General features: G+C 53.1%; 200 protein-coding genes, 1 other RNA gene and 1 pseudogene (1 of these 202 cut by a window edge). 139 read left to right on the top strand and 63 right to left on the bottom strand.

From position 1 onward, the window contains the following. Positions 1-18: 18 nt before the first annotated feature. Complete coding sequence (locus SBL51_RS10750) at positions 19-1197, top strand: thiolase family protein (RefSeq protein ID WP_317930934.1); 1179 nt, start codon at positions 19-21, stop codon at positions 1195-1197. Between the two features lie 111 nt (positions 1198-1308). Here the strand turns inward: SBL51_RS10750 and SBL51_RS10745 are convergent, their stop codons facing one another. Genes SBL51_RS10745 through SBL51_RS10730 form a run of 4 tightly spaced genes read right to left on the bottom strand, consistent with a single transcriptional unit; the run spans position 1309 to position 4884 of the window. Beyond that, complete coding sequence (locus SBL51_RS10745; protein ID WP_317930933.1) at positions 1309-1902, bottom strand: BON domain-containing protein; 594 nt, start codon at positions 1900-1902, stop codon at positions 1309-1311. Positions 1903-1919: 17 nt separating this feature from the next. Further along, complete coding sequence (locus SBL51_RS10740; RefSeq protein WP_317930932.1) at positions 1920-2534, bottom strand: SIS domain-containing protein; 615 nt, start codon at positions 2532-2534, stop codon at positions 1920-1922. 30 nt (positions 2535-2564) lie between these two features. Beyond that, a complete protein-coding gene (locus tag SBL51_RS10735) occupies positions 2565-2927 on the bottom strand; it encodes a YraN family protein (RefSeq protein WP_317930931.1) in 363 nt (120 codons plus the stop codon). Between the two features lie 34 nt (positions 2928-2961). Continuing rightward, on the bottom strand, positions 2962-4884 hold the full coding sequence (locus tag SBL51_RS10730; protein ID WP_317930930.1) for a penicillin-binding protein activator: 1923 nt from the start codon (positions 4882-4884) through the stop codon (positions 2962-2964). Positions 4885-4908: 24 nt separating this feature from the next. On the opposite strand from SBL51_RS10730, the gene rsmI reads away from it, so the two are divergent. From rsmI to mutT, 22 genes are all read left to right on the top strand, one after another. Then, on the top strand, positions 4909-5763 hold the full coding sequence (rsmI, locus tag SBL51_RS10725; protein ID WP_317930929.1) for a 16S rRNA (cytidine(1402)-2'-O)-methyltransferase: 855 nt from the start codon (positions 4909-4911) through the stop codon (positions 5761-5763). A gap of 38 nt (positions 5764-5801) precedes the next feature. After that, an RNA gene (rnpB, locus tag SBL51_RS10720) (RNase P RNA component class A) lies at positions 5802-6152 on the top strand. A gap of 767 nt (positions 6153-6919) precedes the next feature. After that, positions 6920-7363, top strand: coding sequence for a division/cell wall cluster transcriptional repressor MraZ (gene mraZ, locus SBL51_RS10715; RefSeq protein ID WP_317930928.1), 444 nt, complete (start codon positions 6920-6922; stop codon positions 7361-7363). A gap of 11 nt (positions 7364-7374) precedes the next feature. After that, complete coding sequence (rsmH, locus tag SBL51_RS10710) at positions 7375-8307, top strand: 16S rRNA (cytosine(1402)-N(4))-methyltransferase RsmH (RefSeq protein ID WP_317930927.1); 933 nt, start codon at positions 7375-7377, stop codon at positions 8305-8307. Positions 8308-8383: 76 nt separating this feature from the next. After that, positions 8384-8701: a cell division protein FtsL gene (gene ftsL / locus SBL51_RS10705; RefSeq protein WP_317930926.1), complete on the top strand. Its 318-nt coding sequence runs from the start codon at positions 8384-8386 to the stop codon at positions 8699-8701. After that, complete coding sequence (locus tag SBL51_RS10700) at positions 8698-10467, top strand: penicillin-binding protein 2 (RefSeq protein WP_317930925.1); 1770 nt, start codon at positions 8698-8700, stop codon at positions 10465-10467. Before ftsL ends, SBL51_RS10700 begins: the two co-directional genes overlap by 4 nt. Then, complete coding sequence (locus SBL51_RS10695) at positions 10464-11957, top strand: UDP-N-acetylmuramoyl-L-alanyl-D-glutamate--2,6-diaminopimelate ligase (protein WP_317930924.1); 1494 nt, start codon at positions 10464-10466, stop codon at positions 11955-11957. The genes SBL51_RS10700 and SBL51_RS10695 overlap by 4 nt, the downstream gene beginning before the upstream one ends. Beyond that, entirely contained in the window at positions 11954-13312 is a 1359-nt protein-coding gene (locus SBL51_RS10690; protein ID WP_317930923.1) for a UDP-N-acetylmuramoyl-tripeptide--D-alanyl-D-alanine ligase, read from the top strand. The genes SBL51_RS10695 and SBL51_RS10690 overlap by 4 nt, the downstream gene beginning before the upstream one ends. A 5-nt stretch (positions 13313-13317) precedes the next feature. Continuing rightward, complete coding sequence (gene mraY, locus SBL51_RS10685) at positions 13318-14400, top strand: phospho-N-acetylmuramoyl-pentapeptide-transferase (RefSeq protein WP_317930922.1); 1083 nt, start codon at positions 13318-13320, stop codon at positions 14398-14400. Positions 14401-14403: 3 nt separating this feature from the next. Next, a complete protein-coding gene (gene murD, locus SBL51_RS10680) occupies positions 14404-15777 on the top strand; it encodes a UDP-N-acetylmuramoyl-L-alanine--D-glutamate ligase (RefSeq protein ID WP_317930921.1) in 1374 nt (457 codons plus the stop codon). Continuing rightward, the gene (gene ftsW, locus SBL51_RS10675) at positions 15774-16967 is read left to right on the top strand and encodes a putative lipid II flippase FtsW (RefSeq protein WP_317930920.1); all 1194 of its coding nucleotides are present in this window, start codon (positions 15774-15776) and stop codon (positions 16965-16967) included. The genes murD and ftsW overlap by 4 nt, the downstream gene beginning before the upstream one ends. Positions 16968-16987: 20 nt before the next feature. Next, complete coding sequence (gene murG / locus SBL51_RS10670; protein WP_317931150.1) at positions 16988-18070, top strand: undecaprenyldiphospho-muramoylpentapeptide beta-N-acetylglucosaminyltransferase; 1083 nt, start codon at positions 16988-16990, stop codon at positions 18068-18070. A 28-nt stretch (positions 18071-18098) separates the two neighbouring features. Continuing rightward, positions 18099-19487, top strand: a complete 1389-nt coding sequence (gene murC, locus SBL51_RS10665; RefSeq protein WP_317931149.1) for a UDP-N-acetylmuramate--L-alanine ligase — start codon at positions 18099-18101, stop codon at positions 19485-19487. Between the two features lie 16 nt (positions 19488-19503). After that, positions 19504-20424 carry a D-alanine--D-alanine ligase gene (locus SBL51_RS10660; protein ID WP_317930919.1) on the top strand — a complete coding sequence of 307 codons (921 nt, stop codon included), beginning with the start codon at positions 19504-19506 and terminating at the stop codon, positions 20422-20424. 169 nt (positions 20425-20593) lie between these two features. Then, positions 20594-21247: a cell division protein FtsQ/DivIB gene (locus SBL51_RS10655; protein ID WP_317930918.1), complete on the top strand. Its 654-nt coding sequence runs from the start codon at positions 20594-20596 to the stop codon at positions 21245-21247. A gap of 56 nt (positions 21248-21303) precedes the next feature. Continuing rightward, the gene (gene ftsA, locus SBL51_RS10650; protein ID WP_317930917.1) at positions 21304-22536 is read left to right on the top strand and encodes a cell division protein FtsA; all 1233 of its coding nucleotides are present in this window, start codon (positions 21304-21306) and stop codon (positions 22534-22536) included. A gap of 75 nt (positions 22537-22611) precedes the next feature. Further along, a complete protein-coding gene (gene ftsZ, locus SBL51_RS10645; protein ID WP_317930916.1) occupies positions 22612-23838 on the top strand; it encodes a cell division protein FtsZ in 1227 nt (408 codons plus the stop codon). A 218-nt stretch (positions 23839-24056) separates the two neighbouring features. After that, positions 24057-24974, top strand: coding sequence for a UDP-3-O-acyl-N-acetylglucosamine deacetylase (gene lpxC, locus SBL51_RS10640; RefSeq protein ID WP_317930915.1), 918 nt, complete (start codon positions 24057-24059; stop codon positions 24972-24974). Between the two features lie 407 nt (positions 24975-25381). Further along, entirely contained in the window at positions 25382-26317 is a 936-nt protein-coding gene (locus tag SBL51_RS10635) for a M23 family metallopeptidase (protein ID WP_317930914.1), read from the top strand. Positions 26318-26414: 97 nt separating this feature from the next. Beyond that, positions 26415-29141 (top strand): preprotein translocase subunit SecA, encoded by a 2727-nt coding sequence (gene secA / locus SBL51_RS10630; protein ID WP_317930913.1) that lies wholly within the window; start codon positions 26415-26417, stop codon positions 29139-29141. Positions 29142-29282: 141 nt separating this feature from the next. Beyond that, entirely contained in the window at positions 29283-30515 is a 1233-nt protein-coding gene (gene argJ / locus SBL51_RS10625; protein WP_317930912.1) for a bifunctional glutamate N-acetyltransferase/amino-acid acetyltransferase ArgJ, read from the top strand. Beyond that, entirely contained in the window at positions 30496-30909 is a 414-nt protein-coding gene (mutT, locus tag SBL51_RS10620; protein WP_317930911.1) for an 8-oxo-dGTP diphosphatase MutT, read from the top strand. Before argJ ends, mutT begins: the two co-directional genes overlap by 20 nt. Positions 30910-30945: 36 nt before the next feature. Here mutT and yacG read toward each other — a convergent pair whose 3' ends face one another. From yacG to pilB, 5 genes are all read right to left on the bottom strand, one after another. After that, entirely contained in the window at positions 30946-31164 is a 219-nt protein-coding gene (gene yacG, locus SBL51_RS10615) for a DNA gyrase inhibitor YacG (protein ID WP_317930910.1), read from the bottom strand. Next, a complete protein-coding gene (coaE, locus tag SBL51_RS10610; protein ID WP_317930909.1) occupies positions 31161-31787 on the bottom strand; it encodes a dephospho-CoA kinase in 627 nt (208 codons plus the stop codon). Before coaE ends, yacG begins: the two co-directional genes overlap by 4 nt. Positions 31788-31878: 91 nt before the next feature. Beyond that, the gene (locus SBL51_RS10605) at positions 31879-32745 is read right to left on the bottom strand and encodes an A24 family peptidase (protein WP_317930908.1); all 867 of its coding nucleotides are present in this window, start codon (positions 32743-32745) and stop codon (positions 31879-31881) included. 45 nt (positions 32746-32790) lie between these two features. Next, a complete protein-coding gene (locus tag SBL51_RS10600; protein ID WP_317930907.1) occupies positions 32791-34008 on the bottom strand; it encodes a type II secretion system F family protein in 1218 nt (405 codons plus the stop codon). Between the two features lie 4 nt (positions 34009-34012). Next, positions 34013-35740: a type IV-A pilus assembly ATPase PilB gene (gene pilB, locus SBL51_RS10595; protein WP_317930906.1), complete on the bottom strand. Its 1728-nt coding sequence runs from the start codon at positions 35738-35740 to the stop codon at positions 34013-34015. A gap of 411 nt (positions 35741-36151) precedes the next feature. On the opposite strand from pilB, the gene SBL51_RS10590 reads away from it, so the two are divergent. The 6 genes from SBL51_RS10590 to SBL51_RS10565 all read left to right on the top strand — a co-directional run bounded on the left by SBL51_RS10590 (position 36152) and on the right by SBL51_RS10565 (position 44072). Next, the gene (locus SBL51_RS10590) at positions 36152-36598 is read left to right on the top strand and encodes a pilin (RefSeq protein ID WP_317930905.1); all 447 of its coding nucleotides are present in this window, start codon (positions 36152-36154) and stop codon (positions 36596-36598) included. A 32-nt stretch (positions 36599-36630) separates the two neighbouring features. After that, positions 36631-38553 carry a hypothetical protein gene (locus SBL51_RS10585; RefSeq protein WP_317930904.1) on the top strand — a complete coding sequence of 641 codons (1923 nt, stop codon included), beginning with the start codon at positions 36631-36633 and terminating at the stop codon, positions 38551-38553. Further along, entirely contained in the window at positions 38543-39424 is an 882-nt protein-coding gene (locus SBL51_RS10580; RefSeq protein ID WP_317930903.1) for a glycosyltransferase family 2 protein, read from the top strand. The genes SBL51_RS10585 and SBL51_RS10580 overlap by 11 nt, the downstream gene beginning before the upstream one ends. A gap of 129 nt (positions 39425-39553) precedes the next feature. Then, positions 39554-41335: an ABC transporter ATP-binding protein gene (locus tag SBL51_RS10575; RefSeq protein ID WP_317930902.1), complete on the top strand. Its 1782-nt coding sequence runs from the start codon at positions 39554-39556 to the stop codon at positions 41333-41335. A gap of 657 nt (positions 41336-41992) precedes the next feature. Beyond that, positions 41993-43156, top strand: coding sequence for a glycosyltransferase (locus tag SBL51_RS10570; protein ID WP_317930901.1), 1164 nt, complete (start codon positions 41993-41995; stop codon positions 43154-43156). A 25-nt stretch (positions 43157-43181) separates the two neighbouring features. Next, positions 43182-44072 carry a glycosyltransferase family 2 protein gene (locus SBL51_RS10565; RefSeq protein WP_317930900.1) on the top strand — a complete coding sequence of 297 codons (891 nt, stop codon included), beginning with the start codon at positions 43182-43184 and terminating at the stop codon, positions 44070-44072. Between the two features lie 48 nt (positions 44073-44120). On the opposite strand, the gene SBL51_RS10560 is transcribed toward SBL51_RS10565, so the two are convergent. Further along, complete coding sequence (locus tag SBL51_RS10560) at positions 44121-44801, bottom strand: hypothetical protein (protein WP_317930899.1); 681 nt, start codon at positions 44799-44801, stop codon at positions 44121-44123. A 265-nt stretch (positions 44802-45066) separates the two neighbouring features. Between SBL51_RS10560 and SBL51_RS10555 the strand changes: the two genes are divergently transcribed. Beyond that, entirely contained in the window at positions 45067-46110 is a 1044-nt protein-coding gene (locus SBL51_RS10555) for a glycosyltransferase (protein WP_317930898.1), read from the top strand. Between the two features lie 10 nt (positions 46111-46120). On the opposite strand, the gene SBL51_RS10550 is transcribed toward SBL51_RS10555, so the two are convergent. The 5 genes from SBL51_RS10550 to metG form a co-directional block, all read right to left on the bottom strand. Beyond that, the gene (locus SBL51_RS10550) at positions 46121-46840 is read right to left on the bottom strand and encodes a class I SAM-dependent methyltransferase (RefSeq protein ID WP_317930897.1); all 720 of its coding nucleotides are present in this window, start codon (positions 46838-46840) and stop codon (positions 46121-46123) included. 6 nt (positions 46841-46846) lie between these two features. Then, positions 46847-47971 carry a glycosyltransferase family 4 protein gene (locus SBL51_RS10545; protein ID WP_317930896.1) on the bottom strand — a complete coding sequence of 375 codons (1125 nt, stop codon included), beginning with the start codon at positions 47969-47971 and terminating at the stop codon, positions 46847-46849. Between the two features lie 2 nt (positions 47972-47973). After that, entirely contained in the window at positions 47974-49281 is a 1308-nt protein-coding gene (locus SBL51_RS10540) for a nucleotide sugar dehydrogenase (protein WP_317930895.1), read from the bottom strand. Between the two features lie 167 nt (positions 49282-49448). Beyond that, on the bottom strand, positions 49449-50306 hold the full coding sequence (gene nadC / locus SBL51_RS10535) for a carboxylating nicotinate-nucleotide diphosphorylase (protein WP_317930894.1): 858 nt from the start codon (positions 50304-50306) through the stop codon (positions 49449-49451). A gap of 12 nt (positions 50307-50318) precedes the next feature. Next, a complete protein-coding gene (gene metG, locus SBL51_RS10530; RefSeq protein WP_317930893.1) occupies positions 50319-52349 on the bottom strand; it encodes a methionine--tRNA ligase in 2031 nt (676 codons plus the stop codon). Positions 52350-52464: 115 nt separating this feature from the next. On the opposite strand from metG, the gene apbC reads away from it, so the two are divergent. The 8 genes from apbC (at position 52465) to SBL51_RS10490 (ending at position 57740) form a co-directional block, all read left to right on the top strand. After that, a complete protein-coding gene (gene apbC / locus SBL51_RS10525) occupies positions 52465-53547 on the top strand; it encodes an iron-sulfur cluster carrier protein ApbC (RefSeq protein WP_317930892.1) in 1083 nt (360 codons plus the stop codon). An 86-nt stretch (positions 53548-53633) separates the two neighbouring features. Continuing rightward, positions 53634-54203, top strand: a complete 570-nt coding sequence (dcd, locus tag SBL51_RS10520; protein ID WP_317930891.1) for a dCTP deaminase — start codon at positions 53634-53636, stop codon at positions 54201-54203. Between the two features lie 18 nt (positions 54204-54221). Continuing rightward, positions 54222-54656 (top strand): hypothetical protein, encoded by a 435-nt coding sequence (locus SBL51_RS10515; RefSeq protein ID WP_317930890.1) that lies wholly within the window; start codon positions 54222-54224, stop codon positions 54654-54656. Between the two features lie 13 nt (positions 54657-54669). Then, positions 54670-55080, top strand: coding sequence for an alternative ribosome rescue aminoacyl-tRNA hydrolase ArfB (arfB, locus tag SBL51_RS10510; RefSeq protein WP_317931148.1), 411 nt, complete (start codon positions 54670-54672; stop codon positions 55078-55080). A 5-nt stretch (positions 55081-55085) separates the two neighbouring features. Beyond that, a complete protein-coding gene (locus SBL51_RS10505; RefSeq protein ID WP_317930889.1) occupies positions 55086-55700 on the top strand; it encodes a 2OG-Fe(II) oxygenase in 615 nt (204 codons plus the stop codon). A gap of 118 nt (positions 55701-55818) precedes the next feature. Continuing rightward, positions 55819-56394 carry a hypothetical protein gene (locus SBL51_RS10500; RefSeq protein ID WP_317930888.1) on the top strand — a complete coding sequence of 192 codons (576 nt, stop codon included), beginning with the start codon at positions 55819-55821 and terminating at the stop codon, positions 56392-56394. A 186-nt stretch (positions 56395-56580) separates the two neighbouring features. Then, a complete protein-coding gene (locus tag SBL51_RS10495; RefSeq protein WP_317930887.1) occupies positions 56581-57255 on the top strand; it encodes a hypothetical protein in 675 nt (224 codons plus the stop codon). Continuing rightward, positions 57249-57740, top strand: coding sequence for a DUF2269 family protein (locus SBL51_RS10490; protein ID WP_317930886.1), 492 nt, complete (start codon positions 57249-57251; stop codon positions 57738-57740). Before SBL51_RS10495 ends, SBL51_RS10490 begins: the two co-directional genes overlap by 7 nt. Positions 57741-57862: 122 nt before the next feature. Here SBL51_RS10490 and SBL51_RS10485 read toward each other — a convergent pair whose 3' ends face one another. Together SBL51_RS10485 and SBL51_RS10480 are read right to left on the bottom strand one after the other, a co-directional pair. Continuing rightward, positions 57863-58831 carry a diguanylate cyclase gene (locus tag SBL51_RS10485; RefSeq protein WP_317930885.1) on the bottom strand — a complete coding sequence of 323 codons (969 nt, stop codon included), beginning with the start codon at positions 58829-58831 and terminating at the stop codon, positions 57863-57865. Between the two features lie 253 nt (positions 58832-59084). After that, complete coding sequence (locus SBL51_RS10480; RefSeq protein ID WP_317930884.1) at positions 59085-59789, bottom strand: GGDEF domain-containing protein; 705 nt, start codon at positions 59787-59789, stop codon at positions 59085-59087. Between the two features lie 1111 nt (positions 59790-60900). Here SBL51_RS10480 and SBL51_RS10475 point away from each other — a divergent pair. Then, the gene (locus SBL51_RS10475; RefSeq protein ID WP_317930883.1) at positions 60901-61515 is read left to right on the top strand and encodes a hypothetical protein; all 615 of its coding nucleotides are present in this window, start codon (positions 60901-60903) and stop codon (positions 61513-61515) included. Between the two features lie 656 nt (positions 61516-62171). Here SBL51_RS10475 and SBL51_RS10470 read toward each other — a convergent pair. Beyond that, complete coding sequence (locus SBL51_RS10470) at positions 62172-63518, bottom strand: ribonucleotide-diphosphate reductase subunit beta (protein ID WP_317930882.1); 1347 nt, start codon at positions 63516-63518, stop codon at positions 62172-62174. Positions 63519-64018: 500 nt separating this feature from the next. Between SBL51_RS10470 and SBL51_RS10465 the strand changes: the two genes are divergently transcribed. Next, entirely contained in the window at positions 64019-64792 is a 774-nt protein-coding gene (locus tag SBL51_RS10465) for an enoyl-CoA hydratase/isomerase family protein (RefSeq protein ID WP_317930881.1), read from the top strand. 113 nt (positions 64793-64905) lie between these two features. Further along, positions 64906-65406, top strand: coding sequence for a 6-pyruvoyl trahydropterin synthase family protein (locus SBL51_RS10460; protein ID WP_317930880.1), 501 nt, complete (start codon positions 64906-64908; stop codon positions 65404-65406). Between the two features lie 85 nt (positions 65407-65491). Here SBL51_RS10460 and SBL51_RS10455 read toward each other — a convergent pair whose 3' ends face one another. The 6 genes from SBL51_RS10455 to SBL51_RS10430 form a co-directional block, all read right to left on the bottom strand. Beyond that, positions 65492-67891 carry a TonB-dependent receptor gene (locus SBL51_RS10455; RefSeq protein ID WP_317930879.1) on the bottom strand — a complete coding sequence of 800 codons (2400 nt, stop codon included), beginning with the start codon at positions 67889-67891 and terminating at the stop codon, positions 65492-65494. Positions 67892-68207: 316 nt separating this feature from the next. Beyond that, on the bottom strand, positions 68208-68633 hold the full coding sequence (locus tag SBL51_RS10450) for a nuclear transport factor 2 family protein (RefSeq protein WP_317930877.1): 426 nt from the start codon (positions 68631-68633) through the stop codon (positions 68208-68210). 102 nt (positions 68634-68735) lie between these two features. Then, the gene (locus tag SBL51_RS10445) at positions 68736-69479 is read right to left on the bottom strand and encodes an SDR family oxidoreductase (protein ID WP_317930876.1); all 744 of its coding nucleotides are present in this window, start codon (positions 69477-69479) and stop codon (positions 68736-68738) included. 65 nt (positions 69480-69544) lie between these two features. Further along, a complete protein-coding gene (locus tag SBL51_RS10440; protein ID WP_317930875.1) occupies positions 69545-70360 on the bottom strand; it encodes a TauD/TfdA family dioxygenase in 816 nt (271 codons plus the stop codon). Positions 70361-70416: 56 nt separating this feature from the next. After that, a complete protein-coding gene (locus SBL51_RS10435) occupies positions 70417-70740 on the bottom strand; it encodes a hypothetical protein (RefSeq protein ID WP_317930874.1) in 324 nt (107 codons plus the stop codon). Between the two features lie 2 nt (positions 70741-70742). Continuing rightward, positions 70743-72026 (bottom strand): aromatic ring-hydroxylating oxygenase subunit alpha, encoded by a 1284-nt coding sequence (locus SBL51_RS10430; protein ID WP_317930873.1) that lies wholly within the window; start codon positions 72024-72026, stop codon positions 70743-70745. A gap of 195 nt (positions 72027-72221) precedes the next feature. Here SBL51_RS10430 and SBL51_RS10425 point away from each other — a divergent pair, with 195 nt between their 5' ends. The 7 genes from SBL51_RS10425 (at position 72222) to SBL51_RS10395 (ending at position 78687) form a co-directional block, all read left to right on the top strand. Beyond that, positions 72222-73142 (top strand): LysR family transcriptional regulator, encoded by a 921-nt coding sequence (locus tag SBL51_RS10425; RefSeq protein ID WP_317930872.1) that lies wholly within the window; start codon positions 72222-72224, stop codon positions 73140-73142. A 136-nt stretch (positions 73143-73278) separates the two neighbouring features. Then, positions 73279-74151, top strand: a complete 873-nt coding sequence (locus tag SBL51_RS10420; protein ID WP_317930871.1) for a class I SAM-dependent methyltransferase — start codon at positions 73279-73281, stop codon at positions 74149-74151. Beyond that, entirely contained in the window at positions 74141-75100 is a 960-nt protein-coding gene (locus tag SBL51_RS10415) for an ABC transporter ATP-binding protein (RefSeq protein ID WP_317930870.1), read from the top strand. Before SBL51_RS10420 ends, SBL51_RS10415 begins: the two co-directional genes overlap by 11 nt. A gap of 2 nt (positions 75101-75102) precedes the next feature. Continuing rightward, the gene (locus SBL51_RS10410; RefSeq protein ID WP_317930869.1) at positions 75103-76287 is read left to right on the top strand and encodes an ABC transporter permease; all 1185 of its coding nucleotides are present in this window, start codon (positions 75103-75105) and stop codon (positions 76285-76287) included. A gap of 15 nt (positions 76288-76302) precedes the next feature. Further along, positions 76303-76575, top strand: coding sequence for a phosphopantetheine-binding protein (locus tag SBL51_RS10405; RefSeq protein ID WP_317930868.1), 273 nt, complete (start codon positions 76303-76305; stop codon positions 76573-76575). Between the two features lie 19 nt (positions 76576-76594). Further along, the gene (locus SBL51_RS10400; protein ID WP_317930867.1) at positions 76595-77815 is read left to right on the top strand and encodes a beta-ketoacyl synthase N-terminal-like domain-containing protein; all 1221 of its coding nucleotides are present in this window, start codon (positions 76595-76597) and stop codon (positions 77813-77815) included. Continuing rightward, the gene (locus SBL51_RS10395; protein WP_317930866.1) at positions 77812-78687 is read left to right on the top strand and encodes a beta-ketoacyl synthase N-terminal-like domain-containing protein; all 876 of its coding nucleotides are present in this window, start codon (positions 77812-77814) and stop codon (positions 78685-78687) included. The genes SBL51_RS10400 and SBL51_RS10395 overlap by 4 nt, the downstream gene beginning before the upstream one ends. 3 nt (positions 78688-78690) lie before the next feature. Here the strand turns inward: SBL51_RS10395 and SBL51_RS10390 are convergent, their stop codons facing one another. From SBL51_RS10390 to SBL51_RS10370, 5 genes are all read right to left on the bottom strand, one after another. Then, the gene (locus SBL51_RS10390; protein WP_317930865.1) at positions 78691-79701 is read right to left on the bottom strand and encodes a BtrH N-terminal domain-containing protein; all 1011 of its coding nucleotides are present in this window, start codon (positions 79699-79701) and stop codon (positions 78691-78693) included. After that, on the bottom strand, positions 79682-80110 hold the full coding sequence (locus tag SBL51_RS10385) for a hypothetical protein (protein WP_317930864.1): 429 nt from the start codon (positions 80108-80110) through the stop codon (positions 79682-79684). Before SBL51_RS10385 ends, SBL51_RS10390 begins: the two co-directional genes overlap by 20 nt. 9 nt (positions 80111-80119) lie before the next feature. Next, entirely contained in the window at positions 80120-81271 is a 1152-nt protein-coding gene (locus SBL51_RS10380; protein WP_317930863.1) for a beta-ketoacyl-ACP synthase III, read from the bottom strand. Between the two features lie 24 nt (positions 81272-81295). Then, positions 81296-82246, bottom strand: a complete 951-nt coding sequence (locus SBL51_RS10375; RefSeq protein ID WP_317930862.1) for a dialkylrecorsinol condensing enzyme — start codon at positions 82244-82246, stop codon at positions 81296-81298. Between the two features lie 93 nt (positions 82247-82339). Next, positions 82340-82636, bottom strand: a complete 297-nt coding sequence (locus SBL51_RS10370) for a hypothetical protein (RefSeq protein ID WP_317930861.1) — start codon at positions 82634-82636, stop codon at positions 82340-82342. A gap of 97 nt (positions 82637-82733) precedes the next feature. Here SBL51_RS10370 and SBL51_RS10365 point away from each other — a divergent pair, with 97 nt between their 5' ends. The 19 genes from SBL51_RS10365 (at position 82734) to SBL51_RS10275 (ending at position 100154) form a co-directional block, all read left to right on the top strand. Continuing rightward, the gene (locus tag SBL51_RS10365; RefSeq protein WP_317930860.1) at positions 82734-82928 is read left to right on the top strand and encodes a hypothetical protein; all 195 of its coding nucleotides are present in this window, start codon (positions 82734-82736) and stop codon (positions 82926-82928) included. Between the two features lie 12 nt (positions 82929-82940). Next, the gene (locus tag SBL51_RS10360) at positions 82941-83378 is read left to right on the top strand and encodes a hypothetical protein (protein WP_317930859.1); all 438 of its coding nucleotides are present in this window, start codon (positions 82941-82943) and stop codon (positions 83376-83378) included. 149 nt (positions 83379-83527) lie between these two features. Then, positions 83528-84271 (top strand): beta-ketoacyl synthase chain length factor, encoded by a 744-nt coding sequence (locus SBL51_RS10355; RefSeq protein WP_317930858.1) that lies wholly within the window; start codon positions 83528-83530, stop codon positions 84269-84271. Beyond that, on the top strand, positions 84264-85052 hold the full coding sequence (locus SBL51_RS10350) for a lysophospholipid acyltransferase family protein (RefSeq protein ID WP_317930857.1): 789 nt from the start codon (positions 84264-84266) through the stop codon (positions 85050-85052). Before SBL51_RS10355 ends, SBL51_RS10350 begins: the two co-directional genes overlap by 8 nt. After that, positions 85045-85302, top strand: a complete 258-nt coding sequence (locus SBL51_RS10345; protein ID WP_317930856.1) for a phosphopantetheine-binding protein — start codon at positions 85045-85047, stop codon at positions 85300-85302. The genes SBL51_RS10350 and SBL51_RS10345 overlap by 8 nt, the downstream gene beginning before the upstream one ends. A 41-nt stretch (positions 85303-85343) precedes the next feature. Next, positions 85344-85589 (top strand): acyl carrier protein, encoded by a 246-nt coding sequence (locus tag SBL51_RS10340; RefSeq protein WP_317930855.1) that lies wholly within the window; start codon positions 85344-85346, stop codon positions 85587-85589. Between the two features lie 7 nt (positions 85590-85596). Next, positions 85597-86160, top strand: a complete 564-nt coding sequence (locus SBL51_RS10335; RefSeq protein WP_317930854.1) for a hypothetical protein — start codon at positions 85597-85599, stop codon at positions 86158-86160. After that, complete coding sequence (locus SBL51_RS10330; RefSeq protein ID WP_317930853.1) at positions 86153-87853, top strand: AMP-binding protein; 1701 nt, start codon at positions 86153-86155, stop codon at positions 87851-87853. Before SBL51_RS10335 ends, SBL51_RS10330 begins: the two co-directional genes overlap by 8 nt. After that, positions 87850-89607, top strand: coding sequence for a glycosyltransferase family 2 protein (locus SBL51_RS10325; RefSeq protein ID WP_317930852.1), 1758 nt, complete (start codon positions 87850-87852; stop codon positions 89605-89607). Before SBL51_RS10330 ends, SBL51_RS10325 begins: the two co-directional genes overlap by 4 nt. Positions 89608-89623: 16 nt before the next feature. Then, the gene (locus tag SBL51_RS10320) at positions 89624-91171 is read left to right on the top strand and encodes an aromatic amino acid ammonia-lyase (RefSeq protein WP_317930851.1); all 1548 of its coding nucleotides are present in this window, start codon (positions 89624-89626) and stop codon (positions 91169-91171) included. A 5-nt stretch (positions 91172-91176) separates the two neighbouring features. Continuing rightward, positions 91177-91602, top strand: coding sequence for a thioesterase family protein (locus tag SBL51_RS10315; RefSeq protein ID WP_317930850.1), 426 nt, complete (start codon positions 91177-91179; stop codon positions 91600-91602). Further along, positions 91584-92222 carry an outer membrane lipoprotein carrier protein LolA gene (locus SBL51_RS10310; RefSeq protein WP_317930849.1) on the top strand — a complete coding sequence of 213 codons (639 nt, stop codon included), beginning with the start codon at positions 91584-91586 and terminating at the stop codon, positions 92220-92222. The genes SBL51_RS10315 and SBL51_RS10310 overlap by 19 nt, the downstream gene beginning before the upstream one ends. Further along, positions 92212-94617 carry a hypothetical protein gene (locus SBL51_RS10305; protein WP_317930848.1) on the top strand — a complete coding sequence of 802 codons (2406 nt, stop codon included), beginning with the start codon at positions 92212-92214 and terminating at the stop codon, positions 94615-94617. The genes SBL51_RS10310 and SBL51_RS10305 overlap by 11 nt, the downstream gene beginning before the upstream one ends. A 1-nt stretch (position 94618) precedes the next feature. Beyond that, entirely contained in the window at positions 94619-95866 is a 1248-nt protein-coding gene (locus SBL51_RS10300; protein ID WP_317930847.1) for an NAD(P)/FAD-dependent oxidoreductase, read from the top strand. Further along, positions 95851-96420, top strand: coding sequence for a DUF3261 domain-containing protein (locus SBL51_RS10295; RefSeq protein ID WP_317930846.1), 570 nt, complete (start codon positions 95851-95853; stop codon positions 96418-96420). The genes SBL51_RS10300 and SBL51_RS10295 overlap by 16 nt, the downstream gene beginning before the upstream one ends. Before the next feature lie 5 nt (positions 96421-96425). After that, positions 96426-97616, top strand: a complete 1191-nt coding sequence (locus tag SBL51_RS10290) for a beta-ketoacyl-[acyl-carrier-protein] synthase family protein (RefSeq protein WP_317930845.1) — start codon at positions 96426-96428, stop codon at positions 97614-97616. A 2-nt stretch (positions 97617-97618) separates the two neighbouring features. After that, positions 97619-98164 (top strand): hypothetical protein, encoded by a 546-nt coding sequence (locus SBL51_RS10285; protein ID WP_317930844.1) that lies wholly within the window; start codon positions 97619-97621, stop codon positions 98162-98164. 1 nt (position 98165) lies between these two features. Continuing rightward, positions 98166-98891, top strand: coding sequence for a 3-ketoacyl-ACP reductase FabG2 (locus SBL51_RS10280; RefSeq protein WP_317930843.1), 726 nt, complete (start codon positions 98166-98168; stop codon positions 98889-98891). Between the two features lie 36 nt (positions 98892-98927). Next, on the top strand, positions 98928-100154 hold the full coding sequence (locus tag SBL51_RS10275; protein ID WP_317930842.1) for a beta-ketoacyl-ACP synthase: 1227 nt from the start codon (positions 98928-98930) through the stop codon (positions 100152-100154). Between the two features lie 123 nt (positions 100155-100277). Here SBL51_RS10275 and SBL51_RS10270 read toward each other — a convergent pair whose 3' ends face one another. Together SBL51_RS10270 and SBL51_RS10265 are read right to left on the bottom strand one after the other, a co-directional pair. Continuing rightward, the gene (locus tag SBL51_RS10270) at positions 100278-100841 is read right to left on the bottom strand and encodes a hypothetical protein (protein WP_317930841.1); all 564 of its coding nucleotides are present in this window, start codon (positions 100839-100841) and stop codon (positions 100278-100280) included. Between the two features lie 110 nt (positions 100842-100951). Beyond that, complete coding sequence (locus SBL51_RS10265; RefSeq protein ID WP_317930840.1) at positions 100952-102448, bottom strand: B12-binding domain-containing radical SAM protein; 1497 nt, start codon at positions 102446-102448, stop codon at positions 100952-100954. A gap of 224 nt (positions 102449-102672) precedes the next feature. Between SBL51_RS10265 and SBL51_RS10260 the strand changes: the two genes are divergently transcribed. Next, on the top strand, positions 102673-102885 hold the full coding sequence (locus SBL51_RS10260; RefSeq protein WP_317930839.1) for a hypothetical protein: 213 nt from the start codon (positions 102673-102675) through the stop codon (positions 102883-102885). A 335-nt stretch (positions 102886-103220) separates the two neighbouring features. After that, on the top strand, positions 103221-103841 hold the full coding sequence (locus tag SBL51_RS10255) for a TetR/AcrR family transcriptional regulator (protein WP_317930838.1): 621 nt from the start codon (positions 103221-103223) through the stop codon (positions 103839-103841). Between the two features lie 207 nt (positions 103842-104048). Here SBL51_RS10255 and SBL51_RS10250 read toward each other — a convergent pair whose 3' ends face one another. Both SBL51_RS10250 and SBL51_RS10245 read right to left on the bottom strand, forming a co-directional pair. Further along, positions 104049-105395, bottom strand: coding sequence for an MFS transporter (locus SBL51_RS10250; protein ID WP_317930837.1), 1347 nt, complete (start codon positions 105393-105395; stop codon positions 104049-104051). A gap of 231 nt (positions 105396-105626) precedes the next feature. Next, the gene (locus tag SBL51_RS10245) at positions 105627-107153 is read right to left on the bottom strand and encodes an AMP-binding protein (protein WP_317930836.1); all 1527 of its coding nucleotides are present in this window, start codon (positions 107151-107153) and stop codon (positions 105627-105629) included. Between the two features lie 212 nt (positions 107154-107365). On the opposite strand from SBL51_RS10245, the gene SBL51_RS10240 reads away from it, so the two are divergent. The 13 genes from SBL51_RS10240 to SBL51_RS10180 all read left to right on the top strand — a co-directional run bounded on the left by SBL51_RS10240 (position 107366) and on the right by SBL51_RS10180 (position 121486). Beyond that, on the top strand, positions 107366-107800 hold the full coding sequence (locus SBL51_RS10240) for a Zn-ribbon domain-containing OB-fold protein (RefSeq protein WP_317930835.1): 435 nt from the start codon (positions 107366-107368) through the stop codon (positions 107798-107800). A 47-nt stretch (positions 107801-107847) separates the two neighbouring features. Continuing rightward, positions 107848-109035, top strand: coding sequence for a lipid-transfer protein (locus SBL51_RS10235; protein ID WP_317930834.1), 1188 nt, complete (start codon positions 107848-107850; stop codon positions 109033-109035). A 251-nt stretch (positions 109036-109286) separates the two neighbouring features. Then, positions 109287-110324 (top strand): cyclase family protein, encoded by a 1038-nt coding sequence (locus SBL51_RS10230; RefSeq protein ID WP_317930833.1) that lies wholly within the window; start codon positions 109287-109289, stop codon positions 110322-110324. 44 nt (positions 110325-110368) lie between these two features. Next, the gene (locus tag SBL51_RS10225) at positions 110369-112309 is read left to right on the top strand and encodes a flavin-containing monooxygenase (RefSeq protein ID WP_317930832.1); all 1941 of its coding nucleotides are present in this window, start codon (positions 110369-110371) and stop codon (positions 112307-112309) included. A gap of 33 nt (positions 112310-112342) precedes the next feature. After that, a complete protein-coding gene (locus SBL51_RS10220) occupies positions 112343-112723 on the top strand; it encodes a nuclear transport factor 2 family protein (RefSeq protein WP_317930831.1) in 381 nt (126 codons plus the stop codon). Between the two features lie 120 nt (positions 112724-112843). Then, positions 112844-113812, top strand: a complete 969-nt coding sequence (locus SBL51_RS10215) for an acyl-CoA dehydrogenase (RefSeq protein WP_317930830.1) — start codon at positions 112844-112846, stop codon at positions 113810-113812. 20 nt (positions 113813-113832) lie between these two features. Then, positions 113833-115011 (top strand): acyl-CoA dehydrogenase family protein, encoded by a 1179-nt coding sequence (locus SBL51_RS10210; RefSeq protein ID WP_317930829.1) that lies wholly within the window; start codon positions 113833-113835, stop codon positions 115009-115011. Positions 115012-115038: 27 nt separating this feature from the next. Further along, the gene (locus SBL51_RS10205; RefSeq protein WP_317930828.1) at positions 115039-116721 is read left to right on the top strand and encodes an AMP-binding protein; all 1683 of its coding nucleotides are present in this window, start codon (positions 115039-115041) and stop codon (positions 116719-116721) included. Further along, positions 116714-117115, top strand: a complete 402-nt coding sequence (locus SBL51_RS10200; protein ID WP_317930827.1) for a nuclear transport factor 2 family protein — start codon at positions 116714-116716, stop codon at positions 117113-117115. Before SBL51_RS10205 ends, SBL51_RS10200 begins: the two co-directional genes overlap by 8 nt. 60 nt (positions 117116-117175) lie before the next feature. Next, positions 117176-117913, top strand: a complete 738-nt coding sequence (locus tag SBL51_RS10195) for an SDR family NAD(P)-dependent oxidoreductase (RefSeq protein WP_317930826.1) — start codon at positions 117176-117178, stop codon at positions 117911-117913. Positions 117914-118035: 122 nt separating this feature from the next. After that, positions 118036-119232, top strand: a complete 1197-nt coding sequence (locus SBL51_RS10190; protein WP_317930825.1) for a cytochrome P450 — start codon at positions 118036-118038, stop codon at positions 119230-119232. Between the two features lie 63 nt (positions 119233-119295). After that, positions 119296-120594 carry an amidohydrolase family protein gene (locus tag SBL51_RS10185; protein WP_317930824.1) on the top strand — a complete coding sequence of 433 codons (1299 nt, stop codon included), beginning with the start codon at positions 119296-119298 and terminating at the stop codon, positions 120592-120594. Between the two features lie 70 nt (positions 120595-120664). After that, entirely contained in the window at positions 120665-121486 is an 822-nt protein-coding gene (locus tag SBL51_RS10180; protein ID WP_317930823.1) for an enoyl-CoA hydratase, read from the top strand. Positions 121487-121622: 136 nt separating this feature from the next. Here SBL51_RS10180 and SBL51_RS10175 read toward each other — a convergent pair whose 3' ends face one another. After that, positions 121623-121943: a 2Fe-2S iron-sulfur cluster-binding protein gene (locus tag SBL51_RS10175; RefSeq protein ID WP_317930822.1), complete on the bottom strand. Its 321-nt coding sequence runs from the start codon at positions 121941-121943 to the stop codon at positions 121623-121625. A gap of 346 nt (positions 121944-122289) precedes the next feature. On the opposite strand from SBL51_RS10175, the gene SBL51_RS10170 reads away from it, so the two are divergent. Next, positions 122290-123234 (top strand): alpha/beta hydrolase, encoded by a 945-nt coding sequence (locus SBL51_RS10170; RefSeq protein ID WP_317930821.1) that lies wholly within the window; start codon positions 122290-122292, stop codon positions 123232-123234. Between the two features lie 103 nt (positions 123235-123337). Here the strand turns inward: SBL51_RS10170 and SBL51_RS10165 are convergent, their stop codons facing one another. After that, the gene (locus tag SBL51_RS10165) at positions 123338-124825 is read right to left on the bottom strand and encodes an NAD(P)/FAD-dependent oxidoreductase (protein WP_317930820.1); all 1488 of its coding nucleotides are present in this window, start codon (positions 124823-124825) and stop codon (positions 123338-123340) included. Positions 124826-125462: 637 nt separating this feature from the next. On the opposite strand from SBL51_RS10165, the gene SBL51_RS10160 reads away from it, so the two are divergent. The 5 genes from SBL51_RS10160 (at position 125463) to SBL51_RS10140 (ending at position 134134) form a co-directional block, all read left to right on the top strand. Beyond that, positions 125463-126629, top strand: a complete 1167-nt coding sequence (locus tag SBL51_RS10160) for an acyl-CoA dehydrogenase family protein (protein ID WP_317930819.1) — start codon at positions 125463-125465, stop codon at positions 126627-126629. 12 nt (positions 126630-126641) lie between these two features. Then, on the top strand, positions 126642-127691 hold the full coding sequence (locus SBL51_RS10155) for an acyl-CoA dehydrogenase family protein (RefSeq protein WP_317930818.1): 1050 nt from the start codon (positions 126642-126644) through the stop codon (positions 127689-127691). 890 nt (positions 127692-128581) lie between these two features. Further along, positions 128582-130987 (top strand): TonB-dependent receptor, encoded by a 2406-nt coding sequence (locus tag SBL51_RS10150; protein WP_317930817.1) that lies wholly within the window; start codon positions 128582-128584, stop codon positions 130985-130987. A gap of 137 nt (positions 130988-131124) precedes the next feature. After that, positions 131125-132657, top strand: coding sequence for a class I adenylate-forming enzyme family protein (locus tag SBL51_RS10145; RefSeq protein WP_317930816.1), 1533 nt, complete (start codon positions 131125-131127; stop codon positions 132655-132657). A gap of 79 nt (positions 132658-132736) precedes the next feature. Beyond that, positions 132737-134134 carry an aromatic ring-hydroxylating dioxygenase subunit alpha gene (locus SBL51_RS10140; protein WP_317930814.1) on the top strand — a complete coding sequence of 466 codons (1398 nt, stop codon included), beginning with the start codon at positions 132737-132739 and terminating at the stop codon, positions 134132-134134. Between the two features lie 140 nt (positions 134135-134274). On the opposite strand, the gene SBL51_RS10135 is transcribed toward SBL51_RS10140, so the two are convergent. The 5 genes from SBL51_RS10135 to SBL51_RS10115 form a co-directional block, all read right to left on the bottom strand. After that, positions 134275-135633, bottom strand: coding sequence for an MFS transporter (locus SBL51_RS10135; RefSeq protein ID WP_317930813.1), 1359 nt, complete (start codon positions 135631-135633; stop codon positions 134275-134277). A 42-nt stretch (positions 135634-135675) separates the two neighbouring features. Then, on the bottom strand, positions 135676-136707 hold the full coding sequence (locus SBL51_RS10130; RefSeq protein WP_317930811.1) for a medium chain dehydrogenase/reductase family protein: 1032 nt from the start codon (positions 136705-136707) through the stop codon (positions 135676-135678). Between the two features lie 133 nt (positions 136708-136840). Further along, positions 136841-137455 carry a TetR/AcrR family transcriptional regulator gene (locus SBL51_RS10125; protein ID WP_317930810.1) on the bottom strand — a complete coding sequence of 205 codons (615 nt, stop codon included), beginning with the start codon at positions 137453-137455 and terminating at the stop codon, positions 136841-136843. 41 nt (positions 137456-137496) lie between these two features. Beyond that, the gene (locus tag SBL51_RS10120) at positions 137497-139233 is read right to left on the bottom strand and encodes an N-acyl-D-amino-acid deacylase family protein (protein WP_317930808.1); all 1737 of its coding nucleotides are present in this window, start codon (positions 139231-139233) and stop codon (positions 137497-137499) included. Positions 139234-139437: 204 nt separating this feature from the next. Beyond that, the gene (locus SBL51_RS10115; RefSeq protein WP_317930807.1) at positions 139438-140733 is read right to left on the bottom strand and encodes an MFS transporter; all 1296 of its coding nucleotides are present in this window, start codon (positions 140731-140733) and stop codon (positions 139438-139440) included. A gap of 506 nt (positions 140734-141239) precedes the next feature. On the opposite strand from SBL51_RS10115, the gene SBL51_RS10110 reads away from it, so the two are divergent. After that, on the top strand, positions 141240-141950 hold the full coding sequence (locus SBL51_RS10110; RefSeq protein ID WP_317930806.1) for a hypothetical protein: 711 nt from the start codon (positions 141240-141242) through the stop codon (positions 141948-141950). Positions 141951-142047: 97 nt separating this feature from the next. Here SBL51_RS10110 and SBL51_RS10105 read toward each other — a convergent pair whose 3' ends face one another. From SBL51_RS10105 to SBL51_RS10085, 5 genes are all read right to left on the bottom strand, one after another. Continuing rightward, positions 142048-142980 (bottom strand): SDR family NAD(P)-dependent oxidoreductase, encoded by a 933-nt coding sequence (locus SBL51_RS10105; protein WP_317930805.1) that lies wholly within the window; start codon positions 142978-142980, stop codon positions 142048-142050. 172 nt (positions 142981-143152) lie between these two features. Further along, positions 143153-143965, bottom strand: coding sequence for a MaoC family dehydratase (locus SBL51_RS10100; RefSeq protein ID WP_317930804.1), 813 nt, complete (start codon positions 143963-143965; stop codon positions 143153-143155). 73 nt (positions 143966-144038) lie between these two features. Beyond that, positions 144039-145580 carry an acyl-CoA synthetase gene (locus SBL51_RS10095; protein WP_317930803.1) on the bottom strand — a complete coding sequence of 514 codons (1542 nt, stop codon included), beginning with the start codon at positions 145578-145580 and terminating at the stop codon, positions 144039-144041. Positions 145581-145691: 111 nt separating this feature from the next. After that, the gene (locus SBL51_RS10090) at positions 145692-146837 is read right to left on the bottom strand and encodes a thiolase C-terminal domain-containing protein (protein WP_317930802.1); all 1146 of its coding nucleotides are present in this window, start codon (positions 146835-146837) and stop codon (positions 145692-145694) included. Between the two features lie 3 nt (positions 146838-146840). Further along, the gene (locus SBL51_RS10085) at positions 146841-147251 is read right to left on the bottom strand and encodes a Zn-ribbon domain-containing OB-fold protein (RefSeq protein ID WP_317930801.1); all 411 of its coding nucleotides are present in this window, start codon (positions 147249-147251) and stop codon (positions 146841-146843) included. Between the two features lie 386 nt (positions 147252-147637). On the opposite strand from SBL51_RS10085, the gene SBL51_RS10080 reads away from it, so the two are divergent. The 7 genes from SBL51_RS10080 to SBL51_RS10050 all read left to right on the top strand — a co-directional run bounded on the left by SBL51_RS10080 (position 147638) and on the right by SBL51_RS10050 (position 155799). Next, positions 147638-148741 (top strand): TIGR03857 family LLM class F420-dependent oxidoreductase, encoded by a 1104-nt coding sequence (locus tag SBL51_RS10080; RefSeq protein ID WP_317930800.1) that lies wholly within the window; start codon positions 147638-147640, stop codon positions 148739-148741. Continuing rightward, positions 148738-149778: a phosphotransferase gene (locus SBL51_RS10075; RefSeq protein ID WP_317930799.1), complete on the top strand. Its 1041-nt coding sequence runs from the start codon at positions 148738-148740 to the stop codon at positions 149776-149778. Before SBL51_RS10080 ends, SBL51_RS10075 begins: the two co-directional genes overlap by 4 nt. Before the next feature lie 80 nt (positions 149779-149858). Then, the gene (locus SBL51_RS10070; RefSeq protein WP_317930798.1) at positions 149859-151121 is read left to right on the top strand and encodes a sulfotransferase; all 1263 of its coding nucleotides are present in this window, start codon (positions 149859-149861) and stop codon (positions 151119-151121) included. Beyond that, positions 151118-151957 carry a hypothetical protein gene (locus SBL51_RS10065; protein WP_317930797.1) on the top strand — a complete coding sequence of 280 codons (840 nt, stop codon included), beginning with the start codon at positions 151118-151120 and terminating at the stop codon, positions 151955-151957. Before SBL51_RS10070 ends, SBL51_RS10065 begins: the two co-directional genes overlap by 4 nt. 9 nt (positions 151958-151966) lie before the next feature. Continuing rightward, entirely contained in the window at positions 151967-153091 is a 1125-nt protein-coding gene (locus tag SBL51_RS10060) for a hypothetical protein (protein ID WP_317930796.1), read from the top strand. 107 nt (positions 153092-153198) lie between these two features. After that, on the top strand, positions 153199-154305 hold the full coding sequence (locus tag SBL51_RS10055) for an NAD(P)-dependent alcohol dehydrogenase (RefSeq protein WP_317930795.1): 1107 nt from the start codon (positions 153199-153201) through the stop codon (positions 154303-154305). Between the two features lie 81 nt (positions 154306-154386). Next, positions 154387-155799 (top strand): aldehyde dehydrogenase family protein, encoded by a 1413-nt coding sequence (locus tag SBL51_RS10050; RefSeq protein ID WP_317930794.1) that lies wholly within the window; start codon positions 154387-154389, stop codon positions 155797-155799. Positions 155800-156212: 413 nt separating this feature from the next. Here the strand turns inward: SBL51_RS10050 and SBL51_RS10045 are convergent, their stop codons facing one another. Beyond that, positions 156213-157496 (bottom strand): cytochrome P450, encoded by a 1284-nt coding sequence (locus tag SBL51_RS10045; RefSeq protein WP_317930793.1) that lies wholly within the window; start codon positions 157494-157496, stop codon positions 156213-156215. A 192-nt stretch (positions 157497-157688) separates the two neighbouring features. On the opposite strand from SBL51_RS10045, the gene SBL51_RS10040 reads away from it, so the two are divergent. Then, a complete protein-coding gene (locus tag SBL51_RS10040) occupies positions 157689-158312 on the top strand; it encodes a TetR/AcrR family transcriptional regulator (RefSeq protein ID WP_317930792.1) in 624 nt (207 codons plus the stop codon). 853 nt (positions 158313-159165) lie between these two features. On the opposite strand, the gene SBL51_RS10035 is transcribed toward SBL51_RS10040, so the two are convergent. Beyond that, positions 159166-160416 (bottom strand): cytochrome P450, encoded by a 1251-nt coding sequence (locus SBL51_RS10035; protein WP_317930791.1) that lies wholly within the window; start codon positions 160414-160416, stop codon positions 159166-159168. 316 nt (positions 160417-160732) lie between these two features. Between SBL51_RS10035 and SBL51_RS10030 the strand changes: the two genes are divergently transcribed. Both SBL51_RS10030 and SBL51_RS10025 read left to right on the top strand, forming a co-directional pair. Further along, positions 160733-161470: an HpcH/HpaI aldolase family protein gene (locus tag SBL51_RS10030; RefSeq protein WP_317930790.1), complete on the top strand. Its 738-nt coding sequence runs from the start codon at positions 160733-160735 to the stop codon at positions 161468-161470. An 86-nt stretch (positions 161471-161556) separates the two neighbouring features. Then, positions 161557-162948: an FAD-binding oxidoreductase gene (locus SBL51_RS10025; protein ID WP_317930789.1), complete on the top strand. Its 1392-nt coding sequence runs from the start codon at positions 161557-161559 to the stop codon at positions 162946-162948. Here the strand turns inward: SBL51_RS10025 and SBL51_RS10020 are convergent. Next, the gene (locus tag SBL51_RS10020) at positions 162945-163826 is read right to left on the bottom strand and encodes an SMP-30/gluconolactonase/LRE family protein (RefSeq protein ID WP_317931147.1); all 882 of its coding nucleotides are present in this window, start codon (positions 163824-163826) and stop codon (positions 162945-162947) included. The two genes, SBL51_RS10025 and SBL51_RS10020, sit on opposite strands and share 4 nt — an antisense overlap. A 346-nt stretch (positions 163827-164172) precedes the next feature. Here SBL51_RS10020 and SBL51_RS10015 point away from each other — a divergent pair, with 346 nt between their 5' ends. After that, a complete protein-coding gene (locus tag SBL51_RS10015; RefSeq protein WP_317930788.1) occupies positions 164173-165849 on the top strand; it encodes an FAD-binding protein in 1677 nt (558 codons plus the stop codon). A gap of 85 nt (positions 165850-165934) precedes the next feature. On the opposite strand, the gene SBL51_RS10010 is transcribed toward SBL51_RS10015, so the two are convergent. After that, the gene (locus SBL51_RS10010) at positions 165935-167404 is read right to left on the bottom strand and encodes an aldehyde dehydrogenase family protein (protein ID WP_317930787.1); all 1470 of its coding nucleotides are present in this window, start codon (positions 167402-167404) and stop codon (positions 165935-165937) included. Positions 167405-167801: 397 nt separating this feature from the next. Here SBL51_RS10010 and SBL51_RS10005 point away from each other — a divergent pair, with 397 nt between their 5' ends. The 3 genes from SBL51_RS10005 to SBL51_RS09995 all read left to right on the top strand — a co-directional run bounded on the left by SBL51_RS10005 (position 167802) and on the right by SBL51_RS09995 (position 171183). Next, positions 167802-169028 carry a CoA transferase gene (locus SBL51_RS10005; protein WP_317930785.1) on the top strand — a complete coding sequence of 409 codons (1227 nt, stop codon included), beginning with the start codon at positions 167802-167804 and terminating at the stop codon, positions 169026-169028. Between the two features lie 99 nt (positions 169029-169127). Continuing rightward, complete coding sequence (locus SBL51_RS10000; RefSeq protein ID WP_317930784.1) at positions 169128-169523, top strand: nuclear transport factor 2 family protein; 396 nt, start codon at positions 169128-169130, stop codon at positions 169521-169523. Positions 169524-169581: 58 nt separating this feature from the next. After that, the gene (locus SBL51_RS09995) at positions 169582-171183 is read left to right on the top strand and encodes a GMC family oxidoreductase (protein WP_317930783.1); all 1602 of its coding nucleotides are present in this window, start codon (positions 169582-169584) and stop codon (positions 171181-171183) included. Between the two features lie 256 nt (positions 171184-171439). On the opposite strand, the gene SBL51_RS09990 is transcribed toward SBL51_RS09995, so the two are convergent. The 4 genes from SBL51_RS09990 to SBL51_RS09975 all read right to left on the bottom strand — a co-directional run bounded on the left by SBL51_RS09990 (position 171440) and on the right by SBL51_RS09975 (position 178072). Next, positions 171440-174343, bottom strand: coding sequence for a ribonucleoside-diphosphate reductase subunit alpha (locus SBL51_RS09990; RefSeq protein ID WP_317930782.1), 2904 nt, complete (start codon positions 174341-174343; stop codon positions 171440-171442). A 440-nt stretch (positions 174344-174783) separates the two neighbouring features. Next, positions 174784-175833 (bottom strand): ABC transporter ATP-binding protein, encoded by a 1050-nt coding sequence (locus tag SBL51_RS09985; protein WP_317930781.1) that lies wholly within the window; start codon positions 175831-175833, stop codon positions 174784-174786. A 10-nt stretch (positions 175834-175843) separates the two neighbouring features. Next, the gene (gene argF / locus SBL51_RS09980; RefSeq protein WP_317930780.1) at positions 175844-176743 is read right to left on the bottom strand and encodes an ornithine carbamoyltransferase; all 900 of its coding nucleotides are present in this window, start codon (positions 176741-176743) and stop codon (positions 175844-175846) included. A 159-nt stretch (positions 176744-176902) separates the two neighbouring features. Continuing rightward, positions 176903-178072, bottom strand: a complete 1170-nt coding sequence (locus tag SBL51_RS09975; protein ID WP_317930779.1) for an acetylornithine transaminase — start codon at positions 178070-178072, stop codon at positions 176903-176905. Positions 178073-178423: 351 nt separating this feature from the next. Here SBL51_RS09975 and SBL51_RS09970 point away from each other — a divergent pair, with 351 nt between their 5' ends. The 3 genes from SBL51_RS09970 to SBL51_RS09960 all read left to right on the top strand — a co-directional run bounded on the left by SBL51_RS09970 (position 178424) and on the right by SBL51_RS09960 (position 181596). Continuing rightward, complete coding sequence (locus SBL51_RS09970; protein ID WP_317930778.1) at positions 178424-180016, top strand: hydantoinase B/oxoprolinase family protein; 1593 nt, start codon at positions 178424-178426, stop codon at positions 180014-180016. A gap of 115 nt (positions 180017-180131) precedes the next feature. Continuing rightward, on the top strand, positions 180132-180461 hold the full coding sequence (grxD, locus tag SBL51_RS09965; protein ID WP_317930776.1) for a Grx4 family monothiol glutaredoxin: 330 nt from the start codon (positions 180132-180134) through the stop codon (positions 180459-180461). A gap of 208 nt (positions 180462-180669) precedes the next feature. Further along, positions 180670-181596 carry a sterol desaturase family protein gene (locus SBL51_RS09960; protein WP_317930775.1) on the top strand — a complete coding sequence of 309 codons (927 nt, stop codon included), beginning with the start codon at positions 180670-180672 and terminating at the stop codon, positions 181594-181596. 37 nt (positions 181597-181633) lie between these two features. Here the strand turns inward: SBL51_RS09960 and SBL51_RS09955 are convergent, their stop codons facing one another. The 6 genes from SBL51_RS09955 to SBL51_RS09930 all read right to left on the bottom strand — a co-directional run bounded on the left by SBL51_RS09955 (position 181634) and on the right by SBL51_RS09930 (position 188749). Beyond that, positions 181634-182974 (bottom strand): alginate export family protein, encoded by a 1341-nt coding sequence (locus SBL51_RS09955; RefSeq protein ID WP_317930774.1) that lies wholly within the window; start codon positions 182972-182974, stop codon positions 181634-181636. Between the two features lie 25 nt (positions 182975-182999). Beyond that, positions 183000-183788: a molybdate ABC transporter substrate-binding protein gene (gene modA / locus SBL51_RS09950; protein ID WP_317930773.1), complete on the bottom strand. Its 789-nt coding sequence runs from the start codon at positions 183786-183788 to the stop codon at positions 183000-183002. 26 nt (positions 183789-183814) lie between these two features. Then, positions 183815-184612 carry a TOBE domain-containing protein gene (locus SBL51_RS09945; protein WP_317930772.1) on the bottom strand — a complete coding sequence of 266 codons (798 nt, stop codon included), beginning with the start codon at positions 184610-184612 and terminating at the stop codon, positions 183815-183817. A gap of 242 nt (positions 184613-184854) precedes the next feature. Beyond that, the gene (locus SBL51_RS09940; protein WP_317930771.1) at positions 184855-185967 is read right to left on the bottom strand and encodes an imelysin family protein; all 1113 of its coding nucleotides are present in this window, start codon (positions 185965-185967) and stop codon (positions 184855-184857) included. 40 nt (positions 185968-186007) lie between these two features. After that, positions 186008-187423, bottom strand: coding sequence for a di-heme oxidoredictase family protein (locus SBL51_RS09935; protein ID WP_317930770.1), 1416 nt, complete (start codon positions 187421-187423; stop codon positions 186008-186010). Between the two features lie 78 nt (positions 187424-187501). Continuing rightward, positions 187502-188749: an imelysin family protein gene (locus SBL51_RS09930; RefSeq protein WP_317930769.1), complete on the bottom strand. Its 1248-nt coding sequence runs from the start codon at positions 188747-188749 to the stop codon at positions 187502-187504. A gap of 396 nt (positions 188750-189145) precedes the next feature. On the opposite strand from SBL51_RS09930, the gene SBL51_RS09925 reads away from it, so the two are divergent. From SBL51_RS09925 to SBL51_RS09905, 5 genes are all read left to right on the top strand, one after another. Beyond that, positions 189146-189835 (top strand): response regulator transcription factor, encoded by a 690-nt coding sequence (locus SBL51_RS09925; RefSeq protein ID WP_317930768.1) that lies wholly within the window; start codon positions 189146-189148, stop codon positions 189833-189835. 259 nt (positions 189836-190094) lie between these two features. Beyond that, positions 190095-191480: a FecR domain-containing protein gene (locus SBL51_RS09920; protein ID WP_317930767.1), complete on the top strand. Its 1386-nt coding sequence runs from the start codon at positions 190095-190097 to the stop codon at positions 191478-191480. Further along, entirely contained in the window at positions 191470-194082 is a 2613-nt protein-coding gene (locus SBL51_RS09915) for a CHASE2 domain-containing protein (protein WP_317930766.1), read from the top strand. The genes SBL51_RS09920 and SBL51_RS09915 overlap by 11 nt, the downstream gene beginning before the upstream one ends. A gap of 198 nt (positions 194083-194280) precedes the next feature. Continuing rightward, entirely contained in the window at positions 194281-195426 is a 1146-nt protein-coding gene (locus SBL51_RS09910; RefSeq protein WP_317930765.1) for an OmpA family protein, read from the top strand. 83 nt (positions 195427-195509) lie between these two features. Beyond that, on the top strand, positions 195510-196337 hold the full coding sequence (locus SBL51_RS09905) for a mechanosensitive ion channel family protein (protein ID WP_317930764.1): 828 nt from the start codon (positions 195510-195512) through the stop codon (positions 196335-196337). Between the two features lie 128 nt (positions 196338-196465). On the opposite strand, the gene bfr is transcribed toward SBL51_RS09905, so the two are convergent. Then, positions 196466-196945, bottom strand: a complete 480-nt coding sequence (gene bfr, locus SBL51_RS09900; RefSeq protein WP_317930763.1) for a bacterioferritin — start codon at positions 196943-196945, stop codon at positions 196466-196468. A 533-nt stretch (positions 196946-197478) separates the two neighbouring features. Further along, positions 197479-197688, bottom strand: a complete 210-nt coding sequence (locus tag SBL51_RS09895; protein WP_317930762.1) for a (2Fe-2S)-binding protein — start codon at positions 197686-197688, stop codon at positions 197479-197481. Between the two features lie 583 nt (positions 197689-198271). Between SBL51_RS09895 and SBL51_RS09890 the strand changes: the two genes are divergently transcribed. Further along, a complete protein-coding gene (locus tag SBL51_RS09890; RefSeq protein WP_317930761.1) occupies positions 198272-198874 on the top strand; it encodes a peroxiredoxin C in 603 nt (200 codons plus the stop codon). A gap of 43 nt (positions 198875-198917) precedes the next feature. Here the strand turns inward: SBL51_RS09890 and rnt are convergent, their stop codons facing one another. Together rnt and pyrC are read right to left on the bottom strand one after the other, a co-directional pair. Further along, positions 198918-199577 (bottom strand): ribonuclease T, encoded by a 660-nt coding sequence (gene rnt / locus SBL51_RS09885; protein ID WP_317930760.1) that lies wholly within the window; start codon positions 199575-199577, stop codon positions 198918-198920. 95 nt (positions 199578-199672) lie between these two features. Further along, positions 199673-200716 carry a dihydroorotase gene (gene pyrC / locus SBL51_RS09880; protein WP_317930759.1) on the bottom strand — a complete coding sequence of 348 codons (1044 nt, stop codon included), beginning with the start codon at positions 200714-200716 and terminating at the stop codon, positions 199673-199675. 216 nt (positions 200717-200932) lie between these two features. Between pyrC and SBL51_RS09875 the strand changes: the two genes are divergently transcribed. From SBL51_RS09875 to cas1c, 27 genes and pseudogenes are all read left to right on the top strand, one after another. After that, positions 200933-201919 carry a flagellar protein MotY gene (locus SBL51_RS09875; RefSeq protein WP_317930758.1) on the top strand — a complete coding sequence of 329 codons (987 nt, stop codon included), beginning with the start codon at positions 200933-200935 and terminating at the stop codon, positions 201917-201919. A 162-nt stretch (positions 201920-202081) separates the two neighbouring features. Continuing rightward, a complete protein-coding gene (locus SBL51_RS09870) occupies positions 202082-203302 on the top strand; it encodes an argininosuccinate synthase (RefSeq protein ID WP_317930757.1) in 1221 nt (406 codons plus the stop codon). Positions 203303-203727: 425 nt separating this feature from the next. Further along, a complete protein-coding gene (gene ccoN, locus SBL51_RS09865; RefSeq protein WP_317930756.1) occupies positions 203728-205176 on the top strand; it encodes a cytochrome-c oxidase, cbb3-type subunit I in 1449 nt (482 codons plus the stop codon). Positions 205177-205192: 16 nt separating this feature from the next. Further along, positions 205193-205804, top strand: a complete 612-nt coding sequence (gene ccoO, locus SBL51_RS09860; RefSeq protein ID WP_317930755.1) for a cytochrome-c oxidase, cbb3-type subunit II — start codon at positions 205193-205195, stop codon at positions 205802-205804. A gap of 26 nt (positions 205805-205830) precedes the next feature. Next, positions 205831-206067 (top strand): cbb3-type cytochrome c oxidase subunit 3, encoded by a 237-nt coding sequence (locus SBL51_RS09855; protein WP_317930754.1) that lies wholly within the window; start codon positions 205831-205833, stop codon positions 206065-206067. Further along, positions 206064-206963 carry a cytochrome-c oxidase, cbb3-type subunit III gene (gene ccoP, locus SBL51_RS09850; RefSeq protein WP_317930753.1) on the top strand — a complete coding sequence of 300 codons (900 nt, stop codon included), beginning with the start codon at positions 206064-206066 and terminating at the stop codon, positions 206961-206963. The genes SBL51_RS09855 and ccoP overlap by 4 nt, the downstream gene beginning before the upstream one ends. Before the next feature lie 172 nt (positions 206964-207135). Next, positions 207136-208710, top strand: a complete 1575-nt coding sequence (ccoG, locus tag SBL51_RS09845; protein WP_317930752.1) for a cytochrome c oxidase accessory protein CcoG — start codon at positions 207136-207138, stop codon at positions 208708-208710. Between the two features lie 176 nt (positions 208711-208886). Next, positions 208887-209429, top strand: a complete 543-nt coding sequence (locus SBL51_RS09840; RefSeq protein ID WP_317930751.1) for a FixH family protein — start codon at positions 208887-208889, stop codon at positions 209427-209429. Further along, positions 209426-211837: a heavy metal translocating P-type ATPase gene (locus SBL51_RS09835; RefSeq protein ID WP_317930750.1), complete on the top strand. Its 2412-nt coding sequence runs from the start codon at positions 209426-209428 to the stop codon at positions 211835-211837. The genes SBL51_RS09840 and SBL51_RS09835 overlap by 4 nt, the downstream gene beginning before the upstream one ends. Positions 211838-211895: 58 nt before the next feature. Next, positions 211896-212123, top strand: coding sequence for a cbb3-type cytochrome oxidase assembly protein CcoS (gene ccoS, locus SBL51_RS09830; RefSeq protein ID WP_317930749.1), 228 nt, complete (start codon positions 211896-211898; stop codon positions 212121-212123). Further along, positions 212116-212874, top strand: coding sequence for a sulfite exporter TauE/SafE family protein (locus SBL51_RS09825; protein WP_317930748.1), 759 nt, complete (start codon positions 212116-212118; stop codon positions 212872-212874). Before ccoS ends, SBL51_RS09825 begins: the two co-directional genes overlap by 8 nt. A gap of 103 nt (positions 212875-212977) precedes the next feature. Next, positions 212978-213355, top strand: a complete 378-nt coding sequence (locus SBL51_RS09820) for a hypothetical protein (protein ID WP_317930747.1) — start codon at positions 212978-212980, stop codon at positions 213353-213355. 611 nt (positions 213356-213966) lie between these two features. Beyond that, complete coding sequence (locus SBL51_RS09815; RefSeq protein WP_317930746.1) at positions 213967-215361, top strand: cytochrome-c peroxidase; 1395 nt, start codon at positions 213967-213969, stop codon at positions 215359-215361. 746 nt (positions 215362-216107) lie between these two features. After that, on the top strand, positions 216108-217439 hold the full coding sequence (locus SBL51_RS09810; RefSeq protein WP_317930745.1) for a DASS family sodium-coupled anion symporter: 1332 nt from the start codon (positions 216108-216110) through the stop codon (positions 217437-217439). A 69-nt stretch (positions 217440-217508) separates the two neighbouring features. Then, the gene (locus tag SBL51_RS09805) at positions 217509-218102 is read left to right on the top strand and encodes a DJ-1/PfpI family protein (RefSeq protein WP_317930744.1); all 594 of its coding nucleotides are present in this window, start codon (positions 217509-217511) and stop codon (positions 218100-218102) included. 60 nt (positions 218103-218162) lie between these two features. Next, positions 218163-219149: an ornithine cyclodeaminase family protein gene (locus SBL51_RS09800; RefSeq protein ID WP_317930743.1), complete on the top strand. Its 987-nt coding sequence runs from the start codon at positions 218163-218165 to the stop codon at positions 219147-219149. A 318-nt stretch (positions 219150-219467) separates the two neighbouring features. Next, positions 219468-219932, top strand: a complete 465-nt coding sequence (locus tag SBL51_RS09795) for a MerR family transcriptional regulator (RefSeq protein WP_317930742.1) — start codon at positions 219468-219470, stop codon at positions 219930-219932. Positions 219933-220011: 79 nt separating this feature from the next. Further along, positions 220012-222300, top strand: coding sequence for a heavy metal translocating P-type ATPase (locus SBL51_RS09790; protein WP_317931146.1), 2289 nt, complete (start codon positions 220012-220014; stop codon positions 222298-222300). Beyond that, positions 222297-222650 carry a cupredoxin domain-containing protein gene (locus SBL51_RS09785; protein WP_317930741.1) on the top strand — a complete coding sequence of 118 codons (354 nt, stop codon included), beginning with the start codon at positions 222297-222299 and terminating at the stop codon, positions 222648-222650. Before SBL51_RS09790 ends, SBL51_RS09785 begins: the two co-directional genes overlap by 4 nt. A 383-nt stretch (positions 222651-223033) precedes the next feature. Continuing rightward, complete coding sequence (gene cas3, locus SBL51_RS09780) at positions 223034-225307, top strand: CRISPR-associated helicase Cas3' (RefSeq protein ID WP_317930740.1); 2274 nt, start codon at positions 223034-223036, stop codon at positions 225305-225307. 10 nt (positions 225308-225317) lie between these two features. Further along, entirely contained in the window at positions 225318-225977 is a 660-nt protein-coding gene (gene cas5c / locus SBL51_RS09775; RefSeq protein WP_317930739.1) for a type I-C CRISPR-associated protein Cas5c, read from the top strand. After that, a complete protein-coding gene (gene cas8c, locus SBL51_RS09770; RefSeq protein WP_317930738.1) occupies positions 225974-227728 on the top strand; it encodes a type I-C CRISPR-associated protein Cas8c/Csd1 in 1755 nt (584 codons plus the stop codon). Before cas5c ends, cas8c begins: the two co-directional genes overlap by 4 nt. After that, positions 227725-228597, top strand: a complete 873-nt coding sequence (gene cas7c / locus SBL51_RS09765; protein ID WP_317930737.1) for a type I-C CRISPR-associated protein Cas7/Csd2 — start codon at positions 227725-227727, stop codon at positions 228595-228597. Before cas8c ends, cas7c begins: the two co-directional genes overlap by 4 nt. A 95-nt stretch (positions 228598-228692) precedes the next feature. Then, a complete protein-coding gene (locus tag SBL51_RS09760; RefSeq protein ID WP_317930736.1) occupies positions 228693-228983 on the top strand; it encodes a nucleotidyltransferase family protein in 291 nt (96 codons plus the stop codon). Next, positions 228980-229317, top strand: a pseudogene (locus SBL51_RS09755) (DUF86 domain-containing protein). The gene SBL51_RS09760 and the pseudogene SBL51_RS09755 overlap by 4 nt, the downstream one beginning before the upstream one ends. A 40-nt stretch (positions 229318-229357) precedes the next feature. Then, positions 229358-229981, top strand: coding sequence for a CRISPR-associated protein Cas4 (gene cas4, locus SBL51_RS09750; protein WP_317930734.1), 624 nt, complete (start codon positions 229358-229360; stop codon positions 229979-229981). 5 nt (positions 229982-229986) lie between these two features. Continuing rightward, a protein-coding gene (gene cas1c / locus SBL51_RS09745; protein WP_317931145.1) for a type I-C CRISPR-associated endonuclease Cas1c crosses the window boundary here: on the top strand, positions 229987-230686 show its 5' portion. It continues 308 nt past the right edge of the window; only the first 700 of its 1008 coding nucleotides appear in the window; its start codon is at positions 229987-229989; its stop codon lies off the right edge, out of view.

Raw genomic sequence — 230686 nt, 5'->3', positions numbered from 1 at the left:
AGACATTTGGAGGCAGACATGAGTGAAGCAGTAGTAATCGTAGGCATGGCCCGGACCCCTATGGGTGGCTTGTTAGGCGCACTCAGCGATGTCAAAGCGACTGAGTTGGGCAGTGTGGCCATTAAAGCGGCGTTGGCCGATGCCAAGGTTGAAGGTGCGGATGTCGATTACGTATTGATGGGCTGTGTGTTACCCGCCGGCCTAGGCCAGTCGCCAGCGCGCCAGGCCTCCCTGGGTGCTGGTCTTCCCCTTGGTGTACCTGTCAGTACCGTTAACAAAGTTTGTGGCTCAGGCATGAAAACGGTCTGTATGGCCGCCGATATGATTCAAGCCGGGCGTGCCTCGGTTGTGGTAGCCGGTGGTTTGGAGAGCATGTCCAATGCCCCGTACCTGCTCAAGCAGGGCCGAAAAGGTTTCCGTTTAGGCCATGGTGAAGTGCTTGATCACATGTTCTACGACGGCCTGCAAAATGCCTACGATGGCGCTTTGATGGGTACCTTCGCCGAGCTGTGTGCCGACAAATATGAATTTACCCGTGAGGACCAGGATGCCTTTGCCATCGAATCCCTGCGTCGTGCCAATGCGGCCATCGCCGAAGGCAAATTTAAGCGTGAGATGGCGCCGGTTACCATTAAAACCAAAAAGGGTGAAACCGTGGTGGATACCGATGAGCAGCCAGGCAATTCCCGTCCGGAAAAAATTCCTACTCTGAAACCCGCCTTTAAAGCCGATGGTACTGTAACTCCCGCCAATGCCAGCTCTATCTCCGATGGTGCTGCCGCGCTGGTGTTGATGAGTGAATCTGAAGCGGCCAAACGCGGTCTGAAACCCATTGCAAAATTGGTGGCTCGCGCTGAGTACTCCCAGGAGCCAGAGTGGTTCACTACCGCACCGGTTGGCGCCATTAAGAAAGTGGTGGAAGAGGCTAGCTGGTCAGTTGAAGACGTTGACCTGTTTGAAATTAACGAGGCTTTTGCCGTGGTAGCAATGGCGGCTATTCGCGATTTCAACATTCCGCACGAAAAGGTGAATGTGCATGGTGGTGCTTGTGCCCTGGGTCACCCCATCGGCGCATCTGGTGCCCGCATTCTGGTGACTCTGTTGGCGGCGATGCAAACCTACAACAAGAAAAAGGGTTTGGGCACTCTCTGTATCGGTGGTGGTGAAGCCATTGCTGTGGGTGTTGAGCTGGTATAAAGCTACGCCCTCAGTGGTAAAAAGGCAGTACATACAAAGCAATAAAGCAGTAAAAAAGGGCGCATCAAGCGCCCTTTTTTATGATCCGAAGTAGCCGGAGAGTAGTCGCTCTCAGTTAATGTACTCCACCACTCGAACCACCTTGGTCACACCGCCGACCGAGGCGGCAATTTCGCTGGCCTTCTCTGCCTGCACTCGGGTCATTAGCCCCATTAGGTAAACGGCCCCATTCTCCACCACCATTTTCACCCGGCTGCTTTTCACATCGCTGTTGGCCATTAGTTTGGTGCGCACCTTGGTGGCTATCCAAGAGTCGCTGCGATTCATCCAGAAGGTGGCGTTGCTGCGTACTTCCAGTTCATTGTGGACTTGGCGAACCCTATCCAGATCATTAACCACCCTGGCGGCCTGATCTCTCAACGCCTTGTTGGGTACCTGGCCGGTGATCAGTGCCACGCCATTAAAGACGGTGACTTCGACATTGGCGTTTTTAAAGGCATCGTTGGTTTTGTCTAAATTAACTTCGGCAAAGGTTTTCAGCTGTTTGTCATCAATGTAGGTGCCAAAGCTGCGTTTGGTGGGATCTGGGCTGATGGGTTCGTCGGTGGTGGCGCCGACCAAAGCGGTACAGCCAGAGAGGCTTATAAATAAAAGGCCAACAACAGCGGCTGCCGGCCACAGGAGTAAAGTTTTAAGTTTCTGCATGGTAAACAAACTGGTGACTAATCTTCCAAGGGGCCAAAAAGTTGGTGATCAACAAGATCACACAAGCAAAATATAGACAGTAGATGCACTTCATGTATCCGTGCGCGGGAATCGATGGGTGCGCGTAACTCAATGTCGTGGATGTCCAACAGAGCGGGAATATTCCCGCCATCGCGGCCGGTGAAGGCGATCACTGACATGCCGCGGTCATGGGCACTGGCAACCGCCTGTATCAGATTACTGGGGTTGCCGCTGGTGGTTAATAATACTAAGACATCACCGGCTTGGCCCAGGGCGGATATCTGTTTGGAGAAGATCTCATTAAAACTGTTATCGCTGGCAAAAGCGGTAATGGCTGTGGGGTTGGTGGCCAGGGCGTAGGCGGCAAAGCCGGGTCGCTCGCGCTCAAAACGGTTGCCCAAACAGTTAACTAGAATCTGTGAATTGGCTGCGGAGATGCCATTGCCGGCAACCAAAATTTTGTGCTCGTTTAACAGCGTGGTCACCAGTAACTGGCTGGCGGCTACCAGATTGGGGGCCAATAGTTCGCCGGAAGACATTTTTGCTTCCAGGCTTTTATGGAAAAGGCTGATCACCCTCTCTTCAAGTTCAAAATTGTTGTTGTCATTCATAGGTTGAAAAAGTCTGGTGTACTAAACGCATTAGTGTGCAGCGAAGGCATCTTGTATCCAATTTATGGAGAGTTGTTGTTGAGCATCGTAAGCCATGGCAACCACATCAAAGCGGCAGTCGAACTGTTGAAACTCACTGTGGCTGGCTAAAAAAAGCTGGGCTGTAGCGATAATTTTCTGTTGTTTGGATGTCGAGACCATCTCCTCGGCGTGGCCAAATGCGCTCTGTTTCCGGTATTTAACTTCAATAAATATCAGCCGCTGCTGTTGGCGCATAATAAGATCAATTTCACCCAGCCGGCAGCGGAAATTACGGGCAACTAACTGCAGTTTCTGCTTTTGCAGATAGCGGCAGGCTTCGGCTTCGGCATCGGCGCCAGTGGTAATGGTCATTGGCCGTTGTCGATGCACGAGCGCAAGCTGCTGTTTAATCCATGACCGCGCCATTCGCCACCGTGGGTAGCAGGGTTGCCTGACCGCCGGAGATAACGGCAATGCTCTCCTGGCGGGCTATGCGGCCGGCTGCGGTGAGGTAGAGCTCGCCGGTGGCACCATAGTAACGGGCTCGGCCTATTTGTTGAAGCTGCAGCAGTCGTGGGTAGAGGCGGTAAGCATCCACGCCCAAGGCGTGCAGGTTCTGCAGGTTTTTCTGGGCAGGGAGGTTAGCATCGAGTGCGTCGCGCTCGGTTGCGGAGAAGCCAAAAAACCAGGGCAGGGTGGTAAATCGAATACCGTTCAGGTCGTTATTGTTGGTGGTGGTGGCTGTAGGGTCAAACACCTGGCTGGTGGCGTAGACCGGTATGCTGCCAGCATAGTGGAAGGCCAGGGTCGGCTTTAACTGGCGGGCATCTTCCGGGTTGGCAACCATAAAAATCATGTCGATATCACTGCGACTGCGTGGTTCCGTTTCCATGTTGGTGCCGGTTAAGCGTTCAATGTCTCTCGCCCGCTGTTTGCTGCGGTCGACCAGGAGCGAGCGCTCGATGGCCTCGGAAAAGAGGCTCTGTTGGGCAAATTCCGTATTTACCGCCAGCTCTCCACCCAGTGCCTGCCAGGCATCGGTGAAGGCGCGGGCGGCACGCTGGCCCCAGTCCCGGTTGGAGGAGAGAATCATGGCCCGGCGGTGACCATCGCGCCAGGCGCGTTCCGCGATTTGGCGGGCCTCATCTTCGGTGGCCAGGCCAAACTGATAGAGGTTCTCGGTGTACAGCGACTCGCTCACCAAATAGTTCAGTGCCAGTGTCGGCACCGGCAGTGCGGGCCGTAAATTGAGCTCTTCCAGCGGCGCTTTTTGCAGAGGGCCAATGATGGTTTCGGCTCCCTCGGCAACGGCTTGGTCGTACAGGGCGTTGATGTCGGCCTGATCGGTGTTGTAAACCTGGATTTGGGGACTGGTGTGGCCCGCCTTCAACGCTGAGTAGTAGGCGGCCATAAAGGCGTCGCGCACCGCTTCCCCGGCAGTGGCGTACTTGCCGGTTAATGGCAGTAATAGGGCGACCTGTTTGGGTTGCTGTTTGACCAGCTGTTGCAGTAGCTGCAGGTCGTCGGGTAGCGTCAGGCTGGCGGGGTGATTGGGCCATTGCCGTTGCCAGCTCTCCACCTGCAAGTACTGTTGTTCGATATTGGTCTGGTTGTTCTTGCTAATTGCCGCCAGCGAGTACCAGCCCCGCAGCATTGGCAGCTTCTCTTTCAGACTGAGATCGTTGAGTGTGGTGGGCGGCTGGCTCATCAGCAGGCGCCATATGGTCTCGTTGTTGGTGTGCTCCGCCTCGGCATCCACCAGCAGGGGCATGATGGCCAGGTACTCTTTAATGGCGGTAACCGGTTCATCGACAATGGAGAAAACCGTTGCCCGGTTGTTACGCCAGTGGAGTTCCTGCTCAACGGTCATCTGTGGAATGCTTTCAGGCAGAAAATCACTGGCCAGCACCCGCTTCGCAGCAAAATATTCACCCATCAGCAGCGCCAGGTCACCGACGGCGAGTCGATATTGGTTTTGGTCAACCAATAGCAGGTAATTGGGGTCGATATCGTTAAAAACACGCCAGGCTGTGGTGTATTCATTCAGTGACAAGAGAATCTGGCCCGCTTGCATGCGGCCGGCTGCGGCCTTAGTGCGGTCGCCGCTGAGTTCCGCGAAACTGGCCGCGGTTAACAGGGCGTCGGCATCTTCATGGCTTTGGCTGGAAACGGCCAGGGGGCCGACCGGTTTGGTCTCTACCGAGCCACAGGCCACCAGAGAGATAGTTACACCGGCGATCAATCCGCGACAGCCAATATGGAGTAACTGTTTGGCTTGATCATGTGGGCCGGTGGTCAAACTCCGGACCATTTGTTTTAAACTTACCATTTACATTTTCCAGGTGAACAATACATGCCGAGCGAAACCGAGTTCGGGCAGCTTTTTGTGGTTGCAACGCCCATCGGCAATTTGGCCGATATGGTACCCCGCGCAGTGGAAACTCTCCAAACAGTGGATCTGATTGCAGCGGAGGATACCCGGCATAGTGCCAAGCTCCTGTCACACTTTAGTATCAGTACGCCGATGTTTGCCTACCATGATCACACAGATGAGCGGCGCACGGAGTTACTGATTGAAAAATTGAGAGCGGGTTCCAAAGTTGCGCTCATATCGGATGCCGGGACTCCGCTCATTTCAGACCCCGGTTATCGTCTGGTGGCCGAGGCGCGTCGCCAGGGAATCACGGTTACCCCCATCCCCGGAGCCTGTGCCCTGATCACCGCCCTGAGCGCCTCCGGGCTGGCGACAGACCGCTTCCGGTTTGAGGGTTTTCTGCCCAGCAAGCAGCAGGCTCGCCAACAACGATTGCAGTCGCTGGTGGAGGAGACGGCCACGCTGGTCTACTACGAAGCTCCCCATCGAATTTTAGACTGCCTACAGGATGTTGCCTCGGTGTTTGGTATGGAGCGTAGGGTGGTGTTAGCCCGGGAGTTGACCAAAACCTTTGAAACCTTTCTGGCGGGCAACGTGGCTCAGGTACTGGCTCGGGTAGCCGAAGATAGCAATCAGCAGCGGGGTGAAATCGTACTGATGATCGCTGGTGCTGCCGCCGTAACTGCTGAGATAGATGCGGAGAGCCGCCGCTTGTTAGCTCTGCTGTTACCTCATATGCCCCCCAAAAAGGCGGCGGGGGTGGTGGCGGAATACACCGGGTTGAAAAAGAACGCACTCTATCAGTGGTTGATGCAACAGAAAGCGGGCGAGTAATTGCACCGGTTGGGAAATGAGAGTAGTCTCCCGGCCTCGAAGTCGACTGGGCAATCGCTCTACCCGTATGGGTGGGGAGGAAAGTCCGGGCTCCACAGGGTAGAGCGCCAGATAACGTCTGGGGGGCGTGAGCCTACGGAAAGTGCAGCAGAGAGCAGACCGCCTAAGCTACCTCGGTAGCCGGTAAGGGTGAAAGGGTGCGGTAAGAGCGCACCGCGCGACTGGTAACAGTTCGTGGCACGGTAAACCCCGCTCGGAGCAAGACCAAATAGGCCTTCTATGGTGTGACCCGCACTGAAGGCGGGTAGGTCGCTAGAGGTGTTCGGTGACGAACGCCCAAGATGAATGATTGTCCTCGACAGAACCCGGCTTATAGGTCGACTTCGAATCTCTTCCTTATACCTACTAATGTCACGTTGGTACCCCTGCGTCTGATGGGTGCCCGCGCTCTATCGCTGTTTTCATCCCTCTATAGTTATTCTTCTTTATCTATCCGGCGCCAACGATATTTACTGCCTGGCAGGAGCGCTGTGGTCTGTCTGCCGTTCCTGCTGGTGTCGCAATGTGCTTAGGGCTCGCCTGTGGTGGGAAGTGGTTTTGGGTGGTTAAGCGGGCGGCAAGCCAGCGCTTTCGGCAGGTTGCGCGGTGTAGCCAGCGGCTGAAAACCACAGATTGCCACCAGACTGGCGAGCGTTTCCCACAAAATTCCACCGCTCCTCCCACTTTTTACCACTCAGCTGCCCCTTTTTGGCCAGATTTGGTCGCTAGCATCAAATCGGGTCCCTTTTTAAGGCTTAGCCCCATTGGCAGGTGCGCAGGCATAAGAAGCCCGAGAAATTTACATTTCGGTGTAAAGGCGCGAGGAAGTAATTGGAAATCAATCTAAAAGCTAAAGTGATTTCTCACAGTTTTAGCTAGGTCGCTGTTTTGTAAGAGATTTATGGATTTGTTGGATTTCTGATCAGTTTGTGAAAACAGCATGTTTTTGATTTTTCCCGCCAGAGAACAATTTTTTCCTTGTAGATCAACGCACTAAATGGATTGCTCCAGCTTGACTTTAGCCGGAGGCCACATATAGTGTGCCAGTGGGAATAAGTGGTAATTAGTAGAATTTTGTGATCTTTAGTGGGCCTTCAGTGTCCTCCGGTGGAAATAAATGTTTTACGGTAGTCATTCAGTCACGATGGATGCCAAGGGGCGCGTTGCCGTTCCAAAGGATCTCCGTGACCAATTGACGGCCTACTGTAACTGCGAGCTGGTGCTGACCGCCTCCACTCAAGATCGTTGCCTGGTGCTCTACCCAAAACCCTACTGGGATGAGATTGCCGTGCAACTGGAAGAGATAAAAAGCCGTAGCAGCAAGCAGGCGCGGCGCACCAAATTACTGATGTTGGGTTATTACCACGTTGCGGAGATGGATGGCAACAACCGCATGTTGATTCCCACCCAGCATCGCGACTACGCCGGGCTGGATCGCAAACTGCTGATTATTGGCCAGGGCAAAAGCTTTGAGGTTTGGGATGAAGACCGCTTCAAAGAGTGGGTCGATAGCGACATTGACGAGCCGGTTCCGGATGATCTTGCTGGTCTCGACTTTTAGAGGTAAGCAGCTTGGCTGAAACAAGCCACTACTCGGTGCTATTGCACGAGTCCGTTGATGCGCTAATTACTGATCCGGGTGGCTTCTACATTGATGGCACCTTTGGCCGTGGCGGGCACAGTCGGGCCATCCTTAAGCAGTTGAATGAATCTGGCCGGTTGCTGGCTATCGATAAGGATCCAGAGGCGATCGAGGTGGCCAATCGCTTGGCCGCGGAAGATCAACGTTTTCAGATAGAGCAGGGCTCCTTTGCCGAGATGCGGCGCATGCTAGAGGGGCTGGGGCGAACGGGTGAGGTTACCGGCATTCTGCTCGATCTGGGTGTCTCCTCGCCGCAGTTGGACCAGGCTGAGCGCGGTTTCAGTTTCCTGCAGGATGGGCCGCTGGATATGCGCATGGATACCACCGCTGGCGAAAGTGCCGCGGACTGGATCAACCGGGCCGCAGAAGAGGACATTGCCTGGGTGTTTAAAAACTATGGCGAAGAGCGGTTCGCCAAACGCATGGCCAGGGCGATTGTTAATCACCGTCAGCAACAGCCCTTTACCCGCACCGGCCAGTTGGCCAAGGTGATCGCCGAGGCCAATCCGGCTTGGGAGAAGGGCAAGCACCCAGCGACCAGAGCCTTTCAGGCAATCCGGATTCAGGTGAACCGGGAGTTGGATGATCTGCAGGAGGCTCTGGCTGTGGCCTTGGAGATGTTGGCGGTTGGTGGGCGGCTGGTGGTGATCAGCTTCCACTCACTGGAGGATCGTATCGTCAAACAGTTTTTCCGTCGTCAAGAGCGGGGCGATCAGTTGCCCAAGGGGCTGCCAGTGATGGAGAGCGCTCTGAACAAACGCATGAAGGTATTGGCGAAGGCGCAAAAAGCTGGAGAGAAAGAGTTGGCGGAAAACATTCGCTCGCGCAGCGCTGTTTTGCGAGTCGCAGAAAAAATTAAATAACAACGCCAACACGCACAGAACCCGACGTAAACGACAACCCAACTTAAACGCAAATGACAACCACGGTTGCAAAGTGATGGTAACGCGAACCGCATTAGATTATTCCGATTCAGCCCCAACCACCGGTTGGCCGAGCCGATTGTTGGTGGCCGTGCTGTGGGTATTGGTGTTGGCGTCGGCGGTAGCGGTGATTTACACCAGCCACCAATCCCGCCAATTGACGGCAGAGTTGGCTGTGGCGCAATCGGAATCGGCCGCACTGCAGGAGCAGTGGGGACAGTATTTGTTGGAGCGCAGTGCCTGGGGCGCCTACAGTCGGGTGGAAAACCTTGCCGTGGAGAAGTTGCAGATGGCTCCGCCACCGGCGGAGAGTATCGTAGTGGTTGAGCGATGACAGCGAAGCGCAAGCCGAAAAAAAACAACGTAAAGCTCGCGCCGCCGGTGTTGGTATCCCGGTGGCGCTTTTACTTTGTGTGCGGGGTAATGGCCTGTATGGGGCTGGCCCTGGTGGCTCAGCTCGCCTGGCTGCAAGTGCTGCCCAATACCGACCGCGGCGCCGATTTTTTGCGCAAGGCCGGTGAGGATCGCACGGTTCGCTCGGAGCTTATCCCTGGCTATCGCGGTGTGATCTCCGACCGTAATGGTGATCCGCTGGCGGTCAGTACGCCGTTGGTGACCATCTCCCTGGATCCACAACTGATTACTTCTGAACACAAGCAGTTGGCGGATCTGGCCCGTTTGGCGGATATGAACCTGGGCGAGTTGAAGGCCAAGCTGGATCGCTACCGCAACCACAGTTATATGTCGTTCGCCACGCGCATGCCTCCCGATCAGGCGGCGCGCATCAAGGCGTTGAAAATCGCTGGTCTCTACTACCAAACGGAGTATCGTCGCTTTTATCCCTCGGGCGAGGTTAGTGCCCAGCTACTGGGGGTGACCGATATTTACGACCAGGGCCAGGAGGCACTGGAGCTTGCCTACAACGAGTGGCTGACCGGCAGTTCAGGCAGAAAAACCGTAGTGAAGGATGAGAAGGGCAACGTGATTCGCGAGGTGGGCATCACCGAAGCGGCCAGCCCCGGTAAAAACCTCGCCTTGGCGATCGACCTGCGCCTGCAATACATGGCTTATCGTGAGCTGAAAACCGCCGTTACCCAACAACGAGCCGAATCTGGCTCGATTGTGGTGTTGGATGCCCACACCAATGAGGTTCTGGCGCTGGTCAATGCCCCCTCTTTCAACCCCAACGATCGCACCGGGTTAAAGCCGGAAGAGCTGAGCGAAGCGATGCGCAACCGCGCCATTGTTGACCAGATGGAGCCCGGCTCCACGATAAAGCCGTTCAGCATTATGGCGGCCTTGGAAAAGGGCATAGTTGGCAAAGACTCGATTGTCGACACCTCACCGGGTTCCCTCTATGTGGGTGGCAAAACCTTTGTTGACCCGGTCAACTACGGGCCAATCAGTGTTACCAAAATTATTACCAAGTCGAGCCAGGTGGGGACCACCAAACTGGCCCTGCGCACCGGGCCGACCTCTATTCGCGATATGTACTACCGGGTTGGTCTTGGGCAGGCGATGGGTACAGGTTTTCCCGGTGAGAGTGGCGGCTTGCTGCCGCAGTACCACCGCTGGCCCGATGTGACTACGGCCAACTACGCCTTCGGTTATGGCTTCACCACCAGCGTTTTGCAGCTGGCCCAGGCATACAGCGTGATCGCCAACGATGGCATCCGCAAACCGGTGTCACTGCTGCGTGTAGAGCACAATCCAGCCGGCGAGCGGGTGTTGTCTGCGGAGCTGGCGGAAGAGATGAAATCGATGTTGGCTACAGTGACCAACAAGGGCGGTACCGGCCACCGTGCGCACCTCGATCATTACTCCACGGCGGGCAAATCGGGAACGGCTCACCTGCCGCGCAAAGGTGGTGGCGGCTATGCCGACGATCGCTACCGCTCACTGTTTGCTGGCTTTGCCCCCTTAGATGACCCGCGCATTGTAGTGGTGGTGGTGATCTCCGAACCAAAAACCGGCAAGTATTACGGCGGCGAAGTGGCCGCGCCGGTGTTTGGCCGGGTTACCGACGCCGCACTACGGCTGTTGGAAGTGCCGCCGGAGATTGAACCGGTTGCCACGCAGGTGGCCGAGGTGAGGCGATGACAGTTTCGGCTGCCGCACTGCTGAATTCCTGGCCGGAGCTCACCAACGAGCCCCGGCTTAATGCTATTACGCCCAAGGGGTTGGTGCTCGATAGCCGCCAAGTGCGTTTAGGTGACGCCTTCTGTGCGGTGCCTGGAGCCCAGGTGGATGGCCGGCGCTTTATCGACAACGCCCTGGCGGCCGGCTGCAGCCTGGTTTTGGCGGAGGGCGAGCGGCCCTCGCTGGAATGGCACGGTGCTGTGCCGGTGGTGAGTGTGCCCAGCTTGAGCCGCTGTTTATCCGAGTTGGCGGCCAACTTCTACGGCCACCCGGCGCGCGCGTTATCGGTATTTGCAGTGACTGGCACCAACGGCAAAACCACCTGCAGCCACCTCTACGCCCAGTTGCGGCAGTTGGCGGGGGAGGCGTGTGGTGTCATTGGTACCTTGGGTTATGGTGTTATTGGCCAGCCACTTAAGCACACGGGCTTAACCACGCCAGATGCCGTTACCACCCAGGCGATCTTGGCAGAATTCAAAGCCGACGGCATTGACCGGGTGTCGATGGAGGCCTCCTCCCATAGCCTGGATCAGGGGCGTATGGCGGCGGTGCCGGTAGAGACGGCCCTATACACCAATTTAAGCCGTGACCATCTCGACTATCACGGCGATATGGCCAGCTACGGGCAGAGCAAGTGGCAGCTGTTTACCCGGCCCGAGTTAAAGCAGGCGGTGATCAACCTGGATGATGCCGTGGGTAAACAGTGGGCGGCTGACTATCGCGGTGCCGGTGAGCTGTTGACCTACTCAATCACCGAACTCAGTGCCGATGTCGCAGTGACCGACGTCGACTATTGGGCGGGCGGCGCCCGGGCGCAGTTGCGTACCCCTTGGGGGAGTGCACCGATCGAGAGCCCATTAATTGGCTCGTTCAACCTCAGTAATCTGGTGGGGGTGTTGGCGGCCGAGTTGGCCGAGACGCAATCTCTGTCCCAGGTGGCTGAGCGTGTTGCACAGCTACAGCCGGTGGCCGGCCGTATGCAAACGATTGCGGGCACTCCTGCGGTGGCGACAGTTGTGGTCGACTACGCCCACACGCCGGATGGCTTAGAGCAGGCCCTGTTAGCGCTGCGCCAACACTGTAACGGCCAGCTGTGGTGTCTGTTTGGCTGTGGTGGTGATCGCGACCCTGGAAAACGACCGGAGATGGCCGCTATCGCGGAGCGTCTGGCCGACCGGGTGGTGGTGACTAACGACAACCCGCGCACGGAATCGCCGGTGCAGATACTCAATCACATTCTGGAGGGCTTCCATGCGCCAGAAAATGTGCTGGTTGAACTTGATCGAGTGCGGGCTATTGCGCTCGCCATCCGCCAGGCGGCGCCTGAGGATCTGGTGTTAGTGGCTGGCAAAGGCCATGAGGATTATCAGCTGATTGGTGATCAGAGGCTCAACCATTCCGATTTGGAAGTGTGTACGCATACCGTTCAACAACTGGGGCAGAACCAATGATAACTACAAGCCTGAGTGAATTGGCCGCAGTCGCCGGTGGCGAGTTACTGGGCAGTGATGCCAGTGTCAGCAGTATCACTACCGACAGCCGCTCGGTACAGCCTGGCGACCTGTTTGTCGCCCTGAAAGGGGACTATTTCGACGGCAATGAATTTGCCGCAACGGCTGTGGAGCAGGGCGCGGTTGCGGTACTGGTCAGCCGGGAGCAGGCCGGTCTCGCCGCCAGCCAAATTCTGGTGGCGGATACCACCGATGCCTTGGGCGACATTGCCAGCTGGCACCGACAGCAGTGGCAGAAGCCGCTGGTGGCGATCACCGGCAGCTGCGGTAAGACCACGGTCAAGGGCATGGTGGCGGCCATTTTGTCGGAGATGGCCACCACACTGGCCACCGAGGGCAACCTCAACAACCATATTGGTGTGCCTAAAACCCTGTTACGGCTCGCGCCGGAACAGCAGTTCGCGGTGATCGAAATGGGTGCCAGTGCCATTGGCGAGATCGACTACCTGGTTAACCTGGCGAAACCGCAGGTGGCACTGGTCAATAACGTGGTGCCTGCCCACCTGGAGGGCTTTGGCTCGGTGGAGGCGATTGCCACCGCCAAAGGTGAAATTTACCAAGGGCTGGCTGACGACGGCGTCGCCATTATTAATCTCGATGATCACTTCGCAGGCCAGTGGTTGCAGGAAATTGGTGAGCGCAACTGGCTGGGCTTCAGCCTGGTGGACCACTCTGCCGATCTTTATGCCACTGATGTGCACATCGATAAAGGCGGCCGGGCCAGTTTTGAACTCTGCTCCAAAGTCGGCAAGGTCGCTATTGATTTGCAGATTCTCGGGCGCGCCAATGTGGCCAATGCTCTGGCCGCTGCCGCCTGTACCGTGCCTTTGGGAGCGACCCTGGCCACGATTAAATCGGGCCTGGAAAAATTTAGCGCTGTGCCCGGTCGCCTCTGTCTCTACGAGGGCGTCAACGGTTGCTGGGTAATCGACGACAGCTACAACGCCAACCCGGGCAGTGTGAAGGCGGCCATAGATGTGTTGGCTGAACTGCCGGGCAAGCGTCTTTTGGTGTTGGGCGATATGGGTGAGTTGGGCGCGGAGGCCAAGGCCGCCCACAAGGAGATTGGCCGCTATGCCAAAACGGCGGGGCTGGATGGACTGTTAACGGCGGGTCCGCTCAGCGAATTGGCCGCGCAAGAGTTTGGGGAGCAGGCCCAAAGCTTTATTAATAATGCGGCACTCAGTGAGTCGTTAATCAATGAACTCGATGCATCGGTGGTGGTGCTGATTAAAGGCTCGCGCAGCGCCGGTATGGAGTCCGTTGTGCAGGCCATCTTAAAAGAAGGGGTATAGGGGTAATGCTGGTTTGGTTGGCGCAGGCCATACAAGGTTATATCGGCGGGTTTGGTGTATTTCAGTACCTGACCTTGCGGGCCATTTTGGCGGTTTTGACCGCGCTAACCATCTCTATGACCTTGGGGCCCTGGATGATCCGCCGCTTGAATAAGTTACAAATTGGCCAGGCGGTGCGCGACGATGGCCCACAGAGCCATTTAAGTAAAAGCGGCACGCCCACTATGGGTGGAACCCTGATTCTGGCCGCCATTTTTGTCAGTGCTCTGCTCTGGTCTGATCTCAGTAATCGCTACGTGTGGGTGGTAATGATTGTTACGGCCATTTTTGCGGTGGTGGGCTGGGTGGATGACTACCGTAAGGTGGTACAGAAAAATTCGCGGGGTCTGCCCGCCAAGTGGAAATATTTTTGGCAATCCCTGGCGGGTTTGGGTGCGGCCATCTTTTTGTACTGCACCGCACAGGTACCGGCTGAAACCCAACTGTTTGTCCCCTTCTTTAAGAACGTGGCCATCGATCTCGGTGTGTTTTACATATTGCTGACCTATTTCGTCATTGTTGGCAGCAGTAACGCGGTAAACCTTACCGATGGTTTGGATGGTCTGGCCATTATGCCTTCGGTCATGGTGGGTTCGGCGCTCGGTATTTTTGCCTATCTGGTGGGCCACACTGAGTTTTCCAGTTACCTGCATATTCAAAATATTCCGGGTACTGGCGAGCTGGCGGTGTTTTGTGCAGCTCTGGCCGGCGCCGGGCTTGGCTTTCTATGGTTTAACACCTATCCCGCCATGGTGTTTATGGGGGATGTGGGTGCCCTGGCGCTGGGTGCAGCACTCGGCACGGTGGCCGTGATTGTGCGTCACGAAATTGTGTTTTTCATTATGAGTGGCGTGTTTGTGATGGAGACGGTTTCGGTGATTTTGCAGGTTGGCTCCTACAAATTAACCGGTCGACGCATTTTTCGGATGGCGCCCTTGCACCATCACTTTGAATTAAAAGGTTGGCCAGAACCACGGGTAATCGTCCGCTTTTGGATTATTACCGTGATGCTGGTTTTGTTTGGGTTGGCGACGTTGAAACTGCGGTAAGCCATGGCTGATTTAATCGCCTCAAGTAAATTAACGGCAGTGGTGGGGCTGGGTATCTCCGGCCTTGCCACGGCGCGTTTTTTGGCGCGTCAAGGGGAGCGTTTTATCCTCTTGGATACCCGTGCCGAGCCGCCGCTGTTGCCACAATTTCTGGCCGAGTTTCCCGAGCAGAAACCGGTCTGTGGCCCGTTAAATATTGAGACGTTAACCGCGGTCGACCAAATAATTTTATCGCCGGGAGTCGCCAAAACGGAGCCGGCTATTGCCGCCGCCGAGCAGGCCGGGGTCGCGGTGCTTGGCGATGTCGATCTGTTTGTGCGCCATGCCCAAGCGCCGATCATCGCCATTACCGGCTCCAACGGTAAAACCACAGTGACGACTCTGGTGGGTGGCATGGCTGCGGCGGCTGGGTTGAACATTGCCGTGGGCGGCAATATCGGTACACCGGTATTAGATCTGTTGGCAGAGCCAACGCCCGATTTTTACGTGCTAGAGCTCTCCAGTTTTCAGTTGGAAACAACCCATAATCTGGCTGCCTTGGCGGCGGTGGTACTTAACCTGAGTCGCGATCATATGGATCGCTACCCAAGTTACAGCGCTTACCACGCCGCCAAAATGCGCATCTTTTTCGGTGTGCAGACCATGTTGGTCAATCGTGATGATCCGCTCACCCGCGGCCCTCTGGCGGCCGGGGTTAAGCAGGTCAGTTTTGGTTTGAGTGCACCGGATTTAAAACAGTTTGGTATTTTGCAAGTCGGCCAGGAAGCCTATTTGGCGAAAGGAACAGAACCCTTGCTGGCCGTGAGCCGACTGCAACTGCGCGGATCACACAACCACAGCAACGCCTTGGCGGCCATGGCGCTGGTGGATGAGATGGGTGTACTGAATAGCGCCGCGCTGCAGTTTTTAGCGGCATTTCCCGGCGTGGCCCATCGCTGCCAGTGGGTGGCGGAGAAAAACGGCGTGGTGTTTATCAACGATTCCAAAGCGACCAATGTGGGTGCCACTCTGGCGGCCTTAAAAGGGCTGAGTAGTGACCTGCAAGGCACCGCCAATAGCCAAGGGCGTATACACGTTATTCTCGGTGGCCAGGGCAAGGGTGCCGATTTTACCGAGCTGCTGGGGGGACTTGGCGAACGCGTGGCCACGGCACTGGTGCTGGGCGAAGATGCTGAAAAAATTATTGCGGCCATCAAGCCGGCCGTGCCGGTAGTGGCGGTAGCCACTATGCAAGAGGCGGTTGAGCAAGCCTATGCGTTGGCGGCGGCGGGCGACTTGGTGTTGTTGTCACCGGCCTGTGCCAGCTTCGATATGTTTAATGGTTACGAGCATCGTGGCCAGGTGTTTGAGTCTGCGGTGGAGGCGCTGGCCGCATGAGACTGGCAATGGTAGACAACTATCCCTGGCGACAGCAGTTGTTTGATGGGCTCTTGGCCGATCGCTGGTTACTGTTGGTGGTGGCGGTTTTGTTGTCGTTTGGGGCGGTGATGGTTAGCTCCTCATCAATCAGTGTGGCGGCACTGTCGGGCAGTGAGGGTGGCTATGGCGACCCCTGGTATTTCGCTCGCCGGCACGGTGTCTTTTTGTTGATCAGCCTGGTTGCCTGTGCCTTTGTGGCCAGCGTGCCGTTGGCGTTGTGGCGTCGCTACGGCTGGATAATGCTGCTGGCGGCGATTGTCATTCTGATACTGGTGTTAATTCCGGGTATCGGCACCATGGCCAACTACAGCCGACGCTGGTTGCGCTTTGGTCCGATCAATTTGCAGGCTTCGGAGTTGGCAAAATTTTGCAGCATTATTTTCTTCGCCAGCTACTTGGCGAAGTGGCACAAACGGATTCAGGCTCACACCTGGGCAATTTTAAAACCGCTGGCGATTCTCTTTTTTATCGCCGTGCTGATTTTGATGGAGCCGGACCTGGGGACCACCGTGGTCTTGATGGCCTCGGTACTGGCCATGATGTTTATTGCCGGCATTAAAATTTGGCAGTGTTTCGGCATGGGAGCATTTGGCTATTTTGCGCTGCAACATCTGTTGTTCTCGAAAGAGTATCGCCGCAATCGCCTGGATGCCTTTTTGGACCCCTGGTCTCATCAGTTTGACTCCGGTTATCAGCTGGTGCAGTCGTTGATTGGTTTTGGTCGTGGCGAATGGTTGGGATTGGGCTTGGGGAACAGTATTCAGAAGCTCTTTTTTCTGCCGGAGTCGCATACCGATTTTATTTTTGCAGTGGTTGCCGAAGAGTTTGGTTTTATCGGTGCGTTGGTGGTGCTGAGCCTGTTTGTGGTGTTGATTGTGAAAGCGTTTTTGTTAACCCGCAAAGCAATTCAGCAAGACAACGATTTCGCCTGTTTTGCCTCGTTTGGTATCGGTGTGCTGTTTGCCTGCCAGGTATTTATCAATATTGGTGTGGCTTCTGGGTTACTACCTACTAAAGGTTTGACTCTGCCCTTTGTCAGCTACGGCGGCAGTAGTCTACTGGTGTGCATGATGTTGGTGGGTTTGCTGCTGCGGATTCAAAAAGAGTTGAATGATGCCCAGCTACCCAAAGCGGGGGGCAATCCGTGACTGGGCCCAACATTATCATTATGGCCGGTGGCACCGGTGGCCATATCTACCCGGCCTTGGCGGTGGCGCAGGTGCTGATAGCCAAGGGTGCTGCGGTCTCCTGGTTGGGTACGCGCCGAGGGTTGGAGGCCCAGCTGGTGCCTGCTGCCGGTATTGAGTTGGATTTTATCGATATTGAAGGTGTGCGCGGCAAGGGTGTGCTTTCCCTGGTAAAAGCGCCACTGCTGTTGATGCGTGCCATTACACAGGCGAAAAAAGTTTTTAAACAGCGCCGGGCAGAAGTGGTGGTCGGCTTTGGTGGTTTTGTCGCAGGCCCCGGTGGTGTGGCGGCCAAACTGTTGGGTTTGCCATTGCTGATACATGAGCAAAATGCTATCGCCGGCACTACCAATAAGTTGCTGGCCAAAATTGCCAACAGGGTGTTTACCGCTTTCCCCAATGTGTTTGCCAAAGCGGCCGTGGTGGGAAATCCGGTACGGGCAGATATTAGCAGGCTGCCCGCGCCCGATGAGCGTTGGCAGAGCACCGACAGCGACTCCTCCTTCCACCTATTGATTTTGGGCGGCAGTTTGGGAGCCACTGCGTTGAATGAGTTGGTGCCCCAGGCGCTGGTTCAGTTGAACCACCAGAGCAATGTGAAAATTGAAGTTTTACATCAGTGTGGTCAGAAAAATATCGAGCAGACCCAAGCCGCCTATAAGCAGGCGGGCGTTGTTTATAACGCCGAGGGCGTTGCGGTTCAGCCCTATGTTGAGGATATGGCGGCAGCCTACGGCTGGGCACACTTTATTGTGTGTCGGGCAGGGGCACTGACGATTGCGGAAATTGCCGCCGCAGGCTGTGCCTCACTGTTGGTGCCTTACCCGCACGCCATTGATGATCACCAAACTCACAATGCCTTGTGGTTGGTAGGGCAGGGAGCTGCGCATCTGTGCCAGCAGCGGGATTTAACCGTTACCAAATTGGTGGCGGAGCTGGAAACGGCAATCAATGATCGGGCGGCCATTCTGGCAATGGCCTGCAGTGCTCGCGCACTTGCAAAAATAGACGCAGCAGAAAGAGTTGCTTCTGAATGCTTCGAGGTTTTAAACAGTGGCCAATAGTCAAATTTCGATCAATCAAATTCCAGAGATGCGCCGCATTCGGCGGATACATTTTATTGGTATTGGCGGCGCGGGCATGTCGGGTATTGCCGAGGTGCTGCTCAACCAAGGTTATCAGATCTCCGGTTCTGATTTGCGCACCTCGGAAGTCACCGAGCGCCTGTCGGATCTAGGGGCAAAAATTTATATCGGCCACCACGGTGCCAATGTGGTGGGTGCGGATGTGGTGGTTAACTCTACGGCGATTTCTGCCAGCAACCCGGAGTTGATTGGTGCCCGTGAGTATCGGATTCCGGTGGTGCGCCGGGCGGAGATGCTGGGCGAGTTGATGCGTTATCGGCATGGGATCGCGGTGGCTGGTACCCATGGTAAAACCACCACCACCAGTTTGATCGCCTCTATTTTTGCCAGCGCCGAGCGCGACCCCACGTTTGTGATCGGTGGCTTGCTCAATAGCGCTGGCAGTAATGCCCAGCTGGGCAAGAGCCGCTATTTAATTGCCGAGGCGGACGAGAGCGATGCCTCCTTTTTGCATCTGCAACCGATGGTGGCGGTGGTGACTAATATCGACGCCGACCATATGGATACCTATGAAGGAGATTTCTCCCGATTAAAACGCACCTACGTCGAGTTTTTACACAACCTGCCTTTTTATGGTTTGGCTGTTGTCTGTGGTGATGACCCGGTGGTGCGCGAAGTGATACCCGATATCTCCCGGCCCATTCTCACCTACGGTTTGTCGGAGGAGTGTGATTTTCAGGCGATTGATGTTCGGCAGGAGGGGATGCACAGCCGCTTTAAGGTGAAAATTCCGGATCGCACCGAACCTTTGGAGATATTTTTAAATATGCCCGGTGTGCACAATGTGCTTAATGCTACAGCCGCTATTGCCGTAGCCATTGATGAGGGCATTGATGACCACTCGATTCAAACCGGGTTGGCGGGATTTTTAGGCGTTGGCCGCCGCTTTCAAGTGGTGGGTGAGTTGGCCCTGGGGGATGGCACCGTCATGTTGGTGGATGACTATGGACATCACCCGCGCGAGGTGGCCGCAACCATTAAAGCGGTACGCAATGGTTGGCCGGATCGACGCTTGGTCATGATTTATCAACCACACCGCTACACCCGGACGCGGGATCTGTTTGAAGATTTCGTCGAGGTGTTATCGACGGTGGATGTGTTGGTATTGCTTGAAGTTTACAGTGCTGGTGAAGAGCCGATTCAGGGTGCTGATGGTCGGCAACTGAGCCGCAGTATTCGTACCCGCGGCTTGGTGGATCCCATTTTTGTTGAGGGTATTGATGCTGTGCCAGAGGTGATTCGCGATATTGTCCAATCCGGCGATATCGTGATTACCCAGGGGGCGGGTAACGTTGGCAGTTTGGCCAAAGAGTTGGCCAAACGTAAATTGCGCTAGTGAGTGTGAACAGAGTATGACGGCAGCGTCGGTTGCAAAATTTGGTCGGGTCGGGGTGCTCTATGGCGGCACCTCTTCCGAGCGTGAGGTTTCGTTGCAAAGTGGTGAAGCAGTGTATCAGGCACTGTTAAACGCAGGCGTAGAGGTGGTTGCCTTGGATCTACAGCAGGATCCGATCTCTGCAATTCAGCAGGCTCAGATCGACCGGGCATTTATCGCTTTGCATGGCCCGGGTGGCGAGGACGGGGCTATCCAAGCACTGCTGACGATTATGGGTATTGGTTACACCGGCAGCGGGGTGCAGGCTTCGGCCCTGGCCATGGATAAACTGAAAACCAAATACGTGTTACAAGCCTTGGCTATCCCCACGCCCCCGTTCGCCGTTCTTTCGGCCGATAGCGATTGGGTTGCGGTTATGAACAAGTTGGGTGGTGCGGCCATGGTAAAGCCCGCTCATGAAGGCTCCAGTATTGGTATGAGCAAAGTTCACAGTGCGGCCGAACTGCAACAAGCGTATCAAATGGCGAGTCAGTACGACCGCGCGGTATTTGCCGAGGCACTGATCACTGGTGCGGAATATACGGTGGCTATTTTGGGCGGGCAGAGTCTGCCGGCCATTAAGTTGGAAACGGACAATGCATTCTACGATTACGATGCGAAGTATATCTCCAATGAAACCCGTTACCTCTGCCCCTGTGGTTTAAGCGGAGAGCCAGCCGAACGACTGCAGTCACTGGCGTTGGCAAGTTTCCAGGCTTTGGATTGTCGCGGTTGGGGACGGGTCGATTTCATGGCCGATAGCGATGGCAACTTTTTTGTGCTGGAGGTAAATACCGTACCGGGTATGACCAGCCATAGTTTGGTACCGATGGCCGCTAAAGCTGTGGGGCTAAGTTTTGATGAACTCTGTGTAAAAATTTTGGAGCTTATTGATTAGCATGCGCAACGTGGCGAAGCGAGAGCCTGTCAGCAAACGGAAACCGTCCGCCAACAGTCGCCGCCGCGATTTGGTGGCGCCCTCACGCGCGCGTGGCCGTCGAATTTCTGGGTGGTTTGTTGCTTGTTTTATTGCCGCAATATCCACCGTTGCGCTCGGTACGATTGCGGTGACGTTAAAAGATTCATTTGCGCGCGTGGTTGATCAGCCCATCGCCGCCGTGGATATAAAAGGTAATTTGAAACACGTTACCGAAGCAGACCTGCGCACACTGCTCGAGCCGGTGGTCAATCGTCGCTTTTTAAATGTCGATCTGTTGACCTTGAAAGAGCGTGTTGAGGCCGACCCGTGGATTGCCCAGGCAACATTAAGCCGGCGCTGGCCTGATCGTCTGCAGGTGAGTTTGGTGGAAGAGACAGCCATTGCCCGTTGGGGGGACAGCAGTTTTCTTAATCAGGCCGGTGAAGAGAAAAACGTGGGTGACAACTCCGTGTTACAGGATTTGCCGCTGCTGCGTGGCCCGGAACAGAGCCAACAGAAGGTGGCCAGAAAATACGTCGAGATTGCCAGCCTGTTGCTACCACTGGCATTGCAGGTGAATGAGCTGACGCTGGAAGATGATCTCTCCTGGCAGCTGGCCTTGGATAATGGCTTGGTTATCCGTTTGGGGCGAGATCAGCTGCTGGAAAAAATAAAGCGCTTCAGCACTGTTTACGAAACCGTGTTGAAGCCCAAGTTGGCCGATATCTATTCGGTAGACCTGCGTTACCACAATGGCCTGGCTGTCGAGTGGTCGCCGCAAGCGTTGAGCCTGGCGAATTAATTAAAACAGTCGTTAGCAATTAAGAATTATCAGCCAAATATTACAAGGAATTGGCAATGGCAAATGCGCACGATAACCGCATTATAGTAGGTTTGGATATTGGTACATCCAAGGTGGTGGCTATCGTTGGAGAACTCACCACTGAAGGTGAGATAGAAATTATTGGTATCGGCTCACACAAATCAACCGGCTTGAAAAAAGGGGTTGTGGTTAATATTGAATCCACCGTGCAATCGATTCAGCGAGCGGTGGAAGAGGCCGAATTAATGGCCGGTTGCCATATCGAGACGGTTTATGCCGGTATTGCCGGTAGCCATATCAGCAGTTTGAACTCCCACGGCATTGTGGCAATTAAAGATCGCGAAGTGATGGAACAGGATCTGGAGCGGGTTATCGACGCCGCTCAGGCGGTTGCCATTCCCGCAGACCAGAAAATTCTCCATATCTTGCCGCAGGAGTATCTAATTGACGATCAGGAAGGCGTGAAGGAGCCGATGGGGATGTCGGGTGTGCGCCTGGAGGCGAAAGTGCACCTGGTCACCTGTGCCGTAAACGCTGCACAAAATATTGAAAAATGTATCCGGCGCTGTGGTTTGGATGTTGAGGATGTGATTCTGGAACAGCTGGCCTCCAGCTACGCGGTTTTAACCGAAGACGAAAAAGAGCTTGGTGTCTGTTTGGTTGATATTGGCGGCGGTACTACCGATATCGCTATTTTCAGTGAGGGGGCTATACGGCATACCGGTGTTATCCCCATTGCTGGTGATCAGGTAACCAACGATATTGCCATGGCTCTGCGTACACCAACGCCGCACGCCGAAGAGATAAAAATTAAATATGCCTGTGCCTTGGCAAAATTAACGGGTGATGACGAGAGTATCAAAGTTCCCAGTGTCGGTGATCGCAAGCCTCGGGATCTCTCCCGGCAGGCATTGGCCGAGGTGGTCGAGCCGCGTTACGACGAACTCTTCACCTTGGTACAGGCCGAGTTGCGCCGCAGTGGTTATGAAGATCTTATTGCCGCCGGCATCGTGTTAACCGGCGGCACATCAAAAATGGAAGGTGTGGTTGAACTGGCGGAAGAGATTTTTCATATGCCGGTGCGCTTGGGTGTGCCACAGGGGATTCGTGGTCTCACCGATATTGTTAATAATCCGATCTACTCCACGGGTGTCGGTTTGCTGATGTACGGCATGCGTCAAAACCGGGACGGTAATCGCAAGCAGCCAGCCGTCAGTGGTGAAAATTTTTGGGGGCGGATCAAAAAGTGGTTCGAATCAAACATGTAAGAAACAAGCAGTTAATTGAGTAAGTAAACGATTTCATCAGGGTAAACAACGTAATATCAAATTGGAGAGGGCATTATGTTTGAGCTGGTAGACAGCATTCCTCAAAATGCAGTGATTAAAGTAATTGGTGTTGGTGGCGGTGGCGGCAACGCCGTTAAGCATATGATTGAAAGCAACGTTGAGGGCGTTGAATTCATCTGTGCTAATACAGACGCGCAGGCACTGAAAAATGTCGATACGCGCACTGTGTTACAGCTGGGACAAGGCATGACCAAAGGGCTGGGGGCTGGTGCCAACCCGGATGTCGGTCGTCAGGCCGCGATGGAAGATCGTGAGCGTATTGCCGAAGTGCTGACCGGTGCGGATATGGTATTCATCACCGCCGGTATGGGTGGTGGTACCGGTACCGGTGGTGCGCCCGTGGTTGCGGAAATTGCACGGGACTTGGGAATCCTTACTGTGGCTGTGGTTACCAAGCCTTTCCCCTTCGAAGGCAAAAAGCGTATGAAGATCGCTGATCTGGGTATCGCCGAGCTGGAGGAGCGGGTCGACTCCTTGATTACCATCCCCAACGAAAAACTGCTCTCGGTATTGGGCAGCACCACCTCACTGTTGGATGCCTTCAAGGAAGCCAACAATGTTCTGTTGGGTGCTGTACAGGGGATTGCCGATCTGATTATCCGCCCTGGAATGATCAACGTCGACTTCGCTGACGTGCGCACGGTGATGTCTGAAATGGGCATGGCGATGATGGGTACCGGTTCCGCCAAGGGTGACGGCCGCGCCCGCGAAGCGGCAGAGGCTGCCATCAAAAGCCCGCTGTTGGATGACATCAACCTGCAAGGTGCGCGTGGCATTCTGGTTAATATCACCGCTGGTCTGGATCTTTCGTTGGGCGAATTCAGTGAAGTAGGTGACACCATCGAAGAGTTTGCTTCCAATGACGCGACGGTAGTAGTGGGTACGGTTATTGATCCGGAGATGGCTGGTGAACTGCGTGTTACTGTGGTGGCTACTGGCCTTGGCAGTCCTGCGGAAGGGGTGCTGGATAAACCGGTTAATGCAGAAAAAACTGTGGAAAGAGCGGCTGTTTCAGCTGCCGTTCAGCCAGATTATGCGAGTCTGGACCGGCCTACTGTTTTGCGCAAGCCACAGTCAATGCGTTCAGTCGCTAATCCGGCTCACGCGGGTCAAACCGCGGTGTCGTCCAAGTCTGGCGCTATGCGTGAGCTGAAGCCGATGGATGATAAAGATCTGGATTATCTGGATATTCCAGCATTTTTGCGTCGGCAGGCAGATTAAGAGGCAAGCTGATTGGGCATCGATAGCGCAAGGTGAACATTGGCGGTGGTTATCTCGGTAGTGGGAGAGCCACTTGTCCCGGAGTTTTTAGGCGATCCTGTCAGTTTGTCGGGTAGTGTGGTTTCGCTGTCACAACTTTGTGGTAGTATTGCCGCCAATTTTTTCCTTTTACTGAGTTGGACCAGGGACTGTCCCACGATTGGAGTAACACCTCTTCGATGATCAAGCAGCGTACGCTTAAAAACGCTATTCGTGCGACCGGCGTTGGATTACACACAGGTGAGAAGATTTTTCTCACATTGAAACCAGCACCGGTGGATACCGGCATTATCTTTCGCCGCACCGATATAGAACCACTGGTTGACCTTGTCGCCAAGGCTCAAAACGTAGGGGACACAACCCTCTCCACTACCCTGATGAAAGGAGATGTACGTGTTTCCACGGTTGAGCACCTGCTCTCTGCCATGGCGGGTTTAGGAATTGACAATGCCGTGGTGGAGGTCAGTGCGGCGGAAGTGCCTATCATGGACGGTAGTGCCGGTCCGTTTGTTTTTCTGATTCAGTCTGCTGGTATCGAAGAGCAAAACGCCCCCAAGAAGTTCATCCGCATCAAACGCAAAGTGGTGGTAAGCGAAGGTGACAAAGTTGCCGAGTTTTACCCCTTTGATGGCTTTAAAGTGTCGTTCAGTATCGATTTTGATCACCCAGTGTTTCGTGATCGCATCGCCCGCGCTGAAGTCGATTTTTCCAGTACCTCCTTTGTTAAAGAGGTGAGTCGGGCGCGTACTTTTGGCTTTATGAGCGATTTTGAATATTTGCGCTCAAAAGGTCTGGCCAAGGGTGGCAGTGTGGATAACGCTATTGTGGTCGATCAATATCGCATACTTAATGAAGATGGTCTTCGCTACGAAGATGAGTTTGTAAAACACAAAATCCTCGATGCCATTGGCGACCTCTACCTGCTCGGCAATAGCCTGATTGGCGAGTTTCGAGCCCATAAATCGGGCCACGCACTCAACAACCGGCTGCTGAGAGAACTGATTAAACAGGAAGATGCCTGGGAAGTGGTCACCTTTGAAGATAATCAAGTGGCGCCCATTTCTTATATCAAACCGGTTGCTGCGGCAGCTTATTGATGCAGGCGTGGCGCCAGGCTCAATAAAGCTTGGCGCCATTCTCCTTGTGGCGGTGAGGGATTGATAGCCAAACCTCCGTTCATCTGCCCGAAATACCGCCCTGTCCCCCCGATACCACGCAAAACCAACAGTCACTGACTACACTGTCAGAAGGTTTACTGGTCGGCATGATCCTATCAAAACCTAAGGCTTTGGTTGAATAATATGCGGTTTTTCACAAACGAAGAGTTGTGTCACCTAAAAGTCTTTGGCATTATCGGCGGGTATAACTGGCCGTAACCAATCAGTATTTTGGTAATATGCCAAAATTCTACACCCAAGTGTGAGCTTTCCAGCGGATCTACTAGGCCGTTGGTAGCGATCTGGTAAAGAATCGAAACGCACTTTTCGGTGTGTTTGTGAGCACTATGAAGATAATTGTTATTGGTAAAGGCCATTCCGGTACCAAAACCTATACCCTAAGCGGCTGGACAAAGGCCGTGCTTTCGCTATGCCTATTGGGTTTACCTTTGGGCGTGGGTACCAGTGTGGGCGCGCTATTTGCCTCCCAGCACAATTCCGATTTCGTCGATTCCGACACCGCTCAGGCTTGGCAGGCTTCCTTGCAGGAGCAAGAGCTGGCTATCAAAGACTCCAAGCGTGAAGCGGAACAGCAGCTTTCTGCCCTTACTTTACGGGTGGCAGAGCTACAGGCCCGGCTGCTGCGTATTGATGCCCTGGGTGAGCGCTTGACCACAGCCGCCGATTTGGACGCCGGCGAGTTTGATTTCAGCCAGGCTCCGGCCCTGGGTGGCCCGGAAAACAGTAGCGAAAGCATCAGTTTTGACCCGCCCAGTTTTATCGATGTGATCGATGAGTTGGCCGCTCAAATTGAGGATCGTCAGCAGCAGCTGGATACCTTGGAAGCGCTGATGGCCAATCGCAAAATCCAGAATGATGTGTTCATCGCTGGTCGACCGATCAAAAAGGGTTGGATCTCCTCTTTTTATGGTCGTCGTACCGATCCGTTTAATGGCCATTTAGCCTGGCACAGCGGTATGGACTTCGCCGGGCAGCTCAATTCTGATGTTGTGGCGGTAGCCTCTGGTGTGGTGACCTGGTCTGGCGACCGGTACGGTTACGGCCAAATGGTTGAAATCAACCACGGCTCGGGCTTCTCCACCCGCTATGCACACAACAGTGAAAACCTGGTGGCAGTGGGTGATGTGGTTAAAAAAGGCCAGATTGTCGCGTTAATGGGTAGCAGTGGTCGATCCACAGGCCCCCATGTCCACTTTGAAGTTTATAAAAACGGTCGCCCTGTCGACCCGTCCTCTTATATACACCGAACTCCCCGAAAATAGTTTCCCCTCCGGCTTGCTTCGAGCGGCACCTTCCTGTTTACTTGGCCCCCAATTCGTGGGGGTCAAGCATCACAAACGATAATATTCGGACCAAAAAATGATTGGCAAAGCGTTAAAAGCCGTTTTCGGCACAAAGAACGATCGTGAACTGAAGCGCATGCGGCGTTTGGTGACAAAGATAAATGCTCTGGAGGAGAGCTACCAAGCGCTGACTGATGAAGAAATAAAAGCAAAAACCGAAGAGTTTAAGGCGCGTTCAGCTGAAGGCGAGAGTTTGGATTCACTGCTGCCGGAAGCCTTTGCTCTGGTGCGTGAAGCGGGTGGCCGAGCATTAGGTATGCGCCATTTCGATGTGCAGATGATTGGTGGTATTACCCTGCACGAGGGTCGCATCGCGGAGATGCGCACCGGTGAGGGTAAAACCCTGATGGCGACTCTGCCTGTCTACCTAAATGCTTTGTCATCGAAAGGCGTTCATGTGGTAACCGTGAACGACTACCTGGCCAGCCGTGATGCCCAGTGGATGTCGCCCCTCTATAACGCCTTGGGTATGACCGTGGGTGTTATCCACTCCATGCAGGATCCTGACGCAAAACGCCAAGCCTATCAGGCCGATATCACCTACGGCACTAACAACGAATTCGGCTTCGATTACCTGCGTGACAATATGGCGCTGAGCCTGGCCGAGCGTGGCCAGCGTCCCCTCAACTTCGCTATCGTCGACGAAGTTGACTCCATCTTGATCGATGAAGCGCGTACGCCGTTGATTATCTCCGGCGCGGCACAGGACAGTTCCGCCCTCTATCGGGCGATCAATCAGTTAATCCCGCTGTTGAAAGAGCAGCCGGAGCTGCCAGAGGGTGAGGAGAACCCGGTTATCACCGGTCACTATCTGGTGGATGAGAAGATGCGTTCGGTGGAATTGACCGAACTGGGCCACCAGGAGGTAGAAACCCTGCTGGTAGCCAATGGCCTGCTGGAGGAAGACGACAGCCTCTATTCGCCGGCCAACCTTGGCCTGCTACACCATGTTCATGCCGCGTTGCGCGCTCACACCCTCTACTCCAAAGATATCCACTACATTGTGCAGGACAATCAGGTGATGCTGATTGACGAGCACACCGGCCGCACCATGCCGGGTCGTCGTCTGTCGGAGGGTTTGCACCAGGCGCTCGAAGCCAAAGAGGGGATGAAAATCCAGAGTGAGAGTCAGACTTTGGCCTCAACCACCTTCCAGAACTACTTCCGTCTCTACCATAAACTCTCTGGTATGACCGGTACCGCCGATACCGAAGCGGTCGAGTTTCATCAGATTTATGGGTTGGATGTGGTGGTTATCCCCACCAATAAACCAGTAGCGCGGAAGGACCTGAATGATCTCATCTACCTCTCCCTGGCCGAGAAGTACGATGCCATTGTCGAGGATGTGAAGCACTGTATCGAGAAGAATGCGCCGGTGTTGGTGGGTACCGCCTCCATCGAGACCTCGGAAATTGTCTCGGCCAGGTTTAAGAAGGCTGGTATCAAGCACCAGGTGTTGAACGCGAAATTCCATGAGAAAGAGGCTGAAATTATTGCCCAGGCTGGCCGACCGGGTACGGTAACTATTGCCACCAATATGGCCGGTCGCGGCACCGATATTGTGTTGGGGGGTAACTGGGAGGCCGAGGTAGCGGCGTTGCCTACGCCCACAGAGGCCCAAATTGAAGAGATAAAAACCAATTGGAAAGCTCGTCACCAGGCGGTGCTGGATGCCGGCGGCTTACACATTATTGGTACCGAGCGACACGAGTCACGCCGCATCGACAACCAGTTGCGCGGCCGATCCGGCCGTCAGGGTGACCCGGGCATGACACGCTTTTATCTGTCGATGGAAGACAGCCTCATGCGTATCTTTGCTTCCGACCGGGTGCGCAACTTTATGAAAGCGCTGGGCATGGAGCAGGGCGAAGCGATTGAGCACCGTATGGTCAGCAATGCCATCGAGAAAGCCCAGCGCAAGGTGGAAGGGCGTAACTTCGATATTCGTAAGCAATTGCTGGAATATGACGATGTCGCCAATGATCAACGCCAGGTAATTTACCAGCAGCGCAACGAGATTCTTGAGGCTGACCACATCTCAGAAACTATCAACGCCATTCGTCACGACGTGGTGACTGATCTGTTTCACGAGTTTATCCCCCCGCAGAGTGTGGAGGAGCAGTGGGATGTGCCCGGTTTGGAGCAGCACCTGGCTAATGAGCTGGGTTTACACCTGCCACTGCAGCAGTGGCTAAGTGAAGACAAGAAGCTCTACCAGGAGAGTCTGCTTGAGCGTGTAATTGCCGCGGCCGATGAGGCGTGGGCCGCGAAATGTGAACGCTTTGGCGAGATGATTACCGATGTTGAAAAACGGATCATGCTGCAGGTGCTCGATACCCACTGGAAGGAGCACTTGGCCAATATGGACCATCTGCGCCAGGGTATTGGGCTGCGGGCTTATGCCCAACGTAATCCCAAGCAGGAGTACAAGCGCGAATCCTTCCAGCTGTTCCAGGAGTTGCTCGATAACATCAAGCAGGAAGTGGTGAAGATGCTCTCCCGGGTTGAGCCGATTACTCAGGAGCAGCTGCAGGAGTTGGAGCGTCGTCAACGCGAACTGCAAGAGCAGATGCGTATAAAAATGGAACATGCTGAAGCCAATGCCTTGGCCGATGGCGAGCCTGACGATGAGCCCGCGGCCGCGGAGCCGATGCGCCGCTCCATGCCTAAGGTTGGGCGCAACGATGCTTGCCCCTGTGGCTCCGGCAAAAAATACAAACAGTGTCACGGCCGCCTAGGCTAGTATTCAATCCTTTAAAATTCCAGAACAGAATTGGTTTGCAGGGTGGGGAGGGTGCTCTCTTCCCGTGCCGCTCTCTGCTACACTTTGTCGTTCGAACTCTCCCCCGTGCTCACGGATATCAACCTATTTTGAGGCGCAAGTATGGCTGTTGGTGAATTTCCATTACCGACGTTACACCCCGTAAAGGGTTCCCTATTAGGTGCAACTTTTGCCGACATCAAAGGCCGCAACCCCGCGACAGTCACCCGTGATGACGTGGTGGTAATGAGTTTTTGTGAAGGTAGTACTGCGGCCGGGGTTTTCACCAAAAATGCTTTTTGCGCGGCGCCGGTAACGGTTTGCAAAAGCCACCTGGGTAACAGTATCCGGGCTCTGGTGATTAATGCCGGCAATGCCAACGCCTGTACGGGCGACCAAGGTTTGGCGGATGCTCAGGCAACCTGCACCGCTATGGCCAAGCTCGCTGGTTGCGAAGAGGGGCAGATTATGCCTTTCTCTACCGGGGTGATCGGCGAGCCGCTACCGCTTTCACGTCTGGTCAGTTCTTTGCCAGCCGCTTGGTCTACCCTCGATGAGAGCAATTGGGAAAGAGCCGCCCGTGGCATTATGACCACCGACACCCGCCCCAAGGGTGCTTCTCGGCAGTTTGACTATCTGGGCTGCACCATCACCATTACCGGTATTAGCAAGGGCGCGGGCATGATCCGGCCCAATATGGCCACTATGCTGGCTTATGTGGTCACCGATGCCGCTATAGCACAGCCGGTATTGCAGAAGATACTGGCGCAAGCGGCGGATAAGTCCTTCAATCGCATCACCATTGATGGCGACACTTCCACCAATGACTCCTGCATTTTAGTGGCAACCGGCGCATCCGATGCGCCCATGGTTGATGACGCCAGTGGCGAACTTTACAACTTGTTGGCTGATCATATTCAGCAGGTGCTAACGGCACTGGCACAAGCGATAGTTGCAGATGGCGAGGGTGCTACCAAGCTGGTGACAGTACAGGTTGAGGGGGGGCAAACAGAGAAAGAGTGCTTGAGAGTTGCTTACTCGGTTGCCCACTCACCCTTGGTAAAGACCGCGCTCTTCGCCTGTGACCCTAACTGGGGGCGCATTGTGGCGGCGATTGGCTACGCCGGGGTAAAGGGGCTGGACCCGAATAAGGTCAATGTTTTCCTGGATGACGTGCAGATTGTTGCCAATGGCTGTCGAGCACCCTCCTACTCGGAAGAGGCTGGGCAGCAGGTAATGGATCGCAGTGAGATAACCATTGGAATCAACCTCGGAAGAGGATCGGCTGCGGAAACCGTGTGGACCACCGACTTCTCCCATGACTATGTCACCATCAATGCCGAATACCGAACCTAAGCGCAAACAGGTGCATGTGGCCGTGGGTGTGGTTCATCGCGACGGCCACATTCTTTTGGCCAAACGGGCAGAGCATCAACACCAGGGCGGACTGTGGGAGTTTCCCGGTGGCAAGGTGGAGCTTGGCGAAGGGGCCGAGCAGGCCCTGACCCGGGAGCTGAATGAAGAGCTTGCCATAGTCCCCACCCGCACGGCGCCTTTGATGGAGGTCTGCCACGACTATTCCGACAAGTCGGTACGACTGACGGTATCCCTGGTGTTGGAGTTTGATGGTGAGCCGTTTGGGGTTGAAGGTCAACCGACAGCCTGGGTGCCTGTGGCCACATTGACGGATTACGAATTTCCCGAAGCTAATAGGCCCATTGTAGAGCGGCTATTGGCCTATGTGTGGTGAAATCTAATTTTTCGCAGTTCACACGGCTAGTAAGTGCTAACCTTTAGAGGGCCCGCTGAATGGGCTCTCTTCCAACTGCCCGCTTAACACTTCATCGTAAACTGAGTTACCTGCAATTCGGTTGTTCTCAGCCGCCCATTCGCCGAGATCAATCAGCTTACAGCGTTCGCTGCAAAAGGGCCGATCTGGCCATTGGTCGCTCCATTCAATAAGTGTGTTGCAGGTGGGACAGTTTAACTTCTTTGGCTGGCTCATTTGGGCTCCCGGTTGGTATTGGTATCACGTGTTTGCGCCAACAGCTCTGTATGAATTTGATTAACCTGTTGTTGCAGCTCTTGCAGTGAGCCGCTGTTGTTGATGACAAAATCAGCGGCTTGCAAACGGGTTTCACGCTTGGTCTGACTGGCCATAATCGACTTCACCAGAGCCTCATCGTTTTGGTCGCGCGCCATGGTGCGGGCAACCTGAGTGGACTCTGGCACATCCACCACGATCACCCGCTCTACCATGTTTACCTGGCCAGACTCCACTAGCAGTGGCGAGACTAATAACGCGTACGGGCTTACCGCTTTTTGCAAAAAGCTAACAATATGTTCGCGGATGAGAGGGTGTAGCAGTGCCTCGAGCCACGCCTTCTCAGCTGGGTTATTAAAGATAATCTCCCGTAGCTGGGCACGATTGAGTCTGCCATCGGCAAGTAGTATCTGGCTGCCAAAATGGTCGGCAATGGCCGTTAAAGCGGGGGTTCCGGGTTCGACAACCTCTCTGGCTGCCTGGTCGGCGTCGATGGCTTCGATGCCCAATGCTTGAAAAGCGGCCATGGCTGCGGATTTGCCGCTGCCTATACCGCCCGTTAAGCCGACTATCAGGTTACTCATAACTGCGCTCTAAGCTCCAACTGGAGTGTAAAAACAGTGGGCGAGTATACCTTAGAGAGAGATTTGGCGCAGGGTGGCGTGGCTAGTGCGGTTATTGAATACGGGCGACTTGGTAATACCACTGGGTGATTTCATTGCCCCAGAGCATGGCTACCCAGCCGGCAATCGCGAGGTAGGGGCCGAAAGGAATCGGGGTGGACTGCCCTTTACCTTTAAGGCGCAGCATGATGGTACCCAGTACCGCACCGACCAGGGCGGAACAGAGAATTGTGAGCGGCAGTAGCTGCCAGCCGTACCAAGCCCCTAATGCAGCGAGGAGTTTGAAATCACCAAAACCCATACCTTCCTTGCCGGTGACCAGCTTAAACAGCCAGTAGACACTCCAGAGCGACAAATAACCCGCAGCCGCACCGATGACGGCACTATGCAGATCGGTGATTATGCCCTGGCTATTAACCAGCAAGCCCAACCAGAGCAGGGGCAGGGTGATGGCATCTGGCAGCAGTTGGTGATCGATATCGATTAAGGTGAGTGAGACGAGGGCCCACGTAAAAAAGAGCAGCGCCAGCAATTGCCAGTCATAGCTGTACTGCCAGGCTAATAATGCACTCAATAGTCCGGTTAGGGTCTCGACAAGCGGGTAGCGAATGGATATAGGGGCTTTACAGTTGGCACACTTGCCACGCAGAAACAGGTAGCTAATAACCGGGATATTCTCCCAGGGTTTGATGCGGTGCTGGCAATGGGGGCAGGTGGAGTTTGGGGTTACCAGGTTGAAAGCTTCGGCGGGTGCATTGTCATCGGTCTGCTGCAAAAACTCGCAGCACTCTGCCCGCCACTGGTTCTGCATCATAATTGGCAGCCGGTAGATCACCACATTTAGGAAGCTGCCAACAATCAATCCCAAAAGAAATACCACCGATATTAATACCGGTGGGTTTGCTAAAAATTCATTCATGTAAGGGCTTATTTAGAGGTTTCCGTTTAGAGCGCCTGCCGCGTCTTAAATGGCCTGGCCGATCTGGAAAATAGGCATGTACATGGCCACCATCAGGCCGCCTACCAGAATACCCAATACCGCCATAATCAAAGGCTCAAGCAGGGTGGTGAGGTTATCCACCAGGTTATCGACCGACTCCTCATAAAATTGGGCGACTTTATCGAGCATATCGTCCAGTGCTCCGGACTCCTCACCAATGGCGGTCATCTGCAGCAGCATGGAGGGGAACATCTGAGTTGCACGCATGGAGACGTTTAACTGGATACCGGTCGAGACCTCATCCCGAACTTTCAGGGTCGCTTCTTCGTAGATTAGGTTGCCGGTGGCACCGGCTACCGACTCAAGGGCATCAATCAGCGGTACACCTGCGGAAAAGGTGGTGGACAAGGTGCGCGCGAAGCGGGCAACGATCGATTCATAGACAATTTTGCCCAGAATAGGGATTTTAATCATGTAGCGATCAACTAGTTTGGCAAAGGCGTGGGAGCGTTTCCTCGCTTCAGAGAAGGCGAAGAAGCCACCGATCATTGCCAATAAAATGATGAACCACCATTTTTGAACTGACTCGGATAGGTTGAGTACAAATTGGGTAAATGCGGGTAGGTCCGCGCCGAAACTGGAGAAGGTTTCCGCAAATTGTGGTACCACTTTAATTAACAGGATACCAGTTACCACAATGGCCACTAGGACAACCACAATGGGGTAGGTTAAGGCCTTTTTGATTTTGGCCTTCATCTGTTCGGTTTTCTCTTTGTAGGTGGCAATCCGGTCGAGCATGATCTCCAGGGCACCGGACTGCTCGCCGGACTCAACCAGGTTACAGAAGAGCTCATCGAAATATTTGGGGTGTTTGGCCAGAGAGGGGGCAAAGCCATTACCGGCAGCGACATCTTCGCGAATCTCCAGCACCAGTTTACGCAGTGTGGGGTTTTCCAGGCCGTCGGCAACGATTTCAAAACTCTGTACCAAAGGCACACCAGCTTTCATCATGGTCGCCATCTGGCGGGTGAAGATTGCGATATCCTGCGGTTTTATCGATTTCTTACCACCGCCGAGCAGGGGCTTTGGCTTTTTGCGAACCTGGCCGGGGGTTATACCCTTTTTACGCAATTGGGCTTTAATCAGGGCGGTGCTGGCTCCTTTCAGCTCACCTTGTACCTTATTGCCTTTGCGGTCGACGCCCTTGTAGACGAAGACGATATCTGTTGCCGTTGCAGCCATTTACTTAGTCCTTGGTCACTCGGTTGGCCTCTTCGAGGCTGGTTACCCCCATTGCCACTTTGCGCAATGCCGAAACGCGGAGGTTGTTGAACCCCTCTTTCCGTGCTTGATCCGCAATCTGAATGGAGTTACCTCCTTCCATTATAATCCGTGAAATGGAATCTGTGATGCGAACGACTTCATACACACCTACCCGACCCTTATAACCACCATTGCAGGCATCACAGCCTACCGGATGAAACAGGGTGATCTCTTCACGGGGGAAACCGATATTGTCGAAGCCCTCTTCGGTCAAAATTTCATCGGGAATATCGTCAGCCGGCTTTTTACAAGCGGGGCACAGCCGCCGCGCTAAGCGCTGGGCGATAATCACACTGACAGAAGTTGCCACGTTGAAGGCGGGCACACCCATATTGAGTAGCCGGGTTAGGGTTTCGGGGGCGCTGTTGGTGTGGAGGGTGGAGAGCACCAAGTGGCCGGTTTGTGCCGCTTTAATGGCGATTTCCGCTGTCTCCAAGTCCCGGATCTCCCCCACCATCACGATATCGGGGTCTTGCCGCAGGAAGGAGCGCAGCGCTTCGGCGAAGGTTAACCCGACCCTAGTGTTCATATTGACCTGGTTAATCCCTTCCAGGTTGATCTCTACTGGGTCTTCTGCAGTAGATATATTGCGCTCTTCGGTATTGAGAATATTCAGGCCGGTATAGAGAGAAACAGTTTTACCCGAGCCGGTAGGGCCGGTAACCAGGATCATCCCTTGTGGTTGATCCAGGGCTTGGAGGTAGATCTGCTTCTGGTCATCTTCATAGCCCAAGGCGTCAATGCCCAGTTTGGCACTGCTTGGGTCCAAAATACGCAGCACAATCTTCTCGCCAAACAGAGTTGGCAAGGAGTTCACCCGAAAATCAATCGCCCGGGTTTTGGATATCTTCATCTTGATACGCCCATCCTGGGGAACCCGGCGTTCACTAATATCCATTTGTGACATCACTTTTAGACGTGCTGAGATGCGGGTGGAGAGCGCGACCGGTGGCCGGGCCACTTCAACCAAGATGCCGTCCCGGCGGAAACGTACCCGGAATGCTTTCTCATAGGGTTCGAAGTGGATATCCGATGCCCCGGTTTTAATAGCGTCCAGTAACACTTTGTTCACGAAGCGAACAATAGGGGCTTCATCGGCCTCGTTCTCTTCGCTATCGCCTTTGTTATCTTCAGTTGCACTCTGTACATCCAGGTCTTCCAGTGTCTCGTCGTCCAGGCCACCCAGGGAATCCCCCAGGGTCTCCTCCTCCTGATTTAAAAAGAGGTCGATGGCTTTCTGTAGCTTGTCGCTCTCAACCAGGATGGCATCGGTACTGAGGCCGGTATTGAATTTAATTTCATCAATGGCCTGCACATTGGTTGGATCGGAGATACCTATAAATAGACGGTTACCCCTTTTAAAGAGGGGCAGGGTGTGGTGCTTCTGAATAAGTTTGGTATCCACCAACTTACGGGGGATGGCGTCTGGTCGTAATACGTTTAGGTCAAAGATCGGTGTGCCGAATTCGTCGGAAGAGACCTGAGCCACCTGGGTGGCAGAGAGCATATGGCTGTTGGATAGATACCAGGCGAAGGGTATCTTCTCTTCGCGCGCCCCGGCCACGGCGCTTTTGGCGTCGGCTTCACTGAGGTAGCCATCAATCACCAATCGCTTTGCTAGGCCGCTTAATTGAATATTCTGCTCTGACATTTTTAATCTTCACACCAACGAAGCTAAATTAATTACCGCTATAGATAGCGAGCAATATAAGTAAGGCTGGGTTATGTCACATTTTTTTGTGGATTAGAAGGTTATCGCCTTACATATTAGAAATATAGGCTATCTTTTAACGGTAACCTGGTTTTTGCGTAAGAAATTAACGTTTGGTCACGCTCTTTTACCGAATCTGATAACTAGTGACAATATTTGTCACTAGCAGACGAGAAGGGTCAGTTGAATTTAGCCTTGTGATGGGCGGATTTGCTCAAGGTGTTGATTCTGGCGACAAATTACGGACTAAAACTGAATTTTTTAATGTTGGCCCAGCCATTGCTTTATCGTGTTCAAGCTTGCTCGGAAGGCGGCGCGAGCGTAACTATCTAGAGATCGGAGATCGAATCCATGAAACAAGTGCAAAAAGGTTTTACCCTGATTGAATTGATGATCGTTGTAGCGATCATCGGTATTTTGGCTGCGGTTGCTCTGCCAGCCTACCAAGACTACACCGCTCGTTCGCAAGTATCTGAAGCAGTAACTCTTTCATCTGGTATGAAAGCGACTATTTCCGAAATTTGGGCTGACCGTGGTGACCTGTCTGTGGCTAACAGTGGCCAATTAGGTATTCCTGTGGCCACTGAAGTTGCTGGCAAATACGTACAAAGCGTTACTGTTACTGGTGGTTTGATTGAAGCTAAAATGGCAGCGACTGGTGTTACCAACACTATTCAAAATGGCACTTTATTGTTGAGCCCAACCACTGGTAGCGGCCCAATTATCTGGACCTGTAAAGTAACTGGTAGTTCTGTGCCTTTGGACATTAAATACGTTCCCTCCAGCTGCCGTAACTAATTCAGTAGCTTAGGAATAGGAGAGGCCGTCCATTGGGCGGCTTTTTCCATTTCTTATTACCCATGTTTTTCCTTCGCCGTTACTGGTTTACTCTCTTCCTTCCCTGCTTAATTTTCATTCTCTATTGGAAAGGCACAGCAGGCATATTTTTATTGGATGATTATTCAACTCTACCTCCATTGGGGCAGTGGGGCAGTATTAATAGCTGGCAAAAGTGGTGTGATTTTGTCTTTGCCGGTTATGCTGGCCCTACGGGGCGGCCGGTTGCTCTGGCAAGCTTTACATTGAATAGTCTCTCCTGGCCGACCGAACCATTCTGGTTTTTAGTAACCAACATTGCAATTCACGCGGCTACGTCTCTTTTACTGTTTCACTTCCTATTTTCTCTTCTCAAGCTGGCCAAAGTAGAACAAAGTTATTTTCTGGCTTTGGTTGCTACCCTGGTATGGGCTATTCATCCGCTACAGGTGTCCACTGTACTTTATGTAGTACAGCGTATGACCCAACTGGAATTGCTGTTCAATTTGGCTGCGTTAACAGTCTATCTTGAAGCGCGCAAAGCCATGATGAGGAAAACGCCCTACCTCTTCGTCTTACTGCTTGTTGGGACAGCGGCTTTTGCATTTTTGGCGCTGTACAGTAAGGAGACGGCTTTTGTCATTCCTGTGCAGATATGGCTGATAGAAGCTTTTTTTGTTTGGTGTGGTTGCCAATTGGCGTGGCCGAACCGATATGTAAAGTGGCTGCTGGTCTATTTGCCTGTGGCTATCTTCGTTTTGTTGCTAATGCACGAGCTTAGAATCTACCTCAAATACCCCTTGGTGGCTGAACGAAGAGGTTTTACTGTCCTAGAGCGCCTAATGACTGAGTTTAGGGTTTTGGGGGATTATTTGGTTGCCTTCTTCTTGCCCAAAATCCAATCTGCTGGGCTATTTCACGATGGCTACCCCATATCAAAAGGGTGGCTTGCCCCGGTATCAACACTCTATTGGGCGATAGTGCACGGCGCTGTTATTGCACTGGCATTCCTGCTTCGTCGGCGATTGCCCTTACTGACGTTCGGTGTACTCTGGTTTTATGCCAGCCATATCATCGAATCAACGATTATCCAGCTGGAAATCAAATTTGAGCATCGTAACTATATGCCATCAATTGGCTTGGCTATGCTGGTGGCCGCTGGTATTGGTGGGTTAAAGGGGAATTCTGGCTATCGTGTTGCTGCTGTAACCCTATTGGTGCTGCTGCTCTCTTGGTCCACTTATCTGCGGGCGGCCCTGTGGGGGGAGCCGGAAAGGGCACTGTTAGTTTGGAGAACGGAAAACCCAAGTTCAACGCGGGCAATAGAATCAACCTTGGTTTACTATGCAGCTAACAATGCACCCGTTCAGGTTATAGAGGCATTAGTTGAACAAAGTTTACTGGATTCAAGTGGTGATGTGATCGTTCAGTTGAAGGCCATTGGCTATGATTGCCGGTTTATTGATCGAGGCTTGGTTGATTTCAATAGGGTCAACACCGAAATAAATGCAATGCCGCTGAACTGGAATTTAAATCGCTTTCTAGAGGGTATCCTAAATCAGATGGTGTTAGGTAATTGCCCACAATTAAGTAAAGATAACTTTCAGACCCTGCTCATTTCGGCAAAAACTAACAACGCCTATCGTAGAACACGACTAAGAGTTCTGCTGGATGATCTTTGGGCAAGATCTGAATTGCTTTTGGGGGATGTAAATACTGCAGCTAAAAAGTACCGATCTATGCAGAACTATTTGCCTACGTTGGGGTTGGCGATGAATCAGGCATTGTTGTTGGCGTCAAATAACCGGTTGGCTCTAGCTTCGGAAATTCTTACCGGCGCGCTGAGGCGGTTCACAAATGAAGATGAATACCTCCGTTCTCAAGCCCAAGAGATGTTAGATAAAATTAATTCAGACCTTACATACCATGATGAGTGAACCATTTACTATAGTCATTCCGGCGAAGAATGAATCCTCCGGTTTGACCAAACTACTGCCGGAATTAACCTCCATTTACAAGGATGCCGAAATTATCGTTGTGAATGACGGCTCAAACGACAATACCTCCGAAATATGCCAGGCAAATGGGGTAAAGGAGATTGCTCATCCCTATTCCAAAGGCAATGGGGCTGCTGTTAAAGCGGGTGCTCGTTCGGCGAGTCACGAGATTTTGCTATTTATGGATGCGGACGGACAGCACCAAGTAAAGGACATCGCGCCAATATTGGAAATGCTTCGCTCTGGTTACGATATGGTGGTTGGCGCTCGCAGCGCAGAAGGTCAAGCCAATAAACACCGTTACCTAGCCAATGCTGTCTATAACAAAGTGGCTTCTCTGATGGTGGGCCACAAGGTAAAGGACTTAACTTCTGGTATGAGAGCTGTGAAAAAGTCTAAATTTATAGAGTTTATAGATCTTCTTCCGAATGGTTTCTCCTACCCAACAACATCAACGATGGCATTTTTTCGCGCTGGCTATTCAGTGGGGTATGTGCCCATTGATGTGTTATCGAGAGATGGTAAGAGCCATATTGATATTAAAAAAGATGGTATTCGTTTTCTTCTGATTATCTTTAAAATTGCCACTTTGTATTCCCCTCTGAAATTATTTTTTCCACTTTCGCTCGCGTTCTTCTTGCTTGGCGTGGTTTATTACCTATTTACATTTTTCACAATGGGTCGGTTCACCAATATGAGTGCATTGTTATTTACAACATCTATATTAGTTTTTCTGATGGGGTTGGTTTCCGAGCAGGTTACAACGCTAACTTATCTGAGCGGAAAAAATAGAGAAGACGATAATAAATAGTGTCAAGATTATTGCAGGGGTTATTCGATTACATCTCGGTCGGAAATATATTCTAGGTGTATAACTCTGCTCTGTGGGATTGAAGATTTCAAACTCCTCGGGTAGTGCTAATTGTTGCAGGAATTGCCGATGTTGGACAGATCACTTGCGGCTATCCGTGAGGTTTTTAAAATACTGAATAAAAAAGAGCGTTTTGAAGCGACTATTGTGTTTGCGTCTTTAGCTCTTACCTCCATCATAGAGGTGGTTGTTATTTTAGGTTTGGTGCCCGTCATAGTATTTCTTGTGGGCTTTGATTCTGCTGAAGAAGCCTCCAAGTTTAGTTTTAAAGGGTATGCGATAAATTTCGTCGGTGGTGGTGTGCTGACCCCATTGAGTGTGGTTGTTTTGGCGGTGGGATTTTTGTTGTTCAGTGGCCTGCTCCGAATGCTGAATGTTTTTGTAACAAGGAGATATCTTAGAAGAATATGTGCAACCATTGGGCAAAGAGTCTATGCCCGGATGCTTCGATACGACAGTGGAATATTAAGAAAATACAGTGAGTCAGAATTTGCGAATGATCTAAATGCGAATTTAGATAGAATTGTAACTGGTTGTATTGGGCAGCCGATCATGATAGCTGCGAACCTTGTGTTTATAGTTTTTGTTATCGGTGTGTTGTGCTCTGTAAACTTAGTTGTCACTTTTGTGGTTCTGTCGATCATAGGACTACTTTACTTACTTATTTTTGCTTTTGTGAAGCCTGTGTTGACACGCTGGTCTCGAATAAATCGAGAAAAAGGCAGTTTAGTTGTTCAAATGCTTACTTATGGCTACCGCGGGTACAGGCAGATAGTTGTTAATGGCTGGGGTGAGGAGGCTATCAATAATTACCGTGTGTTACGACGTGAACGTTTACGTGAAGTGGCTAATACAGAAATATTGAATGGGCTACCAAAAATACTGGTAGAAACTTTCGCCTTTGTGTTGATGGTGTATTCTGCCTTTTATTTGGGTGGTGATGGTGGCGATCCTGCCCATTTGATTACTCTTTTAAGCTTTTTTGTGGTTAGTGCATATCGCATTATGCCTGCTGCGCAACAGATATATACCGCATTTTCGACCGTAGTATATTCCGCAGAACTATATTCTCTGTCGCGAGAAAAATGGAATTTATTCGGTGGTGTGGCAGCCGTTTCTAATGAGCAAAATGTATCCAGTCAAAGTGTGGGTGGCCCATCTAAATTTGTTCCCTGCGAAAAGGTCGAGTTTAGGGGGGCGACGCATCATTTTGAGAAGGGTGACGGCTCTCGGATAGAATATTCGTTTGTGTGGAATTTGTCTCAGGTGAATTTATTATATGGCGCCTCCGGTAGTGGTAAAAGTACGCTGCTAGACGTGCTGCTTGGTTTGTTGGCTGTTGATCATGGTCAGGTTCATATTAATCGTCAGGAGTTAAAGGCGGGTGATTATAATCTGTGGCGAAAAAGTGTCTTTTATATTCCTCAAATGCCTGTTCTGCCAGCGGATAATGTAATGGCTTGTATGAATTTTGTTAACGAAAAAATTTCTATAGAAGAGGTTAATGAAATATTGAAAGTGGTTAAGTTAGAGCGCTGCTTGATCACTGCTGAAGAGGAAAAAGTTGTTGTTGGTCAAAATGGTGTTGGGCTTTCCGGAGGTGAGCGGTGTCGATTGCTGATAGCTATGGCGGTGGCATCTGGTCGACCCTTTTTGATTTTAGATGAAACCTTATCTGGAATAGACGAATCGACTGTAGAGGTGATAATTAATGCTTTGGTTCAAAGTTATAGTGGCATTCAATTGCTAATTGTAACCCATAACCAGGGTCTTGAGCGGCGGATAAGCGAGCTTGGTTGTTCGTTGAGTGTGTTTAATATGGAAAACATGTTGCTCGCAGGAAGAGTATAAATATTGGTTGCTGACTGCATAAATATATCTGGGAAGATTTCTGCTTTTAGTTGGTCTGGTCTTAGTCAGGTGAGGGAAGCCCGTTTGGATTTCATTGCCTCCATGCTTTAAGTCACTAATCTATGGTTTTTCTTTGGATAACTTATTTGATGCTATTTAGTTTCATTAGTGGCTGATAGGTTGGTGTATTAAGATTGAGTGCTAGCTTTCATGGTTATGATTGCGTTTGTAAAAGGAGTATGGCTGGGGTTACTTGGTGTGAGGGAATGAAAAGTTAAATTGAGTAGGGGGGGCGATGCGTCTGGCGATTGGTGTGCTAGGGGGTGACGTTCGTAGTCTCTCTATGAGGTTTTTCATATTTAGGAAAGGTGCTAGGCTTAAGCGTACTTAATTTTAATTGTTATTTCTGGCAAACAGGTGGCAATAAATGTCCATATATTGTGTCCCTAATTGTTGGTGTGTGCACTCGTGAACGGCTAATGGATAAGGTGAATTTTTTATCAGCTGCTGGTCAATCAAATGTTACAACATTTTTCGGGTTTTGTTGGGTGTCAGCTATCGATATTATAATTCAGCGATATCAGCTTTATCGCTGAATTAGTCTCGGTAGGTTGGCTGCAACTGCAACCGTTGGATATATGGGTTAATGTATAAGGTATGCAACCACTCGTTTCCGTAATTATACCTTGCTACAACTATGGTCGATACGTTCGGCAGGCTATAGATAGTGTACTGAATCAGGATTACTCTCGCATAGAATTAATAGTGGTGAACGATGGTTCGACTGATGATAGTGAATTAGTAATTAAGCCTTATTTGTCCCGGGGTCTTATCTATATTTATCAGGATAATGCGGGTCTTTGTTCTGCGCGTAATGCTGGATTGAAAATTGCAAATGGAGATTACATTCAGTTTTTAGATGCTGATGATTTATTGGGCCCGTCGGCGATTTCACATCGTGTCGATATCTTGAGGGCGCATGGTGATTATAGGTGGGTCTGTTGCAGAAATGTGATTTTTGAAGGGGAAGAAGTCGGATTTCTGGAACGATATTTTCGTAATTGGCGCCTTCCAGAAGAGCGATTGATATCCTACAGTTTGTTCTTTGCTAATATCGCTCCGCCACATGCTTTTCTGTTAGAAAAGTCTTTGATTGTGGATCTTGATCTCGTATTTGATATATCTCTTAAGGCCTGTGAAGATTATGACTTTTGGTTGAAAATTGCCAGGAGTTTTGGATCGCCGCTACTTGATCATAAGTCCGTAGTCTATTATCGGGCCCATGCGGTGAGTATGTCAAAAAACAGAGAGAATCAGTCATGGCACGATTTAGAAATGGCTGAGAGACTTTCGAGAGTTTTGTCTGACTGGTGTCTGGAAAGAAGTTTAAACTACGAAGTGTGCAGGTTGGCTGTGTTGGTTGCCGCAATTCGAGCTTTCTGTAGAAATAGTTGGGCTGGGGGCAGGCCGGGTAGTGAACAAAAGTTTAAAAGTCTTATTGCCCATCTTTTGGCTAGGCAATCGATAGGTTCCATTGCGATTGTTGAAGAGGATGTAAAATGGTTTTTCCTCTTAATGCTCTATCAGTTGGAGATTTTTTTAATAAAATTTAGCCGATTTGATGAGTGTAGCTCGGTGTTGTTACAAGATTACCTTGCTCGAATGGCTGGGTATAAAGCTTCTATGCATTTTAGGCCATCTTTGTTTCTCTCGAGGTGTCGTTTTCTAGCAGTGCGTTTAGTGCATCATAGGTTACAACTTATCTATCTCAAGTTAAGGCGAAAGTACAAGGTGCTCAGACGAGGGCATCAAGTGCTATAGAGGCTCCTATTTTGGTTGGTGAACAGTGAAAATATCTGCGGTCGTTGTAAGTTATAATCGTCTTGGATTATTGCGACAAACTTTAGGTGCTATACAGCAGCAATCATTTCAGTTGCATAGTGTAATTGTGGTTGATAATGGTAGCACAGATGGTTCCAGAGAGTATTTGTCGGATTTGGATCCGGCCATATTTACTATTTGTTTTATGGATAGCAATGTTGGTGGGGCTGGGGGCTTTAAGCATGGTATTAAAGTGGCCTATTCTCAGGGCGCAGATTATATTTGGTGTATGGATGATGATTGCCTGCCAGAGCTAGAGGCCTTACAGATATTAGTCGAATCTGAGAAATCTTTGTGTCGGGAATACAATATCGGGTTCCTTGCCTCACGTGTGGAGTGGGCTGATGGCGAGCTGGCTAAGATGAATCTTCCTGTTGCTCACAGAGATTGGTCATTTCCTCACAAGAAACATCCGAATGTGTCAAAGATTGTTGGCTCATCGTTTGTTTCATTATTGATTTCTCGGCATGCTGTCGAGCTTGTAGGTTTGCCGGTTGCAGAGTTTTTTATTTGGTTTGATGATTCTGAATATACTCGCAGGATTTCAGATGAATTAGACTGCTTTCTTATTTCGAATAGTGTTGTAGTCCACCAGACTGCGACTAATCCCTCTCCCCTTGATTTTGATTTGTTGGATGATGGTGCGCTGTGGAAGTATAAATATGGTGTTCGAAACGAGATGAGCTTTTTTTTATATAGTAGGCAGTATGTGTTCGCTTTTCTGTATATTGCTAAGCTTTTTTTTCGTGTAATAAAGGCAGGTAAAATCAGATATGTCCCGGGAATTGCTGCAGCTGTAATAAAAGGGTTGTTGTTTAATTATAGAAAGTATATTGAGTACCCGTCAGCGAAGTGATTGGAGTTTGAAATAGATACAATAAGAGCGGTGTCGTGTAGAGTTAAGCTAGTTGGGATCTTTGGCTTTATTTAGGTGAGGGGGCGTGAAGTTGGTGATGTTTTTACCAAAGTGATTGGCTATATTTTGCCAGAGGCTTTCATCTTTTAAGTCAAGTTCTAAACTCTCTGTTGGGAATTCTTGTTTGTACAAGTCAAATATCGCTTTTTCCGCTGTGCGCATTGTAATTAGTCTATTTATCTGCGCTTTTTCGTCGTGTAACCATTTTTGTTCGGCGTCAGGGTAAATTTGGGGGTGTGTTAATTCCCAGTCTTTGGCGCTTTTCAGCCATTCGGTTTGATCTCGATTTATCCATATGAGGATGGGTTTCCCGAATAGTGCCCTTTTGATGTAAGGGTGGATAGTAGTGTGGCCAATTGGGTGGTCACTGAATGTGTCGTAATTTTCACAGCGCTGCTTTAACAATTTAAATGTCTGCTTAATTTGCTTGCCGTACTCTTTGTAAAAGTGTGCGTATGTGTCGCTCTTGTTTGCCAATTCGTTTGCGGGTTTGATGAGTCCTTCGAGGCCGTGTATTACTCCTGGGTTCCATCCCATTTCTCTATGACCAATGCCTAGTTTAATTAACCCATGGCCGACAGAAGTAGTGCCCGTTTTGAATAAGCTGTGGATCACTATCTTTTGGTTGTGGCGTGCTTTTAGGATGTTAATAAAGCGCTTAATGATCATTACCTGTGGCTACTTTGCTAGAGTTGTGGTGCCGCTAATCCTAGCACTCAAATGGAGAGGGGGCAAAATTAGTGGTGTGTATCGATAAGCCATCTATTTATGTGCTCTCGGGTGGTATTCGGTGGGTGTGTTGCCTGGTGTAAAGTTAATCGACGGTGGTAACTACTCTTGATGGCACATATAATTTAAGTTTCTATTCTCTTAGCTTAAATGTGAAGCTTGTTTCATGACAGCAAAAGTTCTCTGGCTATGCAAGTCAAGATACATGAACCATGATGTGATCAATGATCGCTATGGTCGTTTGTACGAGTTGCCACGTGAGCTTAGTACATATTGCCAGGTGAGGTGTGTCGCTGTCGATTATAGATTTGAGCCCAATTGTATAACAGTATCAAATGCCGATTCTGTTTGGCAGCGTCTAAGTGCCCCCCGCTCGATACTCTTCGGTTGGTTGCTGCAGTTGCTAATATCCCTACGTAGTTTCAAAGCAGAGGCGATCGTCGCCAGTTCAGACTGTTTACAGGTGGTGGTAGGCTACTATATGGCCCGTCTTTTCAAGTTGCGTTTTTTTGCCGACCTCTACGATGACTATAGTACATTTGGCTTGGCCCGTATCCCGTTGATGAAATACTTTTATAACAGAGCACTGAGAGGTGCAGATGGCTTCATAACGGTGAGTAATACTTTGGCCGAAAAACTTGCGCCGATAGCTGGGGGGAAACCTTGTCTAGTTTTGGAGAGTACTATTGGCGCTGGAGCTTTCTTTCCAGTCGATAAGTTGGCAGCCAGGGCAATGCTAAGGCTCCCTAATAACAAGCTTCTGGTTGGAGTCTGCGGTGGGTTAAACTCCGGCCATGGTATTGAAACGATTTATGCGGCGGTTCAACAGCTGGTCAGTGAAGCCCCAGATTTGATGTTTGTCATCGCAGGTAAACCTTCCGCTGAGGTGCCTATCCCCAATTTCGATAACATTATCCCAATCGGCACCCTCAATCATTCTTTGATGAACCATTTCTACAATGCGGTCGATGTCTGCGTTATTCAGTTGCCCAATACTGAGTTCGGATATTATGCTTTTCCTCAAAAAGCCTATGAGATTATTTCAGCCCGCTGCCCGGCTGTTTATGCCAATGTTGGGGCGTTGGGTAGGTTGTTCGAGCCCCTGCCGGAGGCTGGCTACAACCCGGATTCGGTTTTATCGCTGGTGAATGCGATTAAATATCAGTCCCAAAATAGAGAGGTATTGGATGTTCGTGTGCCCACTTGGCAGGAGCAGGCGGAAAAGTTAGGTCAGTTTATACTGAATTAATGTGTAGGGCTTAGTGGGTTTTGTAGTCGGCTTTTTTACATCGAAAGTAAATCTGATACTGCCAGCGAAGCGGCCAAACGGCTAGAAGTAGGGCCTGGAGCAACCGGGCTGGCCAAGTTATCGCGCTGCCGATTGTAATCCACTGGCGGGATAGAACATGCAAATCTTTCCATTTGCTAATTACGGTAATGTCAGATTTGAAGAATAGGGATTGCCATTGTTCAATGGTTCTGGCTACCTCTCTAACATCCTTTTGGTAGGTGCCTTTAAAGCCTAGTAATTTTCGTGTGAGAAAATCCTTATTAGGTACCAGTAGCAGTAGTTCGCCATTATCCTTGAGTACTCGCACCATTTCATCGAGTGCTTGGCCTGGGTCTATAAAGTGCTCCAAAGAGCCCAGGCAAGTAACTAGGTCGAAACTATTATCTTTGAAGTTGAGCATTTCAGCGTTGGCACTGTAAAAGTGCCCTTCTGGCATAGCTTGTTTGCAGGCCTCAATTGCTCTTTCTGATAGATCCACTCCCGCAACGGTGGCCCCTTTCTCGCGGCAGGCTAATAACCAGTTTCCTGTACCGCAGGCGATGTCCAAAACCTGGTCGCCTTGCTTTAGTCCCATTTTTATCGCTAATTTTCGTAGGTGATCGGTGGTGGTAGTAGGAGGCTTTGCGTCCTTATAGTAGATTTCCTCATAAAATTCTTTAATTGTGTTTTGTTCTGTTTCATTTGTCATGGCGGGTTATGCTCGGATTAATTGTGAGTAGAGTTTCTGTGAAAACGTTTGCCAGTTATAAGGCTCTTTTGGCTCACAATTAAGGTTGTTGTTTTCTTCTTGGTTTGTGCAGGTCGTAACTACCGCTGCTGTGAAATCGATGTAGTTATTACTTTCAATCAGTTTGCCGTAATTGCAATAGGTTAACGCGTCCCGTGCACCGCCACAATCAAACGCGACAGTGGGTATGCCCAGAGAGTCAGCCTCAATAATTACAATGCCAAAGCCCTCGGTATCATCGGCGACATCAAGCAATGGAAATATGTGGGCGTTACACTGTGACAAAATCTGAACAAGTGCCTCATCAGGTAGAGGGCCCCACAATGTCACGCGTTCGCTAATGGCAAGGTCATTAATGGCCCGCCTAATCTCTTCTAAATAATTATTTTTTTTGGTCTTTTCTGAATGGGGTATGTCGCCAATGATATGCAAATGGTAGTTGCTATCTTCCTGGCACAGTTGTGCAAACGAGTTTTTTAAAAACTCCAGTAAACCTTTGCGTTTTACCAGTCGGCCAAAGAAGATCAAATTTTTGTAAGATTTGTTGATCTGGTATTCGGCGGCTATCTGGTTGGGTTTGGATAAAGGCGTGGTGGCTGGGTGAATGATGCTGATCTGCTCAGCATTTACTCCGGCATTTATTGCTAAATTACATGTGCTTTCACTGTTGGTAAAAACCTGATCGATATGGGGCGCTAGGAATTTAAAGCAGGTTTGATAGAGCCAGCTAGGGTAGATGATGTCCAGTCCATGCAAATAAGCGTAAGTCCGCGTTTTGGTTATTAAGCCGGAGAAGAGTGTCGGCAGTAGGGTTACGCCGCTACCGGCTAAAATCGCTGTAGGTTTATGTTTTATGGCGATAGATAGTGTGCGCAGTATGCTTAGAATTAGTAAAAAAGGCAGAAATTTTGGTGTGGATAAAAATATACAGTGCTCTTGTAGATAGGGCTTGGCTGCTTTGGGGCCGATTACGTAAAGGGTGCACTGCTTGGTTAGTTCTTTAATTGCTTCCCACCACAGTTTTTCCATACCGCCCAAATCGGGTGGTAAATTTTTAGTGATTAGAACAACTACCGGTTTTGACTCTTGCATGATCAGGCGCTGACAATATTCTTGCCTGGGTACCCCGTATTCTGTGTATCGATTACCAGTTTTGCGCTTGCAAAAATTTGTCCCAGATTCAGCTGATCATGGTTGGTGGTTAACACTAAGGCATCGAACTTTGTTACAGTAGCGGCAGTCGGTTCGATGCTCGTCAATTCAAAATGATGATCCCGCATCTTAGGAAACACTGGAATATGCGGGTCGCTGTAAGCTACTTCTGCGCCTTTGTCGCGTAGCAGTTCCATAATTCTTATGGCTGGGCTTTCGCGGGCGTCGTCGATATTTTTCTTGTAGGCGATGCCCAATACCAGAATTTTACTCCCCTTTAGCGCTTTGCCCTGGTCATTTAGGGCATCCATCAATTTGCCGACTACCCACTCGGGCATAGCCCGGTTTACTTCCCCTGCCAGTTCAATAAAGCGGGTGTTGATGCCGTATTCACGCGCCTTCCAGGTTAGGTAGAAGGGGTCGATAGGAATGCAGTGGCCACCGAGGCCGGGGCCTGGGGTGAATTTGGTAAAACCAAAGGGTTTGGTGGCTGCGGCGTCGATCACTTCATGGATATTAATGCCCATTTTGTCGGCGACGATTTTCATTTCGTTGACCAGGCCAATGTTCACAGCCCGGTGAATATTTTCCAAAAGTTTGGTCATCTCCGCGGCTTTGGTGGAGCTGACTGGTACCACTTCTTTGACCACGGTGCGGTAAAAGGCTGTGCCGGCTGCCAGGCACTGTTCGGTAACACCGCCGCATACTTTGGGAATGCTGGCGGTGGAGTATTGTTTATTGCCTGGGTCTTCGCGCTCGGGGGAGTAGACCAAAAAGATATCTTTACCGGGTGTTAATTTATGGCGCTGAGCGGTGGGTACCAGGAACTCTTCGGTGGTGCCCGGGTAGGTGGTGCTCTCCAGGGAGATCATCATGCCGGCGTGAATGTGGGGCTGTATCGCGCTGAGGGTGTTGATGATAAAACGCATATCCGGCTCTCGATGCCGGGTCAGCGGGGTGGGTACACAGAGGATCAATACATCCACCTCGGCTACCAGGCTGAAATCGGCCGTGGCGGTTAGGCCGTTTTCTACCGCGTTTTGCACCCGGCTAAGTTCCAGGTGCTTGATGTAACAGCCACCGGTTTTTAAAGTGTGAATTTTTTGCGGATCGACATCAAAGCCAATCACTCGTTTAAAACCCGCTTCTACCACGGTGAGTGCCAGCGGTAAGCCAACATAGCCCAGTCCAATAATGCCGACAGTGGCGCTGCGTTCGGCTATTTTCCGCAGTAACTCGGTGTGTTGCATACTCTTCCTACAGCAGGCCTTTTAGTGATTTGGGGGCGGTTTCGCCTCAACTTGTGTATAACGAAACCTTATCGCTTGTTGTTATATTGTAGTCGGCTGTGGCGCGATTGTAGGAAGAGAGACTTAATTCTTTGCTAATAATCGAAAAAATTTGATGGATTGCACACTTACCAAACAATCCGCATGGAGAGGTCAATCGCCTTGCAGTCTTTGGTGAGGGTGCCGATGGATACCAGGTCGACGCCGGTGGCGGCAATACCCGGAAGCGTGGCTTCATTCACGCCGCCGGAGGCTTCCAGTTTGGCCTTGGCCTGATACTGCTCGCGGTTGATTGCAACCGCCTGGCGCATCTCCTCCAGGCTGAAGTTATCCAGCATGACGATATCTGCACCGGCCTCAAGGGCCTGCTCCAGCTCCGCCAGGTTTTCCACCTCCACCTCGACCGGTTTGCCTGGGGCCTGAGCGTGGGCGGTAGCGACGGTGGCGGCGATGCCACCGCAGGCGCTGATGTGGTTCTCTTTAATAAGGAAGGCGTCGAACAGGCCGATGCGGTGGTTGTGGCAGCCGCCGCAGGTTACCGCGTATTTTTGGGCGGTGCGCAGGCCGGGAATGGTTTTACGGGTGTCGAGTACCTTAATACCGGTATCTTTCACCAGGTCGGCGTAGTAGCGGGCCTTGGTGGCGATGGCCGAGAGCAGCTGCACAAAGTTGAGTGCTGCGCGTTCGCCGGTAAGCAGGCTTCGGGCAGAGCCCGCCAGCTCGAACAGCACCGCGTTGGCGGCGAAGCTGTCGCCATCCTGGCCGTGCCAGGTGATGCTAACACTGGGATCGATCTGGCGGAAAACCTCTTCCACCCAGGCGCGGCCGCAGAGCGTGCAATCCTCGCGGGTAATAATGCGCGCGTGGGCGGTTTGCTCGGCGGGAATCAGGCCGGCGGTGATGTCACCATCGCCAATATCTTCCGCCAGGGCGATGGCAACTGCCTGCTCGATATCCCCTTGCAATGAGCTGAGTTCGATATTCATGCGGTCTACCTCTTACATCACTCGCTGGCCGGGCTGGGCGCCGGTGTGGGGTTCCAGCAGGTAGAGTTCACTGCCGCCCGGCCCGGCGGCCAGTACCATCCCTTCGGAGAGGCCGAATTTCATTTTGCGCGGCGCCAGGTTGGCCACCAACACGGTCAGCTTGCCTTCGAGCTCTTCCGGCTGGTAAGCGCTTTTAATGCCGGAAAACACTGTGCGGGTTTTGCCTTCGCCGGCATCTAGGGTGAGCTGTAGTAACTTATCGGCTCCTTTCACATGCTCGGCTTTAACAATCAGGGCAATACGCAGGTCGACCTTGGCGAAGTCATCGAAGTTGATGGTCTCGGCGATGGGCTCCATCTCAGCTGCGCTGGTCTCGGCGGTGGCCGCTGGTTGGGCGGCCGCCACCGCCGCCTGGTTGGTCTCCAGCAGGGCATCGATCTGCTTCTGCTCCACCCGGGTCAGCAGCGGCTTGAATTCATTGAGGCTAACGCCACCCTTAAAGGTGAGCTCATCGGCCCAGGAGAGTTCGTGGCCTAAGAAGGCTTCGGCGCGCTCGGTGAGGGCGGGCACTACTGGCTTCAGGTAGGTCATCAATACGCGGAACATATTAATGCCCTGGGTGCAGATGGCCAGTACCTCACGCTCTTTGCCGGGCTCTTTGGCCAGGCTCCAGGGTGCCTTGGCGGTCAGGTATTCGTTGGCGGCATCGGCCAGGGCCATAATTTCGCGCATGACTTTCGCGTATTCGCGCTGTTCGTAGCCTTGGGCAATGCTGTCGGCGGCATCCACAAATGGTTGCCACAGTTCGGGGTTGTCGATTTCAGTCGCCAATACACCGCCGGCTTTTTGCACAAATTTTGCCGTTCGGCTGGCCAGGTTCACCAACTTGCCCACCAGGTCGGAGTTCACCTTCTGAAGAAAGTCGGCAAAGTTCAGGTCGATATCGTCGACCCGGTTGGTGAGTTTGCTGGCGAAGTAGTAGCGCAGGTAGTCGGCATCCAGGTGCTGTAAATAGCTGGAGGCATTGATAAAAGTGCCGCGGGATTTCGACATCTTCTGGCCATTAACGGTAACAAAACCGTGCACACAAACCGCCGTTGGCGTGCGGTAGCCGGCCGAGGTGAGCATGGAGGGCCAGAAGAGCGCATGGAAGTTGACGATATCCTTGCCAATAAAGTGGTAGAGCTCGGCACTGGACTCCTTGCTCCAGAAGTCGTCAAAGTTGAGGTCGCCGCGGCGGTCGCACAGGTTTTTAAAGCTGGCCATGTAGCCGACCGGGGCATCCAGCCAAACGTAGAAGAATTTGTTGGGCTCGCCGGGAATCTCAAAGCCGAAGTAGGGGGCGTCGCGGGAGATATCCCACTCCTGCAGGCCGCTGTCGAGCCACTCGGCCAGTTTGTTGGCCACCTCATCCTGCAGGTGACCGGCCCGGGTCCACTCCTTCAAGAAGGCTTCAAACTCGGGCAACTTAAAGAAGAAGTGCTCCGACTCCTTGGCAATAGGTGTGGCACCACTGATGGCCGACTTGGGGTTGATCAGCTCGGTCGGGCTGTAGGTTGCGCCGCACTTTTCGCAGTTATCGCCGTACTGGTCTTCAGCCTTACAGCGCGGGCAGGTGCCTTTAATGTAGCGGTCGGCCAGGAAGAGGTTTTTCTCTGGGTCGAAGGCCTGGGTAATGTTGCGGCTGGCAATGTGGCCGTTGGCTTTCAGGCGCTCGTAAATTAAATTCGAGTAGTGCTGATTCTCTTCCGAGTGGGTGCTGTGGAAGTTGTCGAAACCAATATTAAAACCCTGGTAATCGGCCAGGTGCTCCGCCTGGACGTTGGCAATCTGCTGCTCGGGGGTAATGCCCAGCTGTTCGGCCTTGAGCATAATGGCGGTGCCGTGGGCATCGTCGGCGCAGACGTATATACATTGATTGCCGCGCATTTTTTGGAAGCGCACCCAAATATCGGTTTGGATCGCCTCTACCAGGTGGCCCAGGTGCAGAGGGCCGTTGGCGTAGGGCAGGGCGCTGGTGACCAGAATATTGCGAGTCGACATAGAGCTCCTAGAAAGCTAGCCTTGGTTGAACATTTTTTAAGGCGGGGCACTATACCATAAGCCATCGGCAGTTATGCAGTATAATCCCGGACCATTTTCATGGAGCAAGCAGGCGATGCGTCCCGATATAGCAACTATTGAATCAATCCTTGCCGAGGCCATTGAGCCCACTACCGGCATGGCTTTAGGTGAGTTGGAAACCGTACAGAGTGTCGTTGTCGACGATGCCGGCAAGGTCGATATCGACCTCTGCCTGGGCTTTGCCTGCGAGGGTACGCACGAGGCATTAGCCGAGGGCATTTGGCGGTCGCTCTCCAGTGTGGCTGGAGTGGAGGATGTCGCGGTTGAGATCACCACCGATATTCCCCCAGGCCCTCGGGCGACCGATCTGCCCAACCTTAACGACGTAAAACATGTGATAGCCATCGCCTCGGGTAAGGGCGGCGTTGGTAAATCGACTACCACCGTCAATCTGGCGCTGGCGCTGGCCGAAGAGGGGGCGATGGTCGGTATTCTCGATGCAGATATTTATGGCCCCAGCCAACCGCATCTGCTGGGGGTGGGTGAAGAGCGCCCCCGTTCCGATGGCCAGCGCTTTTTCCCCATCGCCGCGCATGGTTTGAAAGTGATGTCGATGGGCTTTCTGGTCACCGAGAATACCCCCATGGTGTGGCGCGGCCCCATGGCGGCAGGCGCTCTGCAACAGATGTTGGGTCAAACCGCCTGGGGAGAGCTCGACTACCTGCTGGTGGATATGCCCCCGGGCACGGGCGATATTCAGCTCACACTGGCCCAGAAGGTACCGTTAAGCGGAGCGCTGATTGTCACCACACCACAGGATATTGCCCTGCTCGATGCCCGCAAAGGCATTGAGATGTTCCAGAAGGTGAATGTGCCGGTGCTGGGTGTGGTGGAGAATATGTCCACCCATATCTGTTCCAACTGCGGCCATGAGGAGGCGATCTTTGGCAGTGGTGGTGGTACTTCGGTGGCCCTCGATTACCAAACTGAGCTGCTGGGCAGCCTGCCGCTGACGCTGGATATTCGCGTCGACGCCGATGCCGGCCGCCCCTCCCTGGTGGTGGACCCGGAGTCGGCCATCAGCCAGCGCTACCGGGAGATCGCCCGTAAACTGGGGGCGAGGCTCTGGCGCTACAACATGGTGCCGCCGCCGGTTATTGAAATCAGCGAAGATTAACTGCCCTGAGCGTTGGTCCCCGGGCCATGTACAGGTATCATGCAGCGCTTTCGTCCACTAAACAGCATTCCCAAAAGAGTTAGCCTATGAGTATCAAGTCAGACAAATGGATGTGCCGCATGGCTCAGGAGCATGGCATGATCGAGCCCTTTGAGCCCGGCCAGGTGCGTGAGAGCAGTGATGGCCGCCGCTTGATCTCCTACGGCACCTCAAGCTATGGCTACGATGTGCGCTGTGCCAGCGAATTTAAAATCTTCACCAATGTTCACTCGGCCATTGTCGACCCGAAGAATTTCGACGAGAACAGCTTTGTAAACATCACCAGTGATGTCTGCGTTATTCCCCCTAACTCCTTTGCCCTGGCCCGCACTGTGGAGTACTTCCGTATTCCGCGAAATATCCTGACGGTCTGCCTGGGTAAATCCACCTACGCCCGCTGTGGCATCATCGTGAATGTCACGCCACTGGAACCGGAGTGGGAGGGGCATGTGACTCTGGAGTTCTCCAATACCACACCGTTGCCTGCGAAAATTTACGCTAACGAGGGTGTGGCACAGATGCTCTTTTTTGAATCCGACGAGGTGTGTGCAACCTCTTACCGCGATCGCGGCGGTAAGTATCAGGGCCAGACCGGAGTCACTCTTCCTAAAACTTAACCAGCCGGTGCAGCGGTTATGAGTTATCAGTGCGCTCACTGCCATAAGGTGTTTCGGGAGTCCGAGGCCAAGTGCGACAACTGGCTGGACGACAAACGCAACCTGATCTGCCCTTTCTGTGAGGTGGCGCTGGTGCCGGCCAAGCGCCAGCCATTGCCCTGGCAGCAGCGTCTGAAGCGTATAAAATGGCTGCACCTGTTGTGGGTGGCGGTCTTCTTTCTGGTGTTGATTATAATCGACCACCAGGCGGGCCTGCCCTATCTCTTCCCCTATGTCGCCACCTTCCTGGCGCTGCTGGCTGTGGTCTTCACCGGTTGGTTTTCCGGTTCCGGTCCGGAGCCCACCGAGACGGTGGATATCATTTTGGAGCGCACCAACAGCAACAATGTTTACGAGTTCCGCCCGCGTGACGACAGCAGTGAGCGTGGCCCACGGGATTCACACCGTGGATGATTTCTCCCAGGGGGTGATCATCTCGCCTGCGCTGACCATTCCTTTAAGTGAAATCGATTTCAGTGCGATCCGCTCCCAGGGGGCGGGTGGGCAAAACGTTAACAAGGTGGCCAGTGCCATCCATTTGCGTTTCGATATCCACGCTTCCAGCTTGCCCGAGGCGATCAAACAGCGGCTGTTAACCAGCAGCGACCAGCGCATCACTAAAGAGGGAGTACTGGTATTAAAGGCGCAGGAGTATCGTACCCAGGAGCAGAACCGGCAGGCGGCACTGGAGCGCCTGCAGGCGATTGTGGTGGCGGCCAATCACCGACAGAAGCGGCGCATTGCCACCAAGCCCAGCCGCGCGGCTAAAGAGCGCCGCCTGCAAAAGAAAACCCAGCGCAGCGGTATAAAAGCCGGGCGCGGCAAGGTGACCTGGTAGCGGTTGTGCCCGACCCACTAAACAAGCCATTAATCAACCTCGATGAAATTCTCTCTGGCCTGAGCGAACGCGGTTATGCCGTGCTGGACGGTGCTCTTGCCGAGCCCTGTTTGGCGGCCATCGTCAACTACCTGGGGCAACTGCCCGAGTTGGACTTCAAACCGGCGGGGGTGGGGCCAGGCCAGGCCCAGCAGCTGAGCACAATTCGCAGCGACCAGATCCACTGGCTACCCCCTGAGCAGCCAGCCTTGGCGCTCTACTGGCGGGCTATGGAAGCACTGCGCCTGTCTGCCAATCAGGCCTTTTACCTGGGCCTGTTTGATTATGAGTGCCACTTTGCCCACTACGCTGCCGGCAGTTTTTATCAGAAACATTGGGACGCTTTTCGCGGGCGCTCCAACCGGCGCCTCTCTTCTGTGCTCTACCTCAATCAGGGTTGGCAGGCCGAATGGGGTGGCGAGCTGATTCTCTACAACGAGCAGAATCCGGATCTTATCGAAGCCACGATACTGCCGGAAATGGGTAGATTGGTGGTTTTTTTCAGTGAGCTGTTTGCCCATGAGGTGAAGCCGGCCACTCGGGAACGATGGAGCCTCACCGGCTGGTTTAGGGTGCGCTAGCCCCTTTTATTGCAGACTTTCGCGACAATTGTAAAAGCCTTGTCAAACATTACGGGACGCTAATTCTTTTGGCGTTTGGCTCTGGCATAGTGGCGCCTTCCAGTGACGGAGAGTCGATGTGCAGGCAGCCTTATCCATGTTTCCCGAGCCCCCCACCATTGAATTGCCCGCCCCAGCGCGAGGATTACGCTTTGCGCGACGCCAGCCCGTTCAGCTGCTGGCTGTGATTGCGCGCATTGCCGAAACCCTGGCTGTTGTCCGCGACGATAGCGTTGATGAGTTGTTGATTTACTGCCAGCCGCAACTGGCCAGGGGCGCTAAAGCGATTGAGTTATTGGGTAAGTCGGTAATGGTCGGCTGCCGGCCATTTTTGCGCCCCAGTCATTTAGTGATTACCTGTCGGCCAGAGCAGAATTACCACTGGCGTCTGCAATACGTTAATCAGAGCAGTGGCCGCGTGCTCGACCCGGCCACCTATCTTATGTTGAGTATGAACAACCCCGCCGACCTGCCGCTGCCGGTGGTGCAGTTATCGGTGTTGCAGCAGTTGGCGGATGCCCGGCAACCTTGTCACCTGCCGCTTTATGAGTTGGATTTTTTTAATCTTCTGCAAAGCTCCAGAAGCTACGCCCGCACTTTGCAGTTCGCCCTGCGCCATAGGCTGCGACGATTTTTGCAAACGGCTAGAGATTAGCGCTACATGCGAACGGCGGCTGCTAAATATGCTGATTACCAGGAGCGGTTGTTTTCCCGTTATTTGATTGCGCCGCCTCTGGTTTTACTTTCGCGCTGTGCTCGGAAATTCTGTTGACCGCTTTTTCTTTTTCTTGCGTGAGCGATTAAACTCGAACAGCCTGTCTGCTTCGAGTTGGAAAAAATCATGAATTTCGGTCCGCCAGGGATTGCGCCTAAACAGCTATCTTTTCGCTTGAATTTTATCGTCACCCATCTTGTGGTGGTGATTATCACGGCGGCCTGTTTGATGATGGCCTTGGTAATGCGAGAGGGGCTGCCCGGTGCGAACACCCTGGCGGAACGACTATTTTATATCGGTAATCACACAACAGTTTGGCTGTTGGGCTGGTTGTTGTGGATGAGTTCAGCCTTGGGCTTGTTGTTGTTCGCTTTTTTTCTGGCCGAGCACCTGGCGCCCAGCTTGTGGCGTAATCTCGGGTTAACACTGGTGGCCTTGGGTATAGTGCCGGATCTCACCGCCGAAGTGATTTACGCCTTTATTATTCCCAATGTTTTACACAGTGCCGCCACCAGTGAGCTGCGGGTGTTAGAGCGGTTGGCCATATTCCTAACCGGGTTTCTGGGCAATGGCTTGTACAACTTGGGTGGTCTTCTGTTAACCCTACTGTTATGGCGCAAGCGCGACGTTGGCAGAGGGTTACTATTAATGGGGCTGGCCGGTTGGCTGCTGGGGTTGGCCTTGTCGGTGGCGATTGCCTTGCAGGCGCTACTCTTGGCTCAGTTACTTACCGCTGTTGCTATGGGGGTGAGTACCCTGTGGATGCTGCTGGTTGCTTATCGGGTGTTTGCTCGGTGTTAATTTACAACCTGCTTAAAGTGATTCACATCGGTTCACTGGTTTTGTGGTTGGGCCCGGCCTTAGGTGCTTGGTTGGTGCTGCGGGTTGCGCAGCGGCAGCTTGGCGAAGAGGCTGAGGCGACGCGCTTAATCTATTCGGTCTTCTTGCTTAGCGTGACGCTTGAACATATTGCTTTGATAGCATTGTTGGCTTCCGGAGTTGGCATGGCTGTGATGGCCGGTTGGTTTGGTTCTGGGTGGTTGTCGGTGAAGCTGGCTATTGTCGGTGCGGTTATATTACCGCTTGAAGTGGTCGATATCTGGCTTGGCAATTGGCAAATCTATCGGATAATTGGCCGGCAAAACCGGGGGCTGGCGATCACCGCAGGTGAAGCAAAATGGCTTGCTATTTATCACGGACCTTTCACTAAAATTGCACTGTTGCTTCTGCCGGCGACTGTTTTGGTGATCATGTGGCTGGCTGTCAGCAAGTCGACCTTCGGCTAACGTCGACAAGCCCGCCATGCGCTATGGGCATGCAAGATTAAGGCGGTCTGGCTTTTCGAGCAGTATAACTCGTCTAATTGTTATGGCTTTCGTGAAGCAGATTTTTTGATGTTTAGCCGTGGTTAATCGAGTTTAATGGTCTGCTCTCGTCGATTTTTGAACGATCCTTTCATGTCAGGCGCAAACGCCACCACCTGATTGCGGCCATTGGATTTTGCGTGGTAGAGGGCCGTATCTGCCGCCTCCATGATTTCAGGCGGTGTCAAATCGCTGGTAAAGCATGAGAAGCCAATGGAGATGGTTAAATTTATCTCGTGGTTATCGTATTCAATGCACAATTCACTAATTTCCTGGCGAATACGATTTAACAAGTTGAAGGAGCTCTCGGCACAGGCATCGGGTAGTAACACCAAAAACTCCTCACCACCATAGCGACTAACGCTGTCGGAGTTCCGCAGTGAAGAGGCGAGATAATCGGACACCACGCGTAGAGCCTGGTCCCCCATGGCGTGGCCGTAGTCGTCGTTGATCGATTTAAAACGATCGATATCGAGCATCGCAATGGCGTAGGGCAGTTGATGGCGTTGGGAGTGTAGGTGGATCTTGTCTAAAATCAGCCCGATGGATTTACGGTTCATCAGGCCGGTGAGTGGGTCGAAGGCGTGCTGTTGGTTGATGATGCAGTCGCGCAGGTTGACCAGCAACTGTATTAACTCCTGTCGGGATTTCGCCAGTGTGCGATAGCTTTCCAAACTGATATTTTTACCCGCCTGAAACTCTCCCACTAGTTCCCTGGCTCGGTCATGCATTAATTTGTGGGCGGCCTCAAGGGCTTTGAATTCCGTGGTTGCTCTGAACGAGACCTGGGCGCTTTGGTAGTACCAACGGCCGAAGTTACAACAGGTGTGGGCAACGGGGGAGGTGATATCTTCCTGGAACGGTTGTGCACAGAGCAATCCTTCGTGCAGCTTTTGGTACCAATTGCGGTGGCTCTCAATAGCCTGCTCTACCGCCCACAGGGCGTCGTCCACTTCGGCTTGGGTGAATCCGTGCCGGGTAGTGCACAGGGTGGTTTCGGGATTTTTATTCATATTATTGTTTGCTTACGCAGGTGTTGGGTTCCTTGCTTGGCAAGTATAGCAAATAGGTAATGGGCGCCAGTTTAGCCAAGTAATTAGCTCACATAGCGCTGTGTAAATGCGCGATTTATGCGGATTGGGTTGCTGTTATTGCGGTGCAGTCCGTGAACCCATTGGCGCGCTTCAGCAGACGGCGTGGGTCAAACGATGGGGGTTGGTTGGGTGGTTAGGCACGTATCAGGTAGCTGACCGGGTCAAATTCTAGCTACTCTTCCTTTAGCTGATCGGACAAGTTCAACAACAGATCCTTCTCTGCCTGGCTAACCTGTTGGCGCTCGGCGTAGGTGGCGGGGGCATAGCAGACCCGGTTGCGGCCCTCGTTTTTTGCCCGGTAAAGCTCTTTATCGGCGGCATCCACCAGTTGCTCTTCGGTGAGCAGGCTGGTGAGACCATAGGCACAGACACCGCAACTAACCGTGATGTTAATGATATCGCCATTGATGAAGATATCGGTGTTGGCGATGGTGGTACGGATGCGCTCGGCCACCTGCACGCTGGTGAGCAGGGGCGTGGCAGGCAGTAGGATGGCGAACTCTTCCCCGCCATAACGGCAGGGTAGATCCATGGGGCGGACAGCCTCTTTTATAAGGCTGGCGGTGTGTTGCAACACACTGTTGCCCACTTCATGGCCCCAACGGTCGTTAACTTTTTTGAAGAAGTCCAGATCCAATAGCACCAGGCAGAAATCGACACCGGTGCGCTGGGTGCGCTCGATCTCCCGGTGCAGGGCCTCTCGAAAGTAGCGTTGATTATAGAGCCCGGTAAGGGCATCGGTTCTGACCAGCTCCTGCAGCGCGACTATCTGTTTTTCCAGCTGTAACACTCTCTGCTGCAGCTGTTCCAGCTCCGCTTGGTTGCGACAACAGCCGTGGCTGAGGGCGCAGTTACAGGGTTTTCCAATTTCGGACATTGTCGAGTTGGATCCTAGGCTCACTTGGTGACGCTCTGCTCTGCCATCCTGGCAAAAGACTGTGTAGGCGCCGATTTTCAGTTTTCATACTTCATCTGCCCGCTTGGCCGGGCATGAATCGCGCTGGTTGCTAGGGGCAGGGTGGTGTCGCGCCTCTCCCACCGAAATTGCTGTGCGATAACATTTAGCGTGTTGATCAGTTGGCTACAGCAATTTTGACATTGCTTGCTATGACTGGTTGCAGCCTGATAGGCCAGCTTATAACACCTGGTTAGGCTCGGTGGCGGCGATTAGTTTAAGCCCTATTGCCCGTAACTATAGAGCTTTACACTGAGTTTGGCAGCTAAATAGGTTTGTTGTGGTGCAATATTGAAGTTTTTGTCCGGGCTGGACCTATTTGACGGTGCGGTCAGTTTGACGAAAGGGGGCGCGGGAGGTTATTTCGGCAGGTGAATTGCCAAGGCTCTTGAGAACATTCAGGCCTCTATGGTGGGTATTGGTATTCAGGGCAGTGGCAAGATTGGTGCCGTTATGGTCAAGAGCGGCAACTGGACGCGTCGTGCGCTGGTTGTGTTGCGGTGAGTATTCTGGCTACTTAAGCAAAGGGTTTTGTTCCGTGTTTTCCAGGTGGCGTGACAGCCACCTGGGTAATCTATTGAGATCCACCAGTTTGGACTATGGGCGGTTACTGACGTGGTGACCGATGGCAGTTTTGAGCTTGTTAGTCACATAGATTTGGCGGAAGCTGGCCGTGAATATAGACGATCTATTTGAGAGGCGATGGTATTGCTATTTTGTATGCTACCCGGGTGGATTTCACGGGCGGGTAATCAGCACAGTACAGTTACTGTTCGCGAGGCCGGATGCGCGGGAATTTCCACGGTTTATCGGGTAGAATGCGTGCCACTTGGTTTGCCGTCCATAATAGAAATGACAGGTAAGCCAATAAGCAATAAATAGCCGTCTATACTCCATTGGGTGACGAAACTTTTTCTCCCGCAGCAAGCCCAATGATGGCTGTTAAAAGACGTTAAAACCATTGATGGTCGTCGACTTATATCAGCGGAATCAAATAACGATAACAGGGATGTCACGAATAATGACTAAAATAATGACAATACATAAGCCCCAGCCCAATCGACGGCGCACAGCAAGCATGCAATCGATTACCAACCTACCTATCACTCCCGGTGGCAGTCGCTTACGGCCACAGGTTATCGATATTGAAGCCTCCGGTTTCGGTGCTTACAGTTATCCCATTGAAATAGGCGTGGTCATGAGCAATGGCCTGCGCTTTTCACGTTTGATAAAACCCATGCCCGACTGGATCCACTGGGATCCTGAGGCAGAGGCGTTGCATGGGATCAGTCAGCGCCAGTTGCAGCGCCATGGCCACAGCGCCTTTGAAGTGGCGGGCGAGCTCAATCAACTGCTTTTAGGGCAGACCGTCTACACCGACGCCTGGGTTGTGGATAAGCCATGGCTCGATACCTTGTTTAATCGGGTGGCGATGGAGAGAAAATTCTTTATCAGCCCCATAGAGTCGATTATTTCTGAGCATCAGATGGAGCAATGGGTGCCCGCCAAACGACAGCTGTCACCGCAGATGGGTAATCGGGAGCATCGGGCATTGGATGATGCTGTGCTTATTCAGGAGACTTATGTTTTAACTCGCATGCAACAGGCTGGTGGTCAGAAGAGTCGGTCACGAAAAAACGGTGGGTGAGCTCTTCACCCACCCTCGGGTCTGTTGCTGGGCCCCTCATCGGCCACGCTTTTACATTGCAGTAGTATTGAACAAAAGGGCAGCATTGTATAAAGGTGGGTAGGCTGTCGAATAACGTCTTGGCCTAAAAATAGAGTAGTAATAAAAATAGGGAAGTTATAAAGAGGGGAAAAAGGAAAAATCTGCCGCACCAAAAATGGCTTGGCAGACTTGAAACTGGGTGTTGGACCTTCCGTGATCCCAAAGGCTTCCTAGCCTATTAAAGTCCGTTTTCTTGTTGAACAGAATCCTTCCGTTCGAACTCTTACTGGCGATCTTCCCTAATCAGACATCCTTGTAACACGTCCTGTGTTATCTCCTGCAGCGTCTGTGTTCCTAGAGTTTGGGCGACTGCATTTTCGCTTCCGTGCGAAAATCGCCTCACATCCCTGCTATAACCAACCTTGGTTATCGATCATCCTTGCTACGTCCCTGTGATTGTTATTCTGCTGATTTGAGCCTTTGGGCAATAGTGGACTTAAACACTTCTTTTTGTGAGATATGTCTCACTTGGCTTGGGGCGAAGTCGTCGCTTAAATGCTCTTGTAACAAGTGGGTATGATAAAAAAAGGGGCCAGTGGCCCCTTTTCTTGGATGAGTGGTATTAGTACCGAGTTTTACTCGTTCCAGTTTAAAGCGCCACCGGTTTGATACTCCAGCACGCGCGTTTCAAAGAAGTTCTTCTCTTTGCGCAGGTCCATAATTTCGCTCATCCAGGGGAAGGGGTTTTCGGCACCAGGGTACTGTTCCGGTAAACCCAGCTGAGATAAACGGCGGTTGGCAATGAAGTGGAGATACTCTTCCATCATAGCGGCATTCATGCCCAGCACACCCCGCGGCATGGTATCGCGCGCGTATTGAATTTCGAGTTCAGTGCCCTCCAGGATCATTTGGATGATCTCCTGGCGGAAGGCTTCAGTCCACAGGTGAGGGTTTTCCAGCTTGATCTGGTTAATGACGTCGATACCAAAATTGAGGTGCATCGACTCGTCACGCAAAATGTACTGGAACTGCTCGGCAACGCCGGTCATTTTATTGCGACGGCCCATGGAGAGAATTTGGGTAAAGCCGCAGTAGAAGAAGATACCTTCGGTAACCACATAGAAGCCCACCAGATTGCGCAGCAGCTCCTGGTCGGCCTCGGGGGTGCCGGTGGTGAAGGTCGGGTCGTTGAGGCCGCGGGTGTGGGCAATACTCCAGGCAGCTTTGTTGGCTACCGAGGGAATCTCCCGATACATATTGAACACTTCACCTTCGTCCATGCCGAGAGACTCAATACAGTACTGGTAGGCGTGGGTGTGAATGGCCTCTTCAAATGCCTGACGCAAAATGTACTGGCGACATTCCGGATTGGTAACTAAACGGTAGATAGCCAGCACCAGGTTATTGGCGACCAGACTATCAGCAGTGGAGAAGTAACCGAGGGAGCGCATAACCACACGGCGCTCGTCTTCGGTGAGGCCATTGGAGCCTTTCCACAGGGCGATGTCGGCGTTCATGTTGATCTCTTGCGGCATCCAGTGGTTGGCGCAGCCATCAAGGTACTTCTGCCATGCCCAATCGTACTTAAAGGGGACCAGCTGATTGAGGTCTGCTCGGCAGTTGATCATGCGCTTGTCGTCAACTTCGACTCGAGCGGCACCCATTTCCAGCTCTTCCAGGCCGGGAGTTGGGTCCGTTTCGGCAATGGCTTTTAACGCGGCTGATACATTGGCGGCCTGCTCTGCAGCATCGGCCAAGGTTTCCCGAGCGGTGCTGGTGGTTAGTTCTGGTGAGGTTGTAGCAGCTGGCTCTGGTGCGGAGGGTGCTTGTGCGGCCTTGCTGGCGGCGGTGTTATCGGCGTATACCGGGGCTGTACTGGTTGCCGCAGCAGGCTCTGCCGGCTGGGCGGCAGCTTTGGTGGTAACCGGTGCTGCTTGAATGGGTTGTGAATCGTCCTGGTCGAAATCATCCCAACTGAGCATGTTGTTGAATCCTTAGCTGATGGTTGGCGGTAGCTTATTGCGTAAATTGCGATGGCAAAAAGGGTTTAGCAAATGGGTTGGCACTGGTTGTTATTATGGAGCGGTGCCTGATTGCTGGTGGTTGTCCAGGCGCGTCTAGTACTACTACGAGTACCTGTTAAGTACTTACTATAAGTACCTACTATACGAGCCGCGCTATGGCTACAACCAACTGTCGTACGACTATAGTGTCTCGCATGTAAAAACACAACATATAGTATGCCGCTTTTTTATTCACACTAAATATGCACTAAAGGCACACAAGTTATCCACAGGATAGACGCCATTTGACTGGGACAGAGGTTAATTTTCGCCTATACCGGAATTGGCGCGTGTTCCTGTTATACTGGCGGGCGTTTGTGCCCGGTAGCCAGCTGTCTGATTACTGTTCCAGCTGGTCAGGGGGAGATACCGACATCACGTGATGATCATAATTACAGCTTTAGTTACGGAGAAGTATCATGGAATTCAATACATTGTCGTTTGCAGCGGAAAACGGCATCGGGGTCTTAACATTCAACCGTCCGTCAGCGATGAACGCTCTCAATTCGGAAGTACTGGCGGAGCTGTCCCGCTTCTGTGATGAGGTCATCGCCCTCAATTTACGTTGTCTGATTGTAACCGGCGCGGGTGACAAAGCCTTCGTAGCAGGGGCCGATATCAAAGGGTTGGCTGAGCGCCCTGAGAGTGAAGCGGCAGATACGGCTTTAGAGGGGCAGCGTCCTTTCCGTGCCTTGGAAGAGCTGCCTATGCCGGTCATCGCAGCGGTGAATGGTTTTGCTTTGGGTGGCGGTCTAGAGCTGGCTTTATCCTGTGATTACATTGTCATGAGCAGCAAGGCTAAATTTGGCCTACCAGAGGTGACCTTGGGCTTGATCCCAGGATTTGGTGGTACTCAACGCCTGTCTCGCTGCGTTGGCAAAGGCATCGCCAGCTATATCACCCTCACCGGCGACATATTCCCAGCCAAATATGCCCTGCAATGGGGATTGGCGGTGGATGTTGTTGAGCCTGAAGAGTTGATGGCTGTCTGTCGCAAACAGGCAGAAATCATCGCCTCACGCAGCTCTAACGCTACCCGCTTGGTGAAGCAGGCTATCAACGAAGGCTATGATCTCAGCCAGCGTGAAGGTGAAGATTTGGAGGTGCGCCTATTTGTGGAGGCGTTTGAGTCGGAGCATAAGCGCGAAGGCTTGGCGGCATTCATTGAGAAGCGAGCCCCCAACTTCAGCTAATCCGGAATAAGGGTTAGTGAACAGACCCGGCATTTATGCCGGGTCGTCGTTGAACCTCTGTTACCATTTTCCCCTCTGCCTGATACATCTTGCTGACCGATTAGAGCTCTACCATGTCTGCCTCGGAACCCAGAATTGCCACCATCAGTATTGCCAAAGAGTACCTTAAGTTCTCTGCAGCCCATTTCACGATTTTTAGTCGTCATGAGCGCGAGCGTTTACACGGCCATAATTTTACAGTTGCGGCCGAAATAACGGCCAGCGTCGATGCCAATGGCATGACCAGTAATTATCGAGTTTATAAAGATGTATTAAAAAGCTGCTGTGATTTTCTGGATGAGTATGTGCTCTTGCCCGGCAACTCCCCGTTCTTGGAGATCACTCAGCAGGGGGAGCAATACCAGGTGCAGTTTGCTGATCAGACTCTCCACTTTTTGTGCAGTGATACCAAGGTGTTACCGATTACCAACACCACAGTCGAGGAGTTTTCCAACTACATATTGAGTCAGTTGTTGGGTGACAAACGCTTGGCAGCATCCAGCGATATTCAAAAACTGGCTGTGACCGTAGCCTCTGGGCCTGGGCAAACGGGTACCACTGTATGGCATCGCTGACACCCCCTTTGTATCGGTTTGACCTGTTCTACAGACATAAAAAAACCCGGCTAAGCCGGGTTTTTTGTTGAGCGGTCTTCTTGGGTTAGTTGGCTCCAAAGTTGTAACGTACTTTCGCACCGTACATTCTTGGTTGGCCCAACTGTCCAATCTCAAAGCCGTTATTCCAGTTGCCGGTGAGGAAGGTGACATACTCTTCATCGGTGGCATTGTTAACGAAGGCAGAGACATCAAAGCTTGAGCCGAAAATGCTATTCCAGGCAAAGTTGATGTTGACCAACTCATAGCTGGGTAGGGTGGCCAACACAGAGGTCTCCTCGGAGGCGGCCTGCATCTCGTCGGTAAATATGTAGCTGACGGAGAGGTCCATATCACCTAGATCGGAACTTACCGGTACCAGCCAGTCAGCGGTTAATACCAGTTTGTTTTCCGGAGCGTAGGAGAGTGGCTCACCCTCGGCCGTTGTGGTGGATGGTTGGGATGCAACCGCGCTGGCGGGGAAGTCAGGCAGATCCAGCTTGTCGACATTGGTGTTGAGATAGGCGTAGCTGGCGCTTAGTACAAACTGCTCACCAAGCTGTACACGGCCATCCATCTCGACTCCCCAGATGGTGGACGAGCCAGCGTTAACAATAGCGGTGGTACCTACCCCGGTGGTTTTGAAGTAGCCGTATTGAATTTGTTGGTCCTGGAAATCGTTGTAGAAAGCGGCGACGTTTAGCGTAGCGGGTAGGCTACCGCGGAAGGCGAATTTGGAACCCACTTCAAAGGTATCCACCTTTTCCGGGCCGTGTGTATCCAGGCCTACGGTACCACCAATATTGACGCTGCCCTGACGGTAACCACGGGAATACTTACCGTACAGCAGGGTGTCGTCGGTGGGCTTGTAGTCCAGGCCCAGCAACCAAGTTGGCTCTTCGCTGGAGGTCTCTGGCGTGCGGGTTTCTGATATGGAGCCATCAGAGGCCGCGAAGGTCCCAGGAGCAACTGTGGGGAAGTGGTAGATGGTCTCGTTGGCATAGCCGGTGGTTTTGTCATCGGTGTAACGCAAGCCAGCGGTGAGGGCCAGGGTTTCGGTCATGTTATAGGTGGCCTGGGCGTAGACCGCCTGGTTGGTGTACTCGGCGCCACCCGGGGTGCGTTGCACTGAACCTATACCAAACAGGTTGTTACAGCGGATGTCGGCCGGGTCGGAGGAGGAGAGGGTGGCAACATCACAGGCGATAATGGCACCGGATTGTGCGCCATAATCATCTCTGGGTTTGCTGTTCTCATAGTAGAGACCGGCCTGCCAGGTAAGGGTTTTGTCGGTGTTGGTACCCTGCAGTTGAATCTCTTCTACGTAGGTCTCCTGGTCGGTAGTGGCGAGATTGTCCGCCATACCCACCATCTGGAAGATCAGGCTGGCACCGGCGAATTGCCAATCAGTACCATAGATGGAGCTGCGCTGTTTGGTCTCGAGGGTGGAGTAAGCAAGAATGTTTTTGACCAGCAGATTATCGTTAACCTCCCAACTGGTGGTGTTGATCGCCTGCAGAGTTTTCTGGGCGCTAATGGGCTCGGGTACAAAGTTATAAACGTCGTAGAAGTCATCATTGCCCGCGGCGGCGCGACGGTCCAGGTCGGGCTGACACAGCAAAAAGCCGAGAACCTGATCATTGTTACAGGCGATCACTGAACCGGGGTAGCCGTTGTTTTCCGAGTCGGAATAGCGAACGATGGTGTAGTTTTCCAGAGAGTTGGTGATATCCCACACGGCACTGGCACGATAGGCCGTGTAGTCAACATCGCCAAAGTCTTTGGGGCCAATGCCGGAAATGTTGTTCAGGTAGCCATCCCGGGTTTGATTATCCACTCCTAAGCGGACTTTAAAATTGTCGCTGATTGGCAGGTTCACCACCGCCTGTTGGCGGTACATGTCGTAGTTACCGCTGCTCCCCTCAACATAAAACTCGAACTCATCGGTTGGTTTCTGTGGGGTAAGCAAGACGGCACCACCGGTGGTGTTGCGACCAAACAGTGTGCCCGATGGCCCCTTCAACACCTGCACGTTGGCAAGATCAAAAAAGTCTCCAGGGCCGGCACCATCACCGGATTGTTGCGAGTTTGCACCGCGTGGGGCGATTACCTCGGCAAAGTAAACACCGACCGATGCGGTGGTACGCAATTCCTGAGAGAAGCCGCGAATTGCGAAGGTGGTGTTGTCGCCACCGAAGCGATTATTGGCTTGCAGCGATGGTGTAACGGTAGCCAGGTCGCCAGCGTTAACAATGTTGGCTTTGTCGAGCTGGTCCTGGTTAAAGACCGTCATCGAGATGGCTACGTCTTGCGCCGACTCTTCCCGTCGTCGTGCAGTGACGACAATCTCTTCCAAGATCAAGCTATCTGCTTGGCTGGAACTGGATTGGGCGTAGGTGGGCAGTGATAGGGTAGAACTTAACGCTGTGGTTGCTAATAGTAGAGATTGGTATGGCCAAGTTTTCATAGAGATCCCTCTAATTATTATTATCGCGAGGTTAATTTTAATGTTGTGGTATAGCTTTTTGTTCCGCTGCTGAGTTTCCATCAACGCCACCTCCCCCCAGGGTAAATAGTAACGGTAACAGTAAATCGAGCATGCAGTTTTTTAACCTGCCGCGGAGTGGACCTCTGCGGCAGGACAATAATACTGGGGGGGAATTAGTCGGTAAAGAGAAGCGCGTCTAGAAGCTGGTGTCATTTCAGCCAGGATCAAGAACCCTTCCAAATTCGCTGTATTGAGCGTCACCGATCTCGATTTAAGGGTATTCGCCGCTGTTTTGTTATGCTCCGTTGGTGAGTTCAGACATTTGAGAGACCAGTGGCCACAGCTTCTCATCGGCCAGAATCGTGCAGAAGTACTCATTGACCTGCCGTATTTTGCCATCGCGCAGGGTGAACACCATGCAGTACTGATTACCGTAGGATTCGCCATTAACCAAGGTGCCGTTGCCTTCAAACTCAACAACCACCCGATCGCCTTCGCCGGTGACACTGATGATGTCCGGCTCCATTCCGCCAGGCATTAAATTGTGAAATGCATCAATGGTGGCAAGGATTAAATCATGTGTGCGGACGCCCGCAAATTTTCCGAAGCCTTTGGCCAGAGTGTAGGTGTCCTCCGCGATACAGGGGGCTGCTGCTTTAGCATCGCCCTTGCCCATGGCTTCAATAAATTTCAATACGACTGCTTTATTCTGCTCACTCATTACTGTTACCTAGCGATTATTGTTATGTACCTGGTAAAGACCTTTTTAAACATACCTGCCGAAGCTTTGCCATCGCCGCAGACGGGATGCATTCAATAGTAATTAAAGTTTGCCGAGGTTGGAACCGCCATCCACCGGCAGCACAAGCCCGGTTACCTGGGCCGACAGGTCGCTCGCCAAATAGAGTGCGGCATTGGCGACATCAGCTGGCGTGCCACGACGGTTTAACGGCTGCATCCGGCGAACCATATCGTCCATGTCGTAAAAAGTTTGTGCGGCGGGAATGTGGCCTGGGGCGATGCAATTTGCCCGTACACCGTATTCACCCAGCTCCTTGGCGATCGATTTGGTGTAGTGAATTACCCCGGCTTTGGCGGCGCGATAAGTGATGAGTGGTAAGCCTGGTTTAAGGCCGGCAATGGATGAGGTATTGATAATGGAGCCGCGGCCCTGCTTGACCATATAGCGGCCGGCAGCTCGGCTGCCAACCATAACGCCGTATAGGTTGACACCGATCACCTGATTAAAATCGGCGAGATCATCTTCCAAATAACTGTTGTGTACCTTGCCACTGATGCCGGCATTGTTAAACATGATGTGCAGGTCGCCAAAGTGGTGGATAGCAAAATCCACCAGCGCCTGTACCTGGTCGGCATCGGAGACATCGGTATATTTAAAGATGGTTTGACTACCCAGCTCGTTCGCCAAGGCTTCGCCCTGTTCGCTGCTGACGTCGGCGATAACCACCTTTGCGCCTTGCTCAACAAAGAGTTGTACCGTGGCCCGGCCCAGGCCACTAGCGCCACCGGTAACAATGGCGACCTGGTTTTCCAATATCCGATCCATATTTTTTGTATCTACATCGTATGAATTTTATAAATTATTTTTATTGGGGCTGGATTTTTTTAGTGTCAGTTCAGAGGTTCTTCGCCCTCTAAAATTGTGCGGTGCATCAAGCGGCCGCTATCCAGGTCGTAAGGCAGTGCTCGATGCATTGTGCCGGTGTTGTCCCAAATTAACAAATCATTTAATTGCCATTGATGGTGGTAAACATATTGTGGTTGGGTTGCCCAGTCACGTAATTTGGCCAACAGCGCCCGGCTCTTCTCTACGGTGTAGCCCTCTACGTAGTCGGCGGTCGCGCCCAGCAGAAGCGATTTTCGGCCAGTTTGATGGGTCCACACCAGGGGCAGCGATTTGGTCGGCATTTGCTGCCACATTTTTACCTCTTCGTAGCTCATCTCCGGTGTGACGTAATATTGAGAATGCTCGGCGCTGTGTACTACCCGCAAATTTTCATAGCTGGCTTTTTCCTCTTCCGGCAGATCGTCGTAGGCGGCGTAGGTGTTGCAAAATTCGGTGTCGCCGCCGGTGGGGGATAATTTAATAGGGCGCAGCAGGGCTCCCAAATTAGGGTAGCGTTGTAGTGAGCCATCCGAATGCCACATCATCGAGCCTTTTAAATAATCGGCCCGGGCATTTACGCTCTTATCCAGCGAGATTTTATAAATACCACCGACGCCTTCGTTTTCGGGAATTACTCCCAGGGTTTTCGCGATGGCGACCTGGTGCTCATCGGTTAGGGGTAAGTTTCGAAATATAACCACGCCGCGATAGGATAAAATTTCGCGGATGGCTTTTGCTTCTGTGCCAGCCAGCAAGGTGTCGAGATCAATTTTAATCTCACTGCCAATGCGCGGCGTCAGGTTGATAGCTTCTAACGTCATGGTGCTGTCCTCTCCTGCGCCGTTTGCTGAGTCGAAAAATGGCGCCGGTAAAATAGCTAGGCTAAACGGGTCAATATGGTTTGCGCTGAATTTTTAACCCTGGGTTGCTTCCACACCTCAATAGCGAGGGCGACGGTAATGAGCGAATAAATTAAATTGCGCAGATTGGCCGCATCCGCCGGCAAGGGTTTTTGATAATCGAATTGATCGACGTAATTAATGGCCTCTTCGCCTCTGGGAAACATTTTCTCGTAGAAGGTTTTCAGCTCTGCCATGGAGCTGTTAACGCGTTTTACATAGCGTTGATGGCCATCTTCAATGGCCCACTCGGCAACTAGCGGCTCAAGCTCTTTAAAGGCCTCTGGCAGTAATCCACTCATGGCTATGCTCCTTGCTCCGCTTTACTCTTCTCGCCTTCTGTCACCTTGTCCTGAATCACTTTATGGAGATGGCGAACAAGAATCTCTTCGTCGTTAGCGTAAAACTCTTTGATGGCTCCGCTGTTTAACATCGCCTGCATGCCTTCCAGTGGGCTGGCATCCTCCAGCACAATGTCATTCAGGAAGGAGACGGTGAGCTCCTGGCTGATACGCTCGCGATGGCTGGTTGGTGGTTTGAAATACATATCCACTTCCACAATGTGTGAGTGCGGGCCTGTGGGCCAGTGAGCGTGCGTTGTGAAACCCGAAGAGGAGAAGATCAAGACAAAGTTGGGGAAAAACTGAAAGGAGTCGAAGCCGTATTTATCAGAGCGTGTGGGGTTAAGCCCTTTCGGTAATGGGCCGCGTTTGGCTGATTTATTCCATGGGCCAGCGGGGCTGGATTCCGTTAAACACTCAATGGGGCGCGAAAATGGTGTCTTTTGCGATGGTTCACCATAGAAGGAGAACATGCGGTGCGGCCCTTTGAGATCAAACGCCAGCGCATCGGTGTAGGGGTTGGGGGCATCCATCTTGGCGACTTCGGTGAGTGCACCAAAAGAGCCAGCATGCAGGTAGGGGCCGTGATAGCTTTCGGCAAAGCCATCCATGAAAATTTTCCAGTTACACTGCAGTTCGGCTTTGAATTTGTAAACCTGGTGAGGGCCGGCAAAGGGGTAGCCCTCAATGCCTTCGGCGAATTCGCCCAGAAAATCGCGCACGGTTTCGGTGTTGTCTGGGTTCATGTTAATGAAAATAAACCCCTGCCAAACTTCACACTGAATTTGTGGAACGCTGCATTTACTGCCGTCAAAATCCAGCAGCAAATCGGCGCGCGAGGGTTTGATCAATGAACCATCCAGATCAAAACGCCAGCCGTGGAAGCGGCAATAGAGGAATGAGGAGCCGCCCTCCACCTCCTGGAAGGGGTCGTCGCGCCAGACCAGTTTATTACCGCGGTGTGGGCAGATATTGTGGAAGGCGCGGATTTGATCATCCTTGCCGCGTACCACCAGAATCGAGGTGTCGAGAATGGCCAGTTCACGGGTGAAGTGGCTACCTTTCTGGGGCAGCTGTTCTACCCGGCCGATATAGAGCCAGCTCTTTTTAAAGACATGCTCTTTCTCTTTCTGGTAGAACTCCGGGCTGACGCTATCCTCCAGTGAGATGGGGCCGCGACCAAGATCGGGGTAGGCGTCTGTCCAGAAGCCAGAGGCGGGCTTTTGAACGATGGGCTCATCGTGCATCCGTCTTCTCCTCGTTTTTGTTGTTATCGTTTTTAGGGACGACGCAGGGTTACACGATTAGCGGGCCGTCACGGGAACAGGGTCATATTAAGCTTGACTTAATTCTGTATAAAGGTATTTATAAACAACATGGTGTTGCATTAATGGAACGCCTATGGCCCTCTCTTCCCACCCCGATTTGGTTGCGTAAACCCCATGGAACAGAACCTGCCGTTCAACGTCGATTCACTGCTGGTGTTCAGCAAGGTGGTGGAGTGCCGCAGCCTCTCGAAAGCGGCACAGCTGCTGGGTATGCCGAAATCGACCGTAAGCCGGAAGTTGACCAAGTTGGAGGAGGACTTAGGGGCCAAACTGTTGCGTAAAAACACCCACCAGATATCGGTAACGGACCTGGGGGAGCGGGTCTACAGCCACAGCATGAAGATATTGGCCGAGGCCAATGGTATTCGAGCGCTGGTGGAGGGGGGCAAGCAGGAGCCGCAGGGGGGGCTGCGAGTGGCCATTCCCACCTTTATTGGTATTGATTACGCCGCCCGGGTAGGGGTCACTTTTCTCAGCAACTTCCCCAAGTCACAACTGGATATCCGCTTGGTCGACTACCTCGCTCACCCCATCAAGGATGGTTACGACGTGGTGTTTGGTATTGGGCCACTGCGCGACTCCACCCTCATTGCCCGTAAACTCTTTACTCTCGACTGCTTCCTCTGCGCCTCCACCGACTTTCTGGCACAGCTACCGGAACCCTTGACCACCCCGTCCCAGCTCAACCATCTGCCCTTTATCGATTGCGACTTTCTTGGCAGTCCGCACAAATTGCAGCTAGCGCGCGGCCGCCGGCGCGTTGAGATATCGCCGCTGGTGCGCGCCCGAGCCAATAACTTCCAAATCTGCAAACAGTACATCCTGGAGGGGTTAGGGGTAGGTATTATGCCGCGCCAGATCATCTGTAGCGGTGAGTTGCAGCAGGGGACTATTCTGCCAGTGTTGCCCGACTGGTCTCCGGAATCGGTGGAGGTGCACATGATCTATCCGTTCCAGCTCTCCTTTTCCAACCTGATCAGTGCGTTTTACAAAATCGCCCAGCAGATCATTACCGAGAACAGCGAGCGTCCCTGAAGCTTGTCGGCCAACAATTGATGCCTTGCCGGTTGCGGCGCAACATTTGCAACTTGGTCTCGTTGTAATAAAATGCGCGGCAAATTTGGGTGAACGTAAACTATTGATATTTCTTATATAACGATGGGAATGGGGAATGGGGGAGCAGTATTTTGTTGGGCAGGAAGCCGATCCACGAGTGCCGGACTGGCGCTCATTGTCTCTTCCAGATGCCTGGCCCGACAGCCTCAATTTTCGTAATCCGAAAGAACTCTTCGCTTTTCTGGTACAGATGGCCGGCAAAAGCCGGCAGCGGGTGGAGATTCCCGCTGATATGCCCGGTGCCAACCGAATTCCGAAGTATATTTTGCAGGAGTTCCATAACCTCCCCAATGGCAACTATTCCAAACGTATAACCCGTGGCTACATCACCGGCTTCGACCGGATGATGCTGGGCTCCTTGAACAAGGTGCGCCAGCAGGTGGTGGGTGTGATGCGGGGCTTGCAGAGTGTGGTTGATATCGGTTGTGGTGGTGGCCATCTGGCCAATGCTCTGCAACGTGCCGGTGTTGCGGATGTTTGGGGCGTTGATCCTTCGCCTTATCTGTTGCAACACGCCGCCACCGACTACCCCAAGGTTAAGTTTGTGCAGGGCATTGCCGAACAGACCGGCTTTGCCGAGCAGCGATTCGATGGCATTGCCATCTGTTTTCTATTACACGAACTTCCACCCAAATACCTCGATGGCGCCCTGGCCGAGTTTCACCGTATTTTAAAAGCCGGTGGTCTGCTGGCCATCTCTGAGCCCTCGGCCCTGCAGATGGACTGCTCTTGGTGGCAGGTCTGGCGCCAGTGGGGTTGGCGGGGGCTCTACTTTGCCCTGCTGGCGAAACTGGTGCATGAGCCATTTGTGAAGGCGTGGCATCAGCAGGATATTGTCGCGAAATTGGCGCAGTTTGGGTTTGAACTGGTCAGCGATGAAGACCAGCTGCCCATCCGGCAAATAGTGGCCAGGAAAGTTGTCCGCTAAGCGCGCGCCGCCTATCGGCACCGAGGGCGAGCCATTGATTGGTGTCGCCGGCCTCAGCCACCACTATCGGGGGGCGCCAACCCCTGCCCTGGAAGCGATCAATCTCACCATTCCCGCCGGTAGCTGTTTTGGCCTGCTCGGCCCCAATGGCGCCGGTAAAACCACGCTCATCTCCCTGTTAACCGGGGTGCTCAAGGTACAGATAGGGCAGATTGCCCTGGCTGGCAGTGGGCAGGTTAACAGTATCCGGGCGATCAAAGCCTGCTCGGCGCTGGTGCCCCAGGATTACGCCTTCTACCCATCCCTCACCGGCCGTGAAAACCTCAACTTTTTTCTGGGGCTGGCCAAGGTGGGCGGAGCCCTGCGCGCCCAAAGGCTGGCTTACTGTGCCGACATCTGCGGCCTGAGTGAAATACTCGACAAGCGCGCCAGCCGCTACTCCGGCGGCATGAAACGACGGCTCAATATTGCCATCGGTCTGGTTGGCGACCCATCGATTCTCTATCTGGATGAGCCCACGGTGGGCATTGATGCCGAGTCCAGGCACTTTATTCTGCAGGGGATTGAGCAGTTGCGCGATGCCGGCAAAACCATCGTTTATACCTCCCACTACATGGAGGAGGTGGAGCAGCTGTGTGACCAGGTGGCCATTATCGATCGCGGCCGCCTGGTGTTGCAGCAGCCAATGGCCGAACTGCTGGCCGGCGGCCGGCAGCTCCTGGTAACGCTGCAAGATACCCCGAGTGAGGCGCAGTTGGCGCAGCTGGCGGCTCAGTACCGCTGTACCGCCCTGGGCCCGCAATTGTCGATTGAACCGGGTGAGCAGCCAATCTCGGCGGTGATTGCTCTGCTCGAGAGCCTGCAGTTGGCCATCATCCAGATTCACATGGGCCGCAATCGCCTGGAGCCCATCTACCTGGCGGCCACTCGCCATGGGGCGGGGTTGTAGCCATGCAGTTGTGGGCAATGATCGTTAAAGAGTTGCGGCTGGTCGGGCGGGATATCCACGGCCTGGCACTGCTGTTTGTTATGCCGGTGGTCTTCATATTGATTATGTCGCTGGCGATGAAAGCCGATTTCGACCGCCGCTCTGGTGTGCAGCTGGATGTCCTTGTGCTCGATCAGGCCGATAGCCCAGCCAGCCACGCTCTGTTACAAAGCTTGCGTGAGAACAGCACCTTTCGCCTGCTGACAAGCGCCGATGCGGCCGCCGCAGAGGCGCAGGTGGCTACCGATTCAGTCCATTTTCTGCTGGTGCTGGCAAGCAGCCAGGGAGATGACCAAGTGCAACTGATGGCCCGCGTGCTGATCGCGCCGGGCAACAGCCCCGAGTTCAACCAGCTATTTTTGGCCAGCGTGCGGGCCGCCGCCGGAAACAGCCATCTGCAGGCGCTACAAGCCCAGTTGCAGACGCAGTTGCCGGAGCTGGCCGAATCGGATCTGTTTACTGAGATCACCGACGCCGACTGGTTAACCGTGCGCTATGCCGGCGGCGAGGCGAGAGAGGCCGAGCAGGCGCCGACTTCGGTACAGCAGAATGTGCCGGCCTGGCTGGTCTTCTCCATGTTTTTTGTAGTGGTGCCGCTGGCCAATACGCTCATCAACGAGCGCCAGTTGGGCACCCTGCGCCGCCTGCGGACCATTGCCGTGCCCACCTGGATGTTGGTGGCCGGCAAATTGATTCCCTACTTTGTCATCAACCAATTGCAGGTGGTGGCAATGCTGTTGGTGGGTATCCATCTGGTGCCACAGTTGGGCGGGGACCAACTCACCCTGGGCGAGCAGCCGCTGGCGCTTATCCCGGTGGCGGCGGCGCTGAGTATCGCCGCGCTCGGTTTTGGCTTGTTGATCGCCGTGGTGGCCAAAACCACCGAGCAGGCCACCACTCTGGGTGGGGCCGGTAATATTATTCTGGCGGCACTTGGCGGCATTATGGTGCCCGCCTTTGTGATGCCCCAGTTTATGCAGGCCATCACCGTGGTCTCGCCCATGTCCTGGGGGTTACAGGGTTTTCTGGATGTACTGTTGCGCGGTGGCGGCTGGGCTGAGGTGGCGCTTGAGAGCGGCTCCCTGCTGGGTTTGGGGGTGCTTATGATTGGTGCCGCTATTTTGCTACTCTATCGGCGCAGCGATTGACCAAAAGGAGTCAGCATGGAGAGTACTTCGCCTTCCCCGGACGCGCTAAAACGGGAGCTGAAAGCGATGATCATTGAAGAGTGCGATAAGGATATCGAGATCGACGACATCAGCGACGATGAGCGACTCATCGGCGGCCCACTGGAGCTCGACTCACTGGATGCCCTGCAGATCAGCATGGCGGTAAAAAGCCGCTATGGCGTGCGCATTGAAGGCGGCCCCGAGGCGCGCCGGGCGCTGCAGTCGGTGCAGTCACTGGCTGACACCATCCTGGCGGCCCAGGGCTAGCCTGGCGGCGTGGATGGCAATGACACTTTTTCCCCAAGGTTTCTCTCAACGGCAGGCGAACAACGCCGGTGCCGTAAAGTTTCTCGGCGCCGGGGCCTGCTCCGCGCTGGGCGCGGATGTGGCCAATTGCCTGGCGCAACTGCGTTCACCGCCGGCGGCAGCCACCGCTATTCCGGTAACCCTGGCCGGCGAAACTCTGGCTATCCCCTATAAGCCACTGGTCACGCCCGGCAAAGCCGAGGCAACAGCACACACCGCGCCGCCAGAGCGGATCTTCACACTGTGCCAGCAGGTGGCCAATCAGGCCATCGCCGAGGCCGGCTTAACCGCCGAGCAGCGGTGCCGAATGGGGCTCTTTCTGGGCTCCTCCTCCTTCGATATTGCCATCAGCGAAGCCCAATACCGCACCGAGCTCGCCGCCGGCCAAGCTGCGGTTGCCATGCGTGAGCCAAGTTTTGGCCGGTTGGCGGATCAGTTGCGCCAGCAGATGGGGCTCACCGGCCCGGATTTCAGCTTTAACACCGCCTGTACCGCCAGTGCCAACGCCCTGATTGCCGCCATCGCGCAGGTGCAGGCGGGTCTATTGGAACACGCCTTGGTGATGGGAGTGGAGCTCTACAACGACATTACCGCCTTGGGTTTCCATGGCTTGGGGCTGTTGACGCAGTCGGTAATGCGGCCGTTCGACCCGGCCCGAGATGGCCTGGTGCTGGGTGAGGGGGTAGCGGCGCTAGTGGTGGGGCGCAGTAAGCGCCCGGGCGGTTTTTATCTGCGCGGCAGCGCCAGCTTGTGCGACACCTATGGAATCTCCTCGGCCGCTCCCGATGGCTCTACCATTGCCCTGGTGATGCAGCAGGCGCTTGCCGATGCCGGGCTCTCTGCCAGGCAGATCAGCGCCATTAAAGCACACGGTACGGCCAGCCTCTCCAACGACGAAGCCGAGGCTGCCGGCATGCACCAGCTGTTTGCGCAGTTGCCGCCGGTGGCCGCCATCAAACCCCATCTGGGGCATACCCTGGGAGCCTGTGGCCTGCTGGAGCTGGTGCTTTTTTACCGGGCGTTGGAGGCTGGTTTCCTGATTGCCACGCCGGCTATCAGCGAGCAGCCCGGCGATTTGAATATCACCCTCAACCAAGTGAACCAAGCCATGGCGGCCGGCCACTTTATGCTCAACTTTTTCGGTTTTGGCGGTAATAACTGCAGCCTGGTGATCAGCAACGATGGCGGGGTGGCTGCGTGAGTCTGGCGATTGTGGCCCAGGGCCACTACGCTGCGTCTATTGGCGAGCAGCTGCCGGAGCTGAAAGCGCTGGTGAAAGAGAGTGTCGGCAGCCATGTGCGGCGCATCGACCGCTTTATTCAATTGGCACTGATTGGCGCCGGTCGTACCGCACAGGCGGGGCTGGAGGCCGGGGGTGTCTACTTTGCCTCGGGCAATGGCGATGTCGAGATTACCGCAGAGCTGTTGCATTCGATCTATCAGCGGGGGGAGCCACCCAAACCACTCAGTTTCGTCAATTCCGTGAGCAACGCCGCCGGCTTTTACATTGGCCAGACCTTGCAGTTGCACGGCCCCAGCCAGTTTGTCACCAGCCGCTATTTCGCCCTTGAAAGCGCCCTGCAGGTGGCGGCGCTGGCCCTGGTGCAGGGGCGGGTGGCCAGTGCTCTGGTGGGGGCGGTGGATGGCGTGCTGTTGCCCATGAGTGATCACCGCGCACGCTTGTCACTGGCGCCGGAGACCCCGGTGGCGGAGGCCAGCTTCTGGTTACAACTGTGTGCCGACCCAGGTGGTCGGCCGGTGTTGGCGACGCTGGATCGCATCTGGAATTTTGCCAATGTTGAAGAGCTGCAGCGGGAGCTGCCAGCCGGAGCGTTGCGCGCCGATGCCAACCTGATGTTCAACCAGTTTATGCCCGAGGCCATACGGCCGGTCTGTACCCGCCACCTGCAAAAGGAGCCACTGGCTTTTGAGTCGGCTTATGGCTTTTACTGCTGTCAAACAGGGGAGTTGCTGGCGCAGTTTATTGAGGGCGAGGCGGAAGCTTTGGCGTTGGTGAGCGGCGACCCGAGTGGCCGGCTGCAACTGTTCGAGTTCAGTAAACCGGCCAGGTAAACCTTAAAACTGTTTCAGCAGCCGCCAGGCCTGGGCCTCCTGGTCGGCGCAACCGTTCAGGGTGGCCTGCAGCAGTTTGCTATCCATTGGGCTGCGGCCCTTGCACATCTTACTGCTCAGCAACGCGAACTTGCGCCAGTCGTCGCCGGCTTCGGTCATGATGGCGGCGGCCTCTTTCAGCCGGTCGTTGGCCAGTGCCTGGCCCACCTCACGCAGAAACGCAGCATAGATAAACCGGAAGCCGGCACCGCCGGTGCCTATCTCCTCCTGCATGCGCACTATGTGGCTCAGGTAGAGCGGCAGGTAGCGTTCACTTTTTTTACTGTCGCCACTTAACTGCACAATTTTTTTACCCAGGTAGCGAATCCCTTTCACGCCAATCATGGGCAGTGGCGCGTTCATCATAATGCGGTAATTTTTACGAATGGCCGCCCGTGCGGTGGTGGCCAAATCGAACTGCTGGGGTACCTGAGTGGGGTAGTAGAGCATCCCCTTGGCGGCCAGTGCCCCCTTGGCAAAGCGCGCTTTTTGCAGCGCTTGCCGGTCGCAGCGCACCCCCTCCTCAAACACCGGGTCGCTGATCAGGTAATCGTCGCCGTCGCGACCATAAACCAGCAAATTATGCGCGTTGAAATGAAAGCGCATGGTCTCGGGAAAATAGGGCAGCCAAAAAACGGAGGTTTGCAGGCCGACCAGGCGTCCCTGGTCCAGTTGTTTATCCAGCTCCGCCATGCCCTTGGCCGGGTCGCTAAAGGTTTGGAAATGGAGCTTAACACCCAGGCGCTGCTGTAAACCTTTAAGAATGGCTCGCGGTGGCATGCGGTAGGCGATCAATGGCATGCCGGAGAGTTTGACGATGGGCAGGTAGGCAAAGCTTAAACCGGCGGCCAGGCCAAACGCCATGGGTTCGGACAGTGGCAAGCCGTTGTGGCTGAGTAGTGCTGAGGCGACACCGGTTTCGCAGTGGGCGGCCTGGCGGTGCTGGAAACTGTGGTTAACGAGTGCTTGATTCATGCAGGGGCTGCTCGGGCAGGGTTTGCAGCTCGGCAATGGTTAAGCCCAAGGCTTCCTCATAGCGAGCCAATAGCTTTCTGCCCAGTTTTTGAAATCGTTGCGGGTTAAAGTGGCGGCGGATGCGCCACTGCCAAACGCCACTGGTTTGCGCCAGCAGCGCCACATCCATGCGCCGGTAATACATGTAGTACTCCAGCGGCGAGGTGGTGCCCTGTTGCGCGCGGGCCCAGGCGGCGTCGCACTGCTCGGCAATTAAATCCAATGCGCTTTGGGTGGCTTCGCTCTCTACCTCCCAGCCCGCCGAGGGGACGCCGACAACATCGCCATTGGCATCCACGGCATAGAGCAGTTTGCGCTCGCCACCGTAGGTGCTGGTGGCACCGTCCTGGGGTACATCTTCCCGTTTCATAATTAATGGTTACACCACGGTTAGATATAAAAAGGCGGTGGAGAAGCGCCCGCTTTCGGGGATGTAACAGAGAATATTCTGCCCCGGTTGCAGGAGCCCGCTGTTGAGCAGATCGGCCAGCATGATGTACATGGAGGCGGCACCGGTATTGCCTTTGTGGGTTAAATTGGTAAACCAGCGCTCTTGGGGAATGTTCAGGTCGATGGCCTGCAGGCCGGCGAGTACCTTGTCGCGGAAAAAACCGGAAGAGTAGTGGGGCACAAACCAGTCGACATCCTCGGCAGAGAGCGCGTGTTTCTGTTGCAGCGCCTGCAGGGGTTTTTCCACGGTGTAGTGAATGATGTGCTCGTTCAGTAATTTAACATCCTGTTTTACCGCCATAATGGAGTTTTCTGTGCGCGCCTCGGGGCTAAAACTCTGCCAGCCGTTGAGCCGTCCGTCGGCGTTTTTTTCGGCGCCGGCGTACATGCAGGCCTCCATCTCGCCGGCATAGGACAAAATATCCAGCCAGTTTATTTTGAGCGATAAACCTTCACTGCGGGGCTTGCTCTCCACCAGCATAGCGCCGGCGCCATCGGACAGCATCCAACGCAAAAAATCCTTTTCAAAGGCGATCTCGGGGTTGCTCTCCAGCGCCGCGGCCCGGGCTTCGTATTCGCCGTTGAAATTACCGGCGTTCATCATGCGCGAGGAGAGGTCCGAACCGGTGGCCACCGCGTGCTTAAACTGTTTGGCGAGGACACCCATATAGGCGTATTTCAGGGCGGCCATACCGCTGGCGCAAACACCGCTGGTGGCGGCAATCTCCATGGCTGGCAGCGCCAATTCGCCGTGCACCATGGCCGCGTGGCTGGGCATCAGTTGATCGGCAATAGAGGTGCCGCAGGCCAGGCAATCGATCTCTGCCAAATTGAAATGGCTGTCGGCCAGCTGGCGTACAGCAATGGCGGTCATCTCTGCGTTGGTGTAGTTGGGCTCAAGTGTTTCCGGGTCGATGGCGTAGTGGCGCTGGCGAATCTGGTTGGAGCGCAACACCATGCGCCGCGCACGGGAGGGGCGCTCGCCCACTTGGCCAAGGATTCGCTCCATGTCGTCGTTAGCCACCGGCGGGTTGGGTAAAAACGCGCTGATATTCGTGATATAGGCTGCATCACCACTCATAACTGCTTTCCATCAAAAACATACTCAATGATTTGCCTCGCCCGAGGGGGCGGCAAAATAGGCTCGCTGTTGGTTGATCTTGGTTTGGATCAAGGGGGTTAGCGCTCGAATAATCAAGGCGGTTATGGGGACGACGGTGAGGATCAGGGTAATGAGAAAAATAATGTAGAACACTAACACCGCCCGGCGTAGGGGCTGGCCGGGTTTGCCCAAAAATCGAAGTAGGCTACCCCATAGTCGAAAACTGCGCAGGGCCACCCGCTCGGAGGGGATCAAGCGCGGGTTGACCGACACCGCACCGCAACCGCCGAGCATAGGGCGGGTGTCGTCGTCGGCGCGGCTGGGCAGCTGCTCGGCAATCGCCTGGCCGAAGCGCGCCGCCGCCTGGATATCCTCGTCGCTGACCCCGGCTTTGGGAATCAGGCCATTAAAGTAGGGCCCTTTGTTACCGGTTAACACCCACATGGGGGTGGAGAAAAAGGTGAGCGCGCTATGGGCTGGGTCGGTCAACACGATGTTGTCGATCAACCGGGCGCCGAGCTTTTGCAGATGCGCTTTCATCTTCTCCTGGGCCATCAGCCACATGTTGCGACAGGCGATAACGGTAATAACCGGTTTGTTGTGCAGCAGTTGGGCGGCGGCCGGTGATTGTAAAAATGCAGTCACCGGTTGCGACGGTGATAAAAACCAGACCTGATAAGCGAGGATAATCAGGTCGAAGGATTGCTCAACCAGAGCCGGTTCGATCGGTTCAATCGCGTGGGGCTCGTCGTAGACGGTCTCTGGGAAGGTATCGAAAAACGTTAAAAACGGCCACGGAAATGGGTAGGAGTGCACCGGTTTGATATTGGCGAAGGTCAACTCAAATTGGGGGTTGGCCGACAGTGGCGCCGTGATCGATTGCAGGACGTCACTGAGTTGCCCGGATTGGGTGTAATGCAACACCAAAATTTTTTTTGGAGTTTGTTCAGACACTAGCGGAGTCCACTTCCTTGGCTATCGATATAGGTAACCAGGAATGTTACACAATCCACAGTAGCCACTCCAGAGCTTAAAAATGGTCATAATTTATTCAATGATTTCCAGGTGGCCCTCGGCCAGCAAGCTGTCGTCGGCCGCCATCAAACATTTAAAACGGATCCCACCATTTTTAATGGCCGCAAAATTTACTGTGAAGCTTTCTCCGGCCTGCAGCTGACGAGTGAATTTTAATTTGCGGACACCGCTGGTAGCGATGTCTGGGTGAACCTGCAGCAGACGTGCACAAACTTTGGCCAGAATCACCACGCCCGGTACCACCGGTTGCCCGGGGAAGTGGCCGGGAAGAGCGGGGTGGTCGGCATTGATAACTAGGGGTTCGTGCATAGTTGTACTGTTTGATGGTTGTATTGTTTGTGGGTGTACTATTTGGTAGTGGTGTTGTTCGATTGTTGTACTGGTCGATTGTTGTACTGGTCGATTGTTGTTCAGGTTGACGGTGCTGGTCGACAGTGCTGTCAGGCTGGCGGAAAACGTCTGGTGTGAATTCCGCCTGCGCGCTGTCGATACCGGCGACGGCAGGCTTGACTACAGCGGCGGATGGGATCTCTGCCGCCGGCCGATTATAGAGTGCCAACGGCAGTTAACTCCATTAGAATTGCCCGACATGTCGCAATAACTACTTGATTCCGTGCCAATAATTGATCACCAATCGCTCACCCGGCTGCTGCCCCACGCCGGCCAAATGTGTCTGCTGGAGCAGGTTGAGCAGTGGGACGAACAGGGCATCACCTGCAGCGCGTTATCGCACACCGATGCACACAACCCGCTGCGTGAAGGTGAACAGCTACCGATTACTGCGGGCATTGAGTACGCGGCGCAGGCGATGGCGATTCACGGTAGCCTTAATCGCCCGGCCGACAACGGTGCCCCCCGTGTTGGCTACCTGGCGGTGTTGTCGCGGGTGAGTTGGCAGGTGCCGCGCCTCGATACCCTAACCGGCCCATTGACCGTTCGCGCCGAGCAGCAGATGGCGACCGCGGATGGCTCCAACTATGAGTTCTTTATCAGCCATCAGGGGCAGACTATTTTATCCGGGCTGGCGGTTGTGGCTCTGGCGAACAACTGAGATTGCACCATGACGCAAAGAGCCCTATTGTCTGGCAATGCAGCGAGTTTGATCCAGTGCAACCCTGTGCAATTGATTTGTAAAAGGGCTTCCACTAGCATCGCCGGCAGAAGTCATTTAGAACATAACGGACAGTCTGCGGTTTAAGCATGCACGGATTGGATTTTACCCTGCTCAATTGGGTCGCCTGGGCTCCTGGCCTGGAGACCAACGCGGACTGGTCCGAGTGGGCCGCTGGGCACAAACCCCTCGTCGACGATCGCTCCTCGCCTAAGCTCGAATTTGTGCAGCCCATGTTGCGCCGGCGCTTCAGCCGCCTGACGCGCATGGCCCTGCAGGTCTGCTTCAGTTGCGCCGCTGGCGACCACACTCTGCGTACCGTTTTCTGTTCCCGCCACGGTGAGATCCACCGTACCAAAACCCTGCTCGATGAGTTGACCCGAGGTGAGGCGATTTCGCCCATGGGCTTCAGTCTTTCGGTCCACAACACCGCCTCCGGGCTCTACTCCATCGCCAGCGAAAACAAGGCGCCCTCCAGCGCCATCGCCAGTGGTGTTGACACCTTGGCGATGGCTGTTATCGAGGCCTTGGGCGCGCTGCAGCGCCAGCCCGAGGCACCGGTGCTGGTGGTGCTGGCCGATGAACCACTGCCGGAATTCTACGCCCCCTATGACACCGAGCAGGCCGCCCCTTTTGGCCTGGCGCTGATGTTGGGCCGTGCCCAAGCCAGTCCTGGTGCGGGTATTGCTCTGAAGTTATCGCCGGCAGAAAACCCAGCCGCGACCGGTGAGCCACACGGTTTGGCACTGATTCGCTGGTTGTGTGGCGATGCGCCCAGCTGTGCCCTCGTCGGTGAGCGTCACGGCTGGCGCTGGAGCCGAGCCGGTGAGTGAAGCGCGTCCCCCTATTGGGCTCAACTACCTGTGGCGGCTCTTTGCCACGGGATTCTGTTTCTCAGTATTTGGTTTGGGTGGCCTGTTTTTAACCCTCTTCGCCCTGCCGGTTGCCCGGTTTATGCCGGGCAGCGAAAAACAGAAAGTCGACCGGGTGCGCCAGGTGGTGAGTGGTACCTTCCGCTTCTTTATCTGGCTGATGGCGGCGGTGCGCTGCATCCACGTCGAGGTGGAGGGGCGCGAGCGGCTCAGAGCCAGCCAGGGTGAGCTGGTGATCGCCAACCACCCGTCACTGATCGATATCGTGATCCTGATCGCCTACATTCCCAATGCCTGCTGTGTGGTCAAGCAGGCGGTCTGGCGCAATCCGTTTCTGGGTGGGGTGGTGCGCTGGTGTGGTTATATCAGCAATTCGGACCCTCAGGCTCTGCTGGCGCAGTGTAAGCAGACCTTCGAAAATGGCCTTTCGATCATTGTATTTCCAGAGGGTACTCGCACCCGGGACGCCAAATCGCTAAAATTCCAGCGCGGCGCGGCCAACATAGCGGTTCGGTGTGGGGTGGATATACTGCCGGTGACTATAATTCCGGATCCGCCAACACTGCGAAAAGGGGAGCCCTGGTACCATATTCCGCCTCATCGTTCTATCTTTAAGGTGAGAACGCGGCCGAGCATGGCGCTCTGCGAGTTGGTCGATCAGCAGTCGGAGCCTGCGCTGGCGACCAGAGAGCTGAATCGTTATCTACTAAATTACTACCAAGAGTTAATGAGCAATGCATGAACTGGAAATGGAGTTAAAGGAGCTGATCATCGACTGTCTCGATCTCGAAGATATCACGCCGGAGGATATCGTCAGCGACGAACCTCTGTTTGTCGATGGCTTGGGGCTGGACTCTATCGATGCATTGGAGCTTGGGCTCAACATTCAGAAAAAATACAATGTGAAGTTGGATGCAAATTCCGAAGACACCAAAAAGCATTTTGCATCGGTTAAGAGTTTAGTGGCCTTTATCCAAGCCAATACACCTTAAGTGGGTTTCCTGTAAATCGAGCTCAGCGATTAGAGTAAAAAATGGAAAAAACAGAAATATATAAAAACCTGGTTGCGATATTGGATGAAGCCTTCGAGATTGAACCGGAATCGATTCAGATGGAATCCAATCTCTATGAAGACCTGGAACTGGATTCAATTGATGCCATTGACCTGGTGGTAAAGATCCAGGATGCAACCGGCAAGAAGGTGAAGCCGGAAGATTTTAAGTCGGCGCGTACCGTCGCCGACGTGGTGGATATAGTAGCCAAACTGGCAGCCGACTGAGGGCGGCGTGCGAGTTACCTTTCCCGTAGTCCTGTCACTGCTTGCGATTGCCTATCCCCTGACCGTCTATTTCGGTTTGCAGTATATGGAGCCCCGCGCCATCGGCCTGCTGCTGGCGGTGCTGTTTGGCCTGCGGCTTTGGCTGTCGCGCGGCTGGCTGAAGGGCAAGGTGGCGCCCATGCTGCCGGTCCTGGCGTTGGCTCTGCTCTGTGCCCTTGGTGCCATGCTGCTCAACAGCCATGAATCCCTGCGCCTGACTCCGGTATTTATCAACTTCGCCAGTCTGGTCGGTTTTGCGGCAACCCTCTGGAGCCGGCAATCGATGATCGAGCGTTTCGCCCGCCTCACCGAACCCAACCTTACCCCCAAAGCCGTTCGCTACACGCGCAAAGTCACCATCGTCTGGATTCTCTTCTTCCTCGGTAACGGCTCCTTTGCACTCTACACCGCCTACTGCACCAGTCTGGCCTTCTGGACGCTCTACAACGGCCTGATTGCCTATGGCCTGATGGGCATGATGTTCGCCGGGGAGCTGTTGGTGCGCCGCTGGGTGAGGAGGGGGGATGAGTAGCCTGCCTCTCTCTCAATTAATGGTGGTCGGGCGAGCAACGGACACCCTGATTGCGCTCGACAACCACCAGCGTTACTACTGGCCGCAGTTTCGGGCCGCTGTGGTGGCACTGGCGCAGCAGTTGAGTGCGCAACCGGGCAAGCGCTGGCTGCTCTACTCCGACAACAGCTACCAGTTTGCCATTGGCCTGTTGGCGCTTCTGCACACAGGCAAAACCGTGTTGCTGCCCAACAATGTGCAGCCCGCCACCCTGACCGAGTGGCGGGCCCGATGCGACGGCATGCTGGGTGTTGATGGCGGTTGGCCGATAGCGACCACCGCCGACAGCGGGGATGGGTGCTTTGCCTTCACGGCGCTGGACGAAAACAACTCTTTTATTGAGGTGGTCACCTCCGGCAGCAGTGGCGAGCCACAGGTGATTCGCAAGGCGCTTAGCTGTTTCCAACGGGAGATCAGCCTGCAAAGTGAGCTTTGGCGGGAAAAGGTGGCCGGCGCCACCATTTTTGCCACCGTCAGCCACCAGCATATCTATGGCCTGCTGTTTCGTATTCTGCTGCCGCTTCACTCTGGTTGCCCCTTCTGGGCCACCAGCCACCCCTACTGGGAGCCGCTGCTGGCCGACATTGGCCGGCAGCCGGGGCCGGCGTTGCTGGTCTCAAGCCCCGCCCACCTGAGCCGCCTGCCGGTGGAGCTGACCGCGGCCGATGCCGGCGGCCAGCTGCGCATGATCACCTCCTCCGGCGGCCCGCTAGCTCTGGCCGCGGCCGAGCAGATAACGCAGCAGTTGGGCATCACCCCGCACGAAATCTTTGGTAGTACCGAAACCGGCGGTGTTGCCTGGCGCCAGCAGACTGAGCCCGACCAACCCTGGCAACCGTTTGCCGATATTACCGTGCAGGCCGATGAGGAGAGCGGGCAGCTCTCCATTCAATCGCCCTACTGCGTGGTGCCCGACGGTTGGTTGATGGGCGATAAGGTGGCCATTGAGTGCGATGGGAGCTTTCGGCTGCTGGGCCGTGCCGACCGCATTGTCAAGGTGGAGGAGAAGCGATTGTCTCTGACCGCCATGGAGGCCCATCTGCAGGCCTGTGACTGGGTGGCCGAGGCCAAGGTGTTGCAGCTGCCGGGGGGGCGCCAGCCGTTGGTGGCAGTGGTGATTCTTAACGAAGTCGGCGGCCAGTTGCTGGCCGAACGCGGCAAGCGGGCGGTTAACGATGCCTTAAAAGCGGTGCTCCTGGCCCACTATGAGCGGGTGTTGCTGCCGCGCAAATGGCGCTATGTGACGGCCTTGCCGGTGAATAGCCAGGGCAAAACCCCGCTTAGCGAATTGGCGCAGCTGTTCGCCGATGAACCGGTGCCCGCCATCGCCTTTCACTGCACAGAGCAGAGTGATAATCGCTGTCTGTTCAATGCCGAACTCACCTCCGATCAGCCCGAGTTCCAAGGCCACTTTCCCGGTTTGCCACTGCTACCCGGGGTGGTGCAGCTCGACAATGCGATACGCCATCAGCCCTGGTACGCGCAGACCCTCTTTTTGCGGGTTAACCAGCTGAAATTCAAAGATCTGACCATTCCCGGCGTCACCCTGACCCTGGAGCTCAACCACAAGAGTGCCGGAAAGGTGGCCTTCCAGTATCGCCAGGGCCACAGAAGCCTCTCCAGCGGTGTTTTGGTGTTTGGAGAATTCGAGTGAGCGCAGCGTTTAGACCCTGCCTGCTGATACCGGTCTACAACCATGGCTCCCTCATTGAGGCGACCTTGTCGCGACTGGCGCCCCTGGCGCTGGATTGCCTGCTGGTCGATGACGGCAGTAATGCCGACACCGCCGCCACTCTCGATCGCCTGGCCGCCGAGTTGCCCTGGGTGACCCTCTTTCGCCAGCAGCCCAATCAGGGCAAGGGGGTGGCGGTACTGCGTGGTATCCGCGAGGCCCGCGCCCTCGGCTACAGCCACGCTTTGCAGGTGGATGCCGACGGCCAGCACGCGGTGGAGGATATCCCGCAGATGCTGGCCATGGCCGAGCAGGAGCCACTGGCGCTGATCAGCGGTGCGCCCATTTACGATGAGTCGGTGCCCAAGTCGCGCCTCTACGGCCGTTACGTCACCCACTTTTGGGTCTGGATTGAGACCCTGTCGTTTTCGGTGATCGACTCTATGTGCGGCTTTCGGGTCTATCCGGTGGCCGCCACCGACGATTTAGCCCAGAGCCGGCCCATCGGCCGGCGCATGGATTTCGACACCGACATCATGGTGCGCCTCTACTGGCGCGGGGTGCCGGTGCGTTTTCTGAAGACCCGGGTGCTCTACCCGGAAGATGGCATCTCCCACTTCGACCTCTGGCAGGATAACCTGCGCATCAGCGGCATGCACACGCGCCTGGTGTTTGGCATGTTGCCGCGCCTGCCGCTGCTGTTGTGGCGCAAGTGGTTTGCCAAGCCGCATAAGCTAAGCGGCGAAGGGGCTCGTCACTGGTCCGAGATCCAGGAGAACCGCGCCTACCTCGGCATGCGCTTCAGTGTGCTCTGCTACCGGCTGTTTGGCCGCCGGGCGCTTTACGGTTTGCTCTACCCCATTATCGGCTACTACTTTCTGGCCAACGCTAAGGCGCGGCGGCACTCGCTGGCTTTTCTCGGCCATGTCTACCGTTTTCAACAGCAACAAGGCCTGCCTGCGTCGTTTGCCAAGGCGCCCGGTTGGCGCGAGAGCTTCAGCCACTTTATGAATTTTGGTCGCGCCATTGTCGATCGCCTTGGCGCCTGGAGCGGTGATATTACCCGCCAATCGGTTAATTTTCCGGAGCGCAGCCAACTGGAGGCCTGCCTGGAATCGGGGCAGGGCGCTATTATCCTCTCTTCACATCTGGGTAATATCGAAATGTGCCGGGGGCTGGTGAGTGGCAACCGGCAAGTGAAGATGAACGTACTGGTCTTCAACGATAACGCCGCCGCCATCAACCGCATCATGAAGCGGTTGAACCCGGAGGTGGAGATGGAGCTGATTCAGATCAGCTCGGTCGACCCGGGCACGGCGATGCTACTGAATGAGAAGCTGAATCGCGGCGAGCTGTTGGTGGTGGCGGCGGACCGCACCTCACCCACCGCCCCGGAGAAGTCGGTGGCGGCCCCCTTTATGGGGCAATCGGCCTACTTCCCTCAGGGGGTGTTTGTGCTGGCGGGGCTCCTGGCGCGGCCGGTCTATCTGATGTTCTGTCTGCGGGAGGCAGCGGCTTACCACATCTACTTTGAGAAGTTCGCCGACAGCCTGCCGGTGCCGCGCAAGCAGCGCCAACAGCTGCTGGGCCAATACGCGACAACCTTTGCCGAGCGCCTGCAGTCCTATGCCCTGCAGGCACCCGAGCAGTGGTACAACTTTTTTGATTTCTGGGCCGAACCGGCCGCCAAAGCAGAGCGGCTGGGTTCGGCGAATATCCCCTCAACGAGACAGTGAACAGGGCGAACACTAAATGGAGAACAACACCGTAGTCATGGGTGATCAGCGCCTCACCATCGAACAGGTGATGCGCGTTGCCAGGGGTGAGGCCAAGGTGGCCCTGAGTGGCCGGGCGGAGTTTCAGCAGACCATTGCCCGGGGCGCCCAGTTTTTGGACGACTTATGGCAGCGGGAGGGGGTTATCTACGGGGTCACCACCGGCTATGGTGACTCCTGCACGGTCACCGTGCCCTCCCACCTGGTGGAGGAGCTGCCGCTGCACCTCTCCCGTTACCACGGCTGCGGCATGGGTAATATCCTCAGCCTGGAGCTGGCCAAGGCGGTGCTGGTAACGCGCCTCACCTCCCTCTGTCAGGGTTACTCCGGGGTGACCCTGGCGCTGTTGCAACGCATTGAGTGCTTTATTAACGATAATGTCATACCGGTGATTCCCGAAGAGGGGTCGGTAGGCGCCAGTGGCGACCTGACGCCGCTCTCCTACCTGGCGGCGGCGCTGGTGGGGGAGCGCGAGGTCTTCTTCAATGGCAAGCGGCAGGCCTCGGCCCAAGCGTTGGCGGCGCTGGGGTTGGCACCGCTCAAGTTGCGGCCGAAAGAGGGGCTGGCACTGATGAACGGTACTGCGGTGATGACCGCTTTGGCCTGCCAAGCCTACCAGCGGGCCGAATACCTCACCCGCCTGAGTGCCCGCATCACCGCCATGATGTCCACGGCTCTGCTTGGCAACGCCAACCACTTCGATGCCGCGCTCTTTGCCGCCAAGCCGCACCCCGGCCAGGCCGACGTTGCCGGCTGGATTCGCGGCGACCTGTCGCCACAGTTTGCCGGCCACAACAGCAGCCGCCTGCAGGACCGCTACTCCATTCGCTGTGCGCCCCATGTGATTGGCGTACTGGCCGACTCCCTGCCGTGGATGCGCAGCTTTATTGAAAACGAACTCAACAGTGCCAACGACAACCCGCTGATCAATGTCGACAGCGAGCAGGTGATGCACGGCGGTCACTTCTACGGCGGCCACATCGCCTTTGTCATGGATTCGCTCAAGAACTGTGTCGCCAACCTGGCCGACCTGCTCGACCGCCAGATGGCGCTGTTGCTCGACCCGAAATTTAACCACGGTCTGCCGGCCAATCTCTCCGGCGCCACCGATGAGCGGGCGCCCATCAACCACGGCTTTAAGGCGGTGCAGATTGCCGTCTCGGCCTGGACGGCGGAGGCGCTTAAGCTGACCATGCCGGCCAGTGTCTTCTCCCGCTCCACAGAGTGCCACAACCAGGACAAGGTGAGCATGGGTACCATCGCCGCCCGCGATTGCCTGCGCGTTTTGGAGCTCACCGAGCAGGTGACAGCGGCGGTGCTGTTGGCCGCCAGCCAGGGGCTGGAGCTGCGCCAGCGGCAGGAGGAGCTGGCCGAAGAGGCGATGACCGACTCGCTGGTTGCCATGCAGAGCCAGGTGTTCGCAGCGTTTGAATTTTTGGAGGAGGATCGGCCACTGGAAGGCACCTTGCGCCAGTTTGTGGCTCTGATTCAAAACCGTCACTGGGATCTCTACCCTAACGGCTGACAGCTATGTTTAAAAAAACGCCACGCGTGGAAGTGCCGATCAAAATCCCCTTTTATGATGTCGATCAGATGCGCATCGTCTGGCACGGCCACTATGTGAAATATTTTGAGCGTGCCCGCTGCGAGCTGCTCGATCTGTTCGACTATGGCTACGCCTCGATGGAGCAGTCGGGCTATCTCTGGCCGATTATTGACCTGCGCGCCAAGTATATTAAGTCGGCCACCTTCAACCAGGTGATTGTGGTGGTGGCAGAGCTGGTGGAGTACGAAAACCGTTTGAAGATCAATTACGAAATTCTCGACCAGGCCAGTGGCCAGCGGCTGCACAAGGCGCACTCCATTCAGGTGGCGGTGGCCATGGCCAGTGGCGAGATGCAGTATGTCTCGCCAGCCATCGTCAAGGAGCGGCTGCAATGCTACGGCTATCTCTGATGCTCTGTTTGGCGCTGTGGCTGCCGGTGGCCCTGGCTGCCAATGAAGTGCCCGCGTCGGTGATGGTGGAGAGCCCAGAGCTGGCGGCCATAGCCGCGCGGCTGGCCCGGGATGAACCCGTGCGCAGCCGGTTTCGTCAAACCAAGGCCATGCGCCTGTTGTCGCGGCCGCTGGTGAGCGAAGGTGAGATGATCTTCGACCGGGCGCTCGGGCTCTACTGGCATATAGAAACCCCTTTCGCCAGCACCCTGTTGATGAACAATGAACAGGTGGTGCAGCTTAACGGCAGTCAGAAATCGGTGGTGACCGCCGCCCAACAGCCGGTGGCCTTCGGATTTGCCAAGGTCTTCTTTCAGGTGTTATCGGGCGATCTCAACGGCCTGCAACAGGAGTTTTCTGTCAGCCTGGCGCCGATGGCTGACGCCTGGCAGATCACCCTGGTGCCGAAAGAGGCGCAGCTGCGGGCGGTGCTTAGCCAAATTGTGATTGACGGTGTCGATGATATTAACCAGGTGACCATGACCGACCAGGCCGGAGACACCACCACCATCGACTTTTTTGATCAGCGACCGGGCGCGGGTGCGCTCACTGACCAGGAACGGGCACTCTATGCCTTCTGAGTGGTTGCTGCGCTGGCTCACCCCTAAGTTGTGGCTGGTGATGATGGCGTTGCTGAGCCTGCTCTTGGCGCTGCAGTGGCTGCGCGGCATAGAGGTGGAGACCGACATTTTGGCACTGTTGCCGGTGACCGAGCAGGACCCGATCGTGGCCGAGGCCAGCAACCGCTTTAACCAGTCCCTGGCCCAGCGCCACCTGCTGGTGGTGGGGGCCGAGAGCCTCAGCCAGGCGGTGGCCGCCGCTGATCAGCTGGCCGACGCCCTGGCCGAGGTGCCGGGCATTGCCGAGCTGGAGTACCGAATTAACGACGACCGTCAACGCGCCATGCTTGCCCCCTATCTGCCCTACCGGGGGCAACTGCTCGACGCGGACACCCGGGCACTGCTGCAAACCCAAGGCGGCGAGGCGCTGGTGCGACAAAATCTGCAACTGCTCTACTCGCCCATGGCGGCGGTCAACTCGGCGGTGTTGGCAGACGATCCACTGCTGCTCTTTTACCGGTTTGCTCTGGGGTTGGCTCAGGGCCAGGAGAAGGTCTCCCTGCGCCAGGGGGTGATCACCGCTGAGCACCATGGCCGGCACTATGTGCTGCTCAATCTGACGTTGGCCGACTCCCCCTTCTCCATGACCTTGCAACGTGAATTTCTGCCGGCGGTGGCGCAGGCGTTAGCCGGGGTGAGGGCTCAGTTTCCGGAGGTGGAGCTGCTCAATGTGGGCATGGTGCGCTACGCCGCCGCCGGGGTGGCGTCGGCCCAGAAAGAGATCTCCACCATTGGCATCGGCTCGCTGCTGGGCGTGGTGCTGTTATTGGTGGTGGTATTTCGCGCGGGCAAGCCGCTGTTGGTAAGCCTGTTGCCCATTGGTGTGGGCTTTTTGGCCGCCTTTGTCGCCTGCCAGTGGCTGTTTGGCTCTGTGCACCTGCTGACCCTGGTGTTTGGCGCCAGCCTGATTGGTATCTCCATCGACTACTCCTTCCACTACTTCTGTGACCGCTTAGGTGGCGGCAGTCAGTGGCGGGGCGATTTGGGGGTGCGCAATATCTTTAACGGCATTCTACTGGGCTTGATCACCAGTGTGCTCGGCTACGCCAGCCTCTGCTTTGCCCCCTTTCCGGGGATGCAGCAGTTGGCGCTCTTCTCCACGGTGGGGCTGACGGCGGCCTTTTTAACGGTGGTTTGCCTTTTCCCTTACTTGGCCGGAGGCGCCTCCGGCCATCACGAGAGCCGTTGGCTGCTCTGGTCCGGGCTGCTCTCTGCCGGCCTGCGCTGGCGGCAACCCTGGGGCTGGCTGGCAACCCTGGGGCTGGTGGTCTTTGCCGTCAGCGGTGTTAGCCGCTTGCAGGTGGATGACGATATTCGTCTGTTACAGAGCGTGCCGGCCAACCTGCGCGCCGAAGAGCAGCGCCTGGCCGAGATTTTGGGCGTGGGGCTCTCCAATCAGTTTCTGCTGGTGGAGGGTCGCGATGCCGAGCAGGTACTGGCGCGGGAGAGCGCGTTGATTCCGCAATTACAGGCGTTGCAGGGGCAGGGATCTCTCGCCCGCTTCGATGCCTTGAGTGCGCACCTGCCAACGGTTGCCCAGCAACAGTCCGACTGGCAGTTGGTTAAGCGCGAACTGGCCGGGCAGCCTCAACTGCTGGCCAATTATGCTGCGGCCTTGGGCTTGGCTGGTGAGACCATCGATCACTTTCAACAGCGCTATCAAGCCGGCGCCTTCCAGCCGCTTAACTTTGAACAGTGGTGGCAGAGCGATGGCAGCCGCCCCTGGCGCCACCTTTGGTTAGGCAAAACCGAACGCGGCTACGCCTCGGTGATCGCCCTCTATGCCGCCAAGCCGGGAACGCTCGCGCCGTTGGCCGACGGTCAGGCCGGCGTTTCGCTGGTGGATAAGGTGAGCGATATCTCTACGCTGCTTAGCAAATATCGCCAGCGTTCGGCCCTGTTAGTCATGCTATCCTACACGGCGATTTATCTGCTGCTCTGCCTGCGTTATGGGCCGCGCCTATCATTGCGCATTGTGACACCGCCCCTGGCGGCGGTAATCCTGGCGCTGGCCGTCTTGGGGTGGACGGGCCACGCGCTCAATATATTCCACCTGTTGGCGATGCTCCTGGTACTGGGTATCGGCATCGACTACACACTCTTTCTGGAAGAGGGCAGTCGCCATCGCCAGCGAACCCTGTTGGCAATTATTCTTTCGGCACTGACGACCCTGTTGTCGTTTGGTTTGTTGGCGCTGAGTGAAACCCCGGCGGTCTCGGCGTTTGGCGAGACGGTATTGGTGGGAATTTTGGTTAGTCTGCTGTTGGCGCCAATTTTATGCGGCCAGGCAAGAGCGGATGGAGCTGGCCAACGCGCCGGCAGCACACTTAGCAAAGATGGAGTTGGGGAGTCATAGCATGGCAGGTGCATCAACTGAACAAGAGCCGGTGGATGTTGTGGTAATTGGGGCTGGACCCTCTGGTGCCATCGCCTCGGCACTGTTGGCGCGCAAGGGGCATAAGGTGCGGGTGCTGGAGCGGGAGACCTTCCCGCGTTTCTCGATTGGCGAGAGCCTGCTGCCGCAGTCCATGCAGTATGTGGAGGAGGCGGGCATGATGGCGGCGGTGCACGCCGCCGGCTTTCAATTTAAAAATGGCGCCGCCTTTCAGTACCGCGGCCAGCGCACCGAGTTTGATTTCCGCCAGAAATTCAGCCCCGGCTGGAGCACCACCTACCAGGTGGAGCGGGCTACCTTCGATAAAATTCTGGCCGACGAAGCCGCGCGCATGGGCGTGGATGTGCGTTATCAGCACGAGATTACCGCCGTTGACCTCGATGGTGACCGCCCGCAAGTCACCTACCGCGATGTCGAGGGCAATGAGCAGAGCCTGGCAGCCCGTTTTCTGCTCGATGCCAGCGGCTTTGGCCGGGTTCTGCCGCGTCTGCTCGACCTCAACACCCCCTCCGATTTTCCGGTGCGCCAGTCGATCTTCACCCACGTGGTGGATCACATCACCCCGGGCAAGTTTGATCGCAATAAGATTCTGGTCACCATCCACCCGGAACACCGGGACGTCTGGTTCTGGCTGATTCCCTTTGGCGATGGCCGCGCTTCGCTGGGGGTGGTTGCCCGGGAGGCCTTTTTCGACAACTACAGCGGCGAGCCGGCGGAAAAACTGCGGGCGATTGTGGCCGAGGATGCCGGTTTAAGTGATCTGCTGGCCGAGGCCGAATTCAAATTTCCGGTGCGGGTAATTACCGGTTACTCCGCCAATGTGAAGTCGTTGTATGGCAAAGGGTTCGCCTTGTTGGGCAATGCCGGTGAGTTTCTCGACCCGGTCTTCTCCTCCGGCGTTACCATCGCTATGCGCTCGGCCAGTATGGCGGCGGCTCTGCTCGACCGGCAGCTGCGTGGCGAAGTGGTTGACTGGCAAAGCGAGTATGCCGAGCCATTGGTGAAGGGGGTGGATACCTTCCGCACCTTTGTCACTGCCTGGTATGACCAGCGCTTCCAGGACATCATCTTCTATCAGCAGCAGATGGAGGAAGTGAAGGCGATGATCTGTTCGATTTTGGCCGGCTATGCCTGGGACACCAACAACCCCTACGTGAAGGAGGGTGAGCGGCGCTTGAATGTACTGGCGGAAATATGCCAAAGCGCCTAACACTGGGGCTGCTGCTGATGGGGCTGGCGCTGTTGTCGGCCTGTTCGCTGTTGCGGCCCAAGCCCCATGTCCAGCCCTGGTTGTCGGTGTTGCCACCGGCGAGCCTGCAGCAGCAGCTGTGGGCGCTGCAGAAGGTGAGTGGCGAACGCCAGGGCGACAGCTTTGTGCTGCTCTTTCAGGTGGAGGTCGATGCCACGCAGATGGCACTGGTGGGCAGTGCGGTGAGTGGCACCACCCTGTTTAGCGTGCACTACCAGGATGGCGAGATCTCGGCCGAGCGCTCGCCCTTTTTGCCGGCGGTGCTGGACCCAGCCTTTGTGCTGGCCGATTTCCAACTGGCCTACTGGCCACTGCCAGCGGTGGCGGCGGCTCTGGCGGGCACCCCTTATCGGGTGGAGCAGGCGGGAGATACCCGGCAGCTGTGGCAGGCCGATGAGTTGCTGGCCAGTGTCCACTACAGCAGTGCCGACCCCTGGCAGGGGCCGGTTCAATTCGACAACAAGCATTGGGGTTATCAATATCAAATCGAAACCTTGCAGTATGAAACGCATTGATGGACATGTCTGAAGCCACGCGCTACACACTGGTCGATTTGGGCATTATCAATGCCCTGGGCTCGGGCAAAGAGAGTGTGCTGGCTAACTTCCTGGCCGGCCATGCCCCGGGCATGGCGCCGGCTGCGGATTGGCTGCCCAACCGCGAGCTGGTCTGTGGCCAGGTGTTGGCCGAGTTACCGGCGCTGCCCGCCGAACTGGCGCAGTTTGGTTGTCGCAACAATCGCCTGCTGCTGGCGGCGCTTGAGCAGATTGCCGGCCCCGTGGCCGAGGCCATTAGCCGGTTTGGCCGCCAGCGGGTGGGGGCGGTGATTGGCTCCAGCACCTCGGGCATTCTCGAAGGGGAGCGGGCGCTGGCGGCCCAGGCGGCCACTGGCGCAGTGCCGGCCGGCTACCACTACCGGCAGCAGGAGATTGGTACCTCTGCGGTTTTTGTCGGCCACTACCTGGGGTTGCAGGGGCCCTGTTACACCGTCTCCACCGCCTGCTCCTCCAGCGCCAAGGCCTTTGCCAGCGCCCGCAATCTGCTGGAGCTTAATCTGTGCGATGCGGTGATTGTCGGTGGCTCCGACTCCCTCTGTAAGTTGACTATCAACGGCTTCTCCGCGCTGGAGTCGGTCAGCCCGACGCTGTGCAACCCGTTCAGCCGCAATCGCCAGGGCATTACCATCGGTGAGGCGGCGGCGCTCTTTCTAATGATGCGCGGCGACGGGCCGGTGGCGCTGTTGGGGGTGGGCGAGGCCTCCGATGCCCACCATATCTCCGCTCCGCACCCAGAGGGGGTGGGGGCGGCCAGCGCCATGCGCGGGGCCCTGAACGATGCCGGCCTGGCGCCTGAGGCGATCGACTACCTCAACCTGCACGGTACCGCCACGCCGCAAAACGATGCCATGGAGAGCCTGGCGGTGGCCGAGGTGCTTGGCCTGCAGGTGCCTTGCAGCTCCACCAAACCACTCACCGGCCACACCCTGGGTGCCGCCGGTGCCACGGAGGTGGGGCTCTGCTGGCTGTTGGCCAGCCAGGCGCAGGGCGAAGCGCTGTTGCCGGCGCAGCTGTGGGATGGCGAGCCCGACCCAGCTCTGCCGACCATTGCGCTCTCGACCGGGGTCAGACGTCCATCGCCACCGCGCTACCTGATGAGTAACTCCTTCGCCTTTGGTGGCAGCAACTGCAGTGTGATTATTGGGAGAGAGTGACAATGACCGTGCAACGCCCCTACGGGCTGCCAACCGAGGCTAAGGCTCAACTGGAAGTGTTACTTACCCATCGCGACCCGATGATTTTACTCGATGAGGTTCTCGCCCTGGATGAGGTGCACGCTGTCAGTCGCGTAGTGGTGCAGACCACCAGCCGCTTTTTTCGGGATGACCTGGGTGGCGTACCCAGTTGGGTGGGGCTTGAGTACATGGCGCAAACCATTGCCCTCTGGGGCAGCGACCAACTGCTGCTGCAGGGTAAGCCGGTGGCCATTGGTTTTCTCTTGGGCAGCCGCTGCTACGATACCTCTGCCCGATTATTCACACCTGGCATGCGCCTGCTTACCGAGATAAAACCCAGCTATCTGGAGGAGTCGGGGTTATCCTCCTTTGACTGCACAATTCGCCTGGAGCAGCCTGATGGCGCGGGCCAGGTATTGGCGACGGCGGCGGTGAATGCCTTCCGGCCAGAGCGCCACGAGGAGTTTGTTGCCGCCAGTTTGCGCAACGCCAATCACCAATCAACTGAACAAGACCAAGGGGAGTAGGGTGAGCCGAACCATCTTAGTAACCGGCTCTGGCCGAGGCATTGGCAGGGCGATTGCCCTGCGCCTGGCCGAAGACGGGTTCGATATAGTCATTCACTGCAAAAGTGGCGTTGCCGCCGCTGAGCAGACGGCGGCAGAAATCGAGGCGATGGGGCGTAAAACGCGCCTTTTGCAGTTTGATATCGCCGACCGCGCCCAGGCGGCGGCGGTGTTGAACGCCGATATTGAAACACACGGCTGTTACTTTGGCGTGGTCTGTAACGCCGGTATCACCCGGGATAACGCCTTCCCCGCCATCACCGGCGAGGAGTGGGACGCGGTGCTGGATACCAACCTGGACGGTTTTTACAATGTCCTCTCGCCCGTTGTGATGCCCATGGTGCGCGCCAAGCAGGGTGGCCGGATTGTTACCCTCTCGTCGGTATCCGGCCTGATGGGTAATCGCGGGCAGGTCAACTATTCCGCTGCCAAGGCCGGTATTATCGGTGCCACCAAGGCGTTGGCGGTGGAGATGGCCAAGCGCAAAATCACCGTCAACTGTATCGCTCCCGGTCTGATTGAAACCGACATGGTGGATGAACTTCCCATCGAGGAGATGACCAAAATGATTCCGATGAAGCGCCTGGGTAAGCCGGAAGAGGTGGCCGCGGTGGCCAGCTTCCTGTGCAGCGATGGCGCCGCCTATGTCACGCGGCAGGTGATTTCGGTCAATGGCGGTATGTTTTAAATAACAAAACAGCGAAAGGCTGCATTAGGGTAATTTATGAAACGAGTTGTGGTGACTGGGGTAGGCGCAATTACTGCTCTGGGTAACGATTGGGGCACAATTTCACAGAAATTTCGCGATGGTCAGACCGCCGTGCGGCGCATGGAGGAGTGGTCTGATATCTCTGGTTTACGTACCCTGCTGGGGGCGCCGGTCACCGATTTTGAGAAACCGGAACATTACTCCCGCAAGCAGACCCGCTCCATGGGCCGGGGTTCACTGATGTCGACCCGAGCCACCGAGGTGGCACTGACTCAGGCCGGCCTGCTCGATGACCCCATTATTCAGGATGGCCGTATGGGTATTGCCTACGGCTCCTGTTCCGGCAGCAGCAAGGCAGTGGCCGATTTCGCCGGCCTGTTGTTGCAGCGCACCACCCGCAATATTACCGCCACCACCTATGTCGAGATGATGTCACACACCTGTGCGGTCAATACCGGGCTCTTTTTTGGCCTGAAGGGGCGTGTTATTCCCACGGCCAGTGCCTGTACCTCGGGTAGCCAGGGGGTGGGTTACGCCTACGAAGCGATCAAATATGGACACCAAAGCTTGATGGTGGCCGGCGGCGCCGAAGAGCTCTGCCCGACCCAGGTGGCGGTGTTCGATACCCTGTTTGCCACGTCGCAAAAGAATGACACCCCACAACTGACGCCACAGCCGTTTGACCGGGACCGAGATGGTCTGGTGATTGGCGAAGGCGCCTGCTCGCTGATATTGGAAGAGCTGGAACATGCCCAGGCGCGCGGCGCAAAAATTTACGCCGAGGTGGTGGGCTACGCCACCAACTCCGACGGCCGCCATATCACCTCGCCCACGGCCGACACCATGGAGGTGGTGATGCGCCAGGCGCTGGCCAATGCCGAATTGGACCCAGCCGCCATCGGTTATGTGAATGCCCATGGCACCGCCACCGAGCAGGGCGATATTGCCGAAACCAACGCTACCTCTTCAGTGTTTGGCCCGGAGATGGCTATCAGCTCGTTGAAGAGCTACTACGGCCACTCCCTGGGTGCCTGTGGTGCCATTGAAGCCTGGTTGACCATCGAAATGATGAATAGCGACTGGTACGCCGGCACTGCCAACCTCAACAATGTCGATGAGCGCTGTGGCGAATTGAACTATCTGCGTTTGGCCGGTGGCAACCTGCACAACGAGTACGTGATGAGCAACAACTTTGCCTTTGGCGGGATTAATACTTCGCTGATTTTTAAACGTTGGGCCTAATTGGTGGGCTGGGTTTTAACGGCGGGGGACTAAATCGAGATGGGGCGTCGACCAGTGGGTGATGCCACTGATCGACGTTGCTGGCGGAAAAACCTCCTGGGATCATTCCGCCGGTGGCGGTGGTTAACGAATACCGACCACTATGCCTTTATCGTCAAAGGTGATGGCGGTACGGGCAAACTTATTGCGCCAGTACATCCATTCGGTGGAGTCCAGGGTTGGGTTGACGTGCTTGGGTGGATGACCCATGGCCAATAAAATGCCGGCTTTGGTCATGCCCACTATTGGCCGGCCCTGTTTAATTCCCTCCTGATCCTTCTTACTCATTTTGGCCACCTTGGAGTCATCACAACTGCTACCAAAAAAGAGTTTCAGATGATCTTCAAACGGCTCCGCTGCCGCCTTGTGGTAGAGGTAGGTGTATTCGCGGTTGCCCCGGCTGGGTACGGAGAAAATCATTTTTTTGCGGTTGAATTTAGTGATCACCACCTCGGTACACATAGGCAAGAGTGCGGGCAGTTGATAGTTAACGGCGTAAAGGCGACTGTTTTGTTCATCCGGGTGGAGGTTGGACAACAGGTAGACCTTGTCGGCCTTTAACATATCAACACCCTTGTCATCGAGCAGGCTGGCCGCCTGTACCTGAAAGCACACTAACGCCAAAAGGCTGAATAAAACGCGTTTCATAGATAATCCCTTTTCTCAATTAATTGGTTTTTGTTGTAGGAGAGCCTGTGAAAAAACGGCTCTATTTCTAACACGGAGTGTCGGCGAGGCCAAGAGGCCTCGCCGGTTTGTTAGCTATCGAGATTGACGTAGGTCTGTTGCGGCTTATTACCACGCAGTTTTGCTAGGCGATCGCGTAGTTGAGACTTCAACATCAGCAGCAGGAATTTAAGTAAGCGCAAAAAGTGTTGCGGGTACTTAAAGGTGAATTTTGTGTAGTACCAACTGATGCGCGGCTGTTGGTAAAAGCTCATGATGATTTTGCGGTAGTTGCTGTTGAGCTCCTCCTGAGTGAGCGCTTCTGGCGTCCATAAGAAATTCATACCGTTCATTTTTTCCCAGTGGTCATCGCGAATATTGGTGCCGTACAGATCGCGGTAGATGGGCGAACCGGGGTAGGGGGTGAATTTGGTCAGGTGCATGATGGTCAGCGGCACTTGTTTCAGGAAGGCTTTGGTCTGGGCGATGGTCTCGTGGTTCTCCCCGGGGTAGCCCAACATAAACAATCCCTTGCTGCGAATCCCGGCTTCGTGGGTCCACTGCAGCGCTTGAATGGATTTATCGAGCGATGCCGCTTTGTCCATCTTTTGCAGCAGGTCGTTGGAGCCGGATTCCAAGCCAAAGCTGATCTCCCAGCAGCCCGCCTTTTTCATCAGCGCCAGGGTTTCGGGTTTGATGACATCGGTGCGCGATGCACAGCTCCAGGTGATATCCATACCACTGTCAATAATGAGATTACACAGCTCGGTGGTGCGCTTTTTACTGGCGGTAAAAAGGTCGTCGACAAACAGAATGTGCTTAATGCCGTAGTTGTTTTGCAGGTGTTGCATAATTTCAAACACCCGTTGCGGGCTGTAGGCGCGTACGCTGGCACCGAAGGTGGAGGTATCACAAAACTTACAGTGGAAGGGGCAACCGCGGGAGGCGGCAATGCTGGCCACCGGCTGCCGGGGGAAGTCATACACCGCCGGGCGATAGGCGTGGGGGAAATCGGGCAGTAGATCCCAGGCGGGCATGGGCAGGCGATCGAGATCTTTATTGATGGCAAGCCGGGGCGTCTGCACAATTTTAGCGGTGATCTCTGATTCATCGCGGTAGATCAGGGCCGGTACTGAATTGATGTCACCGCCATCGCGCAGCGCGTCGAGCAACGCGACAAATGGCTCTTCACCCTCGCCGATAATGGCGTAGTCAAAAACGCGAAAACGCTCCATGGTCTCTGGCCCCATGGAGGAGATGTGCGGCCCGCCTACCACAATCACAATGTGCGGCAGCCGCTCTTTGATTTTTGCGGCCATCTCGGCGGCACACCAAACGCCCACAGTAAAGAGTGTAATGCCCACCACAGCGGGGCGGCTCTCGGCCACCTGGTTGGCCACCTCGTCGATGGTCAGATCAAAAATATCGCTTTCAATGATGGAGGGCTCATAGCCAAATTCACGAATCTCCGCCGCCAGGTGCAACAGGCCCAGTGAGGGCGAGGCGTTGGTGATGTGTTTGACGTACTCGTAACCCTTGGCAATGCGCTCGTAGGGTGGGGTAATCAGTACGACTTTATTATTGTCCATTGCTAAATCCTTGGCAGGCCTCTGGGCGATATCGATCCAGCGCTCAGTTATACCCCATGCGAGGGTTAAATTCACTCCTGAATGCAGTGGTTATCACTCACTTCACTGTTCGAAAGGCGTTGACCGTAGCACTCCTTGGGCGTCCAGGCTGGAGCAACCACCCTGCTATGGCCAACTTTTGGGAGACTGGTTTTTGATACAGGAGACTGATGTGTGGAGAGTGCATGCTCAATTTACCGGGTTACCGGGCTCTTTCGGCGACAATCAAAATGGTGTATTTAGCTGCTGGTGTTGTCGCTTACCGGAATTTAGATGTTAACGGTATTAAAGGAAGTGCGGGCTCTAAGCTAATGTGTATGAGCGCAAATAGTGAGTTTGCCATAGGTGGGCCAGGCAACAACCACAACCAGCTAAGTTTCCATAAAGTACCAAATTAACTCAGTGGTGGATGGCATAATTCTTATGCCCCTTCCATCGCTGCTCTGCTATCCCCATTGGCAGGGTTCGAAAGGGGTATGATCCTAATTGACTTAAAGTTCTATGGGATCGATAAAGTGGCAGCTTGGTACTGTTCTGTTGAGGTACTCATGGCAAAAGGAGTAAATAGTGTCGCACCTGTTATACATCTTCCATAATCCTGCTGAGAAAAAGGGGACTACAAGGAATAATTCGGTGCCAGTGCTATGATCTGAGTGTTCATCAATCCAATAATTGACGATAATTTACTTTTGGGGTAGGATTTAGAGTCCATTGATATTATCGGTTAAAACTAGTGACCTTAAGTAAATTGAATCAGCATGGTCAGAAAATGGGCCGCAAAGGAAGAGAGACCCGTCAGAAGATTATGGATGTGGCTCTGAGTATGCTGGCGCATAGATCTTACAAAGATCTGACGGTCTCTGAAGTTAGTCAGGAAGCCGGGGTTTCTAGTTCTACCTTTTACGTCTATTTTGAAGATATCGAGGATGTGCTGTTTGCCTGTGTTCAAAACGCCGCGCTAGACTTGGGAGAGCTGGAGGAGGCCATCAACAAGGAGTGGCCATTAGAAGAGCTCACTGCTTGTGTTCAACAGTTTGTGGATATCTATAATCGCTTGTGGGAAAAGTATCGGGTTGAATTGCGAGTGCGTAACCTGGAGGCCGACCAAGGTAATTTACGTTTCCTGAACATTCGGGTCGAAACCACAAAAGATATCCTTCAAGCGCTCGGCAAAAAAATTGCCCAAATAAACCCCAAATTAAAATACCCCAACCAAATTGCTATCGTAATTCACGCGGCAATGGCTTCAATTGCTTCTCAGCATGATATTGGCGTTACCAGTGCTATGCGCCAGACCAGGAAGCAGTTAAGTGCCGGCGTTGTTGAAATGATCTGTGCCCTTCTGACAGGCTGATTTTTACCTTTCTATCATCCAATGCTCTTGGCTAAATCAAGGGCAATATATCAAAATTGCAAAGCATCTCTCTGGCTGAGACAAAATTACCTAATCAATTTTTACGTGGTGTTGTCATTCGCTACTGAGAGACTGCGGCACTTCTTTCCTGGGCCTACTATAGGCTCCCATTCATTTGTGGTTTTACTGTCGTATGTGTCAGTTTCCCTAACTGGATGCGGTCGCTAGGGCTTGACGGTATGGCTTAAGCGATTGGTAAGCGAGTATTGCGGCAAGCGGGCAGAGTATCAATGGTAGTATAGCCAGCGAATAACGTAGGGAGTTGTCGTTGCCGAAAACGAAGTCAGTAATCGAGGCGACGATGGTCGGGCCAAGGGTGAGACCGAAGAGGTTCGCGAAAAATAGGGAGAGAGCCGTTACCTGAGCTTTCATCTGATTGGGTGTGATGGCTTGTAGCGCAGTCATGGCTGGGCCATAGAAACCATTCAATAAAAACATAGTCGGGCAAGCCAGGATAACGGCGAGTGTTGGAGATGGTGATAATGGGCCCAATGCGGCAGGCAGCAACAGACAGCAGGCAATGATCAGGAGCATCCTGGCAGGTGCATCAGTAAACCCTTTTTTAACCATGGGTTGGACCAGCCAACCTATAACCAACGCCCCTAAACTACCGGCGATAATATAAATAATACCGAATTCCAATCCTGCGGATTCGCGTGATACTCCGTAGGTTCTAATAAGAAACTCGATAAACCAAGCCAGCGTCCCGTAAGTCATTACAGTCAGCAACGAGTTCGCACCGATAACGCCCAGATAGATGCGCTTATGGGTGACTAAATAGCTAACTAGCTCACCGGCGTTTGGTGTTCCTTGCTGGTTTATCAGGTCTCTGTCGGTGCGTCGCTTTGGCTCTTTGATTAAGGAGAGCAGTAGCACAATAAGAAGACCGGGTAAGCCAACGCTGATAAACGTCATCTGCCAAGCCTTGATGTGGCCAAGGAGTGGTATTTCAGCTCCTCCCAGCTCGGCAAAATATTGATAAATGAAACCGCCAACAATGGCAGATAAACCGCCGCCTAAGGTGACTCCCAAGCTGTAGACAGCAAAAACCCGGGCGTGTTTGGCTGGTGGAAATAGGTCCGATAGCATTGAGAAGGCAGGCGGTGATAGAGCTGCCTCACCCACGCCTACACCGATTCGAGCCACGAACAGTGTTGCTAAGTTACGAGCCATTCCACATAGGCAACACATTATGCTCCAGCAAAAGATCCCGATGGTTATAATCCATTTGCGGTTGCTGTTGTCAGCCAGGCGGGCGATGGGAATTCCCAGAAATATGTAAAAAAGAGAGAAGGCGAGGCCGTGCAGCAAACTGTATTGGAAGTCGGAAATTGCCAAATCTGTGCGTATCGGCCCTATTAATACCGCCATTACATTGCGGTCGATAAAGGACAATATGTAGGCAGCCAGTAGCACTGCAAGTGCATAATAAGCTTGTAGGCTGGTAGTTTCAGCTTGATGATGTGGCTGGAGGTTGGTCATTGAGGTGTTCAAGTCTGACTCCTTACCTGTCTTCACACCATGTGCGTAGGTTTATCTTTGATTGGTCAATATAGTGAATAGTGGTGGTGTGTCAGATTTTGTTTATAAACACCACATCACTGGGTATCGCCGGTAATTATTTTAATAAACGCACTAACAGAAACCGAGTTGTTATGGTACTCGATCGATAAAAAATTACTAAGTAGTTTTCTGGCTTGCTTAAAAGTCTGTCCTGATGGCTTTTTAACCATTCTTGTTGGTAGTGTCTGACGTGTAGTGATCTTTTAGTTGTCGAATCAATACCTTACCAGAAGGGTTTCTGGGTAGCTCTTCAATAAAGTCGAAGGAGCGGGGAATTTTAAAACGGGCAATTTTATTTGCTAGAAAATCGCGAAGTTGCTGTACAACCTGAGTGAGTGGTTCGTTGCCAGTACGGAGCTGGATAACCGCTTTTACCTCCTCGCCCCATTCTGGGTTGGGTACACCGAAGACGGCCACATCCACCACCAGTTCGTGCTCCTGTAGCGCTTGTTCTATTTCACTGGGATAGATATTAACACCGCCCGAAATTATCATATTGGACTCTCGGTCGGACAGATAGACAAACCCGTCTTTATCGACTTTGCCTATATCGCCCAAAGTAAAGACATAGGGTTGAGGATGCGCTTTGCGAGTTTTTTCTGGATCATTGTGATAGTCAAATACCTGCGGGAGTGTTTGATGGCGGCAGTAGAGTAACCCTTCGGGTTCGCTTGAGGGATTACCATTCTCATCACCTATGAATACCGTGAAGTTGGACACTGCGCGTCCCACGGAACCTGGGTGTTTTGCCCATTCGAAGCTGTCGATCATCGTCACTACCCCCGATTCTGTAGCGCCCCAATATTCGCTCAGAATCGGCCCCCACCAATCGATCATCTGCTGCTTAACCGTTCGGCTAATAGGTGCGGCACCATGAAAAACGTATTTCAATGAGGTGTGGTCGGCCTCTTTAAATTGTCCCTGGTTACGAGCTTCCAGCAGTCGCACAAACATGGTGGGTACCAGGTGCGTGGTGGCTACGCGATAGGTGGCAACCGTATCAAAGAAGGTTGCGTTGTCCCATTTGGGTAGGATGATCATGGGGGCGCCATTGAGCATGTCGTAGATTGCAAACATGCCGGGGGCCGCGTGGTAGAGGGGGCCGGTAACCAGATGGGGGCCACGGCCGATCAAGCCAAAAGCGTTACCCAGGTTGCGCAGCCGTTCAATCATCTGCCGTACCAGCGCAGGTTTGGCTCGTTTAACGCCTTTAGGCCGACCTGTTGTGCCACTGGTATAGAGCATATTGCCGCCGGCGGGGGATTCACCTGAGATCAATACTTCCTGCTCTGCCGGTAGCAAGTTGGCAATGGCATCAACCACGTTGACGGTTTCACCGGTGGATTCTGGCAGTAGCAGGTCGGCCAACTCATGGTCGTGGAGAATGAGTTTTGCACCGCAGTCACGACGTATGTAGTCGATCTCAGCTGGGGCCAGATGAGTATTTATCGGTGTTACCCAGAGGCCGGCCAGCATACCGGCCAGCATTGCCTCGACATACTCAACACGGTTACCGATCAACAGGGCAATATGATCCCCGGGGCTCAGCTGCCATTGGCCTCGTAAGAGGCTCGCCAATCCATTGATATTGGTATCCAGCTCTAGCCAGGTGCGCTTCGAGGTGAGATCCGTGATTGCCAATGCCTCAGGATTGTCTTGCAGTTGCGGTTGAAAATAGGATGCTGTCATGACTGTTATTCTTTGATAAAAACTGACGAAGTGACAATAATATAAACAGTTTGTAGAGAGAGTCTAGCTTGCAGAATATTAAACAAGGAAAAATAAAGGTTTTAATGCCGATTATTTCTAAACCGAATTAATGCCCGTTAATAAATTGACTAAATGTTAGTTTTTGGAATAGCATAGAAGCTTGAGTAATCGCGCAGACTGAGGTGTTTGACATGGCCAAAACAGCAGTGCCTGTTCTCGAGGGATGGTTTGCTTTGGTGGATGGTCAGGCTCATCTGACTGGCTCTAAATGCCAAAATTGCGGCACCTACTATTTCCCAAAACAGTCGCTTTACTGTCGCAATCCAGACTGTTGCAGCGACTCTTTTGAAGAGGTGCCATTGTCGCGTACTGGGACAGTATGGTCCTACACCAATGCCATGTACCAGCCTCCAGAACCGTTTGTTGCCGCAGACCCTTACCTCCCCCACACCATTATCGCTGTCCAGTTGGAGCGTGAGCAGATGATTGTATTGGGGCAGGGTGCTACAGGTGTGGAGTGTTCCGACCTGGAGGTGGGCATGGGTGTGGAGTTGGTGTTGGAGACCTTGTTCGAAAATGATGAACAAGAGGTGATCACTTGGAAATGGTCGCCAATTGCACGCTAGTAAATTCTCCTTTTAGCCACTAGATAGTCTATTTTGAATTAAATCTCATGAGTACAAATAACCAGATAGCTGTTTTGGGTGTGGGTCTGCATCCCTGGGGTAAGTGGGGGAAGGTGTTTACCGAGTACGGAGTAAAGGCTTGCCAGGCGGCGCTGGCCGATGCCGGGGTTCCTTGGCGTGATGTAGGATTTGTGTCGGGCGCAGCCACCATGCGTTGTGGTTACCCAGGGTATGTGGCGGGGGCCACCTTCGCTCAGGCGTTAGGTTGGCAGGGCGCGGAAGTTAACACCTCTTATGCTGCGTGTGCTTCGGGCTCTCAGGCTTTAGCTGCAGCGCGTGCAAAAATTTTATCTGGCCAATGTGATTTGGCTTTGGTGGTTGGTGCTGACACTACTCCGAAAGGCTTTTTAAAGCCGGCACCAGGCGACCGTCCGGACGACCCGGACTGGGTGAGATTTCGGCTCGGTATTACCAACCCGTCCTATTTTGCCCTCTATGCTCGGCGTCGTATGGCGCTGTTTGGCGACACCGTCGAGGACTTTGCCAAGGTTAAGGTAAAGAACGCTAGGCATGGTTTCCACAATCCCAATGCCCGCTACCGAAAGCAATTCACCGCTGAAGATGTTGCTAATTCTGCTCTGGTGGCGGATCCGTTACGTTTAATGGATATATGTGCCACGTCTGATGGCGCTGCCGCTATCGTAGTCTCTTCTATGGAGTATGCGAAAAAAATTGGCTGCAAAAACCCAGTTCGTATATCCGCTATCTCTACGGTGACTCCGACATTTGCCTCGGGGTTGGTGGAGATGCCCGATATCGCCACTGATTCTGCAGCGGTGGTCGCGGCTCAAAGTTTTCGCTCGGCTATTCCGTTAAAGGCTTATGAAGAGGCAGGCGTTGCGCCCAAGGATGTCTCCTTGGCTGAGGTATACGACCTCTCCACTGCGTTGGAGCTGGATTGGTATGAAGATTTGCAGTTGTGTCCGCCGGGGGAGGCTGCCCAGCTGGTTCGCCGGGGAGATACCTCTATTGGAGGGCGTGTGCCGGTGAATCCATCCGGCGGCTTGGCATGCTTTGGTGAGGCAGTACCGGCACAAGCGTTGGCGCAGGTTTGTGAATTGGTGTTACAACTACGTGGTCAGGCCAGTGGTCGGCAGGTGGATAATCCCCGTGTCGGAATTACTGCTAATCAGGGCCTGTTTGGGCATGGTTCATCGGTAATTGTTACCCGTTAGCCTCTCCTTCTTAATCGTAAAAAGCTAATAATATGTCCTTTTTTTGACCGGTGGTATCGAGTAATTGCCGCCGGTTCATTCCATATATGCCAAAAAATTACCATAAATCACTACTTTATTGATCTCATTGAGCGACGTGTAGATCTAGAATAAATATGGAAATCCATGAAAAATTGACTTGACGTCAGTTTTTGCTGCTCGTATATTGATGTTCATTGAACAACAAATAATTCTAATAATTGGTTATGTATGTGAAGCGATGGATTAATCGGCCGGAAGGTTCAAATTGGGGAGATTTTGGCGAAGACGATGCCATTGGTCGCCTCAATCTTATAACGCCTGACTGTCTGCTTAAGGCTGTGCAAGAGGTCAAGGAGGGGCGTCGGTTTTGTCTCTCTCTTCCGCTCGACTACCCCGGCGGTAGTGTGCTTAATCCGCGTCGCTTCCCTCCAGATGTGACATTTTCGATGCGGGGTGACGACCCTGCCATGTGCTTCCCTATGGGGCGGGTTGTTCCAGGGCAGACCGATGTGGTATGTGATGACCGAGTAACCCTGTCGACTCAATACTCCACGCAGTGGGATAGCTTAGCCCATATGGGGGCTCTATTTGATGCCGATAACGATGGTGAAGATGAGGTTGTCTTCTATAACGGCTACCGGGCAGGGGTAGAGGTTCGCGGTCCGAAAGATTATCTCCACGGTGATAAGGCGCTAGAGCCACCTTACGGTGCAGGGCCGCTGGCCATCGATGGTTTGGCGACTGCCGCAATTCAGGGGCGTGGCGTTATGGTGGATCTGTATGCCCACTTTGGTAATGCTCGAAAAGCGGTCGGTTACGACGATTTAATGGCTATCCTGGAGCAGGATCAAATAGCGATTGAGTCTGGCGACATCGTCTGTTTGCGCACTGGATTTGATCGGGAGTTGTTAAAGCATCAGAAACAACCCCCAGTTGGTATCCAGCATGATTATTGTTCCGGATTAAACGGCTCAGATGAGCGTCTTTTGCAATGGATTACCGATGCCGGTGTGGCGGCGTTCGTATCCGATAACGAAGCTGTGGAAATACTGCCCACACCCAAGCCGCCGAATGGTCGTGGCTCTCACTTTCCGTTGCATGAACATTGTTTGTTTAAACTGGGTTTGCCGCTCGGCGAACTGTTTTTCCTCAGTGAGTTGGCGGATTGGCTCAGGTCGGCTAAACGCAATTACTTTCTACTTACTGCGCCTCCGTTGAGATTGCCTGGCGCGGTAGGGTCACCGGTTACTGCCATTGCTACTGTGTAGCTTTAACCACTATTAATGGCAGGAAATAGCAAAAGGTAATAGTTATGGATATTAAAAAGCAACTGCAACAGGCCGCGGCTGATCCGGTAAAGCTCAAAGAGGGTGTGGCAGGTGCACATATTGTCCCACTGCTGATGAGTTACATCCATCTCACCGGTGATAAAAAATATTTGGATGAAGTTCGACCCTATATTTCCGGTGGTTGGGACTATCAACAGGCTATTCCTTTGGCGTTGCAAGAGCGGATTCGTGCAGATGTGGTTGTAGCAATCGAACGACTCGCTGAAAGTGGCGATGCAGAGCATAAGGAGTTAACGCTCGAAGAGTTAAAGGCGATGGTCGATGTTGCTTGTGGCTCTGATGTGCCGGAGAAATATCTGCCTATCTTTTATGAGGAGACCTGCTTTGGCGGTAAAGATTATCGTGCAGTGCAGTGGCGTAAGCCGGTATCAAGTGCCGAAACTGACAAATATCCTGTAGTTATTGCGGGCGCGGGTTTTTCTGGCGTTGTAATGGGAGTGCGGCTGAAACAGGCTGGTATTCCGTTTGTAATTATTGAGAAAAACGATGCCGTGGGTGGTACTTGGTATGAAAATACTTACCCAGGAATAGGTGTCGATACCCCTTGCCATTTCTACTCATTTTCGTTAATGCCTAATCCGGATTGGCCAGAGTATTTCAGCAAGGGGCCACAATTAAACGCGTACATCAATCGTATTGTCGACGAATTTGGTATTCGGGAAAATATTCATTTCAACCAAGAGATACAAACCGCTGAATATAATGAAGAGCGCTGCCGCTGGCAGATATCTGCCATGGATAAAGCGGGTAAGAGCCTAAGCTACGACGCCAAAATATTTATTAGCGCGGTTGGAATTTTGAATCGCCCGTCAGTGCCAAACTTTCCCGGGCTGGACACGTTTAAGGGGCCTAAGTTTCACTCCGCGCGTTGGGATCACAGTGTTGATCTTAAGGGTAAGCGGGTTGCCATGATCGGAACCGGTGCTACCGGCATCCAGGTGGGGCCGGCCATTGTTGATGAAGTGAGCCATTTAAGTATTTTTCAGCGGTCGAAACATTGGGTGATTCGCCACCCCATGTACCATGAAAAGGTCTCAGAGGCGGTAACCTGGGCTACTAAAAATATCCCTTACTATATGGATTGGTTTCGTTTTCAATTGTTCTGGGCCGCTTCTGACGGTTTTCATCCAACTTTGCGTATGGACCCAAGTTGGCAGGATTCTGCGCACTCGCTGAATGCTGAAAATGCAAAAATGCGTGAAGAGTTAATCGCTTACGCTAAATCGGAATTAGGTGATCGCACGGATCTTCTGGAGAAGGTGATCCCCGATTATCCACCCTTTGGTAAGCGTATGCTACGTGATAACAATTGGTACAAGATGCTTAGCCGTCCAAATGTAGATCTTTACGCTGGTGACGTCGACGAAATTGTTGAAGACGGCGTAATCGCTGGCGGCAAAAAATACGCTGCCGATGTTATCGTGTTGGCGACTGGTTTTAAAGCTTCGCGTATGTTGTGGCCGATGGACATCAAAGGTAGAGATGGGGTTTCCATTCGCGATCGCTGGGGAGAAGATAACCCGCGCGCGTATCTGGGTATTACGGTACCTGAGTTTCCAAACTTTTTTGTGCTGTATGGTCCAAACACCAACCTTGCTCATGGCGGTAGTGCCTTCTTTCATAGCGAGTGCCAAGTGCGCTACATCAGTTCTGCTCTGCGTGAAATGGTTGAGCAAGGTATCGACGAATTGGAAGTAAAGAGCGAGCCTTTTGAGAACTACAATGACAAGGTAGACGCTGAGCATAAACAGCTGGTGTGGTCGCATCCCGGTGTCACCAGTTGGTATAAGAATAAGGGCGGTCGGGTAACCATGAATTCACCATGGCCGCTCTCTGAGTACCGGAATTTCACCGCCAATATAGATTTGGGTGATTATCAACAGAAGAGTCTTGTTGCAAGTTAGTGGTCTTGATTGAGTGGAATAAGGAGTGAGTGCATGTCAGATGCTATAACCAGAACCATTATTGATAAAGAGGCGGCGCGTACACAGGCGCTTCTGGCTGCCGATGTTGATGCTCTGGGGGCGCTGCTATCTGAGCGTTTGATATTTGCTCACGCTAATGCCACTTACGAGGATAAAGCCAGTCTGTTAAAAAAAATGGCTTCGGGAAATATTGTCTACAAAACATTGCAAACCAGTGATCATCGAGTGGTTGATCTAGGTACAACCGCGCTGTTGGTATCGCGTTTGACCGCAGAGGTTACTGTTGGTGGGCAGCCCAGGTCTATCGATAATTGGACGTTGTCGGTGTGGAGCAAGGAGTTGTCCAGCGATTGGCAGTTAGTGGCCTATCAGCCAACAGCGATTCCCAAATGAGCTTGCAACTCACACCTGGGTTGTATAGTTTTGACCACTTATTCTGTGGGTATATAGTTCTACCAGCGTGTTGATAATAGTTAACTAAATAGATCATAAAGAATTTATTGGACCGAGAATATGTTTTTGGCTCTCGACTCTCATGAGCGTGAAATAGCCGACGCCGCCGAGGATTTCTTAAGTAATGAGTTTCCGCTGCGCAGGCTGCACGCCTCTCCTCAAGACCCACAGCGGCTAGCCGCGTTTGCTGAGCTGGGTTGGTTTTCACTCACCGCAGATGAAAATCTGGGCGGTGTTGGCCTCTCTATTGTTGAAGAGATGCTCTTCTTTCTGGAACATGGCCGGGTGGCCGGCCCGCTCGAAGTGCTAGTGCAGACGCTGGCTGTACAGGCCGCTGCCGGTGACGCTGAACTTACTGGTAAATTGATGAGCGGTGAGGTTGGTGTCGCTCTTTTGGTTGAATCTGAAGCCGGTGCAATCCGACTGCTGGGTTCGCAAGAGTGCTCACTGGCATTGCAAATTTCGACCACTGCAGCGACGCTCTACTCGCTTGAGGGGGTTGCGCTTAAACCTGTACCCTGTTTGGATCGTTCGGTGGCTATGCATTGTGCTCAAGCGACTGATCTTGAGGCAGTGGTGACTGTGAGTGATGCGGGTATTTGGCGAAAAGGTCAAATTATGGTCTCTGCCATGCAGATAGGATTGGCTCAATCCGCTTTGGATATGATTGTTGAATACGCCAAAGATCGACAAACCTTTGGTCGGCCCATCGGAGCCTACCAGGCGGTAAGACACCCCTGTTCTGATATGTTGGTGCGTATAGAAGGGGCCCGCAGCCAACTCTATTACGCAGCCACGGCCATAAAAGAGCAGCACCCAGAGGCAGCTATGCTGGCTGATGCTGCCAGTTTGTTGGCTGAGCGGGCGGTACGTTTGAATGTTGACACCAATATTCAGCTGCATGGCGGCATCGGCGTTACTGATGAACATGATGCTCACCTGTTGTTAAAACGAGCCAATCTGTTAAGCCGACTATTAGGTACCCCAAAGCGGTTCTATGCCAGCTTGTTGGCTGTAGACAATTTTTAAGGTGTGTGGGGTTGTAGCAAATGGATCTTAAGTATACCGAAGAAGACCACGCATTTAGAGCGAATGCACGCAGTTGGTTGGCTAGTAATATTCCTACTCAAAAGCGTCCGGCGCACGGCAAAGAATCAGCACAATTCGATCGCGATTGGCAACAAAAATTATATGAACACGGTTGGGCTGGCGTTAACTGGCCAAAAGAGTATGGCGGTTTGGGCTTATCAGAAGTTCAGCAGGTGATCTGGTACGAGGAGTGTGCCCGCGCCCAAGCGCCGCACTATATCAATACCACCTATGTTGCGCTCATGCATGCGGGTCCTACAATCATCGCCTGCGGTACAGAAGAACAGAAAAAATTTCACCTGCAGAAAATATTATCGGGGCAACACCTTTGGTGTCAGGGCTTCTCTGAACCGAATGCCGGCTCCGATCTCGCCTCGTTGAAAGCCGTAGGTGTGGTAGAGGGCGATTACCTGATTGTGAATGGCAGTAAAACCTGGACGACCGATGGCCAGCATGCGGATTATCAGGAGTTATTAATCCGCACAACACCGGGCTCGGAGCGGCACAAGGGGTTAACATGGGTGATCTGCGATATGCGCACGCCAGGTATCACCGTATCGCCTATCAAAACCATGCTGGGTGATGAGCATGTCAATACAACCTTTTATGATGATGTAAAAATTCCCTTATCAAACGTGGTCGGCGAACTGGGTAAAGGTTGGCAGACGGCTATGTCCACCTTGTCGTTTGAGCGTGGTACGGGATTTATCGGCGATCAATTGGCTCTATATGAGCGCGTTAATCAAGCGATAGCATTAGCCTCCAAAACTCGCCTAGAAGATGGCACTTTGGCCATAGAAGACAGCAGCATCGCCGGGCGGCTGGCATTAATAAAAGCCGATACCCTCGCAGTGCGTGCCATGACTTTTGCCCAAATTGCCGAGATCCAACAAACCGGAAAGCCGGGCCCAAAGGGCTCCGTGATGAAGTTAATGGTAACGGGTACTTCGAAGGCGCTCAGTCATCTGGTTGCTGAAATTTTGGGTTGGGAGTTTATGGAGTACGATGATGACCGCAACAACCACCCATGGACCTACGAATATTTATGGAGCTGGGTCTACACCATTGCTGGTGGTACATCGGAAATTCAGCGAGAGATCATTGCCGATCAACTGCTGCTGCTACCCAGAGCGCGCTAAATTCATGAACAATCGATTGGAGTTACAATGAGCTGGACAATTCGTCGGGACCTTGGCGGTTTTCCAATTCGTTGGTCCGAAAGCTACGCCGAAAAATGGCTGGCTGAGGGCTATTGGCGAGATGAGACGTTAGCGGATATAGCACTTCGACAAACGCAAACTGATCCCGAAAAGATATTACTCATTGAAGGTGAGAGACCTTACTCTCGAGCTGAAATCTACAACAGCGCTCTGTGTCTGGCAGGCTATTTTAGTTCACAGGGCGCAAAGCCCGGAGATGTGGTGGCTTTTCAGCTACCCAACTGGGCTGAGTCGGCAATTATCGCGCTGGCAGCAAGAATGCTGGGTTTAGTCATCAATCCTATTCCACCTATCTACCGGGAGACAGAACTCTCCTACATGTTGGCTGCAACTAAAGCCAAGTTTCTGTTTATACCCGAGCAATTCCGCAAGTGTGACTATCCTAAAATGGTCGCAGCGGTAGCCCCAGAACTGAGTGAACTCAAAAAAGTGGTTGTTGTACGAGGTGAGATAGATACTGAGCTCAGCTTACCTCAGACGACGTGGTTGGATGTAGTAACGTCAGAGCCTGTGTCACTGTTGCCGAAAATTAACCCGGCTAACGCCTTTTTAGTGATGTTCACCTCGGGTACTACAGGTAAAGCCAAAGGGGTCATTCAGACCCACTATGGCTTTGGCTATAAAGCTCGGCAAATGGTTGAAGCTTGGGGTGTTGGAGCGAATGACGTTATCTTTATGCCCTCTCCGGTTACCCATATCACCGGGGCAATCTGGGCGTTTGATATTCCCTGGATCTCTGGTGCCTCTGCGGTGCTATTGGATATCTGGAATGTTGTCGATGGTATTAATGCTATTCGCAGTCATGGTTGTACCATTAGTGGTGGCGCAACACCTTTTTTACAGCAATTGCTGGCAGCCACCACGGACGATAGGGCAGCACTGGCAAGCTTGAGAACTTTTTTTTGTGGTGGTACTTCGGTTTCACCGGAATTAATTAAACGGGTGTCGGAAGAGTTCCCTAATTGCCTTTTTTTCCGCGCCTACGGTTCTACCGAAATGATGACCGTTACGTTGGGGATCGATAATAAATTTTTGGCCGATTACGGGGCCGAGACCGATGGCATTGTTAAGCCCCCAATGCAGGTGAAGTTGATTGATTCCGAAGGTAACGAGATTACTGAAGATGGAGTTGAAGGTGAAATATTCGCTTTTGGCCCTGAACAATTTGTCGGTTATTTGGATACTGAAAATAATATCGGTGCTTTTGATCAGGCAGACTTCTTTGATATGGGTGATTTGGGGCAGTGGCGGGATGGTAACTACCTCACCATAACCGGTCGCAAGAAAGATATTATTATCCGTTCAGGTGAAAATATCAGCCCTAAAGAGGTGGAAGATCTGTTGATGGAACACCCTGCTGTTGCCGAGGTTGCTATAGTCGCCATGCCCAGTGCTGCTACCGGAGAGATGGGATGTGCGTTTGTGATTCTTAACAAGGGCGAGTATTTTTCCCGTGAAGAGATGGTTTCCTTTTTGAATGGTGCTGGCCTGGCAAAACAGAAATTCCCAGAGTGGTTGGAGATAGTTGACGACCTACCGAGAGTGCCATCGGGTAAAGTACGTAAAGATGTGCTCAGAATCGAAGCTAAAGAGATCGCAGAGAAATTAACCAGAGTTTCACATGACTAATATAACTCTAGAAAACCGGTTGGCAATATATGAATTGTTAGCAGAATACTCTCACCATGTTGATAACTATCGTGGTAAAGAGTGGTCTGAGCTATTTATAGAAGGTGGTAAATTGGTCGGGCCTGATATTCTGATTGAGGGGCGTCAGGCTTTTGTCGATAAAGCGCAGACTCTGAAAGACGGTGTATATGAATACCGTCACTCAATTACCAACATCTACCTTGAGCCAGAATCCAATAATGAGCAGGCGGTTGCCCGTGGTTACGGGTTGGTTTCGGATTGGGCTAAGAAACCAGCGGAGCTGGCGATATTCGTGGAATATCGTTTCCAGGTGGTTAAGCAGGATGAGCGTTGGTCAATCGCAGAGATGCGGGTCAATATGCCCTATTTGTAAATTTTTAACAATATAGAGAACAATTTCCAAACTTAAATCTATACACAACGAAGAACAATAATGAGATTAAAAGATAAGGTTGTATTCCTAACTGGGGCTGCAAATGGTATGGGAGAGTCCCATGCTCGTCGTGTAATTAGCGAAGGTGGTTTTCTGTTTATGACCGATATCGCCGAGCAGGCGGGGCGGAAACTTGCTGAGGAGTTGGGCGATCGAGCGCTATTTTTTGCACAGGATATTGCCAACGAAGCGCAGTGGCAGAATGCGGCCAAAGTAGCGAAAGAACATTTTGGCGGCGTCGATATACTGATTAATAATGCCGGTATTCTCACTAAAGGTGATATCCAAAGTGAAAGTGTAGAAACGCTGCGCAAAGTGTTGGACGTTAATGTTGCTGGCTGTTGGCTGGGTATTCGTACAATTAGTCCATTGATGATCGAGCGCGGCAAGGGCTCTATTATCAATGTTTCTTCGCAAGTTGGATATCGAGGTTGGACCAACTACAGTATTTACGGTTGTTCGAAGTGGGCTATTCGCGGTTTGACCAAACATATGGCTATGGAGTTAGCACCACACAATATTCGAGTGAACTCCATTTTGCCTGGTGCCGTGGATGAGACAGGTCTGTTCAGTGGTCGCTCAGATCCAGAGTTTATGGAACAGATAAAGCAATCGATACCCCTTAAAAGGTTTGTGACCCGGGATCAAGTCTCATCACTCATGGTCTATTTGGCGTCGGATGAGTCGGACGCCACTACGGGCACTGATAACTTGATTGATTGCGGTGTCAGTATCTAATAATTGCTTCAATTGGTGATGTAACCGCTTGCCGGTAATTATCATACCTGATAGGCAGAGCCTTTTTAAAATTAATAATTAAATACTCTCGGCGCTACTCGCGAGAGGAACGGAGACCTTCTATGTCGGTGCAGGATTTATACTACGATCAATACAGTTATGAAATAGACGATAACCCCTATGAGATCTGGCGACGCCTAAGAGATGAAGCGCCGATTTGGTACAACGAAAAATATAACTATTGGGTGTTGAGTCGCTATGAGGATGTGCTCAAGGCGTCGATGGACTGGGAAACCTTCAGCTCAGCTTGGGGGACAGTGTTAGAGCTGATGGACGAGAAGCCTGGTAATACTTGTCTTATGATCAACAACGATCCACCTTATCATGATCAGCTGCGAACCGTGGTTGCTAAACGGTTCACGCCAGCCTTCGTTGCGGGCTTGGAACAAGAGATACGCGATATAGTCGTTAGTTACCTGGAGCCGCTAGAGGATAAAAGCGAATTCGATTTCGTACAGGATTTCGGTCGTTGGATTCCCATGGAAGTTATCAGTGTGGTTTTAGGTATACCGCCCGAGGATCGTCGCCAAATAAACCAGTGGGCAGACGATTCGCTATCTCGCGATGAGAACGGCGGTTTCACTGAGGAGTGCTTTGCTGCGATGGGTAAAACGGCTGAATATTTTCAAAATATTTTAGCTGATCGAAAAGCGAATCCAAAAAATGATTTCTTAACTGAACTCGCTCACGCAGAAATTACCGAAACAGACGGAACTACCCGTCCCTTCAGTGAACGTGAAAGTATGGAGTTCATGTTGTTATTGGCGGCGGCGGGTAATGAAACTGTCGCCCGCCTGTTGAGTAACGCAGGTGTGTTGTTCGCCAGGCATCCCGATCAGCGACAGAAACTCCGCGATAATCCTCAATTGATTCCTCGGGCAATCGAAGAACTGTTGCGCTATGAACCCCCTTCACCAATTCAATTTCGAAGGGTGGTTAAGGATGTGGAAATACACGGTGTGACAATTAAAGCTGGAGAGAATATTGCCCTGCTAACCGCAGCGGCTACCCGTGATGATCGCCAATGGGATAATCCAGAGGTGTTTGATATTGAACGTGCTCCTAAACGTCATGTGACATTCGGCTACGGGACTCACACTTGTCTAGGTGCTTCGTTGGCACGCCTGGAGTCTAAGGTAGCGCTTGAAGAGGTGATGAAACGTCTCGGCGATTGGGAAGTGGTGGAAGATAAATTAAAGCGTACGCGGACCAGTACAGTAAGAGGATATTCAGAAGTGCCTGTAATTATTACAAAGTAATGGTTTGGCTTTACGTAAAGCCAAGCTCCTTCACAGAATAGATAGAATAACTGGGAGCGTTGCGTGGATAAATTAGAAGATTTAATTATTATCAGTGTCGATGACCATGTCAGTGAGCCGGGTAACCTGTTTGATAACCATTTACCCGATGAACTTAAGTCAAAGGCTCCTCAGCTGAAAAATGTCAGTGGTAAGGATTTTTGGGTATTCGGTGATATCGTATTGCCAAATGTGGGGTTGAACGCGGTAGTAGGCCGCCCCAAAGAGGAGTATGGCATGGAGCCCCAGAGCTATGCCGAAATTCGACCTGCCAATTACGATATCAATGCCCGTATCGACGACATGAATGTCAACGGTATATTAAGCAGCCTCTGTTTTCCGACTTTGTGTGGTATGGACGGCAGTATTTTTAGTCGTAATCCGGACCGAACACTCAGCCTGCGTATGATTCAGGCTTATAATGATTGGCAGATTGATGAGTGGTCTGTGGCTCACCCCGGCCGAATAATTCCTTTGTCTGTGGTGCCTTTATGGGATGGCGCGCTGGCCGCTGAAGAGGTTAAGCGTATTGCCAAAAAAGGCTGCCACGCAATTACCTTTCCCGATAACCCCGCAAAGAAAGGTTTTGCCTCTGTTCACGACCCTATGTGGGAGCCTCTCTGGCAGGCCTGCAATGACAACCGAGTGGTGGTGAATTGTCATATTGGTACCGGCTCGGAGCCACCCCACCCATCGGATATGTCACCGATGAATGCCTGGATCACAGCAATGCCAATCTCGATAGCCAATGCCGCAGCCGACTGGTTGCACCTGGCTGCGCTCTTGCGTTACCCCAACTTAAAAATAGCCCTTTCAGAAGGTAGCATTGGCTGGATTCCCTATTTCTTGGAGCGAGCGGAATTTACCAATACCCAACATATTTGGACCAATGTAAAGTGGGAAGGTAAGACACCCTCCCAGGTGTTTAGAGAACATTTCCTCTGTTGTTTTATCGAAGACAACTTTGGTCTGAAGAATTATCAGGATATAGGCGAAGATATCATTGCTTACGAGTGTGACTATCCGCACTCCGATTGCCTATGGCCAGAAGTTCCCGAGCGGTTGTGGCAGTCCGTTAAAGAACTTCCTGAGCGGGTTATTAATAAGGTTACTCATGAGAATGTTATGCGAGAATATAGTTTCGACCCTATCTCTCTTTTAGGGCGGGAAAACTGCACGGTTGGCGCACTGCGCGCGCAAGCGAAGCACGTAGATATTCAGGTCAAAGCGACGCCTGGGCTCAAACCAGGGGATAGCAATAAGGTGATCACCTCGGGTGATGTACAGAGAATGTTCGCTTCCATGGCCCAAACCCAAAAGTAATTTACTTGCGAACTTAGATAAATCAGTCATATATGGTACCGAGCAATACACAAGTAATGAGGAGTTTTACATGAGCGAAATGATACTTTATGAAGTGCAAAATCATGTTGCGCTTATCACGTTAAACAGACCAGAAGTACATAACGCTCAAAGCCCTGAGTTTTTGGATCTTCTCGATAGCTATTGGGATAAAGCCGCCAAGGATCAGGATGTAAAAGTAATCTTGCTCCGCGCCAATGGCAAGAATTTTTCCGCAGGGCACGATTTGTCGGTGCCGGAAGACAAAAAGGACGTTTTTAGTAGCTTCGACTACGCCAATAAAGGCATTTTGGGGCAGTATCTGTGGGAGCAGTCACACTATTTTGAATACAGTCGTCGCTGGCGAAATAACCCTAAGCCGTCGATCGCAGCCGTTCAAGGGGCCTGTATTGCTGCAGGATTAATGCTGTGTTGGCCATGCGATCTTATTATTGCCGCTGAGAACGCCTGGTTTAGTGATCCGACCATTATGATGGGTATCGCCGGTGTTGAGTATCACGGGCATACCTGGGAACTCGGTCCACGTAAAGCGAAACAAATGTTGTTCACCGCCGAGAAGATAACCGCCCGTGATGCCATGCAATATGGCATGGTTAACGAGGTGGTGGCTGTTGAAGAGCTGGCGGAGTTTTCTTTGGCAATGGCTAATAAAATTGCGGAGCAGGATCTCTTCTCGTTGATTATGGCTAAGCGGGCCGTTAATCAAACGGTGGATACCATGGGCCAACCTGCTGCTCTACAGGCGGTTTTTGATATTCATGAATTTCAGCATGCGCAATGTATTGCCCTATCAAAAGGGGAGACCGCCGTACTCACTCGCGATGTGAGTAAGCTAAAAAAGAATAATCAATAAAGCTAAAGACGAGCTCGGTAAGCTGTTCATCTAGCTCCAGGCGCCTAGATATGGCTGGAGATTGAGTTGGCTAGATAGTGATTGTGGATTACGCTCCAAGCCCTGAAAACCTAAGGGCTTAGGAGCATAAATTTGATTAGTATTGTGACTCCGGAAGATGCACGACTATGCCATCCAGCGCTTCCGTGAGTTCTATTTGACAACCAAGGCGGCTGGTTTCTCTTGGCTCAACCGCAAATTCGATCATAGAGATTTCGGTATCTTCAGCGCTAGGTAGCTTGTCAAAGAACTCTGGGTCAATGTAGCAGTGGCAAGTTGCGCAGCTGCAGGCGCCGCCACAGTCCCCCTGAATTCCCTCTACACCATTGTCGAGAGCTGCACGCATAATCGTCGTCCCTACGGGTACCTCAATTACTGTGTCACTTCCATCTGGCTGGACAAATTTAACCGTTACCATTGTTAACCTCTTATTTTGGCTATTATTACGTGGCTCATTCACATCTAAAGGGCGTTTTGTCTATTGGCGAATAGTTAAGTAAGTGTGATTATAACTGGTGCCATAACCTCAATCTTAAACACAAAAAATGACTAATCGTCAGTAATTAATGATTATACTATCAAGACAGTAAAAGTGAACAGTTCGGTGTTTATTGTTAGAGCTCCTCCCATTTAACGATTAATCGGTTCCGTACATAGTTAATATTGGTCGACGTTGGAGTTATAGATAAGTATACGGAGAAGAGGTGTGCAGTCACCTTCGTTGACTCACAGTAATTATAATAACCCGCTAACAGGATCGCGTTATGGCAGCTAATATCATTCACGATATGCACCCCTACTACAGAGCAATTTTAGAGGCTTATGCAGAGCTTGATAGGCCCTACTATCACCAGGTCTCACCCGATGCAGCGAGAGAGATGCTTAAATCCAGCTTGGCGGCGGCCCCTCCGGCTAAGGATCTCCCGTTATTGGAAGAGGTTAGCGATATATCTTTTAAATCTGGTCAGCGTTCTGTTGCCGCTAGAAGCTATCGACCGTCTACGGAAATTATGGGCATATGCGTCTATCTCCACGCCGGTGGGTGGGTGATTGGTGATTTGGATACCGGGGACGCCACTTGCCGCCGTTTGGCCGCAGGTACTCAATGTGAAGTGATAAATGTTGACTACTGCCTGGCACCAGAGAATCCGTTTCCTTCTTCCCTAGAGGATGTTATTACAGTGCTGCAATCGGTTGCTGAGCGTGGTTTGCCGGTGGTAGTGGTGGGTGAAAGTGCCGGCGGCAATCTTGCAGCGGCAGCAGCAATACAATTGAGGGATAGCGGGAAATCATTTTTAGCGGGTCAATTACTTGCCTATCCTGTTACCGATTGCGATTTTACAACGGAATCTTATCGTGAATTGGGTGGCTGTAATTACCTACTTTCCGAAGCTGATATGCGCTGGTTTTGGAATCATTACTGCCCAAGCGATGTCGACAGGAAAAGTCCATTGGTTTCGCCGCTGCAGCTAGACGATTTGGTGGGCTTGCCCTCGGCATTAATTATTGTTGCTGGTCTAGACCCACTACGAGACGAAGGTTTGGCTTATGCTCAAAAATTGGCGGCAGCTGGTGTGCCTGTGCAAACTCGCTGCGATCCAGGTGTGCTACATGGCTATTTAAGTATGGTCGCGAATATTCCCAGTGCAGATGAAGCATTAAATCAGGCTTGTGAGTGGGTCTGTCAGAGGGTCGAGTCGGCTGTATAGTGTGTGAGAGTTAGCTGATTCGAGCTTGATAGTCAAAAAAAGCGGGGTAGACACCCCGCTTTTTTGTCTATGCATCTATTATCTCAACACTTTGATGGCGGCGTTATCCGTTAGCCATTGGCGTTAATTCATAGTGGTCAAGGTTGGGTTTGGCCATAACTTCCATAAAGGTTTCGTAGGGCCAAGGCCACACCTGAGGCACGCCTTTAGCATCGAGGTACCAGCTCTTACAGCCGGAGGCAAACACGGTTTTCTTCGCGGCCTCTGTGCGTTGCATTTCGTACTCCTCTAAAGCAGCCTCGGTAGGGGCGAAAGCTTTACACTGACCATTGCGTAATAGATCAACCAATTGATCACCGTAATTCCATTGGCGTTCAGCAATATCGATTAGCGAGAAATTTCCGACTGGGCCGGTAGGGCCATTCAGCATAAAAAAATTGGGGAATTTTGGCACGGTGACCGCGTAGTATGCTTTTGGATGCTCCGCCCAAACGTCATTGAGGTCAATTCCGTCGATACCGGTAATGGTCATTGGGCGAACGAAGGCATCTACCTTGAAGCCGGTCGCCAAAACGAGAACATCCAATTCATGGAAGGTGCCATCCTTCAACCGCACTCCGTTTTCTTCAACCCTTTCAATGCCAGCAATTTCAACGGAGACGGACGGGTGCTGTACTTTTTGGTAATAGTTAGGTGAAAACACCAGTCTTTTGCAGGCTGCTCGATAATTGGGAGTTAATTTTGCTTTCAGCTCTGGATCTTTAATAGTTTCATTTAAATTTTGTTCGACGATTGACTGAATCTCGGTGAGTTCAGGTGAGTTCGAGTCAATAATCGCTGCTAAAAACCGTCCTCTACGCGCCTGGGCTTCTGGGCCGCTACGCACATCCTCAATTTTGTCGGGATCCTGCCGGAAAGCCTGGCGATCTTCATCACTGTATTTGGTATCCGGGCAGGGCATGATCCATTGGGGTGAACGCTGAAAATGGACAAGCTTTGGCACCTGGCCAGACATGGCCGCAACGATTTGTATTCCCGTGGAACCATTACCGATAACACCGACGCGCTGTTTGCTGTAGTCGATATCGTGTCGCCAGCGAGCGCTATGAAAGCTCGCTCCGGTAAAATCGGTTAGGCCAGGAATATCGGGTGTATTGGGGTGGTGCAAAACACCAGTGGCTGCGACGAGCACATCGGCCTCATCTACCTGGCCATCTTGAGTGGTGACCCGCCAGCGACCGTCCTGGTAGCTACATCGAGCAATTTCTGTATTAAAACGAATGAACTCCCTGACCCCGAATTTATCGGTCATACGTTCGAAATAGTCTTGTATTTCTGGGCCAGGGGCATAAAAAGCGCTCCAATCAGGATTGAATGCAAAGGAGTAGGAGTAAGAGTGTGCGGGCGTATCGCAGGCGACCCCAGGATAAGTGTTCTCTCGCCAAGTACCACCGACAGTACTGCCCTTTTCATAGATGACAAAGTCAGTTTCACCTCGCTCCAGCAGGCGAATACCTGCCAATATTCCGGCCATACCGGCACCGATGATTATATATCTCAAATTCTGGGGCTGTTTGGGCTGGGCTGTCATGCAGACCTCCGGACATAACATGTGATTGTCTGTTTTTATTTTTCGACGACTTTGGCCGGGAAGCATCGTGTATACACTCCGCCGAGTGTTATCGAAGCTAAGGTTTTCTATTAAGTCGACTGCTGAACCGCTGGCGCTAAAAAATGATGCGATTCTGAATAAGGCCAAATTACCTATTTTTTGATTTAGTAAATAGTGTTTTTTCGTAAGGGTATTATCCTCATAATTAACAAAGTGTCAATTATTGTTGCGTCGGATCGGGAGGGTTGGTTACACTTGATCGACAGATTGTTTGACTTTCCTGGCTATAAGCTAGCTGACGAGCAGCTACGACTCAATAACACGGTGCTAGAGCAGGCATATAGCGAAAAGCGATTAGATGGCATGTACTCAGGTTCAAAAGTAAAGTCCGTAGAGTTGAGTGGGAAGTGTAAACATAAGTGTAAGCGCTGAGGCATAAACGCTGCTCGAGATACTTGGCTGTGCACATTGGTATAGCCAACCAACATAATTAACGTGATTAGGTCATCTGGGTGGTACTAATAATTTGCCACCCCGAATCTTTCTATTGCCAGTCGGTATCAGAGTTTGGTGCCTTCTGTGCCAAAACTAAGTGTGAACGGTAGGGCTCCCGATCGTGGATTTAACATACTCTAAAAAACAACAGGCATTCCGAGAGGAAATTAGAACTTGGCTTACTGCTAATGTACCCGCTGAGCCTTTGCCATCTTACGATACTGAAGTTGGTTTTCAGCGGCACCGCGAGTGGGAGGCACGCCTCTTTGATGGCCGATGGACTATGGTTACTTGGCCAGAAGAGTTAGGTGGCCGTGGCTGTGACCTGGTGGAGTGGTTGATCTTTGAGGAAGAGTATTATCGAGCAGGTGCGCCCAAGCGGGTGAATATGAATGGTATCTGTTTACTAGGGCCTACCCTTATGGAATTCGGTTCCGAGCAACAGAAAGCGCGTATTTTGCCGAAAATGGCCAGCGGTGAAGAGGTGTGGGCGCAAGCCTGGTCTGAGCCGAATGCGGGATCCGATATGGCTGCTATTCGAACCCGGGCGGATCGGCGAGGAGACAAATATGTGATCAATGGCCAGAAAATTTGGTCGACGCGCGCCGTATGGGCCGATTGGTGCTTTGGCATATTTCGTACCGAGCCCAACTCCAGCCGCCATCATGGGCTGACATTCATCTTAGTGCCGTTAAACGCTCCCGGTATTACTGTGCGTCCCATTCCCCAATTGGATGGTTTACCCGGCTTTGCGGAGATCTTCTTCGATGATGTCGAGGTGCCTGTAGTAAATCGATTGGGAGAGGAGGGCGCAGGTTGGTCTGTGGCCATGGCAACCGCCGGTTTCGAGCGTGGATTGATGTTACGTGCTCCCGCTAGATTTCAGGAGGCCGCCCGCCGACTGGTGGAACTTTATCGTGAAAATAGAGCATCGGCCGATCATGATCCGGCAGTTAAAGAGTCGGTTATGAGTGCCTACCTTAGAGCGGAAAGTTACTGTCTTACCACCTACCAAACAGCTTGTCGCCTCAATAAGGGGGGCAAGATCGGTGCTGAGTCCTCCACCAATAAGATATTTTGGTCGGAGTTGGATCAAGATATCTGCTCAACGGCGATGAGCATTCTTGGCGCGCGGGCCGAGCTACTACCTCATGCTCCCCAGGCCAAGGGTGTCGGTACCTGGCTGGATGATTTCCTCTTTTCTCAGTCTGGTCCTATCTACGCGGGTAGTAACGAAATACAACGCAACATTATCGCCGAGCGTATGCTTGGTATGCCGCGGCGCTAGGGGAGGCCAGCTATGGATTTCACTTTCTCTGAAGATCAACTGTTGTTTCAAGAATCTGCACGAGACTTTTTGGTAAACGAAGTTACCCCTGAGAAGATTCGACACTGCTGGCAATCTGAAACCGGACGTGATCAGGTACTTTGGCAACAGATGGCGGATCTGGGTTTAACCGGAGTGTGTGTACCGGAAGAGTTTGATGGTCTTGGGCTGGGGGTGCTCGATTTTGTGCTCCTGGCGGTGGAGTGCGGCTATGTCGCATTGCCCGAGCCTTTGGTCAATAGCACCATGGTTGCTGCGCCAACCCTGCAACAGCTGGGTGGCTCGTTGGCCGCTACCTGGCTACCTAAGTTAGCAAGCGGCGCAGCCAAGGTAGTTGCCGGGCATGAGCTAAACCTGTTGGTAGAAGATGCACACATAGCCGATCTACTGTTGCTCGCAAAATCTGACGGGGTCTATGCACTGACGCCCGATCAATTTTCGATAGTCGCCAACGAATCTGTGGACCCTTCCAGAAGGCTATTTCAGGTCGCTCTAAAGTCCGGAGTAACGCCCGTGGTGACTGGTGACGACGCTCGTCGATGTGCCCAAATCTTGTTAAACCACGGAGCATTGGCGGCTGCTGCCCAGGCACTCGGTTTGTGTCAGCGTATGCTAGATATTTCCGTAGCCTATACCAGTGAACGGCAGCAGTTTGGTCAAGCAATCGGGAGTTTTCAAGCGGTCAAACACCATCTAGCCAATATTGCAGTCGAATTGGAATACGCTAAAGCGCCCCTTCACCGCGCGGCCTATGCGTTGGATCGGTGTTTGGATAACGCGTTTTTGGCTGTCTCCCATGCGAAACTTTCGGCATGTGAAGCGGCACTTCTGGCGGCTAAAAATAGTATTCAGGTGCATGGCGCTATGGGCTACACCTGGGAGGTCGATTTGCACATTTTTATGAAAAAGGCTTGGGCCTTGGCGGGCAGCTGGGGTGATGCGGCATATCACAAAGCGCAAGTAGCACAATATCTCTTTGACGAGGAAAACGCTATTGGAGCGGGAGCGACATTGGGTGAGTGATTGAAGGGCTAATCATGCTTTTCATAGATTTACAAAAACTAACTTCTGTTCAATTAATTGAGGTTTTTCCTTCTGGTTGGCCCTTTACATAATGTATATAAGTGGTAAGCTTCACATTAACTGACAAATAGTTACTTTTGTGGGGTTGGGTGGCGCCATCAGCAGGATGACAGGTCCACATAGCTTCGGGCAGGGCGGGTGTAAAATTCCCTATTTAGCTGGCTTTAGGGCAATAGTAGAGATAGGTGCACTCGGCTCAGGGGAAATAAACAGTGCGTGCAGCAGCCAACTAGGCGGGATGTAAACGGTCTTCATGGTGCTTGGTGCCCGGCACAAAAGATGATTAAAAGAATAAAAACTGGCCTCTGAATTCTTATAGAGGTGGATATCCAGCGATTTAATAATCAAAGATAGCCTTCAGCCCCAGCTGATCGCTGTGAGAAGAGTGAACCTTACGTGAGCGATTTCGACGCGTAGCACCTACAGGCTTTTCACTGCAAGCAAGTAGCGTAGCCAATCTAAAAAAAATAAAGCTATGATCCAAAAAGATTCAGAAAAATTAACATAAATAAAATTCTCTGGTGGTTCTACTCCGTTACGGCCAGTGGGGAGCTGCAATGCATTGTGCAACGCTAACGCTAGTACAGTGTGTGTCGAGCGAGCGCGAAACTAGAGCAAGTAGAGACTATCTGGTTACTGTAGTGACATGTAGTTGATAAAGCGGAAATAGGAAGCGGTATCGAAAGCCAGTGGTACTTTCTTATTTGAAGCTTGGTTTCAGGTGACGGTTTTACGGTTGTACACGTAAATCAACTGTTTGGTGGTATTCTAAAAACGCCTTTCCGGAATAATAATTTGAATCGCCGGTAATATTATTTAGGTATGAGATTATGAATAAAAATAAAATAATGCACACTCCGAATGTTCGTACACTGTTGAGCTCGGCAATCGCTGCTGCCTTTGCCGTTGCTCCACCGGTATTTGCTCAAAGCGATAGCTCTTCTGCAACAAATAGTAATCTCATCCTAGAGGAAATTATTGTAACCGCTCAAAAAAGAACACAAGACATCCAAGAAGTTCCGGTCGCGGTAACCGCTTTAACTCAAGAGACGCTAGCGGTTAACAAAGTAGTTAACGTGAACGATCTCTCAGGCCTAGCTCCTAACACTACCGTAAGGCCGGCTGTGGGTGGTACTAATACGCCCGCATTTAATATGCGTGGTATTACTAGCTATGGTGTTGTCGCAGGGTCAGACAAACAGATCTCTATCTATCTTGATGGTGTTTATATTGGCTCACCACGGGGGTCGATTTTTAGCCTGCCAGATATTCAGCAGTTGGAAGTTTTGCGCGGGCCTCAAGGAACTCTGTTCGGCCGTAATGCGACTGGCGGTGCGATTAGCGTTAGAACCCGTGATCCTCATGGTGAATTTGCGATACGACAGAAGGTTAGCAGTGGCAGCCGGGATCGGCTGGATTACTCCACCACGGTTGATACCCCTGAGTGGAATGGCTTTAGTGCTTACCTCACCTATGCCCATGAAGAGCGCGATGGTGATATCGAAAACCTGGGTGCAGGTGCTATTACCGATCGTACAGCCATAGGGCTTGGTACCACTACCTCACCGGAAACATTGGGTGCGGTAGACAACGAAAGCTGGTTTTTCTCAGCGTTGTATGAGCCTAATGATAAATTTAGAGTTTCATATAAGTACGATTATTCCACCGACAATGGCACCCCTCGTGGCAATGCGATAGTTACCGACCTCTATCCGGAGGGGGCTGGAGCCGGCGCGCCACTGATCTCTGTTCTAGCGGCAATCAATGCGGACAAATTGCAGAACACTAAAACAACTCGACCGAAGGCGGTTAATAACGCCTTTTCCGCTGTTAGGGATCAGACTGTTGAAGGACACTCACTGATTGCAGAGTATCAGTTCGACAGCTCTTTAACCTTGAAAAACACGTTGGCCTACCGGAAAACTGAATTGATACAGCCCGCGGATATCACCGGTACCAGTGGCTGGGAAGTTGGCTTTATTGGCGCCTTTATTCCAGGGCCGTCTGGTCAGCCCTTAGATCCGGACGATCGCTTTTGTTATGCCTGTTCGCAACCCTATGCAGATGGTGACCAACTTAGTGATGAGATACAAATCAACTATGATTCTGAAATCGCACGCGTGACGGCAGGATTGCTCTATTACGAATCTGAAGATCGCTCCGGTAGCCCGGTAGGAAGCGCCAATACCTTGTTTTTTGCGTTTTTTGAGGATGGTGCTGTACCGCAATCAGCGCAGGGTATCTCCTATAACGATGCGAAATCCTATGCTGTTTATTCCCAAACTGAATTCCATATTACCAACCAGATCGATCTGGTCGGAGGCTTACGTTATACCAAAGATGAAAAATCCGGTGATTTCGTTTCCGGTCTGGTTGGTAGTGAGACAACACAAAGCTTCGACTATAGCGATGACAATGTCAGTTACCTAATTGGCGTGAACTACTTCCTCAATGACGATATTTTTATATACGCTAAAAACTCTACGGCTTTTGTATCCGGTGGTTCTGTCGCGGGTTTCGATTTTGCTCCGGAAGAGGCTAACTCCTATGAGTTGGGTGTTAAGTCTAATTTGATGGGTGGGCGTATTCGGTCAAACTTGGCACTGTTTCATGTTACTTATGACAACCTACAAACTTCTCAAGGAGCCCAAAATGTGGCCGGAGCTGAAAACCTTGGCGTGCTGATTGTGGAAGGCGGTGAGCTGCAAGCACAAGGGCTCGAGCTTGAGGTGACCGGTAAAATAAGCTCGAGCCTTACCTTGGGAGTGACCGCAGGCTATCAGGATGTAAAATATAACGAAGTCACTGATCTGGTATTTAGCACTGTTGGCGGCGATATTTTCCCCAACTCTTCCTTTGAACCTACAATCTCTCCAGAAACTTCTGTTAATTTGTCCTTAGGTTATAAATCGCAGCCACTATTTGCAGATGCGTTCATTAATGCTGGTGTTAACGTTACTTGGAGTGACAAACAACGCTTGGATTCTAACCCAGGGCGTGCAGCAAATACGCCCTTTGGTGTCGCAGAGTTCTCGCCAGAGACCACCATGGTTAATGCGCGAGCAGCACTTTCCAGCATTCCATTAGGTGGCTCGTTAACGGCCGAAGTGGCAATCTGGGGGCGTAACCTAACCGATGAAGACGGTTTGCAATTCATTACGAATTTTGGCGCTTTGGTCAGCGGAACCTTTTATGAGGAGCGCTCCTACGGAGTCGATTTAACTATTGACTTTTAATTCTGTTTGATTGTCTGTTGGTGTGGCGTAACGGGTGTTCTCTCGCATGTTGACAAAGCTGCAGTTTGTGAAAACTGCAGCTTTATTTATAGGGCATATGCTTTAGCTCCACTACCGGTATGCATGAGGAATAGTTGATGGATTCAAACATAAAGGAATCTTTGCAGCCTACAGCGGCGACGACATTGCCACAATTAATCCGATCATCAGCATTGGCATTTGGCGATAGACCGGCAATCACACTTACCACTGAGCGTGGTAACCAATCGCTCACATTCAAAGAGTTGCAATCCCATTCCGAGGAAATAGCCAGAGGTCTGGTTGCACGCGGAATTGGTAAAGGGTCCCGGGTGGGATTTATCTTTGGCAATGGCCCCATGTTCGCGCTGCTTTTCGCTGCAATCAGCCGCATCGGCGCTATAGCTGTGCCCATCAGTACTTTTATTAAAGCTCAGGAGTTGGTACGAGTGATTCGTCAGTCCGATGTTATCGGGTTGATCATCCAGAGCCAATTCTTGGGCAAGAATTATATCGCTCGAGTTTGCGAAGCTTTACCGGAGTTAAATTCTCCTCCGTCGACACAGCTTCAGATGCAAGAGGTACCATTCTTGCGATGGGTTGTTTCCGATGGTGATCAACCTCATGCTGCAATTCATCCTATGAGCTGGCTATTAAATGCCGCTGTAGAGATTAATCCCAGCCTTATATCGGCAATGGAACAAGAGGTCCATCCTACTGACCAATTGATGGAGATCTACACATCCGGCTCCATGGCGATGCCCAAGGGGGTGAAACATTGTCATGGTCCAACGATGGCCAGAACCCACTACTTACGTTCCAAGCTCTCCGTAGTGCCGGGTGGCTCATCCAGCTTACCGATGCCCCTGTTTTGGGTTGGCGGATTGATGATGTTTCTGCTGCCTAATCTTGAGATGGGAGCCACCACAGAGTGTACTGAAAGTACCGCAACCAATAGTCGTATGGCTATGGGTAGTGTGCTCGCCAAGGAGGACTTAGCGCTGCTGCCAAAGGCAAATACTATCTGGGCGTTGGGTATGACCGAAACACTGGGCCCATATAGCTATGCCGATTCGCTGCGAGTTGAAGGTTTTCCTCTTTGCCCGCCCTTGGACCATATCGCGGAAGGCTTTGAGGTGCGCGTTGCTGATAGCAATGATAATCCGGTTGCCGAGGGTGAAGTTGGTGAGATCCAGGTTAGAGGTTATGCACTCACGCCTGGCCTACATAAGATGTTGAGAGAGGACTACTTTACTGCAGATGGCTTCTATCACACCGGCGACCTAGGGCAACCGGATGGCCAAAGAGTTCACTTTGTGGGTCGTAACGGGGATCTTATTAAAACCACCAATACGAATGTGTCTCCAGCAGAGATAGAGATGGAAATGCAGCAGTTGCCTGATATCCAATCTGCTTACGTTGTGGGTATACCGGACCGGGAAAAGGGGCAGTTGGTGGTGGCGGCCGTGGTTGCCGACGACGGGGTCGAGTTGAACTTTGAAGTAATAAAAGCGCAACTTAGCAGTAGGCTGTCGAGTTTTAAAGTGCCTAAGCGTTATCTACAAATTACCCGCGATGACGTTCCCATGCTACCCAGTAACAAGGTTTCTCGAAGAGAAATTGAAAAGATGATGGCTGAGCGCCTGAGCTGACAATACCGCCAGACTATAACTCCATGGGCGGTGTTGTTATGACTGCTACCTTAAAAGTGTGATTAGAGAGCGATAAATTATGACCGATGAAATGGCAAATAGTCTTAATCAAGTCCCTTTTCGCATCGATAATCCGGAATTGATTCCTACCGAACGCTACTACCGTGAGGAGTTTTTTAAAGCCGAACAGGAGAAGCTATGGCCGCATGTCTGGCAGATGGCATGCCGACTAGAGGAGATCCCTGATCAGGGCGACTATACAGTTTACGAAATATTGGATAAATCCGTCATTTTAGTAAACAGCGAAAACGGTGTTAAGGCCTATCACAATGCTTGCCGCCATCGGGGTGTTCGCTTAGTCCACGGCCCTGGCAGCGTTGCCGAAGCAGGTTTTATTTGCCCCTTTCATGGTTGGCGATTTGCGCCAGAGGGTGAGTGTACTTTTGTTTTCGGTCGCAACATCTTTTCCGAAAAACTACTGGCAAAAGAAGAGATCGATCTCGCACCCGTGCGTATTGAGTTTTGGGCAGGTTGTGCCTTTATTAATTTCGATGATGATGCTCCTTCCTTGCGCGAGTGTTTAGGGCCAGTCGCTGAACGTATGGACGCTCGTTACGCTGATAAACTCAGAGTGGATTGGTGGTGTGGTACCGTATTACCAACCAACTGGAAATTGGCCATTGAAGCCTTCCAGGAGGGGTATCACGTGATGCAGACCCACCCACAGCTGCTGGATAAGATCTACAAAGGTAGTCGTTCCTATGGCCCGGATGGCGATGGTCGGGTGGTCAATGAGGATCTTGCGCCACAAGAGGTCGTAATAAAAACCGTTGAATTCCTTGCTTTATTGAATGAGGGTATGGACGGTATGGTGCACAAGACTGAAATGGCTGTCATTGAGAAGCTAAAAGATATACAAGTGCCTGATGATCCTGATCTCGCTTTCCAGTTGCTCTATGGTACGGCCTATGCCGAAGTTGCAAGAGATGCCAAGGAGCGCGGCGTTCCCATTTTTGATTTGTTGAAAGTCATTCAAGAGGTTGAATTCAATGCAGTTGAATTCATGTTTCCCCACTTCTTTCTATTGCCGACCTTCGCAGCCATGTCTTCATACCGTATCCGACCACTGACTGCCGAGACCTGCTTGTTCGAGATTTGGTCTCTAGTTATACCTCCTGAAGGCGACGAGAGGGAACCTCCTTCTGAGCCAACAATGCTGCCCTATCATTCAGCTGAATTTCCAGAAATCCCCAGGCAAGACTATTCCAACCTGCCATTACAGCAAAAAGGGCTGCACAATTTGCAATATATGCGTATTGGTAAAGGCGGCGATGGTCTGCCTGGAGAGGGAATGATCAGTAATTATCAGCGCTTGATTGATGGCTATTTGGCGGGTTTGGATAGAGATAGGCTGGCGAAGGCATCGGCAGTGGTAAATAGCGGGTTTGACGAAACTATTCTGGACATTGGTTTTTAGGGCTCGAAAATTAGCCGTTTTATAGTCTTTATTGTGGTGTTAGCTCCCCTACGGGGAGCATTTTTTCTTTATCGAAAAGAGTTTGTTGGTTACTGGCTATAGCTGTAGATAGTTCGATAGATAAATTTACAAGGTGCTCGCTAAACTGTGGCGGTGCTGGTGTCTGAATGCTCCTGTTTCGTCACTTTTGATAAGTCATCAGACAACCATCGACTGGTTAGCATTAATAGTGTGCAGCCGACCACGCCGATAACCACGGTGACTATGAGCGCGTATCGCAATCCATCTGTGCCATGGCTGTTAGCAAAGAAGTCACTCAATGCGCCAACGATAAATGGGCCAGTGCCAGCGCCAAAAATATTAATCAGAAATAGACAAACCGCAGAGGCGGTGGCTCGCATGTGCAATTTTGCTAAATTCTGGTTGGCGCTGTACATAGGTGGAATGTAGACACACAGTAGGATATAGAAAGGGAATAGCAGCACTAAGGATAGTTCTGCCGATTTAACCAGTAGGCAAGCAATGCCAAAGGGCATGCCCAATAATGTGAGTAGACCGGGAAAATAGAGCGCATGTGATGGTCTTTTCAGCCACAGTTTATCAGCCATCAAGCCACCCAGTAGCGTGCCCCCACACCCACCCAGACCAACAATCAGAGCCATCCATTTGCCGACGGTTGCCGGCGAAAGGCCATGAATGCGACTGTAAAATTCGTATCCCCACATCAGAATTCCATAACCAATTATCGACAGACAAGAAGCTCCTAACATAAGGCACACCCAGGAAGGGGAGCTGACCAGGTAGCTCAGAGTACGCAATAGAGATGTGTTTTCTGATTTATCTGCCTGCCGGGTGACCAATCTCGCTTCCGCTGCACCCCTTTCCGGTTCTTTTACGGTAAAGCGTAATATCAGTACGAATAGCAAACCGGGCGCTCCCAGGATAAAAAAAGCGACCTGCCAGTCGAAATTCTCACGTAGATAACCACCACCCAGGTAGGCAATGGCAGAACCTGCGAATACTCCGGTGGAGTATATCGCTAGCGCGGTAGCGCGCCGTTTTACCGGAAAATAGTCTGCGATTATTGAGTGTGCAGGGGGTGTTCCGGCTGCTTCACCAATGCCTACCCCCACCCGTGCAATCACCAAATGGGTAAATGTTTTGGCGAGGCCCGTGGCTATGGTCATGGTACTCCAAAGTGCCAGGCCTATAGCGATAATGTTTCGCCTATTACCTTGGTCGGCCCATCGGGCAATGGGTATCCCGGCAAAAGTATATAGAAATGCAAAGGCAAACCCGACAAGTAGCCCCATAGCGGTATCACTCGCACCAAATTCTTCTTTAATTGGACCAATAAATACCGACATTGCCTGACGATCGATAAAGTTGAATACGTAAACAATAAAGAGCACACCGAGCACATAGTAGGCATAGCTGTCTGGCTCAGTGGTTGTTCGGTTTAAGGTGGTGGGTGGGAGAACAATTTTTTTGTCGAGCATGGCCTGTTTGATGTGTTGTTATTATTGATTAAGGATCATAGTCTATTCGACATTGCACTGTAAAATTACCTTGCCGGTTATTTCCGCGTTATCTATTCGCTTGTGAACAGACGCTGCCTCGGAAAGTGGAACTATGGATTCGATGCAAGGGCTTAACTTTTTGGCCTGCAATAACGTAAAGAGGCGTTGTACATCTTCTTTAAATTGCTCGCGGTGGGATTCTCGACGGTGACTGATGTTATAAAAAGTACTTTCTCTTCCGTTCTTTAAAACCTGCCATAGAAACTTCAGCTTCAAAAAGCCGATTATAGTGGCTAACAGCGACTCTTGGCCGCTTGTGTATTGTAATACGCCATAACAGACGAGCAATCCGCCAGGTTTTAGACAACGTCGTGATCGTGCCCAATTGCCGGCTCCGATAGTATCAAAAACAATATCCACACCTTCCCCATCGGTTTCTCTGGCGATCACTTTTTCGAAGTCTTCATTTTGATAATCGATAGGTAAAGCTCCATAGTGTCGTACTGTAATATGTTTGCCACTGGATGCGGTACCGTACATCTTCAAACCCATTAATTTGCCTAATTCTAATAAAGCAGTTCCCACCGCACCAGCCGCAGCATGGACCAAGCAGGTAGAGTTTTTAGGTAGTGTTCGGATTCTGGTTAGCAGCTGGTAGGCAGTGGTATAAGAGAGAATCATCGCCACCGCTTCAGCTGGGTCAAGCCCTTCGGGGGCGAGAATAACGCGACTAGCTGGTACACATAGGTATTGTGTATAGCCGCCAATCACAGACATATCCGCAACATTCTGCCCCAGGGGTAACTGGCTAACGCCCTCGCCTAACTTATCGATTATACCAAACCAGTCGTAGCCAAGGGTGAAGGGCGGCTTTGTTTTAACATCCACATATTGCCCTTTGCGGATTATGGTGTCGGTAAAACCGGTACCGGCGGTAAGCACTTTGACTCTCACCTCGCCGGGGCCTGGCTCTGGTAGCTGAGGCTGCTCAATTACTCTTAAGTTCTCGGGGCCACCAAAATCGTTTATGTCAACATGATAGTATCGGGTCATAAAACTTGAAATAACATGGTAGCTAAGTAACCCTGCATTAGTAGGGTAAAATTGCCAGTGTAGAAAAACCTAATTAACTGAAACATCGACACTGTAGGTTCAGCTCACAGGGGTTATCGGCTTGTTGAACAGATTACTGTGGTTGAGTTGTTATAAACGTTAAGAATTTTTCAGCCAATATATCAATCACTATCGGGTCTGTAGCTATGCCAGATTCCAATGCAGCATGATTACTTTGATCCAAAATCTCGTAAATAAGTAACCACGCTTCCAACCAGCGGCGACGGCTCTCTTTGGCATCAGGCTGTAGGCGAAAAGCGGGTATTTTTTCGCCTAGGGCAGTAATGTAGTCACTGATTGTCGCTTGCGCCTTTTCCGTAAAACCGGCGCCCTCCGCAGTTGCTTGACTGAATACTCTAAGTAGGCTGCGGTTTTCCTTGTCGATTTCAAATTGGGCTGTGAGCCAACGCTTGATCTCGGCAAGATTGTTGAAATCCAGCTCTGTGATTTGCAAAAATCTTGGCTTGGCTTTGTTTACCGCCTGCTGAAATAGCGCTACAGAAAGATCCACTTTACCCGTGAAGTGGCGATAGAATGTCATCCGGCTGACACCCGCAGCTTTAGCTATCTCCTCAACAGAAGCTTCTATATAACCTGTGTTGAGGAAACACTCTGTCGCAGCCGCGAGTAGTCGCTCTCGGCTATTGGCTTTGGCCTTAGATGGCGGCAACACTGTGGGGCTGGTCATTGGCCTTCCGATTTCCTTCTAAAACATTCATGTTGCTATTATCAACCGTTAAGCTCTGTTGATATTGGTGCTCCAGTAGGCCGGACAAATTCACCTGGGAAACGCCCGGTAACTGCACCATTATCAAAGGTTGGAACACCGTTTACCAGCGTGATAACCATTGGCGCGGGAGCCCGTGTATAGCGATAGGTACGGCCACCTTTACCATCCCAAACGTCCCAAATTTTCTCTTCAGCTCGACGCTCGACTTGCTCCAGGTTAAAGACGGCGATGTCGGCTACCTTCCCAACTGCTATGGTTCCTCGATCTTGCAGGCCAAAAAAATTAGCGAGTTTACCCGTCATGACATGCACGGCTTCTTCGATGGAGAGTAGTCCATCGTCACGTACAAATTTGGTCAATAGCGAAATATTATCGCCGTAGCCGCAGAACATCTTACCGTGGGCACCGCCATCAGAGATGTTGCCAACAGAGCGTGGGTCTCGCAACATTTTTAATAGCAAATCCATATTGCGTTCCCAGGAACGCTTGTGGATTACAGATTCTGGCCCATTGTTTAATACCCATTGTGCCAGCGCATCAGAGGCATGTTCGATACCAGTAGCCTTCATGTAGTCTGCCAATGTAATACCGACAGGGCCGTAGCCGGATTCACTCTCTTTGAAGGTTAAGGCACTAGGGTCGTGTAGGTACGAGTGAGCGTACTGGTTGTCCCAGGACTCGCGAGCCCGGGCTAGCCACTCGGGATCGGTCAGCAGCCGATTTTTCGCATCCAGGCCTTCGGTGTCTATAAGCTCTTGCCACGCCTGATTGCCATTCTGGGCAAACACCAGAGAGCGGCAAAAGTTGATTACCGAGGTAGGCGATTCGTGATGGTAACCGGTCCAATTGTCCATTCCTTGAGCTTTGAACTGCTCGTGTACGGCTAACGACTTTTCAGCGATCTCTGATTGGAACTGAAGTGTGGGAACTCCAGCCCATTGGAGACGTACTCCGGCTTCATGCGCCAAATTGCCGAGTCTCTGAGCCTGCTCGGGTCCGGTCATGCGCATAAAGTGATCGACGATAATCTGTACGGTGGCGCCAGGGTATTTGGCTACGACCTTCATCAGTGCAACGTATTCATTATCATCTGCTTTTTGCGACGGTAGCGGGCGATCATGCTTATCATAGTCCAGCTGATTGGAGGATAACCCCATCGCTCCAGCTTGCATGGCATCGTCGAGCAATTCGCACATCTGTGCTATTTCCTCTGTTGTGGCGGCACGCTGCCAAGCAGCCTCGCCCATAACGTAGAGCCGTAAGGCGATGTGGCCACAAAAAGATGCATAATTTACCGGCACGCGAACATTGCGTTTTAGTGAGCTTTGGTATTCGCTCCACTTTTCCCAATCCCACGGAATCAATTTGTCCATGGGTTCTTCGGGAATGTCTTCAAAGAAATTGAAAATATCGATAACGTCGTGTTTGATTGCGGCTTTGGCCGGTGCCATAGAAAAACCACAGTTGCCATTAATAGAGGTGGTAATGCCATAAGCGGCTGCAGGTTCCATCATGGGCGACCACCAAACGCCACCATCCCAATGGTTGTGCGTTTCGATGAAACCAGGCGTTACTAGGCAGTCTGTAGCGTCGATTACTCGTTCGCCAGTGCGTGGTTGCAATTCAGTGCCGATGGCTTCGATCAGCCCATTACTGACACGTACGTCTGCTTTGAAGGCCGGTGTGTTGCTACCGTCTACGATGGTGCCGCCTTTGATTAGAATTTTGAAATCCATAGGGTGCCTGCCTATTATTATTTTGATTGATGTTACACACTGTAACATCAATCAAAACTGACAGTAAAGCAGTTATATCAGTCTAAAATATCAAGCCGTGAGGTTGGCGCTACGCGCGAGATACCGGCAAAGTGACGGTCTTGCTAAAGCTACAGCAATTGGTGGCTAATCCGGGAGCGATATTCACGAGTAAGGCGAGGGTGGCTAGTCGATGATGGCTTCTTTGCGGATTGAGCGAGCTGCAATGATCATTGCCAATGACGCGGGTAGAGCGACTAAGGTTACGATTAACAAACTGTAGCGAATGGCATCGGTGCCGTAGATTGGGGTCATTATGGTACTGAGCCATCCGGCAGCAACAGGGCCGATGCCCATACCAACCAGGTTGGCGGCCATCGTCCATATGGCGTGTGCCATAGCGCGCATAGAGGAGTCTGCTAATGATTGTGCGGTAGCAATAAGGGCAGGCGAGAGCATGGCACCAAGCAGCGAGCCCAATATGGAAAAGAGCAACCCTGCAGGCAGAGCACCGGCTCCAAAGGTAACGGTCGCTGGCAGTAGGAGGAAGGCACAGGTAAAGGGCAGGCTGGCAATTAGGGCTATAGCGGGAAGCCAACCGTACCAGCGCAGGTCTCTGGCGGCTAAGCGATCAATCAGCAAGCCACCGGCAATGCCACCGAGAACAGATGGCAAAGGGCTAATAAGAAAGTAAACCAACCCCGCCTTGGCCTGCTCCAGCTGATAAATTCGAATTAGGAAAACGGGCTCCCAGGCGCCACGGCCGATTGCGGTTACCATTGATAAGCTAGCGCCAAAAATTAACCATCGGAAACTACGTTTTGCCAGCAATACCCGGAGTACCGTTAAGATTCCCTGTTGTTCCTCGAGATTTGAGACCGTATTGCCATAGGTTCCCCGGTTCGGTTCTTTGATCACCAGCCAAAATAGTAGCGACAAACAGACACCCGGTAGTCCGGCCACGATCAACGCTGTACGCCAGCCATAGGCTTGGCCGATGATGCCGCCGAGCAGCATGCCCGCTCCGATACCGGCTACACCTCCAATCGATAACATCGACATAGCCAGTCCGCGTTTTCTTATGCCAAATATATCGGACAGCAGCGAGGCGAGGGCGGGGGAACTTGCCGCTTCCGTTATACCGACACCCATACGCACAACGAATAGTTGTCCAAAAGTTTTGGCAAGTCCTGCTGCTGCGGTAAACAAGCTCCATAAAAATATGGCCCAAGCGATCATATTTCGACGATTGTATTTATCGGCTATTCTGGCCAGCGGTAGTTGACTAAGTATGTGCGTAATGACAAATGCGGGCCCGACCAGCCAGCCTAACTGTGTGTCAGTCAAATCAAGGTCTAGCTTGATCTGCTCGAGCAGAATGGACACCACATATCGATCCATAAGGCTCACTAGAACTACGAGAAAAGCTAGAACTAAAACTAGGCGTAGATACCAGGAAGCGGGGGAGTGTTTTACGTTCATACCAATAGTCATTTTTCTGGGTCAATTTGTTAATGTATTTGGCGGTACGCGTGCTCGCGGTGGGAGGTTGCTAGCGCTTCTAGCCGTTTGGTGACAGCTCATTTGGTCGCAGGTGTGGTGGCCGGCCATGGCGGGTATTATTGATTATAACTGACTAAATGTCATTTATTGTTGCGAGAGGTACCATTTATAGTTACTCTTTAATGGGGTTGAAGCGGCCTTTTTCGGCAGCCTTGTTCGGTGTCACTAGCTAAGGTGGCGCTAACATTTGCAGCCGACTCAAATGGTACAAATATCTCTTAATAGCCAAATACCATAACAACAGGTTTAAGTGAGCGGTTGTAATTAAGTATAAAACAAGGCTCACCACTCCTAGGTCGAGCCAATGCTCCTCTATCTTTCCCGAACTCATGAGTCGTTGGAATAATCAGTGCAAAAAGCTTAAGCATCGGGAATTGACACTGGCAGATAACAATAAACATTTCAGTCATAAAAGGTCAGTGATTATGTCTATGCCAAATTCACACGAGTCAAAAAAGCTATTTCTGCATGAGAAGGTACGCTTAGGGGTAGATGAAACTACCCGTTTTGTTGAACATTTCGCTGAATGTTATCGCCCGTTAATGGAGGGGCAGGGTGCTCGCTTATATGGCTTATGGGAGGCATCAGAAATCAATGCCTGCTGGCCGGAGATCACCCTAATCTGGGAAATTGATAGTTACTCACACTTGGCGAATATTGCCAATGCCCGCCATCAAAATCCAGAAACCAAGCAAAAGTTTCAGCAGTGGCGGGTGCTCTTAGGCGAACTCAAAGCAAAAGGTGAGGGGCGGTTGATGTTTGGTCATGCCGGTATTAAATCAATCGAAGAGCATCGCTCTCTCGGCCTAAATACCAGTGTAGTGATAGAAGAGGTGATGACAACCAAACCGAACTGTCAAACTCGTTATATCGAGGAGCTTGAATATCTCTATGTGCCTTGGTCGGAGGAGACGGGTAAAAAATGGTTAGGTTCATTTTCCACGGTATTTCGAAATAATGAAGTCATTCACTATTGGGCTTTAGAGGGTGGTTGGGAAGCCTTTGGTAAATACTGGCCCAGTTGGGGGGATGTGCCCGATCCCAGAATTCGCTCCTGGATGAATATGGCTCCTGCTCTCCGTGAAGGTTGGCAGGATAGCTTTATGCAAGCATTACCTGGTAATCCACTAAGCTGACCCTGTCGTCACTTGGTATCTGCTTTCGTCTGGCTATCGCCGGTAATGAATTTCGACTTCACCCCTAGGGGTGAAGAAGTATTGCTAGCGTATGATTTTAATTGATCTCCGCGGCAGTCATCATCAGCTTCATGGCTTCACCTGGGTTCATTGGCGTGTTGAGTTTATCTAATAAGCCCGGAATTACATCGGCCAATTGCTCGGTTGTCCAGATTCCGTTGGAGTGCTTTAAACCAGATTTTGGTTGAGGCATATCGACAGCCATCACCGTGCCTCCCCCCATCTCAAACACTCTGCCATTGATATCGCTTGCCAGGTCGCTTAATAAGTAGACTACAATTGGCGCCACAAATGCGGGGTTTAATTTCTGTCGCAACTCTTCGGTTTTCATAACGCCTTCGGTTAAGCGGGTAACCGCCGCAGGTGCCAATACATTGACGCGAACACCATAGCGGGCTAGCTCTCGAGCAGCGACGATACTCATGGAGGCGACCCCCGCTTTGGCTGCAGCGTAGTTGGCCTGGCCGGTGCCTGAATACAAACCTGAGGCGGATGTGGTGTTAACTATTGCTGCATTCACCGGCGCGCCTGTGGTTTTGCTCAACTCTCGCCAATAGGCGGCCGCGTGATGCATGGGGGCTGCCGTACCCTTTAAATTGACGGCAATGGAGAGATCCCAATCCTCTTCGGTCATATTCGCCAAGGTGCGATCACGCAGGATGCCGGCATTATTGACTAGGCCGTCCAGCCGGCCAAAGGTATCCACTGCTTTCTGAATCAATTGGCCCGCGGCTTGCCAATTCGATATGTCGGAACCATCGACCACAGCTTTTTGTCCCATCGCTTCGATTTCCGCCACCACTTGTGCAGCAGGGGAGGCATCACTGCCGCTACCATCATTGGCGGCCCCTAAATCATTGATGACCAGGTTGTAGCCAGCTTTGGCCAGCGCCAGTGCATGTTCTCGGCCCAGGCCTCGTCCGGCACCGGTGATAATGGCAACAGGTGCTTCGCTCTTGATGATTGACATAAGATCTACTCCGTAATTTATCGTGAGTACGCAGATATTAATTGATTAATAAATAAGTCGGCACTCTTCAATTGCAGAATGCGTTGGACATTTTAGGTGATTTTAAAATTTCTGATTTTAGGCCGATTATTATGCCCATAGCCTAGACACTATTTTTCGATCTCTTGCTGGCCTAGTTATTTAGATCGCAGCGGCCATTGCTGATCAGTATTACATCTCGTTCCATCGCACGGCATTGGAAAGAGATTGTATTGCCATCTACCCAAATATCGGTACCAATGGTCTCACCGGGAAACACTGGTGAAGTCATACGCACGTCGAAACGATTAATTTTGCCTGGGTTGTAGTCACAAACCGTTGCCAATACTGCTCGACAGGCAATACCGTAACTACACAGGCCGTGGAGAATGGGTTTCTCGAAGCCCGCTTTCTGTGCGAACTTGGGGTCGGCGTGTAACGGATTACGGTCACCATTTAAACGGTAGAGCAACGCCTGGTCGGCTCGGGTTTGTGTTACATAGTGAAAATCGGGCTCACGATCTGGTAACACATGCGGGCTGGCTTTGGATTTAGTTGGCCCGCCACAGCCGCCGTCACCGCGGCAAAAAATAACATTTTCCATTAGATAGAGAGGTTCACCATTGGCTAGTTTTACATCCATCTCCAGTGTGATAATGGCCCCTTTATCAATGCCCTTATCCACCACTTCCGAAATGCGTGTGGTACCAATGAGGTCGGCAGCCGGGGGCAAGGGTTGAAACACTCTCAGGCGTTGCTCGCCATGAAGTAGTTTAGCCCAATTGATATCAACTCCTTGTAAAATGTTGGCGCCACCACCACCTAACACCGCTGCCGCCGAGGGTACCACTTGTAAATGTGGGTGTTCATAAACAAAGGGTAACTCCTGGCTGATGCTTGGATCTCGGCCCATGCCTATGCTGAGGTTGTAGAGCAGCATTTGCGTGTCGGTATAGCTAAAAGTCACATCGGCGGCACGACGGGAGATTATTTCTTGGTATGTAAAGGCCATTTTTGCGAATTAAATATAGTGTTGAAATTTATTGTTGGTTTGCCGGCCAATACTGTTGGCGCAGGCTCTTCTTATTTAGCTTGCCTGTCGGCATTCTTGGTAATTGCTCGACAAAGTCAAACGAGCGGGGGATTAACTGCTTACCCAGTTTTTCTTGTACCAATTGTTTAATCTCCTTGATAAAAGCATCGCTGGCGCAATAACCCTCAGACAATTGAATAACCGCTTTCGCTTCTTCGCCGAGCTCTTCGTTGGGGACGCCAATCACAGCCAGGTCCTCAATGGCTGGGTGCAGCGCCAGTACATCCTCTATCTGTTGCGGGTAGATATTGACTCCACCGGAGATGATCATGAACGATTTGCGGTCAGTTAAGTAGAGATAGCCCTCTTTATCGAGGTAGCCCAGGTCTCCTACACACATCCAATTTTTATTAGTAGGGTGGCGGGTGGCGTCGGTCTTTTCGCTATCCTTGTGATAGGAAATCTCTGCGCCGGGCGTCATTTCCGCATAGATTAGCCCTGCTTCACCAAGTGGTAACTCTTTGCCATCGTCATCGCAAATATGGAAGGGATTACCGGTAGAGCGGCCAACGGAACCGGGATGCTGGAGCCATTCCGTGCTGGATATTTTGGTATAACCGACCGCCTCGGTAGAGGAGTAGTATTCATCAATTATCGGGCCCCACCAGGCGATCATTTTACGTTTGACTTCAATGGGGCAGGGAGCAGCGGCGTGAATGGCATGACGTTGGCTAGAGACGTCGTATTGAGCTCGAATGTCGTCTGGCAGCTTTAACATTCGAATAAACATGGTCGGTACCCACTGGCTGTGAGTTACCCGGTATTTATCAATTAATTTCAGGGCCAATTCCGGTTCAAATTTATCCATCATAACCACAGTCCCACCCGATAATATTGTGGCATTGCTGTAGCCCAAGGGGGCGCTGTGGTACATGGGGGCTGGGGCTAGGTAAATGGTTTCGGTGTTCATGTTGAACATTTTTGCGGCGGCTATCATTGCTGGATTGCCTGCAGCGGGTGACCCTTTGGGCAGCGAGCGCAATATTCCCTTCGGGCGACCGGTTGTACCAGAGGAATAGAGCATGACGGTGCCAAGTGACTCATCTTCAATATTGCTGGTTGATTGCTGGGCAATCGCTGCGGTGTACTCTTCGAAGCCGGGAACTGTGCCACCGATAGCGAGTTTTAGCTGGCAATGATTCGCTAGCTTTCCTAGCTCTTCTGTCTGAGTTAAAGAGGCTGAGGCCAACAGAACTTTTGCATCACAATCATCAACAATGTAAGCCGCTTCACTGGCCGATAGATGCCGATTAATTGGGGTAAAATAGAGCCCTGAACGTAAGCAGCCCCATACCACCTCTAAAAATACAGGGCTGTTTTCGAGAAATAGGGCAACGTGATCGCCTCGGCGTAAGCCTGTATTGTAGAGAAGTTGAGCTACCTGATTGGAGTGCTCATTGAGTTCTCGATAGGAGACGATTGTGCCCGAAGATGGGTGAATAATGGCGGGCTTATCGGGTTGAGTCTCTGTGTATACACCAGGGTACATGGATCAATTACCTATCGTTTTTCTTTTTCTGTTTTTGTTTAATATCTGATTACTGGTGTTTATGGTTACCTAAGTAACGATTTCTTACAGTTGCTAGTATTCTTTTAGACGTTAGCATTCATTGCTAAATATGATGGTACCTGCCGCACTGAACATATTCCCTACGCCATGGCAAACTGATATTTTGGCACCCTCAATCTGGGCGGCAGCAATACCGCGCATTTGCCTTACGCTTTCCTGCAGAGCGTACATCCCGTACATGCCCGAGTGCATATAGGAGAGGCCGCCGCCATTGGTATTGACTGGCAGGTCGCCACCTGGGGCGGTGCGCCCTTCGCGAAAATAGTCTTTAGCTTCACCCTTCTTACAGAACCCCAGGTCTTCCAGGCCGTACAGAGGCAGATGCGCAAATGCATCATAGATCATCAAGTGGTCAACCTCGGCATGGGTGATACCGGCTGATTCAAAGGCCGCATTGCCTGATACACGAAATGCTTTCGAGCTGGTGAAATCTTCCATCATGCTGATGCTTACGCACTCCACGGCCTCGCCACTTCCCATGATGTAAACCGGTTTGGTGGGGAAGTCCTTGGCTCGTTCAGCCTTGGTTAAAATCAAGGCCCCGCCACCATCGGTAACCAGGCAGCACATGAGTTTGCGGTAGGGGTAGGCGATCATCTTCGAATTCATGACATCGTCGATGGTGATCGGCTCCTTGGCAAAGGCTCTAGGATTTTTCGCTGCCCATTGCCGTTGGGTAACGGCGACACGGGCGAGGTCTTCTATCTCGGCCCCGGTCTCCTTTAAGTAGCGTAATACTGGAATGGTGAACATGGTGGCAGGAATAGAGACGCCATAGGGCGCTTCAAACTGCCCGAAAGGACTGGCTGGTGCTGGAGCATATTGTGGTGGTGCCACCATCGAGCGTCCGGATTCTCCGTGGGTGATCAATACGGTATTGCAATAGCCGGCGTTGATGGCTGCGGCGGCGTGTCGGACATGGAGCATAAAGGAGCAGCCGCCGACATTGGTACCATCGACCCATTTGGGCGTTATGCCGAGCATGGTTGAGACATTCCAGGGGTGCTCGCCGGCACAGGCGATACCATCGATATCCTGGGGTTTTAATCCTGCATCGGCGATGGCGTTAAGCGCGGCATCTAGGTGTAAACCAAGTGCTGAGACATTCGGGATTACTCCCATCTCAGTGGTTTCGGCCGCGCCCACCACGGCAATGCTATTGGGTTGGATTGTCATCGGTTACTCCGCGGGCTTGAACAGAGGCAGGCTGATATCGTCATTTTGCTTGGCGAAGGTTACCTGCAGAGGCATATCCAGTATTAGCGCCTCCGGGGTCTGCGGGCAGTCGACGATATTGGTCATCATGCGTGGCCCCTCTTGCAGAGTAACTACGGCGATTGAGTGTGGTTCACTGCCCATATCCGGTCTCGGGCGGTAGTTGATGTTGTAGGAGTAGAGGGTGGCCCGGCCGCTGGCTTTATAAACTTCCACCTCGCGGTTACCGCAATGGGGGCAGAAGGGGCGAGGAGGGAAATAGGACTCTTTACAGGCGCAGCAGCGTTGTAGGCGCAGTTCCCCGTCTCGGCAGCCATCCCAAAAATGTTGGGTCTCTGGTGTGGGCTTGGGCAGTACCCTTGGCTTGGCATTCATTTTTATAAGCTCCTCTTTTTATACTTTAGGGTGAGGAATAAACACTGATTTTGATATCTAAAAACTGATTATGCAACAGTTATTTGGGTGGGGGTGATAGTGGCCTGTTTTGTACACCAGGGACCGAGACCGTTTCGCCACTCTTTATCAGTGGGCAGTATAGGGCTGTCCGCTTAAGCCAAAATTACCAAATTTTTGTTATAAAATCTGACATTACTAGACTAAAAGCACTCTTTAGAGGAAGAGGGTGTTATCTTGGTAAGCTGATCATAACACAGGGAAATTACAATTCGAAACAGTAATGTTTTGAAATTGCGTCATCCTATAATTGACATTACGTCGGTTATTGTGGTGATATGCTGTTGCCGAGTCAGCGAGCTTGAATTATGAATAATAACAATACGGCCGCCGAGCCATTGCACGAGTTAGGCTTCTATATGTTAGCCGGTCACAGTGATAGCCCGGTCGACAGTTTCGCCCAGGTGCAACGGGCTGAAGCGTTGGGGCTGGGAGCTGGTTTTATCTCCGAGCGCTTTAACAACAAAGATGCCCCCACGCTCTGTGGAGCGGCTGCTGCGGTTTCAAGGCGTATGGGTATCGCCACGGCTGCGACCAACCACAATACCCGCCACCCCATGATTACCGCGACCTTCGCTATGACCATGCACAAATTGACTTGTGGGCGCTTCTCACTTGGTCTTGGGCGTGGTTTTGATGGCCTGTTTAAGGCCATGGGCTTACAACCGATCACCAACAAACAACTGGTTGATGCCGCAGATATGTTTCGCCGTTTGTGGCGTGGTGAAACCCTGCTCAAGCATGAGAGCAGCTTGGGTAACTATCCCATGTTGCAACTGCTGGGCAAATTTGATGAGTCGATACCGATCTCTTTGGTGGCCATGGGTGAAAAAACCCAAGAGCTGGCCGGCCGATGTATGGATGCGGTTTATCTGCACACTTTCTTTGACGACCCTGCCGTAGAGAAGGCTGTGGCGGCAGTGCGTCGTGGCGCGGAGCAGGCTGGGCGAGACCCCACCAGTGTGCGTATCTGGTCGATATTGGCCACTGTAGGAGATCACATCCCCTACGAACAACGATTGAAAAAAACGGTAGCTCGTCTGGCATCTTATCTCCAGGGTTACGGTGACATGATGGTGGCTGTGAATAATTGGGACCCAGCTGCATTAGAGCGCTACCGAAATGCGCCCCTTATCAAAAACTTTAAGGGCGCTATTGATGCCGTGGCGACGACTCAAGAGTTGGAGCAGATTGCCGAGTTAATCCCAGTCGAGTGGTTGGCCACCGCCGCGACAGGGTCACCTGAACAGTGCGCGCAGGCCATTCAGCACCAGCTCGATTTAGGGGTAGACAGCGTAATTTTGCACGGTGCTGTGCCCGAAGAGCTGGCCCCAATTCTGCCGGCCTATCGAGCCATTCGAAAGCCGGAGATGGCCGCTTTACCAGCCAACCCTGGGTGGAGGTATTTATGAAACAAGCTCTGGATATTGAGCAGATAACGGCTACAGCCTTGTCGGAAATTCTGGGTTATCCCGTTGCCGAGGTGACCACCAAAAAAGTAGGTACCGGGCAAACGGGTGCATCCTATCGCCTGTATCTGCAGGCTGAACAGGGGCCGAAAACCCTATTGGCAAAAGTGGCTGCCGGTGACTTGCAGGCGCGCGCTCGGGTAAAGGGTGGTTATGCTGCGGAAGTGGGCTTTTATGATCAGTTGGTTGATACCATAGATGCTCGTACCCCTAAGTGCTGGTACGCGGCTATCTCTGAGGATCATCTGCATTTTACTCTGTTGTTGGAGGACCTGGCGCCACGGGTACCTGGAGTGCAAGTAGAGGCTTGTGATCTGGTTCGGGCGCAAGCGGCGATTCGCAACCTGGCGGCGTTACATGCACCACGCTGGAATGATCCTAAATTATTCGAATTGGGTTTCCTGATGAACACCCACAGCCCCGAGGCGGCAGCCTTTATAGGCCAGTTGACGGTCTCTTCAGCGGCAACCTATGTCGAGTCCTATCGCCGTGAACTGGGTGAGGCCAATGCGAAAACCATTATTGAAGCTGCTGCGGCTATTGGCCGGTGGATTGGCAAATTAGCGCCAAACTTCAGTGTTTTGCACGGCGATTACCGGTTAGACAACCTTATGTTCGGTGCAGACCCTAACGATGTTGTTGTACTTGATTGGCAGACTGCTGCCGTGGGTGCGCCGACTCGTGACCTGGCCTATTTTTTGGGTACGAGTTTAAAAACTGATCAGCGGCGAGAGCACGAGTCGGCGTTGGTGGCACTTTACCATCAGCAGTTGTTAGACCGTGGTGTGGAAGGTTATGACTTCGAACAGTGTTTTCGTGACTACCGATTGGGTCATCTGCACGCAATTATGATTACCACCATTGGCTGTGTTAACGCCACCGGTGAGCGTAGTGCGGAGAGCGATGCCATGTTTCTGGCGATGGCGAATCGCTCCAGTGAGGCGATCCGCGATTTACAGACATTGGACCTAGTCGACTAGCAGTTACTAGAGGTCGTCAGGGTTGAGTAGCTAATGGCGGCTGCGCCACTATTTTTTTATTTCACATAAAGTTTAAAAAAATGAGTGAGCAAATACACATTACCGATTTTGAGCAGCCCATCTATACCGAGCAGATGATTCAAGTGCTGACAAAATTGGAAGGGTTAGAGATCGCGTTGGATAACAAAAGTTTGTTAGCTAAAGTGCAAGCAAATCTAGATGTACCCTTACACATTGACAATGAGATGCTAGCTCGTTTTCAAAGCTTGTACGGTGAGGTGTTTGCCAATGGGCCGCTGCATGCCATGGGTCGCTTAGGCTTACAGAATCGCGCGGTTGATGGCATCGCTGATGTCAGTCGTATGGAATACATCCATGCCACCTATCCTGAAGTGGGTGAAAGACCAATAGAGCGACCTTTAATCGTGGCAGGAATGCCGCGTTCGGGAACTACGCATCTATTGAAGTTGCTCTCCTCTGACCCGTTTTTTCATACCCTCTACCGCTGGCAGACTTATCGCTCCTTTCCGTCAAAGGCGATGTTGGAAGGGCGGGAAACGGACGATCGCAGGGAAACAGGTGCCGCTAAGGATGCGATTCTCGATGTGACCCTGCCACATTTTCGTAGCCTGTTTGATGTAGAGGCAAGCGATGCCACTGAAGAGATTGAAGTGATGGCAAAGGCGTGTTTTGGTGTTACGCCCTCTTTTCAAGGTGACGTGCCGGAATACGATCGGATGTTTTACAGTACGGATCAGACCCCGGCCTATCGCTTTTTATACCGTTTTTTACAAGCCATGCAGTGGTGCGAGAAAACCCCTTTAGAAAGTCGATGGTTGTTGAAATCGCCTCAACATTTGGGTGCGCTGACAGCGGTTAATAGAGTATTCCCGGATGCCTGCCTGGTCTTCACCCATCGAGACCCGGCCTCCGTATTTACCTCCTTAGTAACCATGATTGGTTATGTTATCCGAGCCACCTACTCTTCGGCCACTAAGCAGCAGATTATTGATAAAACCTTGCGTATGCAGCATGGGTTCTTGCGTGGCTTAGTCAACGATATAGATAAAATCAGCGGTCCAGTTGAACACATCTATTTTGATCAGTTTATGAAAAATAAGCAGGAAGCGGTGGCGCGAATCTATCGAGCGGCAGGTATGGAATTTAACAGTGACGTAGAACGAAGAGTTACTGAACAAGCGCAAGCCCATACGCGCGATCGGCGCGGCAAAGTAGTATACGATTTGCAGGCGGATTTTGGCCTTAGCCGGGATGAAATTCGAAAGGAATTTGCCTACTACATTGATCGCTTCCCGGTAGCCATAGAAGAGAGTCATCAATGACAACAGTAGAGAAAAATAGAGCATTACTGCGGCACTGGTACGATCATATGTGGGGTTGTACCAACTTCGATCTCATTCCTGAAATTGCCGCCGAAAAATACCTGCGCCACGATATCACCGGGGCCAATAACCTGATGCCGGCCACCGCCTATCGCGATATGTTAAAGCCGGTATTGGGCCACCTCGAGGTGCAAGAGTTTCAGTATCATCTAACCTGCGAAGGGGATTATGTCGGGGCATTAGGTCGATTTATTCTGCCGGGTGACAAACAGTGGGATTGGGTGCAGTTGTTTCGTGTTGAGAATAATCACCTGGTGGAGACTTGGCTGGCGGGAATGGGGGGGACCGACCCCATGGGCTATCCTCATCCTCGCAATGCCTGGCATGGCGGTGAAATTCCCTCGGTTGCTTTGCCTCCCAGCAAAAACAAAACGCTAGTGACTAGTTGGTTGAACAATTTCCTGGGTGAAAGTTGCGATCCTAACGCCTTTCTACTTCCAGAAATTCGTGTTCACGATTTTATTCACTCGGATCGGATTGTGAGCGCGGTCGAATATCAAAGCCAGTGGCTCGCATTAATGAACAGTCAACAAATATCTGATTTCCAATCGTTTGTCATTGGAGAGGGGGATATGGTTTTTGCCACCTGCAGCTGGAAGCTGGACGGCGATCGTCAGTGGGACTGGGTGCAGGCATTTCAAATCATCAACGGCAAAATAGCTCGTATATGGCTGCCAGTGATTGGTGGGACTGACACAGATCTAAACCTAGGTGCCCAGACTCGCTGGTCGGCTTCTGTTATGCCTGCTGATTCCATCGCTTTGCCGGTCGATTGAGATAATAAAATGATTAGTAAATTTGATGATTATCCTATCCACCAGTCACCAGAGCCGATAGCGCATACCGCTACCAGTGATCGCTTTACCTACGATCGTTATTGGTACAATGGTCATACGCAAGAGGGTGATCTGTTCTTTGGTATTGCTATGGGGCGCTACCCCAATTTAGGCATCCTCGATTGTGCTTTCAGTATTGTGGTCGACGGCCACCAGCATGCCTTTTATGGTTCGCGTCGCGCTCCCAACGAGCCATCAGAGACCACGGTTGGACCCTTCTCAATTACTATTCTTGAGCCCATGGGCCGTCACCGAGTAGTCATTGAGCCTAACGAAACCGGCATTGAGTGTGACCTCATCTTTACCCCCCGCACCGCGGCTATTGAGGAAGGGCGGCAAACCAAACGCAACTCGCGTTACCTAATTCAAGATGTCACCCGCTTTGACCAGTTTGGTTTCTGGCAGGGCGTGGTTCGCTATCAGGGCAAAGAGATAAACCTCCAGCAACGAGTGACCTATGGCTTAAAAGACCGCTCCTGGGGTATTCGCCAGGTGGGTGAACGATACACCGGTGGGGCGCCGCTGAAACACACCGACAGTGTCCATTTTTTATGGGCACCCATTCATTGGCAGGAGCGTTGTACGCTGGCTGGCTGTTACGAGGACGGCGATGGTTATCAATGGCACAACGATCAGGTGATTGTACCCAGTTACTCAACTCGGGACCAAATCCCGGCCGAAGAACCAGGATTAATTCGTTGGCGAGGTGTGGTAAAGCACCAATTAAATATGGCCAGCGGTACGAGGCGGGCGCAGTCCGCGATAGTTACCATGGCCGATCACGGTGGTGACACTCTGGAATTGCAGTTAGAGCCTATTCTCACATTTCGTATGAAAGGTATTGGCTATCAGCACAGCGAGTGGGGGCACGGCCTATGGAAAGGTGAATTGGCGATTGGTAGTGAATCTTGGGCTTGCGACGATATTGATCCGCTGACCTGGGACAATATCCACATTCAACAACTGGTAAAGGCGCGCTCTGGTGACCAGATTGGTTACGGTGTGCTGGAGCAGATGAATATTGGACCCTATTTACCCTATGGCTTAACCAGCTGGTTTGATGGCGCCAAATAGATGAGTGGGAATCTCTATGGGAAGCGTAGGTTTGGTAACGTTAGCACCAGATTCTCCATTGCATAAACACTGATTAAACTTGAATCGATAATAAAAAGTGGAACTCTATGAAGAGCATTGAAGCGGCGGTATTGAGGCCAGAGCAGTCTGTTATGGTGTTTGAGCACCTCCAGCTGGAGCCTCCTAAAGCTAATGAAGTATTGGTAAAAATTGTTGCCTGCGGTATCTGTCACACTGATATGGTATTACGTGATGCCGGCCTAACGCCACGGCCGGTAGTATTGGGCCATGAGGGCTCTGGAATCGTTGAGAGTGTCGGGCCTGGGGTCTCCGGATTTAAACCCGGCGATCGGGTGGCCATCAGTTTTGCTTCGTGCGGTGGTTGTCCTGCCTGTGGCAAACATGCCCCCAGTTACTGTCAGCAGTTTTTGCAGCTTAATTTTCTAGGAGCTCGAGGAGATGGTAGTACCTGTCTGACAAATGGTGATGAAACAATCCACTCCCACATCTTTGGTCAATCCTCATTTGCTACCCATGCTGTTTGCCCGGTAAGTAATCTGGTTAAGGTGGACGACGAAATACCTCTGGAGTTGGTTGGCCCCTTCGGGTGCGGCTTTCAAACCGGAGCCGGTGCAGTGTTGAACTCGCTCAAGGTGTCGGCAGGGTCGACGGTAATGGTCTTAGGGGCTGGCGCGGTAGGTTTGTCTGCCGTGGCGGCTGCCGTCCATATAGCCCAAGCAGCTACCGTGATTGCGTTGGACTTGCAGGAGTCCAGGTTGGCGCTGGCGAAAGAGGTGGGGGCCACCCACACCCTAGCGGGTGGGCTGGACAGCATGACCGACGCTGTGCGTGCGCTTCTGCCCCAGGGGGTTGACTACATTATCGATACTACCGGTTATGCGCCGCTGCTTGAACCCAGTGTGGCATTGTTGGCTAACCAAGGCACGCTGGCCCTGGTTGCTTCCTATTCGCCCAATGCAACATTAACACTTAGCCCGGTTGGAATGATGATGGCGGGTAAACGAATCATCGGTGTGATGGAGGGCGATTCCGATATTCACACATTTATTCCCGCACTGTTGGAACACTTTAAAAAGGGTCGTTTTCCAGTCGATAAATTAGTGCGTTATTACGATTTCCACGATCTTAACAGTGCCATTGATGATGCAGAACTGGGTGTAACCATTAAAGCAATCGTTACCATGCCCAAGTAGCGGTTAGTTATTACATCGAATATTTTTGTTCCGCTAATGGTGCTGAAATTATAACGGCAGTACGGTGAGGAGTAGCTGGCTATGAATGTATTTAAGCTGTTAATTGATGGTCAATTGGTCGATGGCGCATCTTCCATTGATGTAATTAATCCGGCAACGGGTGAGGTATTTCAACAGGCCCCCAGAGCCGATGAGGTTCAACTCAACACAGCAATAGAAGCGGCCAAAAATGCCTTTTCAGCCTGGTCTGCTACAGCAATTGATTACCGGCGTGAGCTGCTAATTAAATTGGCAGATGCAATTGATGCCAGGCTGGGCGAATTCGCCAAGCTGCTGACTCGCGAACAAGGGCGACCTATTGAACAGGCTCAAGGGGAGATTTTTTTCTGTTCTTATACCTTGCGACTGTTTGCCGGCATGGAGTTAGCCCCCAAAGTCCTAAAAGAAGACGACAATGCCAAAGTGGTTGAATATCGACAACCACTGGGTGTGGTGGCGACTATTACTCCCTGGAATTTTCCGTTGTTAATGGTAACCAATAAACTGGCGCCGGCGTTGTTGGCTGGTAATACCCTAGTTATCAAGCCCGCTCCGACCACCCCATTAACCACATTAATGCTCGGCGAGCTCTGTGCCGATATCTTCCCAGCAGGGGTGGTAAACACTGTGGTGGATAACAACGATTTGGGTGGGTTAATTACCTCAGACCCGGACGTTGCTAAGGTCGCCTTTACAGGCTCCACAGCTACCGGTAAAAAGGTACTGGCCAGCTCTGCGGAAACATTGAAGCGGCTCACATTGGAGTTAGGTGGCAACGATGCTGCTTTGGTGTTGGATGATGTTGATGTCAAAGCGGTAGCTGCGCAAATTTATAATTGCTCAACTTACAATGCCGGACAAATATGTGTGGCGATTAAGCGTGTTTATGTACCCGATGCGCTATACGATGAGTTTTGCAATGAATTAGCCAGACTGGCTAACAATAGTGTCGTAGGTGATGGTTTTGAGCCCGGTGTACAAGTGGGGCCTTTGCAGAACAAATTACAATTTGAAAAAGTAAAAAGGCTACTGGAAGACACCAAAAAACGTGGCAATATAATTGCAGGCGGAGAGGCTCTGAATCGGCCTGGCTATTTTATTGCACCAACCATTGTGCGTGATATTGATGATAAGGCCAAGTTGGTTGCCGGCGAACAATTTGCTCCAATTTTACCGGTGCTGAAATATTCAGATCTCGATGATGCGTTGGCTCGTATCAATGCCACTGAATTTGGCTTGGCCGGTTCCGTTTGGGGGACCGATATCGATCGTGCAGCTAGTGTTGCTCAGCGAATCGACTCGGGTAGTGTTTGGGTTAACAGCCACATGGCACTCGATCCTGCGGTGCCATTTCGTGGTGCTAAACAGTCCGGGTTAGGAGTGGAGCTAGGCCAGGAGGGTTTGTATGAATACACGCAAGCCAAGGTAATTACTGTGCCGAAAAATAGTCGTTAAACCGGGCTTGGGTTAGCCAATATTCTGCGCCCACTCAACGTAGGTCTTTGCTAAATCCATAGTGAGAGTTGCCCAATAGGGTTTGGCTTTTGTAAAGGATTCGGTGAAAATGTCCCTAGCATCGTGGGGGCATTTTAAAGTGTGGATACCAGACCATTTTTACCAAACCGTTCACTCTAAATCAGTCATACCAAGTCACTAAAAAATGTGCGCCTCCAGTAGATGAAGGAGACGCGCATTGGATTTTCTTCGTATGTGCTCGGCACAACATTCATTGATTTGGAGTGCACGCCGATAAGAAATGACACTGCTTTAACCTGGTCGATTTTATCATCCATAACAACCAGAGATTAGTGGTGTAGACCTCACTTATCGACGTCCTTGGGTATCTGGTTGGCCTGCGCAGCTTACACTCAATCTTCAAATTCGAATTCGATAGGCAGCTTCTTAAGCCCATTAGCAAAAAAGCTCTCAATCATCCTAGGCTCGCCGGCTAGCTTTACCGATCTCAGTTTGGGAATAATCTCTTCCCACAATATTTTCATTTCCATTTTTGCCAGAGCTTGCCCCAAACACAGATGCGCGCCAAAACCAAATGCAACGTGTTTATTGGGTTTGCGGTCAATATCGAATTTATCTGGGTTGGGAATTGCTTCTTCATCGCGATTTGCCGCTGCGTAGCAGAGCATTAGCCAATCGCCCTTTTTGATTTTGCGACCACGAATCTCTACATCTTCAGCACTTGAGCGCATAAAACTTTTGACGGGTGTTGCCCAACGTATTGACTCATCAATAAAGGCTGGTAGTAACGATGGATCGGCTTGCAGGCGCTTCAAAAGTCCAGGTTGTGTGGCTAACGCCCACATGCCCATAGAGGTGGAGGAGGAGGTGGTGTCGTGTCCTGCGGTTGCAATAATAAGATAATAACCATTAATGGCAGCATCAGAAATGGGTTTTCCATCTACCTCCGCGTGCACAATAACCGTTGCTAAGTCATCTTTTGGATTTGCACGACGGTCTTTGGTTATGGTATCAAAATACTGAATGAGCTCACCAACAACAGCCTGTTGAATTTTTGAGATATCCTCTTGGCTCATCTGTTTCATGGCTTCTTTTACGTCAGGATCCAGTGGTCCAAAAATCTCTTGTGTAATTTTAAGCATCATTGGGAAATCTTTCTCGGGGACGCCCAATATATTCATTACGACCTCTAGCGGGTAGTTGAGCGCAACTTCTTCGACGAAATCACCTTTGCCACCCATTGCTTTAAATCGAGCTGCAGATTTTTTGGCGATTTCTCGAATCTCTTGCTCGCGCTTTTTCAGGTTGCCGGGCATAAACCAGGATTGAGTTAAAATCCGGTATTTCATATGCATTGGCTCATCCATTTGGATCAGCGACAGCGCTATCGGTGATTCACTGGTTTGCATGGAGCCGGAAGCACTTGCTTTATCCATCAAGGTGGATGGTCTATTACCATAAGGAAATTTTTTGTTGTCGCGGCTTATAGCTAGTACATCTTCGTGTTTGGTCACAACCCAAAACGGATCGAAACCGGGTACTTCTGCGACCCCTAGTGGGTTGTTGGCTCGCAACCACCGGTAGATCTCGTAGATCTCATCTGAAGCGTAGGTGGAGGGGGTAACTAGTTTGTTGGCCATCTCCTGGGGGATGTTTGCCTGGGCGGTTTCATTCATAAGAAGCTCCTGATTATTATCTGGTTTGGGGCTGTGATCTATGTTGAATATATAACGAAACAAGTGTGTTTCGAAATATACCATTTTCATACAAAATTAAAACGGTTATAGTGAAAAAAGTGAGAACTAACGACTGGATAAAGTACCCAGATCAAATTGTTTCGTGCCGATAGAGCTAAAGATACTAAGTTAATGAATAGGCCAAAAAAGAAGACACCTTCTAATAGACAAGATGGCAAGCGCCCTGGGCGACAGCGTAGTCAGGAAGCAGATGAATCTATCCTTGCGGCAACCTTAGAGGTTCTTGCTAACGAAGGTTATGGTGGCTTTGCTGTAAATAAGGTTATTGCCAAAGCGGGTGTATCCTCAGCGACGCTTTACCGCCGCTGGGCAACCGCCGATGAGTTAATTCTGGCTGCCTTTCGATCAGTGGGATCTGAGGTGGTTGATATTGACTCCGGTAGTTTGGAAGCTGATATCGCTGCAATGATCAATTTTTTAGCCGATTCGCTCTCTAGTCTTGTTCATGTGGCTGCTGCGGAGGCAAGTGGACCCAGGGCTCCAAAGGGATTAAGAGACGAAGTTGCTTTAGTCTTTGCTAAACCCCGCATGGTGTTATTGCAGACAATTTTGGAGCGAGCAGTTACGCGAGGGGAGATTGAATCTGTGCCACCGCTATCGATTTGTTGGACAATGCTGGTTAGCCCGATTCACCATCAACTGTATCTTTCAGGGGCTAATTTCACCCCGCTTTTTGCCAGCTCTTTAACAACAGTGCTAACGGTCGGGTTCAAGGCCTTGGCCATGAAAGTTTAACGTGTAGTACACATGTGTAAGTTCTAAACCTGTTGTGTACCAGTGATGCTATTATCAGCATTGTGCACCGCAGCTGATCTTAAGGGATGTTCTATAGCCAGCTTTGAGTACTCCCAGCCATCCTTTAAGCACGCTAGAATTCAAAAGCGTTTTAGCTAGAACAGTCGGAAGATGGCGGTTGAACAGTGCAACCTGAACAATTTGCTTGGCAACAGGTTGGTCGGAGTATTAGCTTAATATCACCTAGCTAGGAATATTCTAATTACTGAAATAAGTTAGTGGTCTAGTTCGTTAAATCACCCGCAACGGTAGACTTTCTTGTAAAGATGACGTATCGTTAGTTTTCGGTGTGTTTATTAGTGCGAGTGAATTTGTTTGCAATGGTTCTTTTACGATTGTCGGTTGCTCCTAAGCTCTAAATAGACCGAGATTTAACGGTTAGTTTTCGCTTTCATACTTGTTAAAGAATAGCGTCTTTGCGCAAATTTAGGCTTTACTAAATTTGCGTTTTTTTACTCCTCCTGAATCCAAAAGTTCAAAAATTTTTCATCTGGGAGTAAAGGGGCAACGTGACTGTCGCTAAGAGACCGTCCTAAATTGATCTACGGTCCTTGAGATAGGTCCAGGGCGTTAATTCACCTAGTGATATGGCTCACACAATTTGCTCAGTTACGACTATTGTGACTTACGTCCGTCCAGCTGCGCGTCTGATCCACTAAGGGAAGTGAATTTTACTAGCAGATAATAAGCTGATTGGTAAGATTAACGCCCACGTTAGTGGCGGTATGATTTATTATTTTCGAATATCTGTGCCAGAGAGTTAAGTTATTTCACCTTTGTAAGCATGGGGCAGCTAATGCCACCCCTCGCCTATGATGACCGGCAATGTATTCCAGCCAATTTGGAAACTGGAAGCGGGTCTTTCGGCATTTGCCATATCAAAACTGTAATTAGGTACTCGTTCCAGAAAGGTTTTCACCATCGTTTTTATCTCTAAACGGGCGAGGTGGGCCCCAATACAAAAATGCATTCCCTGGCCAAATGCCAGCGTTCTTGGGATATGTCGATCCCACTGAAAGCTATACGGGTCTTTATACTCGCGGTCATCCCGTAAAGCAGAGGCATTGAGGAGAAACACTCTCTGGCCAGGCAGCATCTTTTGGCCGTTGATGGTGACTTCTTTATGCACTGTTCTTATAAACCACTGTGCGGGCGCGCAGTAGCGCAGCATCTCTTCCACCGCTTTGGGGGTGTTCTTCTCCAAGTCTGAGCGAACAGCAACCTGCTGTTCGGGGTGGTTGGCAAGCTCCATTAATCCATGTGCGGTGACCTTGGGTACGGATTCAATACCACCAATAAATGCACATACCAAATTTTGTGCTACTTCTGCCGCGTTTAAGGCTCGGCCTTCTAGGCGAAAATTGATTAAACCATCAACCATAGGGACAGAGCCGTCGGCGCCTGCGTCCATTCTCGCCTGTACGTAGGGCAGATAGTGTTGAATTGCCTTTTTTGCGGTGGCGGCAGAATCAAAGCCACCCAGTTCTGGGTCGGTGGTAGTGCCGGAGTTGACTAAATCCAGGCAAAATTCAGCTTCCTCTTTTGGCATCCCCATTAGGTGCATGATTGTGTTCGAAGAGACATAACCGCCGAAATCGCGAGTTAAATTGAATTTGCCCTTAGGTAGAAGCTGGTCAAGCCGCTCGTTAGTCAATTGGAGAATAAAATTCTGCAGCTGTTTAAGTTGGGCGGGCATCATGGGTGCAATATGGGCACGCCGTACTTGACTGTGGATAGGGTTGCCCAACCGCTGTGAAATAGGAAAGGGATCCAGGCCTGCCACTTCCGGTGCTTGCCCGTGGTTGTGTACACGTAAAGCTGCCGGGGTTGGTAGTGACCCTTCGGTTTGCATAAAGGTGTTATCGGTATAGGAGAGAACCTCAGCGATATCGGCAAATCGAGACAAAAAATAGCTATCGTATTTCTCTAGGTAGTAGAAAGGCTGTTCTTGTCTCAAGTATTCGTAGAAAGGGGTAGGGTCTTGCATTACCGCTGGAGTGAACGGATCGTAATCCATGACTTGCGGTTGGGTCTGATTATTCATGACTATTATGCCCTTCCAAAGTGGGACAGCGTATTTTGGCGATAGGCGCTGTTATTTTGAACGACTGGCGGTTGTTATTCTGTTAGGCAATTAGCTAACATATCGTCAGTTATTGGTGGCTAATGTAGCCTATCTCAACGTATAATGCTAGGCCGTATTGAAATTTAGCGGTCGCGTCTTGTTTTTAGCCTAGATTGGTTATTTTCTGTTTAAGGTTGAGGAAGCTACTTTATGCTGTTCAACGGTTGAACCCTTGGTGTAAGCGAGCCAATAACATAGCAAGACGCAAGATGAATAATAAAAAGTGAGGCCCTTAATGGATTCGTTGATCGATCGTTATAGAGGTGGTGCACGACTTTTCGCTACCTGGCTGTCTATTGGTAGTACCTACACTGCGGAGACGCTCAGTGGTTGTGGTTATGATTGTCTGGTGCTGGATACACAACATGGTGCAATAACCTGGGATCAGTTGGGAGCCGTGATTCAAGCTGTGGATCTAAACAAGGTGCCCTCTTTGGTGCGTGTGGGCTGGATTGACCATATCCAAATAATGCGTGCTCTCGATCTCGGCGCTGCCGGGGTCATTGTGCCGATGGTCTCAACGGCAGAAGAGGCGCGGCGTGCAGTGGCCGCCTGCCGTTACCCGCCAGGGGGAGTCCGTTCTTTTGGTAGGGTACGCAACTATTATGGCAAAGATCAGCGCCAGCACGAGCCGCTCTGCTTGGTCATGATTGAGACCGAGGAGGGGCTAAGGAATGTTGCCGATATTGCTGCCATCGAAGGAGTTGACGGGTTGTTTATAGGGCCGGTCGATTTGGGTTTGGCGTTGGGGTTGGGTGTGGTCTTGGACGAGAATAAAACGCTATTTTCAGCCATCTCCACGGTGGTTCAGGCCTGCCAGGAAAACGCTAAAATCTGCGCTAGTGCCAGTTTTAGTGGTAGCTACAGCAAAGCTTTGCTGCAATTGGGGGTGAACTTCATTGTGCAGGGCAGCGATGTCGGCTTTATTCGTACAGGCGCTACTGAAATGGTGAGGCATTTTAGAGAGTTATAAGGGTTATACCATAATGGATGAGGTGGTTTGAACGTAAATCCACTCCCTGGTAATAACATAAAAATAAAGTATTTCCGGAACTTTAAATGAGCAATCTCAAAGCAGAACTGGTAGCCATAGTCGGTGAGAAATACCTCTTTGAAAATTCAGCTATCGAAGAGAAGTATCGGCTGGATATTACAAAAAAATACAGTGGTAACCCGACTTTTTTGCTTAAACCTGTGAGCACTGAGCAGGTCGCTGCCATACTGGCGTGTGCCAATAAGCATGAGCTTGCGGTCACGGTTATTGGTGGCCAAACTGGTACCTGCGGTGCGGCGGTGCCTGCGAATGGCGGGCTTGGTTTATCGCTAGAGCGTATGAACCAAGTTTTAGAGATTGACCAGGATGCCATGACCATGACTGTGGAGGCCGGTTGCATACTACAGTTGGCAAGCGAGGCGGCGGAAGAGCATCAGTTGCTGCTGCCGTTGGATCTGGGCGCGCGTGGTTCGGCAACCATAGGTGGTGTTATTGGCACCAATGCCGGCGGTAATCGTGTGCTGCGCTGGGGTATGATGCGTGACATGGTTTTGGGTCTGGAAGCGGTTCTGGCGGATGGCACGGTCGTCTCATCATTGACCAAAATGTTAAAAGATAATGCTGGCTATAACTGGAAACAACTGCTTATTGGCAGTGAAGGTACGCTGGGTATTGTTACCAAAGCGGTAGTGCGCTTACGACCATTACCTACTACCACTCAAACAGCGCTCCTGGCCATGGATGATTTTGACAACTGCATGGCAGTACTCCGTGAGCTTGGCCGTACGCTTTCGGGCAGACTCTCTTCCTTCGAATTAATGTGGGAGGACTTTTATCGACGTATGAGTGAGTCACAAGTAGATGCGGGGGCCAAACCTCTGCCGCTGGGTCACACTTACTATGCCTTAATTGAAGCCATGGGTGGGGACGAACATGCCGATGCAGAGCAGTTTGAACGAGTGTTGACGCACCTACTGGAAATGGGGCTGGTTGCTGATGCAGTATTGGCACAGTCAGAGCGTGAGCGCCAGGCTTTGTGGAATATTCGAGAGGAGATGCAGCATGGGATTGCGCCTATGCGGCCGTTTCGAAGTTACGATGTGAGTATGGGGCAGGCGGATATGCCCTCCTTTGTGGCGGCCGCTCGCGCGAATCTAATCGCACACTACCCCAACGTAGAGGTGATATTTTACGGCCATGTGGGTGACGGTAATCTGCACGCAGTAGTGAGTGTTGGCGAGTTAAATGATCAGATTGCCCATACCTTGGATATGGCTATCTACGAGGCGGTGGCCGATGTGGGGGGCTCTATTTCGGCTGAGCACGGAGTGGGCTTATCGCGAGCTCCGTATTTAACCATGACCAGAAGCCAAGAGGAGATAGCATTAATGCGTACTATCAAGTCGGCACTGGACCCGAAAAATATCTTAAACCCAGGTAAATTAATCCCCAGTTAACCTTTGAATTCGGATTCCTGCACACCACAGGTGTCCATATCCAGGGCATATAAACCACCGTTGGCCTCGCTGTTTTTACCTATCGGTAAGCGGGTGGTCGTAACAAACAGGGTTGACATTTGGGGCCCGCCAAACGCTGGTTTAGTCGGGTTGCAGACCGGCAATTCCACTACGCGATCCAACTGACCATTGGCTAGGTACCTTCGTAGGGTACCTGCGCCCACCGCGGCCAGCCAGAAGCCGCCTTCAGCATCTACCGTGGCGCCGTCAACAAAACCTTCGCCGTCATGTAACTGTAGAAATTGTTTCGGATTGCTTAGATTACCGGTATCCGGATCCAGATCGTAAGTGTCGACTCTACGGGTGGGGGAATCCGAAATATAAAGCGTTTTACCGTCGGGGCTAAATGCCATGGCGTTTGCCACACTAATGTTGTTAATCACTGGTGTGAGCTGGTCGCCATCCAGTCTAAAAATGGAGCCACCTTTTGCATCACGATTGCTTGGTGAAAAATGGTGGTCATAGGCTCCAACCCAGAGCCGACCCTGGCGGTCTGTTTGGCATTCGTGCAGCTTCACATAGTCGGGTAGCGGTGACTTTACACGTAGGCTCAGCTTTTCTGTGCCAGGGTCAAAGTCGTATAGCCCGTCGGCAAGTACCACCAGGAGCGCCCCTTTGGGTTTAAGCACAATGCCACCTACTCTCGCTGGCATTGGCCATACTTTATGTTCACCAGTATCTGGTTGCCAGCGGTGTATTTGCGGAGGTTGCTCGCAATTAACCCAATAGAGCGCTTGCTCCTCGCTTGACCAGAGTGGGGTTTCGCCTAAGTGGTTTTCGGCAGCGAGTGCGCATTGAAAGCGTGGTGATGAGGTCATGGTGCATACCTGGCAGATGCAATATTTATTATTGGTTGCAAACAATTTCTGATGTAAGTGCGGATTGACTTAAGCCGAACCTGGATAAATAATAAACCGTCAGTTATTAAAGATAAAGTAAAAACAGGTTGATTTATTTGACTGGCGACTGAATTCAACAGAGGCTCGCTGTTAATCAAAATCGATTCTCGCAAGCGCTCTTATGCGGGCTTCGCTCTATTCGTGTGTGGGGCCTGAGACGCGATGCGCCGAATTTACATACAATAGGTGTCAGGCGCTAGTAGCGTTGCCCTAATCTCCTCATAAATCATTGGCAGCCTGTCTCGAAGGCTTAGAGATAATAATAATGAATAGTTTTGATGAAACGCGTGATTTCGTCGTTGTCGGTTGTGGCGGCGGTTCCATGTGTGCAGGCCTGGTTATGCGCAACAGTGACAAGGATATTTTAATCCTGGAAAAGTCCAACCTGGTTGGTGGCACCACTGCCCGCTCGGGAGGTGTGATGTGGATTCCCAACAATCAGTTCATGCATCGCGATGGTATTGCCGACAGCTTTGAAAAGGCCTCCACTTATCTGGATCAAGTGGTAGGCGACTTCGACGACCAGCCGGGTGCAACAAAAGCTCGCCGCAACACCTACCTTGAACAGGCGCCAGCCATGGTTGATTTCCTGGTTAAGCAGGGTGTTGAGCTTACCCGGGTTGCCTACTGGCCGGATTATTACGATGAACTTCCCGGCGGCAGTGAGGCTGGCCGAACAGTGGTTGCCAAGGTGTTTGATTGTAATGAGTTGGGTGAGTGGGCAAACAAGTTGCGACCCAGTTTTGCGCCTCTGGCGGGGCCGCTCGATGAACTGCTGATGATTCCCAACTTTAAGCAGTCTTGGCGTTCGAAATTCATCATGTTAAAAACCGTGCTTTACAACCTTGGAGCCAAACTTCGCGGTAAAAAGCCGGTTGCCTGTGGTGCTGCCCTGCAAGGCCGAATGTTGAAAGCAGCACTGCAGGTGGGAGTGGAGATTCGTTTGAACTCTCCCGTATCGGAGTTGATTGTCGAAGATGGTGCGGTCACTGGTGTAGTAACCCAGGAGGGGGGCAAGACGAAAAGAGTTGGCGCCCGCTTAGGCGTGCTGATCAACGCCGGTGGTTTCTCGCATAACCAGGCCATGCGTGATCGTTTTCAACCGGGAACCTCAGCAAAATGGACCAACACCATCGAAACCGATACTGGTGAAATGATCCAAGAGATGATCAAACAGGGGGCTGCCGTAGCACAAATGGATGCCTTTGTTGGCTATCAAACGACTATTCCGCCCGGTTGTGAAGATAACCCAGTTAAGCCAGCCATGCAGGCTGTTACTGCCGCACCGCATGCTATTTTGGTTGACCAGACCGGCGTTCGTTACATGAATGAAGGTGGCTCCTATATGGCGTATTGCCGAGGTATGCTTGAACGCCATAAAACCTACCCTGCGGTACCCAGTTGGGCTATTTTCGATAGCCAATACATTACTAAGTATATGTTTGCCGGAACCATGCCCGGAGCCAAAAAGCCAGCGAATTGGTTAGAGAGTGGTTACCTAAAGAAAGCCGACTCAATTGAGCAGTTAGCGGATTTATTGGCTATAGAGCCAGGTGTGCTGAGTGCGACCGTGAACCGGTTTAATGGCTTTGTTGCCAACAACCACGATGAGGATTTTAATCGTGGTGCCCGGGCTTACGACCGCTGGCTGGGAGACCCTTGTCATCAGCCGTCAGCGTCACTAGGGAGCATCTCGCAGGGGCCTTTTTACGCTGTTGAAGTTTATCCTGGGGATGTTGGCACCTATGGCGGAGTTGTTACCGATAGCGATGCGCGGGTATTGGACGAATCGGGTAAGGTAATTCCCGGGTTATATGCCACTGGTATTTCTACTGCGTCTGTGATGGGAAGGTCCTATCCGGGGGCGGGCAGTAGTGTTGGGCCATCCTTCGTGTGGGGTTATGTGGCCGCTAAGCATGCGTTGCTAAATGCCAATAGATAACGAGCAATTACTGTAGCCCACCGAATGCACTACAAAAGAAGCCCGGGTTACACCCGGGCTTCTATAGATCGTTTCGCCAAGTGTTTTATACGACTGACCAGGCAATCGATTTAAGGTCCGTAAATTCGCAGATGCCCTCTGGGCCCCATTCGCGACCCATGCCACTCTGTTTGAATCCGCCAAATGGCAGGTCGCCAATGATAGACATGCCGCCATTGACCGAAATCGCACCGGCGCGGATTCTATTGGCCACATATTTACCTCGTTCCAAATCACCTGAAACCACGTACCCGCCCAAACCGTAGATGCTCTCATTGGCTATTCGGATAGCATCTTCGTCATCCTCAAAGGGGATGACCACCAGTACCGGTCCAAAGATCTCCTCCTGGGCAATTCGCATATCATTGGTTACATCAATAAAACAGGTGGGTTCAATAAAAAAGCCCGTACCTTTATCGGGACGTCTGTTGCCGCCGTGCAGCAGGTTTGCGCCTTCATCAAGACCACATTGAATATAACCCATCACCCTTTCCTGCTGACGTTTGGAGATGACCGGCCCCATAATATTTTCGGGGTTGTCAAAATCTCCCCACATCTCTTCAAAGCCTTGGTAAGCAAGTGACAGGCACTCTATGGCCTCTTGGTAGCGGCTCTTGGGTACAAGTAGTCGCGTTGGTAGTGCACAGCCTTGGCCGGCGTGAAAGACGGCAATGGAGCTCATCACAGCCATGGGAAAGTCGTCGGCATCATCCAAAATAATACGCGCGGATTTCCCGCCCAGCTCCAAGAATACTCGTTTTAGTGTGACTGAACCGGCCGCCATTATGCGTCTACCTACGGCTGTTGAGCCGGTGAAAGAGATCACGTCAACTCGCGGGTCGGCCGTTAACATCTCACCGGCCATGGCTGGATCGGAGGAGGTGATTACGTTGAATACTCCCGCTGGAAGCTCGGCTAGAGCGGCTAATTCTCCCATTATGGCCCCCATTAAAGGGGTGTCCGGAGCGGGCTTTAATACAACCGTGCAACCCGCAAGCAGAGCGGCGATGACTTTGCCTACATTTATATAAAGGGGTACGTTCCAAGGGGTAATTGCGCCAACCACACCAAGTGCTTCACGGGTGACGACGCGTTCAGTGTTACTGCCCATAAATTCCCGAACGCCACGACTCTCCTGCCAGGTAACACTTGCAAACGCGTTGACCAGATCCCTAGCTCCATCCAATGCACCTTGAACTTGAAACAGGTTAGCCGCGCCGACACCCGCTCCCACTTCTACCCGTGCAATAGTGACTAACTGCTCGCGGTGCTGTTCCAGCTGTTCAACAAAACGGGTCACTGCCTGGTGTCGAGCTGTGTGATTGCGGGACCAGTCGGTCTCATCGAAGGCTTTTCGGGCAGCGCTAATCGCATGTTCGATATCGGCGGCGGTGGCTTCTGCAGCCTGGCCGACCACTTCGCCGGTCCAGGGGCTGATATTATCAAAGAGTTTGCCGTTCTGTGCTGGCCGTGACACGCCTTCAATAAATAGATTGGCAGTAGGTAGGGGTTCCATCTCAGTTCTCACTATTCGTTATTATTGACTATGGAAGATTGCAGTCGGGCCCGGCTGCAGCCGACTACCGGTGACTAACTCTAGGCCAAACAGACCAACCAATACTCCATGTAAATTGGGCTAACACTACTGTTCTAGCTACATAGGTTGCCAAAGTAGGGTAGTGTAGTACAATGATTAAAACTAACGCAAGATCAGTTATTGTGTGGCTGTGTGTTGGCTATAACACGTTATTAGGTAGCTTGATTTACAGTGCGCTAGGATATGGCTTCGCCATAACCTACCATAATCAAGTGATTTTCCGAAACTAATCAGCAATTTGGTAGGCGCCTGGGTGGGTAAATAGGCGGTTGAGTAGTTTGTTTTCTGAATCATAATAATTAATAAGGTGTCATCTATGTCTCGTGTAATGAAAGGTGTCAAAGTGCTGGAAGTCGCTCAGTTCACCTATGTGCCAGCAGCTGGCGCTGTGTTGGCGGATTGGGGGGCGGATGTCATAAAGATCGAACACCCAGTACGCGGCGATACTCAAAGGGGGTTTGTCAACCTGGGCGGAATGCAGGTGAACCCGAAACGCAGCCCCTTTGTCGAGCACCCCAATCGAGGCAAGCGCAGTGTTGGTGTCGATGTGTCCAAACCGGAAGGCGTAAAGATAATTTATGAATTGGCGAAATCTGCGGATGTGTTTCTCACCAATTACCTGCCGAACCAGCGGCAAAAGCTTAAGATAGACTTGGAGCATATCCGCGCTGCTAACCCAAATATTATCTACGCCCGTGGTAGTGCTTACGGTGATAAGGGGCCGGAACGGGATGTGGGTGGCTTCGACAGCACTGCCTTTTGGAATCGTAGTGGTATAGCTCACGCCTTAAGCCCACCCGAATTGGGCGGTCCATTAGGCCAGTCGATCCCAGCGTTTGGCGATTCTATTGGTGGGATGTTTATTGCGGGCGGCATTTCGGCGGCGCTGTTTCACCGCGAAAAAACCGGCGAGGCTATGGAGATCGATGTCTCATTGTTAAGCACCGCGTGGTGGGCAGCCGGTACTTCAATCGACATGGCGCTCGACAGTGGCCGGGTTGGATCTGCTTCCATGCCATCGTCCGGCAGCGCACCGGGTAATCCATTTTTAGGTAATTTCACTACTGCCGATGGCGGTACTATCAACCTCTGCACTCTTACACCCGGGCCACATATTCGCAGCCTGTTTGAACACTTGGGGGCTCCTCAGTACGCCGATGATCCGCGTTTCTCTACCGCCAAGAGCTTAATGGAAAATTGGCAAGCGGCGAGCTCAATTATTGTTGAGCTATTTGCCCAGCAGCCCTTTCACTATTGGCGTGAGCATTTAAAATCCTTCACAGGTCAATGGGCGCCGGTTCAGAGTCTGCTGGATATGGGGCAGGATGAGCAGGCTCTGGCCAATGACATGCTATTTGAGGTGGAAGCCGGTGATGGTGGTGAGCCAATAAAATTAGTGCGTAACCCTGTGCAGTTCAATCATGAACCGGTGGCCAACACGCGTGCCCCGGAAGCATCTGAGCATACCGAAATAGTATTAATGGAGATGGGGCTGGCGTGGGAGGAGATAGAGGCGCTGAAAGAGTTGGGCGCGATAGCCTAAGCGTTCCAATAGGAAAGTCCATGAAGTCGCGGAGGTTGCTTTATATGTGCATCCGATCTTCAATAAAGCTAAAAATTAAAAAGATTTAGGAGAGTAATGGTGTCTGAATCCAGTGTACAAACCTTAGCGGACAAATTGGCGATTCGAGAAGTTCTGGATGAATACTGCTTACGCCTTGAGGTCAATGCTTTTGAAGAGTGGCTCGACCTCTTCACTGAAGATACCGTCTACGAAGTTTTCAGGCAAATTCTACAAGGTAAGGCGGCTGTTGGTGGTATGTTGTCGCAGGCGCCGCACGGTGTTCACTTAGGCGGAGCCGCCAGAATAGTGCTCCTTGGTGACAGTGCCGAAACCGTTCAAAATTATATTTTTGTCGGTGATGACCCACAATTTTCAAATCAAGGTTGGTATTTCCGTACGCTGGTGAGAACAGCCAGTGGCTGGAAAATTAGTCACACACGAGTAAAGCTGCAAAAACAGATTAGCACTTCGTAAATTGCCCATCATATCAACGTGATAATTCTCTAATAAAAATAATTGGTGGTGCTCTCCCTTGAAAAATGAATATACCTATATCGTAGTCGGTGCTGGTTCCGCCGGCTGTGCTGCAGCTTATAAGCTCTCTGAAAACCCAGATAACTCCGTGTTACTCATTGAGAGTGGACCTGAAGACAAGAGTCAGTTTATTCACATGCCGAGAGGTATTGGCCTATTGCTGAACCCTGGCAGTAAATACATTTGGGAAAACGAGGTGCTAACCGGAGTGCAGGGCTATTCCGAACGCTGGGTGCGAGGTAGAACTCTAGGAGGCTCCAGCTCCGTGAACGGCATGATTTACATGCGTGGTGCGCCCATGGATTACGACGGTTGGCAGGCTAATGGTTGTGATGGTTGGGGTTGGGAGCAGGTGGGCCCTAAATTTGTCGAGTTAGAGTCTCACGATCAAGGCGCAGGGCCGTGGCGAGGAGCCAACGGCCCTCAGCGTATCACCACACACTCAACGGGTGACTCTCTGTGTGAAGCGATATTAACTGCCGGTCAGGAGATGGGAATCGCTCGAGTCAATGACGTTAACGATCTTACTGCCGTGCGTGAAGGTGGCTTTGGTTACCAAACTACGACTCGTTATGAAGGGGAGCGATATAGTGCCGCGAAAGCATTTTTGTCGTTAGCCAAAAATCGATCCAATTTCGACATACTCACTGAAACCGATGTGGTCAAAGTCGTGTTCGATCAGTCGCGGGCGGTGGCCGTTAAAATACGCAATCGCGACGGGGAGCGCAGTATTCGCGCCAGCAACGAGATCGTACTGTCGGCGGGTTCCTTTCAAACGCCCAAAATATTACAACTCTCTGGTATTGGCCCTGCAACCTTGTTGAATGAGTTTGGTATACCTGTGGTCTCTCATTTGCCTGGCGTCGGGCAAAATCTGCGCGAACATCGCCATGTCGATTTAACATTGCACGTTAAAAGCCATAGCCAGAATTCAAGCCTGGGCGGTATTCAGGCGATCTGGTCCCTGCTTAAATATAAGTTTTCGCACAGCGGCCCGATGTCGCACGCCGCCCACGAAATTGGTGGGTTTGCGAAATCCGATCCCAGTCTGGATCACGCCGACCTGCAGTTTGGTTTAATGTCTGTTTCTGCTTGCGAAAGTGGTAAGGGTGGCGATATCGCCCTGGACAAATTCCCCGGTATCACTTTTATTACCTATTTCACCCGCCCAGAGAGTCAAGGTGAGGTACGTATTCAATCCGCCGATCCTGAACAATCCCTGTATATCAATGTGAATCATCTCAGCGCTGAAATAGATCGACAAAAATTTCTTGCGGCACATCGGTGGAATCGACGTTTAGCAGCGCAGCCCGCTTTAAAAGAGTGGGTGGTGGAAGAGGTTCGACCTGGCCCGGCGGTGGAGAGTGACGAAGAGATTTTGGCGAAAGCCCTTTCGTTTAGTGGTACTTGTTACCACTCTTCCGGTACAGCCCGAATGGGTAACGATGAGATGGCGGTGGTCGACGCGCAGCTGCGGGTGCGAGGTGTTGAAGGTTTGAGAGTGGCGGATACTTCCGTGATGCCCACGATGGTATCGGGTAACACCAATGGTCCGGCCATGATGATCGGCTTGCGGGTGGCAGATTTTATACTGCAGTAGATTCCTATTGAGGGTTAGCGAAACCCGCTATCGCATTAATAAGTCTGTTATTGCATTAATTTAGAAGGGCAGGTTGAAAGGTAGATAGTGTTCCATCACTGGCTGGGAAAACTGGCTAGCCAACAACAAAAAATGGAGGGGGTATACACTTTTCATTGGTTATTAATAACCAAATCCGGTGTATACATCCTCCATTCTTAATAGTCATATCAACTTGATGAGACACCTCCCGGTGTCTCAATTAAGCAGACATATTCTATTGGCAAGCCTCGCAATCGGGATCATCCAGAGAACAGGCTTTGGGTACTTCTGCCGCCTGTGCTGCCGCTTGGCTACCGGAGGTTTCGCCGGCAGAAACGGCATTCAGCTTGCTGTTTTTGACGGTGGATTTCTCCGTGGTGGTGGCCGCCAATGCGCGCAGGTAGTAGGTGGTTTTCAAACCACGGAACCAGGCCATGCGGTAGGTGATATCGAGTTTTTTACCACTGGCGCCACTGATGTAGAGGTTCAGGCTCTGTGCTTGGTCGATCCACTTCTGGCGACGACTGGCGGAATCCACCAACCAGCGTGGCTCCACCTCAAAGGCGTTGCGGTAGAGCTCTTTCAGATCCGCTGGAATGCGGTCGATGGGCTGTACCGAACCTTCAAAGTATTTCAGGTCGTTAACCATTACCGTATCCCACAGGCCACGGGCTTTGAGGTCGTGTACCAGGTAGGGGTTAACCACGGTGAATTCGCCGGACAGGTTCGACTTCACGTAGAGGTTTTGGTAAGTGGGTTCAATGGACTGCGACACACCGGTAATGTTGGCAATGGTCGCGGTCGGCGCAATCGCCATCACGTTGGAGTTGCGCATACCTTGGCTCATAACCCGTGAGCGCAGGCTGTCCCAGTTGAGGGTGCGGGTGGTGTCCACTTCCAGGTACTTCTCACCACGCTCCTCTTTCAAGCGCTCGATGGAGTCGATTGGCAATATGCCCTGGCTCCAGAGTGAGCCCGGGAAGGTGGAGTAGGCTCCGCGCTCGGCCGCCAGATCACAAGAGGCTTCAATGGCATAGTAGCTGATCACTTCCATGCTGCGGTCGGCAAACTCAACGGCACCGTCGGAGGCGTAGGGCAGGCGCATGCGGTAGAGCGCATCCTGGAAGCCCATGACACCCAGGCCGACCGGGCGATGTTTGAAGTTACTGTTCTGCGCGCTGTCGACGGAGTAGTAGTTGATGTCGATAACGTTATCGAGCATGCGTACCGCGGTGGAAACTGTCTGCTTCAGCTTGGCGGTATCCAACTGGCCGTCAACAATGTGCTGGGCCAGGTTGACGGAGCCCAGGTTACAGACGGCAATTTCTTCGTTGGCCTTGGTGTTGAGAGTGATCTCGGTACAGAGGTTGGACGAGTGCACAACACCGACATGGCTCTGCGGGCTGCGCAGGTTGCATGGGTCTTTGAAGGTGATCCAGGGGTGGCCGGTTTCAAACAGCATACCCAGCATTTTGCGCCACAGATCGAGTGCTTTGATCTTCTTGGAGAGCTTGAGCTCGCCGCGGGCGGCCATCTGCTCGTACTGCTCGTAGCGCTCTTCAAACGCGCGGCCGTAGAGGTCGTGCAGATCGGGTACGTCGCTGGGCGAGAAGAGGGTCCACTCCTGGTCTTCAAACACGCGCTTCATGAACAGATCGGGAATCCAGTTGGCGGTGTTCATGTCGTGGGTACGGCGGCGGTCGTCACCGGTGTTTTTACGCAGATCCAGAAACTCTTCCACATCCAGGTGCCAAGTCTCCAGGTAGGCACAAACCGCGCCCTTGCGCTTGCCACCCTGGTTGACCGCAACGGCGGTGTCGTTGGCTACTTTCAGGAAGGGGACAACGCCCTGAGACTTGCCGTTGGTACCTTTGATGTAAGCACCCAAGGAGCGTACCGGAGTCCAGTCATTACCCAGGCCGCCGGCAAATTTGGAGAGCATGGCGTTGTCCTGAATGGCACCGTAGATACCGTGCAGGTCATCGGGGATGGTGGTCAGGTAGCAGGAGGAGAGCTGTGGACGCAAAGTGCCGGAGTTAAACAGCGTCGGCGTGGAGCTCATGTAGTCGAATGAACTGAGCAGGCGGTAGAACTCAATAGCACGCTCGTTTTTGTTCTCTTCCCGAGCGGCCAGGCCCATGGCGACGCGCATAAAGAAGACCTGGGGCAGTTCGATGCGGACATCGTTGCTGTGGATGAAGTAGCGGTCGTAGAGAGTCTGCAGGCCGAGATAGCTGAATTTGTCGTCGCGGGTGTGATCCAGGGCGCGGCCCAGGGTGTCGAGGTCGAAGCTCAGCAGTTCCGGGTCGAGCAGTTCCAGCTCGACACCCGCTTTAATATAAGCAGGCAGTGCCGGTGCGTAGAGGTCGGCCATCTCGTGGTGAGTTGCCTGTTCGGCCACACCCAGGAAGCTCAGTGCCTCCGAACGCAGTTTGTCGAGTAGCAGGCGGGCGGTGGCGTAGGTGTAGTTGGGCTCTTTCTCAACCAGGGTACGCGCGGTGATCACCAGGGAGGTATTCACGTCGTCCAGGGTTACGCCGTTATAGAGGTTGCGCATGGCGCCTTTGAGAATCTCTTCCGGGTCGACCTCGGCCAGGCCGGCACAGGCCTCTTCCACCAGTGTGCGCACACGCACCATGTTCAGTGCCTGTTGGCTGCCGTCGGGCATGGCCACCAGGATGGTACCGAACTCGGCGTCGGGCACCGGGTTTTCAATGGTGGCGGCCTTGGCGGCACGCAGGCGGGCATGCTCCTCGCGATAGAGTACGTAGTCGCGGGCAACCTTGTGCTCACCGGCACGCATCATCACCAGTTCAACCTGATCCTGGATATCTTCGATATGCATGGTGCCGCCGGACGGCATGCGGCGTGAGAAGGTGGCGGTAATCTGTTCGGCGAGTGAGGCGACCGTCTCACGGATACGCGAAGAGGCGGCTGCGGTGCCACCCTCCACGGCCAAAAAGGCTTTGGTCATGGCGATGGCAATTTTGCTTTCATCATAGGGTACGACAGTGCCGTTGCGTTTGATGACGCGCATTTGTCCTGGGGCTGTGGCGGCCACGTGGCTGGTGCGGCCAGACGCAGCGGGGGTGTAGCTGGTGGTTGGTTTGGCTGGATTGACGTCCGTCTCGATTTGCATGCACGACTCCGTGGATGGTCTTTAGCGGTTGCTGAGTAGTAGTGTTGTTATTGGTGGCCTTGCGATTTGGGCATTCGGTGTGCCGAATGGTGGTGTGCCCGTGAAAACGAACCGGAATTGGGCAGACTGCGCCGGGATGCCCAATTGTTAGGCGAAGTTGGTGCGGCGCCTAACGAAAAAACCCCTATATATAGGGGTTGGTTCGAATTTGGATACAAGATAATGCGGTTTGAGGGTGATTGCAAGGCAGTAATTCTGGTGGTTGCTTGTGGATAATTTGTGGGCAAACCGGGGATGTCAGTAACTACTACTCTTCCACCTGAGCAACGGCGAGGAGTGGCGCGGGCTAGCGGCCAAGTGGAGTCAGACAGAGTTGTTTATATATTTTTTTTCAATCAGAAAAGAGATTTGATATGCCAACAGCGGAGCCGCTGCCGGCATTAGATTTCGATCTGCGGAAAACCGATCAGGTGCTTTAAATTGAGGCGGATGGGCACCTGGTGGCCGATGGCAAAATCGAGGTGGCTGGGGAAGCTGGCCAACAGCTTCTCTTTGGAGGCGAGCTCCAGCGTGTAGAGGGTGGAGGTACCGGCGAAGACCTTGGCCACCACCCAGCCGTGGCACTGGCTGGCCGGGTCGTGCACGACATCGTCGGGGCGCAGGAGAATATTGATGCCATTGGCCTGCTGCCAGTCGCTGCGGCTGTGGCAGTCGATCTCTCCCAGCTCGGTGGCGAGCTGGCCGTTGGCCGACATCCGGCCGGAGAGAAACACCCCCTGGCCGATGAAGTTGGCCACAAATGGGCTATTGGGCTGGTGGTAGAGGTTGTAGGGGGTATCCCACTGGTGCAGATGGCCATTCTGCATCACACCGATACGGTCGGCAAAGGCGAACGCCTCTTCCTGGTCGTGGGTGACCATAATAGCGGTGATGTGCTGATGCTTGAGGATAGCGCGCACCTCCAGAGCCAGGGCCCGGCGCAGCTCTACATCCAGGTTGGAGAAGGGCTCATCGAGTAACAGCAGGCGCGGCTTGGCGGCCAGCGCCCGGGCCAATGCTACCCGCTGCTGTTGGCCACCGGAGAGCTCGTGTGGGTAGCGTTCGCCCATGCCGGCCAGTTGCACCAGCCCCAGCAGCCGCTGGCAGACCTCTTCCCGCGCCGCTTTCGACTGTTTATAGAGGCCGAAGGTGATGTTTTCGCAAACACTCAGGTGTGGGAAGAGAGCGTAATCCTGAAACACCAGCCCCACCTGGCGGTGTTCCGGCTCCAGGGTGTAGTCCGGGCTCGACAGCAGTTTGCCATCGAGGGTGATGCTGCCCGCTGCGAGCGGGTGGAAGCCGGCAATGGCGCGCAGGGCGGTGGTTTTACCGCAGCCGCTTGGGCCCAGCAGGCAGGCAATATCGCCCTCGGCCATTTGCAGGCTGAGGTTCTTCACCACGGCCTGCTGCTGATAATTACAGGCGATCTTGTCTAACTGCAGAAAACTCATTCAACAACCATCAAACCGACAACAAAAACTCCATCAATGCCTTTTGCGCGTGGAGTCGGTTTTCCGCCTCGTCCCAGACCACAGAGCTGGGGCCATCGAGGAGGGTCTCGCTCACTTCCATGCCGCGATAGGCCGGCAGGCAGTGCATAAACAGAGCATCGGCAGCCGCCAGGCTCATCAGCTCTTCATTGACCTGATACCCGGAAAAGATGCGCTGCCGCTGCTGTTTTTCTTTGTCCTGGCCCATGGAGGCCCAGGTGTCGGTGACCACCAAGGCGGCACCGGCAACGGCGGCTTTGGGGCTGCGTACCACGGCGACTCTATCACTGTTTTCATCCAGCAGGGCTTGATTGGGCTCAAACCCTTCGGGGCAGGCGACCTTGAGCTCGAAATCCCACTGGCGGGCGGCGTTGATAAACGATTGGCACATATTGTTGCCATCGCCCACCCAGGCGACGGTTTTGCCTTGGATAGAGCCGCGGTGTTCGTGGTAGGTCTGCATATCGGACAGCAGCTGGCAGGGGTGGTAGTCGTCCGTCAGGGCGTTGATCACCGGTACCCGGGAGTTGGCGGCAAAGGCTTCCAGCATCTGGTGGCTGTAGGTCCGAATCATAACGATATCGACCATGCGGGAGATCACCTTGGCGGTATCCTCCACCGACTCGCCGCGCCCCAGTTGGGTGTCGTTGGGCGAGAGAAAGATGGCGTGGCCGCCCAGTTGCGCCATGCCGGCCTCAAACGACACCCGTGTGCGAGTGGATGATTTTTCAAAAATCATGCCCAGGACTTTGTTTTTCATACTCTCCCGCGCAGTGCCAGCCAGGCGTTCGGCTTTCATTTCGATAGCCCGGTCGATGACCGACTTCAGCTCGGCGGGGGATAGGTCCATTAGTGTGAGAAAGTGTCTCATAGGGTGATCCTGAAATTTGATGCCACTGTCGGTGGTGACATTTCAATCGCTATATTTCTTTTAACGGCTGGTCGGCCATTGCTGTTTTGCTGTCAATGTCAGCGCAAAGAGCATGCCGGCCGCACCTGGGTGCGGCCGGCATTGCGTTGGGTAGGTAGATTACAACGCGTGGAGTACTTCCGATATGACATCAACAATGGTATCGGCTTGTGCATCCGTGGTGATCAGTGGCGGTAACAGGCGCACCACATTGCCCGCCGTGAGGTTGACGATCAGGCCGCGCTTTTTGGCCTCCGCCACCACCGGCAGATCGTTTTGGTCGAGCTCAATACCGAGCAGCAGCCCCTTACCCCGTACCAGCTTAACCCGTGGGCAGTCGCTGAGTTTGGCCTGCAGTTGCTTCAGCATGGTCTCACCCAGACTGGCCGCGCGCTCAATGTAGCCGCCGTCGACAACCTCATTCACCACGGCCAGTGCGGCGTGGGTGCACAGTGGGTTGCCACCGAAAGTGGTGCCGTGGTTGCCGGGGTTAAGTACCTCGGCGGCGGCACCACGGGCCAGGCAGGCGCCGATGGGCAGGCCATTGCCGAGCCCCTTGGCGGTAGTGACTACATCGGGTAGCAGGTCGTGCCACTGGTAGCAGAAGTATTTGCCGGCGCGGCCGTTGCCGGTTTGGATCTCGTCCAATATCAGCAGCAGGCCGCGTTCATCACACAGCTCACGCAGTTGGGGCAGGTAGTCCTCGGCGGGAATATTAATGCCGCCTTCACCCTGAATGGGCTCAACCATCACCGCCACGATGTTGGAGTCACTTTTCACCACCTGCGTCAGTGTTGCCACATCGTTGTAGGGAACGTGCACAAAACCGGGTACCAGGGGTTCAAAGCCCTTTTTGATCTTGTTGTTGCCGGTGGCGCTCAGGGTGGCCATGGTACGGCCGTGAAAGCTGCCCGAGGCGGTAACAATAATCGGGTGGTGAATGCCTTTATCCTGGCCATATTTGCGGGCAATTTTAATCGCCGCTTCGTTGGCTTCCGCCCCGGAGTTGGAGAAAAACACACGGTCCATGCCAGACAGTTGCCGCAGACGCTCGCCCAACTTCTCCTGTTGATCAATCGCAAACAGGTTGGAGGTGTGCATCAGTGTGCCCGCTTGCTCGGCGATTGCGCGAGTGATGGCGGGGTGCGAATGACCGAGACCGCAGACCGCGATACCCGATAACGCATCCAGATACTGATTGCCCTCGTCGTCCCATAACAGACAGCCTTCGCCCCTTACCAGTTTGGCAATGCGCGGGCCGTATGTATTCATCAAGGCATCTTGGCTCATGGTTGTGCTATTTTACCCCTCAATTACAAGGCTGGTTGGCCAGCCACGCCTGGGCGCCGCTGGAAATATGGGCTAAGCCTAGCCCGGTTTTATGACACGTTTAGCCTTACTCGGAGCGGCCGGCAGGCGGCTTGCTCAGAGACCGGCTAACGCGAAGAAAAGCGGCCATGGTATCGGCATTAATGAACCTTGGCAAACGGCCTGTTGGCGGCGCTTCTACGTCCTGGCGGGGCTTGGCTGGGCCGGTGGTAATCGGCTTATTTACGAGCCTCATTTATTAATTGTTAGATTGCGGTTGTGGTTAAAGCCATTGCTGGCTAAGCGTGAGGGGTAGGGCATGAGGGGCAGAGCGTGAATGCGGTTGATCTGGCGATTTTCGCCAATCGTATTAATAACCTGTGCGAGGAGATGGGCGCGGTGCTGCAGCGGGCGGCTTTCTCGCCCAACATTAAAGATCGCCTCGACTACTCCTGCGCCCTGTTTGATGCCAGTGGCCGGATTGTCGCCCAGGCGGCGCATATTCCTGTGCACCTGGGCAGCATGGCGTTCGCCATGGTCGACCTGGTGGCCAGCCAGCAGTGGCGTGAGGGCGATATGGTGGTGGTCAACGACCCGTTCCTGGGTGGCACCCACCTGCCGGATGTCACCGTGATTGCACCGATCTTTTGGCAGCAGGCGATTATCGGCTTTGTGGCGAATCGGGCTCACCACGTCAACATTGGCGCCAGTACCCCCGGCTCCATGCCGATCTCCAGCCATTTGGAGCAGGAGGGCAGGGTGATCGCGCCCACCCGTTTGGTGGCGGCCGGTAGCATCGACCAGGGGGTGTTTACTCAACTGGCGGGCGAAAGCCCTGGTGCCCGGGGGGATTTTCTGGCCCAGGTGAGTGCCAATAATCTCGGCCGACAACGGTTGTTGGAGCTGTTGGCCGGCAGCAGTGCCGAAGCCTATCGCGCCGCAATTGCCGAGCTGCACGACTACGGCCGTCGCCTGACCGAAACCGAACTGGCACAGCTGCAGCCTGGCCGTTACCACTTCCGCGATCTGATGGATGACGATGGCCAGGGTAACGGCCCCATCCCGATCGAAGTGACGCTGACCATTGGCGATGGTCGCCTGGTGGCGGACTTCCACGGCACCTCAAAGCAGGTGGCCGGCAATATCAACTGCCCGCTAACGGTAACGGCGGCCGCAGTCTTCTATGCCCTGCGCTGCCTGCTGCCGGATTACACCCCCGCCTGTGCCGGCGTCTTCGACCCGGTTACCCTGCTGGCGCCGGAGGGTTGCCTGGTGAATGCCCGGCGGCCGGCGGCGGTGGCGGCGGGCAATGTGGAGACTTCCATGCGGTTGGTGGATGTGGTGTTGGGCGCATTGGCCCAGGCGCTGCCGACGGAGATCCCGGCGGCGAGCCAGGGCACCATGAACAATATCGCCATGGGTAGCGCCGGTGATGAGTCGCAGGCGCGCTGGGATTACTACGAAACCATAGCCGGGGGTACCGGCGCCGGAGCCCTGGCACCCGGTTTGCAATGTGTACAGAGTCATATGACCAATACCCTCAATACACCTATTGAGAGTTTGGAGAGTCACTTTCCCCTGCGTATTCGGCGCTACCAGCGCCGGCGGGGCTCTGGCGGAAGCGGTCGGCATCGTGGTGGCGATGGTTTGATTCGCGAGTTTGAGTTTCTTGCTGCAGCACAAGTGACACTGTTGACGGAAAGACGACAACACTCGCCGTGGGGTTTGGTCGGGGGAGGAGCTGGTTTGGCTGGAGCCAACTTCCTCAACGAACAACCCCTACCGGGTAAGATTCATCTGCATGTGGCGGCTGGTGATCGCCTGCGGGTGGAAACTCCGGGTGGCGGTGGTTGGGGGGTTGAAGCCGGTGGTGATGTTGCTGAGAGTGGCCGTGATAGCGCAGCTGGTTTGAGCGCGGCCGATTAACGATTGCCGGCCGGTTCGAAACAGCGCTTGGATTTCATTTCAGCGGCTGTGTAGAATATTAGGTTTCCGCCGCGGTTGCGCGGGCTATTTTTTCTCCACAAGAGGAGTACATCGTATGGATATCATGGATACCATCAAATCTCAGATCGAATCGAACCCCGTTATTTTGTATATGAAGGGTTCTCCCAATGCGCCTCAGTGCGGCTTTTCTCAGCGTGCCTCCCAGGCCATTATGGAGTGCGGTCAGCGCTTCGCTTATGTGGATATTCTGAGTAACCCAGATATTCGTGCGAATCTGCCCGCGTACGCCAACTGGCCAACGTTCCCACAACTGTGGGTGGGTGGTGAACTGGTTGGTGGCTGCGACATCATCACTGAGCTGCACGCCAGCGGTGAGTTGAAAGTTATTATTGAAGCGGCCGTTCCTAAAACCGAAGCCGAATAATTCGGCTGGGCTATCAGCTTGGTGAAGCCAGTTATGGAAACGGTTTCACCAGGCTGCGCTATCTTCTGAATTTACTGGGTTAACGTGTTGCTAGGGCAATGTATTACTAGGTTGATGTTAGACACAGTTTCTTCTCCTTCCTCCTCTATTTACTTGCCGCCTTATTCCGTTCTCACGGCCATTGCCTGCCGGGCAGAGGTGAATGAAGGTGAGTAGTTGGTCGTGGCCGGTACTCTGGCAACCGCTCCATTTATTTCTGGAACCGGGTAGCCGGCTCTATTGGCTCTATCTGTTAAGTGCAGGTTTACTGGCACTGCTCTGGTTGTGGCGGCGAGACCGTGACCGACCAATGCGAGTGTTATTCGACAAACGTTATTGGTTTAATCGATCAACCGCCCTCGATTGCGGCCTGCTGTTTGGTAATCACCTTATTAAAATGGTGCTGGTGGTGCCCTGGTTTTTTACCCGGTTGTCGGGCGCACTTTGGTTGTCGGCGTTTTTGCATCACACCACGGGCGTCTATCCCAACTGGACACTGTCGCCGTTTTGGTTGGCCGGCGCGTTTACCCTTACGCTCTTCCTGTTGGATGACGCCAGCCGGTTTGGCCTGCACTGGTTGCTGCACAAACTGCCTTGGTTATGGCGTATTCACAAGGTGCACCACTCCGCCACTTCACTGACTCCAATTACACTCTATCGTGTCCACCCGTTGGAGATGGTGCTCTACTACCTGCGCAGCCTGTTGGTGTTCAGCGGCGTTGCCGGGCTATTTCTCTTCTGCTTCAGCGGGCGAATCAATGGTTGGGACATGCTTGGGGTCAATATATTTGTCTTTGCCTTTAGCTGTTTAGGGGCCAATTTGCGGCACTCGCCCTTCGCCTTGCAGTTTGGGGTGCTTGAGCATTGGTTTATCAGCCCGGCGCAACACCAGATTCACCACTCCAATCGAAGCGAGCATGCCGATAAAAACCTCGGTTCGGCGCTGGCCATATGGGACCGAATGGTTGGAAGTTGGGTGAGTGGCCGGGAGGCGAAAGCGTTGCAGTTCGGCCTGATCGCCAACCCAGGCAGCGGCCAGTCGGAAGGCGTGCCCGAGTGCGATCGGGGCGCGATCAACTACTCCACACAATCGTGAACCGTTAACCCCCCTCCCTCTCTTAAATCTAAAACTTTTAAAACTTATAGGTAATCTGGCTGTAGGTGTAGGTCGAATCGTCTTTGTTAGCATCCTGCATCAACTCACCGGCAAACAGGTAGGCGGCCCCCAACTCCAGCAGTAGATTTTTCGGGCTGTTGTGCCAGCGCCAGCGCACCTCCAACTGTTGCCCCACTTCCGCGGTATTGCTGTTATAGGCGGCGGGTGAGATACCGGCACTGGTCCAGCTGTCGCTGTTGTTTTCCAACTCAAAGTGGCGCAACGACAACATGGTTTCACCCGCTTTTTTGCTCTTAATCTGCCAGCGTATGCCCGGTGAAATAATATTGGCGCGGGCAAAGGCGCCGTACAGGCTGGTCGGCCCAAAATCGAAACGGCGGGCGCCGTAGAGGGTATCAAACCGGTTGTTGTTATCGTCGGTTGGGTCACGGTCACCACTGGCGATATCAAGCTGCAAGCGCAGTTTGCCACCGGCAACGGGTGCGTTTGGGCCCAGCTCAAAGTGGCCAAAATAGGCGCTGTGATCCAGCGCCACATCGCTGCTGGTACTGCTGCGCGACTCCCCCCACTGGTAGGCCAACTCCGTCTGCCAATACCAGGTAGAGGCTTCGCTTGGTTGCAAGCTGGCCACCACGGTGGTCAGCTGGCGATTGCGGCTGGGATATTTACGGCTGTCGGTTTCGTTCAGGCGCAGCCCATAAAATTCTGCGGTGAAGCGGTCGGCCAGCGGGGTCGTGAACGCGGCACCCCAAAAATCGGTGCTGGTGATGGCTTCATCGCGCTTGGGGTCATTATCGGTTGCCGGCCCATCGATTAGCCGGGCGACTGGATGAGTATAGAAGAGCTGCAACTGCTGACTATTTTTCCCTTCGATTTGCCACAGCGCGCCTTCAAAGGCGTTGATGGTGTTGCGGTAATTATTGCGCGCCGCCAGACGCCGGCTGCCCAGGTTCATAGTAAAGCGGCCCAAGGTGATGTTTGAGTGGGTGTTGGCCAGCAGAAAATCATTGGCTTGGTACTGCACATTCAATTGCAGAATATCCAAGGGGTCGATTGTGCTGGTGTTAAGGTTGCTATCTTCTTTGGCGATGTTGCCCAGCTCGCGGGCGTCAATAATTTCTCCAGCCAGCGTCCAGCCACCTGAACTGGCCGAGGCCCCGAGCAGAGTGCGCGCCAGCAGTGCCTGGTCGCTACCGGTTTGATTGTTGCGGAACTGTTCATCCAGGTGTTCGAAGCGCAGGCGGGTTTCCCCGTGAAACTCATATTGTATTTCCGCTTGGCTATGTGCCGCACAGGCGGCCAGTGCACTCAACGTTACCGTTTTTACTGCTCTGTTCATCGCAACTACTTTTTTCATCGCTACTGCTCCCTCTGTTAAGCGATCAATTCTCTTCACTCAGACCATAGCCATAGCTGGCGATAAGCTCACGGGCAGGTGTGCTCTTTAAAAATTCCAAAAACGCGAGGGTGGCCGGGTTGCTGCTGCCGCGCGCAAGCAGGACGGCATTCTGCCGCAACGGCGGGTGTAGCATCTCGGGCACCGGCCAATAGTTAGCGTTGGCATCTTTATAAATTTGCGCCAGTGCCACGAAGCCGACGGTAGCGTTACCGGTTGAGACAAATTGATAGGTTTGGGCGATGTTGTCACCCTGTACCAATTTGCTGGTGAGCGCCGACCAGAGCTCTAATTTTTCCAGAGCCGCCTGGGCTGCCGCTCCGTAGGGGGCGGTTTTGGGGTTGGCGATGGCGAGCCGACTCATTTTGTCCGGCGTGGAGAGGATGGCCCCAGCCTGCAAATTGAGATTCGGGTCGATGGAGTAGAGCGCCAGCTGACCGACGGCGTAGGTAAATTCGCTGGCTGCCACAGCCTGACCTTGGGCGGTAAGTTGCCCGGTGCGCAGCTCATCGGCCGATAAAAACGCATCAAACGGCGCGCCGTTAATAATTTGCGTGTAGAGCTTGCCGGTGGAGCCGAAACTGAACTTCACCCGGTGCTCACTGCGCTGTTGAAATTGCTCGGCCAGCGCCTTGGCGGCTGCGGTAAAGTTGGCGGCCACGGCAATATTGGTGGTGTCGGCGGCGGCCGTATTCAAAGTGCCGATAGCCAGCAGGGTGATTAGGCCACGCTTGCTAAGCAGTTGGCGAGTATGTCGGTGAAGTGAATACCACATAAAAATCATCTCTCCGGTAGATGTGTTTATTCGGTGCCTAAAATAATTTGTGAGGCCTTGATCACCGCGAAGAGTTTCGAGCCTACCGTCAGCGCCATCTGTTTAACGCTCTCGTTGGTGACTATGGCCACCAGGCTTTTGCCATCACCCAGGTCGAGGGTTACCTCGGCGTTGACCGCGCCCAGAGCGATATTGCTGACCACGCCAGGCAGTTGGTTGCGGGCCGAGGTGGCTATCTGGCCGCCCACCAGAATGGGTGAGCTGGCTTTGATCAGGGCGAAGGCCTCACGGCCCTGGTAGAGGCCGAGTGCGCGTGCGCTTTCGTTGGTGACGATGATAGCCAAGCGCGCGCTGTCGGAGATTTTCAAACAGATTTCGGTATTCACCGCCCCCGGCACTATCTCGTCAATAACGCCGTGGTAGGTGTTTCGGGCACTGGTACGCATGGCAAAGCTCCACAGCAGGGGGGATAGGGTTTCTGAGGCGGATTCCGTTAACTCTTTTTCCAACTGTTCCATCACCCGGGCCAGGCTCTGGCTCAGTTTTTGATGGGTGACCAAAGCCTGCTGGCCGATCGCGGTTACCTGTGCGCCACCGCCGTGCTTGCCTCCCGACTTGCCCGTTACCACCGGCGACGGGAAGAGGTTGTTCATGGCGTTGATGGCATCCCAAGCTGCTTTATAAGAGAGGCCAACCGCTTTGGCGGCCTGGCTTATGGAGCCGTGCTCGGCAATGGCGGCCAACAGGCGAAAGCGGTCCTCACCCACCTTGTAACCGAGATCGTTGGTGAGGGTGAGTAACGGTTTTAAGTTGATTTCACTCATTGTTGTACCGTTATGTAGTTAATGTATATAACGTATGGCAAGCACTACGCCACTTTTTAAAAGTCTTATATTACAAAGAGTTAGAGTTTTTCAGTGGTTGCAGATGGGCGTTTTTAGGGGGTATGTGCGACAAATTGGCGTGGTTTGTCGCACATTCGCGGTGTTGTTGCGGCCTCAGGAATTTGCCTCCAAAGCGGACCCGGCTTGAGCAGGAGGCGAGAGCCTCCTTGCCGGAGTGATGGTTAGTCGCCGTCGCTGTCATTAAAGCCAATGGGCAGCTTCAAGACCTGGGTGGTGTCCTGCTGCAACAGCAGTCGCAACGCTTTGGCGGTGGCAGCCACCTGCTTGAGCGGCTCAGCCTGTTGATCAAGGCTGCTAAAGAGTGGTGGCTCAATCTTGCCGGCGGCCTCATTCAGGGCGGCCAAGCGCTGCTGCAGCTGCCCGGCCAGTTCATGCAGGCCCAGGCTCTCCAGGTAGGCAATGAATCCCCCCTGTTGGAACAACTGATTCACCGCACTGATGTTGGCTTCAATATTTTGCCAGGAGTGTTGTGCACGCCAGGACTCCAGGAAGTAGGGGTTGGCTGTACCGGTTTCGCCAAGTGCGCCGAGAATCTTGTCTTTGCTGATCGACTGCAGGGAGAGCAGGTAGTCGTCGAGCACCATGCCAATGGCCTGGGTGGCGGATTCAAAGTTTTCCGATTCGGCATTGGGGGCGACAAATTCCGGTTTGACCAGTGCCCAACTGCTGTCGAGGGCTTTACTGCTGACTACCATCTGTTGTCCAATCCAGCGCGTCAGCTCGCAATAGCGGCCGGTTGCAAAACCGGTTTGGGCGGTTGGGTCAAACAGCAGGTATTCCAGAGCGCTCAAGCCGTGCAGTACCACGCTGCTGTGGTTGAGTTCCTCTGCGGTCAGTGGCGTCTCTTTTTTCAGTAACGTTTTGGCTTTTTTGGCGACCAGGTTTTTCTTATCGGGCCAGAACTGAAACTCCCAATCCAGACGTTGCTCGGTCATCGGCCCAAAGCCAATAACTTTGGCCCGCTGCCACGCCATCATCGCTTCCCGCCAGCTGCTCTGTGCCGCTGGCAGAAACTCTGCCATGGACTCCTCAGAGCAGCTGGCCGTGGCCGACTCTACCGCCTGTGACGACTCCACCAACTGGTGGTAGTTGGGCTCGATTACCTGGTTGTTTAAGGTCTGCAGGAAGATCTCCTCCGGCGCTGTCTTCTGGCAGCCGCTCAACGCTGCACCGCCCAGGGCTGCTGCCAGGGCCAGAAGGAGCGTGCGGGTGCCAGCGGTACTAAGTGGCTTAGTTAGGTTCTGGCGAAGGGGTAAGAAAGCTAGCAGTGGCATAGATCATCCAAAGACGTGGCCAGATACCACGCCAGTTTGTTTAAAGGCTGTTTAAAAAGGCCAGCAGCTGGTTGCGCTGGTCGGTGCTGAGACCGACGAAGTTGGTGCGGCTGGACTCGGCTTCACCGCCGTGCCAGAGAATGGCTTCGGTGATGGTGCGGGCGCGGCCGTCGTGCATAAAACCGAACTCGCCGTTGACGGCACTGGTTAAACCCAGCCCCCAGAGCGGTTGCGTGCGCCACTCGTCGCCAGCGGCGGCATACACCGGCCGATGGTCAGACAACGCATCGCCCATATCGTGCAACAGCATATCGGTAAAGGGGTAGATGGTTTGATTGGCCAGCCAGGGCATCTCTGGTACTTCGCCTACCTGCCATTTGGGGGTGTGGCAGTCGCTGCAGCCGATGGTCTGAAAGAGCGCACCGCCAGCGATGACGCCGGGGTCGTCGCTGTTGCGGCGCTTGGGTACTGCCAGGTTGTGGGTGTAGAAGGTGACCTTGGCCAGAATATCGTCGCTGACTTCCGGGTCGCCACCGTTGGCGGCCTGCCGGCACTCGGTTTGTGGTTGGGTACAGTCATCGCTGCGGTTGAGGGCGCTGGTCAGCCCCATATCGCCGGCAAAGGCACCGGCATTTTGCTGCTGCAGGGTCGGTTGCTCAGCCTTCCAGCCGAAGCGACCCAGTGCCAGCTGGCTGTTGACGGTATCCCACACGCGATTGGCACGGCCGGAGATACCATCGCCATCAGCGTCGTCCGGGTCGGCCTGGGCTAGCAGCTGCTCTTCGGTCAGTGCCTCCAGATAACCGAGGCCAATCATGGGTGGGGCGATACGCACCGAGGTGAGGGCATCGCTGCCAATATCGCCGTGGCTGAAGTCACTGAGCAGCAACTGGGGTTTGCGCAACTCCACCTCGGTGCCATCGGCGAGGGTGACGATGGAGTGGTCGAAGTCGAACTGGATTTTGACTTCCGGGGTGTAGCCGTTGATGGCGAAGTCCTGCAGCTGGCCGCCGTAAGTGGGGTGGGCGACAATGCCATCGGCGGCAGTGGCGGGAGTGCCCGGCACACTGACACGTACCAGCATGGAGACGGTGTTGTCGTTGTGGTCCACCGGCAGATGACCACGGCCATCCTTAATATGGCAGTTCTGGCAGGCACTGGTGTTAAACAGTGGGCCCAAACCATCGCGGGCGGTGGTGGTGGAGGGCGCTATCACCCAGGCGTTGCGAAAGAAGCTGTTGCCGACGCTAAAGTTGAGCCGCTCTGTAAAGGGCATATTGGGCGAGGGTAGAGAGAAGGCGTTGGTCGAGACCACATCCACCGAGTTATCGCCACCCAATTCGGTGGGGATGGTTATTACCGGTTTGGTCGGCTTGGCGGCCTCCTGGTGAGCACCCTGGCAGGCCGCCAGCAAAAGTATTAGAGGGGTTATCAATCCCAATCTTACGGGCGGCATAACGGTAATCCTAATGGTTGTATTGAGTCATTGTTTTAATCAGTGCCGGGCGGAGGCAGCCTTCGCCCAAGGGGCCGGTTAACCGGCATCCAGGTTCGGGTTGAGATTGGTGATGCCGAGCGTTTTGGCAACCCCCTCAATTAACTCCGTGGTGGCAGCCAGTTCAGCAATAATCTGGTTGATCAATGCTGCGCCCTCGACATTCCCCTCGGCAATCATCTGATCAAACGCCATGGGGTTGTTGGGATCCTGATAGGCATTTACCAGAGCCTGCAGAGCCGCGTGGGTTTGGGAAATCTGGTGCTGCATTTTTTGGGCGAGGCCGTTGTTGCGCTCAGCGACCAGGTCGGCCAGTGAATCGCCTTTGTAAAAGCTGCCATCGACACGCTTGTATTCGCCCAGGTAGACATTGGCGATGCCCTGCCAGTCGTAGTAGTGGGCAAAGACTGTGTTGTCACTGAAGCAGTCCTGCTCATCTTCGGGGGAGTTGGCCTCCAGAGCTACCTGCATGCGTTCACCGGCCAGCTCGCCAAAGGCCAGCGAGCCAATACCAAACAGGATGCGGGTGAGGGCCTCCTGGGGGGCGAGTTTGACGAATTTGGCGCGGTAGTTGTTGCTGTCGCCCGCCTGCCACTGGCCCACCAGATAGTTCAAATCGTTGACCAGCAGTGTGGTGACGGCGGTCAGGTAATCGCGGCGGCGTTGGCAATATTGATGGCTACAACCCTCGCCGGCCAGATAGTCGGTGTAGGGGCGGTTGCCGGCACCCGGGTCTGTGCCGTTCAGGTCCTGCCCCCATAGGAGGAATTCGATGGCGTGGTAACCGGTGGCGATATTGGCCTCCGAACCGCCCAGTTCATTGAGGCTGGCGAGCAGTTCCGGGGTCAGCTCGCTGACGTCGATCTCATTGGCGCCCAGGCGCAGAGTGTCGAGACTGAGAATAAACGCAGTGGCACCGCTGTTACCCAGCTCACCTTCATAGTCGCTACTGACATAGTCGAGAAAGCCCTCGTCCAGGGGCCAGGAGTTGACCTGGCCATCGATGTTGTCCACCACCGGGTTACCAAAGCGGAAGGCTTCCGTCTGCATGTAGGGGACACGCGCCTGACGCCAGGCGTAGCGGGCCTGTGCGAGGGTTTCAGGGGAGGGGGAATCGAGGAATTTCTGAATGTCGGCCTGGAGCTTTTTGGCTTCGGCGAGGCTATCGGTATAGACGTTAAAAGCCAAATCCGTGTAGGAGTTGATGACATCTTGACTAGAGAGAGCGAGGGTCGTGGTGCTGGTAAGCATCAGCCCCAAGGCCAAAAACATACTCTTAACTTTCATAGAAAACCTGCAACCAATAATGGGTGACCAAACGACAAGGAGGCCGCCGAGTAGCGTCGGATAATAAAGTTAATAATAACTATTATCAAATAGAAGATCGGGAATCCGGCGCTTATTTAACCTCTATTTGGCCTGAATCAAATGCTGGCGACACGCTAAAACTGAGTGACCTATCGCGAGTTGGAAAGGTAAACAGTCGTAAAATGTTCAGCTTTCCGGCTGGTTTCCTGGCGAGCCAACCAGCACAATAACTGGCGATTCGCTGGGTGCACAGTTACCCATCTGCCACCCGGGCCGTAGTCGCGTGCCTTGCCGCGCTTAATGTTCGCGCTCGCCTGTAACGCTGTTCGGGTGCACCAATAACACCACCATCGACTGTGATGTTTGGAGATCAAATTGAAAGTTGCTCTGTTGGAAGATGATCAGGCTCAGGCCAAGTTGCTTAATCAGTGGCTAACCGAAGAGGGGTATCAGGTTCTGCACCGGGGGACGGTGACCGACTTTATCAGCCTGCTGCAGGCGGAGCCGGTGGATATGGCGCTGCTCGATTGGCAACTGCCCGATGGCTCCGGGTTGGATGCTCTGGGCTGGATTCGCGATCACAATCAGGCGAGCCTGCCGGTTATTTTTTCCACTCAGCGCGACAGCGAAGAGGATGTGGTCGAAGCGCTCAAAGCCGGTGCCGACGACTATATGATCAAGCCGCCACGCCGGGCGGAACTGATCGCCCGCCTGGCGGCTATCAGCCGACGGGCGGGGCTCGACAAACTGCACAGCCCGCAGCTGCAACTCGCGCACATCACCATCGATCAGGATGCGCAAAAGGTGTGGGTGCACGAGCAGGAGGTTAAGCTAACGCGCAAAGATTTTCTGTTGGCCTGCTGCGTTATCAAAAATCAGGGCAAGTTGTTGTCGCGGGAGTATCTGTTAAAAGAGGTGTGGGGTGTCGCTGCTGACATCAACACCCGCACTGTCGATATGCACATCAGCCGCATGCGGCGCAATCTGCAGTTGGAACCCAGCTGCGGCTACTGTATTAAAACCGTTTATCAACACGGTTATCGCCTGGAGAAGGTCGACGACTGAATTTGCGGTGGCGTCAATTACTTCCTTTCACCTGACCATCGGCCTGTAATCATTCGCGGCCGATTATTGTGGCACATCAGAAGGGCGCTCTTCTTACCTGTACGACGCTTTCCAATGTGTGGTAATTTGCCGGCGGTGGCTTAGTGTGTCGCCCATCATTTTTATTGCATCTTATTTTTTTGTCTCAACTCTCTTGCTTGCGTTTGATTAACAGGCTGCACCCGGGTTTGGGTGTTTGTCGTCCATTAAGGAGTATGGCGTGTTACAACGCTCGATTGCCATTTTCATGGTCTGTCTGGCATTCAGTTTATCCGCCCAGGCAGAAGAAGATTGGCTCTATTCCGTTCGTCCTGGCGATACGCTTTGGGATCTCTGCCTCACCTACACCGTTAAAAAAGATTGTTGGTTAAAGCTCGGTGATTACAACAATGTGATCTACCCACGCCGCTTGCCGCCCGGTTTGATTATTCACTTTCCCGTGAGTTGGTTACGTGAGGCGCCAACGCCGGTGCGCCTGGTCTTTTTTACCGGTGATGTCCGCTACCAATCCCAGCCCACAGAACCCTTTGTTGCGGTTACGGAGGGGGCAAGTTTTACCCTGGGGGCCACCATTAAAACCGGGCCCGAGAGCGTTGCCGGCTTGCAGTTTGGTGACGGCAGCCTTATGCGCCTGGAGCCCAATACCACCATCGTGCTCGACTCTATGTCGGTGGCCAACGCCGAAGGCCGGGTCGACACCCGAGTGCGTCTACCCACCGGTGCGGTACAGACCCGGGTACCGGAACGGGTGCCGAAAAGCCGTTTCCAGATCTCCACCCCGGCGGCTATCGCCGCAGTGCGTGGTACAGAATTTCGCGTCACGGCCAAACAGTCGGAGGCGGGTAATGAACTCATGCTGGGTGAGGTCTATGAAGGGGTGGTGGCGGTCACTGGTGACGCCGCCGAGAGCAGCGCCGACGTAGCCGCGGGTTTCGGTATAGCCGCCGCGGCCGGCCAGGAACTGCAAACGCCTACACCCTTACCACCGGCGCCGAAGTGGAAAAAGATCGCTGACAATCAGTTTCCGCCGTTAACCCTGGCCTGGCGGTCACTGGCCGATATTGATAATTACCGCCTGGAAATTCACCAACGGCAGGAGCAGGCTGATGCCCTGCTGGCGGTGGTCGATAGCCAAGAGTCCGGCTTTACGGATACCGGTTTTAAATTTATTGAGGGCTGCTATCAGCTTGTGGTGAGGGCTGTAAGCAGTGCCGGCCTTATTGGGCTGCCAAGTACCACGGAGGTCTGTATTAATGGCCAGTTGGCTACACCCGAGCGCGACCAGGCCACGCTAAAATTCGATGCCAACGCCGACCAACTGGCGCTTAATTGGCAGCCTGTACCATTGGCTGAGGGTTATCAACTGCAAATCAGTAACTCGCCGGAGTTTGATACGGTTGCCTACACCTTCACCACCCAACAGCCCGAGTACACCCTGGCTCTGGATGAGGGTGTAAAAACGGGTTTCTACTACCGCGTACAAGCGCTCTCCAGCCTGCGCACAGATAGCCAGTTTTCCGCTGTAACCAAAGCCTCGTCGGAGCCGGAGCCGCTGCTGGCGCTGAGCCTGTGGGCGATTGTTTGGGTGTTGGTGGGTGCGTTTTAACCGTATTTCGAGCATCACCTGGGAGCGGCTGTTACTGGCGCTGGCCATGGCCATACTGGCCGCCATGATTTCGCTAAAACGTTGGGGCTACTCGGTCGACCAGGCTCTTTACGATGCCGCCATTGCCCAGGTCAAACCGGCCATAGGGCCGGATATTTTAATTCTGGCCATCGATGAGCGCAGCCTGTTGGAGTTGGGGCGCTGGCCTTGGCCGCGCAGTGTGCACGCGCAGTTGGTGGATATTCTCAACGAGGCGGGCGTGAAGGCTATTGCCTTTGATATCGTCTTTGCCGAACCCGACCGGGCCAACCCCGACCACGACCATCGCTTTGCCGAGGCTATCTCGGCGATGGGGCGGGTTGCCCTTCTGGTACACATGGAGCAGACCTACTCCGGTGGCCAGATTTTGGAGGTGTTGCCCACCCCGGAGTTGGCTTCGGCCGCCGCTGCCCTCGGTCATGTACATATCGAATACGATGTCGATGGCGTTTGCCGGTCAGTCTTCCTGAAAGAGGGGCTGGGCGAGGCCTACTGGCCCCATTTAATGTATGCCTTGTGGCAGTTGAGTGACGCCACCCTGCCGGAGCAGATGCCCGGCTTGCAAGCTGAAAATCCATCGGCCGCATCGCCGTTTCTGATCGCCCGGGATTTTTATAACCTGATCCCCCTGGCCGGCCCCGCTGCCCGGGTGACTACTCTCTCTTACGTCGATGTGATTAGCGGCCGTATCCCGGAGCGAACACTACGCGACAAGATTGTCATTGTCGGAGCTACCGCCAAGGGCTTGGGTGACATAGTTGCCACGCCCGCTGGGCCTATGCCAGGTGTCGAGTTTAACTCTAATATTCTTAACAGCCTGCGCAATCGTGCCACCTTGGTGCCGGTTACCGCCGGTGTTCATCTGGTCGCCAGTGTGCTGTTGGTGTTTGGCCTGATTATGGCCGGCCTGCGCGCCACTCCCAGGCAGTATCTATTGTTAACACTGCTGGCGACGCTCTCTCTGCTGGCGGCTTCGGTGGCAACCCTGGTGGTGCTGCAGATCTGGTTTGCGCCATTGGCGGCGATTTTACCGATTCTGATTTTTTATCCGCTCTGGAGCTGGCGTCGGCTGGAGCAGGCGCTGCGTTTTTTACGGCGTGAATTGACTCGGGTTGAGCAGCAGGCGTCGCCGGCAGTACACAGCACGCTGGCGGAAATTACCCGGAAACTTACTTTTCTCGGCCAGCTGACCGGCATTGACGATTGGCAGCTGGTTGAAGCGAGCACCGACAAAACTCTGGCTGGGAGTCCAACTCTGTTAGCGAATCGCGATACACTGGCCGGCAAACTGGCGATGAGCTTGCACATCGACGACGAGCTGCGCTCCTGTCAACTGCTTTGGCGGGATGGGGGTGGGCGAACCGTTGATCAACAGCTGTGGCTATCGGCACTGGCCAACCTGGATGCGGCCACCCGTTCCCGTGCTCAGATCCAACCCGCCGAGCTGGTCACCGATACCATTGCCCGTTTGCGCGAAGCAAATCAAAAAGCCGAAGAGAATCGCGCGATAATCGATCAGTGCCTGGAAAATCTGCAGGATGCCGTGCTGGTGGCCAATCTGTTCGGTGAGATTCTGTTTGCCAATGCCCGGGCCAGAGCCAGTTTTACGGTACAAAGTAATCGCGGAGAGAGTTTAATGGGCTGCCTGGAACAGCTCTCAATTGAGGGTGGTTGGCCGGCGGTACTGAAAAAGCAGCTGCACAACAATGTCGAACTGTTCGCCGAGGTGCAGGCCAAGGGTGATCAAAAACAGTATTTTATGCAGCTCGCCCGGCTGCCATGGCTCTTCTCTCACAGCGAATCCCTGTTATTCAGTTTTACCGATATCACGGTCATCAAAGAGAGCGAGCGGGTGCGCACCGAGGCGCTGCATTTCCTGTCGCACGATCTGCGCTCGCCAGTGGTTTCCATTCTGGCATTAATCGAACACTATCGCGCAAAGTATGGCGAGCAGCCGGCGAGTCAGAGCGACTTTACCGAGATACTGGCCGAGATAGAACTCTACGCGCGCAAGAACCTCTCCTTTGCCGAGAGTTTTCTCCAACTGGCTCGAGCTGAGATGGTGGGGGATGCTAACTTCGATCTGTGCGATATGCACTCGGTGATCGACAACGCCCTGTTGATGGTACGGCAGCAGGCGCTGGCAAAATCGATCGAGGTCAATGTCGATCGCTCCATGGATGACATCTGGGTGTGGGGGGATGGCGAGTTGTTGGAGCGGCTGTTAATTAACCTGTTGTCTAACGCTATCAAATACAGTGACTCCAACACGCAAATCAGGCTGCTGGTGCAGCGTCGGCAGGATGAAGTGGATATCTCGGTTGTTGATCAGGGGGAGGGAATCAGCGCCGAGCAACTGACCAAAATTTTCGAGCGTTTTCATCGCGCGGGCAGTCGCCTGGAGATCAGTGGTGCGGGCTTGGGGTTGCACTTTGTCGATACGGTTTGCAACAAGCATGGTGGTCGAATTGCAGTGGAAAGTCGCTTGGGAGAGGGCTCCTGTTTTAAAGTTACCTTGCCTCTTTGCGACAATGAATTTGATCTGGAGGCGGCAGCGGAATAAATTATACCGCCCTCTATCAACAACCGGTGGGAAAACGGGAAGGCCTCACAAAAACCATTGCTATTTTTTTACCGGGTTTTACATAATTTTATCTATTACACAGTGTTACACTAGTGCCCGCTTGAAACTCGTCCACGAGTAAAACAAAGAATAAAGTCATTTCTTGGTAGAAGTGGCCCACTATTTAGGAGCGTAATCATGAGAAAATTTACCATCGCAACCCTAACCGCCATCGGTGCCTCCCTGGCCACTCTGCCAACCATGGCCGAGGAGCAGTATTCCGGAATTACATTAACCCCAGGTTTGGGTTACTACTTTTTTGATAATGATCGTAACCTGGAAGATGACGCGCTCTTCTCCATCGCCGTGGGCTACCAATTTAACAACCCCTGGGCATTTGAGCTGCTCTATCTGGAGGCCAACACCGAAGCGGATGGCTTTGGCAATTTTGACGTAGACCACGATCAACTGCGCCTGGATACCCTTTACCACTTCAACCGCAGTGGTAAGTGGCAACCCTACCTGGCTGGAGGTGTTGGTCGCGGCAATTTCGAAACCAGCTTCGCCGACAGTGACGAAACCATGCTCAATTTGGGGGGTGGCTTGAAATACTACTTTACCGACCGGGTTGCCCTGCGTTCTGATCTGCGGGCGATCTACGGTGATGAGGACGATACCTTTGATGCCGCGCTTACCTTTGGTTTGAATATTCTGTTGGGCGGTAAAAGCTCGTCGGTGAGCAAGCCCGCCAGCAAACCGGCACCGACTCCGGTGGCCAACACTCCCGCAGACAGCGATAAAGACGGTGTTGCCGATAGCGCCGATCAGTGTGCCGATACGCCTGCCGGTGTTGTGGTTGATGCGGTGGGCTGCCCGGTGGACAGCGACCGAGATGGTGTTGCCGATTACCAGGATCAGTGCCCAGACACCGCCAAGGGCGCCAAGGTCGACAGCAAAGGTTGTTATCTGGAGCTGCTCGAAGATCGCGAAGTAACGCTGAAAGTCCAATTCGCCAATAACTCGGACGAAGTGCCAGAGGCCTACATGGGTGAGGTGGAAAAGGTTGCGACCTTTATGCGTGAATACGTCAATACCAGTGTGGTGATTGAAGGTCACACCGATGACCGCGGAGCGGCCTCCTACAACCAGGCACTCTCTGAGCGTCGGGCAAAATCGGTGGCCAGTCTGTTGACCAGCCGCTTTGGCATTGCGGCCGAGCGAGTTTCCGCTGTCGGCTACGGTGAGGAGAAGCCTCTGGTGGACAACGACACTGCCGAGAACCGAGCCACTAACCGCCGGGTGGTTGCCGTGGTAAAAACCCAGGTGAAAACCATCGCTCAATAATTGCCCAATAAAAATCGTCACTAAGTAAAACAAAAATCGCCAGGGCTTGCCCTGGCACTTCCAAGCCCATTAGGAATTCAACTATGAACATTGAGGAAATAATCGAGTTTCTCACCACCAACGCGGTAAATTATGCGGCGGTCTATGGTGTGAAAATTATTTTGGCCATTGTTATCTTCTTTGTTGGTAAATGGCTGGTTAAAACTATTACCAATCTGCTGAAGAGGACGCTCACAGCCCGCAACCTGGATGCCACACTCACATCATTTATAACCAATATCATCTACTACCTGGCCATGGTGGTAGTCATCATCGCCGTGTTGGGGCAGGTGGGAATTCAGACGGCTTCTCTGGTAGCGGTTATCGGTGCCGCCGGCCTGGCTGTTGGCTTGGCCTTGCAGGGTTCACTCTCCAATTTTGCCGCCGGTGTTATGATCATTCTGTTTCGCCCTTGTCGGGTGGGTGATTTTGTCGAAGCTGGCGGTACCATGGGGTCGATCAAAGAGATCGGTATTTTTGCCACCACCATGCTCACCCCAGACAACAAAACCATTATTGTCCCGAACTCTTCTATCATGGGTGGCAATATCACCAACTTCTCCACTCAAAGTGAACGCCGGGTCGATTTGGTGATTGGTGTTAGCTACAACGCTGACATTAAGAAGGTGAAAGAGGTGCTGGCTGCGGTGGTTGCCGCCGATGAGCGGGTGGTGAAAGAGAAGGATGTCACCATTGGCTTGCTGGAGCTGGCCGATTCCTCTGTTAATTTCGTTGTTCGCCCTTGGGTGAAAACGGCCGATTACTGGCCTACCTACTTCGATCTGATGGAGAACATCAAATTGCGCTTGGATGCCGAAGGTATTGAAATTCCTTTCCCACAAATGGATGTGCACCTCTCCAAAGAGGGTTAATCATCGCTTTGATGGCAACAATAAAAAAGCCGCTTTAACTGAGCGGCTTTTTTATGGGTAGCGGTTTGATTGGGCATCTGAATGGGTAGATCCTGAGCAGACCGCGCCCGTTGATATTTGCGTGAGGTTTAGCTGCTGGCACCTTCCATCGCCGACTGCAGATAATTTTGCAGGCCGACTTTGTTGATTAATTCCAATTGTGTTTCCAGCCAATCGACATGATCCTCTTCATCCTCGAGAATATCCTCAAACAACTCACGTGAGACGTAGTCCTGCACTGATTCGCAATAGGCGATGGCTTCACGTAGATCGGGAATGGCAGTCATCTCCAGCTTAAGGTCGCACTCCAGCATCTCCTGAGTATTTTCGCCAATCATCAATTTGCCCAGATCCTGTACGTTGGGTATGCCCTCCAGAAACAGAATGCGTTCAATCAGGTGATCGGCATGTTTCATCTCATCGATGGATTCGTGGTACTCCTTGTCCGCCAGTGATTTTAATCCCCAGTCTTTGAACATGCGGGAGTGGAGGAAATACTGATTGATAGCAATTAACTCGTTGTAGAGTACTTTATTTAGGTACTCGATTACTTTTGCGTCACCTTTCATTGGATTTTCCTCTGATTGATAGGGCTGTATGAGGCGAATTATCGCTGATGTCTGCGGTGCTGATGTGGCTGTGCCGTCGCTTGGCGCACTTTAGTCTCTTCGCATAATAGTTGACTGTCAATCTAAGTTATTGATTTTGTGGGCTAATTTTTAATCTAAATTAGAATTTTTATTATCTGCTGTTGCGGTGTAATTACATTTGCAAAGCGCCAGGGAGTGAACCTAGCTTTGGGGAAGCGACTGGGGCCGGTGTGCGAAAGTTATTTCTGTGGTCAGATACCCACGTGGAACGCTAGGGTGGACTGTGCATTAACTGCCGTGCAGTACCACCCTTGTGGTTAACCAAGGCGCTTGCTGCAGTAGTTACTGGTGCGTACGGCTTCTGTGGCTAATGATGTCTGGACGGTTATCGGAGGAAATTGACTGGGGTAATACTAGCGTGGGTGAGCGGGCAGAGCAGTAGCTGGAGATTTATCCACCAATGACGCTTGTTGGCGGATGAGACGCGTCATTGGCTGAGGGGTTAGGTTTAGCTAGGCGGCGCTGTAGCAGGTGTCGTCGTCGATGATGGCAACCTGTTCGGCCAGTGCTTGCCGGACGATATCCCGGGTTTGCAGTGCGCACTTGCCGCATTGGGTCATGGCGCCCAGCTCGTTGCGGATAGCCCGCAGATTACCGCCGGTGGTGGCAACTGCCTGGCGGATCTGAGAATCGGTTATTCCTTTACAAATGCAAACGTACATACTCAAAACTCGCAAATTAGCACCTGAAGAGTCAGTAACGGCTTGGTTCACAGCCGACCCCGCTCTTTTTATTGGGTTTCAAGGGCGCACTTGCCGTGCCTGCCATGGTTTAGAGTCGCTGTTGCTCCCCAGGTTTTATTGAGAGGGGGCATGAAGCTGGCGCCCTAACCTTACCTGGCTTCCCAAACCTTGTTGAGAATTCTATCCAAACGATAATGGTTGTCAATAAGATTTGTGAATTAATGCGATTTGTTAGTAAAACTCAGTTACAGGAATAAGTTTGTCACCAGCCGGATGAGGGAGCTTGGATCTATATCAAACAAGTGTGGTTGGTAAATAACTATTTGATTTTAAAAGAGTTATTTTGATTGCTTAGACTATGGTAACCATATAAAAAATCTATAGGACTGCTCCAATAGAGGGTGTATGATAGCCCACTGCTATGGAATGGTGCCGGTACCATAAAAAAGCCTGCATTATGACTGTAGTCGGTTGTTTCAATAGCAGCTTCATTTCACGGTGGCTGTGCAGCCATAGAATCCACAAATTCACTTAAGCAATTACAGACCGAGGGAGAATTCTCATGGGCGTCTTAGTTGGTAAACCAGCTCCAGATTTTACCGCTCCAGCCGTTTTGGGTACTGGGGAAATCGTTGATGACTTTAATCTTTCTGCCACCATCAAAGGCAAGAAAGCTGTAGTATTCTTTTACCCACTGGACTTCACCTTCGTATGTCCTTCTGAGCTGTTGGCTCACAACAGCCGTTTGGCCGAATTCCAAAAACGCGGTGTAGAAGTAATCGGTGTTTCCATCGACAGCCACTGGACTCACAACGCCTGGCGTAACACCCCCGTTGAAAACGGCGGTATCGGCGCTGTTGGCTTCACTCTGGTAGCTGATATCACCCACGCTATCTGTCAAGCCTACGACGTTGAGTCTGCCGGTGGTGTTGCCTTCCGTGGCTCCTTCCTGATCGACGAAGACGGCTTGGTTCGTCACCAAGTGGTTAACGATCTGCCACTGGGCCGTAACGTTGACGAAATGCTGCGTATGGTTGATGCCCTGGCGTTCAACCAAGAGCACGGCGAAGTTTGTCCTGCCGGTTGGAAAGAGGGCGACGCAGGTATGAGCGCCAACCCAGAAGGTGTTGCTGCGTACCTGTCTGCCAACGCCAGCAAGCTGTAAGCTTCAAAGCGAGACAGAAAAAACCCGGCAATGCCGGGTTTTTTTATGCCTCGGATTCGGTATCCGGTTCGCTATTGGGTGGTGGCCAGCCGCCCAGGCTCTGCCAGCGGTTGACGATGTAGCAGAAGAGGTCGGCGGTTTTCTCAGCGTCGTAGGCGGCGGTGTGTGCCGAGCGGTTACAGAAGCTGATATTGGCCGCTAAACAGGCTTTGGCCAATACGGTTTGCCCCAGGGCCAGTCCCGCCAGGGTGGCGGTATCAAAGCAAGAGAAAGGGTGAAAGGGGTTGCGCTTGGCGTCCACCCGTTCCGCCACGGCATTGACAAAGCCGAGGTCAAAATGGGCATTGTGGCCGACGATCACGGCGCGGTTGCAGTCGTGGGCTTTCACAGCGCGGCGCACGGCTTTGAACAGCTCGGGGATGGCGATCATCTCCGGCTCGGCGGGCCGCTCCGGGTCTTCCAGATCGATGCCGGTAAAATCGAGCGCCGTTTGCTCCACGTTAGCCCCTTCAAAGGGTTCAATGTGGAATTGATGGGTCTCATCGCGGCGCAGCACTCCCTGGTCATCCATGGTGAGTGTGACGGCGGCGATCTCCAGCAGGGCATCGGTGGCGGAGTTAAAACCGCCGGTTTCCACATCCACGACCACGGGCAGAAAGCCGCGGAAGCGATTTTTCAGGTTCGAGGGTGGCGCTTCAGACAAAGTTTTCCCTTACTGGAAGGTTATCGGTTGAGGAAAAGCCAGGCCATGGTAGCACGCCAGGCCGGGCGAGGGGATTGCGATAGTGCGAAATCGGCCTAGCGCTTCTCCAGCACGCGCCACTGCAGGGTTTCACCCGCCGCCAGTGGTGTTAGTGGTTCACCGGGGGCGAGCTCCAGCGAGGCGGGCATCTGCCACGCGCTTTTTTGCAGGGTGATCTGCTGCTGGTTGCGCGGCAGCCCGTAAAAATCCGGCCCATAGAAACTGGCGAAGGCCTCCAGTTTGTCCAGGGCGTCTTCCCGTTCAAACACCTCGGCATAAAGTTCGATGGCGGCATGTGCCGTATAACAACCGGCGCAGCCACAGCTGGTCTCTTTGCGGGCGCGGGCGTGGGGTGCGGAGTCGGTGCCGAGGAAAAAGCGTGAGTCGCCGCCAGTTGCTGCTTTTATAAGTGCCTGCTGATGGCTGTTGCGTTTGAGGATTGGCAGGCAGTAGTAGTGCGGACGAATGCCACCCACCAGCATGTGGTTGCGGTTGTAGAGCAGGTGGTGGGCGGTGATAGTGGCGGCCATGTGGCTGCTCTGTTCGCTGACGAAGGCAACGGCATCGGCGGTGGTAATGTGCTCCAAGACAATTTTCAATGCGGGGAAATCTTGGCGCAGGCCGGTCAGTGTGCGGTCGATGAAGACCTTTTCCCGATCAAAAATATCGATCTCGGCATCGGTCACCTCTCCGTGCACTAACAGCAACATGGATGCTGACTGCATGGCATCAAGGGCTGGGTAGATCTTTTGAATGTTAGTGACGCCGGAGTCGGAATTGGTGGTAGCGCCCGCCGGGTAGAGTTTACAGGCAACCACGCCGGCGGCTTTGGCGGCGTGAATGGTCTCGGCGGTGGTGTTGTCGGTGAGGTAGAGCACCATCAGCGGCTCAAAGGGGAGGCCGGCGGGAATCTGGGCGGCTATCCGCTCTTTATAAGCGAGCGCGCTGTCGGCGTCGACCACCGGCGGCACCAGGTTCGGCATCACAATCGCACGGCCAAACTGCCGGGCCGCATCACCCACGGTGGTGGCCAGCGCTGCGCCGTCACGCAGGTGAATATGCCAGTCATCGGGTTGAGTGAGGGTGAGTGTTGCCGTCATGCGTTGGTCTCGTGCAAGTGGTTAGCCGTAAAGCCGCGCATGATAACACGTTCCCACCGGGCCAGCAGTGCTCTGCCCGCACTCCAAACTCAAGAAAATTCGCTTTCGGCCGACTACTATTGTGGTAATGGTATTTGCGCGCTGCCACTGGCGCAGAATTTCTCTGATGTGGCCGCTCAGAAACTCAATCCCCTTGGTTTGTTTAAGGTAACCGCGATGAATCTCACCTCTGCACGCTTCTTCTGGCTGCTGACGCTGGTGCCGGCCGCGTGCCTGTCGCCCGCTCGCAGTAGTTGGGCATTGCAGTTCAGCCCACGCCTGGAGAGTGCCGAGTGGTTGGTGCAGGGTTCGCAATTTGAGTGCCGCATATCCCAGCCCATTCCCGAGTTTGGCGAAGCGGTGTTCCAGCATTCGGCCGGGGAGAAGCTCCATTTTCAGTTGCTGGCCAGTACGCCACAGATGAAAGCGGGCAGGGCCGCACTCACTGTAACGACACCAGTCTGGAAACCCGGCGGCCGTATCCAACAACTTGGCTATGTCGATGTGGTGGAAGAGAAGGGTGCCATCAATGTTGATGAAAAAATGGCCAGCCGGCTGTTGCAGGAGCTCTATGACGGTAAGCAGGTGGAGTTTGCCCGGCGCGCCTGGTACGACGACAACAAGGTGGTGAAAGTTGGCCTCTCCAACATCAACTTTCGCGGTGCCTACGACAAATACGTTGGCTGTCTGGCCGAGCTGCTGCCGGTCAATTATGGCCAGATAGAGCGCACCTCGCTGCAGTTTAAAGCCGGTCAGGAGGAGCTGACTACCGGCGAAACCGAGTTGTTGGACGATATCATCACCTACTCCAAGGCCGACACCCAGGTGCGGAGCCTTTTTATTGATGGCCACTCCGACAGCGAAGGCCCACGCGCCGAAAATCTGGAGATCTCTAAACGCCGTGCCGAGAAGGTGATGCACTATCTGATCAACGGCGGCTTGGATCCTAGCGCCATTGTCACCCGCTGGCACGGTGAGCGTTATCCCGTCGCCAGCAATCGCACGGCCGATGGCCGGGCCCAGAATCGCCGGGTAACCGTGCGCCTTAGTAAAGAACCACCACCAGAGATCCCCGAGTTCGACAGCAATGAAGAGCCGGAGACCCTCGATACCCAAGCCATCCTCGATAGCCTCGGGCCGCCCGCTGCCACCGATACGCAGTAGTGGTTGCGGTTAAATAAGCGCCTGTTGTCAGCCACAGGCGCTTATTTTAGACATAGATGTCCGCTCCCTCGCGCCTAACCACTGGGCACAGTGGCAAATAATCGCTACAATGCGCGCCGCTTCTTACCAGGGGCTTAGGGCCCTATTTTTGGGAGTTGATCAATGTCCGAAGTTAAAAAAGTTGTTTTGGCCTATTCTGGTGGTTTGGATACTTCGGTAATCGCCCGCTGGTTGCAGGATACCTACCACTGCGAAGTGGTTACCTTTACCGCCGATATCGGCCAGGGTGAAGAGGTAGAGCCTGCCCGAGCCAAAGCCCAATCTCTGGGTATCAAAGAGATCTATATCGACGATCTGCGCGAAGAGTTCGTGCGCGATTTCGTCTTCCCCATGTTCCGCGCCAACACCATCTACGAGGGTGAATATCTGCTCGGAACCTCCATTGCGCGGCCGTTGATTGCCAAGCGCATGATTGAGATCGCCAATGAGACCGGTGCCGACGCAGTGGCACACGGTGCTACCGGTAAAGGCAACGATCAGGTCCGCTTTGAGCTGGGCGCCTACGCCCTGAAGCCCGGCGTGCGCGTTATCGCCCCCTGGCGTGAGTGGGATCTGACCTCCCGCGAAAAATTGATGGCCTATTGTGAGAGCCACAAAATTCCAGTCGATTTCTCCTCCAACAAAAAGAAATCTCCTTACTCCATGGACGCCAACCTGCTGCACATCTCCTATGAGGGCGGTATTTTGGAAGATCCCTGGGCCGAGGCCGAAGCCGATATGTGGCGTTGGACGGTAGCCCCAGAGCAGGCCCCCGAAACCCCCACCTACGTGGAGCTCAGCTTTGAGAGCGGTGATATCGTGGCGGTGGATGGTGTGGCCCTCACCCCTGCCCAGGTGCTGGCCAAGCTCAATCAAATCGGTGGTGCCAACGGTGTTGGCCGGCTCGATATCGTTGAAAACCGCTATGTCGGGATGAAGTCGCGCGGCTGCTATGAAACTCCTGGCGGCACCATCATGTTGAAAGCGCACCGTGCCATAGAGTCGATCACTCTTGATCGTGAAGTGGCCCACCTGAAAGATTCGTTGATGCCCAAGTACGCCGAGATGATCTACAACGGCTACTGGTGGAGCCCAGAACGCAAAATGTTGCAGGTGGCTATCGATGAGTCCCAGCAGTTCGTCAATGGCGACGTTCGCGTCAAGCTCTACAAAGGCAGTGTCGAAGTGGTTGGTCGACGCTCCAGCCAGAGCCTGTTCGATGAAAAAATCGCCACCTTTGAAGACGACGCCGGTGCTTACAACCAGAAAGATGCGGAAGGCTTTATTAAATTGAACGCTCTGCGTATGCGCATTGCGGCCAATAAAGGGCGCACCAATCTTTAAACCAATGCGGGCAATTTAGGCTCGCATTTTTTTGGCTGGGCGGGGAGAATAGCCGCGCTTTAATCTGCCAATAGCAACCAAAGCCGCGCCAATTGGCTCGGTTTTGGCAATGAGCCTCGCTTATCTTTGTTTTAAAAATGGCCAATATTTTGGCCGGAGAGGTTCGCCAGAGCACAAAAATTCAACAATATCTGGTGGTGGTAAAAGGCCAGTTGATAAGGCCTTCGGGTGTGATTTTTTATTAAACAAAGGTAACCTATAGGCCCTTGATTAGAGTCAAGCGGAATAACAACCCAATTATTACAATCCGTCGCGTTTAGCTCCGCGCACACAGTCGTGTGCATATTTCGCTAGCAGCGTGATTAAACCGGGTTTTCCGCCTTCCAGGTTTTTCTGCAATTCTTAAAAACTATTAGGACATCACTATGAGTAGTCATCCTGTAGCAGGGGAGCAGCCAGCTTACGACCTAAAAATCGTACGCCAGTTCTCTATCATGACCGTGATCTGGGGTGTGGTTGGCATGGCCGTCGGTGTGCTGATTGCAGCGCAATTGGTTTGGCCACAGCTGAACGATATCCTGCAACCGTACACTCACTTTGGCCGTTTGCGACCGCTGCACACCAACGCGGTTATCTTCGCCTTCGGTGGTTGTGCACTGTTTGCCACCTCCTACTATGTGGTGCAGCGCACCTGTCAAACCAAACTCTTTGGCGGCATTTTGATTCCGTTTACGTTTTGGGGTTGGCAGGCAGTCATCGTGTTGGCGGCAATCACTCTGCCACAGGGTATGACCTCTGCCAAAGAATACGCCGAACTGGAGTGGCCAATCGATCTGCTGATTGCCGCGGTTTGGGTCTCTTACGCGATTATCTTTTTCGGTACTATCGCCACCCGTAAAACCTCCCACATCTACGTGGCCAACTGGTTCTACGGCGCCTTCATTCTGACCATCGCCGTGTTGCACATCGTCAACAGCGCTTTCATCCCGGTAACCTTCACCAAATCCTACTCCGCCTATGCCGGTGCCATGGATGCCATGGTGCAGTGGTGGTACGGCCACAACGCGGTGGGCTTCTTCCTGACGGCGGGCTTCCTCGGCATGATGTATTACTTCGTGCCCAAGCAGGCCGAGCGTCCGGTTTACTCTTACCAGCTCTCCATCGTGCACTTCTGGGCATTGATCTCTATCTATATCTGGGCCGGTGCTCACCACCTGCACTACTCAGCACTGCCCGACTGGGCGCAGAGCCTGGGTATGGTAATGTCTCTGATTCTGTTGGCGCCCTCCTGGGGCGGTATGATCAACGGTATCATGACCCTCTCCGGTGCCTGGCATAAACTGCGTACCGACCCAACCCTGCGCTTTTTGGTGGTATCGCTCTCCTTCTACGGTATGTCTACCTTCGAAGGGCCGATGATGTCGATCAAAACCGTCAACGCACTCTCTCACGACACCGACTGGACTATCGGCCACGTGCACTCTGGTGCTCTGGGCTGGGTGGCTATGATCTCTATCGGCTCCATCTACCACCTGCTGCCGGTACTGACCAACCGCAAAGAGATGTGGAGTGTGAAACTGGTGAACACCCACTTCTGGCTGGCCACCATCGGTACCGTACTGTACATCGCCTCCATGTGGGTAAACGGTATTACCCAGGGCTTGATGTGGCGCGCCTTCAACGCCGACGGCACCCTGACCTACAACTTTGTTGAAGCGGTTAAAGCCAGCTACCCAGGCTACACCGTGCGGGTTATCGGTGGCGCCTTCTTCCTGATTGGTATGTTGTTAATGGCCTATAACATGTTCCGCACACTGTCTGCTGAAGCTCGCGAAAAAGCCGAGCAAGCGGCCGCTGATGCCCAAACGGCCTGATTGAGGAGAATACCCCGTGAAGAACCATGACATAGTCGAGAAGAACATCATTCTGATGATCGTACTGACTTTGGTGGCCATTAGTTTTGGTGCCCTGGTCGAAATCGTTCCTCAATTCTTTCTGAAAGAGACCACCGAACCCGTCGCCGGCCTGAAACCCCTGCCTGCGCTGCAGCTGGAAGGCCGCGATATCTACATCCGCGAAGGTTGTCACGTCTGTCACACGCAGATGGTTCGTCCTCTGCGTGCCGAAGTCGAGCGCTACGGCCACTACTCGGTTGCCGGCGAGTCCGTCTACGAGCACCCCTTCCTGTGGGGCTCCAAACGTACTGGTCCAGACCTGGCGCGTGTGGGTGGTCGCTACTCTGACGACTGGCATAAAGCGCACCTCTACAACCCACGCAACGTAGTGCCCGAATCCAACATGCCGGCCTTCCCCTGGTTGTTTGATAACCACCTGGATGGCAAGCACACCGGCGACAAGATGGCCGCACTGCGTAAAGTGGGCGTGCCCTATACTGACGACGATATCGCCGGTGCCAAAGAGGCCGTTGAAGGTGTCACTGAAATCGATGCACTGGTGGCGTATCTGCAACAGCTGGGTATTTTGCTGAAGCAAAAACGCTAATTCACATCCGCTTTGATTGAGGTTGAATGATGGAATCGGATCTTCTTAACAACTTGCGTGGCATCTCCACCATCCTGGTGATGATCGCCTTCTTCGGCGTCTGCTGGTGGGCCTTCTCCCCCAGCCGACGGGCCAAGTTTAACGAGGCGGCCAACCTGCCGTTTGCCGATGCCATGGAAAACAAGCAATCAGAGTCGTCGTTGAACTCATTGAATAATGCCGGTGAGCCTGATACCGGAGACAAGGGGCAAGAAAAATCATGAGTACTTTCTGGAGTTTGTGGATCATCGGCCTGACGTTGACCAACTTGGGGCTGGTGCTGTGGATCCTGCTGGCCAACCGCAAGGTGGCCTCGCGTGACGATGCTGAACCGGAAAACAAAACCACCGGCCATTCCTACGATGGCATTGAAGAATACGATAACCCGCTGCCCAAGTGGTGGTTCCAGATGTTTATCGCCACCTTTGTGTTTGGCGCTATCTACCTGACTCTCTACCCAGGCCTGGGTACTTGGAAAGGGGTGTTGGGTTGGACTTCGCACAACCAGCTCGAGCGTGAGCAGGAGAAAGCCCGCGCCAGCTACAAAGAGTCGTTCGACGTCTACAGCCAGATGCCTATCGCGGAGCTTGCTGAAGATCCGAAAGCGATGAAGATGGGTACCCGGCTGTTTGCCAACAACTGCGCCGTCTGCCACGGTGCCGATGGCGGTGGTAACTTTGGTTTCCCCAACCTGACCGACCACGACTGGCTCTACGGCGGTGAACCGGAAGCCATCAAAACCACCATCACCCACGGTCGCGTGGCGGCTATGCCGGCCTGGAAAGATATCCTGGGTGAAGAGAAGATTGCTGACGTGAGCCAGTACGTACTGAGCTTCACTGATCGCGCTGAAGATGAAGAGGCCGTCGCCGCCGGTAAAGAGATCTTTGCTCAGAACTGCGCCGCCTGTCACGGTGCCGATGCCAAAGGCATGCACGCCACCGGCGCGCCCAACCTGACCGACGACACCTGGTTGTACGACGGCAGCGCTAAAGGTATTCGCCAAACAGTCCGTAATGGCCGCGGTGGTACCATGCCTGCCCAGGCTGAGAAGCTGCGTGAAGACAAAATTCATCTGCTGGCAGCCTACGTCTACAGTTTGTCGCTCGACAACGAGTAACGGCTCGCCGTTGTGCTCGTAAAAAGGCTGCAGCGCTTCACCGGCTGCAGCCTTTTTTTATGGCTGAAAACTGTGTTCTATAGCCATAAAGTGTGGCCACTGGCCTCCATTTGGCTTAGCTCAAATAGTTTGTTTTTTTCTTAATTAGAATAAAACGAATTAAGGCGCTAGAATGCGTTCTCGCCGCCAGACCCGTTTTCAAGCCGGTCGCCGCACAGGCATCATCGCTGCGACGAGCCGAACGCTGCAGTACCCTATAAAGGCGCTTATCCGCCTTCCGCTGACAACCAACGACAAGCAGGTAACTACCGTGGTTGATAAAATCCCCGTCCATGAAGAGCCGGTGAAACAGGCCGACACCCACACCAACCTCTATCAATCCGCCAATAAGGTCTACGTTCGTAAGATCGATGGCTTCTACCAAAGTATTCGTCGCTACACCGGTTTGCCGCTGCTGCTGGGCTTTGTCATCATGCCTTGGCTCACCATCGACGGTCGCCCGGCAATGCTGTTCGATCTGCCGGCCCGTAAATTCCACATCCTCTGGTCCACCTTCTGGCCCCAGGATGGCATGTTGCTCGCCTGGTTGTTGATCATCGCCGCCTTTACCCTGTTCACCGTCACCACCCTGGTGGGCCGGGTCTGGTGTGGCTTCACCTGCCCGCAAACCGTGTGGACCTTAATGTATATCTGGGCGGAGCGGGTATTTGAAGGTGACCGCAACAAGCGTATCAAGCTCGACCGCCAGGATTGGAATGCAGAGAAGGTGGCCCGCAAAAGCGGTAAACACGCTACCTGGCTGTTGATCGGTTTTATTACCGGTATCACCTTTGTCGGCTACTTCACGCCGGTGCGCGGGTTGCTGTTGGGCTTTATTCCCCATGTTGGGGAGGCGGGTGTGGTCACCTGGAATATCGCGCCGGCGGCTGCCTTCTGGACTCTCTTCTTCACCGGCATGACCTACCTCAACGCCGGCTGGATGCGCGAGCAGGTCTGTAAATACATGTGCCCCTACGCCCGGTTCCAGTCGGTGATGTACGACAAAGAGACCCTGGCGGTGCACTACGACAAAACCCGCGGCGAGGCGCGCGGCCCGCGCAAGGCCGGCGAAGATTACAAAGCCAACGGCAAGGGTGACTGCATCGACTGCTCCTGGTGTGTGCAGGTCTGCCCGGTGGATATCGATATTCGCGATGGTTTGCAGTATGAATGCATCAACTGTGGTTTGTGTGTCGATGCCTGTAACAGCGTGATGGACAAGATGGGCTACGAGCGCGGTTTGGTGCGCTTCACCTCCCAGGATGCCCTGGAGACTGGCCACACCCGCTTCTTCCGGCCGCGCCTGTTTGGTTACTCGTTTGCGGTAATCGCCATGCTGTGTGCGTTTGTCTACGCGATCTCCGATCGCGAGCCGCTGTCGGTGGATGTGGTGCGCGACCGCGGCACCCAGATGTACCGCGTGCGCAACGACCAGATCGTCAACGTCTACACCGTGAAGATCAACAACATGGACCGCTCTGACCACACCTACGACATCACCGTGCGCGGCGATGGCCCCTATGAGTTGTCGCACCGTCCGGTCTACCTGGAAGAGGGCGAGGTGTTTACCGTGCCGGTACAGGTGAAGATCCCCCGGGATCAGGTCACCCACGAGCGCAGTGAGGTCTACATCACCGTCACCGCCGCCGAGGATGAGAGCATCACCGCCGAGCAGGAGGCATCGTTTATCGCGCCGTTACCAAAATAGGCGTAGTTGAAAAACCCAACTAGGCGCAGCCGGAAACCAGGCTCCCCAGCCTAACGGGGCCGGTTATACCGCCGGCCACATCCCGGTGTGGCGGGCAAAGCTGGCCAAGTGCCTTGGTTTGTATTGTAATATGGCCCCTTTTTAAGCCTGCAGAGGTCGATGTTTTGGAGTTACGTGTGACAAGTGAACCCGGCAGTAAACCCTGGTATCGAGAATTTTGGGCGTGGTTCATCCTGGCTCCGTTAATTGCCTCGATCATCCTCTCCGGCATGATGGTGTTTACCGCGGTACGCTTCGGTGACGACGAAGTCACCGTCGACTACTACAAAAAAGGCCGTCTTATTAACCAGAGTATGGAGCAGGTGGAGCTGGCCGCGAGCCTGGGCCTCTCGGCTGATATCACCTTCGATCTGGAACTCGGCGAAGTGCTGCTGCGCCTGCAGGAGAGCGCCAATACCCCGCTGCCCGAGGAGCTTACCCTCTATCTCGACCATCCCGTGAGCGAAGAGCTGGATCGTATCCTTACCCTAAAAGAGGTGGCCCCCGGTTACTACCGCGCCGACCTCGACTCACGCCCCGATTTCCGCTGGTACCTGCGTCTGGTGCCCGGCGATGCCCCCATCACCACAGCGGAAGAGGCCACCGCGCCCGAGCACTGGCGCTTGAACGGCGAAATCGATTTTCGTACCAGCCAGCAGGTACAGCTCCAGGCTCCATGAGCGACCAGCCAGCCGGGGCCTGCTATCACTGTGGCCTACCGGTAGCCGGCAACAGCCACTACCGCACACAACTGGCCGGCGCAGAACGCGAGTTCTGCTGCCCCGGCTGCCAGGCCATCGCCGAGACCATCCACAGCGCCGGGCTCGACAGCTTCTACGACTTCCGCACCCAGGCCAATCAGCGCCCCGACCTCGAAAGCCTGCGCAAAAACTACCAGGTGTACGACCTCGCCCCTCTGCAGCAGGAGTTTGTGGTGGCCCCCGAGGCTGGCACTGATCTGCGCCAGGCGCAGCTGCTGGTGGAAGGGCTCACCTGTGCCGCCTGTGTCTGGCTGATCGAGCGCCACCTGTTGGCGGTGCCGGGTATCACCCTGGCGCGGGTCAACGCCAGCACCGGCCGTCTGCACCTGGCCTGGCACGACGACGAGATCAAACTGAGCCAGATTATGGCGGCGGTGGCGGCCATCGGTTATCAGTTGTCACCGGCCACCGAAGATCAGCAACAGGCGCTGGCCCAGCGCGAGCGACGGCAGGCATTGATGCGCATTGGCGTGGCTGGCTTTGGCATGATGCAGGTGGGCATGGTGGCGGTGACCATCTACGCCGGGGCCGACGACCACTGGCTGGTCTTCTGGCGCTGGGTCAGCTTATTAATCGCCACACCGGTGGTGTTGTTCAGCGCCCGGCCCTTCTTTACCGCCGCCTGGCGCGCCCTCAAGAACCGCCACCTGGTGATGGATGTGCCGGTCGCGCTGGCCATCGCCTTTGCCTACAGCGCCAGTGTCTGGGCCACACTCAGCAACCAGGGTGAGGTCTATTTCGATTCGGTCTCCATGTTCACCTTCTTTTTGCTGGTGGGCCGCTATCTGGAGATGAACACCCGCCTCAACAATCGCCTGGGTATGACCCGCCTGGCCCAGCTGCTGCCATTGACCGCCACCCGGGTGGAGCGCCAGGGCGACGACGAGACGCGCACCGTGCTGCCCCTGCGGGCGCTGGCGGTGGGCGATTGGGCGGCCGTGGGGGTGGGCGAGGTGATCCCCTGCGATGGCGATATTCTGGAAGGTAGCTCCCAGGTCGATGAGTCAATGCTCACCGGCGAGGCGGCGCCGGTGGTAAAGAGCGTTGGCGATAAGGTGGTGGCCGGCACCACCAATCTGGAATCCCCATTGGTGGTGGCGGTAACCGCCGTGGGTACCGCCACTACGCTCTCCTCCATTGAGCGCATGGTAGAAGACGCCGCCGCCCATAAGCCCAGGCAGGTAACCAGTGCCGATGCCATGGCCTCCTGGTTTGTAGCGGCGGTGATTGTCATCTCCGGCCTCACTGGCGCCTACTGGGGCTGGCGTGAGCCCGGCCACGCCCTGTGGGTGGTGCTCTCGGTACTGGTGGTCACCTGTCCCTGTGCCCTCTCATTGGCCACACCCACCGCCCACGCCGCTGCGCTCTCGCGCCTGCGCCAGGCGGGGTTGCTGGTGATGAACAGCGACGCTCTCAGTGCCCTGGCCAAGGTCAACCGAATTGTCTTTGATAAAACCGGCACCCTCACTGAAGGCTGCCCGAGAGTGGAGTTGGTGGTGGCTCTGGCCGGCCTGTCGGAGGCCGAGGTGTTGGCGGTGATCGCCGCCCTGGAAGAGGACAGCCGCCACCCCATCGCCCAAGCCTTCAGCCCCTGGCGCGGGCAGAAGCTGGCCCGCCATCGCCTTACCCAGGCCAGCGCCGGGGTCGTGGGGGTGGTGGATGAACGCAGCTACTATTTTGGCCGGCCCGATTTTGCCCAGCAGCATCTGACGGAATCTTTAACCCCGCCAGCGGCGGGCACCTGGCTGTTGTTGGCCGATGAACAGCAGGCGCTGGCCTGGGTGCAGTTGGCCGACAGTGCCCGCGCCAGTGCCGCGCCGGCGCTGGCCGAGTGCCGGCGCCAAGCCATTCCCGCCACGCTGCTGTCGGGGGATAATCGCCAGGCCGTTGAACAGCTGGCCGGCGAGCTGGGCCTGACAGAGGCGGTGGCCGAGGTGGCGCCCGGTGACAAACTGGCGCGGGTGCAGGCCTATCAACAGCGCGGCGAGATTGTCATGATGGTCGGCGATGGCATTAACGATGTACCGGTGTTAAGCGGGGCCGATGTCTCTATCGCCATGGCCGGAGCCACCGACCTGGCGCAAACCAAGGCCGATGCCGTGCTGCTGACCGGCGACCTGACCCTGTTGTTGAAAGCCATGCAATTTGCCAAGCGCCTGCAGGTGACCATCCGCCAGAATCTGGCCTGGGCCCTGGCCTACAATGGCATTGCGCTGCCACTGGCGGTAGCCGGGCTGGTGCCTCCCTGGGCGGCGGCCATCGGCATGAGTGCCAGCTCGCTGGTGGTGGTGGCCAACGCCATGCGTTTGGGGCGGTCGCCGCTGTAATTCTGGGTAAATAAATTTCAGCCAATAACCGCTCTCGGTAGCGGAGCAAAGGTGTGCTGTGGAAATTCTCTATATTTTGGTGCCGATCGTTTTGGTGTTTGTTGCCATCGCCATAAAAATTCTTTTTTGGGCGATCAACAGCGGTCAGTACGACGATTTAAATACCGAGGCCAACCGTATTTTATTTGATGAAAAACGGCCTGCCGCCCAAAAAAGTACAACCGCTGTTGGCGACCAAAAGCCGGCAATGAAACAAAACGTTAGCGAACCGAACGACCATGAGTGAAATTAATGTTGCCGTGCTGCTCTCGGCACTGGCTTTGGGATTTTTTGGCAGTGCTCACTGCATTGCCATGTGTGGCGGCATTTGCAGTGCCTTGAGTTTTGCTTTGCCGCCCGGGCGGCCCGGGTTACGCCTGTTGATTTTAATTGGCTACAACCTGGGCCGGATTGGCAGCTACGTGTTAATCGCGTTGATCTTTGCTCTGCTCAGCCAGTTGTTGGCCAAGGCGTTGGGGCCCGATAGCCTGCGCCTCTATCTGGGTGGCTTGCGTTTTATTGCCGGAGTCCTGTTAATTGCCATGGGCCTCTATCTGGCCGACTGGTGGCGGGGATTGCGGTATCTGGAGCAGGGCGGGCAAAAGTTGTGGCGGTTTTTTGCCCCGTTAGCGCAAAAGCTGACGCCGGTGCGCCGTTTTTCCACCGCGATTTTATACGGCGCCGTGTGGGGATGGTTGCCTTGTGGTTTGGTCTACAGTGCCTTGGCGCTGGCGGTCACTCAACACGCGTTGCCCGCCGCCGGCCTGACCATGTTCGCCTTTGGCCTGGGCACACTGCCAGCGCTGTTGGTCACCGGCTTGTTGGCCGAGCAGTTGCAAAAACTGTTGGCCAATGCCAATTTAAAACGGCTCTTCGCGCTGCTGTTAATTGTTTTTGGTGTATGGACCATCCTCTACAGCGGCGGCCACCAGAACCACGCGCAACACACAGCTACCGATAGCGGCGAAGTGATGGAAAGCGAGCATCACCATCACTAGTTGAATAAATTACGGTGTTCGTTTTTGGTTTCCTATTTATTTGTTGGCAGAACATTGTTGGCGAAAATATAAACCACAACCATTAATTCAAAGGGGCGTGCCCATGGCTATTCGCATTACCGGCAGTATCGGTTCACTGCAAGTCGATTTAACGGTGGAAGGCCTTGTCGGTGATGAGCTCGCCTCGCTGGTGCAAGGCCTGCAAGTGGCCACAGCCGGTACGCCCTCATCCGCAGCGGTACAAACCTCAAGCGCCACACCCGCAGCAACAGAAGGCAGCGACCAAAAAGCCTGGCGTCTGGCCTTGGCTGCTATTAACGACCAACAGTCGATCAGCTCCTGCGATTTAATTAATTGCCTGGCGGATGCCGGTATCGACGATGCCACCATTAAACGCACGCTGCTATTTTTGCGGGAGAAGGGCACGGTGCGGGTTGACTATTCCAGTGACGGGTTGCAGCGGGTTTATCACAGCAAATAATAATTCCGAAAGCCAAGGTCAATACGCAAAATTACCTATCTGCGTACCGTTGCCTATCGCTGACCACTTTTATGCTCAGCCTTTTTTATGGTCGATCTTTTTCTGTTCGTTTCATTAGTTCCAATCGTTTCTGTGCTGTTCAGGGTTTTTCTGTCGGCATCTTTTTTAAAAAGATGCCGCCCCTCTTTAATTAAACAATTTTCTTTTTTTGATTGACCGCTCGGTTGCGCCCGGTTTTAAAAATAACGGCTGTAACGATTCTGTCGTTTGCATAAAAATTGGTCGCTAACTGGGTGATGATTTATTTTGTGTTCGAGCTTGCGAATCCCTCGCGGCTAATAATATTACTCACTCATAATAGTGGTTGCTCATCTCTCGCTTTGTTCAAGGCAGCCATCCTTAATTTGCGACCGTTGGTCATGCTAACTGCCGCTCATTTGACATGGACGACTATACATAAAAGCGCAGATCACTTAGCCTTGCCGCCGACTTAAATAGACAAGTCCGTTGGGCTCAATATTTTCCGGGTTGTTAACTGAATTAGCCCAAATGTCAAGGAAGGTATTGCAAGCGAATTGCAAAACAAGAAAATTCTCCGAGGGATATTGGAAATGTTAGATAATTTAAAGCTGCCGGCAGTGATTGCGGCTGTTCTGATGTTGTCTGCCTGTGGCTCCGACAACAAATCCAGTGAAGAGATCTACTCCTCTGATCTAAAAGCAACTCTTAAAGCTGATAGCGCCGGTGTGGGCCTGGAAGCCTACATGCTGCCTGAAGCTGGCGACCTGGCCAGTATCCCGCAAGACCCCAACAACCCACTCACCGCCGAGAAAGTCGCGCTCGGTCAGTTCCTTTACCACGAAACCGCACTTGCCGTGAATGGCGTTAATCCCACTCGCGCTGGTACCTGGTCCTGTGCCAGCTGTCACCAGGCCCGCGCCGGTTTTAAATCGGGTATTTTGCAAGGTATCGCCGAAGGTGGTGAAGGCTTTGGCCTGGCCGGTGAAGGCCGTACTTTTGCCGACGGTTTCGATGCCGCCTCGGCCGACCCAACCATGCGCCCCGATGTGCAGCCATTAACCTCACCCGCTGTACTCAACGCCGCCTACCAGGAGGTAATGCTCTGGAACGGCCAGTTCGGCAATATGGTTGGTGGTGTGGTTAACCTGGGCATTGCCGATGCGGTACTGGCCACCCCGGGTACTCCCAAAGCCAACAACGATCGCCAGCTCTCCGGTATTGAGACTCAGGCCATTGCCGGCTTGACCGTACACCGTATGAAAGTGGTTGACGACACCATTCTGCAGACCAACGCCACCTATCAAGAGATGTTCGCCGCCGCCTACCCGGATGGCAGCACCGATGTTTTGGAAGATGCCGGTAAGGCCGTGGCCGCTTTTGAGCGCAGCATTATTGCCAACCAAGCCCCTTTCCAGCTCTGGTTGCGTGGCGACAAGAGTGCGATGAGCCTGGAAGAGTTGAAAGGCGCCATGCTCTTTTTCGGCGACGCCGGCTGTAGCAGCTGTCACCGTGGCCCAGGCCTCTCCTCTGAAGCGGGAGCCACTGAAGACCAGGTCTTTATGTCGATGGGCTTTGCCGACTTTGATCCCAATAACCCGGCGGTAACCGGTACTGTGGATGCGGCCAGCTCCAAAGGCCGTGGTGGTTTTACCGGCGAAGCGGCGGATAACTACAAGTTTAAAATTCCGCAGCTCTACAACCTGTTGGATACCAACGTCTTTGGTCACGGCGGGTCGTTCAACTCCGTGCGCGACGTGGTGGCCTACATGAACGCCGGTATTCCACAGAAGGTTCTGCCCGAAGGTACCCTGGACAGCCGCTTCCAGCCACTGGGCCTGACCGAGGAAGATATCGACAACATCACCGCCTTCCTGGAGATCTCTCTCTACGATCCCAATCTGCTGCGCTACGAGCCAAGCTCACTGCCTTCCGGTAACTGTTTCCCGGTTAACGATGGTGTGGCTCAGGTTGATCTTGGGTGCTGATGCATAGCGGGAATTGTTCTTCCTGAACAATTCCCGTGTCGCGCCTTCGAGCTCTGCAAAATTGTGTGAAGTTGAGCTTGCGAAACAACGCCCAGAGGGCGGCCCCGAAGGGGTGAGAGCTCTGCTCGAATAATTTTTTTGGCTCGAAGGCGCTCGCGCCAGCTTTGCTGGCGGCGGCACGTTATTGCCATGGATGCGGAAGGCCGCCCCGGCTGTATGCCGTTTTGCATCGATACATGGAAGTCTCAGATTAGAGCAACGCAGGAGCGGTTGCCGAGGAGCAAAATCCGGTCCCGGTGCCACTCCATCCTCCTACCTCTTTCCCGTAATTCGATCAATTTTTAGAAAGCGTTGTGCGTTCTCAACGCTGTTATCCCGGCAGGTTTAAATTTGGCCCAGGGTTTCCTGGCTTCTACCCAGCGGTTTCAAAACGCTGTGAAAACAGGGATGTTTTGACGCGAGCGCCCCAGGGAAGGGTTTAAGCGCTTTTGAAACTGCTGGGTAGAAGCCACCTCTACTATCTCCCCCATCAATAGCAGCCTTTTACCAAAGGTTTCACCACGGCTGGCGGTGCAATGCATGGTTGCATACGCCTTAACCTTTACCTCCACAAACCCCGGTTTCTCTCCACCAGGGCGGCGGTTTTCCGGTTTTCTGAGGTGGGTGGGGGTGTTCACACTGGTGGCTGGCGCTGGTATAAGGGTTACCTGGGTGATTCGCCTCAGACTGGGCACAACAGGGAAATTATGCGAAAGCTGCTGATTGTATTGGGATTACTGGCTGCCGGTGTGGCGGGTATTGAAGGTTTGCTGGTGGCAGAGCCGGCGGTAAAAGGGGCGTTGATTATCCTGTGGGTGGCGGCGGTGCTCTGGTTGACGGAGGCGATTCACGTCACCGCCACGGCGCTGATTATTCCCGTATTGGCCGCTGCCCTGCACCTGATGGATGTCACCGAAGCTCTGCAGAGTTTTGCCCACCCCATCATCTATATCTTCCTTGGTGGCTATGGCCTGGCCGCCGCCATGAATGCGCAAAAGCTCGATCTCTACCTGGCCCACGGCATTCTCTCTTTTACCGGTGGCCGCCTTAATTGGGCGGTGATACTGCTCTGTCTGGCCACCTCGCTGCTGTCGATGTGGATCAGTAATATGGCCACCGCTGCATTAATGTTGCCGCTGGTGTTGGGCCTGCTGGGGCAGAAGCATGCACTCAGCCACAAGACCAAAATGTTCTGCCTGCTGGGCATTGCCTACTCCGCCAACCTGGGCGGTATCGCCACCCTGGTGGGCAGTGCCCCCAACGGTATAACCGCCGCCGCCTTGGGCATGAGCTTCGGCCAGTGGTTACAGGTGGGCGGTACTGTATACCTGCTGTTGTGGCCATTGATGATGGTGGTGCTCTGGTGGTTGCTAAAGCCCGACTTTGGCAGCGGCAAGGTGAACCTGGCCGACTTCGATTTCGCCTGGTCGCGGCCGCGCCTGTTAATGGTCTCTATTTTCCTGTTTACCGTGGTGGGTTGGGTGTTCAGCAAGCCCCTGGGCAAGTGGCTGGGCATTGATGCGAAGTTCGATACCTGGGTGGCACTTACCACTCTGGTGCTGCTGATGCTGAGCCAGGTGGTGACCTGGAAGCAGATTCAAAAGCACACCGACTGGGGTATTCTGCTGCTCTTTGGCGGCGGCCTGGCCCTGGGCGCGCTGCTGAAATCCACCGGCGCCAGTGTCTTCCTGGGCACCGCGCTCAGCCAGATAGTGGCCGGGCAGGCGACAGTGGTGGTGATTCTGGTGCTGGTGACCTTTGTCGTCTTCCTCACCGAGCTCACCAGCAATACCGCCACCACAGCGCTGTTGGTACCCATCTTCATCACCCTGCCGGAAGCCTACATCAGCCATCAACAGGCGGCACTGGCGGTGGGGATTACCGCCTCCTGTGCCTTTATGCTGCCGGTGGCGACACCGCCCAACGCCCTGGTGCACGGCACCGGTTTGATTACCGGTGGCACCATGTTGCGTGCCGGGCTGGTGCTCAATATCGTCTGTGTGGCGGTGATTACTGCTGTGCTGGCAATCTTCTACTAGGCGGGTGGCGGTTAGTCAGGCCGCCGCCAACCGAGGCTTGGTTTCAGTCACCCTTGTGGGAGGGATGCTATGCAAACGATTGGTATCTTTATCTACCCAAATGCGGAAGTGCTCGATTTCTCCGGCCCGTTTGAGGTCTTCTCCACTGCCAACCGCTTAACGCCCACGCCGGTGTTTAAGGTGCTGTTAATTGCTGAACAGGCGGGGCCACTGCTGGCCCGGGGCGGCTTTAGCGTAACGCCACACTGCGCCATTACCAACCACCCGCCGCTGGACCTGTTGCTGCTGGTTGGTGGTGACCACAGCGAAGTGATCACCCGCCGTCCGGTGCTCGATTGGGTGGCGGAGCAGGGCGCTAAGGTGGCTTACCGCAGCTCGGTTTGCACCGGCGTCTTTCTCTGGGCCGAGGCCGGTGTGCTCAGTAGCGAGACAGTCACCACCCACCACCAGGATATCGACGACCTGCGCAATCACTACCCGGGGCTGACCGTCATCGGCAACCGGCGTTGGGTGGAGCAGGGCGACTTTATCAGCAGCGCCGGTATCTCCGCCGGTATCGATATGAGCCTCTATTGGCTGCAGCGCCTGCACGGCCGCGAGCTGGCCGAAGCCACTGCACGGCAGATGGAGTTCGACTGGCAGAGTGACCCGCTTGGCCGGTAAACTGCGCCCCTTTTGGTGTGTGAGCGCCTGCTAACCAATGCTAAGAGAGGAGTGTTAACTGTGGCTATTCGAATTATCAGCGCCAGCCAGGTGCGTGAACTGTTGCCCATGGCGGAGTGTATCGAGGTAATGGCCACGGCCATGGCGGCCGCCTCGGCCGGTGAGGTTGCCCTGCCGCCGCGCCTGTTCGCGCCACTGTTTGATGAGCGCGGCTCCCTGGGGCTGATGCCCGGCTCCTCGCCCAAGCTCAACTCCTACGGCGCCAAGCTGATCACCCTGCACCCGCACAACCCCGAACGCGGCCTGCCCACCATTCAGGGCTTTGTCACCCTGTTTGATCGCGACAGTGGCAGCCCGGTGGCGCTGGTGGAGGGCGGCGAGATTACCGCCCTACGCACCGCCGCCGCCTCCGGCCTGGCTACCCGCCTGCTGGCCCGGCAAGAGGCCAGCAGTTGTGGAGTATTTGGCACCGGTGCCCTGGCCGTTAGCCATATTGATGCCATGCGCGCGGTGCGCCCGGTGGAACGGATTAAAGTGTGGGGCCGCGACTCACTCAAAACCGCCGCCTTTGCCTCTGCCCAAAGCCAGCGGCTGGGGCTGCCGGTGCAGGCCGTGGCCGACCCGGCCGAGGCCGCCGCCTGCGACCTGATTTGCACCGTCACCGGCTCGCCCAAGCCCATCCTCCAGGGCGACTGGGTAAAACCCGGCAGCCACGTCAACCTGGTGGGCGCCTACAGCCTCACCACCCGCGAGGCCGACTCCAACCTTATCGCCAAGGCCCGGCTCTATGTCGACCTGCTCGAAGCCGCCCGCAGCGAGGCGGGCGACCTGATGATTCCGGTGAGTGAAGGGGTGATTAGCGAGGCGGCCATCGTCGGCGAACTTGGCCAGCTGCAGCTGGGGGGCATTGCCGGCCGCGGTGATGCCGGCCAGATCACTGTCTACAAATCCTTGGGCATGGTGGCCCAGGATCTGTTTGCCGCCGACTACGTCTACCAGAAGGCGCTGGCGACTGGGGTGGGTGTCTCTGTTGATCTGCAGGGTTGATCTGCAGGGTTGATCTGCAGGGTTGATCTGCAGGGTTGATCTGCAGGGTTGATCTGCAGGGTTGACTTGGAGGGTTGAATTGCAGGGCTGCTCTTCAGGGATGAGCGCCCGGCCAGCGCGCTATACTGCGCTGGTTTCTCCCGATTCAAGCTCCTCATTCAAACCCCCCTCATTCAAACCCCTATTTAAACCCTTCAATTAAGTCCCCAACTAAACCCCTTGACCTGGGTCTAACTCACAGGTTTAACCTTGTTGCATTGTTACCGGCACCGGGCGTGCTAGCCCGCCGGGTAAAACAACCAACCTGTGAGGTGCGTAATGCGAGTTTCCGATCTGGCACGCAAGCTGGAGATCACCGCCGACACCGTGCGCTACTACTGCCGCCTGGGCTACCTGGTGCCGGAGCGCAGCGCCGACAACGGCTACAAAGCCTTCAGCCGGCACGATGAAGAGCGCCTGCGCTTTATTCTGGGGGCGCGTAAACTGGGCTTTACTGTGGAGGATGTCGGCCGCATTCTGGCCACCGCCGACCAGGGCAACAGCCCCTGCCGCCTCACCCGCCAGTTAATTGAAGAGCGTCTTGCCGAAAACGAACGCCACATCCAAGAGATGCTGGCTCTGCGCGAAAAGATGCGCGCCGCCATCGGCGCCTGGAGCCAGCAGCCCGACCAACAGCCCGACCAACAGCCCGACCAACAGCCCTGTAGCGATACCCAGGGCCCTGTTATCTGCCATCTGATCACGAGCTTCAACGATCACGGCCAGGAGCAGTACCATGACTAAACACGCCAACCCCGTAACGACCTTCGACCCCTCCCAAGCCACAGGCTCTGCCAGCGAAGCGGGTACTCACTGCGCGCACATGCCTGCCGCCGAGCACCCCAGCATCTGCCACCAGGCCCCCGGTAGCCAGGAGATGGTGGTGCAGGGCGCCGGTTGTGCCAGCTGCGTGGCCAAGATCGAAACCGCCCTTAAACAGGTACCGGGGGTGAGCCAGGCGGAGATGAACTTCCCCCTGCGCACCGTCACCATTGTTGGCCACGCCTCGGCCGAGTCGCTGTTAGAGGCGGTGGCGGCGGCGGGCTACAGCGGCCAGATGGTCTCCACGGAAAACCCCAGCGATGCCCTTGCCGAGCAGGAGCAGAGCGAGGCCGTCTACTACCGCCAGCTGCTGCGCAATACCGGTATTGCCCTGGGCGTGGGGGTGCCGCTGATGATCTACGGCCTGGCCGGCGGCGCCATGACCGTGCACACCGGCGGCGAGCGCCTCGCCTGGCTGGCGGTGGGGCTGCTGACCCTGGCCGTGATGCTCTTCTCCGGGCGCCACTTTTATGTGGGCGCCTGGCAGTCGCTCACCCACCACAGCGCCAATATGGATACCCTGATTGCCCTCGGTACCGGTACCGCCTGGGCCTACTCCATGGTGGTGGTACTGGCGCCGGCGGCGCTGCCAGATATGGCCCGGCACGTCTACTTTGAGGCCACCACCATGATCATCGGCCTTATCAACCTGGGCCTGGCACTGGAGGTGAAAGCCCGCGGCCGCACCTCCATGGCCATTAAACGGTTGTTGGGGCTACAGGCCAAAACCGCGCGCGTGGTGCGCGGCAAAGAGGAGCTGGATATCGCCATCGAGCGGGTGGTGCTGGGCGACGTGGTACGCGTGCGCCCGGGTGAGAAAATTCCGGTAGATGGCGAAGTGGTGGAGGGCACCACCGCCGTTGATGAGTCGATGCTCACCGGCGAACCGATGCCGGTGATGAAGGCGCCGGGCAGTGAGGTGGTGGCCGGTACCCTCAACAAAAACGGCACCCTGCTGTTAAAGGCCACCCGGGTGGGTAAAGACACCGCCCTGGCGCAGATTATCGGCATGGTAAAACGGGCGCAGAACTCCAAGCCCCCCATCGGCCGCCTGGCGGATGTGATTGCCGGGGTATTTGTGCCCTCTATTATGATTATCGCGGTAGTGGCGGCGCTGGCCTGGCTTAACTTCGGCCCAGAGCCGGCCCTGGCTTTCGCCATGGTCTCTGCCACCACGGTGCTGATTATCGCCTGCCCCTGTGCTTTGGGCCTGGCCACGCCCATGTCGGTAATGGTGGGGGTGGGCAAGGCCGCCGAAGCGGGGGTACTGATTCGCAACGGCGAGGCGCTGCAGAGCGCCGCTAAAATCACCGCCATGGTGCTCGATAAAACCGGCACCATCACCGAGGGCAAACCGCTGGTCACCGATGTGGTGGTGGCCGGCCACTGGCCGCGCGAGCAGGTGTTGCAACTGGCGGCAACGCTCGAGTCTGGCTCCGAGCACCCACTGGCGCTGGCCATTGTTGAATCGGCCCACGCCGAGGGGCTGGAACCCCGCCAGTTGAGCGACTTTCAGGCACTAACTGGGCGCGGGGTGCAGGCCCAGGTGGATGGCCAGCCGCTGCTGTTTGGCAACGAGGCGCTAATGCACGAACAGGGCGTAGAGCTGGGTAACTGGCAGCAGCAGGCCCAGGCCCTGGCGGCCGAGGCCAAAACCCCCATGTACTTGGCAGTGGCCGGCCAGCTGGCCGCCATCATCGCCGTCGCCGACCCCATCAAAGCCGACTCCGTCGCCGCCATTCACCGCCTGCAGGAACAGGGCATACGGGTGGTGATGCTCACCGGCGACAACCGCGCCACCGCCCAGGCGGTGGCCGCCAAGGTGGGCATTAGTGAATTCTTTGCCGAGGTGCTGCCCGCCCAGAAAAACGCCAAGGTGGCCGAACTGCAAGCCGCCGGCGAAACAGTCGGTATGACCGGCGACGGCATCAACGATGCCCCGGCCTTGGCGCTGGCCAATGTCGGCTTTGCCATCGGCACCGGTACCGATGTCGCCATAGAAAGTGCCGACGTCATCTTAATGCGCGGCTCCCTGCACGGCTTGGCCGATGCCATCGCCGTGAGTAAAGCCACCCTGGGCAATATCAAACAGAATTTGTGGGGCGCCTTTATCTACAACGCCGCCGGCGTCCCCATCGCCGCCGGCCTGCTCTACCCGCTGTTTGGCATTTTGTTAAGCCCGGTGATCGCCGGTGGTGCCATGGCACTGTCGTCGCTGACGGTGGTCAGCAACGCTAATCGCTTGCGCCTGTTTAAAGCCCGGGCCGGCATTGAGGAGCGTGCATCATGATCTGGATAAACATTGCCGGGTTGTTGTTAATCGCCCTGATTATCTGGTGGTTCTGGCTCTATAAACCCAAAGCCGTATCACTCTCGGCGGCGGAGACGGTAATCGTGGTGGATAACGGCAACTACACCCCGGCGCGCATACAACTGCCCGCCGGCAAACCGGTACGGCTGCGCTTTCTACGCAAAGACCCATCCCCCTGTGCCGAGCTGGTATTAATCCCCAAATTAAATATCAGCGAAAGCCTGCCGGTGGACCACGCCAAAAGCATCAACCTGCCAGCACTCGCCCCCGGCGACTACCCCTTCCACTGCCAGATGCAGATGTACCGTGGGGAGATTGTGGTGGAGTAGTGCTATTAATTAGCTGTTTAAAATGAAACCCGGCTTCGGCCGGGTTTTTTATTACTGCTATTAAAGTAAAGAGCAGAAAGAGGGGGAACACTAATGGGCGTGAATGAAAATACCAGGTGGCCGTAGAGAGAAGAATGTTTGTTCAAGGTGGAGGGTGGTTAAGTAAAGGATAAATGAGCAGTTATGTAATATTTGTGTAGTTTAGAGGTTTGATAATAATAGTTCTAATAAAAACAATAGGTTATGTCTATCTGGGTGTGATTATTTAGTGTTTTTTAAGAGTGTTCTGTTCAATTAGGCGACATATATATCCGTACAGTATATGGCCTTTGGCGTATTTTTCGTTTTTAATTCCTATATTCATTAGGACTAAGATCTCCAATATGCCAGATACCTATGTTGCCCATGTCAAACAAACCGCTACTGGCGATTGGGCTAATCCTCATGAGCTCTCGGATCATCTCCTCAGTACTGCGGCCTTAGCTCATGATATGGCGCTAGATATTGGTTCGCAGTGGGCTGAGCTAGCGGGGCGATGGCACGATTTGGGCAAATACCGGAAAAAATTTCAGGACTATATTCGTCTGCAGTCCGGTTACGAGAAAGAGAATGCGCACATAGAGAACGGCACTAGGGCACCCCATTCGACTGCAGGCGCTATTCACGCCATCAACACCTTACCGACCGGCCTTGGGCATATCCTCGCCTACCTTATTGCTGGTCATCACGCTGGGTTGCCTGATTTCTTTAACGGTAAGGGAAGCCTGCAATATCGCCTAGTAGAGGGGCAGTCAGAGTACCAACAGGCTCTAGAGGCAAACATCCCGGAAACTATTCTCACTGGCGATATTGGACTTCCGCCGGACTGCGCCCGGCACCCCGAACATATTGCCACCTGGATGAGGATGTTGTTTTCCTGTTTAGTGGATGCGGATTTTCTGGATACTGAGCGTTATATGCAACCAGAAAAAACCTCTGAGCGAGCTCAGAGCTTATCGTTAGAGACGCTTTCACAGCGCTTTGAAGAGAAGATGACTAGCCTGCGAAGCGCAAGCGAGGCGAGTGACCTGAATAAAATTCGTAACGAAATTTATCGGTCCTGCCTTGATGCCGCCCGTTGGCAACCTGGGTTATTCAGCTTAACGGTTCCCACTGGTGGTGGTAAAACGCTCTCCAGCCTCGCCTTTGCCCTCGAGCATGCAAAGCTGTTTAATAAGCGACGAATTATTTATGCCATCCCCTTCACCAGCATTATTGAACAAAATTCTGAAGTGTTTCGTTGCTTTTTGGGTGATGACGCCGTCCTCGAACATCACAGTAATTTAGAGGTGAGCCTTGAAAAAGAAAATCTACGCAATAGATTGGCGACAGAAAACTGGGATGCACCGTTAATTGTTACCACCAATGTACAGTTATTTGAATCGCTACATGCGTATCGTACTAGCCGCTGCCGAAAACTACATAATTTAATTAACAGCGTCATTATTCTGGATGAAGCCCAGCAACTGCCAAGAGACTTTCACGCCCCGATAACAAAAATTATGCAGCAAATGGCCGATCACTATGGGGTGACTTGGGTGTTATGTACGGCAACCCAACCCGTATTGACCGAACAAAAAGATACTTTTGGCCGGCACCTGTTAAAAGGACTGAATAATGTTCGGGAAATCATTAAAAGTCCTATGCAACTGGCTCTCCAACTTAAACGGGTTGATGTTCATCTTCCTGATGCCGCCCCGTCAGGAAAAACTAGCTGGGAGCAACTAAGTCATAACTTGATGGAGCACGATAGTGTATTGGCCATCGTTAATACCCGTAACCAAGCGCGACAACTGACAGAACTTATAGCTGATCAACAGAATTGCCTACATCTGTCCGCAAATATGTGCGCAGAACATCGCTCTGAGGTGATTAAGGAAATTAAGAAGAGATTAAATGACCGGCGAGAGGGGAGTCATTGTCCGCTTCGAGTTGTCAGCACGCAATTGATCGAAGCCGGTGTCGACGTCGATTTTCCGGTAGTTTATCGAGCCATGGCTGGTTTGGACTCTATTGCTCAGTCCGCCGGGCGTTGCAACCGTGAAGGGCGGTTACCAGGTTTGGGGCAGGTCTATGTGTTTCAGCCAGAAACGCCTGCGCCACCAGGGTTTTTACGTCAAGGTGAAGATGTAACCTTGGAGCTATTGGCGAGCGGTAGATTGAGTGATCCTCTATCTACCCACAGCTTTAAACTCTATTTCGAGTTATTTAACAGTAAGGGGGAGCGCGATAAGCATGGAATTACCGAATTACTCACCGCAAAACAGAGCCAAGACATTCCGCTGGCGATTCAATTTCGTGAAGCGGCAGAAAAATTTCGTTTGATCGACAACGCTGGAGAGGCGGTAGTCGTACCATTTATACCCTTTGGCGAGTCTGCCAGCCCAGTAGAAGCTTGGTTGGCAATGCTTGAGCGTGATCCCTCCCAAAAATGGATCTACAGAAAGCTGCAGCGCTACACAATCACGCTCTCTGAATTTCAAATAGCAAAGTACCGAGACAGTGGCTGTATAGATCAGCGTGCAGGCCTGAATGTATTGCTAGACTGCTTTTATCATCAACGCTGGGGGGCTCAGTGCCCGGATCTTCCGCTGCCGGCGGGAGAGTGCGTTTTTTAAGGAGGAAACTATGGGGTTTGTTCTAGAGGTTACTGGCGACTTCGCCTGCTTCACCCGCCCCGAAATGAAGGTTGAGCGCGTAAGTTATGACGTAATTACGCCGTCGGCGGCACGGGCTGTCTTTGAGTCCATACTCTGGAAGCCCGCTATTGCGTGGCGGATCCACAAAATAGAGGTCCTCAAACCCATTCGATGGGTGAATATTCGCCGTAATGAAGTTGGTGCTGTGTTACCAGTGACCAATATCACCAGAGCAATGGCGGGAGGTGCGGCACCGGCGTTATATGTTGAAGATAACCGCCAGCAACGTGCTGGGCTCTTCTTACGCGATGTGGCCTATCGTCTCCACGGTAGTTTTGAACTAACGGCCAAAGCTGGGTCCACCGATAACGCAGCGAAATTTGCCGATATGTTCTCCCGGCGAGCACGCAAGGGGCAGTGTTTCAATCAACCCTACCTTGGAACCCGTGAATTCAGTTGTGAGTTTCGACTGATTGAAGAGATTGAGAACGAGCCTTCCCCAATTTCTGAAAGTCGGCCTTTAGGTTGGATGCTTTACGACCTGGATTTTTCTGGTCCGAAAAACCCGCAACCTCTGTTTTTTAACGCAGAATTAAACAGTGGCGTCATTCACGTACCAGACCGTGGTAGCGAGGAGGTTAGGGGATGATTCTACAAGCTTTAAATGATTACTATGATCGAAAAAAGGCAGATTTACCGCAGTTTGGTTTCGAAGAAAAATCCATTCCTTTCATAATCGTAATTGATGAGGAAGGAAAATTTGTCAATCTAGAAGCCAATAGTGAGTTGGAGAATGGCAAACCCGTTGTTCGGTCTTTGCGGGTGCCCAGAGCTACCGGTCGCAGTGGTTCAAAATCGTATCAAGTCGCCTACTGTCTTTGGGACCACTATGGTTATGTATTAGGGCAGCCTAAGTTGGCGAAACCAGATGCCGTACCTGGGGAAAAGGAAGTTGCGGATGCGGTTAAACAACACCAGAGTTTTGTGCGCGAAGTTACACGAATTGCAGAGGCGTTACCGGATGACGTTGGTGTACAAGCAGTTAAAGCCTTCTTAGATTCTCCTCTAGAAATAGAACGACTGAAGATGCATGACAACTGGGCAGAGTGCCTAAAAGTTGCGGGCTGTAATTTGAGTTTTCGGTTGGCTGGAATTACAAACCTAGTCTGTCAATCCGAACAAGTCATTGAGTGGGTTAGAGCACAGCCTTTACCCGAAGGTGATGTACAAGAGGGCTTTTGTTTAATCACTGGGCAAAAATCTGAAATTGTTAGGCTGCACGATATGGTGGCCGGTGTTAATCAAAAACCAGCACCACTTGCGGCAATTAACGATAAGGCATACGAGTCGTTCAACAAGGATAAGGGTTTTAACTTTCCTGCAAGTGCCCAGGCAGTATTCAAATACGCTACTGCACTAAATCATCTATTGCGAAAATCTGCTCCGAATAAATTTCGAATTGGCGAAACTTCCTACGTATGTTGGGCGGAGAAGCCCCATCGGCTGGAAACGGACACACCTCTATTTTTATCATTTGGTGATGATGATCCAGATGGCATCGCCACAGCGGTGAAGGCGCTATTTAATACTATTCATACTGGAGCGTATCAAGATGACAATGGCAAGAACCGCTTCTTTGTGCTGGGTTTAGCTCCCAATTCTGCCCGAATTGTTGTGCGCTATTGGAAGGTTGGCAACATTGCTGAACTTGCGGAAAATTTTGCGCGTTGGTTCGCTGACCTTGAGTTGATTGGGCTAGAGCACTATGGCTACCCAACTCTGAAAAAATTACTGCGCGCTACAGCGCTGCAGTTTAAAGATGACAACGTGCCTCCCAACTTGCCGGGCGAAGTCGTAAGAGCGATTTTGTCTGGCGGGCGTCTGCCTGAAACTTTAATTCAATCGGTTTTACGGCGTATTCGAGCGGAACAGGGTAGTGTTAGTTTTACTCGGGCGAGTCTAATAAAAGCGTATTTAAACCGCAAATACCGTATGGCTGCGGAAAATCAGAAGGAGTTAACAGTGGTAATAAATAAGCAGGATACCCGTACAGGCTATTGCTTGGGGCGACTTTTTGCGGTGTTGGAAAAGCTGCAACAGGATGCCCAACCTGGAATCAACGCAACCATCAGAGATCGTTACTACAGCAGCGCCAGTACTACACCCAAAGCAGTATTTGGAACCCTAATGAGGCTTTCGACTCACCATTTAAAAAAATTGGACAAACCAGAGTGGCGAGGTGCCGCTGAAAGGCGTATCCGAGAAGTGATGGAGTTGATCTCTGAGTTTCCTGCCCATTTGAATTTAGAACACCAAGGGCTGTTTGCCATTGGTTACTATCACCAAAAACAAGATTTTTTCACTAAGAAAGTGGATCAAGAACAAGGAGAGAACCCATGAGTTTGGTTAATCGTTACGACTTTGTCTTTTTATTCGACGTTAAAGATGGCAACCCCAATGGTGACCCTGATGCCGGTAATTTGCCGCGGGTGGATGCAGAAACGGGTATGGGGTTGGTAACCGATGTTTGCTTAAAAAGAAAAGTTAGAAATTTCGTGCAATTAACACAAGCGGAAAACCCCAGCAGGAAAATCTTTGTGCGTGAGAAAGCTATACTTAACCAAATGATTGATGAATCTCATGAACAAGAAGAGGTGAAGACCAAAGAGAAAGGCGACAAAACCGAAGCGGCCAAACGTTGGATGTGTGAAAATTACTACGATATTCGTACCTTTGGGGCAGTGATGAGTACGGGCAAAAATGCGGGGCAAGTACGTGGGCCTATACAGCTAACCTTTTCCCGCTCAATCGACCCAATTGTCGCATCTGAACACAGTATTACCCGTATGGCAGTCACCACTGAGAAGGAAGCGGAAGCGCAAAGCGGTGACAATCGCACTATGGGCCGCAAGTTTACTGTTCCCTATGGGCTTTACCGCTGTCATGGTTTTATCTCTGCCAATCTAGCGGATCAAACCGGGTTTGATGACGATGATCTACAACTATTTTGGCAAGCTTTGCAACAAATGTTTGACCACGACCGCTCAGCCAGCAGGGGCGAAATGAACCCAAGAGCTTTGTTGGTTTTTAAACACAGTGACAAGCTGGGCAATGCTCCCGCCGGTGATTTGTTTAAATCGATAGACGTCAAGCTTAGAGATTCAGTAGAAGTTCCTCGAAGCCCGGACGATTACACCTTGGAAATAGGGTCCCAGGAAAAATGGCCCCAAGTAGAATTATTTTCTATGCTTAACTACTGGGCGCCATAGCCGATAGTCGGGAGGCTGGGAGTCGTGCCACAATGCGTGGCACACCCCTCAATCCCATGCCAAAATAGATAAAGCTGCACAACAAGGCCAAACACATGTCACTGCAAGAACTGCGCAACCACCGTCAGGAAAACAAGGCTCTGGTCAACCAGTTTGGTGGCCGTAGAATTCGTGTGTTTGGCTCTGTGGCCCGTGGGGAAGATCGGCCCGATAGCGATGTCGATTTCTTGGTTGACTTCCCGCAGGGGTACGATTTGTTTGCCCAGCGGTTGCCACTCACTGAAAAGCTTGCTGAGCTGTTGCAGCGTGAATTGGAGCTGATACCCGAGCATGAGCTCAACCGCCATATTCGTGAGCATGTATTGCGAGAGGCGGTGGAGCTTTGAGTAAAAGTTGGCAACCATATGCGCTGCATATTCTCGACGCGATAGATAAGATTCGCCGTATTGAAGCACGTGGTGACTTAACGACTGATGAAGTGCTTTACGATGCTACTCTGCGCAATTTACAAACCCTATCCGAGGCAACGCAGCGCTTGCCGGATGATAAAAAGCAGCAGTTTGTAGAGATTCCTTGGCAACAATCGCGGGCTTTCGAAATATCCTCGTGCCCAACTACTTGGGCACAATTGACCCTTTAACAATTCTCGCGGTGGTGCAAAACAACCTGCAACCCTTGGCTGATTCTATTCAGCAAATGCTAGCAGAGGACAAAGGCTAAGAATTTAGTTGATGGCTAACGTTCAGGGAGTAGTGCTCAAATGGATGATAACCCCCAACCGCTGTTTATCTCCGCGCTGCAGCATATCGCTTATTGCCCGCGCCAGTTCGCTCTAATTCATGTGGAGCAAGCCTGGGAGGAAAACCGTTTTACTGCCGAGGGTAAGATTCTACATGAGCGGGTCGATTCCGGCTTGGCAGAACAGCGGCGGGGCACGCGTTATGAGCGCGGTGTGATGTTGCGTTCCGAGCAATATCAAATTCAAGGCAAAATGGATTTATTGGAGATTGAAATCGCTAACCCGCCCATTTACTACCCTGTGGAATACAAACGCGGTAAACCCAAAGTTGAAGATTGGGATCGTATTCAACTCTGTGCTCAAGTGCTCTGTTTGGAAGAGATGCGCAATTGCACTATTACCGAGGGCGCCCTATGGTATTGGGAAACTCGGCGACGGGAGGAGGTTGCCATTACAACGGAACTGCGGGCCACTACCGTTGAGTACATTAGAATGGCTCATGATATTTTGCACAGCGGTAAAACCCCCGGTCCTACCACCAATCTTCAGCGCTGTCGTGCTTGTTCTCTGGTTGATCTTTGTGAACCAAAAGCCTTTCGTAAAGATCACTCCAGCCTCTACATAGATGAGATGTTTAAGCCGTGAAAAAAATGCTCAACGCTTTGTACATTACTCGCCAAGAGAGTTACTTGCATAAAGAGCGAGAAACCATCGTTATTAAAAACGGTGACGAAAAATTGGGGCAATTTCCAGCGATAAACATTGGTAGCATCACGTGTTTTGGCCAGGTTTCTGTCTCGCCTTTTTTGATGGGTTATTGTGCGGAGCAGGGAATCGGCCTAAGTTTTTATACCGAATATGGCCGATTTCTTGCGAGAGTTCAGGGGCGGCAAGCGGGCAACGTGCTGCTGCGCCGAGTTCAATATCGCTGGGCCGATAAGGAAGATAAGTCCGTAGCAATTGCACGCCTAATAGTAGCGGCGAAAATTGCCAACTCGCGCTCTGTAGTTTTGCGCGAGCTTCGCAATCATGGTGAGAACGTAGGGCTAAGCAAAGCTTCCGATAAACTGGCAACTAATTTGCGCCGAGTTAAGAACGCACAAACAGTTGCCGAGGCAATGGGGATGGAGGGTGACGCCGCTGCCAGCTATTTTTCTGTATTTAATGAATTGATTCGTGAACCGCATTTTAACTTTAGCGGCCGTATTCGCCGCCCGCCCACAGATCCAGTGAATGCTTTGCTTTCATTTGTCTATTCGTTAATTACTCAAGAGTGTATATCAGCACTTCAGGGCGTTGGCCTCGATCCTTATGTTGGTTTTCTCCATCAAGACCGTCCAGGTCGAGCGA

This window comes from Halioxenophilus sp. WMMB6 (assembly GCF_033283405.1).
Taxonomy (GTDB): Bacteria; Pseudomonadota; Gammaproteobacteria; order Pseudomonadales; family Cellvibrionaceae; genus Halioxenophilus.
Note: the sequence above shows the minus strand (reverse complement) of the source record. Positions and strands in the feature narration are given on the sequence as shown.

Coding starts and splice junctions, on each gene's coding strand:
- SBL51_RS10750 (WP_317930934.1), top strand. CDS start 19: ATGAGTGAAGCAGTAGTAATCGTAGGCATGGCCCGGACCCCTATGGGT.
- SBL51_RS10745 (WP_317930933.1), bottom strand. CDS start 1,902: ATGCAGAAACTTAAAACTTTACTCCTGTGGCCGGCAGCCGCTGTTGTT.
- SBL51_RS10740 (WP_317930932.1), bottom strand. CDS start 2,534: ATGAATGACAACAACAATTTTGAACTTGAAGAGAGGGTGATCAGCCTT.
- SBL51_RS10735 (WP_317930931.1), bottom strand. CDS start 2,927: ATGACCATTACCACTGGCGCCGATGCCGAAGCCGAAGCCTGCCGCTAT.
- SBL51_RS10730 (WP_317930930.1), bottom strand. CDS start 4,884: ATGGTAAGTTTAAAACAAATGGTCCGGAGTTTGACCACCGGCCCACAT.
- rsmI (WP_317930929.1), top strand. CDS start 4,909: ATGCCGAGCGAAACCGAGTTCGGGCAGCTTTTTGTGGTTGCAACGCCC.
- mraZ (WP_317930928.1), top strand. CDS start 6,920: ATGTTTTACGGTAGTCATTCAGTCACGATGGATGCCAAGGGGCGCGTT.
- ftsL (WP_317930926.1), top strand. CDS start 8,384: ATGGTAACGCGAACCGCATTAGATTATTCCGATTCAGCCCCAACCACC.
- SBL51_RS10700 (WP_317930925.1), top strand. CDS start 8,698: ATGACAGCGAAGCGCAAGCCGAAAAAAAACAACGTAAAGCTCGCGCCG.
- SBL51_RS10695 (WP_317930924.1), top strand. CDS start 10,464: ATGACAGTTTCGGCTGCCGCACTGCTGAATTCCTGGCCGGAGCTCACC.
- SBL51_RS10690 (WP_317930923.1), top strand. CDS start 11,954: ATGATAACTACAAGCCTGAGTGAATTGGCCGCAGTCGCCGGTGGCGAG.
- mraY (WP_317930922.1), top strand. CDS start 13,318: ATGCTGGTTTGGTTGGCGCAGGCCATACAAGGTTATATCGGCGGGTTT.
- murD (WP_317930921.1), top strand. CDS start 14,404: ATGGCTGATTTAATCGCCTCAAGTAAATTAACGGCAGTGGTGGGGCTG.
- ftsW (WP_317930920.1), top strand. CDS start 15,774: ATGAGACTGGCAATGGTAGACAACTATCCCTGGCGACAGCAGTTGTTT.
- murG (WP_317931150.1), top strand. CDS start 16,988: ATGGCCGGTGGCACCGGTGGCCATATCTACCCGGCCTTGGCGGTGGCG.
- murC (WP_317931149.1), top strand. CDS start 18,099: ATGCGCCGCATTCGGCGGATACATTTTATTGGTATTGGCGGCGCGGGC.
- SBL51_RS10660 (WP_317930919.1), top strand. CDS start 19,504: ATGACGGCAGCGTCGGTTGCAAAATTTGGTCGGGTCGGGGTGCTCTAT.
- ftsA (WP_317930917.1), top strand. CDS start 21,304: ATGGCAAATGCGCACGATAACCGCATTATAGTAGGTTTGGATATTGGT.
- ftsZ (WP_317930916.1), top strand. CDS start 22,612: ATGTTTGAGCTGGTAGACAGCATTCCTCAAAATGCAGTGATTAAAGTA.
- lpxC (WP_317930915.1), top strand. CDS start 24,057: ATGATCAAGCAGCGTACGCTTAAAAACGCTATTCGTGCGACCGGCGTT.
- SBL51_RS10635 (WP_317930914.1), top strand. CDS start 25,382: ATGAAGATAATTGTTATTGGTAAAGGCCATTCCGGTACCAAAACCTAT.
- secA (WP_317930913.1), top strand. CDS start 26,415: ATGATTGGCAAAGCGTTAAAAGCCGTTTTCGGCACAAAGAACGATCGT.
- argJ (WP_317930912.1), top strand. CDS start 29,283: ATGGCTGTTGGTGAATTTCCATTACCGACGTTACACCCCGTAAAGGGT.
- mutT (WP_317930911.1), top strand. CDS start 30,496: ATGCCGAATACCGAACCTAAGCGCAAACAGGTGCATGTGGCCGTGGGT.
- yacG (WP_317930910.1), bottom strand. CDS start 31,164: ATGAGCCAGCCAAAGAAGTTAAACTGTCCCACCTGCAACACACTTATT.
- coaE (WP_317930909.1), bottom strand. CDS start 31,787: ATGAGTAACCTGATAGTCGGCTTAACGGGCGGTATAGGCAGCGGCAAA.
- SBL51_RS10605 (WP_317930908.1), bottom strand. CDS start 32,745: ATGAATGAATTTTTAGCAAACCCACCGGTATTAATATCGGTGGTATTT.
- SBL51_RS10600 (WP_317930907.1), bottom strand. CDS start 34,008: ATGGCTGCAACGGCAACAGATATCGTCTTCGTCTACAAGGGCGTCGAC.
- pilB (WP_317930906.1), bottom strand. CDS start 35,740: ATGTCAGAGCAGAATATTCAATTAAGCGGCCTAGCAAAGCGATTGGTG.
- SBL51_RS10590 (WP_317930905.1), top strand. CDS start 36,152: ATGAAACAAGTGCAAAAAGGTTTTACCCTGATTGAATTGATGATCGTT.
- SBL51_RS10580 (WP_317930903.1), top strand. CDS start 38,543: ATGATGAGTGAACCATTTACTATAGTCATTCCGGCGAAGAATGAATCC.
- SBL51_RS10575 (WP_317930902.1), top strand. CDS start 39,554: ATGTTGGACAGATCACTTGCGGCTATCCGTGAGGTTTTTAAAATACTG.
- SBL51_RS10570 (WP_317930901.1), top strand. CDS start 41,993: ATGCAACCACTCGTTTCCGTAATTATACCTTGCTACAACTATGGTCGA.
- SBL51_RS10560 (WP_317930899.1), bottom strand. CDS start 44,801: ATGATCATTAAGCGCTTTATTAACATCCTAAAAGCACGCCACAACCAA.
- SBL51_RS10555 (WP_317930898.1), top strand. CDS start 45,067: ATGAACCATGATGTGATCAATGATCGCTATGGTCGTTTGTACGAGTTG.
- SBL51_RS10550 (WP_317930897.1), bottom strand. CDS start 46,840: ATGACAAATGAAACAGAACAAAACACAATTAAAGAATTTTATGAGGAA.
- SBL51_RS10545 (WP_317930896.1), bottom strand. CDS start 47,971: ATGCAAGAGTCAAAACCGGTAGTTGTTCTAATCACTAAAAATTTACCA.
- SBL51_RS10540 (WP_317930895.1), bottom strand. CDS start 49,281: ATGCAACACACCGAGTTACTGCGGAAAATAGCCGAACGCAGCGCCACT.
- nadC (WP_317930894.1), bottom strand. CDS start 50,306: ATGAATATCGAACTCAGCTCATTGCAAGGGGATATCGAGCAGGCAGTT.
- metG (WP_317930893.1), bottom strand. CDS start 52,349: ATGTCGACTCGCAATATTCTGGTCACCAGCGCCCTGCCCTACGCCAAC.
- apbC (WP_317930892.1), top strand. CDS start 52,465: ATGCGTCCCGATATAGCAACTATTGAATCAATCCTTGCCGAGGCCATT.
- dcd (WP_317930891.1), top strand. CDS start 53,634: ATGAGTATCAAGTCAGACAAATGGATGTGCCGCATGGCTCAGGAGCAT.
- SBL51_RS10515 (WP_317930890.1), top strand. CDS start 54,222: ATGAGTTATCAGTGCGCTCACTGCCATAAGGTGTTTCGGGAGTCCGAG.
- SBL51_RS10495 (WP_317930887.1), top strand. CDS start 56,581: ATGAATTTCGGTCCGCCAGGGATTGCGCCTAAACAGCTATCTTTTCGC.
- SBL51_RS10485 (WP_317930885.1), bottom strand. CDS start 58,831: ATGAATAAAAATCCCGAAACCACCCTGTGCACTACCCGGCACGGATTC.
- SBL51_RS10480 (WP_317930884.1), bottom strand. CDS start 59,789: ATGTCCGAAATTGGAAAACCCTGTAACTGCGCCCTCAGCCACGGCTGT.
- SBL51_RS10475 (WP_317930883.1), top strand. CDS start 60,901: ATGACAATACATAAGCCCCAGCCCAATCGACGGCGCACAGCAAGCATG.
- SBL51_RS10470 (WP_317930882.1), bottom strand. CDS start 63,518: ATGCTCAGTTGGGATGATTTCGACCAGGACGATTCACAACCCATTCAA.
- SBL51_RS10465 (WP_317930881.1), top strand. CDS start 64,019: ATGGAATTCAATACATTGTCGTTTGCAGCGGAAAACGGCATCGGGGTC.
- SBL51_RS10460 (WP_317930880.1), top strand. CDS start 64,906: ATGTCTGCCTCGGAACCCAGAATTGCCACCATCAGTATTGCCAAAGAG.
- SBL51_RS10455 (WP_317930879.1), bottom strand. CDS start 67,891: ATGAAAACTTGGCCATACCAATCTCTACTATTAGCAACCACAGCGTTA.
- SBL51_RS10450 (WP_317930877.1), bottom strand. CDS start 68,633: ATGAGTGAGCAGAATAAAGCAGTCGTATTGAAATTTATTGAAGCCATG.
- SBL51_RS10445 (WP_317930876.1), bottom strand. CDS start 69,479: ATGGATCGGATATTGGAAAACCAGGTCGCCATTGTTACCGGTGGCGCT.
- SBL51_RS10440 (WP_317930875.1), bottom strand. CDS start 70,360: ATGACGTTAGAAGCTATCAACCTGACGCCGCGCATTGGCAGTGAGATT.
- SBL51_RS10435 (WP_317930874.1), bottom strand. CDS start 70,740: ATGAGTGGATTACTGCCAGAGGCCTTTAAAGAGCTTGAGCCGCTAGTT.
- SBL51_RS10430 (WP_317930873.1), bottom strand. CDS start 72,026: ATGCACGATGAGCCCATCGTTCAAAAGCCCGCCTCTGGCTTCTGGACA.
- SBL51_RS10425 (WP_317930872.1), top strand. CDS start 72,222: ATGGAACAGAACCTGCCGTTCAACGTCGATTCACTGCTGGTGTTCAGC.
- SBL51_RS10420 (WP_317930871.1), top strand. CDS start 73,279: ATGGGGGAGCAGTATTTTGTTGGGCAGGAAGCCGATCCACGAGTGCCG.
- SBL51_RS10410 (WP_317930869.1), top strand. CDS start 75,103: ATGCAGTTGTGGGCAATGATCGTTAAAGAGTTGCGGCTGGTCGGGCGG.
- SBL51_RS10405 (WP_317930868.1), top strand. CDS start 76,303: ATGGAGAGTACTTCGCCTTCCCCGGACGCGCTAAAACGGGAGCTGAAA.
- SBL51_RS10400 (WP_317930867.1), top strand. CDS start 76,595: ATGACACTTTTTCCCCAAGGTTTCTCTCAACGGCAGGCGAACAACGCC.
- SBL51_RS10390 (WP_317930865.1), bottom strand. CDS start 79,701: ATGAATCAAGCACTCGTTAACCACAGTTTCCAGCACCGCCAGGCCGCC.
- SBL51_RS10385 (WP_317930864.1), bottom strand. CDS start 80,110: ATGAAACGGGAAGATGTACCCCAGGACGGTGCCACCAGCACCTACGGT.
- SBL51_RS10380 (WP_317930863.1), bottom strand. CDS start 81,271: ATGAGTGGTGATGCAGCCTATATCACGAATATCAGCGCGTTTTTACCC.
- SBL51_RS10370 (WP_317930861.1), bottom strand. CDS start 82,636: ATGCACGAACCCCTAGTTATCAATGCCGACCACCCCGCTCTTCCCGGC.
- SBL51_RS10355 (WP_317930858.1), top strand. CDS start 83,528: ATGCACGGATTGGATTTTACCCTGCTCAATTGGGTCGCCTGGGCTCCT.
- SBL51_RS10345 (WP_317930856.1), top strand. CDS start 85,045: ATGCATGAACTGGAAATGGAGTTAAAGGAGCTGATCATCGACTGTCTC.
- SBL51_RS10340 (WP_317930855.1), top strand. CDS start 85,344: ATGGAAAAAACAGAAATATATAAAAACCTGGTTGCGATATTGGATGAA.
- SBL51_RS10330 (WP_317930853.1), top strand. CDS start 86,153: ATGAGTAGCCTGCCTCTCTCTCAATTAATGGTGGTCGGGCGAGCAACG.
- SBL51_RS10320 (WP_317930851.1), top strand. CDS start 89,624: ATGGAGAACAACACCGTAGTCATGGGTGATCAGCGCCTCACCATCGAA.
- SBL51_RS10315 (WP_317930850.1), top strand. CDS start 91,177: ATGTTTAAAAAAACGCCACGCGTGGAAGTGCCGATCAAAATCCCCTTT.
- SBL51_RS10310 (WP_317930849.1), top strand. CDS start 91,584: ATGCTACGGCTATCTCTGATGCTCTGTTTGGCGCTGTGGCTGCCGGTG.
- SBL51_RS10305 (WP_317930848.1), top strand. CDS start 92,212: ATGCCTTCTGAGTGGTTGCTGCGCTGGCTCACCCCTAAGTTGTGGCTG.
- SBL51_RS10300 (WP_317930847.1), top strand. CDS start 94,619: ATGGCAGGTGCATCAACTGAACAAGAGCCGGTGGATGTTGTGGTAATT.
- SBL51_RS10295 (WP_317930846.1), top strand. CDS start 95,851: ATGCCAAAGCGCCTAACACTGGGGCTGCTGCTGATGGGGCTGGCGCTG.
- SBL51_RS10290 (WP_317930845.1), top strand. CDS start 96,426: ATGTCTGAAGCCACGCGCTACACACTGGTCGATTTGGGCATTATCAAT.
- SBL51_RS10285 (WP_317930844.1), top strand. CDS start 97,619: ATGACCGTGCAACGCCCCTACGGGCTGCCAACCGAGGCTAAGGCTCAA.
- SBL51_RS10275 (WP_317930842.1), top strand. CDS start 98,928: ATGAAACGAGTTGTGGTGACTGGGGTAGGCGCAATTACTGCTCTGGGT.
- SBL51_RS10270 (WP_317930841.1), bottom strand. CDS start 100,841: ATGAAACGCGTTTTATTCAGCCTTTTGGCGTTAGTGTGCTTTCAGGTA.
- SBL51_RS10265 (WP_317930840.1), bottom strand. CDS start 102,448: ATGGACAATAATAAAGTCGTACTGATTACCCCACCCTACGAGCGCATT.
- SBL51_RS10260 (WP_317930839.1), top strand. CDS start 102,673: ATGCTCAATTTACCGGGTTACCGGGCTCTTTCGGCGACAATCAAAATG.
- SBL51_RS10245 (WP_317930836.1), bottom strand. CDS start 107,153: ATGACAGCATCCTATTTTCAACCGCAACTGCAAGACAATCCTGAGGCA.
- SBL51_RS10240 (WP_317930835.1), top strand. CDS start 107,366: ATGGCCAAAACAGCAGTGCCTGTTCTCGAGGGATGGTTTGCTTTGGTG.
- SBL51_RS10235 (WP_317930834.1), top strand. CDS start 107,848: ATGAGTACAAATAACCAGATAGCTGTTTTGGGTGTGGGTCTGCATCCC.
- SBL51_RS10225 (WP_317930832.1), top strand. CDS start 110,369: ATGGATATTAAAAAGCAACTGCAACAGGCCGCGGCTGATCCGGTAAAG.
- SBL51_RS10220 (WP_317930831.1), top strand. CDS start 112,343: ATGTCAGATGCTATAACCAGAACCATTATTGATAAAGAGGCGGCGCGT.
- SBL51_RS10215 (WP_317930830.1), top strand. CDS start 112,844: ATGTTTTTGGCTCTCGACTCTCATGAGCGTGAAATAGCCGACGCCGCC.
- SBL51_RS10210 (WP_317930829.1), top strand. CDS start 113,833: ATGGATCTTAAGTATACCGAAGAAGACCACGCATTTAGAGCGAATGCA.
- SBL51_RS10205 (WP_317930828.1), top strand. CDS start 115,039: ATGAGCTGGACAATTCGTCGGGACCTTGGCGGTTTTCCAATTCGTTGG.
- SBL51_RS10200 (WP_317930827.1), top strand. CDS start 116,714: ATGACTAATATAACTCTAGAAAACCGGTTGGCAATATATGAATTGTTA.
- SBL51_RS10195 (WP_317930826.1), top strand. CDS start 117,176: ATGAGATTAAAAGATAAGGTTGTATTCCTAACTGGGGCTGCAAATGGT.
- SBL51_RS10190 (WP_317930825.1), top strand. CDS start 118,036: ATGTCGGTGCAGGATTTATACTACGATCAATACAGTTATGAAATAGAC.
- SBL51_RS10180 (WP_317930823.1), top strand. CDS start 120,665: ATGAGCGAAATGATACTTTATGAAGTGCAAAATCATGTTGCGCTTATC.
- SBL51_RS10175 (WP_317930822.1), bottom strand. CDS start 121,943: ATGGTAACGGTTAAATTTGTCCAGCCAGATGGAAGTGACACAGTAATT.
- SBL51_RS10170 (WP_317930821.1), top strand. CDS start 122,290: ATGGCAGCTAATATCATTCACGATATGCACCCCTACTACAGAGCAATT.
- SBL51_RS10165 (WP_317930820.1), bottom strand. CDS start 124,825: ATGACAGCCCAGCCCAAACAGCCCCAGAATTTGAGATATATAATCATC.
- SBL51_RS10155 (WP_317930818.1), top strand. CDS start 126,642: ATGGATTTCACTTTCTCTGAAGATCAACTGTTGTTTCAAGAATCTGCA.
- SBL51_RS10150 (WP_317930817.1), top strand. CDS start 128,582: ATGAATAAAAATAAAATAATGCACACTCCGAATGTTCGTACACTGTTG.
- SBL51_RS10145 (WP_317930816.1), top strand. CDS start 131,125: ATGGATTCAAACATAAAGGAATCTTTGCAGCCTACAGCGGCGACGACA.
- SBL51_RS10140 (WP_317930814.1), top strand. CDS start 132,737: ATGACCGATGAAATGGCAAATAGTCTTAATCAAGTCCCTTTTCGCATC.
- SBL51_RS10135 (WP_317930813.1), bottom strand. CDS start 135,633: ATGCTCGACAAAAAAATTGTTCTCCCACCCACCACCTTAAACCGAACA.
- SBL51_RS10130 (WP_317930811.1), bottom strand. CDS start 136,707: ATGACCCGATACTATCATGTTGACATAAACGATTTTGGTGGCCCCGAG.
- SBL51_RS10125 (WP_317930810.1), bottom strand. CDS start 137,455: ATGACCAGCCCCACAGTGTTGCCGCCATCTAAGGCCAAAGCCAATAGC.
- SBL51_RS10120 (WP_317930808.1), bottom strand. CDS start 139,233: ATGGATTTCAAAATTCTAATCAAAGGCGGCACCATCGTAGACGGTAGC.
- SBL51_RS10115 (WP_317930807.1), bottom strand. CDS start 140,733: ATGAACGTAAAACACTCCCCCGCTTCCTGGTATCTACGCCTAGTTTTA.
- SBL51_RS10110 (WP_317930806.1), top strand. CDS start 141,240: ATGTCTATGCCAAATTCACACGAGTCAAAAAAGCTATTTCTGCATGAG.
- SBL51_RS10105 (WP_317930805.1), bottom strand. CDS start 142,980: ATGTCAATCATCAAGAGCGAAGCACCTGTTGCCATTATCACCGGTGCC.
- SBL51_RS10095 (WP_317930803.1), bottom strand. CDS start 145,580: ATGTACCCTGGTGTATACACAGAGACTCAACCCGATAAGCCCGCCATT.
- SBL51_RS10090 (WP_317930802.1), bottom strand. CDS start 146,837: ATGACAATCCAACCCAATAGCATTGCCGTGGTGGGCGCGGCCGAAACC.
- SBL51_RS10085 (WP_317930801.1), bottom strand. CDS start 147,251: ATGAATGCCAAGCCAAGGGTACTGCCCAAGCCCACACCAGAGACCCAA.
- SBL51_RS10080 (WP_317930800.1), top strand. CDS start 147,638: ATGAATAATAACAATACGGCCGCCGAGCCATTGCACGAGTTAGGCTTC.
- SBL51_RS10075 (WP_317930799.1), top strand. CDS start 148,738: ATGAAACAAGCTCTGGATATTGAGCAGATAACGGCTACAGCCTTGTCG.
- SBL51_RS10070 (WP_317930798.1), top strand. CDS start 149,859: ATGAGTGAGCAAATACACATTACCGATTTTGAGCAGCCCATCTATACC.
- SBL51_RS10065 (WP_317930797.1), top strand. CDS start 151,118: ATGACAACAGTAGAGAAAAATAGAGCATTACTGCGGCACTGGTACGAT.
- SBL51_RS10060 (WP_317930796.1), top strand. CDS start 151,967: ATGATTAGTAAATTTGATGATTATCCTATCCACCAGTCACCAGAGCCG.
- SBL51_RS10055 (WP_317930795.1), top strand. CDS start 153,199: ATGAAGAGCATTGAAGCGGCGGTATTGAGGCCAGAGCAGTCTGTTATG.
- SBL51_RS10050 (WP_317930794.1), top strand. CDS start 154,387: ATGAATGTATTTAAGCTGTTAATTGATGGTCAATTGGTCGATGGCGCA.
- SBL51_RS10045 (WP_317930793.1), bottom strand. CDS start 157,496: ATGAATGAAACCGCCCAGGCAAACATCCCCCAGGAGATGGCCAACAAA.
- SBL51_RS10040 (WP_317930792.1), top strand. CDS start 157,689: ATGAATAGGCCAAAAAAGAAGACACCTTCTAATAGACAAGATGGCAAG.
- SBL51_RS10035 (WP_317930791.1), bottom strand. CDS start 160,416: ATGAATAATCAGACCCAACCGCAAGTCATGGATTACGATCCGTTCACT.
- SBL51_RS10030 (WP_317930790.1), top strand. CDS start 160,733: ATGGATTCGTTGATCGATCGTTATAGAGGTGGTGCACGACTTTTCGCT.
- SBL51_RS10025 (WP_317930789.1), top strand. CDS start 161,557: ATGAGCAATCTCAAAGCAGAACTGGTAGCCATAGTCGGTGAGAAATAC.
- SBL51_RS10020 (WP_317931147.1), bottom strand. CDS start 163,826: ATGACCTCATCACCACGCTTTCAATGCGCACTCGCTGCCGAAAACCAC.
- SBL51_RS10015 (WP_317930788.1), top strand. CDS start 164,173: ATGAATAGTTTTGATGAAACGCGTGATTTCGTCGTTGTCGGTTGTGGC.
- SBL51_RS10010 (WP_317930787.1), bottom strand. CDS start 167,404: ATGGAACCCCTACCTACTGCCAATCTATTTATTGAAGGCGTGTCACGG.
- SBL51_RS10005 (WP_317930785.1), top strand. CDS start 167,802: ATGTCTCGTGTAATGAAAGGTGTCAAAGTGCTGGAAGTCGCTCAGTTC.
- SBL51_RS09990 (WP_317930782.1), bottom strand. CDS start 174,343: ATGCAAATCGAGACGGACGTCAATCCAGCCAAACCAACCACCAGCTAC.
- SBL51_RS09985 (WP_317930781.1), bottom strand. CDS start 175,833: ATGAGTTTTCTGCAGTTAGACAAGATCGCCTGTAATTATCAGCAGCAG.
- argF (WP_317930780.1), bottom strand. CDS start 176,743: ATGAGACACTTTCTCACACTAATGGACCTATCCCCCGCCGAGCTGAAG.
- SBL51_RS09975 (WP_317930779.1), bottom strand. CDS start 178,072: ATGAGCCAAGATGCCTTGATGAATACATACGGCCCGCGCATTGCCAAA.
- grxD (WP_317930776.1), top strand. CDS start 180,132: ATGGATATCATGGATACCATCAAATCTCAGATCGAATCGAACCCCGTT.
- SBL51_RS09955 (WP_317930774.1), bottom strand. CDS start 182,974: ATGAAAAAAGTAGTTGCGATGAACAGAGCAGTAAAAACGGTAACGTTG.
- modA (WP_317930773.1), bottom strand. CDS start 183,788: ATGTGGTATTCACTTCACCGACATACTCGCCAACTGCTTAGCAAGCGT.
- SBL51_RS09945 (WP_317930772.1), bottom strand. CDS start 184,612: ATGAGTGAAATCAACTTAAAACCGTTACTCACCCTCACCAACGATCTC.
- SBL51_RS09940 (WP_317930771.1), bottom strand. CDS start 185,967: ATGCCACTGCTAGCTTTCTTACCCCTTCGCCAGAACCTAACTAAGCCA.
- SBL51_RS09935 (WP_317930770.1), bottom strand. CDS start 187,423: ATGCCGCCCGTAAGATTGGGATTGATAACCCCTCTAATACTTTTGCTG.
- SBL51_RS09930 (WP_317930769.1), bottom strand. CDS start 188,749: ATGAAAGTTAAGAGTATGTTTTTGGCCTTGGGGCTGATGCTTACCAGC.
- SBL51_RS09910 (WP_317930765.1), top strand. CDS start 194,281: ATGAGAAAATTTACCATCGCAACCCTAACCGCCATCGGTGCCTCCCTG.
- SBL51_RS09905 (WP_317930764.1), top strand. CDS start 195,510: ATGAACATTGAGGAAATAATCGAGTTTCTCACCACCAACGCGGTAAAT.
- bfr (WP_317930763.1), bottom strand. CDS start 196,945: ATGAAAGGTGACGCAAAAGTAATCGAGTACCTAAATAAAGTACTCTAC.
- SBL51_RS09895 (WP_317930762.1), bottom strand. CDS start 197,688: ATGTACGTTTGCATTTGTAAAGGAATAACCGATTCTCAGATCCGCCAG.
- SBL51_RS09890 (WP_317930761.1), top strand. CDS start 198,272: ATGGGCGTCTTAGTTGGTAAACCAGCTCCAGATTTTACCGCTCCAGCC.
- pyrC (WP_317930759.1), bottom strand. CDS start 200,716: ATGACGGCAACACTCACCCTCACTCAACCCGATGACTGGCATATTCAC.
- SBL51_RS09875 (WP_317930758.1), top strand. CDS start 200,933: ATGAATCTCACCTCTGCACGCTTCTTCTGGCTGCTGACGCTGGTGCCG.
- SBL51_RS09870 (WP_317930757.1), top strand. CDS start 202,082: ATGTCCGAAGTTAAAAAAGTTGTTTTGGCCTATTCTGGTGGTTTGGAT.
- ccoN (WP_317930756.1), top strand. CDS start 203,728: ATGAGTAGTCATCCTGTAGCAGGGGAGCAGCCAGCTTACGACCTAAAA.
- SBL51_RS09855 (WP_317930754.1), top strand. CDS start 205,831: ATGATGGAATCGGATCTTCTTAACAACTTGCGTGGCATCTCCACCATC.
- ccoP (WP_317930753.1), top strand. CDS start 206,064: ATGAGTACTTTCTGGAGTTTGTGGATCATCGGCCTGACGTTGACCAAC.
- ccoG (WP_317930752.1), top strand. CDS start 207,136: ATGCGTTCTCGCCGCCAGACCCGTTTTCAAGCCGGTCGCCGCACAGGC.
- SBL51_RS09835 (WP_317930750.1), top strand. CDS start 209,426: ATGAGCGACCAGCCAGCCGGGGCCTGCTATCACTGTGGCCTACCGGTA.
- SBL51_RS09825 (WP_317930748.1), top strand. CDS start 212,116: ATGAGTGAAATTAATGTTGCCGTGCTGCTCTCGGCACTGGCTTTGGGA.
- SBL51_RS09820 (WP_317930747.1), top strand. CDS start 212,978: ATGGCTATTCGCATTACCGGCAGTATCGGTTCACTGCAAGTCGATTTA.
- SBL51_RS09815 (WP_317930746.1), top strand. CDS start 213,967: ATGTTAGATAATTTAAAGCTGCCGGCAGTGATTGCGGCTGTTCTGATG.
- SBL51_RS09810 (WP_317930745.1), top strand. CDS start 216,108: ATGCGAAAGCTGCTGATTGTATTGGGATTACTGGCTGCCGGTGTGGCG.
- SBL51_RS09805 (WP_317930744.1), top strand. CDS start 217,509: ATGCAAACGATTGGTATCTTTATCTACCCAAATGCGGAAGTGCTCGAT.
- SBL51_RS09795 (WP_317930742.1), top strand. CDS start 219,468: ATGCGAGTTTCCGATCTGGCACGCAAGCTGGAGATCACCGCCGACACC.
- SBL51_RS09790 (WP_317931146.1), top strand. CDS start 220,012: ATGCCTGCCGCCGAGCACCCCAGCATCTGCCACCAGGCCCCCGGTAGC.
- SBL51_RS09785 (WP_317930741.1), top strand. CDS start 222,297: ATGATCTGGATAAACATTGCCGGGTTGTTGTTAATCGCCCTGATTATC.
- cas3 (WP_317930740.1), top strand. CDS start 223,034: ATGCCAGATACCTATGTTGCCCATGTCAAACAAACCGCTACTGGCGAT.
- cas5c (WP_317930739.1), top strand. CDS start 225,318: ATGGGGTTTGTTCTAGAGGTTACTGGCGACTTCGCCTGCTTCACCCGC.
- cas8c (WP_317930738.1), top strand. CDS start 225,974: ATGATTCTACAAGCTTTAAATGATTACTATGATCGAAAAAAGGCAGAT.
- cas7c (WP_317930737.1), top strand. CDS start 227,725: ATGAGTTTGGTTAATCGTTACGACTTTGTCTTTTTATTCGACGTTAAA.
- SBL51_RS09760 (WP_317930736.1), top strand. CDS start 228,693: ATGTCACTGCAAGAACTGCGCAACCACCGTCAGGAAAACAAGGCTCTG.
- cas4 (WP_317930734.1), top strand. CDS start 229,358: ATGGATGATAACCCCCAACCGCTGTTTATCTCCGCGCTGCAGCATATC.